The organism is Allobosea sp. LjRoot90, from assembly GCF_964254315.1.
Lineage (GTDB): Bacteria > Pseudomonadota > Alphaproteobacteria > Rhizobiales > Beijerinckiaceae > Allobosea.
This window is the reverse complement of record NZ_CAXUTF020000001.1, coordinates 339,728-556,935: the sequence shown is the minus strand read 5'-3', so window position 1 is coordinate 556,935 and position 217,208 is coordinate 339,728. Positions and strand designations below refer to the sequence as shown.

Annotated in this window: 233 protein-coding genes, 4 tRNA genes and 1 riboswitch (2 of these 238 running past the window's edge); of the genes, 80 read left to right on the top strand and 157 right to left on the bottom strand. The window is 65.9% G+C overall.

What is annotated here, in order from left to right; genetic code table 11:
- The 13 genes from ACSQ3M_RS02760 to ACSQ3M_RS02700 form a co-directional block, all read right to left on the bottom strand.
- A protein-coding gene (locus tag ACSQ3M_RS02760; protein WP_436148531.1) for an OpgC family protein crosses the window boundary here: on the bottom strand, window positions 1-29 show its start. Its footprint begins 1,156 nt before the window's first position; the window shows 29 of its 1,185 coding nt (coding positions 1-29); its start codon is at window positions 27-29; its stop codon lies beyond the left edge, outside the window.
- Window positions 30-290: 261 nt separating this feature from the next.
- Window positions 291-1,118, bottom strand: coding sequence for a twin-arginine translocase subunit TatC (gene tatC / locus ACSQ3M_RS02755; protein ID WP_436148530.1), 828 nt, complete (start codon window positions 1,116-1,118; stop codon window positions 291-293).
- Window positions 1,115-1,666 carry a Sec-independent protein translocase protein TatB gene (gene tatB / locus ACSQ3M_RS02750; protein WP_436148529.1) on the bottom strand — a complete coding sequence of 184 codons (552 nt, stop codon included), beginning with the start codon at window positions 1,664-1,666 and terminating at the stop codon, window positions 1,115-1,117. The genes tatC and tatB overlap by 4 nt, the downstream gene beginning before the upstream one ends.
- Before the next feature lie 147 nt (window positions 1,667-1,813).
- Window positions 1,814-2,056 carry a twin-arginine translocase TatA/TatE family subunit gene (locus ACSQ3M_RS02745; RefSeq protein WP_436148528.1) on the bottom strand — a complete coding sequence of 81 codons (243 nt, stop codon included), beginning with the start codon at window positions 2,054-2,056 and terminating at the stop codon, window positions 1,814-1,816.
- Between the two features lie 69 nt (window positions 2,057-2,125).
- Window positions 2,126-3,166: an ABC transporter ATP-binding protein gene (locus ACSQ3M_RS02740; protein WP_436149279.1), complete on the bottom strand. Its 1,041-nt coding sequence runs from the start codon at window positions 3,164-3,166 to the stop codon at window positions 2,126-2,128.
- 116 nt (window positions 3,167-3,282) lie between these two features.
- Window positions 3,283-3,969: an SMC-Scp complex subunit ScpB gene (gene scpB / locus ACSQ3M_RS02735; protein WP_436148527.1), complete on the bottom strand. Its 687-nt coding sequence runs from the start codon at window positions 3,967-3,969 to the stop codon at window positions 3,283-3,285.
- Between the two features lie 7 nt (window positions 3,970-3,976).
- A complete protein-coding gene (locus tag ACSQ3M_RS02730) occupies window positions 3,977-4,795 on the bottom strand; it encodes a segregation and condensation protein A (RefSeq protein ID WP_436148526.1) in 819 nt (272 codons plus the stop codon).
- 68 nt (window positions 4,796-4,863) lie between these two features.
- Window positions 4,864-5,877: a beta-N-acetylhexosaminidase gene (gene nagZ, locus ACSQ3M_RS02725; protein ID WP_436148525.1), complete on the bottom strand. Its 1,014-nt coding sequence runs from the start codon at window positions 5,875-5,877 to the stop codon at window positions 4,864-4,866.
- Window positions 5,878-6,074: 197 nt separating this feature from the next.
- A complete protein-coding gene (locus ACSQ3M_RS02720) occupies window positions 6,075-7,166 on the bottom strand; it encodes a TRAP transporter substrate-binding protein (RefSeq protein WP_436148524.1) in 1,092 nt (363 codons plus the stop codon).
- A gap of 175 nt (window positions 7,167-7,341) precedes the next feature.
- The gene (locus tag ACSQ3M_RS02715) at window positions 7,342-8,376 is read right to left on the bottom strand and encodes an arginase family protein (protein WP_436148523.1); all 1,035 of its coding nucleotides are present in this window, start codon (window positions 8,374-8,376) and stop codon (window positions 7,342-7,344) included.
- Window positions 8,377-8,442: 66 nt separating this feature from the next.
- The gene (locus ACSQ3M_RS02710) at window positions 8,443-10,020 is read right to left on the bottom strand and encodes an SPOR domain-containing protein (RefSeq protein ID WP_436148522.1); all 1,578 of its coding nucleotides are present in this window, start codon (window positions 10,018-10,020) and stop codon (window positions 8,443-8,445) included.
- Between the two features lie 187 nt (window positions 10,021-10,207).
- A complete protein-coding gene (gene argS / locus ACSQ3M_RS02705) occupies window positions 10,208-11,974 on the bottom strand; it encodes an arginine--tRNA ligase (protein ID WP_436148521.1) in 1,767 nt (588 codons plus the stop codon).
- Between the two features lie 35 nt (window positions 11,975-12,009).
- Window positions 12,010-13,251, bottom strand: coding sequence for a deoxyguanosinetriphosphate triphosphohydrolase (locus ACSQ3M_RS02700; protein WP_436148520.1), 1,242 nt, complete (start codon window positions 13,249-13,251; stop codon window positions 12,010-12,012).
- A gap of 101 nt (window positions 13,252-13,352) precedes the next feature.
- On the opposite strand from ACSQ3M_RS02700, the gene ACSQ3M_RS02695 reads away from it, so the two are divergent.
- Complete coding sequence (locus ACSQ3M_RS02695) at window positions 13,353-13,703, top strand: HesB/IscA family protein (RefSeq protein WP_436148519.1); 351 nt, start codon at window positions 13,353-13,355, stop codon at window positions 13,701-13,703.
- Window positions 13,704-13,710: 7 nt separating this feature from the next.
- Here ACSQ3M_RS02695 and ACSQ3M_RS02690 read toward each other — a convergent pair whose 3' ends face one another.
- The gene (locus tag ACSQ3M_RS02690) at window positions 13,711-14,757 is read right to left on the bottom strand and encodes an HD-GYP domain-containing protein (protein WP_436148518.1); all 1,047 of its coding nucleotides are present in this window, start codon (window positions 14,755-14,757) and stop codon (window positions 13,711-13,713) included.
- A 181-nt stretch (window positions 14,758-14,938) separates the two neighbouring features.
- On the bottom strand, window positions 14,939-15,550 hold the full coding sequence (locus ACSQ3M_RS02685; protein ID WP_436148517.1) for a cold-shock protein: 612 nt from the start codon (window positions 15,548-15,550) through the stop codon (window positions 14,939-14,941).
- Between the two features lie 193 nt (window positions 15,551-15,743).
- Here ACSQ3M_RS02685 and ACSQ3M_RS02680 point away from each other — a divergent pair, with 193 nt between their 5' ends.
- Both ACSQ3M_RS02680 and ACSQ3M_RS02675 read left to right on the top strand, forming a co-directional pair.
- On the top strand, window positions 15,744-16,862 hold the full coding sequence (locus ACSQ3M_RS02680; protein ID WP_436148516.1) for a mandelate racemase/muconate lactonizing enzyme family protein: 1,119 nt from the start codon (window positions 15,744-15,746) through the stop codon (window positions 16,860-16,862).
- Window positions 16,863-16,877: 15 nt separating this feature from the next.
- On the top strand, window positions 16,878-17,510 hold the full coding sequence (locus ACSQ3M_RS02675) for a LysE family translocator (protein ID WP_436148515.1): 633 nt from the start codon (window positions 16,878-16,880) through the stop codon (window positions 17,508-17,510).
- Here the strand turns inward: ACSQ3M_RS02675 and ACSQ3M_RS02670 are convergent, their stop codons facing one another.
- The gene (locus ACSQ3M_RS02670; RefSeq protein WP_436149278.1) at window positions 17,511-18,266 is read right to left on the bottom strand and encodes an SIR2 family NAD-dependent protein deacylase; all 756 of its coding nucleotides are present in this window, start codon (window positions 18,264-18,266) and stop codon (window positions 17,511-17,513) included.
- Window positions 18,267-18,548: 282 nt separating this feature from the next.
- On the opposite strand from ACSQ3M_RS02670, the gene ACSQ3M_RS02665 reads away from it, so the two are divergent.
- Window positions 18,549-19,733, top strand: a complete 1,185-nt coding sequence (locus ACSQ3M_RS02665; protein ID WP_436148514.1) for an aminotransferase — start codon at window positions 18,549-18,551, stop codon at window positions 19,731-19,733.
- A 9-nt stretch (window positions 19,734-19,742) separates the two neighbouring features.
- On the opposite strand, the gene ACSQ3M_RS02660 is transcribed toward ACSQ3M_RS02665, so the two are convergent.
- Window positions 19,743-20,135 (bottom strand): hypothetical protein, encoded by a 393-nt coding sequence (locus tag ACSQ3M_RS02660; protein ID WP_436148513.1) that lies wholly within the window; start codon window positions 20,133-20,135, stop codon window positions 19,743-19,745.
- 196 nt (window positions 20,136-20,331) lie between these two features.
- Window positions 20,332-21,861, bottom strand: a complete 1,530-nt coding sequence (locus ACSQ3M_RS02655) for a UxaA family hydrolase (protein ID WP_436148512.1) — start codon at window positions 21,859-21,861, stop codon at window positions 20,332-20,334.
- A 164-nt stretch (window positions 21,862-22,025) separates the two neighbouring features.
- Here ACSQ3M_RS02655 and ACSQ3M_RS02650 point away from each other — a divergent pair, with 164 nt between their 5' ends.
- Window positions 22,026-22,184 carry a hypothetical protein gene (locus ACSQ3M_RS02650; protein ID WP_436148511.1) on the top strand — a complete coding sequence of 53 codons (159 nt, stop codon included), beginning with the start codon at window positions 22,026-22,028 and terminating at the stop codon, window positions 22,182-22,184.
- On the opposite strand, the gene ACSQ3M_RS02645 is transcribed toward ACSQ3M_RS02650, so the two are convergent.
- Both ACSQ3M_RS02645 and gnd read right to left on the bottom strand, forming a co-directional pair.
- A complete protein-coding gene (locus ACSQ3M_RS02645) occupies window positions 22,181-22,708 on the bottom strand; it encodes a gluconokinase (RefSeq protein ID WP_436148510.1) in 528 nt (175 codons plus the stop codon). The two genes, ACSQ3M_RS02650 and ACSQ3M_RS02645, sit on opposite strands and share 4 nt — an antisense overlap.
- Before the next feature lie 4 nt (window positions 22,709-22,712).
- The gene (gene gnd / locus ACSQ3M_RS02640) at window positions 22,713-23,699 is read right to left on the bottom strand and encodes a phosphogluconate dehydrogenase (NAD(+)-dependent, decarboxylating) (protein WP_436148509.1); all 987 of its coding nucleotides are present in this window, start codon (window positions 23,697-23,699) and stop codon (window positions 22,713-22,715) included.
- Window positions 23,700-23,913: 214 nt separating this feature from the next.
- On the opposite strand from gnd, the gene ACSQ3M_RS02635 reads away from it, so the two are divergent.
- Window positions 23,914-25,725, top strand: a complete 1,812-nt coding sequence (locus ACSQ3M_RS02635) for a monovalent cation:proton antiporter-2 (CPA2) family protein (protein WP_436148508.1) — start codon at window positions 23,914-23,916, stop codon at window positions 25,723-25,725.
- Window positions 25,726-25,744: 19 nt separating this feature from the next.
- On the opposite strand, the gene ACSQ3M_RS02630 is transcribed toward ACSQ3M_RS02635, so the two are convergent.
- Together ACSQ3M_RS02630 and ACSQ3M_RS02625 are read right to left on the bottom strand one after the other, a co-directional pair.
- On the bottom strand, window positions 25,745-26,035 hold the full coding sequence (locus tag ACSQ3M_RS02630; protein WP_436148507.1) for a hypothetical protein: 291 nt from the start codon (window positions 26,033-26,035) through the stop codon (window positions 25,745-25,747).
- Window positions 26,036-26,040: 5 nt separating this feature from the next.
- Entirely contained in the window at window positions 26,041-27,051 is a 1,011-nt protein-coding gene (locus ACSQ3M_RS02625) for a 1-aminocyclopropane-1-carboxylate deaminase (protein ID WP_436148506.1), read from the bottom strand.
- A gap of 156 nt (window positions 27,052-27,207) precedes the next feature.
- On the opposite strand from ACSQ3M_RS02625, the gene ACSQ3M_RS02620 reads away from it, so the two are divergent.
- The 3 genes from ACSQ3M_RS02620 to ACSQ3M_RS02610 all read left to right on the top strand — a co-directional run bounded on the left by ACSQ3M_RS02620 (window position 27,208) and on the right by ACSQ3M_RS02610 (window position 28,539).
- Window positions 27,208-27,672, top strand: coding sequence for an Lrp/AsnC family transcriptional regulator (locus ACSQ3M_RS02620; RefSeq protein WP_110489357.1), 465 nt, complete (start codon window positions 27,208-27,210; stop codon window positions 27,670-27,672).
- Between the two features lie 98 nt (window positions 27,673-27,770).
- On the top strand, window positions 27,771-28,199 hold the full coding sequence (locus ACSQ3M_RS02615; RefSeq protein WP_436148505.1) for a MerR family transcriptional regulator: 429 nt from the start codon (window positions 27,771-27,773) through the stop codon (window positions 28,197-28,199).
- A complete protein-coding gene (locus tag ACSQ3M_RS02610; RefSeq protein WP_436148504.1) occupies window positions 28,135-28,539 on the top strand; it encodes a carboxymuconolactone decarboxylase family protein in 405 nt (134 codons plus the stop codon). Before ACSQ3M_RS02615 ends, ACSQ3M_RS02610 begins: the two co-directional genes overlap by 65 nt.
- A gap of 47 nt (window positions 28,540-28,586) precedes the next feature.
- On the opposite strand, the gene urtE is transcribed toward ACSQ3M_RS02610, so the two are convergent.
- The 5 genes from urtE to urtA form a co-directional block, all read right to left on the bottom strand.
- Window positions 28,587-29,282 carry an urea ABC transporter ATP-binding subunit UrtE gene (gene urtE, locus ACSQ3M_RS02605; protein WP_436148503.1) on the bottom strand — a complete coding sequence of 232 codons (696 nt, stop codon included), beginning with the start codon at window positions 29,280-29,282 and terminating at the stop codon, window positions 28,587-28,589.
- Window positions 29,283-29,343: 61 nt separating this feature from the next.
- Window positions 29,344-30,108, bottom strand: coding sequence for an urea ABC transporter ATP-binding protein UrtD (gene urtD / locus ACSQ3M_RS02600; RefSeq protein WP_436148502.1), 765 nt, complete (start codon window positions 30,106-30,108; stop codon window positions 29,344-29,346).
- A gap of 5 nt (window positions 30,109-30,113) precedes the next feature.
- Window positions 30,114-31,253 (bottom strand): urea ABC transporter permease subunit UrtC, encoded by a 1,140-nt coding sequence (gene urtC / locus ACSQ3M_RS02595; protein WP_436148501.1) that lies wholly within the window; start codon window positions 31,251-31,253, stop codon window positions 30,114-30,116.
- Window positions 31,250-32,851, bottom strand: a complete 1,602-nt coding sequence (gene urtB, locus ACSQ3M_RS02590; protein WP_436148500.1) for an urea ABC transporter permease subunit UrtB — start codon at window positions 32,849-32,851, stop codon at window positions 31,250-31,252. Before urtB ends, urtC begins: the two co-directional genes overlap by 4 nt.
- Before the next feature lie 118 nt (window positions 32,852-32,969).
- The gene (gene urtA, locus ACSQ3M_RS02585; RefSeq protein ID WP_436149277.1) at window positions 32,970-34,232 is read right to left on the bottom strand and encodes an urea ABC transporter substrate-binding protein; all 1,263 of its coding nucleotides are present in this window, start codon (window positions 34,230-34,232) and stop codon (window positions 32,970-32,972) included.
- A 613-nt stretch (window positions 34,233-34,845) separates the two neighbouring features.
- On the opposite strand from urtA, the gene rnr reads away from it, so the two are divergent.
- The 4 genes from rnr (at window position 34,846) to rpmG (ending at window position 38,722) form a co-directional block, all read left to right on the top strand.
- The gene (rnr, locus tag ACSQ3M_RS02580; protein WP_436148499.1) at window positions 34,846-37,197 is read left to right on the top strand and encodes a ribonuclease R; all 2,352 of its coding nucleotides are present in this window, start codon (window positions 34,846-34,848) and stop codon (window positions 37,195-37,197) included.
- 24 nt (window positions 37,198-37,221) lie between these two features.
- A complete protein-coding gene (locus tag ACSQ3M_RS02575; RefSeq protein ID WP_436148498.1) occupies window positions 37,222-37,665 on the top strand; it encodes a DUF983 domain-containing protein in 444 nt (147 codons plus the stop codon).
- Window positions 37,662-38,396, top strand: coding sequence for an NUDIX hydrolase (locus ACSQ3M_RS02570; protein WP_436148497.1), 735 nt, complete (start codon window positions 37,662-37,664; stop codon window positions 38,394-38,396). The genes ACSQ3M_RS02575 and ACSQ3M_RS02570 overlap by 4 nt, the downstream gene beginning before the upstream one ends.
- A gap of 158 nt (window positions 38,397-38,554) precedes the next feature.
- Window positions 38,555-38,722, top strand: coding sequence for a 50S ribosomal protein L33 (gene rpmG, locus ACSQ3M_RS02565; RefSeq protein WP_091828458.1), 168 nt, complete (start codon window positions 38,555-38,557; stop codon window positions 38,720-38,722).
- An 85-nt stretch (window positions 38,723-38,807) separates the two neighbouring features.
- On the opposite strand, the gene ACSQ3M_RS02560 is transcribed toward rpmG, so the two are convergent.
- Window positions 38,808-39,134 (bottom strand): hypothetical protein, encoded by a 327-nt coding sequence (locus tag ACSQ3M_RS02560; protein ID WP_436148496.1) that lies wholly within the window; start codon window positions 39,132-39,134, stop codon window positions 38,808-38,810.
- A gap of 275 nt (window positions 39,135-39,409) precedes the next feature.
- Here ACSQ3M_RS02560 and ACSQ3M_RS02555 point away from each other — a divergent pair, with 275 nt between their 5' ends.
- Entirely contained in the window at window positions 39,410-39,613 is a 204-nt protein-coding gene (locus ACSQ3M_RS02555; protein WP_436148495.1) for a hypothetical protein, read from the top strand.
- A 284-nt stretch (window positions 39,614-39,897) separates the two neighbouring features.
- On the opposite strand, the gene ACSQ3M_RS02550 is transcribed toward ACSQ3M_RS02555, so the two are convergent.
- Together ACSQ3M_RS02550 and ACSQ3M_RS02545 are read right to left on the bottom strand one after the other, a co-directional pair.
- Window positions 39,898-41,274 (bottom strand): PleD family two-component system response regulator, encoded by a 1,377-nt coding sequence (locus tag ACSQ3M_RS02550; protein ID WP_436148494.1) that lies wholly within the window; start codon window positions 41,272-41,274, stop codon window positions 39,898-39,900.
- Between the two features lie 16 nt (window positions 41,275-41,290).
- Window positions 41,291-41,662 carry a response regulator gene (locus tag ACSQ3M_RS02545; RefSeq protein WP_284170261.1) on the bottom strand — a complete coding sequence of 124 codons (372 nt, stop codon included), beginning with the start codon at window positions 41,660-41,662 and terminating at the stop codon, window positions 41,291-41,293.
- Window positions 41,663-41,804: 142 nt separating this feature from the next.
- On the opposite strand from ACSQ3M_RS02545, the gene ACSQ3M_RS02540 reads away from it, so the two are divergent.
- Together ACSQ3M_RS02540 and ACSQ3M_RS02535 are read left to right on the top strand one after the other, a co-directional pair.
- Entirely contained in the window at window positions 41,805-42,095 is a 291-nt protein-coding gene (locus ACSQ3M_RS02540) for a DUF3572 domain-containing protein (RefSeq protein ID WP_436148493.1), read from the top strand.
- Entirely contained in the window at window positions 42,092-43,444 is a 1,353-nt protein-coding gene (locus tag ACSQ3M_RS02535) for a DNA polymerase IV (RefSeq protein ID WP_436148492.1), read from the top strand. Before ACSQ3M_RS02540 ends, ACSQ3M_RS02535 begins: the two co-directional genes overlap by 4 nt.
- On the opposite strand, the gene ACSQ3M_RS02530 is transcribed toward ACSQ3M_RS02535, so the two are convergent.
- On the bottom strand, window positions 43,401-44,222 hold the full coding sequence (locus ACSQ3M_RS02530; RefSeq protein WP_436148491.1) for a cell envelope integrity EipB family protein: 822 nt from the start codon (window positions 44,220-44,222) through the stop codon (window positions 43,401-43,403). The genes ACSQ3M_RS02535 and ACSQ3M_RS02530 overlap by 44 nt on opposite strands.
- 106 nt (window positions 44,223-44,328) lie before the next feature.
- A complete protein-coding gene (locus tag ACSQ3M_RS02525; RefSeq protein ID WP_436148490.1) occupies window positions 44,329-44,904 on the bottom strand; it encodes a TetR/AcrR family transcriptional regulator in 576 nt (191 codons plus the stop codon).
- A gap of 123 nt (window positions 44,905-45,027) precedes the next feature.
- Here ACSQ3M_RS02525 and ACSQ3M_RS02520 point away from each other — a divergent pair, with 123 nt between their 5' ends.
- The 9 genes from ACSQ3M_RS02520 (at window position 45,028) to ACSQ3M_RS02480 (ending at window position 51,780) form a co-directional block, all read left to right on the top strand.
- Window positions 45,028-45,840, top strand: a complete 813-nt coding sequence (locus ACSQ3M_RS02520; protein WP_436148489.1) for an SDR family NAD(P)-dependent oxidoreductase — start codon at window positions 45,028-45,030, stop codon at window positions 45,838-45,840.
- 105 nt (window positions 45,841-45,945) lie between these two features.
- On the top strand, window positions 45,946-46,419 hold the full coding sequence (locus tag ACSQ3M_RS02515; RefSeq protein WP_126110682.1) for a RidA family protein: 474 nt from the start codon (window positions 45,946-45,948) through the stop codon (window positions 46,417-46,419).
- On the top strand, window positions 46,419-47,168 hold the full coding sequence (locus tag ACSQ3M_RS02510) for a glycerophosphodiester phosphodiesterase family protein (RefSeq protein ID WP_436148488.1): 750 nt from the start codon (window positions 46,419-46,421) through the stop codon (window positions 47,166-47,168). The genes ACSQ3M_RS02515 and ACSQ3M_RS02510 overlap by 1 nt, the downstream gene beginning before the upstream one ends.
- Complete coding sequence (locus ACSQ3M_RS02505; RefSeq protein ID WP_436148487.1) at window positions 47,165-48,400, top strand: GNAT family N-acetyltransferase; 1,236 nt, start codon at window positions 47,165-47,167, stop codon at window positions 48,398-48,400. Before ACSQ3M_RS02510 ends, ACSQ3M_RS02505 begins: the two co-directional genes overlap by 4 nt.
- Window positions 48,401-48,425: 25 nt before the next feature.
- On the top strand, window positions 48,426-48,854 hold the full coding sequence (locus ACSQ3M_RS02500) for an HIT family protein (protein WP_436148486.1): 429 nt from the start codon (window positions 48,426-48,428) through the stop codon (window positions 48,852-48,854).
- A 64-nt stretch (window positions 48,855-48,918) separates the two neighbouring features.
- Window positions 48,919-49,386 (top strand): carboxymuconolactone decarboxylase family protein, encoded by a 468-nt coding sequence (locus ACSQ3M_RS02495; protein ID WP_436148485.1) that lies wholly within the window; start codon window positions 48,919-48,921, stop codon window positions 49,384-49,386.
- Between the two features lie 69 nt (window positions 49,387-49,455).
- Window positions 49,456-49,929 (top strand): carboxymuconolactone decarboxylase family protein, encoded by a 474-nt coding sequence (locus tag ACSQ3M_RS02490; protein ID WP_436148484.1) that lies wholly within the window; start codon window positions 49,456-49,458, stop codon window positions 49,927-49,929.
- A gap of 10 nt (window positions 49,930-49,939) precedes the next feature.
- Window positions 49,940-50,830, top strand: coding sequence for a sigma-70 family RNA polymerase sigma factor (locus tag ACSQ3M_RS02485; RefSeq protein WP_436148483.1), 891 nt, complete (start codon window positions 49,940-49,942; stop codon window positions 50,828-50,830).
- A gap of 107 nt (window positions 50,831-50,937) precedes the next feature.
- Window positions 50,938-51,780 carry a M48 family metallopeptidase gene (locus tag ACSQ3M_RS02480; RefSeq protein WP_436148482.1) on the top strand — a complete coding sequence of 281 codons (843 nt, stop codon included), beginning with the start codon at window positions 50,938-50,940 and terminating at the stop codon, window positions 51,778-51,780.
- A 99-nt stretch (window positions 51,781-51,879) separates the two neighbouring features.
- Here ACSQ3M_RS02480 and ACSQ3M_RS02475 read toward each other — a convergent pair whose 3' ends face one another.
- The 7 genes from ACSQ3M_RS02475 to ACSQ3M_RS02445 all read right to left on the bottom strand — a co-directional run bounded on the left by ACSQ3M_RS02475 (window position 51,880) and on the right by ACSQ3M_RS02445 (window position 58,178).
- Window positions 51,880-52,236 carry an AzlD domain-containing protein gene (locus tag ACSQ3M_RS02475; protein ID WP_436148481.1) on the bottom strand — a complete coding sequence of 119 codons (357 nt, stop codon included), beginning with the start codon at window positions 52,234-52,236 and terminating at the stop codon, window positions 51,880-51,882.
- Window positions 52,233-52,967, bottom strand: coding sequence for an AzlC family ABC transporter permease (locus tag ACSQ3M_RS02470; protein WP_436148480.1), 735 nt, complete (start codon window positions 52,965-52,967; stop codon window positions 52,233-52,235). Before ACSQ3M_RS02470 ends, ACSQ3M_RS02475 begins: the two co-directional genes overlap by 4 nt.
- A 174-nt stretch (window positions 52,968-53,141) precedes the next feature.
- Complete coding sequence (locus ACSQ3M_RS02465) at window positions 53,142-53,417, bottom strand: hypothetical protein (protein ID WP_436148479.1); 276 nt, start codon at window positions 53,415-53,417, stop codon at window positions 53,142-53,144.
- A 4-nt stretch (window positions 53,418-53,421) separates the two neighbouring features.
- Window positions 53,422-55,944 (bottom strand): ATP-dependent Clp protease ATP-binding subunit ClpA, encoded by a 2,523-nt coding sequence (clpA, locus tag ACSQ3M_RS02460; RefSeq protein ID WP_436148478.1) that lies wholly within the window; start codon window positions 55,942-55,944, stop codon window positions 53,422-53,424.
- 43 nt (window positions 55,945-55,987) lie between these two features.
- Window positions 55,988-56,383, bottom strand: a complete 396-nt coding sequence (gene clpS, locus ACSQ3M_RS02455) for an ATP-dependent Clp protease adapter ClpS (RefSeq protein WP_436148477.1) — start codon at window positions 56,381-56,383, stop codon at window positions 55,988-55,990.
- A gap of 165 nt (window positions 56,384-56,548) precedes the next feature.
- Window positions 56,549-57,634, bottom strand: coding sequence for a Rieske 2Fe-2S domain-containing protein (locus ACSQ3M_RS02450; protein WP_436148476.1), 1,086 nt, complete (start codon window positions 57,632-57,634; stop codon window positions 56,549-56,551).
- A 199-nt stretch (window positions 57,635-57,833) separates the two neighbouring features.
- Entirely contained in the window at window positions 57,834-58,178 is a 345-nt protein-coding gene (locus ACSQ3M_RS02445; RefSeq protein WP_284170277.1) for a phasin family protein, read from the bottom strand.
- A gap of 328 nt (window positions 58,179-58,506) precedes the next feature.
- On the opposite strand from ACSQ3M_RS02445, the gene ACSQ3M_RS02440 reads away from it, so the two are divergent.
- A complete protein-coding gene (locus ACSQ3M_RS02440) occupies window positions 58,507-60,186 on the top strand; it encodes a serine hydrolase (RefSeq protein ID WP_436148475.1) in 1,680 nt (559 codons plus the stop codon).
- Window positions 60,187-60,203: 17 nt separating this feature from the next.
- Here ACSQ3M_RS02440 and ACSQ3M_RS02435 read toward each other — a convergent pair whose 3' ends face one another.
- Both ACSQ3M_RS02435 and ACSQ3M_RS02430 read right to left on the bottom strand, forming a co-directional pair.
- On the bottom strand, window positions 60,204-60,932 hold the full coding sequence (locus ACSQ3M_RS02435; RefSeq protein WP_436149276.1) for a DnaJ domain-containing protein: 729 nt from the start codon (window positions 60,930-60,932) through the stop codon (window positions 60,204-60,206).
- Window positions 60,932-61,681, bottom strand: a complete 750-nt coding sequence (locus ACSQ3M_RS02430; RefSeq protein WP_436148474.1) for a VWA domain-containing protein — start codon at window positions 61,679-61,681, stop codon at window positions 60,932-60,934. Before ACSQ3M_RS02430 ends, ACSQ3M_RS02435 begins: the two co-directional genes overlap by 1 nt.
- A gap of 87 nt (window positions 61,682-61,768) precedes the next feature.
- Between ACSQ3M_RS02430 and panC the strand changes: the two genes are divergently transcribed.
- On the top strand, window positions 61,769-62,617 hold the full coding sequence (gene panC, locus ACSQ3M_RS02425) for a pantoate--beta-alanine ligase (protein ID WP_436148473.1): 849 nt from the start codon (window positions 61,769-61,771) through the stop codon (window positions 62,615-62,617).
- A 34-nt stretch (window positions 62,618-62,651) separates the two neighbouring features.
- On the opposite strand, the gene ACSQ3M_RS02420 is transcribed toward panC, so the two are convergent.
- Both ACSQ3M_RS02420 and ACSQ3M_RS02415 read right to left on the bottom strand, forming a co-directional pair.
- Window positions 62,652-62,960, bottom strand: coding sequence for a hypothetical protein (locus ACSQ3M_RS02420; RefSeq protein WP_436148472.1), 309 nt, complete (start codon window positions 62,958-62,960; stop codon window positions 62,652-62,654).
- Between the two features lie 43 nt (window positions 62,961-63,003).
- Window positions 63,004-63,441, bottom strand: coding sequence for a DUF1489 family protein (locus ACSQ3M_RS02415; RefSeq protein WP_436148471.1), 438 nt, complete (start codon window positions 63,439-63,441; stop codon window positions 63,004-63,006).
- Window positions 63,442-63,591: 150 nt separating this feature from the next.
- Between ACSQ3M_RS02415 and ACSQ3M_RS02410 the strand changes: the two genes are divergently transcribed.
- Window positions 63,592-64,371, top strand: coding sequence for an SDR family NAD(P)-dependent oxidoreductase (locus ACSQ3M_RS02410; protein ID WP_436148470.1), 780 nt, complete (start codon window positions 63,592-63,594; stop codon window positions 64,369-64,371).
- A 2-nt stretch (window positions 64,372-64,373) separates the two neighbouring features.
- Window positions 64,374-65,216: an aminoglycoside phosphotransferase family protein gene (locus ACSQ3M_RS02405; protein WP_436148469.1), complete on the top strand. Its 843-nt coding sequence runs from the start codon at window positions 64,374-64,376 to the stop codon at window positions 65,214-65,216.
- Here the strand turns inward: ACSQ3M_RS02405 and ACSQ3M_RS02400 are convergent.
- Window positions 65,213-66,118: a threonine ammonia-lyase gene (locus ACSQ3M_RS02400; protein ID WP_436148468.1), complete on the bottom strand. Its 906-nt coding sequence runs from the start codon at window positions 66,116-66,118 to the stop codon at window positions 65,213-65,215. The genes ACSQ3M_RS02405 and ACSQ3M_RS02400 overlap by 4 nt on opposite strands.
- Window positions 66,119-66,276: 158 nt before the next feature.
- Here ACSQ3M_RS02400 and ACSQ3M_RS02395 point away from each other — a divergent pair, with 158 nt between their 5' ends.
- The gene (locus tag ACSQ3M_RS02395; protein WP_436148467.1) at window positions 66,277-66,858 is read left to right on the top strand and encodes a helix-turn-helix domain-containing protein; all 582 of its coding nucleotides are present in this window, start codon (window positions 66,277-66,279) and stop codon (window positions 66,856-66,858) included.
- 41 nt (window positions 66,859-66,899) lie between these two features.
- On the opposite strand, the gene ACSQ3M_RS02390 is transcribed toward ACSQ3M_RS02395, so the two are convergent.
- The 6 genes from ACSQ3M_RS02390 to ACSQ3M_RS02365 form a co-directional block, all read right to left on the bottom strand.
- Window positions 66,900-67,265: a hypothetical protein gene (locus ACSQ3M_RS02390; RefSeq protein ID WP_436148466.1), complete on the bottom strand. Its 366-nt coding sequence runs from the start codon at window positions 67,263-67,265 to the stop codon at window positions 66,900-66,902.
- 190 nt (window positions 67,266-67,455) lie between these two features.
- Entirely contained in the window at window positions 67,456-69,441 is a 1,986-nt protein-coding gene (locus ACSQ3M_RS02385; RefSeq protein ID WP_436148465.1) for an acetyl-CoA carboxylase biotin carboxylase subunit, read from the bottom strand.
- 220 nt (window positions 69,442-69,661) lie between these two features.
- Window positions 69,662-70,912: a YeeE/YedE family protein gene (locus tag ACSQ3M_RS02380; protein ID WP_436148464.1), complete on the bottom strand. Its 1,251-nt coding sequence runs from the start codon at window positions 70,910-70,912 to the stop codon at window positions 69,662-69,664.
- A gap of 13 nt (window positions 70,913-70,925) precedes the next feature.
- Complete coding sequence (locus tag ACSQ3M_RS02375; RefSeq protein ID WP_436148463.1) at window positions 70,926-71,861, bottom strand: sulfurtransferase; 936 nt, start codon at window positions 71,859-71,861, stop codon at window positions 70,926-70,928.
- Window positions 71,862-72,018: 157 nt separating this feature from the next.
- Window positions 72,019-72,708: a cation transporter gene (locus tag ACSQ3M_RS02370; RefSeq protein WP_436148462.1), complete on the bottom strand. Its 690-nt coding sequence runs from the start codon at window positions 72,706-72,708 to the stop codon at window positions 72,019-72,021.
- Between the two features lie 172 nt (window positions 72,709-72,880).
- Window positions 72,881-73,642, bottom strand: a complete 762-nt coding sequence (locus ACSQ3M_RS02365; protein WP_436148461.1) for an SDR family oxidoreductase — start codon at window positions 73,640-73,642, stop codon at window positions 72,881-72,883.
- 155 nt (window positions 73,643-73,797) lie between these two features.
- On the opposite strand from ACSQ3M_RS02365, the gene ACSQ3M_RS02360 reads away from it, so the two are divergent.
- A complete protein-coding gene (locus tag ACSQ3M_RS02360) occupies window positions 73,798-74,883 on the top strand; it encodes a Kelch repeat-containing protein (protein ID WP_436148460.1) in 1,086 nt (361 codons plus the stop codon).
- A gap of 12 nt (window positions 74,884-74,895) precedes the next feature.
- Here ACSQ3M_RS02360 and ACSQ3M_RS02355 read toward each other — a convergent pair whose 3' ends face one another.
- Window positions 74,896-75,897 (bottom strand): NADP-dependent oxidoreductase, encoded by a 1,002-nt coding sequence (locus ACSQ3M_RS02355; protein WP_436148459.1) that lies wholly within the window; start codon window positions 75,895-75,897, stop codon window positions 74,896-74,898.
- A gap of 102 nt (window positions 75,898-75,999) precedes the next feature.
- Complete coding sequence (locus ACSQ3M_RS02350; protein WP_436148458.1) at window positions 76,000-76,815, bottom strand: oxidoreductase; 816 nt, start codon at window positions 76,813-76,815, stop codon at window positions 76,000-76,002.
- Window positions 76,816-76,904: 89 nt separating this feature from the next.
- On the opposite strand from ACSQ3M_RS02350, the gene ACSQ3M_RS02345 reads away from it, so the two are divergent.
- A complete protein-coding gene (locus ACSQ3M_RS02345) occupies window positions 76,905-77,336 on the top strand; it encodes a winged helix-turn-helix transcriptional regulator (protein ID WP_436148457.1) in 432 nt (143 codons plus the stop codon).
- A gap of 198 nt (window positions 77,337-77,534) precedes the next feature.
- Here ACSQ3M_RS02345 and ACSQ3M_RS02340 read toward each other — a convergent pair whose 3' ends face one another.
- A complete protein-coding gene (locus ACSQ3M_RS02340) occupies window positions 77,535-78,527 on the bottom strand; it encodes a zinc-dependent alcohol dehydrogenase family protein (protein ID WP_436148456.1) in 993 nt (330 codons plus the stop codon).
- Window positions 78,528-78,632: 105 nt separating this feature from the next.
- Between ACSQ3M_RS02340 and ACSQ3M_RS02335 the strand changes: the two genes are divergently transcribed.
- Window positions 78,633-79,520: a LysR family transcriptional regulator gene (locus ACSQ3M_RS02335; protein ID WP_436148455.1), complete on the top strand. Its 888-nt coding sequence runs from the start codon at window positions 78,633-78,635 to the stop codon at window positions 79,518-79,520.
- Window positions 79,521-79,529: 9 nt separating this feature from the next.
- On the opposite strand, the gene ACSQ3M_RS02330 is transcribed toward ACSQ3M_RS02335, so the two are convergent.
- A complete protein-coding gene (locus ACSQ3M_RS02330; RefSeq protein ID WP_436148454.1) occupies window positions 79,530-80,489 on the bottom strand; it encodes a nucleoside recognition domain-containing protein in 960 nt (319 codons plus the stop codon).
- Window positions 80,490-80,602: 113 nt separating this feature from the next.
- Between ACSQ3M_RS02330 and ACSQ3M_RS02325 the strand changes: the two genes are divergently transcribed.
- On the top strand, window positions 80,603-81,055 hold the full coding sequence (locus ACSQ3M_RS02325) for an Lrp/AsnC family transcriptional regulator (RefSeq protein WP_436148453.1): 453 nt from the start codon (window positions 80,603-80,605) through the stop codon (window positions 81,053-81,055).
- A 24-nt stretch (window positions 81,056-81,079) separates the two neighbouring features.
- Here the strand turns inward: ACSQ3M_RS02325 and ACSQ3M_RS02320 are convergent, their stop codons facing one another.
- Window positions 81,080-81,499 carry a GNAT family N-acetyltransferase gene (locus tag ACSQ3M_RS02320; protein ID WP_436148452.1) on the bottom strand — a complete coding sequence of 140 codons (420 nt, stop codon included), beginning with the start codon at window positions 81,497-81,499 and terminating at the stop codon, window positions 81,080-81,082.
- A 215-nt stretch (window positions 81,500-81,714) separates the two neighbouring features.
- Here ACSQ3M_RS02320 and ACSQ3M_RS02315 point away from each other — a divergent pair, with 215 nt between their 5' ends.
- Window positions 81,715-82,680, top strand: coding sequence for a Bug family tripartite tricarboxylate transporter substrate binding protein (locus tag ACSQ3M_RS02315; protein ID WP_436148451.1), 966 nt, complete (start codon window positions 81,715-81,717; stop codon window positions 82,678-82,680).
- Window positions 82,681-82,901: 221 nt separating this feature from the next.
- On the opposite strand, the gene ACSQ3M_RS02310 is transcribed toward ACSQ3M_RS02315, so the two are convergent.
- Together ACSQ3M_RS02310 and ACSQ3M_RS02305 are read right to left on the bottom strand one after the other, a co-directional pair.
- A complete protein-coding gene (locus tag ACSQ3M_RS02310) occupies window positions 82,902-83,159 on the bottom strand; it encodes a hypothetical protein (RefSeq protein WP_436148450.1) in 258 nt (85 codons plus the stop codon).
- Between the two features lie 12 nt (window positions 83,160-83,171).
- Entirely contained in the window at window positions 83,172-84,779 is a 1,608-nt protein-coding gene (locus ACSQ3M_RS02305; RefSeq protein WP_436148449.1) for a carboxyl transferase domain-containing protein, read from the bottom strand.
- 213 nt (window positions 84,780-84,992) lie between these two features.
- Between ACSQ3M_RS02305 and ACSQ3M_RS02300 the strand changes: the two genes are divergently transcribed.
- From ACSQ3M_RS02300 to ACSQ3M_RS02290, 3 genes are read left to right on the top strand one after another with little or no spacing between them, the layout of a single operon-like run.
- Complete coding sequence (locus tag ACSQ3M_RS02300; protein WP_436148448.1) at window positions 84,993-85,577, top strand: TetR/AcrR family transcriptional regulator; 585 nt, start codon at window positions 84,993-84,995, stop codon at window positions 85,575-85,577.
- A gap of 43 nt (window positions 85,578-85,620) precedes the next feature.
- Window positions 85,621-85,908, top strand: coding sequence for a YciI family protein (locus ACSQ3M_RS02295; RefSeq protein ID WP_436148447.1), 288 nt, complete (start codon window positions 85,621-85,623; stop codon window positions 85,906-85,908).
- Window positions 85,909-85,934: 26 nt separating this feature from the next.
- Window positions 85,935-86,555 carry a DNA-3-methyladenine glycosylase I gene (locus ACSQ3M_RS02290; protein ID WP_436148446.1) on the top strand — a complete coding sequence of 207 codons (621 nt, stop codon included), beginning with the start codon at window positions 85,935-85,937 and terminating at the stop codon, window positions 86,553-86,555.
- 21 nt (window positions 86,556-86,576) lie between these two features.
- Here the strand turns inward: ACSQ3M_RS02290 and ACSQ3M_RS02285 are convergent, their stop codons facing one another.
- Together ACSQ3M_RS02285 and lipB are read right to left on the bottom strand one after the other, a co-directional pair.
- Complete coding sequence (locus ACSQ3M_RS02285) at window positions 86,577-86,828, bottom strand: hypothetical protein (protein ID WP_436148445.1); 252 nt, start codon at window positions 86,826-86,828, stop codon at window positions 86,577-86,579.
- Window positions 86,829-86,841: 13 nt separating this feature from the next.
- Window positions 86,842-87,546, bottom strand: a complete 705-nt coding sequence (gene lipB / locus ACSQ3M_RS02280) for a lipoyl(octanoyl) transferase LipB (RefSeq protein WP_436148444.1) — start codon at window positions 87,544-87,546, stop codon at window positions 86,842-86,844.
- Window positions 87,547-87,681: 135 nt separating this feature from the next.
- Here lipB and ACSQ3M_RS02275 point away from each other — a divergent pair, with 135 nt between their 5' ends.
- Window positions 87,682-87,951 carry a FliM/FliN family flagellar motor switch protein gene (locus tag ACSQ3M_RS02275; RefSeq protein ID WP_126110608.1) on the top strand — a complete coding sequence of 90 codons (270 nt, stop codon included), beginning with the start codon at window positions 87,682-87,684 and terminating at the stop codon, window positions 87,949-87,951.
- 27 nt (window positions 87,952-87,978) lie between these two features.
- Here ACSQ3M_RS02275 and ACSQ3M_RS02270 read toward each other — a convergent pair whose 3' ends face one another.
- On the bottom strand, window positions 87,979-88,383 hold the full coding sequence (locus ACSQ3M_RS02270; RefSeq protein ID WP_436148443.1) for a tautomerase family protein: 405 nt from the start codon (window positions 88,381-88,383) through the stop codon (window positions 87,979-87,981).
- Between the two features lie 115 nt (window positions 88,384-88,498).
- On the opposite strand from ACSQ3M_RS02270, the gene ACSQ3M_RS02265 reads away from it, so the two are divergent.
- Window positions 88,499-89,398 carry a LysR substrate-binding domain-containing protein gene (locus ACSQ3M_RS02265; RefSeq protein WP_436148442.1) on the top strand — a complete coding sequence of 300 codons (900 nt, stop codon included), beginning with the start codon at window positions 88,499-88,501 and terminating at the stop codon, window positions 89,396-89,398.
- Window positions 89,399-89,437: 39 nt separating this feature from the next.
- Here ACSQ3M_RS02265 and ACSQ3M_RS02260 read toward each other — a convergent pair whose 3' ends face one another.
- Complete coding sequence (locus tag ACSQ3M_RS02260) at window positions 89,438-90,292, bottom strand: 2-keto-4-pentenoate hydratase (RefSeq protein ID WP_436148441.1); 855 nt, start codon at window positions 90,290-90,292, stop codon at window positions 89,438-89,440.
- A gap of 238 nt (window positions 90,293-90,530) precedes the next feature.
- Here ACSQ3M_RS02260 and ACSQ3M_RS02255 point away from each other — a divergent pair.
- The 3 genes from ACSQ3M_RS02255 (at window position 90,531) to ACSQ3M_RS02245 (ending at window position 93,211) form a co-directional block, all read left to right on the top strand.
- A tRNA-Leu gene (locus tag ACSQ3M_RS02255) sits at window positions 90,531-90,615 on the top strand.
- 179 nt (window positions 90,616-90,794) lie between these two features.
- Complete coding sequence (gene mgtE, locus ACSQ3M_RS02250; RefSeq protein ID WP_436148440.1) at window positions 90,795-92,201, top strand: magnesium transporter; 1,407 nt, start codon at window positions 90,795-90,797, stop codon at window positions 92,199-92,201.
- 77 nt (window positions 92,202-92,278) lie between these two features.
- On the top strand, window positions 92,279-93,211 hold the full coding sequence (locus ACSQ3M_RS02245; protein WP_436148439.1) for a glycoside hydrolase family 25 protein: 933 nt from the start codon (window positions 92,279-92,281) through the stop codon (window positions 93,209-93,211).
- A gap of 175 nt (window positions 93,212-93,386) precedes the next feature.
- Here the strand turns inward: ACSQ3M_RS02245 and ACSQ3M_RS02240 are convergent, their stop codons facing one another.
- Entirely contained in the window at window positions 93,387-94,100 is a 714-nt protein-coding gene (locus tag ACSQ3M_RS02240) for a CDP-alcohol phosphatidyltransferase family protein (protein ID WP_436148438.1), read from the bottom strand.
- Window positions 94,101-94,205: 105 nt separating this feature from the next.
- Here ACSQ3M_RS02240 and ACSQ3M_RS02235 point away from each other — a divergent pair, with 105 nt between their 5' ends.
- The 3 genes from ACSQ3M_RS02235 to ACSQ3M_RS02225 all read left to right on the top strand — a co-directional run bounded on the left by ACSQ3M_RS02235 (window position 94,206) and on the right by ACSQ3M_RS02225 (window position 98,111).
- A complete protein-coding gene (locus ACSQ3M_RS02235) occupies window positions 94,206-95,201 on the top strand; it encodes a glycoside hydrolase family 25 protein (RefSeq protein ID WP_436148437.1) in 996 nt (331 codons plus the stop codon).
- 185 nt (window positions 95,202-95,386) lie between these two features.
- Window positions 95,387-97,015 (top strand): inorganic phosphate transporter, encoded by a 1,629-nt coding sequence (locus ACSQ3M_RS02230; protein ID WP_436148436.1) that lies wholly within the window; start codon window positions 95,387-95,389, stop codon window positions 97,013-97,015.
- A 103-nt stretch (window positions 97,016-97,118) separates the two neighbouring features.
- Window positions 97,119-98,111, top strand: a complete 993-nt coding sequence (locus tag ACSQ3M_RS02225) for a CorA family divalent cation transporter (RefSeq protein WP_436148435.1) — start codon at window positions 97,119-97,121, stop codon at window positions 98,109-98,111.
- 92 nt (window positions 98,112-98,203) lie between these two features.
- On the opposite strand, the gene ACSQ3M_RS02220 is transcribed toward ACSQ3M_RS02225, so the two are convergent.
- On the bottom strand, window positions 98,204-99,412 hold the full coding sequence (locus tag ACSQ3M_RS02220) for a cytochrome P450 (RefSeq protein WP_436148434.1): 1,209 nt from the start codon (window positions 99,410-99,412) through the stop codon (window positions 98,204-98,206).
- Between the two features lie 110 nt (window positions 99,413-99,522).
- Between ACSQ3M_RS02220 and ACSQ3M_RS02215 the strand changes: the two genes are divergently transcribed.
- The 5 genes from ACSQ3M_RS02215 to ACSQ3M_RS02195 all read left to right on the top strand — a co-directional run bounded on the left by ACSQ3M_RS02215 (window position 99,523) and on the right by ACSQ3M_RS02195 (window position 103,684).
- Window positions 99,523-100,488 (top strand): LysR family transcriptional regulator, encoded by a 966-nt coding sequence (locus ACSQ3M_RS02215; protein ID WP_436148433.1) that lies wholly within the window; start codon window positions 99,523-99,525, stop codon window positions 100,486-100,488.
- A 144-nt stretch (window positions 100,489-100,632) separates the two neighbouring features.
- Complete coding sequence (locus ACSQ3M_RS02210; RefSeq protein WP_436148432.1) at window positions 100,633-101,805, top strand: isovaleryl-CoA dehydrogenase; 1,173 nt, start codon at window positions 100,633-100,635, stop codon at window positions 101,803-101,805.
- A gap of 195 nt (window positions 101,806-102,000) precedes the next feature.
- Window positions 102,001-102,549, top strand: coding sequence for a gamma-glutamylcyclotransferase family protein (locus tag ACSQ3M_RS02205; RefSeq protein ID WP_436148431.1), 549 nt, complete (start codon window positions 102,001-102,003; stop codon window positions 102,547-102,549).
- Between the two features lie 144 nt (window positions 102,550-102,693).
- The gene (locus tag ACSQ3M_RS02200; protein ID WP_436148430.1) at window positions 102,694-103,203 is read left to right on the top strand and encodes a hypothetical protein; all 510 of its coding nucleotides are present in this window, start codon (window positions 102,694-102,696) and stop codon (window positions 103,201-103,203) included.
- A gap of 13 nt (window positions 103,204-103,216) precedes the next feature.
- A complete protein-coding gene (locus ACSQ3M_RS02195; protein ID WP_436148429.1) occupies window positions 103,217-103,684 on the top strand; it encodes a hypothetical protein in 468 nt (155 codons plus the stop codon).
- Between the two features lie 21 nt (window positions 103,685-103,705).
- Here ACSQ3M_RS02195 and ACSQ3M_RS02190 read toward each other — a convergent pair whose 3' ends face one another.
- Window positions 103,706-104,635 carry an alpha/beta hydrolase gene (locus ACSQ3M_RS02190; protein ID WP_436148428.1) on the bottom strand — a complete coding sequence of 310 codons (930 nt, stop codon included), beginning with the start codon at window positions 104,633-104,635 and terminating at the stop codon, window positions 103,706-103,708.
- Window positions 104,636-104,830: 195 nt separating this feature from the next.
- Window positions 104,831-106,627 carry an ABC transporter ATP-binding protein gene (locus ACSQ3M_RS02185; RefSeq protein ID WP_436148427.1) on the bottom strand — a complete coding sequence of 599 codons (1,797 nt, stop codon included), beginning with the start codon at window positions 106,625-106,627 and terminating at the stop codon, window positions 104,831-104,833.
- Window positions 106,628-107,065: 438 nt separating this feature from the next.
- Here ACSQ3M_RS02185 and ACSQ3M_RS02180 point away from each other — a divergent pair, with 438 nt between their 5' ends.
- The gene (locus ACSQ3M_RS02180; RefSeq protein WP_436148426.1) at window positions 107,066-108,028 is read left to right on the top strand and encodes a hypothetical protein; all 963 of its coding nucleotides are present in this window, start codon (window positions 107,066-107,068) and stop codon (window positions 108,026-108,028) included.
- Window positions 108,029-108,049: 21 nt separating this feature from the next.
- Here the strand turns inward: ACSQ3M_RS02180 and ACSQ3M_RS02175 are convergent, their stop codons facing one another.
- The gene (locus tag ACSQ3M_RS02175) at window positions 108,050-108,223 is read right to left on the bottom strand and encodes a hypothetical protein (protein WP_436148425.1); all 174 of its coding nucleotides are present in this window, start codon (window positions 108,221-108,223) and stop codon (window positions 108,050-108,052) included.
- Between the two features lie 9 nt (window positions 108,224-108,232).
- Complete coding sequence (locus ACSQ3M_RS02170) at window positions 108,233-108,643, bottom strand: rhodanese-like domain-containing protein (RefSeq protein ID WP_436148424.1); 411 nt, start codon at window positions 108,641-108,643, stop codon at window positions 108,233-108,235.
- 281 nt (window positions 108,644-108,924) lie between these two features.
- On the opposite strand from ACSQ3M_RS02170, the gene ACSQ3M_RS02165 reads away from it, so the two are divergent.
- The 3 genes from ACSQ3M_RS02165 (at window position 108,925) to ACSQ3M_RS02155 (ending at window position 111,457) form a co-directional block, all read left to right on the top strand.
- Complete coding sequence (locus tag ACSQ3M_RS02165; protein ID WP_436148423.1) at window positions 108,925-109,620, top strand: DUF599 domain-containing protein; 696 nt, start codon at window positions 108,925-108,927, stop codon at window positions 109,618-109,620.
- 30 nt (window positions 109,621-109,650) lie between these two features.
- Entirely contained in the window at window positions 109,651-109,932 is a 282-nt protein-coding gene (locus ACSQ3M_RS02160; protein WP_436148422.1) for a DUF3253 domain-containing protein, read from the top strand.
- Between the two features lie 286 nt (window positions 109,933-110,218).
- Window positions 110,219-111,457: a glycosyltransferase gene (locus tag ACSQ3M_RS02155; protein ID WP_436148421.1), complete on the top strand. Its 1,239-nt coding sequence runs from the start codon at window positions 110,219-110,221 to the stop codon at window positions 111,455-111,457.
- Here the strand turns inward: ACSQ3M_RS02155 and ACSQ3M_RS02150 are convergent.
- From ACSQ3M_RS02150 to ACSQ3M_RS02130, 5 genes are all read right to left on the bottom strand, one after another.
- The gene (locus tag ACSQ3M_RS02150; RefSeq protein ID WP_436148420.1) at window positions 111,454-112,263 is read right to left on the bottom strand and encodes a YdcF family protein; all 810 of its coding nucleotides are present in this window, start codon (window positions 112,261-112,263) and stop codon (window positions 111,454-111,456) included. The two genes, ACSQ3M_RS02155 and ACSQ3M_RS02150, sit on opposite strands and share 4 nt — an antisense overlap.
- Before the next feature lie 248 nt (window positions 112,264-112,511).
- On the bottom strand, window positions 112,512-113,027 hold the full coding sequence (locus ACSQ3M_RS02145) for a hypothetical protein (RefSeq protein WP_436148419.1): 516 nt from the start codon (window positions 113,025-113,027) through the stop codon (window positions 112,512-112,514).
- A 51-nt stretch (window positions 113,028-113,078) separates the two neighbouring features.
- Complete coding sequence (locus tag ACSQ3M_RS02140; protein WP_436148418.1) at window positions 113,079-113,699, bottom strand: glutathione S-transferase family protein; 621 nt, start codon at window positions 113,697-113,699, stop codon at window positions 113,079-113,081.
- A gap of 164 nt (window positions 113,700-113,863) precedes the next feature.
- Window positions 113,864-115,864: an acetyl-CoA carboxylase biotin carboxylase subunit gene (locus ACSQ3M_RS02135; protein WP_436148417.1), complete on the bottom strand. Its 2,001-nt coding sequence runs from the start codon at window positions 115,862-115,864 to the stop codon at window positions 113,864-113,866.
- Between the two features lie 148 nt (window positions 115,865-116,012).
- Window positions 116,013-116,453 (bottom strand): hypothetical protein, encoded by a 441-nt coding sequence (locus ACSQ3M_RS02130; protein ID WP_436148416.1) that lies wholly within the window; start codon window positions 116,451-116,453, stop codon window positions 116,013-116,015.
- Window positions 116,454-116,736: 283 nt separating this feature from the next.
- On the opposite strand from ACSQ3M_RS02130, the gene ACSQ3M_RS02125 reads away from it, so the two are divergent.
- Complete coding sequence (locus tag ACSQ3M_RS02125; protein ID WP_436148415.1) at window positions 116,737-118,113, top strand: M20/M25/M40 family metallo-hydrolase; 1,377 nt, start codon at window positions 116,737-116,739, stop codon at window positions 118,111-118,113.
- A 287-nt stretch (window positions 118,114-118,400) separates the two neighbouring features.
- Here ACSQ3M_RS02125 and ACSQ3M_RS02120 read toward each other — a convergent pair whose 3' ends face one another.
- The 5 genes from ACSQ3M_RS02120 to ACSQ3M_RS02100 form a co-directional block, all read right to left on the bottom strand.
- Entirely contained in the window at window positions 118,401-119,081 is a 681-nt protein-coding gene (locus tag ACSQ3M_RS02120) for an HAD-IA family hydrolase (RefSeq protein ID WP_436148414.1), read from the bottom strand.
- A gap of 67 nt (window positions 119,082-119,148) precedes the next feature.
- Complete coding sequence (locus ACSQ3M_RS02115; RefSeq protein WP_436148413.1) at window positions 119,149-119,649, bottom strand: hypothetical protein; 501 nt, start codon at window positions 119,647-119,649, stop codon at window positions 119,149-119,151.
- Window positions 119,650-119,757: 108 nt separating this feature from the next.
- Complete coding sequence (locus ACSQ3M_RS02110; protein ID WP_436148412.1) at window positions 119,758-121,089, bottom strand: RluA family pseudouridine synthase; 1,332 nt, start codon at window positions 121,087-121,089, stop codon at window positions 119,758-119,760.
- Window positions 121,086-121,469 carry a fluoride efflux transporter CrcB gene (gene crcB, locus ACSQ3M_RS02105; protein WP_436148411.1) on the bottom strand — a complete coding sequence of 128 codons (384 nt, stop codon included), beginning with the start codon at window positions 121,467-121,469 and terminating at the stop codon, window positions 121,086-121,088. The genes ACSQ3M_RS02110 and crcB overlap by 4 nt, the downstream gene beginning before the upstream one ends.
- Before the next feature lie 79 nt (window positions 121,470-121,548).
- Window positions 121,549-122,184, bottom strand: coding sequence for a TetR/AcrR family transcriptional regulator (locus tag ACSQ3M_RS02100; protein WP_436148410.1), 636 nt, complete (start codon window positions 122,182-122,184; stop codon window positions 121,549-121,551).
- A 101-nt stretch (window positions 122,185-122,285) separates the two neighbouring features.
- Between ACSQ3M_RS02100 and ACSQ3M_RS02095 the strand changes: the two genes are divergently transcribed.
- Together ACSQ3M_RS02095 and ACSQ3M_RS02090 are read left to right on the top strand one after the other, a co-directional pair.
- The gene (locus tag ACSQ3M_RS02095; RefSeq protein WP_436148409.1) at window positions 122,286-122,948 is read left to right on the top strand and encodes a DUF998 domain-containing protein; all 663 of its coding nucleotides are present in this window, start codon (window positions 122,286-122,288) and stop codon (window positions 122,946-122,948) included.
- Window positions 122,949-123,078: 130 nt separating this feature from the next.
- On the top strand, window positions 123,079-124,395 hold the full coding sequence (locus ACSQ3M_RS02090; RefSeq protein WP_436148408.1) for a hypothetical protein: 1,317 nt from the start codon (window positions 123,079-123,081) through the stop codon (window positions 124,393-124,395).
- A 148-nt stretch (window positions 124,396-124,543) separates the two neighbouring features.
- On the opposite strand, the gene ACSQ3M_RS02085 is transcribed toward ACSQ3M_RS02090, so the two are convergent.
- The gene (locus tag ACSQ3M_RS02085) at window positions 124,544-125,851 is read right to left on the bottom strand and encodes a replication-associated recombination protein A (protein ID WP_436148407.1); all 1,308 of its coding nucleotides are present in this window, start codon (window positions 125,849-125,851) and stop codon (window positions 124,544-124,546) included.
- 1 nt (window position 125,852) lies between these two features.
- Window positions 125,853-127,283, bottom strand: coding sequence for a DegQ family serine endoprotease (locus ACSQ3M_RS02080; RefSeq protein ID WP_436148406.1), 1,431 nt, complete (start codon window positions 127,281-127,283; stop codon window positions 125,853-125,855).
- A gap of 156 nt (window positions 127,284-127,439) precedes the next feature.
- Here ACSQ3M_RS02080 and ACSQ3M_RS02075 point away from each other — a divergent pair, with 156 nt between their 5' ends.
- Complete coding sequence (locus ACSQ3M_RS02075; RefSeq protein ID WP_436148405.1) at window positions 127,440-127,859, top strand: BLUF domain-containing protein; 420 nt, start codon at window positions 127,440-127,442, stop codon at window positions 127,857-127,859.
- Between the two features lie 3 nt (window positions 127,860-127,862).
- Here the strand turns inward: ACSQ3M_RS02075 and ACSQ3M_RS02070 are convergent, their stop codons facing one another.
- From ACSQ3M_RS02070 to ACSQ3M_RS01795, 56 genes are all read right to left on the bottom strand, one after another.
- A complete protein-coding gene (locus ACSQ3M_RS02070; protein ID WP_436148404.1) occupies window positions 127,863-128,819 on the bottom strand; it encodes a tripartite tricarboxylate transporter substrate-binding protein in 957 nt (318 codons plus the stop codon).
- Between the two features lie 148 nt (window positions 128,820-128,967).
- Window positions 128,968-129,945 carry a CPBP family intramembrane glutamic endopeptidase gene (locus ACSQ3M_RS02065; protein WP_436148403.1) on the bottom strand — a complete coding sequence of 326 codons (978 nt, stop codon included), beginning with the start codon at window positions 129,943-129,945 and terminating at the stop codon, window positions 128,968-128,970.
- Window positions 129,946-130,048: 103 nt separating this feature from the next.
- Complete coding sequence (gene rplQ, locus ACSQ3M_RS02060) at window positions 130,049-130,468, bottom strand: 50S ribosomal protein L17 (RefSeq protein WP_436148402.1); 420 nt, start codon at window positions 130,466-130,468, stop codon at window positions 130,049-130,051.
- 113 nt (window positions 130,469-130,581) lie between these two features.
- Window positions 130,582-131,598, bottom strand: coding sequence for a DNA-directed RNA polymerase subunit alpha (locus ACSQ3M_RS02055; protein WP_436148401.1), 1,017 nt, complete (start codon window positions 131,596-131,598; stop codon window positions 130,582-130,584).
- Window positions 131,599-131,689: 91 nt separating this feature from the next.
- Window positions 131,690-132,079, bottom strand: a complete 390-nt coding sequence (gene rpsK / locus ACSQ3M_RS02050; protein ID WP_043237079.1) for a 30S ribosomal protein S11 — start codon at window positions 132,077-132,079, stop codon at window positions 131,690-131,692.
- Between the two features lie 118 nt (window positions 132,080-132,197).
- A complete protein-coding gene (rpsM, locus tag ACSQ3M_RS02045; protein WP_436094473.1) occupies window positions 132,198-132,566 on the bottom strand; it encodes a 30S ribosomal protein S13 in 369 nt (122 codons plus the stop codon).
- Between the two features lie 228 nt (window positions 132,567-132,794).
- Entirely contained in the window at window positions 132,795-133,991 is a 1,197-nt protein-coding gene (locus tag ACSQ3M_RS02040) for an ABC transporter substrate-binding protein (protein WP_436148400.1), read from the bottom strand.
- Between the two features lie 199 nt (window positions 133,992-134,190).
- Window positions 134,191-134,493: an alkylphosphonate utilization protein gene (locus ACSQ3M_RS02035; protein WP_436148399.1), complete on the bottom strand. Its 303-nt coding sequence runs from the start codon at window positions 134,491-134,493 to the stop codon at window positions 134,191-134,193.
- Between the two features lie 103 nt (window positions 134,494-134,596).
- Entirely contained in the window at window positions 134,597-135,292 is a 696-nt protein-coding gene (locus ACSQ3M_RS02030; RefSeq protein ID WP_436148398.1) for a tetratricopeptide repeat protein, read from the bottom strand.
- Window positions 135,292-135,876 (bottom strand): adenylate kinase, encoded by a 585-nt coding sequence (locus ACSQ3M_RS02025; protein WP_436148397.1) that lies wholly within the window; start codon window positions 135,874-135,876, stop codon window positions 135,292-135,294. Before ACSQ3M_RS02025 ends, ACSQ3M_RS02030 begins: the two co-directional genes overlap by 1 nt.
- Window positions 135,876-137,213 carry a preprotein translocase subunit SecY gene (gene secY, locus ACSQ3M_RS02020; RefSeq protein ID WP_436148396.1) on the bottom strand — a complete coding sequence of 446 codons (1,338 nt, stop codon included), beginning with the start codon at window positions 137,211-137,213 and terminating at the stop codon, window positions 135,876-135,878. The genes ACSQ3M_RS02025 and secY overlap by 1 nt, the downstream gene beginning before the upstream one ends.
- 93 nt (window positions 137,214-137,306) lie before the next feature.
- Complete coding sequence (gene rplO / locus ACSQ3M_RS02015) at window positions 137,307-137,786, bottom strand: 50S ribosomal protein L15 (protein WP_436148395.1); 480 nt, start codon at window positions 137,784-137,786, stop codon at window positions 137,307-137,309.
- A gap of 12 nt (window positions 137,787-137,798) precedes the next feature.
- Window positions 137,799-137,996 (bottom strand): 50S ribosomal protein L30, encoded by a 198-nt coding sequence (rpmD, locus tag ACSQ3M_RS02010; protein WP_436148394.1) that lies wholly within the window; start codon window positions 137,994-137,996, stop codon window positions 137,799-137,801.
- A gap of 10 nt (window positions 137,997-138,006) precedes the next feature.
- Window positions 138,007-138,570, bottom strand: coding sequence for a 30S ribosomal protein S5 (gene rpsE, locus ACSQ3M_RS02005; protein WP_284170363.1), 564 nt, complete (start codon window positions 138,568-138,570; stop codon window positions 138,007-138,009).
- A 248-nt stretch (window positions 138,571-138,818) separates the two neighbouring features.
- On the bottom strand, window positions 138,819-139,181 hold the full coding sequence (gene rplR / locus ACSQ3M_RS02000; RefSeq protein WP_436148393.1) for a 50S ribosomal protein L18: 363 nt from the start codon (window positions 139,179-139,181) through the stop codon (window positions 138,819-138,821).
- Between the two features lie 11 nt (window positions 139,182-139,192).
- Window positions 139,193-139,726, bottom strand: coding sequence for a 50S ribosomal protein L6 (rplF, locus tag ACSQ3M_RS01995; RefSeq protein ID WP_436148392.1), 534 nt, complete (start codon window positions 139,724-139,726; stop codon window positions 139,193-139,195).
- A 30-nt stretch (window positions 139,727-139,756) separates the two neighbouring features.
- On the bottom strand, window positions 139,757-140,155 hold the full coding sequence (gene rpsH, locus ACSQ3M_RS01990; protein ID WP_436148391.1) for a 30S ribosomal protein S8: 399 nt from the start codon (window positions 140,153-140,155) through the stop codon (window positions 139,757-139,759).
- Window positions 140,156-140,167: 12 nt separating this feature from the next.
- Window positions 140,168-140,473, bottom strand: a complete 306-nt coding sequence (gene rpsN / locus ACSQ3M_RS01985) for a 30S ribosomal protein S14 (protein WP_057193250.1) — start codon at window positions 140,471-140,473, stop codon at window positions 140,168-140,170.
- Window positions 140,474-140,509: 36 nt separating this feature from the next.
- On the bottom strand, window positions 140,510-141,076 hold the full coding sequence (rplE, locus tag ACSQ3M_RS01980) for a 50S ribosomal protein L5 (RefSeq protein ID WP_110489256.1): 567 nt from the start codon (window positions 141,074-141,076) through the stop codon (window positions 140,510-140,512).
- Entirely contained in the window at window positions 141,069-141,386 is a 318-nt protein-coding gene (gene rplX / locus ACSQ3M_RS01975) for a 50S ribosomal protein L24 (RefSeq protein ID WP_436148390.1), read from the bottom strand. The genes rplE and rplX overlap by 8 nt, the downstream gene beginning before the upstream one ends.
- A complete protein-coding gene (gene rplN / locus ACSQ3M_RS01970; RefSeq protein WP_057193256.1) occupies window positions 141,386-141,754 on the bottom strand; it encodes a 50S ribosomal protein L14 in 369 nt (122 codons plus the stop codon). The genes rplX and rplN overlap by 1 nt, the downstream gene beginning before the upstream one ends.
- A 114-nt stretch (window positions 141,755-141,868) precedes the next feature.
- Window positions 141,869-142,111 carry a 30S ribosomal protein S17 gene (gene rpsQ / locus ACSQ3M_RS01965; protein WP_436148389.1) on the bottom strand — a complete coding sequence of 81 codons (243 nt, stop codon included), beginning with the start codon at window positions 142,109-142,111 and terminating at the stop codon, window positions 141,869-141,871.
- 11 nt (window positions 142,112-142,122) lie between these two features.
- A complete protein-coding gene (gene rpmC, locus ACSQ3M_RS01960) occupies window positions 142,123-142,335 on the bottom strand; it encodes a 50S ribosomal protein L29 (protein ID WP_284170374.1) in 213 nt (70 codons plus the stop codon).
- A 10-nt stretch (window positions 142,336-142,345) separates the two neighbouring features.
- Window positions 142,346-142,759, bottom strand: a complete 414-nt coding sequence (gene rplP, locus ACSQ3M_RS01955; RefSeq protein WP_057193262.1) for a 50S ribosomal protein L16 — start codon at window positions 142,757-142,759, stop codon at window positions 142,346-142,348.
- An 18-nt stretch (window positions 142,760-142,777) separates the two neighbouring features.
- Window positions 142,778-143,494: a 30S ribosomal protein S3 gene (gene rpsC, locus ACSQ3M_RS01950; RefSeq protein ID WP_284170376.1), complete on the bottom strand. Its 717-nt coding sequence runs from the start codon at window positions 143,492-143,494 to the stop codon at window positions 142,778-142,780.
- A gap of 10 nt (window positions 143,495-143,504) precedes the next feature.
- On the bottom strand, window positions 143,505-143,888 hold the full coding sequence (rplV, locus tag ACSQ3M_RS01945) for a 50S ribosomal protein L22 (RefSeq protein ID WP_126110514.1): 384 nt from the start codon (window positions 143,886-143,888) through the stop codon (window positions 143,505-143,507).
- A gap of 3 nt (window positions 143,889-143,891) precedes the next feature.
- Window positions 143,892-144,170 carry a 30S ribosomal protein S19 gene (gene rpsS / locus ACSQ3M_RS01940; RefSeq protein WP_091842265.1) on the bottom strand — a complete coding sequence of 93 codons (279 nt, stop codon included), beginning with the start codon at window positions 144,168-144,170 and terminating at the stop codon, window positions 143,892-143,894.
- A gap of 8 nt (window positions 144,171-144,178) precedes the next feature.
- Complete coding sequence (gene rplB / locus ACSQ3M_RS01935) at window positions 144,179-145,021, bottom strand: 50S ribosomal protein L2 (RefSeq protein ID WP_436148388.1); 843 nt, start codon at window positions 145,019-145,021, stop codon at window positions 144,179-144,181.
- Window positions 145,022-145,037: 16 nt separating this feature from the next.
- Window positions 145,038-145,346 carry a 50S ribosomal protein L23 gene (locus ACSQ3M_RS01930; protein ID WP_114827649.1) on the bottom strand — a complete coding sequence of 103 codons (309 nt, stop codon included), beginning with the start codon at window positions 145,344-145,346 and terminating at the stop codon, window positions 145,038-145,040.
- A complete protein-coding gene (gene rplD / locus ACSQ3M_RS01925) occupies window positions 145,343-145,963 on the bottom strand; it encodes a 50S ribosomal protein L4 (protein WP_436148387.1) in 621 nt (206 codons plus the stop codon). The genes ACSQ3M_RS01930 and rplD overlap by 4 nt, the downstream gene beginning before the upstream one ends.
- The gene (rplC, locus tag ACSQ3M_RS01920) at window positions 145,963-146,697 is read right to left on the bottom strand and encodes a 50S ribosomal protein L3 (RefSeq protein WP_436148386.1); all 735 of its coding nucleotides are present in this window, start codon (window positions 146,695-146,697) and stop codon (window positions 145,963-145,965) included. Before rplC ends, rplD begins: the two co-directional genes overlap by 1 nt.
- 67 nt (window positions 146,698-146,764) lie before the next feature.
- A complete protein-coding gene (gene rpsJ, locus ACSQ3M_RS01915) occupies window positions 146,765-147,073 on the bottom strand; it encodes a 30S ribosomal protein S10 (protein WP_043237115.1) in 309 nt (102 codons plus the stop codon).
- A 66-nt stretch (window positions 147,074-147,139) separates the two neighbouring features.
- Window positions 147,140-148,330: an elongation factor Tu gene (gene tuf, locus ACSQ3M_RS01910; protein ID WP_436148385.1), complete on the bottom strand. Its 1,191-nt coding sequence runs from the start codon at window positions 148,328-148,330 to the stop codon at window positions 147,140-147,142.
- Window positions 148,331-148,380: 50 nt separating this feature from the next.
- Entirely contained in the window at window positions 148,381-150,456 is a 2,076-nt protein-coding gene (gene fusA, locus ACSQ3M_RS01905; protein WP_436148384.1) for an elongation factor G, read from the bottom strand.
- Between the two features lie 36 nt (window positions 150,457-150,492).
- Entirely contained in the window at window positions 150,493-150,963 is a 471-nt protein-coding gene (rpsG, locus tag ACSQ3M_RS01900; RefSeq protein WP_436148383.1) for a 30S ribosomal protein S7, read from the bottom strand.
- A gap of 74 nt (window positions 150,964-151,037) precedes the next feature.
- A complete protein-coding gene (gene rpsL / locus ACSQ3M_RS01895; protein ID WP_057189964.1) occupies window positions 151,038-151,409 on the bottom strand; it encodes a 30S ribosomal protein S12 in 372 nt (123 codons plus the stop codon).
- A 352-nt stretch (window positions 151,410-151,761) separates the two neighbouring features.
- Window positions 151,762-152,850, bottom strand: coding sequence for a helix-turn-helix transcriptional regulator (locus tag ACSQ3M_RS01890; protein ID WP_436148382.1), 1,089 nt, complete (start codon window positions 152,848-152,850; stop codon window positions 151,762-151,764).
- 373 nt (window positions 152,851-153,223) lie between these two features.
- Complete coding sequence (rpoC, locus tag ACSQ3M_RS01885) at window positions 153,224-157,429, bottom strand: DNA-directed RNA polymerase subunit beta' (RefSeq protein ID WP_436148381.1); 4,206 nt, start codon at window positions 157,427-157,429, stop codon at window positions 153,224-153,226.
- Window positions 157,430-157,558: 129 nt separating this feature from the next.
- Window positions 157,559-161,707, bottom strand: a complete 4,149-nt coding sequence (gene rpoB / locus ACSQ3M_RS01880; RefSeq protein WP_436148380.1) for a DNA-directed RNA polymerase subunit beta — start codon at window positions 161,705-161,707, stop codon at window positions 157,559-157,561.
- A gap of 245 nt (window positions 161,708-161,952) precedes the next feature.
- Window positions 161,953-162,333, bottom strand: a complete 381-nt coding sequence (rplL, locus tag ACSQ3M_RS01875; RefSeq protein ID WP_129155100.1) for a 50S ribosomal protein L7/L12 — start codon at window positions 162,331-162,333, stop codon at window positions 161,953-161,955.
- Window positions 162,334-162,384: 51 nt separating this feature from the next.
- Window positions 162,385-162,900: a 50S ribosomal protein L10 gene (rplJ, locus tag ACSQ3M_RS01870; protein WP_436148379.1), complete on the bottom strand. Its 516-nt coding sequence runs from the start codon at window positions 162,898-162,900 to the stop codon at window positions 162,385-162,387.
- A 505-nt stretch (window positions 162,901-163,405) separates the two neighbouring features.
- Window positions 163,406-164,104: a 50S ribosomal protein L1 gene (gene rplA, locus ACSQ3M_RS01865; protein WP_152013672.1), complete on the bottom strand. Its 699-nt coding sequence runs from the start codon at window positions 164,102-164,104 to the stop codon at window positions 163,406-163,408.
- Window positions 164,105-164,117: 13 nt separating this feature from the next.
- Window positions 164,118-164,549 (bottom strand): 50S ribosomal protein L11, encoded by a 432-nt coding sequence (gene rplK, locus ACSQ3M_RS01860; RefSeq protein WP_436148378.1) that lies wholly within the window; start codon window positions 164,547-164,549, stop codon window positions 164,118-164,120.
- A gap of 155 nt (window positions 164,550-164,704) precedes the next feature.
- Window positions 164,705-165,121, bottom strand: coding sequence for a ribbon-helix-helix domain-containing protein (locus tag ACSQ3M_RS01855; RefSeq protein ID WP_436148377.1), 417 nt, complete (start codon window positions 165,119-165,121; stop codon window positions 164,705-164,707).
- Between the two features lie 70 nt (window positions 165,122-165,191).
- The gene (locus ACSQ3M_RS01850) at window positions 165,192-165,794 is read right to left on the bottom strand and encodes a DJ-1/PfpI family protein (RefSeq protein ID WP_436148376.1); all 603 of its coding nucleotides are present in this window, start codon (window positions 165,792-165,794) and stop codon (window positions 165,192-165,194) included.
- 86 nt (window positions 165,795-165,880) lie between these two features.
- On the bottom strand, window positions 165,881-166,411 hold the full coding sequence (locus ACSQ3M_RS01845; protein ID WP_436148375.1) for a cytochrome b: 531 nt from the start codon (window positions 166,409-166,411) through the stop codon (window positions 165,881-165,883).
- Window positions 166,408-168,003, bottom strand: a complete 1,596-nt coding sequence (locus tag ACSQ3M_RS01840; RefSeq protein WP_436148374.1) for a methyl-accepting chemotaxis protein — start codon at window positions 168,001-168,003, stop codon at window positions 166,408-166,410. Before ACSQ3M_RS01840 ends, ACSQ3M_RS01845 begins: the two co-directional genes overlap by 4 nt.
- Before the next feature lie 117 nt (window positions 168,004-168,120).
- The gene (gene nusG, locus ACSQ3M_RS01835; RefSeq protein WP_436094450.1) at window positions 168,121-168,654 is read right to left on the bottom strand and encodes a transcription termination/antitermination protein NusG; all 534 of its coding nucleotides are present in this window, start codon (window positions 168,652-168,654) and stop codon (window positions 168,121-168,123) included.
- A 15-nt stretch (window positions 168,655-168,669) separates the two neighbouring features.
- Entirely contained in the window at window positions 168,670-168,864 is a 195-nt protein-coding gene (secE, locus tag ACSQ3M_RS01830) for a preprotein translocase subunit SecE (RefSeq protein WP_436148373.1), read from the bottom strand.
- Between the two features lie 155 nt (window positions 168,865-169,019).
- Window positions 169,020-169,751 carry a class I SAM-dependent methyltransferase gene (locus tag ACSQ3M_RS01825; protein WP_436148372.1) on the bottom strand — a complete coding sequence of 244 codons (732 nt, stop codon included), beginning with the start codon at window positions 169,749-169,751 and terminating at the stop codon, window positions 169,020-169,022.
- Window positions 169,752-169,770: 19 nt separating this feature from the next.
- Window positions 169,771-169,846, bottom strand: a tRNA-Trp gene (locus tag ACSQ3M_RS01820).
- Window positions 169,847-170,069: 223 nt separating this feature from the next.
- Window positions 170,070-171,197: an ABC transporter substrate-binding protein gene (locus ACSQ3M_RS01815; protein WP_436148371.1), complete on the bottom strand. Its 1,128-nt coding sequence runs from the start codon at window positions 171,195-171,197 to the stop codon at window positions 170,070-170,072.
- Between the two features lie 116 nt (window positions 171,198-171,313).
- Window positions 171,314-171,991: a GntR family transcriptional regulator gene (locus ACSQ3M_RS01810; protein WP_436148370.1), complete on the bottom strand. Its 678-nt coding sequence runs from the start codon at window positions 171,989-171,991 to the stop codon at window positions 171,314-171,316.
- Window positions 171,984-172,820, bottom strand: coding sequence for an isocitrate lyase/PEP mutase family protein (locus ACSQ3M_RS01805; RefSeq protein ID WP_436148369.1), 837 nt, complete (start codon window positions 172,818-172,820; stop codon window positions 171,984-171,986). Before ACSQ3M_RS01805 ends, ACSQ3M_RS01810 begins: the two co-directional genes overlap by 8 nt.
- Window positions 172,821-172,971: 151 nt before the next feature.
- Window positions 172,972-174,162 (bottom strand): elongation factor Tu, encoded by a 1,191-nt coding sequence (gene tuf, locus ACSQ3M_RS01800; RefSeq protein WP_436148368.1) that lies wholly within the window; start codon window positions 174,160-174,162, stop codon window positions 172,972-172,974.
- A 219-nt stretch (window positions 174,163-174,381) separates the two neighbouring features.
- On the bottom strand, window positions 174,382-175,287 hold the full coding sequence (locus ACSQ3M_RS01795; protein ID WP_436148367.1) for a hypothetical protein: 906 nt from the start codon (window positions 175,285-175,287) through the stop codon (window positions 174,382-174,384).
- 147 nt (window positions 175,288-175,434) lie between these two features.
- Between ACSQ3M_RS01795 and ACSQ3M_RS01790 the strand changes: the two genes are divergently transcribed.
- Window positions 175,435-175,746 carry a SelT/SelW/SelH family protein gene (locus ACSQ3M_RS01790; protein WP_284170413.1) on the top strand — a complete coding sequence of 104 codons (312 nt, stop codon included), beginning with the start codon at window positions 175,435-175,437 and terminating at the stop codon, window positions 175,744-175,746.
- A 176-nt stretch (window positions 175,747-175,922) separates the two neighbouring features.
- Here ACSQ3M_RS01790 and cysE read toward each other — a convergent pair whose 3' ends face one another.
- On the bottom strand, window positions 175,923-176,771 hold the full coding sequence (gene cysE, locus ACSQ3M_RS01785) for a serine O-acetyltransferase (protein ID WP_436148366.1): 849 nt from the start codon (window positions 176,769-176,771) through the stop codon (window positions 175,923-175,925).
- A 173-nt stretch (window positions 176,772-176,944) separates the two neighbouring features.
- The gene (locus tag ACSQ3M_RS01780) at window positions 176,945-177,712 is read right to left on the bottom strand and encodes an alpha/beta fold hydrolase (protein ID WP_436148365.1); all 768 of its coding nucleotides are present in this window, start codon (window positions 177,710-177,712) and stop codon (window positions 176,945-176,947) included.
- 131 nt (window positions 177,713-177,843) lie between these two features.
- On the opposite strand from ACSQ3M_RS01780, the gene ACSQ3M_RS01775 reads away from it, so the two are divergent.
- The 4 genes from ACSQ3M_RS01775 to ACSQ3M_RS01760 all read left to right on the top strand — a co-directional run bounded on the left by ACSQ3M_RS01775 (window position 177,844) and on the right by ACSQ3M_RS01760 (window position 180,924).
- Window positions 177,844-178,806 (top strand): DUF1624 domain-containing protein, encoded by a 963-nt coding sequence (locus ACSQ3M_RS01775; RefSeq protein WP_436148364.1) that lies wholly within the window; start codon window positions 177,844-177,846, stop codon window positions 178,804-178,806.
- A gap of 121 nt (window positions 178,807-178,927) precedes the next feature.
- A complete protein-coding gene (locus tag ACSQ3M_RS01770; protein ID WP_436148363.1) occupies window positions 178,928-179,179 on the top strand; it encodes a zinc-finger domain-containing protein in 252 nt (83 codons plus the stop codon).
- A 145-nt stretch (window positions 179,180-179,324) separates the two neighbouring features.
- The gene (locus tag ACSQ3M_RS01765; RefSeq protein WP_436148362.1) at window positions 179,325-180,521 is read left to right on the top strand and encodes an FAD-dependent monooxygenase; all 1,197 of its coding nucleotides are present in this window, start codon (window positions 179,325-179,327) and stop codon (window positions 180,519-180,521) included.
- A gap of 91 nt (window positions 180,522-180,612) precedes the next feature.
- Entirely contained in the window at window positions 180,613-180,924 is a 312-nt protein-coding gene (locus ACSQ3M_RS01760; RefSeq protein WP_436148361.1) for a hypothetical protein, read from the top strand.
- Here the strand turns inward: ACSQ3M_RS01760 and ACSQ3M_RS01755 are convergent.
- The 6 genes from ACSQ3M_RS01755 to ACSQ3M_RS01730 all read right to left on the bottom strand — a co-directional run bounded on the left by ACSQ3M_RS01755 (window position 180,921) and on the right by ACSQ3M_RS01730 (window position 186,227).
- Window positions 180,921-181,547, bottom strand: a complete 627-nt coding sequence (locus tag ACSQ3M_RS01755; RefSeq protein ID WP_436148360.1) for a pyridoxamine 5'-phosphate oxidase family protein — start codon at window positions 181,545-181,547, stop codon at window positions 180,921-180,923. The genes ACSQ3M_RS01760 and ACSQ3M_RS01755 overlap by 4 nt on opposite strands.
- Before the next feature lie 95 nt (window positions 181,548-181,642).
- The gene (locus ACSQ3M_RS01750; protein WP_436148359.1) at window positions 181,643-182,014 is read right to left on the bottom strand and encodes a hypothetical protein; all 372 of its coding nucleotides are present in this window, start codon (window positions 182,012-182,014) and stop codon (window positions 181,643-181,645) included.
- 1 nt (window position 182,015) lies between these two features.
- Window positions 182,016-183,416, bottom strand: a complete 1,401-nt coding sequence (gene chrA, locus ACSQ3M_RS01745) for a chromate efflux transporter (RefSeq protein WP_436148358.1) — start codon at window positions 183,414-183,416, stop codon at window positions 182,016-182,018.
- Between the two features lie 9 nt (window positions 183,417-183,425).
- Window positions 183,426-184,244 carry a chromate resistance protein ChrB domain-containing protein gene (locus tag ACSQ3M_RS01740; RefSeq protein WP_436148357.1) on the bottom strand — a complete coding sequence of 273 codons (819 nt, stop codon included), beginning with the start codon at window positions 184,242-184,244 and terminating at the stop codon, window positions 183,426-183,428.
- A 92-nt stretch (window positions 184,245-184,336) separates the two neighbouring features.
- Window positions 184,337-184,900: a 2'-5' RNA ligase family protein gene (locus ACSQ3M_RS01735; protein WP_436148356.1), complete on the bottom strand. Its 564-nt coding sequence runs from the start codon at window positions 184,898-184,900 to the stop codon at window positions 184,337-184,339.
- Between the two features lie 49 nt (window positions 184,901-184,949).
- On the bottom strand, window positions 184,950-186,227 hold the full coding sequence (locus tag ACSQ3M_RS01730) for a hemolysin family protein (protein WP_436148355.1): 1,278 nt from the start codon (window positions 186,225-186,227) through the stop codon (window positions 184,950-184,952).
- A 93-nt stretch (window positions 186,228-186,320) separates the two neighbouring features.
- Here ACSQ3M_RS01730 and ACSQ3M_RS01725 point away from each other — a divergent pair, with 93 nt between their 5' ends.
- Window positions 186,321-186,944, top strand: a complete 624-nt coding sequence (locus ACSQ3M_RS01725; RefSeq protein WP_436148354.1) for a DUF938 domain-containing protein — start codon at window positions 186,321-186,323, stop codon at window positions 186,942-186,944.
- A gap of 224 nt (window positions 186,945-187,168) precedes the next feature.
- Here the strand turns inward: ACSQ3M_RS01725 and ACSQ3M_RS01720 are convergent, their stop codons facing one another.
- The 6 genes from ACSQ3M_RS01720 to dps all read right to left on the bottom strand — a co-directional run bounded on the left by ACSQ3M_RS01720 (window position 187,169) and on the right by dps (window position 195,303).
- A complete protein-coding gene (locus ACSQ3M_RS01720; protein ID WP_436148353.1) occupies window positions 187,169-187,846 on the bottom strand; it encodes an SH3 domain-containing protein in 678 nt (225 codons plus the stop codon).
- A complete protein-coding gene (locus ACSQ3M_RS01715) occupies window positions 187,833-188,777 on the bottom strand; it encodes a hypothetical protein (RefSeq protein ID WP_436148352.1) in 945 nt (314 codons plus the stop codon). Before ACSQ3M_RS01715 ends, ACSQ3M_RS01720 begins: the two co-directional genes overlap by 14 nt.
- A 148-nt stretch (window positions 188,778-188,925) precedes the next feature.
- Window positions 188,926-189,507 carry a YqaA family protein gene (locus ACSQ3M_RS01710; RefSeq protein ID WP_436094430.1) on the bottom strand — a complete coding sequence of 194 codons (582 nt, stop codon included), beginning with the start codon at window positions 189,505-189,507 and terminating at the stop codon, window positions 188,926-188,928.
- Window positions 189,508-189,677: 170 nt separating this feature from the next.
- Window positions 189,678-191,306: an alkaline phosphatase D family protein gene (locus ACSQ3M_RS01705; RefSeq protein WP_436148351.1), complete on the bottom strand. Its 1,629-nt coding sequence runs from the start codon at window positions 191,304-191,306 to the stop codon at window positions 189,678-189,680.
- Window positions 191,307-191,581: 275 nt separating this feature from the next.
- Entirely contained in the window at window positions 191,582-194,551 is a 2,970-nt protein-coding gene (locus tag ACSQ3M_RS01700; RefSeq protein ID WP_436148350.1) for a valine--tRNA ligase, read from the bottom strand.
- Window positions 194,552-194,823: 272 nt separating this feature from the next.
- Window positions 194,824-195,303 carry a DNA starvation/stationary phase protection protein Dps gene (gene dps, locus ACSQ3M_RS01695; protein WP_436148349.1) on the bottom strand — a complete coding sequence of 160 codons (480 nt, stop codon included), beginning with the start codon at window positions 195,301-195,303 and terminating at the stop codon, window positions 194,824-194,826.
- Between the two features lie 121 nt (window positions 195,304-195,424).
- Between dps and ACSQ3M_RS01690 the strand changes: the two genes are divergently transcribed.
- Together ACSQ3M_RS01690 and ACSQ3M_RS01685 are read left to right on the top strand one after the other, a co-directional pair.
- Window positions 195,425-195,910 carry a pyridoxamine 5'-phosphate oxidase family protein gene (locus ACSQ3M_RS01690; RefSeq protein WP_436148348.1) on the top strand — a complete coding sequence of 162 codons (486 nt, stop codon included), beginning with the start codon at window positions 195,425-195,427 and terminating at the stop codon, window positions 195,908-195,910.
- Between the two features lie 16 nt (window positions 195,911-195,926).
- Window positions 195,927-196,142 carry a hypothetical protein gene (locus ACSQ3M_RS01685; RefSeq protein WP_436148347.1) on the top strand — a complete coding sequence of 72 codons (216 nt, stop codon included), beginning with the start codon at window positions 195,927-195,929 and terminating at the stop codon, window positions 196,140-196,142.
- Between the two features lie 50 nt (window positions 196,143-196,192).
- Here the strand turns inward: ACSQ3M_RS01685 and ACSQ3M_RS01680 are convergent, their stop codons facing one another.
- The 3 genes from ACSQ3M_RS01680 to ACSQ3M_RS01670 all read right to left on the bottom strand — a co-directional run bounded on the left by ACSQ3M_RS01680 (window position 196,193) and on the right by ACSQ3M_RS01670 (window position 199,315).
- Complete coding sequence (locus ACSQ3M_RS01680) at window positions 196,193-196,414, bottom strand: PopZ family protein (protein ID WP_436149275.1); 222 nt, start codon at window positions 196,412-196,414, stop codon at window positions 196,193-196,195.
- 622 nt (window positions 196,415-197,036) lie between these two features.
- The gene (locus ACSQ3M_RS01675) at window positions 197,037-198,455 is read right to left on the bottom strand and encodes a TolC family outer membrane protein (protein ID WP_436148346.1); all 1,419 of its coding nucleotides are present in this window, start codon (window positions 198,453-198,455) and stop codon (window positions 197,037-197,039) included.
- Between the two features lie 218 nt (window positions 198,456-198,673).
- The gene (locus ACSQ3M_RS01670; RefSeq protein ID WP_436148345.1) at window positions 198,674-199,315 is read right to left on the bottom strand and encodes a protein-L-isoaspartate O-methyltransferase family protein; all 642 of its coding nucleotides are present in this window, start codon (window positions 199,313-199,315) and stop codon (window positions 198,674-198,676) included.
- Between the two features lie 95 nt (window positions 199,316-199,410).
- Between ACSQ3M_RS01670 and ACSQ3M_RS01665 the strand changes: the two genes are divergently transcribed.
- Window positions 199,411-199,881 (top strand): YgaP family membrane protein, encoded by a 471-nt coding sequence (locus ACSQ3M_RS01665; protein WP_436148344.1) that lies wholly within the window; start codon window positions 199,411-199,413, stop codon window positions 199,879-199,881.
- A gap of 84 nt (window positions 199,882-199,965) precedes the next feature.
- Here the strand turns inward: ACSQ3M_RS01665 and ACSQ3M_RS01660 are convergent.
- A tRNA-Cys gene (locus tag ACSQ3M_RS01660) sits at window positions 199,966-200,039 on the bottom strand.
- Between the two features lie 190 nt (window positions 200,040-200,229).
- On the opposite strand from ACSQ3M_RS01660, the gene ACSQ3M_RS01655 reads away from it, so the two are divergent.
- Both ACSQ3M_RS01655 and ACSQ3M_RS01650 read left to right on the top strand, forming a co-directional pair.
- Window positions 200,230-200,304: transfer RNA gene (locus ACSQ3M_RS01655), tRNA-Asn, on the top strand.
- A gap of 61 nt (window positions 200,305-200,365) precedes the next feature.
- On the top strand, window positions 200,366-200,794 hold the full coding sequence (locus tag ACSQ3M_RS01650; RefSeq protein WP_436148343.1) for a VanZ family protein: 429 nt from the start codon (window positions 200,366-200,368) through the stop codon (window positions 200,792-200,794).
- A 33-nt stretch (window positions 200,795-200,827) separates the two neighbouring features.
- On the opposite strand, the gene ACSQ3M_RS01645 is transcribed toward ACSQ3M_RS01650, so the two are convergent.
- Window positions 200,828-201,457 (bottom strand): glutathione S-transferase family protein, encoded by a 630-nt coding sequence (locus ACSQ3M_RS01645; RefSeq protein WP_436148342.1) that lies wholly within the window; start codon window positions 201,455-201,457, stop codon window positions 200,828-200,830.
- A gap of 184 nt (window positions 201,458-201,641) precedes the next feature.
- On the opposite strand from ACSQ3M_RS01645, the gene ACSQ3M_RS01640 reads away from it, so the two are divergent.
- From ACSQ3M_RS01640 to ACSQ3M_RS01615, 6 genes are all read left to right on the top strand, one after another.
- The gene (locus ACSQ3M_RS01640; RefSeq protein WP_436148341.1) at window positions 201,642-202,811 is read left to right on the top strand and encodes a hypothetical protein; all 1,170 of its coding nucleotides are present in this window, start codon (window positions 201,642-201,644) and stop codon (window positions 202,809-202,811) included.
- 94 nt (window positions 202,812-202,905) lie between these two features.
- Window positions 202,906-203,553, top strand: coding sequence for a TenA family protein (locus tag ACSQ3M_RS01635; RefSeq protein WP_436148340.1), 648 nt, complete (start codon window positions 202,906-202,908; stop codon window positions 203,551-203,553).
- A gap of 59 nt (window positions 203,554-203,612) precedes the next feature.
- A riboswitch (TPP riboswitch) is annotated at window positions 203,613-203,709 on the top strand.
- Window positions 203,710-203,806: 97 nt separating this feature from the next.
- Window positions 203,807-204,550, top strand: a complete 744-nt coding sequence (locus ACSQ3M_RS01630) for an ABC transporter permease (RefSeq protein WP_436148339.1) — start codon at window positions 203,807-203,809, stop codon at window positions 204,548-204,550.
- A gap of 43 nt (window positions 204,551-204,593) precedes the next feature.
- Window positions 204,594-205,553: an ABC transporter substrate-binding protein gene (locus tag ACSQ3M_RS01625; RefSeq protein WP_436148338.1), complete on the top strand. Its 960-nt coding sequence runs from the start codon at window positions 204,594-204,596 to the stop codon at window positions 205,551-205,553.
- Between the two features lie 176 nt (window positions 205,554-205,729).
- Window positions 205,730-206,947 carry an MFS transporter gene (locus ACSQ3M_RS01620; RefSeq protein ID WP_436148337.1) on the top strand — a complete coding sequence of 406 codons (1,218 nt, stop codon included), beginning with the start codon at window positions 205,730-205,732 and terminating at the stop codon, window positions 206,945-206,947.
- A 724-nt stretch (window positions 206,948-207,671) separates the two neighbouring features.
- Window positions 207,672-209,822 carry an arylsulfatase gene (locus ACSQ3M_RS01615; protein WP_436149274.1) on the top strand — a complete coding sequence of 717 codons (2,151 nt, stop codon included), beginning with the start codon at window positions 207,672-207,674 and terminating at the stop codon, window positions 209,820-209,822.
- A gap of 283 nt (window positions 209,823-210,105) precedes the next feature.
- Here ACSQ3M_RS01615 and ACSQ3M_RS01610 read toward each other — a convergent pair whose 3' ends face one another.
- Together ACSQ3M_RS01610 and ACSQ3M_RS01605 are read right to left on the bottom strand one after the other, a co-directional pair.
- Window positions 210,106-211,122, bottom strand: coding sequence for a DUF1254 domain-containing protein (locus tag ACSQ3M_RS01610; RefSeq protein WP_436148336.1), 1,017 nt, complete (start codon window positions 211,120-211,122; stop codon window positions 210,106-210,108).
- Window positions 211,123-211,164: 42 nt separating this feature from the next.
- Window positions 211,165-211,998, bottom strand: a complete 834-nt coding sequence (locus tag ACSQ3M_RS01605) for an acid phosphatase (protein WP_436148335.1) — start codon at window positions 211,996-211,998, stop codon at window positions 211,165-211,167.
- Window positions 211,999-212,269: 271 nt separating this feature from the next.
- Here ACSQ3M_RS01605 and ACSQ3M_RS01600 point away from each other — a divergent pair, with 271 nt between their 5' ends.
- Both ACSQ3M_RS01600 and ACSQ3M_RS01595 read left to right on the top strand, forming a co-directional pair.
- Window positions 212,270-213,268, top strand: coding sequence for a helix-turn-helix domain-containing protein (locus tag ACSQ3M_RS01600; protein ID WP_436148334.1), 999 nt, complete (start codon window positions 212,270-212,272; stop codon window positions 213,266-213,268).
- A gap of 117 nt (window positions 213,269-213,385) precedes the next feature.
- A complete protein-coding gene (locus tag ACSQ3M_RS01595) occupies window positions 213,386-215,095 on the top strand; it encodes an MFS transporter (RefSeq protein WP_436148333.1) in 1,710 nt (569 codons plus the stop codon).
- 179 nt (window positions 215,096-215,274) lie between these two features.
- On the opposite strand, the gene ACSQ3M_RS01590 is transcribed toward ACSQ3M_RS01595, so the two are convergent.
- Entirely contained in the window at window positions 215,275-215,880 is a 606-nt protein-coding gene (locus ACSQ3M_RS01590; RefSeq protein ID WP_436148332.1) for a TetR/AcrR family transcriptional regulator, read from the bottom strand.
- Window positions 215,881-215,935: 55 nt separating this feature from the next.
- Here ACSQ3M_RS01590 and ACSQ3M_RS01585 point away from each other — a divergent pair, with 55 nt between their 5' ends.
- Together ACSQ3M_RS01585 and ACSQ3M_RS01580 are read left to right on the top strand one after the other, a co-directional pair.
- The gene (locus ACSQ3M_RS01585; protein ID WP_436148331.1) at window positions 215,936-217,081 is read left to right on the top strand and encodes an efflux RND transporter periplasmic adaptor subunit; all 1,146 of its coding nucleotides are present in this window, start codon (window positions 215,936-215,938) and stop codon (window positions 217,079-217,081) included.
- Window positions 217,078-217,208, top strand: the 5' portion of a protein-coding gene (locus ACSQ3M_RS01580; protein WP_436148330.1) for an efflux RND transporter permease subunit. The gene runs 2,980 nt beyond the window's last position; only the first 131 of its 3,111 coding nucleotides appear in the window; it begins with the start codon at window positions 217,078-217,080; the stop codon falls past the right edge of the window. Before ACSQ3M_RS01585 ends, ACSQ3M_RS01580 begins: the two co-directional genes overlap by 4 nt.

Genomic DNA, 217,208 nt, shown 5'->3' with positions numbered 1-217,208 from the left:
AACAGCACCAGGCGCCAGAATCCGCTCACTCGAACCGCTCCTCATGCGCAGCCCGGAAGAGGTAGCTGCACATTTGTTCATCTGCGGTTCATCTTAACATTGTGTTGCCAGCAAGGCTCCGCAGATGCGGATCACAAGCCTGTGCACTGCCGTATGGAGAGGCACAAGGTTTGCCGCTGCATTATTGCATGCGCAGCCCCGCAAATCCGTCATTGGCTTCAACGGCCTGTGACGGATTGCATCGCTATTGAGCAATCGACGGCATGAGCTGGATGGGGGTTTGAGCTGCGCTAGGCGCCTGCGTCTTCGGCCGCCTTCGCCGCATCGCGCTTCTTCTCGACATGGCGCACCGAGAACACCGAGAGCTCGTAGAGCAGCAGCATCGGGATCGCCAGCATGAGCTGCGAGATCACGTCGGGCGGGGTCAGCACCGCGGCGATGACGAAGACGAAGACGATGGCGTAGCGGCGCTTGTCCTTCAGGAACTGCGCGTCGATGATTCCCGCCTGGCCGAGCAGGGTCAGGACCACCGGCAGTTGGAAAGAGATGCCGAAGGCGAAGATCAGCGTCATGATCAGCGAGAGGTACTCGCTGACCTTGGGCAGGAGCTGGATACCCGCCTGCCCTTCGCTCGCGGCCTGCTGCATGCCGATCGAGAACTTCATCAGCACCGGCATGGCGAAGAAGAACACCATCGCCGCGCCGAGCAGGAAGAAGATCGGCGTCGCGGCGAGATAGGGCGCAAAAGCCTGGCGCTCGTTCTTGTAGAGCCCCGGCGCCACGAACTTGTAGATCTGCGTCGCGATCACCGGGAAAGCGAAGAAGCCGGCGCCGAAGGCCGCGATCTTGATCTGGGTGAAGAGATATTCGAGCGGCGCGGTGTAGATGAGCTGCACGTTGGCGCCCGGCCCCGCAGCCCAGATATAGGGCTGGACCAGGATGTTGTAGATCTGCGTCGCGAAGGCGAAGCAGATGAAGAACATGATCAGGAAGGCGATCAGCGACTTGATCAGCCGCGAGCGCAACTCGATCAGATGGTCGATCAGCGGTGCGCGCGACGCTTCGATCTCGTCCTCGCCGGCGCGCTTCGGATCGGTATTGGCCTCGACGACGCTCATGCCGTCTCTCCGCCCTCGACCGAAGCGGCCTTGGCCTTGCGCTTGCGCACCGGCTTGGCCGGCGGCTCCTCAGCCGCGACCGCGGTAGCCGGCACTGCCGGCTCTTCGGTCGCGGCGGTCTTGCGGCGGCGCTTCGGCTTTTCCTCCGGCTCGGGAGACGCCACGGGAGCAGGATCGATGCTGACGGGGGCCGGCAGGTCGGGCGCCGGGAGCTTTGCCAGCGTCGCCTCGGCATCCTTCATGGCCTTGTCGTCGGCCGCCGGCTTCGAGGCGTCGGCTGCGCCAAAATCCTTCATCGGCTCGATCGGGTCGAAATTGGTCGAGGCCTGCACCGAATTGCCGATGTCCTCGACCTGCTTCTTCAGGTCGGTCAGCTCGGCCTCGCGCATCGCGTCGTTGAACTGCCCCTGGAATTCGGAGGCCATGCGCCGAATCTTGCCGATCGCCTGCCCGGCGGCGCGTAGCGCCCCGGGCAAATCCTTGGGGCCGATGACGACGAGCGCGACGCCCCCGATCAGCAGCATTTCGCTCCAGGCGATGTCGAACATCGACGGCCGGTCCTCTAGAGCCATTCCAGCAAAAGTGCGAAGCGGTTTTGCGTCAGGAATTGTGTCAGAACAGTAGAATGGAACATGTCCGTGATCGCGGACATGTTCCGCCAAACCTCGAACGCCACCTTAAGAGCGGCGCGAGCTTCAGGCCTTGGTCTCGGCCTTGGCCGGCTGCGGATTGGTGGTCTGGGCCGTCTGGTCGATCACCTTGGGATCGGCCGGCTGCTGCGCGGCCGCTGGCGGGGTCTCGTCCTCGGCCATGCCCTTCTTGAACGACTTGATGCCCTTGGCCACGTCGCCCATCAGTTCGGACACCTTGCCGCGGCCGAACAGCAGCATCACGATGACGCCGACGACGATCCAGTGCCAGATGCTGACGCCACCCATGGTGGAACTCCTCCGAAATTGAACGCGCGGCCCGACTTGTTTCGACGGGCCAGATGCTTGTGCCGGAAACTAGGTGTCCCCTACAGGGAACACAAGGACTTCGTCCATCGTAATGTCGATACCGACATCCTCGCCCTCTGCGACGGAATCCCGCCGTGTTGGCAGCCGCGCCATCAACGGCTTGTCGAGACCATCGACCGCGAGCTCGATATGGTCGACCTCACCGAGGAAGCGCCGCGTCACCACCCGCGCCGGCAGGCAGTACCCTTTGGGCACCAGGCGGATCGCTTGCGGCCGAACGCCGAGCACAGCGGCTCCGTCCGGCAGTCCAGGCGCCGGGAAGCGCCCAAGCGGCGTGTCGATCTCGCCATTGCGGACGCTCGCCTCGATTTCGGTAAGGTCGCAGAAAAATCGGGCGGCAAAGAGGCTGGCGGGGCGGCGGTAGAGCTCCTCGCCGGTTCCGCTCTGGACGATGCGGCCCTGGCGCATCAGCACGATCCGGTCGGCGACGCGCATCGCATCCTCGGGATCGTGCGTGACGATGATCGAGGTCGCGCCGATCTCCTGCAGCAAGGCCATCGTCTCGTCGCGCACCGCATCGCGTAGGCGCCGGTCGAGATTGGAGAAGGGCTCGTCCATCAGCAGCACGCCGGGACGCGGCGCCACCGCGCGCGCCAGCGCCACGCGCTGCTGCTCGCCGCCCGAGAGCATGTGCGGATAGGCCTCGGCGAGGTCGGCGAGGCCGACGCGGGCGATAGCACGCAGGGCCGTCGCATCGGCCTCGGCATTGCCATAGCCACGCAGGCCGAAACGGACGTTCTCGCGCACGGAGAGATGCGGAAACAGCGCGTAATCCTGGAAGACCAGGCCGACCCCCCTCGCCTCCGGCTCGACGAATTGGCCGGGCGAGGAAACATCGCGGCCTTCGAGCAGGATACGGCCGGCACTCGGCCGCTCGACCCCGGCGGCGAGCCGCAGCAGCGTCGTCTTGCCGCAGCCGGAATGGCCGAGCAGCGCGACGATCTCACCGGGTGCAACGTTCAGCGAGACCTGGTCCAGCGCCGTCACCTTGCCGAATCGCTGGGTGACGCCGTCGAAGCCGAGCGCCATCGGGATGGCGGCGCCGGCGGTGCCACGCCGTCCCCACCCCAGCCAACGCGGTCTGCCTTCGCTGCGAGCCAAGTCGTTCTCCTGCCGGCCCGCCGGGCTCAATCGCCTGCGCTGTGCTAGCTGGCGTCGCCGTCGTCAAGCGGCGTGAACAGGTCGCCGAGCGGATCCTCGTCATCGTGCAGGCTCGGATCGTCGTCCGGCACCGGCACGGAGAGGTCCTTGGCGAGGCGCCCCTCGATGAAGCCGGCGCCTTTCAGCTCCTCCAGCCCCGGCAGGTCGTCGATCCGGTCGAGTCCGAAATGATCGAGGAAAGCCGGCGTCGTGCCGAAGGTCACCGGCCGCCCCGGCGAGCGCCTGCGACCGCGCAGGCGCACCCAGCCGGCCTCCAGCAGAATGTCGAGCGTGCCCTTGGCGGTGGCAACGCCGCGGATCTCCTCGATCTCGGCGCGCGTCACCGGCTGGTGGTAGGCGATGATGGCGAGCGTCTCCAACGCGGCACGCGAAAGCTTGCGCGGCGGCTCGGCCTCGGGCGCCAGCAGATAGGCAAGATCCGGCGCAGTGCGAAAGGCATAGCCGCCGGCAACGCGATGCAGCGTCACCCCGCGCATGGCATAGCTCTGCTCCAGCTCGGCAATCACCCGGTCGATCGGCACGTTCGCCGGCACCGATTTCGCCAGGTCTTCGGCCGAGAGTGGCTGCACCGAAGCGAACAGCAGCGCCTCGACGATGCGGCAGGCGCGCGCCAGCGCCTCGTCGGCATCCCATGCCTCCTCGTCCTCGCGCTCGGCTTCAGCCACGGCCATCAGCGCCTCACAGGTCGAGCGTCGGTGGCCGCGCCGAGCGGCGGCGGACATAGAGCGGCGCGAAAGCGCCATCCTGACGCAAATCGAGCACGCCCTCGCGCACCATTTCCAGCATGGCCGAGAGCGAGGAGGCCCTGACCGTCGCCGCCATCGTCTCTGCCGGCAGGCCGTGGCTGCTCATGTAGCGGGTAAGATAGCCGTCGATCGCGGTCCATTCGCCGGCCTCGCCGACCAGCCGCGCCAGCGCCTCGCGCGCCTCGGCCAACGAGAGAACCTGGCGCTGGCCGACACTCATCGGCTGGCGGATGCGCTTCTGGCGTTGCTGCGCATAGGCCGCCAGCAGATCGTAGAGTTCCGCCTCCCAGACCGGCCGCCCCTCGAAAGCGATCACTTCCGGCGCACCGCGGGCGAAGACGTCGCGGCCGAGCCGCTCGCGGGTGGCGAGCCGCTGCGCCGCGGCGCGGATCGTCTCCAGCCGCTTCAGGCGCAGCGCCAGCGCGGTGGCAAGATCGGCTGCGCTCGGCTCCTCGCCCTTGGGCGGCTCCGGCAGCAGCAGGCGCGATTTCAGATAGGCGAGCCAGGCCGCCATGACGAGATAGTCGGCGGCGAGCTCGAGCCGCAGCTCCCGCGCCTTTTCGACGAAGACGAGGTATTGCTCCGCCAAAGCCAGAATCGAGATGCGGGCGAGATCGACCTTCTGGCGACGGGCAAGATCGAGCAGCAGGTCGAGCGGCCCTTCATAGCCGTCGACGTCGATCACGAACGCCGGCTCGCCGCTCGCGCGTTCCGACGTGCCGTCCTCCTGGAATGGCAGCTCAGCGGCCATCGATGGCCTGTTCCCCATGTCCCGCCCCGCCCTCACGGCGGGGCCGCAACCCCGGGGATAGAATCAGCTTATCTGCCGCCCATGGCAAGGGCGCTCGCGAGTTGTGCCCGCGTCGCCTCGATGTCGAGCGGTTCTGGCTCGTGCCGGATGCGGGCGAGTGCCATTGCGGCGCGGCGGGCACGCTGGCCGCTCATCGCAGGGACGGCACCGGCAACCGCGACCATCTCCTCCATGATGCCATGGCAGTGCAGCACCACGTCGACGCCGGCCCGGATCGCCGCCTGCGCCTTCTGCGCGAACGAGCCGGACAAGGCCTTCATCGAGATGTCGTCGGTCATGATCAGCCCGTCATAGCCGAGCTCGCCGCGCATGATCTCGCGCACGATCTTCCGCGAGATCGTCGCCGGACGACGCTTGTCGAGCGCGGTGAAGACGACATGCGCCGTCATCGCCAGCGGCATGTCGGCCAGATGCCGGAATGGCCGGAAATCATGGGCCCGCAACTCGTCGATATCAGCCTCGACCACCGGCAGGTCGTGATGGCTATCGGCCTTGGCCCGGCCATGGCCCGGCATGTGCTTGATCACCGGCAACACGCCACCTGCCAGCAGCCCCTCGGCCGCCGCCCGGCCGAGCGTCGCCACCATTGCCGGATCGCGTGCATAGGCGCGGTTGCCGATCACGTCATGGCTGCCGGCGATCGGCACGTCGAGCACCGGCAGGCAGTCGACATCGATGCCGACGCTCTTCAGGTCATGCGCCATCAATCGCGCCGAGAGCCGGACGATCTCGCGCTGCTGGATCGGATCGTTGATCGCGAGGAAGGCCAGCGCCGGCGGATAGGGCGGCCAATGCGGCGGCCCCATGCGCTGGACCCGGCCGCCCTCCTGGTCAATGAGGATCGGCGCCTGCCAGCCGACGCAGTCGCGCATCTGCGCCGTCAGCGCCGCGACCTGCGCCGGATCCTGCGTATTGCGCTTGAACAGGATGAAGCCCCAGGGCCGGGCGTCGCGGAAGAAGGCGCGCTCGTCGGCGGTTAGGCTCGTGCCGAGGCAGCCGGCGATGAAGGCGCGCGAGGTCATGGAGCGATTATCGCCGATTCGGAGGCGAGCCGCATTGCGTCATTGCGGGCTTACCCTTCCCGTCCTGGTCGGGCTTGTCCCGACCATCCACGTCTTCCCTCGGGCAGTCCTGCGTTCAAGACGTGGATGCTCGCCACAAGGGCGAGCATGACGAGCTGGATCAGCGTCCCGGTCATGAACTCCGGGCTATGCTGCCCTCACCGCAGCGACTGCGACGCCTGTGCGTTGAACGCGTCGAAGGGCAGTTCCGCGACGCGGAACCAGAGCTGCTCCTTCTTCCAGTACGGCAGGAAGGAATCCCACAGCGTCTTGAAGGCCGGATTCTTCGCCGCCTGGTCGGCGTAGAGGGCGAAGGCCTCCTTGAACGCCGCCTGCATCACGTCCTGCGGGAAGGCGCGCAGCTCGGCGCCACCGGCGATCAGCCGCAGCAGCGCGTCCGGGTTGCCGTGGTCGTATTTCGCCATGCAGAGCGCGTTCGCCTCGGCGCAGGCCGCCTCGACGATGGCGCGGTAATGCGCCGGCAGCCCGGCCCATTTCTCGTTGTTGACGATGAAGCTGACATTGGCGCAGCCTTCCCAGAAGCCGGGATAGTAATAGTACTTCGCCACCTTCACGAAGCCGAGCTTCTCGTCGTCATAGGGGCCGGAGAACTCGGCCGCGTCGATCGTGCCGCGCTCCAGCGCCGGGTAGATGTCGCCGCCGCCCAAGGTTTGCGGCACCACGCCGAGCTTGGCCATGATCTGCCCGCCGAGGCCGGCGATGCGGAACTTGAGACCCTGCAGATCGGCTACGCTCTTGATCTCCTTGCGGAACCAGCCGCCCATCTGGGCGCCGGTGTTGCCCGACGGAATCGTGTGCACGCCGAACTTCTTCATCAGCTCGCGGCAGAGCTCGAGCCCGCCGCCCTGATAGAGCCAGGCATTCTGCTGGCGCGTGTTGAGGCCGAAAGGCAGCGACGTCTCGAAGGCGAAGGCCGTGTCCTTGCCGATATAGAAGCTCGACAGCGTGTGGCTGCATTCCACCGTGCCGTTCTGCACCGCGTCGAGTGCCTGCAGCGCCGGCACGATCTCGCCGGCGGCGAAGGTCTGGATCTGGAACTGGCCGTCGGTCGCCTCGGCGACGCGCTTGGCGACCTGGGTCGAGATGCCGAACAGGGTGTCCAGGCTTTTCGGATAGCTCGAGGTCAGGCGCCAATTGATCTTCGGATTGGTCTGCGCGATCGCCGGTGCGGCGATGGTCGCGGCAGCGGCCGCGACGGCCGAGGTTTTGAGAAGCTTGCGGCGGTCCATGGTGTTTCCTCTCGCTTGCAGGCCTTCGGCTTTTTTCGGACGGGGCCAGGCCGCTGACTCGGGGGGCGAAGCTAGAGCACGCGCTGACCGGGCTCCAGCCACGGCCCCGCAACGCGCGCATGTCCAAATAGCGGGAGCAATTCGGGATTCCTGCACGGCGGCATGGGGATGCGGTTCAGCTGCCCGCGCTGCCAGCAAGCAGGCCGGCCCCGAGCATGGCCAGTCGGCAGACGCTCCGCGCACCGAGGCCGCCAATGTCCTCCTCGGGTACGAACTCGACGATGTTAAAACCGATGATCGGCGCGCGCGCCGCGACACCGTTCAGGAGATCGACGAGATCGCCATAGCCAAGGCCGCCCGGCGCCCGGCCGAGCACGCCCGGCACCACCGACGGATCGAGGCCGTCGACATCCAGGCAGACCACGACCGGCCGGCCCGCCGGTACGCATTGAACCGCGTGGCCGATCCCCCTCTCCCTGAGCGTGCGCATATCGATGATTTGCGCACCGGCAGCGCGCGCCTCGCTCACATCCGTTTCACGGGCGCTGCCGATGCCACGGGCACCGACCTGCACGAGCGCCTTGACGCCGGCGAACTCGGACGCGCGCCGCATCGTGCTGGACAGCCCGAAGCGCTCGCCCTCGACCTCCTCGCGCCAATCGATATGCGCATCGATCTGCAGGATCGTGATCTCGCTGTGCGAGGCGAAGGCCTTCAAGGCGGGAATCTGGACGCTGTCATCGCCGCCGAGCAGCAAGGGCGCAGCGCCACGCGCCAACAAAGCCGTGTAGACGGTTTCGATCCTTGCCCGATTACCGGCGAAATCGCCGGGATCGAAAGCGATGTCGCCGCAATCCACCAGGTTCTGGTCCGACCAGGCCACCGCCCGGCCGAGATCGAAATCATAGTGCCCTCGCCGTGCGGCCTGCCGCGCGCTGACACGGCGAATGGCGGCCGGTGCGGAGGCGCTATGCAGGCTGCCTGACGGATAGGGCGTCGCGCCGGGAATGCCGATCACTGCGACCGCGCCGCGCGGTACCGCGTCGAAGGCGACCGCTTCGCAGCCAAGGAAGGTCTCGCTGGCGCGGGAAGTCGGGTCGAGAGGCATGGCGAACGAACCAAATGACGGACGGTGGTTTCTCCAGCCTGCCTGCCACCGGGCATCCGGGTAAGCAAGCACATCGCCGTGGGGTAGGCGCTCAGGCGCCAAACAAAAACACCGGCCGCGACGATCGCGGCCGGCGTTTCAGGTATCTGTGAGCAGCTCGGTGGTGCTTCAGTTCTTGGCGATGAAGCACTGGCCGCCGGCGGACTGCAATGCCGAGCACATCGAGCTCGCATCCTCGCGAGAATACGGACCGACGCGCAGGCGGTAGACCGTCTTGCCGCCAGCGAGCTCGGTCTTGCGCACGATCGGGCTCTGGCCGGAGAGCTGATCGGAATATTTGCGCTGCAGCGCTGCGAAGGTGGCGCGTGCCTCGGCCTCGCTGCCCGGCGCCCCGAGCTGCACGACGAAGCCGCCTGCCGGGTCTGTGCGCGGCGCTGCCGCGGCAGGTGTAGCGGGCTGGACCGGCTGCGGCGCGAGTGCGGCAGTCCGGGTCGTGTTGGCCGATGGCGTCTGCGAAGCCGGCGGGGTCGCCGGAGCAGCAGCGCGTTCCTGGGCCTTGGGTGCCTGTGCGGCCGGGCTCGGCGTCGCCGAAGGTGTCGCGGCCGGGCGGTTCGACGGCGCCGAACCGGTTACGATGCCCTGCCCCGCCCCGTTCGTGGCGGTTGCGTTGCTGGTCGCCGGCGTGCCATCCGGCCGGATCGCGACCGTACGGACGCGGCGCGGCTCGCCGAGGCCGGGGACGGCCGGGATCGGAATCAGGCCGGGCTCCGTCGGAGCCAGAGCGGCGGCCGCCGTGTCGGTCGGCGTGATGCTGCCATTCGACGTTTGCGTCGGGCGCTGCGCCGCCATCGAGCGCGCTGCCTGCTGGACGTCGACCGGCTGCTCCTCGCGGCTGACAACCTTGGTCTTGTCGGTCGCGGCGTCGCCGCTGCGCTCGTAGATCTGCTTGTTCTGGTTCGGGATCTCGGCGCCGCCCGGATTGACCGGCGCGACCTTGGACGGGCCGGTATCGGCCGCGATCACCGGCGGCTGGCCGTTGACGCCGGCCGGGCTCTTGTCGCGGAAGACCGTGGCAGCGCCAACACCACCAACGACAACGACGAGCAGTGCGGCAGCCGTAAACAGGCCCTTGCGCGAGCGCGGCCGCTGGAAGTCGCGAGACTCGTCCTCGGCGATCTGCGACTGCGCGTCATAGTTTGGCGCGGCATGATAGCCGTGGTCGTAAGCTTGGGCCTGCGCCTGGCCGGCCGCCTCGTCGAGATCGCGCGGCAGCTCGGGGACATAAGCGTGATGCCCCTCTTGCTGCACCGCATAGGGCTGCGAGCTTGACGGGAGCGGCTCTGGCTCGTTGTAGTCGTGCACCGGCGCCGAAGGGGCGTGCGCGATCGGCTGGGAGGGCGCAGTCCGCACCGGCTCGGTCCGGCGCAGCAGCGCCTCGAATTCGTCGAGCGTGCCGCGCACATCCGCCGGCGGCGGGGTCGACGGCGCCTGCGGCGGCGTGACCAGCGTCGGCTGGAAGCTCGGCTCGGTCCGGGCCCAGGAGGCTGGCTGCGGCGCAGCCGGGCGCACCGGCTCGGATCGACCGGCAAAGAGTTCCTTCAGCGGATCGTCCTGGCCGACGAGCCGGGTCAGCTCCATCAGCGGGTCGCTCGCCGCGCCCGGCTTCTGAGGCTGGGCCGCTCCGCGCAGCTGGCGCTCGAGATCGTCGAGATCGAGGGCGAAACGGTTTCTAGCTGGCTCGCTCATGACATGATCCATTCCAGCGCGTGCCGCCACCCATCAAAGGACGTTGCCACAGCGCGGTCAATCTGACGAAAGCCTTAGCCGATCGCCTTTCGGCAGACCGGCCAACACCACTTCCGTGTCGGACCCGGCGGACGCCGACCGGATCCTTCTGATCCGCAAAGCGTCCGATGCGCCGGGATGGATCCCGTCAGCGCATCTCCTCCGGCGCCGTCACCCCAACGACCGCCAGACCGGAGGCAAGGACGCTGCGCACTGCATGCACGAACGCCAATCTTGCCGATGTCGACTTTCGATCAGTTTGATTAACGAACCGTAATTGCGGCGAGTCTTTGCCCTTGTTCCATAGCGAATGGAAGGCACTCGCCAATTCGTGCACGAAAAAGGCGACACGATGGGGCTCGTGTGACGCAGCCGCGGCGTCGATCATCCTCGGATAAGCAGCGATCATCTTGACGATGCCGATCTCCGACTCGTCGGTCAGCAGGCCGAGGTCCGCTTCCGCCAGCGCCTGCGGCGACAGGTCGAGATCGGGGAAGACCTCGGCCGCCTGGCGGAAGATCGAAGCGCAGCGCGCATGCGCGTACTGGACGTAGAAGACCGGATTGTCCTTCGACTGCTCGACAACCTTGGCGAGGTCGAAGTCGAGCGTCGCGTCGTTCTTGCGGAAGATCATCATGAAGCGCACCGCATCGCGGCCGACCTCGTCGATGACCTCGCGCAGGGTGACGAAGTCGCCGGAGCGTTTCGACATCCTGACCTGCTCGCCATTGCGCAGCAAGCGGACGAGCTGGCAGAGCTTGACGTCGAGCGAGCCCTGCTCATTCGTCACCGCCTTCACCGCCGCCTGCATGCGCTTGACGTAGCCGCCATGGTCGGCGCCCCAGACGTCGATCATCTCGGCGAAGCCGCGCGTGAACTTGGAGCGGTGATAGGCGATGTCGTTGGCGAAATAGGTGTAGCTGCCGTCCGACTTCAGCAGCGGCCGGTCGACGTCATCGCCGAACTGCGTGGCGCGGAACAGCGTCTGCTCGCGATCCTCCCAGTCCTCGTCCTTCTGGCCCTTGGGCGGCGGCAGGCGGCCCTCATAGATCAGGTCGCGGGCGCGCAGATCCTCGATCGTCTGGTGTACGGCGTTGGAGTTGCCGTCCCTGCCCTGTAGCGAGCGCTCCGAGAAGAAGACCTGGTGGACGACGCCGAGCGCGGCGAGATCCTCGCGGATCATCGCCATCATCCCATCGATCGCCGCCCCGCGCACCAGCGGCAGCCAATCCCATTCGGTCTTGTCGAGCAGCGCCGGCCCATGCTCGCGCGCCAGCGTCTCGCCGACCGAAACGAGATAATCGCCGGGGTAGAGCCCTTCCGGGATCGGGCCGATCTCCTCGCCCAGCGCCTCGCGGTAACGCAGGAAGGCGGAGCGGGCGAGCACATCGACCTGGGCGCCGGCATCGTTGATGTAGTATTCGCGGGTCACATCGTGCCCGGCGAAGGCGAGCAGGCTCGCCAGCGCGTCGCCGAAGACCGCGCCACGGCCATGGCCGACATGCATCGGCCCGGTCGGATTGGCCGAAACGTATTCGACATTGACCCTCGGCTCCCCCTTCGGCGCGCCGCGGCCATGTTCGGTCCCGGCCAGTACCGCCGCCTTCAGAACCTGAGTGAACACAGCAGGTTGCAAGGAGAGGTTGATGAAACCCGGCCCGGCTATCTCGGCCTTGAGGACGTCGCTGTCCTTGGCCAGTTCGGCGACGATCAGCTCGGCGAGCACGCGCGGCGCCATGCCGGCTTCCTTGGCCAGCACCATGGCGGCGTTGATCGCAAGATCGCCATGGGCCGGGTCCTTCGTCGGCTCGACCACGACGCGCGCCAGCGACAGCCCGGCCGGGATACGGCCGGCCTCGACCAGCCCGGACAGGACGGCGGCAAGGCGTGCGGAGAAAGTCTCGAAAATGTTCATGACAACCAAGGATGCATGGGGAAGCGGGCCAGCGCCTATCGCAGCGATGGGGTGGCGTCAAACAGGCGCCGGTGCTCGTCGAGGGCATAGGAATCGGTCATGCCGGCGATGTAGTCGGCGATTCGGCGCGAAAGGCGCGCCTCGTCGAGCTCCTCGCACCGTGCCGCCCATTCGGGTGACATGGCCTGCGGCTGCACCTTGAAGCGCACGAACAGGTCGCGGACGACGTCGGCCGCTTCCTTCCGGATCACGCCGATGCGCGGGTGGCGGTACATGTTCGGATAGAGGAAGCCCTTGATCGCCTTGTCGGCTGCAACGATCGCCGGCGAGAAGGCGACGACCGGCGCGCCCGCTTGCCTGATCTCGTCGGCATCGGCTGGCGCCAGCGCCGAGATCCGCGCCTCGGATTCAGCGATGACGTCCTCGACGAAGCGCGTGATCACCCGGCGCACCAGCTCGTTGGTGGCACGTGACCGCTCCAGGCCGGGGTGCAGGGCGTCGATCTCATCGAGCAGCTCGCCCAGGAACGGCACCGCCCTGAGCTCGGGCAAATCGAACAGCCCGGCGCGCAGGCCATCGTCGATATCGTGGGCGTTGTAGGCGATGTCGTCGGCGAGCGCGGCGACCTGCGCCTCGGCCGAAGCGTGGCTACCCAGCCAGAGGTCCTGCTTCTCCTGATATTCGAGGATCGCGACCGGAATTCCGGTCTTGGCGTAGCGCTCGGTCGGCTTGCCGTCGGCGGTCAGCAGCGGGCCGTTGTGCTTGACGAGGCCTTCCAGAGTCTCCCAGGTCAGGTTCAGCCCGTCGAAGCCGGCATAGCGCCGCTCCAGCCGGGTAACGATCCGCAGCGTCTGGGCGTTGTGATCGAAGCCGCCGAAGCCGGCCATGCATTCGTCGAGCGCATCCTCGCCGGTATGGCCGAAGGGCGTGTGGCCAAGATCATGTGCCAGCGCCAGCGCCTCGGCCAGGTCCTCGTCGAGTCCAAGCGCCCGGGCGAGCGCGCGGGCGATCTGCGCCACCTCGATCGTATGGGTCAGGCGCGTGCGGAAATGGTCGCCCTCATGCGAGACGAAGACCTGCGTCTTGTGCTTCAGCCGGCGGAAGGCGGTCGAATGGATGATGCGGTCGCGGTCGCGCTGGAACTGGTTGCGCGTCGCCGAGCCGGGTTCCTCTACTAACCGGCCGCGGCTCGTTGTCGAGCGGCAGGCATAGATCGCGCGCCAGCGATCGCCGGGCTCGCGAATCTGGGCTGTGGTGTTTTTGTGTGCTTGCGGCATGTCTGCTCGCTGCATGGCAGCCCCGTCGGCAGGCGCGGCTTGAAGCGATGCGCCTGCGCCATTACCTTTGCAAACGAGGCAGGAGCAAGGATGTTCTGCGCATGAGCACGGCAATCGAAGTCAATCCGCACATGATCGCGCTGACCGACAAGGCCGCGAGCCGGATTGTCGCGGTCATGGCGAGCGAGGCCCCCGGAGCGATGCTGCGCGTCAGCGTCGCCGGCGGCGGCTGCTCGGGGTTCCAGTACGTCTTCGACATCGACCGCGAGAAGGCGCCCGGAGACCTCGTGCTGGAGCGCGACGGCGCCACCGTGCTGATCGACGAAACCTCGCTCGAACTGCTCGATGGCTCGACCATCGATTTCGTCGACGATCTCGTCGGTCAGTCCTTCAAGATCATCAATCCGAACGCGACGAGTTCCTGCGGCTGCGGCACATCCTTCGCACTCTGAAGCGGCGTCAGCCCGGCAGCACCATTAGCCTGAACGCGCGGAGCAGGTCGGCGTCGAGCTTGGCGCCCATCCCGACCAGCATGGCATAGGCCTCCGCTGGCGCCATCGGTTCCTTGTAGGAGCGTCGCTCGATCAGGGCGGCATAGATGTCGCAGATCGTGATCATTCGGACCACGTCGGAGACCTCGTCGGCCCTCAGCCCGCGTGGATAGCCTGTCCCGTCGAGATATTCATGGTGGCTGCGTGCCACCTCGACGACCTCGGCCGCAAAGGCGCCCTGCCGCAACAGCATCTCGTAGCCGATCTGCGGATGCTCGCGCACGATCGCGAACTCCTCCACCGTCAATTTGCCGGGCTTATGCAGGATCGTGAGCGGAACGCGCGCCTTGCCGATATCGTGCAGGACGGCGGCGCTGGTCACCAGCTTGCGTGCCGCCTCGGGAAAACCGAGCTCGCGGGCGAAGGCGGCGGCAAGCCCTGCGACCAGCAGGCAATGCTGATAAGTCGCGTCGTCATGGTTCCAGACCATGTCGAGCCAGGCGCCCAGATCGCGGTCGTCGGCCGCGCGGTTGATCGCCTCGACGCCGCCCTCGATGGCCGCGACCGGCAGTGCCGCGCCGTCGGTGGCAGCCGCGAGGATCTCGGCCATGGCGGCGGACGCGGCAATAAATTGCCGCTGCATCGGAGCCTGCCCCTCCGGATGGAGGATGCGACCAATCTCGTCGAGCAGGGCCTTTGCCGGAATATCGGCCGGCAGGATCGCGCTGGCGCCGATCGCATTGGCCTGGGTGGTCAGGCGCGGCGACCGCTCACGTAGCAGGCAGAGATAGGGTGTTCCGTTCCGCCTGTGCTCCGCCAGCCGGTCGCGCACAGCTTCGACTGCAGCGCGCTTCGAGAGATCGACATCGCTGACGAGCAGGCGCTTCGGCGCCGGCCCGCCCTGCGTCGGACGATGCAGGTCCATGACATCGCAAGGTCCCCAAAGCGACAGGAGCCGCTCGAGCTTGACGCTCTGTTCCGGGCGGTCGGTGATCAGCAGCACGGCGATCGGCATATCCTCATAACGAGGATACCCTAGCCGCGGGTCCGTTGAGGTCCCGTGAAACTGAATCGCTCAAATTCGCCGTTTCCTTTCAGAAACGGCAAAAAGCCGCGCCGATATCGGGGCGCTGAACATCGCGGGCGTCGCACAACAAAAAAGGCGCCCGAAGGCGCCCTTTTGGAGAAAGCTTTTCTCAGTGCGAGCTGGGTGGCCCGCCTTGCTCCATCCGGATCTCGGCTGCCATCAACCCCTTGGGGCCAGGCCCGTAGCGCACCAGCACGACCTGTCCCGGGATCAGCTCGACGATGCCGTAGCGGCGCAGCGTTTCCATATGGACGAAGATGTCGGGCGAGCCCTCGCCCGCCGAGACGAAGCCGAAGCCGCGCAGGCGGTTGAACCACTTCACCACCATGCGCTCGAGCCCGCTCGTCGGCGTGATCGTCGCATTGGTCCGCGGCATCGGCATCTCGGCCGGGTGGCGCGCGGCGGAGGTATCGATCGAGAGCACGCGGACAGCCTGGCGGCCCCGCGCCTTCGCGATCGCCTCGAGCACGATGCGGGCGCCCTCGGCGATGGCGTGGAAGCCGTCGCGCTTCAGGATCGTCACATGGACGAGGACGTCGGTGCCGCCATCCTGTGGCACGACAAAGCCGTAGCCCTTGCTGACGTCGAACCATTTGACATGGCCTGTGATCTCGACCGTCTGCTCGCCAACGTCGTCAGGCCCGTCCAGCCGCACGATCCGGTTGAGCGATTGCAGCGGGCCGACCGGTGGCCTGCCTCCGTCGCCGTATTCGTCGGACATGTCCCGCTCATCTCCGCCGCGAACGTGATTCGTGATGTGACGATAGCACCCCGGCGGAGTCGCGAAACAGTCGCTTCCGGCTCATCCACATCATCAGCATGCGTAAAGCGCCTGAGAGACCGACGAAAGCTGCGCCTTGTCGCTTTCATGCATCGCGCCGATGATCGTTCGGACAGCGCTCGGGAGACCAGTCATGCGCATCGCCCATATCGAGCCCTTCATCCTGCACATCCCGGTGACCGGCGGCGCGATCGCCGATTCGACCCATCGGATCAGCCATTGGGGCGTCGTCGGCACGCAAATCACCACCGAGGATGGCCTCGTCGGTTACGGCTTCACCGGTACCCATGCCGACCTTGCCTCCGACCGGCTGATCACATCTTGCATCCGCGATTGCTATGCCCCGCTGCTGGCCGGCGAGGATGCGTCCGAGCATTCGCGGCTCTGGCTCAAGCTCGCCCGTCATCCGGCGCTGCAATGGGTCGGCCGCGCCGGCATCACCCAGCTCGCGCTGGCCGCCGTCGACATCGCGCTCTGGGACCTCAAGGCGAAGCAGGCCGGCATGCCGCTCTGGCATCTGCTCGGCGGCTCCAGCAAGACCAAGCTCGAAGCCTACAACACCGATATCGGCTGGCTCTCGATCCCCAAGGACGAGCTGGTCGAGGGCGCGCGCATGGCGGTCGAGCGCGACGGCTTCCATCGCATCAAGATCAAGGTCGGCCATGCTGATCCGATGACCGATATCGGCCGGCTCGAAGCGGTGCGCCGTGCCATAGGCGACCATGTCAGCATGGCGATCGACGGCAATGGCAAATGGGACTTGCCGACCTGCAAGCGCTTCTGCGCCCGTGCCGAGGGGCTCGACATCTTCTGGTTCGAGGAACCGCTCTGGTACGACGACATCGGCTCGCATGCCGAGCTTGCCCGCTCGACCTCGATCCCGGTCGCTCTCGGCGAGCAGCTCTACACGCTCGATGCCTTCCGTGCCTTCGTGCAGGCCGGCGCGGTCCACTATGTCCAGCCCGACGTCACCCGCCTCGGCGGCATCACCGAATACATCCAGGTGGCGGAGCTGGCGCTCGCCCATCGCCTGCCGGTAGCGCCTCACGCCGGCGAGATGAGCCAGGTCCACGTCCATCTCGCCTACTGGCATCCGGCGACGCCGGTCCTCGAATACATCCCCTGGATCAAGGACGCTTTCGTAGAGCCCGCCAATGTCGCGGATGGCTGCTTCCTGCGCCCGCAGCAGCCCGGCGCCGGCACCACGCCGACGAAGGATGCGTTCGCGCGTTTCGCCAAGCCGCTTTCCTGAACCCGAGAGCCCGTCATGCCCGATTTCGCCACGCTCGCTCTGTTCACCGCCGCCTGCGCCGTGCTGACCGCGACGCCCGGGCCGGACATGCTGCTGATCGCCTCGCGCAGCATGAGCCAGGGCCGCGTCGCCGGCTTCACGACCTATGCCGGCATTGCCACCGGCAGCTATCTCCAGGCACTCGCAGCCGCCTACGGCCTGTCGCAGCTCTTCCTGCTCGTGCCGGCGGCCTATGACGCGCTGCGCTGGGCCGGCGCGGCCTATCTGGCCTGGCTCGCCTGGAAGACCTTCAGATCGCCCGCGACGCTGTTCACGCCGACGGCGGATGCGGCGCGTTTCCCGCTGCGCCAGATCTTTCTGCAGGGCCTGCTGACCAACCTGCTCAATCCGAAGATGGCGCTGTTCATGCTGGCGCTGCTGCCGCAATTCCTGAAGCCCGAGGCCGGCTCGCTCCTGCTCCAGGTCGTGGTGCTGGCCTCGATCCTCAACCTGATGGGCCTGATCGCCAACGGCATCGTTATTATGACGGCAAGCCGTCTCGGCCGCGCCATTGCGAGCCGCCCGCATCTGGCGCTCTGGCCCCAGCGCGTCCTCGGCGTCGTCTTCGGTGGGCTGGCGCTGCGCCTCGCCTTCGCCTCGCGCGACTGATCAGTTCGCCAGCCGCGCCAGCACCGGGCCGATCTCGCTGCGCACGACGAGATCGGCGATCGGGTCGAGATCGGTCGGCTCGCGGTTGAGGATGACCAGCTTGGCGCCATTCCGCTTGGCGATCACCGGAAAGGTCGCGGCCGGAAAGACGACGAGCGAGGAGCCGGCGACCAGATAGAGATCCGCCGACATCGTCAGTTCATGCGCCCGGAGCATCGGTTGCTGCGGCATCTGCTGACCGAAGGAGATCGTCGCCGTCTTCACCACGCCGGCACACATGGTGCAGGCGGCCGGCTCGCCGCTTACCTCGAACTCAGCCCGGATCGCTGAAAGCTCGTGTCGCCAGCCGCAGGTCAGGCAGGTCGCATAGGTACCGTTGCCGTGCAGCTCGATCACGGCATCCTCGGCGATGCCGGACGCCTGGTGCAGGCCGTCGATGTTCTGGGTGATCACGCCGGGCGAGCGCCCCTCCGCCACTAGCGTCGCCAGTGCCCGGTGGCCACGATTGGGCCTGGCATCGCGATAATGGTCGTCCATCGCGAATTTGCGCCGCCAGGCCTCGATCCGCGCCTCGCGGCTGGCGAGGAAGATCTCGAATGGGATCGGTTTGTTCTGCATCCAGGGCGAGCCGGGCGAGCGGAAATCCGGCACGCCCGATTCGGTCGAGATGCCCGCCCCGGTGAACGGCACGATCACCCGGGCGCGGTCGAGCATGGCGTGCAGTTCCTCGATCGCGTCCTGCGTCGCCTCGTCCATGCCGTCAGCCTCGCATTGCTCCGGTTCGAATATGGCGGTCGACGGGCCATGGTCCAAGCCTGCGGCGAGATCGGGCACATTCGGCATCGTAGGGCGAGCGCAAGCCCTCCCCCCTTGTGGGGGAGGGTTGGGAGGGGGGTATCGCAGCCACAGTCCTCTCCGCGCCAAGCTGAGCAGGTGTCGAGGGTGGCATACCCCCTCTCTATCTCTCCCCCACAAGGGGGGAGAGGACAGGTCGCGCAAGCCGTTGACGCCGCGGTGAAGGCGCCGCAAAGCTCAGCCATGCCTGCGCCCTCTCCCGCCCCGCTCAATCCCGATCTCATCGACACCGCGACCCCGCCGATCCCCGAGGCCAAGGCCTGGGCACGCGGCTATGCCGGTGGCAATGGCCCGCTGATCGACCTGTCGCAAGCCGTGCCCGGCGCTCCCCCGCCGGCCGCCCTGCTCGAGCGCCTCGCCGAGGCTGCCGCGCTGCCCGAAAGCACCCGCTACGGGCCGATCGCCGGCGACGATATCCTGCGCGAGGCCTATGCCGCCGAGAGCAGCGCCTTCTATGGCGCGGCGATCCGGCCGCAGGAGGTCGCGATCACCGCTGGCTGCAACCAGGCCTATGTCACCGTGATGATGGCGCTGGCACGTGCCGGCGACAATGTGCTGCTGCCGACGCCCTGGTACTTCAACCACGAGATGACGCTGAACATGCTCGGCGTCGAGCCGCGCCCGCTGCCCTGCGATCCGCAGCGCGGCTTCGTGCCGGACGCCGAACGCGCGGAGGCGCTGATCGACGAACGCACCCGCGCCATCGTGCTGGTGACACCGAACAACCCGACCGGCGCGGTCTATCCGCCCGCCACCATCGCCGCCTTCGCCGCGCTCTGCCGGCGGCGCAAGATCTGGCTCGTGCTCGACGAGACATATCGCGACTTCCTGCCCGAAGGCGCTGGTCGCCCGCATGAGCTTTTTAGCACAAGCGGCTGGCAGGATTCGCTGATCGGCCTCTACAGCTTCTCCAAGGCCTATGCGGTGCCCGGCTGGCGCCTCGGCGCGATCACCGCCGGCGAAGCGGCGCTGGCCCAGATCGGCAAGGTGCTCGACTGTGTCCAGATCAGCCCGGTCCGCGCCGGCCAGAGCGCCGTCGCCTGGGGCATCGACGGCATCCGCGCCTGGCGCGAGGCGAACCGGGCCGAGATGAACTCCCGCGCCGCGCTTTTCCGCCAGGCGATCGCACCACTGAACGGCTGGAGCGTCCTCGCCGCCGGCGCCTATTTCGCCTATGTCGCCCACCCGTTCGAGGGCGTGCCGGCAGCCGAAGTGGTTCGCCGGCTGGTGCAGGAGCGCGGCGTGCTCGCTCTGCCCGGCCCCTATTTCGGTCCGGGCCAGGAGCAGCATTTGCGCATCGCCATCGCCAATGTCGCAGCCGAGCGCATCGCCGGGCTCGGCGAGCGGCTGAAGGGCTTCGCGCTCTGAGGAACGGCCTCAGCGCAGCAGTGCCGCGTAGCGCCCACGATAGGCGAAGACCAGGAGCCCGCCCGTCACAATCAGGATGATCGCGACCGGAATGCCGGCCGGGTTGATGGCGAAGTGGAACAGCACGATCACCGCCATCACCGGCGCGATCAGGGCAAGGCCAAGGGCGGGCACCACGTTGAGCAGCAGGCTCAGGCCTCCGGCGAGGTTCACCACCTTGAGGAAGGGCCAGAAGAAGCCGGAGTTCTGCAAGGCTGCCTCGAAGGCGAGCCCCCGCTCGGAGGTCGGCGGGTGGATCAGATGGGCGCCGGTGGCGAGCCACCAGAAACCGTCGACGGCGCTGACGAGGAAAAGCAGGCCGAGCACCAGACGAGGCAGCGTGACCATCAGGATATTGCGCATGATATTCCGTTGGAATGTCTTGGGAGAAGCAGCCGGAATGGCCGATGCGCAGCGCTTGGCCGCAGCTGAAAGCTTTTGGCGCGCCGTCATTCTCGGGCAAGGCGAAGCCCAGACCCGAGAATCTCGTTACGAGAAGGCGCCGGCCGGCGCCTCCTCCTGCCTGAGATGCCCGGGTCAAGCCCGAGCATGACGGCCCTCACATCGTCGCGCCGATCTGCCAAGGCACGAACTCGGCGTCGCCATAGCCCATCTCTTCGGACTTCGACTTCTCGCCCGAAGCGATCTTCAGCAGGTAATCGAAGATTTCCTTGCCCTTCTCCTCCAGCGTCACGCCGTCGAGGACATCGCCGCAATTGAGGTCCATGTCGTCGGTCTGCTTCAGATACATCGGCGTGTTGGTCGCGAGCTTGACCGAGGGCGTCGGCTTGCAGCCATAGGCCGAGCCGCGGCCGGTGGTGAAGGCGAGGATGTTGGCGCCGCCGGCGACCTGCCCCGTCGCGGAGACCGGATCGTAGCCGGGCGTGTCCATGTAGACAAAGCCCTTGGTCCGGACCGGCTCGGCATAATGGTAGACCGCGGCCAGCGTCTTGGTGCCGCCCTTGGCGGCAGCGCCGAGCGACTTCTCCAGGATGGTCGTCAGCCCGCCGGCCTTGTTGCCGGGCGACGGGTTGTTGTTCATGTCCATCCGGGCGCGGGCCGTATAATCCTCCCACCATTTGATGATGCCGACGAGCTTCTCGCCGACCTCGCGGGTGGCGGCGCGGCGGGTCAGCAGGTGCTCGGCGCCGTAGATCTCCGGCGTCTCGGAGAGGATCGCGGTGCCGCCATGCTCGACCAGAAGGTCGACCGCCTTGCCGAGCGCCGGATTGGCGGTGATGCCGGAATAACCGTCCGAGCCGCCGCACTGCAAAGCGAGCATCAGCTCGGAAGCCCGCACGGTTTCGCGCACGGCGCGATTGGCGATCGGCAACATTATCTTCAGCGCGTCGATCCCGGCCGCAACGGCCTTCCTGGTGCCGCCGGTCTCCTGGATGGTCAGCGTCCGGAAGACGTCGCTCTCCTCGACGCCATAGGCTTCCTTCATCCGCTTGATCTGGAAGCCCTCGCAGCCGAGGCCGACGACGAGTACTGCCGCCATGTTCGGGTTGCAGGCATAGCCCCAGGTCGTGCGCTTCAGGACCTCGAAGCTCTCGCCGTTGTAGTCGATACCGCAGCCGGTGCCGTGAGTCAGGGCGATGACGCCGTCGACATTGGGATAGTCGGCGAGCAGGCCCGAGCGCTTGACCTCCTCGGCCATGAAGCGCGCGGCCGAGGCCGAGCAGTTCACCGAGGTCAGGATGCCGACATAGTTGCGCGTGCCGGCATTGCCGGCCTTGCGGCGAAAGCCCTCGAAGGTCGCCTGCTGCTCGACCGGCAGCACGAACTCCGTCTTCGCCTCGGCGGCGTAGGCATAGTCGCGCTCGAAGGCGTGAAAGCCGGTATTATGCTCATGCACCCATTCGCCGGGCGGAATGTCGAGCGTGGCGAAGCCGATGATCTGGCCGAACTTGCGGATCGGCTCGTCCTTGGCGATCGGCACCAGCGCGATCTTGTGACCACGCGGAATCCGCTTCAGCGCGGTGACCCCGGCAGCGCTGACGCCGACATCGATCGGATCGACCGCGACCGCGACATTGTCGGCGGCATTGAGCTTCAGCGTGCGCGGCGGAACGGCTTTGTCGAGCATGATGATACCTTGGAATGGCGGCTTCCCCGCCTCCCCCAAGCAATGCGCCGATTGCGGCCTTTTTTCAATCGGTTGAAACTGGGAGCGGGCTTGCAGCCGGCGCCGGACGGGCGCAGGCTGTTCTTTGGACGGGATATGCTCGTTCGACGTGGACGGAGGCTTCCGTGCACACTGCCGATCGCTCACAGGCGCCGTTGCTGCCGCTGGTGCTGGCTTATCTGCGCCACCAGCTGGCCCTGTTCGCCGCCTCGCTCAAGCCGCGCCATCGCGCCGCCGACATCGCGGCGCTGATGTTGCGGGACAGCGCGCCGCCGGGCGGCTAGCCGAGCCGCAGCTCGCTGACCACCTGCTCGACGATCGCGTCCTTGCTCGCCTCGACCTGGACGACGAGCGGGTTCTCGTCCGCACCCGGCTCCTCCAGCGTCGCAAACTGGCTGTCGAGCAGGGCCGGCGGCATGAAATGGTGCTGGCGCGCCGCCATGCGCTCGCCGATCAGCTCGCGCGAACCCTTGAGGTAGACCAGCGCGACATCCGGCCGCTTCCCGACGATCACGTCGCGATAAGCCCTCTTCAGCGCCGAGCAGGTGACGATGCCGTTGCCGCCGCTGGCACGCAATTCGTCGATCCAGGCTGCGATCGCCGCCAGCCAGGGCTTGCGATCCTCGTCGGTCAGCGGAATGCCGCTCGACATCTTCGCAACGTTCGCAGGCGGGTGGAAGCTGTCCGCGTCGCGGAACGGCCAGCCGAGCTTTTGCGCCAGCCGCTCGCCGAGCGAGGTCTTGCCTGAGCTCGCCACGCCCATGACGACGATCACGGCCGGCGCGCCGGCCCCGTTCACGCGGGTCATGGTTTCAGCCCTGCTTCTTCGGCTCGACATGGCCGCCGAAGCCGGCGCGCATGGCGGACAGGATCTTCTCGGCGAAGGTGTGGTCCTTGCGCGAGCGGAAGCGGGTGTAGAGCGAGGAGGTCAGCACCTCGGCCGGCGTCGCAGTCTCGATCGCGGCCTGCACGGTCCAGCGGCCCTCGCCCGAATCCGAGACATGGCCGGAATAGGCGCCAAGCTCCTCATCGGCAGCCAGCGCCTCCGCGGTGAGGTCGAGCAGCCAGGAGGTCACGACCGAGCCGCGCCGCCAGACTTCGGCGATCTCGGCGACGTCGAAATCGAAGCCGTATTCCTCGGGCAAGCCGTCCTTGGCCGAGGCGTTGCGCAGGAGGTCGAACCCTTCGGCGAAAGCCTGCATCATCCCGTATTCGATGCCGTTATGGATCATCTTGACGAAATGGCCGGCGCCGGCCGGGCCGCAATGCAGATAGCCCTGCTCGGCCGTCGGATTGCGCCCATCGCGATGCTTGGTCGGCTCGATCTCGCCCTTCCCCGGCGCCAGCGCCTGGAAGATCGGCTCCAGGCGATCAAAGACGCCCTTGTCGCCGCCGATCATCAGGCAATAGCCGCGCTCCAGCCCGTGCACGCCGCCGGACGTGCCGATGTCGAGATAGTGCAGGCCCTTCGCCTCGAGCTCGCGCCCACGCCGGACATCGTCCTTCCAGAAGGCGTTGCCGCCATCGATCAGCGTGTCGCCCGGCGCCATCATCCCGGCGAGCTCGGCGAGCGTCTTCTCGGTGATCTCGCCGGCCGGCAGCATGATCCAGATCGCGCGAGGCGCCTGAAGCTTGGCGACCATGTCCTTGAGATCGCTGGCGTTAACGGCACCGTCCGCGGCAAGCGCCAAGCCCGGCTTCGGGTCGCGGTCATAGACCACGCATTGGTGCCCGGCGCGGTGCAGCCGGCGGACGATATTGGCTCCCATGCGGCCGAGGCCGACCACTCCAAGCTGCATCGCGAACGCTCCTGCCGGCCGGCGGGAAGCCGGCTTTGGCGACGCTACATGCCCCGGCGGAGAGCAGTGGGCAAGCGCAGGGGTGACCGGCACGGCAGGTGCATGAGATCGCCCGGGCAGCCTGGCGGTCGAGCGAAAGCTTGCCTAAACGGCTCCGGCGCCTTCTGTTTCGAGGGCGCGAATATCCACAGCGAAGGCAGGCAAAGGGAGCGTTATGGCGGCGGAGGGTTTCTCGCAGGATCTGGTTCAGGCCGTCGGGCTTCTGGGGGCGGGCGTCATCGCGGTGCCGATCTTCCGCAAGCTCAAGCTCGGCTCCGTGCTCGGCTATTTCGCCGGCGGCCTCGTCATCGGCCCCTCCGGAATCGGCCTTTTTTCCAATCCCGAAAGCGTGCTCCACGTCGCCGAGTTCGGCGTCGTCATGTTCCTGTTCATCATCGGGCTGGAGATGCAGCCCTCGCGGCTCTGGAACCTGCGCGGCGAGATCTTCGGCCTCGGCGTCGCCCAGGTCGGGCTCTGCGGCGCGCTCCTGACTGGGGTCGGTGTTCTCGCCGGCCTGCCTCCCGCCGCGGCCTTCATCGCCGGCATGGGCTTCGTGCTCTCCTCCACCGCGGTCGTGATGCAGATGCTGAACGAACGCGGCGAAGCCTCGACGCCGCAGGGCCAGCAGGCCGTCTCGATCCTGCTGCTCGAAGACCTCGCCATCGTGCCGCTGCTCGCAGTCGTCGCCGTGCTGGCACCGGCCAAGGCGGCCGAGACCGGCGGGATCATGCCGCTCCTGATCGGCGCCGGCTCGCTTGTCGGCCTCGTCGTCGCCGGCAAATGGCTGCTCAACCCGATGTTCCGGCTGCTCGCCAATGCCCAGGCCCGCGAGGTCATGACTGGCGCCGCGCTGCTCGTCGTGCTCGGCTCGGCGCTGGCGATGCAGCTCGGTGGCCTCTCCATGGCGATGGGCGCCTTCCTCGCCGGCGTGCTGCTGTCGGAATCGACCTTCCGCCATCAACTCGAGGCCGATATCGAGCCGTTCCGCGGCCTCTTGCTCGGCATGTTCTTCCTGGCGGTCGGCATGTCGCTCGATCTCAAGCTGATCGGCCAGGAGTGGCGAGCCGTCGCGTTAGGGGTCGCCGCCTTCATGCTGGTCAAGGCGGCCGGCATCTTCATCGTCGCCAAGCTGTTTCGCACCCGCACGCGCGCCGCGATCACCCGTGTCGCGCTGTTCTCGCAAGGCGGCGAGTTCGCCTTCGTGCTCTACAGCGCCGCCGCCGCGGCCGGCATCTTCGATGCGCGGATCAACGCCATCGCCAGCGCCATCGTGATCCTGTCGATGGCGATCACGCCGCTGGTCGTGCTCGCCATCGACCGCTTCATGCCGCCTGAGCGGGAATCGCTGGATGGCATCGAGCATGCCGAGGGGCTCAAGGGACGCATCCTCGTCGTCGGCTTCGGACGTTTCGGTCAGGTCGCCAGCCAGGCTTTGCTTGCCCGCGGCTGCAGCATCTCGCTGATCGAGACCGATGTGGAGATGATCCAGGCCGCCGCGACCTTCGGCTTCAAGGTCTATTATGGCGACGGCACCCGCGCCGACATCCTGCATGCCTCGGGCGCCCATCAGGCTGAGGCGATCCTGGTCTGTGTCGAAAAGCGCGAGACGGCCAACGCCATCGTGCGGGTGGCGCAGGCTGAGTTCCCGCATGCGAAGTTGTTCGTGCGCGCCTTCGACCGCGGTCATTCGATGGACCTGATCCGTGCCGGCGTCGACTACCAGATCCGCGAGACCTTCGAATCCGCCATGGTCTTCGGCGGCGAGGTCCTGCGCGCGCTGGGCGTGCCCGAGGACGAGGCCATCGAGATCGTCGAGGATGTCCGCCGTCGCGACGCCGAGCGCCTCGACCTGCAGGTCGCGAGCGACATCCATGCCGGCCATGACCTGATCCACGGCAACCAGCCGACCCCCGCCCCGCTCACCAAGCCGAAGGCGCAGGGCACGGTCGTTGGCGACCTGCCGGACGCGGCCGGCGCCAGGCCCTAACGGCCGGCGCCAACCTCTGTCAGGGAAACATCAGCGGCAGAGGCTCGGCCTGCCAGGCGGGCTCGACCGCGAGCAGCCTGATCGCACCGGGATCGTGACCATCGCCGATAGCCTCGGCGCTGAAACGCTCAGCCTCGGCCTGCCTCGGAAAGCCGGCAGCCACGATCGTGTTGCCGGGCGCATTCCGGTCGCGGGCGACGAAGCTCAGCTTCGCCCGCCCGCCAAGGCCGAGCCGGCCGATGCGCGCCAGCAGGGCCTCGCGCAGATCGTCGCGGCCCGCCGCGATCTCACAAAGGACGAGCGCCTCCATGACGCTCAACCGTTGCGGAAGGTGTAGCTGTAGCCGTTGATCGCCGGCACGCCGCCAAGATGGGCGTAGAGCACCTTCGAGCCGGCCGGGAAGAAGCCCTTCTTCACCAGATCGATCATGCCTTGCATCGATTTCCCCTCATAGACGGGGTCGGTCATCATGCCCTCGAGCCGGGCCGACAGGCGGATCGCCTCGATCGTCTCCTGCGACGGCACGCCGTAGACCGGGTAGGCGTAGTCCTCGTTCAGCACGATATCGTCTGCGGTGATCGCCTTGCCGCCGACGAGGTCGGAGGTCTTCTGGGCGATGTCGAGCACCTGTGCCCTGGTTTGCGCCGGCGTGAAGGAAGCGTCGATGCCGATGACGTTGCGCTGGCGTCCGTCCTTCGCGAAGCCGACGACCATGCCGGCATGGGTCGAGCCCGTGACGGTGCAGACGACGATGTAGTCGAACTTGAAGCCGAGCTCTTCCTCCTGCGCCCTCACCTCCTCGGCGAAGCCGACATAGCCGAGCCCGCCGAATTTGTGCACGGAAGCGCCGGCCGGGATTGCATAGGGCTTGCCGCCCTTGGCCTTGACGTCCGCCAGCGCGTTTTCCCAGCTCGCCCGGATGCCGATGTCGAAGCCCTCGTCGACCAGTTCGACATGGGCTCCCATCACCCGCGACATCAGGATATTGCCGACCCGGTCGTAGACCGCGTCCTCATGCGGCACCCAGCTTTCCTGCACGAGGCGGCACTTCATGCCGATCTTGGCGGCGGTCGCCGCGACCATGCGGGTATGGTTCGACTGGACGCCACCGATCGAGACCAGCGTGTCGGCGCCCGACGCGATCGCGTCCGGCACGATGTACTCGAGCTTGCGCAATTTGTTCCCGCCAAAGGCGAGGCCGGAATTGCAATCCTCGCGCTTGGCATAAAGCTCGACGCCGCCGCCGAGATGCGCGGAGAGGCGTGGCAGCTTCTCGATCGGCGATGGCCCGAAGGTCAGGGGATAGCGTTCGAACTTGGCGAGCATGGCGGGTTTTCCTCTCGAAATGACCCGCAAATGCTAGCAAAACGCCTTTGAAAGGTACTCCCGAACTTCGCCAAAATTTTTTCTTCTGCTTTCACATAATTCGCAATCTGCTAGCTTTTAGCGACATCCACTGCAGTAAAAACGGAAGAATCATTCATGGAGGCCGAACTCGACAAAACCGACCTCAGAATCCTGCGTTTGCTGCAGGCCGACGGGCGCATGGGCAATGCCGAGATCGCCAAGCGGGTGAACACCAGCGCGGCGACCTGCCATCGCCGCATCCAGCGCCTGTTCGCCGAAGGCTATGTCACCGGCGTGCGCGCGCAGGTCGATCCGCACAAGGTCGAGAAGGGCACGCTCGCCATCGTCGGGGTGGTGCTCGACCGCTCGACGCCGGAAAGCTTCGGCCTGTTCGAGGAGGCGGTGAAGCAGCTCCCCGTCGTGCTCGACTGCCACATCGTCGCCGGCGATTTCGACTATTTCCTCAAGATCCGCGTGCGCGACCTCGCCGACTTCAACAGGCTGCACGCGAAAACGCTGCTCGCTTTACCCGGCGTGCGCCAGACCCGGACCTTCTTCGTGATGAAGGAGGTCATCGACAACGCGCCGCTGGAATTTTGAGACCGAGCGCAGCCCTCTCAAAAAACCTCGCGCGACGGCATTGACTTAGAGTGCGCTCGAACTTGTAGCTTCCCCCGCGTCGAGATGAGAAGGCGGCCATGAAGATCGGTGAACTGGCAAGGCGATCGGGGCTGTCGGCCCATACGATCCGCTATTACGAGCGGATCGGGCTGCTGCCCTATGCCGACAGGGACCGGTCACGCCAGCGCGATTACGACGCCTCGATCCTGACCTGGATCGAATTCCTCGGCCGGCTCAAGACCACCGGCATGCCGATCCGCGAGATGCTGCGCTATGCTGCCTCGCGGGAAAAGGGCTCCGGCACGGAAGCCGAGCGTCGTACATTGCTGGAACGGCACCGCGAGCAGGTTCGCGCTCGCGTTGCCGAACTCGAAGCCTGCCTTCTCGTCCTCGACACCAAGATCGCCGGCTATGCCGACATCGAGAAGAGGATCGAAGACCATGACGCACATCAACGCTCACGTCGAAACCAACAGGCTGGAGCGCGGCAAGCGGGCTCTCGCTGAGATCGATGGCGAAGCCGGCCGCAAGGTGATTGCAGCGCTCGCCGACATCGCACCCGATTTCGCCGATTACATCCTCGAATTTCCGTTCGGAGATATTTACTGCCGGCCGGGGCTCGACCTGCGCTCCCGCGAGATCGCGACGATCGCGGCACTCGCCGCAATGGGCAACGCCCAGCCACAGCTCAAGGTGCATATCGAGGCGGGGTTGAACGTTGGATTGTCGCGCCAGGAGATCACCGAGATCCTGATACAGATGGCGGTCTATGCCGGCTTCCCGGCCGCGCTCAACGGGCTGTTCGCGGCGAAGGAGGTCTTTGCCGCACGAAACGCCGCGATCTGACCAACACGCGAAGCACCCCGCCGGACCGTTGCCGGCGGGGCATTTCCTCACACCTGAATCAACCTCTGAACCTGCGCTCCGTCGAGTTCCGCCATCGGCCCGGCCAGCACCACCTCGCCACGGTCCATCACGAACATCGTGTCGGCGAGGTCGCGGGCGAAGTCGAAATACTGCTCGACCAGTACGATCGCCATGTCGCCACGCTGGCGCAGATAATCGATGGCGCGGCCGATATCCTTGATGATCGAGGGCTGGATGCCCTCGGTCGGCTCGTCGAGAACCAGCAATTTGGGTCGGGTGACCAGCGCTCGCGCAATGGCGAGTTGCTGTTGCTGGCCGCCCGAGAGGTCTCCGCCGCGCCGGCCCAGCATGGACTTGAGCACGGGGAATAGGTTGAAGAGTTCGTCCGGGATGTAGCGCTCCTTGCGGGGCAAGGGCGCAAAGCCGGTCTCCAGGTTCTCCTTGACGCTCAGCAGCGGGAAGACTTCGCGGCCCTGCGGCACAAAGCCGATGCCGGCCCGCGCCCGATCCTCGGTGCGCAGGGTCGAGATGTCCTCACCGCCGAAACTGATCCTGCCGCCGCTGATCGGCTGCTGGCCGACGATAGCGCGCATCAGCGACGTCTTGCCGACGCCGTTGCGGCCCATGACGCAGGTGACCTTGCCGACCTCGGCGCTGACCGAGACGCGCCGCAGTGCCTGCGCCGCGCCGTAATGCAGATCGATGGCGTCCACAGTCAGCATGAGCAGTTGTCCCGCCACATGATCTGATCGGAAGACCGGTTTTTACGTTTCCGCATCATGCTTAGCGCCCCAGATAGACTTCGACGACTCGCTCATTGGCACTAACCTGATCGAGGGGTCCCTCGGCCAATACAGAGCCCTCGTGGAGTACCGTGACCTTCACGCCAAGCTCGCGGATGAAGCCCATGTCGTGCTCAACCACGATCACGGAGTGATCTTTCGCGATCTCCTTGAGCAGCACCGCGGTCTGCGCTGTCTCGCCATCGGTCATGCCGGCGGCCGGCTCGTCGACGAGGAGGAGCTTCGGGTCCTGCGCCAGCAGCATGCCGATCTCGAGCCACTGCTTCTGGCCGTGCGAAAGCGAGCCGGCGAGGCGCTCGCGCTTGTCCGCGAGCTTGATGATGCCGAGGATCTCGTCGATGCGCTTCTGCTGGGTGCTCTCGGTCTGCCAGAACAGCGTCTTCAGCACGGACCGCTTCGATTTCAGCGCCAGGAGGATGTTGTCCTCGATCGTGTGGAAGTCGAACACGGTCGGCTTCTGGAACTTGCGGCCGATGCCGAGATTGGCGATTGCCGCCTCATCGAGCTTGGTCAGGTCGACCGAGCCGCCGAACATCACGGTGCCCTCGTCCGGCCGGGTCTTGCCGGTGATGATGTCCATCATCGTCGTCTTGCCGGCGCCGTTAGGGCCGATGATGGCGCGCATCTCGCCGGGCTCGATGGTGAGCGACAGGCCGCGGATCGCCTTGAAGCCGTCGAAGGAGACGCTGACGCCGTCGAGATAGAGCAGCGAGGAGGTCAGCGCGCCGGGGGTGGGAGCATTCATGCGCGTTACTCCGCCGGAGCCGGTTCGGCCGCCGGCACGGGCGCGGGCCGCTTGCGGCTCTCCCACCAGCCTTGCGCGGTGCCGAGAATGCCCTTCGGCATGAACAGGGTGACGAAGACGAAGAGCGCGCCGAGCGCGAACAGCCAGTACGGCGCCATGAAGCCCGAGGTGAAGACCGTCTTGGCCCAGTTGACCACGACGGCCCCGAGCGCGGCGCCGACCAGCGAGCCGCGCCCGCCGACCGCGACCCAGATCACGGTCTCGATCGAATTGGCCGGGGCGAATTCGCTCGGATTGATGATGCCGACCTGTGGCACGTAGAGCGCCCCGGCGACGCCGGCCATGCAGGCCGAGACGGTGAAGACGAAGAGCTTGAAGCGATCGACCCGGTAGCCGAGGAAGCGCGTGCGCGATTCAGCGTCGCGGATGGCGATCACCACCTTGCCCAGCTTCGACGAGACGATGCCGCGCGCGATCAGGAAGCCGGAGATCAGCATCACGCAGGTCATCGCGAACAGCGCCGCCCGCGTGCCCTGCGCCTGCACGTTGAAGCCGAGAATGTCCTTGAAATCGGTCAGGCCGTTATTGCCGCCGAAGCCCATGTCGTTGCGGAAGAAGGCGAGCAGCAGCGCATAGGTCAACGCCTGGGTGATGATCGAGAGATAGACGCCGGTGACGCGGCTGCGGAAGGCGAACCAGCCGAAGACGAAGGCGAGCAGGCCGGGGACCAGCAGCACCATCAGCATGGCGAAGGGGAAGGAGGAGAAGCCGTACCAGTACCACGGCAATTCCTGCCAGTTCAGGAAGACCATGAAATCGGGCAGCACCGGGTTGCCGTAGACGCCACGCGAGCCGATCTGGCGCATCAGATACATGCCCATCGCATAGCCGCCGAGCGCGAAGAAGGCGCCGTGGCCGAGCGAGAGGATGCCGCAATAGCCCCAGACCAGGTCGAGCGAGATCGCCAGCAGCGCGTAGCAGAGATACTTGCCCCAGAGCGACATGGTCGCGGTCGAGACATGGAAGGGCGAGCCCGCCGGCATCAGCAGGTTGGCCAGCGGCACCAGAAGGCCGATCGCAGCGATGAGGGCGAGGAAGACGAGCCCCCGCCTGTCCATGTTCGAGAGCAGGAAGCGGGTGATCATGCTTCCACCGCCCTGCCCTTCAGCGCGAACAGGCCGCGCGGGCGTTTCTGAATGAACAGGATGATGAAGACCAGCAGCGCGATCTTGCCGAGCACGGCGCCTGCGTAAGGCTCCAGGAGCTTGTTGGCGACGCCGAGGCTCATCGCGCTGATCAGCGTGCCCCAGAGATTGCCGACACCGCCGAAGACCACGACCATGAAGCTGTCGATGATGTAGCTCTGGCCGAGATTGGGGCTGACATTGTCGATCTGCGAGAGCGCGACGCCGGCTAGCCCCGCGACGCCCGAGCCGAGCCCGAAGGTCAGCGCGTCGATCCGGCCGGTGCGGATGCCCATTGCCGAAGCCATGCGCCGGTTCTGCGTGACCGCCCGCATCTGCAGGCCCATCGGCGTCAGCTTCAGGATCGCGAGCAGCGCCGCGAAGACGAGGGCCGCGAAGACGATGATCCAGAGCCGGTTCCAGGTAATGGCGAGGCCGCCGAGCTCGAAGGCGCCGGACATGAAGGCTGGCGCGCCGACCTCACGATTGGTCGGCCCAAACGCGGTGCGCACTGCCTGCTGCAGGATCAGGCTGATGCCCCAGGTCGCGAGCAGTGTCTCCAGCGGTCGGCCATAGAGGAAGCGGATGACGCCGCGCTCGATCGCGACCCCGACCGCGCCGGCGACGATGAAGGCGGCCGGGATTGCGATCGCCAGCGACCAGTCGAACAGCCCCGGGAAGCGCGACCGGATCACCTCCTGGACGATGAAGGTGGTGTAGGCGCCGAGCATGACCATCTCGCCATGGGCCATGTTGATCACGCCCATCACGCCGAAGGTGATGGCAAGGCCGATCGCGGCGAGCAGCAGCACCGAGCCGAGCGAGAGCCCGTACCAGAGGTTCTGCCCGGCCCGCCACAGAGCGAGCTTGCCCTCGATCTCGGAAATGGCGCGCCCCTGAGCCTCCCTCAGGCCCGGTGAGGCGTCGCCCGGCAAAGCGCGCAGCGTCGCCAGCGCATCCTGGTCGCCGCGCTCGCGCAGCACGTCGACGGCGGCGATGCGGTCGAATGGCGGCGCATCGGTCTTGGCGATCAGGATCGCGGCCTGCGCCTCGCGCAGCGCCCGGCGCGCCCGGTCATTGGTTTCCTTGGCGATGGCGGCCTCCAGAACCGGCAGCACCGAGACGTCGCGCGCCCTAAAGACAGCCTCGGCGGCGGCGACGCGCTTGCCGGGATCGGGATTGATCAGCCCGAGCCCGCCGAGCGCGCCCTGGATCACCCGCCGCACATTGTTGTTGAGTCTCACCGGGTTGACGCCGGCCGGTGCGGCGGTGAGCGCCTGCCCGGTCCGGGCATCGAGGAAGCCGCCCTCCTTGGTCTTCACCGCGACCGCGCCACCGCCGGCGAGCAGGCGCCCGTCAGCCAGCGCCTCGATCACCACCGCGGCGTTCGGATGCGCGCTCTGGATGAGGATGTCGATGGCGCGCGCCGTGTCCGAGAAGCTGTCGGCGCCGAGCCGGGTAAAGGCTTCGTCGGCGGCCTGCGCGAGGGCGACGGCCGGCATGAGCGCAAGCGTCATCGCGAGCGCAAGCATGCGCAGGAGGCTGTGGAGGATCCGCATGGCTCGCTTCGATTGGCTGTTCGGCAGTCCTGCATGCCGCCGGCTGATCCGGCGGCATGCTCAGGCAATTCGAAGGGCGGCCGGGCTTTCCGACCGTGCCGCCCTTCCCCCTCTTAGCTCAGGCGCCGCCGCCGCACTTGCCGGTCTTGACGTTGAAGTTGCCGCACTTCTTCTCGACCCAGTCGCCGACCAGGTCCTTGGAGCCATCGAGCTCCTTCGACCAGGCGTCACCGGCGACAAGACCGGTCTTCGACACGACGTCGAACTGGCCGTCGGCCTTGATCTCGCCGATCAGCACCGGCTTGGTGATGTGATGGTTCGGCAGCATCTTCGAGACCCCGCCGGTCAGGTTCGGCGCCTCGACACCGGGCAGCGCGTCGATGACCTTGTCGGGATCGAAGCTCTTGGCCTTCTCGACCGCCTTCACCCACATGGCAAAGCCGATGACATGGGCCTCCATCGGGTCGTTGGTGACGGCCTTCTCGTTCTTCTTGTAGGCCTTCCACTGCTTGATGAAGGCCTCGTTTTCCGGCGTCTTGACCGACTGGAAGTAGTTCCAGGCGGCGAGATGGCCGAGCAGCGGCTTGGTGTCGATGCCGGCGAGCTCTTCTTCACCGACCGAGAACGCCACGACCGGAATGTCGGTCGCCTTGATGCCCTGGTTGCCGAGTTCCTTGTAGAACGGCACGTTGGCATCGCCATTGATGGTCGAGACCACCGCGGTCTTCTTGCCGGCCGTGCCGAACTTCTTGATGTCGGAGACAATGGTCTGCCAGTCGGAGTGGCCGAACGGCGTGTAGTTGATCAGGATGTCCTCCTTCTTCACGCCCTTGGCGAGAAGATAGGCCTCCAGGATCTTGTTGGTGGTGCGCGGATAGACGTAGTCGGTGCCGGCGAGCACCCAGCGCTGGACCTTCTCCTCCTTGGCGAGGTAGTCGACGGCAGGGATCGCCTGCTGGTTCGGCGCGGCGCCGGTGTAGAACACGTTGCGCTCGCTCTCCTCGCCCTCGTACTGGACAGGATAGAACAGGATCGAGTTCAGCTCCTTGAACACCGGGAGCACCGACTTGCGCGAGACCGAGGTCCAGCAGCCGAACACGGCCGCGACCTTGTCCTTGACGATCAGCTCGCGCGCCTTCTCGGCGAAGAGCGGCCAGTTCGAGGCCGGGTCGACCACGACCGCCTCGAGCTTCTTGCCGAGCACGCCGCCCTTCTTGTTCTGCTCCTCGATGAGCATGAGCATGACGTCCTTCAACGTCGTCTCCGAGATCGCCATCGTGCCGGAGAGCGAGTGCAGGATGCCGACCTTGATGGTCTCTTGCGCCGCCGCCGGCAGCAGCGAGGAAAGAACCGTGGCGCCCGCGAAGGCGGCGCCGATGATCGTGCGACGAGTGAGTTTCACTGCGATATCCCCTGAGGTCCCTGTTGACCGCGCCCTTGCCGGGCACCAGCTGCCGTTCCAGCTGGCAGGGAAGTTCGCAAGCGACGTGCCAACCAGGGTCCGGGCCATCGGGGCATCGCAACAAGGCGTGTTCACGGCGGTTTCGCGAGCGATTTCCTGCCGACAGGCTCCCATCTTACGCAAGGATCATGCGTCGCAGCAGCAAGTGACCAGTCAATAGGCAGATCATCGGCCTACAAATTAGGCAACCGCACTCATTGCCAGCCTAGCGCCTGATTTTGTTGCAGTCGCGTGACCTGTGAGCCGCTGAATCTTTGCCGTTTACGAGGTGCTTGGAATCACCCTAGCCTCCTCCTTGTCGGTAACAACTGAAAGGAGGTGATCCAGTGTCTCATTGTCATCAACCGCTGTCGCGGGGACTGCGTGACCTGGTCTCGTCCCATGAGGGGTTCGGTTGCGCTTGAGTTTCCGTGACGCTTAGCCCTGTTACCGGGGCTGCGGTTCGGCAATGGAAGGGCTGCCCGCAAGGGCAGCCCTTCTCCGTTTCGGGCGGGAGTTCTGCACAGGCCGTTCTGGCGCGCCCGGCCATGGCATGGCAGAAACCTCCCATGTCCTTCGCGCCCAGCCGCTGCTGACGAGGCCCGAGCTTTTGTCCCGTCCTGATTCCGACCTCTCCCGCGACGCCATCCTCGCCTTCATCGAGGAGGAACGCGCCGCCGGCCGCGAGCCCGGCCGACGCGACATCGCCAAGGCCTTCCAGCTCGACGGTGGCGGCAAGATCTGGCTGAAGCGCCTGCTGCGCGAGCTCGAGCTGGAGGAGAACGGCGGAACCGGGCCGGTCAAGCCGCATTCCGCTCTGCCTGCCGTCCTGCTCTGCGAGGTCAAGACGCGCGACCGCGAGGGCGACCTCATCGCCGTCCCACTCGAATGGAACGAGGCCGATCAGGGCGAGGCGCCGAAAATCCTGCTCGAGCGTCAGCGCGACATGCGCCGCCAGCCGAAGACCGCGGCTGCGGCGGCCCCGGGCGTCGGCGACCATGTCCTGCTCAAGCTGACTAAGCTGCGCGGCGTCGAAGGCTACCAATGGTCCGGCCGCGCCCTCAAGGTGATGGGCAAGGCCAAGGCGCAGGTGCTCGGCATCTTTCGCGCCCTCCCCGACGGCTCCGGCCGGCTCATCCCCGTCGACAAGAAGGCGCAGGGACGCGAGGCGATTATTCCAAAGGGGCAAACCGCCAATGCCGAGGATGGCGATCTCGTCTCGGTCTCCTTCGCCCGCGAGAGCCGTTTCGGCCCGCCCCAGGCCAGGGTGCGCGAGCGGCTCGGTTCGCTGAAATCCGAGCGCGCGGTCTCGCTGATCGCGATCCATGCCCACGGCATTCCAAACGAGTTCTCGCCGGCAACACTCGCCGAAGCGGAGGCAGCCAAGCCCGCCACGCTCGCCGGCCGTGAGGACTGGCGCGCCTTGCCGCTGATCACCATCGATCCGGCCGACGCCAAGGATCATGACGATGCGGTCCACGCCGCGCCGGATGACGACCCGGACAATCCCGGCGGCCACATCGTCACCGTCGCCATCGCCGACGTCGCCTCATACATCCGGCCCGGCTCGGCGCTCGACCGCGAGGCGCTGGAGCGCGGCAATTCGGTCTATTTCCCCGACCGCGTCGTGCCGATGCTGCCCGAGCGGATCTCGAATGATCTCTGCTCGCTGCGCGGCGGCGAAGACCGGCCGGCGCTGGCCGTCCGCCTGATCCTCAAGGCCGACGGCAGCAAGAAAAGCCATTCCTTCCACCGCATCATGATGCGCTCGGCGGCGAAGCTCTCCTACCAGCAGACCCAGGCCGCGATCGACGGCAAGCCGGACGACCTCACCGCCCCGATCCGCGACAGCATCCTGATGCCGCTCTGGGCGGCCTATGGCTCGGCGGCGCGGGCCCGCGATGCCCGCCAACCGCTCGATCTCGATCTGCCCGAGCGCAAGCTCGTGCTCGATGCCAACGGCAAGGTCACCCGCGTGATCGTGCCCGAGCGGCTGGCCGCGCACCGGCTGATCGAGGAGTTCATGATCCTCGCCAACGTCGCTGCCGCCGAGACCCTGGAGAAGGCGAGCAGCCATCTGATCTATCGCTGCCATGACGAGCCCTCGCTCGAGAAGATGCGGGCGCTCGGCGAGGTGCTGGCCTCGATCAGCATCAAGCTGCCCAAGGACGGCGCGCTCAGGCCAGTGCTGTTCAACCGCATCCTCGCCATGATCAAGGGCTCGGAGAACGAGCTCCTACTTAACGAGGTCGTGCTGCGCACCCAGGCGCAGGCCGAATACGTCGCCGAGAATTACGGGCATTTCGGCCTCAACCTGCGCCGCTATGCCCATTTCACCTCGCCGATCCGCCGCTATGCCGACCTGATCGTGCACCGCGCTTTGGTCGCGGCGCTGAAGCTCGGCGATGACGGCCTGCCGAAAGCGACGACGCTTGCCGAACTACGCGAGGTCGCGACCCGGATCTCGGCGGCCGAGCGCCGCGCCATGGCGGCCGAGCGCGAGACCACCGACCGGCTGATCGCCCATTTCCTCGCCGACCAGATCGGCTCCAGCTTTGACGGCCGCATCGCCGGCCTCAACCGCGCCGGCCTCTTCGTCAAGCTCGACGGCACCGGCGCCGACGGCTTCATACCGGCATCGACGCTGGGCGCTGACTATTATCGTCATGACGAGCGCGCCCATGCCCTGGTCGGCGATCGTACCGGCGAGAGCTGGCGCCTCGGCGACCGCGTCCATGTCAAACTGGTCGAGGCGGCGCCCGTCGCCGGCGCCCTTCGCTTCGAGTTGCTCACCGAGGGCAGACCCGCGACATCCGACCGCTCTGGCAAAAGGTCACGGCCTGCTTTACCTATGGGGCGAAAGCAGGGCCGCCCCCCGCCCAAACGATCGGGCCGCAAACGCTGACGCCCCGCATAACGAAGACATCCCATGTCCATACATTGTCACCAACCCAAGCCGGTCCAGGCCCGCGACTGGCGTCAGGCTATGCGTCGCGGCCTCTTCGGCCGCTGCCCGCATTGCGGCGAGGGCCGGCTCTTCCGCGCCTTCCTGAAGCCGGTCGATTCCTGCGAGGCTTGCGGCGAGACGCTGCACCACCAGCGCGCTGACGACCTGCCGCCCTATATCGTCATCACCATCGTCGGCCATGTCGTGGTCGGCGGCATCCTGCTGGCGGAAAAGTACAGCAACTGGTCGATCGCCATGCACCTCTGGGTCTGGCTGCCGCTGACCGTGCTGCTCAGCCTCGCCCTGATGCAGCCGGCGAAGGGCGCGGTCATCGGCCTGCAATGGGCCATGCGCATGCACGGCTTCGGCGGCGCCATGCCCAAGCCCGAACGCCAGCCCGCGATGAAGGCCGTGGGGGGCCGATGAGCGACCATACGGTCACCCTGACGCAGGCCGAGCGGGCCCGCACCGCGGTCAACCTGCGCCCGCGCGATGCGGCGACCATGCTGATCCTCGATCATTCCGGGAAGAAGCCCAGGGTGCTGATGGGCAAGCGCCATGCCGGCCACAAATTCATGCCGGGCAAGTACGTCTTCCCGGGCGGGCGCATCGAGACGGGCGACCGCCGCATGGCCGCGAGCGGCACGCTCTCGGGCCCCTGCGAGCAGCGCCTGCTCGCCCGCTGCGTCCGCCCGAGCATCCAGCGTGGCCGCGCTCTGGCGCTGGCCGCGATTCGCGAGACCTTCGAGGAGACTGGGCTGCTTTTCGGCAGCGCCGATTACGGCGCGCCTGAAAACCCGCCCGAGGGCGTCTGGGCCGACTTCGCCGCCAAGGGCGTCTTCCCCGACCTCGGCGCCATCACCTTCGTTGCTCGCGCCATCACACCGCCGCGGCGGCCCAAGCGCTTCGACACGCGTTTCTTCGCGGTCGATGCCCGCGCCGTTGCCGCCAAGGTCGAGGACGTTATCGGCCCTGATTCGGAACTCGTCGATCTCGTCTCCGTCACCTTCGACGAGGCCCGTGAGCTCGACCTGCCGACCATCACCAAAGTGATCATCGCCGAGGTCGAGGAGCGGCTGAAGGCTGGATTCGGCCAGCATCTGCCGGTGCCGTTCTATTGGGAGAAGCGCGGCAGCTTCGTGCGCGAGCTGCTCTGACTCCATCGGGCAGCGGAAAATCCTTATCCCCTGCCCGATATTCCTTGACTTGCCACCGCCGATACGGCATTTCCCGCCCATCGGATTGCCGGGCTCGCCCGGCCATTTTGTTTTTTGCGCGGGCCGACGGCGGCCCCATCTGTATCGAGGGCTCCGCCATGGCCAAGGCCGTGACCATCAAGATCAAGCTCATCTCGACCGCGGACACCGGGTACTTCTACGTGACCAAGAAGAACTCGCGTACGATGACCGAGAAGATGTCGAAGAAGAAGTACGACCCGGTCGCGCGCAAGCACGTCGAGTTCAAGGAAACCAAGATCAAGTAAGGGCTTCGCCCTAAGCGCTTGATCCGATTCGAAGAGCCGCCGGTTTCCGGCGGCTTTTTCATGTCTGCCTTCCGAAACGCTGGCTTCAGAACGCCGGCTTCGGCACGAACAGGCAGAATGGCCTCTGCGACGGCGCGATCACTGTTCCCGTAAGCATCCCGCCGCTGCGGCAGACGTGGAAGCGCCCATCCCTTGAGACGCGCGTTGCCTGCTCCGGCACGAAATGTCCGTCATGGGTGAGATACCCGCCCGGAACGATGCGTGGATCCGGTTCTTTCGCATCGGCATCCAGGCCCATCGGCCAGCAATCCCGGTCGCTGCAGCAATCGTACGGGTACCAACTATGCGCGTAGACAGGCCCTCCGCCCCACGGCAGCATCGCGAGGCAGAGCGCCGATGCGATGAGACGCATGGGTCGCTCCTTGGCGAGGATGTCAGGCCAGCATCTTCGCAGCCGAATAGCAGGGCATGCGAATCGTTACTAGGTTAGCATGAGACAACGACGGTTAATGAGGTCTTACACCAGGCTGACGCTCAATTTTTGGCCAGTATTCGCTGAAAAATGGCGCCCCGAAACCATCAACACGAGGGGAACCCGCCGGTCGTGCGGCGTCGCTGGCGGCTCGGTCGCCGATCTTATACATTCGCCAAGCGACATGGCGCAGCCATGCCTGCGGGAGCACCGTCTTGGACAGCCATCCTGATCCAGCAGAACCGCATCCGCGCCCGAGCGGACTGCTGCGCGGCTTCCTGCGCCTGATCGTCGAGGTCGACGAGTCGCGCCGCTGGACGCATCGTCTGCGCGCCGCCCTTCTTCTTCTACTGCTGCTCGCCGGCTTTGGCCTGCTCGGTTACTGGCTGCCGGAGCTGATCGAGCGCTATCGGCGCTGATACAGGCTGCGAGCCAAACCCACCGGAGAATGAGGTGGCCGGCCGACGACGGGGCTGAGGAGGCCAGGATCCCGCCATCGACCGGCCGAGCCCAGCGGTAACCCAGGAGATGCGGCGGAACCTGGGCTTCCGAAGGGCATTCCGGACGGCCGCTCAAGCAGCCGTTCTCGTGGAAATCACCCTACGTGGAAGCCCTCTCGAATCAATCGAATCCGATTGATTCACCAATATTCATCGAAACTTAACCCTACTTGGAAACCTTACCGGCCAGGCACCCCTACCCTTCAGGCGGCGCTCGCGACAATGACGCGGTTGCGACCAGCGGCCTTAGCCCGGTACACCGCCTCGTCGGCCCGCTTCATCATCTGGACCGGCCCGGCATCGCCTGCGCGCCGGCTGGCGACCCCGATCGACACGGTCACCGTGATCGACCTCTGCCCGCGCTGGATCTGGAAGGGCTCGCCCTCGACCCGCTTGCGGATCCGCTCTGCCACCGCCTGGGCCGCATCGAGCGCCGTATCGGGCAGGACGACGACGACCTCCTCGCCGCCCATGCGCGCCACCAGGTCGATGCCGCGCGTGCAGGCGCGAATGCGGTCGGCGAACTCGCGCAGCACCTCGTCGCCGGCGTCGTGGCCCCAGCTGTCGTTGACCACCTTGAAGCGATCGACGTCGAGCACGAGCAACGAGAGCGCCCTGGCCCGGAGCGCCGACTCGTCGAACAGCACCGTAAGCCTGCTGTCGAGATAGCGGCGATTATGCAGGCCGGTGAGCTGGTCCATCACGGCCATCTCCATCGAGGACTGCACGCTGTCGCGCAGCCGCTCGGCGAAGCGCTTGCGGCGAACCAGCGTCCGGGCGCGCGCCAGCAATTCGTTCCGGTCGATCGGCCGAACCAGGAAGTCATGCGCGCCGATCTCGAGGCCGCGCAGCACACGGGCCCGGTCTTCAGCCTCGCCGAGCAGGAGCACTGACAGATTGCGGGTCCGCTCGAGCGAGCGCAGCTGGCTGCACAGTCGCAGGCCGTCATAGTTTTGCAGGTCGAGGCTCACCAGCACGATCTCGAAATCGCCTTCGGCAGCGCGGGTGAGCGCCGCCTGCGCATCCGGCTCGGTCTCGATCGAATGGAAGGCCGAGAGCGCCTGGACCAGCCTCTGGGCGACCAGGGGCCTGTCCTCGATCAGAAGGACGCGGCCATTGAGCCCGGTCTCGGCCGCCGCCGCCGCGAGCGGATCGGCAATGCCGAGCTGACGCGAGGCGAGCGCGCGCTGGCGCAATTCATCGGTGACCGATTTGAGCCGGACGAGGCTGCGCACGCGCGCAAACAGCGCGGTGTCGTCGATCGGCTTGGTCAGGAAATCGTCGGCGCCGGCATCGAGGCCCTTCAGCCGGTCGCTCGGCTGGTCGAGCGCCGTCACCATGACGACCGGGATATGGGCCGTGGTCGCGCTGTTCTTCAGCCGGCGGCAGACTTCGAAGCCGTTCATGCCCGGCATCATCACGTCGAGCAGGACGATATCCGCCTCACCGCGCTCGCAGATCGCCAGCGCCTCGATCCCGTTCGTCGCGGTGGCGACATCGAAATACTCGGCGTTGAGCTTGGCTTCGAGCAGTTTCACATTCGCGGGGATATCGTCGACGACCAGGACCCGGGCTGACATGGTTCAGCGCTTCCCCTCAGGCCGTGCCGAGATAGGCGCGAACAGTTTCCAGGAACTTCCCCACCGAGATCGGCTTCGAGATATAGGCCTCGCAGCCACCCTCGCGGATACGCTCCTCGTCGCCCTTCATCGCGAAGGCGGTGACCGCGATCACCGGAATCGACTTGAGCGCGTCGTCCTCCTTGATCCACTTCGTTACCTCCAACCCCGAGACCTCGGGCAGCTGGATGTCCATCAGGATCAGGTCGGGCCGGTGCGTACGGGCGAGCTCGATCGCCTCGATGCCGTCGGCCGTCTTGAGCGTCGCATAGCCATGGGCCTCCAACAGGTCGTTGAAGAGCTTCATGTTGAGCTCATTGTCCTCGACGATCAGAACCGTCTTTGTCATCTGTCCCCCAAGGCCGCCCCGCCAGGCATCCAATCAGACGGATTTCCCGGGCCGGCGGCCGCGTTCAGTGCTAGCTTTAGCATGCGAGCCGTTGACGAAACGCAAACCTGAAACCAGACTCGTCGGTCATAGATAGATAGCCATGCCGCACCCGATCACCAGCGAGGAAGCCGAGACGCTCGCACTGAAGGCCCTCGCCTTCCTGGCATCCGAGCCTGAACGGCTGGAGCCGTTCCTTGCTGTCACCGGGCTCGGCCCGGCCACCTTGCGCAGCGCCGCGCAGGAGCCTGGCTTCCTTCTGGGCGTGCTCGACCATCTCTGCGCCAGCGATTCGCTGCTGCTGGAGTTTGCCGGAAACTTAAGCCTGAATCCGGAGATCGTCGCGCAAGCGCGCGAAATCCTCGCCGGCCCCCCCGAAGCCTTCGAGCCATGACCTTGTCGGCGGACGCCACCAGCTCAGGCCGGGTGCTCTGCCGCGATTGCCTGCAGGATCATGACGAGGCGCGTTCACCGCCCGGTCTGCGCCGCTGCCCGGCCTGCGGTTCGCCGCGGCTGCTGCGCCATGCCGAGCGCGACAGCCTCCATCTCGCCCATATCGATTGCGACGCCTTCTATGCCGCGATCGAGAAGCGCGACGACCCCAGCCTGCTCGACAAGCCGGTGATCGTCGGCGGCGGCAAGCGCGGCGTGGTCTCGACCTGCTGCTACATTGCCCGCATGTCAGGCGTGCGCTCGGCCATGCCGATGTTCAAGGCGCTGAAGGCCTGCCCTGAAGCGGTCGTGGTCAAGCCGAACATGGCGAAATACGTCGCCGTCGGCCGCCAGGTCCGCAAGCTGATGCAGGAATTGACGCCGCTGGTCGAGCCGATCTCGATCGACGAGGCCTTCCTCGATCTCGGCGGCACCGAACGCCTCCACCACGCCAGCCCGGCCGTCACGCTTGCCCGCTTCCAGCGCAGGATCGAGGACGAGATCGGCATCACCATCTCGGTCGGGCTGTCCTACGCCAAGTTCCTGGCCAAGGTCGCCTCCGATCTCGACAAGCCCCGCGGCTTCTCGATCATCGGTGAGGCCGAGGCTGTCGCCTTCCTCGCCCAGAAGCCGGTCGGCATGATCCCGGGCGTCGGCCAGGCGGGCGCGGCGAAGCTGGCGCAATCGGGCTTTCGCACCATTGGCGACCTCGCCAAGGCCGAGATCGCCACGCTCTATCGGCTGGTCGGCAAGGACGGGCCGCGCCTGAAAAACCTCGCGCTCGGCATCGACCCGCGCAAGGTCACGGTCGAGCACGAGGCCAAGACCGTCTCATCCGAAACGACGCTCGATGTCGATCTCGCGCGCTTCGAGGAGCTGGAACCGATCCTCTGGCGCCTCTGCGAGAAGACCTCGCGGCGCCTGAAGACACAGGAGCTCGCCGGGCGCACCGTCACCCTCAAGCTCAAGACCCATGATTTCCACCTCATCACCCGCGCCGTCCGCCTGCCCGAGCCGAGCCAACTCGCGGCGCGTCTCTTTTCCGCGGGGCGCGACCTGCTCAAACGCGAATGCACCGGGCCGCGCTATCGGCTGATCGGCATCGGCATGAGCGACTTCTCCGATCCGGCCGAGGCCGACCGCGGCGATCTCGCCGACCTGCAGACGCCGAAGCTGAAAGCGATGGAAAGCGCGCTCGACGCGGTGCGTGCCAAATTCGGCGACGCCGCGATCGAAAAGGGCCTGTCGCTGCGCGATACCCGCCGCGCTACTTCGCGCACTCGGTCGCCGGAAGCAGATCCAGACGCGTGAGCGTGCCGCGCAGTGCGAACGAGCCGTAATCGAGCCGGATCGCGCCGGTAACACCGTTCTCATAGAGCTCGAAGGAGACGGTATAGGCCGGGGTGCTCTCACCCGAACCGACCTTGAAATAGGAGATCGTCACCGGCCAGCGGGCGAGCTTTTCGAATTCCGGCTTCCGCAGCGGCGCCTCGGTGGCGGGCGTCGCAATCTTCCGGCCGATCACCGAGAGCGTGTCGTAGACGTCCTTGCCGGAATTGGCGCCATCATAGAGGCGGACGTTGAAGGTGTTCTGCCCGGCCCGCGCCGCCTTGATCACCGCCTTCATCTGCTCGTTCGGGAACATCGCTGCGCTCGCCTCGCGATGCATCTCGGCCTTGGGCGCGCGCAAGCTGACCTCATAGCCGGCCTCGCCCTTCTTGGCCGTGCCATCGACGATGTCGGCGGGCGCACCGGCGGCCGAGCTCTCGGTCTTGAAGCGGTAGCTCTTGGCGTCGCCTTCCTCGAAGCTCGTGGTGCGGGCATCGATGACGCGCGGCCCGCCTTCGCTGGTCAGTTCCGTGACCTGGCGGAAGGAAAGCGCATAGCCGTCGCAGGCGTCGCCGGAGAAGTCGAAGGCGATGCGGCCGCGCGCCGTGGTGATGTCGCGCGACGGCTTGCCGTCGTCGAGAACGAGATCATAGACCGCCCGATGTGGCACCAGCACGACGCGATCTGTCGGGCTCTGAGCCCAAGCTCCCGCAGCCGCCATCACCGCCAGGCCTGCGATCCCGCCGCGATACGTCTTCATGCCGATCCTCGATTCGCGCTCTGCTTAAGTCGAACTGCAGCCCTGCGAATCTAGGTGCATTGCGGCAATGGCGCAAACAAGGCGGCCCGCATCGTCGCGCGTCCGATTAGGGGGCTTCTGCTCGCAGCGCAGCCCCCGCCGCAGCAAGCACCTCTTCTGAAAGCGCTTTATCCTCGACCATCCGGGACAGCACGAGCGCTCCGATGAGCGTGGCGTAACTCGCAAGGGCTGCGGCTCGCCGCTCCTCTTCGGTCGTCCCCGGCATGACGGATGACAGGCTCGTTATCGCCGCGCGCGCACCCTCCGTCGCGACAGCACGCGACGCTTCGCCCAAGCGCGCGATATCGCAACCGAGTGCCGCCACCGGGCAACCATGTCCGGGATCGTCCCGGTGCAGCGGCGATAGATAGCGGCTGGCGATCGCCTGCAAAGGCGCCTCCGGTTCCGCCGCCTTGGCCTCCTCCAGCCAGTTGTTGGCATTGCTGAAGGCGCGCCCGAGCGCCTGCGCGGCCAGCTCGTCCTTCGAGGCGAAATGTCCGTAGAAGCCGCCATGGGTCAGTCCGACCGCCTTCATCACATCGGCGACGCCGACCCCGTCGAAGCCGCGCTCGCGAAACAGCGTCGCCGCCGTTTCGAGAATGCGCTCGCGATTCTCCAGCATCTGTTCGCGGCTGACCCGCATCGACCCGCTCCTCTGAGAATCCGAAAAATCCAGCCTTGACTCTTTATATGATGATCGTCATTTAAATTCAATCATGATGACTATCATGAATAACATGATGTCGAACCCGAACAGGAGATGGACATGGTTACGCAGCAGCTCGGCACCGCCCTCATCACCGGCGCATCGACCGGGATAGGTGCCGTCTACGCCGACAGATTGGCCCGCCGTGGCTATGACCTCATCCTCGTCGCCCGCGATGAGGCGCGCCTTTCCGCCCTCGCCGAGCGCCTCGGCCGCGAGACCGGCCGCAAGGTCGAATGGCTCAAGGCCGATCTGACAGCCAAGGCGGATCTCGCTTTCGTCGAGCAGCGCCTGCGCGAGGACGAGAGCCTGACCGTGCTGGTCAACAATGCCGGCATGTCCGTCGCCGGGACACTGGTCGAAGGCGATATCGACCGCTTCCAGACCATGATCGAGCTCAATGTCATCGCACCGACCCGCCTCGCCGCCGCAGCCGCCCGCAACTTCGCCGCCCGCAAGCAGGGCGCCATCATCAACATCGCCTCGGTGCTGGCGCTCGCGCCGGAGCTGTTCAACGGCAGCTACAGCGGCACCAAGGCCTATGTGCTGAACCTCAGCCTCTCATTGCAGAAGGAGCTCGAGGCGGCCGGCGTCCGCGTCCACGCCGTGTTGCCGGGAGCCACCCGCACCGAGATCTGGGCCCGGGCAGGCGTCAATGTCGACGGCTTCCCGCCCGAGATGGTGATGGAGGTCGACGACATGGTCGATGCGGCGCTGGCCGGCTTCGACCAGGGCGAGCTCGTCACGATACCGTCGCTGCCCGATCCGGCCGATTTCGAGCGCTACAGCGCGGCGCGGCTGGCGCTCGGCCCCAATCTCTCGCGCAACCGGCCCGCCGAGCGCTATCGCACGGTGCGTGCCGACGCCGCCTGATCCGCCCTGCTCGGCAGGCACATCGGCCAAGCCGCGTCGCGCTTGCGACCCGGCTTGGCATCGGCGATGAAAGGCTCCTGTTCAGATCCGGTCAGGAGCCCTCCGATGAACGCTGTCGACACCAAGCTCGCCGCCCTCGGCATCACCCTGCCCGCCCCGGCCGCCCCGGTCGCGAACTATGTGCCCTATGTCATCACCGGCAACCTGCTGATCATCTCCGGCCAGATCTGCTTCGGCCTCGATGGCAAGCTCTCCGACGCGCACAAGGGCAAGCTCGGCGCCGAGATATTCAACGAGGCCGGGCTCGAGGCGGCCAAGCTCTGCGCCATCAACGTCCTCGCCCAGGCCAAGGCGGCGCTCGGCGGCGATCTCGGCCGGATCGTGCGCTGCGTCCGCCTCGGCGGCTTCATCAACGCCGCACCGCATTTCGCCGCCCTGCCGGCGATCATGAACGGCGCTTCCGACTTCATGGTCGAGGTTCTCGGCGATGCCGGCCGCCATGCCCGCTCGACCGTCGGTGTCGCCAACCTGCCGGCCGACGCCGCCGTCGAGGTCGAAGCCATGTTCGAGATCGCCTGATGAAGGCGGAAGCCTGGCTCACCGCCCGCCCGATCGCGCATCGTGGCCTGCACGATGCCGCCGGCGGCGTGATCGAGAACTCGCTCTCGGCGGCCGCGGGCGCGATCGCCGGCAACTTCGCCATCGAATGCGACGTCCAGCTCAGCGCCGATGAGGATGCGGTCGTCTTCCACGACTTCGTTCTCGACCGGCTCACCGCCGAGACCGGCCGCGTCGATGCTCGCAAGGTTGCCGAGCTCGCGCAGATCGGCCTGAAGGGCGCGAGCGACCGTATTCCGACGCTGACCGCCTTCCTCGACGCCATCGGCGGCCAGACACCCCTGGTGATCGAGGTGAAGAGCCGTTTCGACGGCGACCTGCGCTTGGCCAAGCGCACCGCTGAGATCCTCGCCGGTCACAAGGGCCAGCCGATCGTGCTGAAATCCTTCGATCCGGTGATCGTCGCCGCCTTCCGCGAGCTCGCGCCCGGCTTCGCCCGCGGCATCGTCGCGATGAACGAATACGGCTATGCCGATTACGACCATCTCTCGGCTTCGCAGAAGCACGCGCTCGCCAACCTCCTGCACTTCGAGGAGAGCCGGCCTGACTTCGTCTCCTGGAAGGTCGCCGACCTGCCGAGCGCCGCGCCCTTTCTCTGCCGCAAGGCGCTGGGCCTGCCGCTGATGAGCTGGACGGTGCGCACGCCGGACGATCGCGCCCGCGCTGCCGAGCATGCCGACCAGATGGTCTTCGAGGGCTTTCTGCCTTGAGCGAAACCGGCGCGCGCGAAACTCTCCGAGTCCGCGTCGTCACCTCGCTGAAAAGCGTCCCGGCCACAGACTGGGACGCCTGCGCCAATCCGGGCGCCGGCCGGCCGCTTGAATCGGCATCCGAGCAAGCGGATTCAATCTCTCAAGCAGACCCGGACAACCCCTTCGTTTCGCACGCCTTTTTGCGCGCGCTGGAAGAGAGCGGCTGCGTCGGCGGCCGCACCGGCTGGTCGCCGGCCTATCTCCTGGTCGAAGATGCGAACGACCGCCTGATCGCCGCCGCGCCGTCCTTCGTGAAGGGCCATAGCCAGGGCGAATACGTCTTCGACCAGAGCTGGGCCGAGGCCTATATGCGCGCCGGCGGCCGCTACTATCCGAAGATCCAGGTCGCGGCCCCGTTCACGCCCGCCACCGGCCCGCGCCTGCTCGTCGCCGAGGGGGCTCAGGCGAGCGAGGCACGCGAAGCCCTGATCGCCGGACTGGACGCACTTCGCGAGCAGGTCCGCGGCTCGTCGATCCATGTCACCTTCGCGCAGGAGCCGGACATGACGGCGCTGCTCGAGGCAGGTTTTCTCGAACGCCACGACATCCAGTTCCATTGGCAGAACCAGGGCTTCGCCAGTTATGACGACTTCCTCGGCACGCTCGCCTCGCGCAAGCGCAAGGCGCTGAAGCGCGAGCGGCGCGAGGCCCTCTCCGCCGGCATCGAGGTCGCGGTGCTCTCCGGTTCCGAGCTCACCGAAAGCGTCTGGGACGATTTCCACGCGTTCTACGAGGACACCGGCTCACGCAAATGGGGGCGGCCCTATCTCAACCGCCGCTTCTTCTCGGAAATCGGGCAGCGCATGGGCGAGCGCGTCGTGCTGATGCTCGCCCGCCGCGCCGGCCGCAACATCGCCGGCGCTATCAATTTCCGTGGCGGCAACACGCTCTATGGCCGGAACTGGGGCTGTATCGAGGATCACCCCTTCCTGCATTTCGAGCTCTGCTACCATCAGGCCATCGACTACGCGATCGCGCACAAGCTCGTCCGCGTCGAGGCCGGCGCCCAGGGCGAGCACAAGCTCGCGCGCGGCTACCGCCCGGTGATCACTCGCTCGGCCCATCTCCTCGCCGATCCCGGCCTTGCCCGCGCCGTTGCCGCCTATCTGCCCGGCGAGCGCCGTGAGATCAGCTCTGCAGTGGCTGCGCTTGCGCAGGAGAGCCCCTTCCGCAAGGCTGGCGACATCTGACCCCTCAACGACCGGAACCTGCGCGATGACCGCCTATGATCCCAATAACATCTTCGCCAAGATCCTGCGCGGCGAACTGCCGGCACACCGCGTCTATGAGGACGACCGGGCGCTTGCCTTCCTCGACATCATGCCGCGCGCGGCCGGCCACACGCTGGTCATCCCGAAGAATCCGGCCCGCAACCTCCTCGACATCGATCAGGGCGACCTCGGCTATGTCGCGGGAATCGCCCAGCGCATCGCCCGGGCGCAGATGGCCGCCTTCGCTGCCGACGGCATCACCGTGCAGCAGTTCAACGAGAGCGCCGGCGGCCAGGTCGTCTTCCATCTGCACGTCCACGTCATCCCGCGCCATGACGGCGTTACGATGAAGCCACCGGCCAGCGAGATGGCCAAGCCCGAGGATCTGGCGGCCGCCGCAGAAAAAATTCGGGCTGCGCTGAAAAATCTTTGAGGGGCATGTCACGCGGGCGCTGGCCGTCTCGTCCTGTCTTCATCACCACCCGATGGAGAGAACGATGACCCAGCGCCTCAATGGCTTCCAGACCGCCCCCGACGCCTACAAGGCCATGCTTGGCTTGCAGGACTATGTGAACCAGTCGAAGCTGGAGCACAGCCTGCTCGAACTGGTGAAGATCCGCGCCTCGCAGATCAACCGCTGCGCCTACTGCCTGCACATGCACATCGCCGATGCGCGCAAGGCCGGCGAGAGCGAGGTCCGCATCAACCTGCTCAGCGCCTGGGAGGAGTCGGAACTCTACACCCCGCGCGAGCGTGCCGTCCTGCGCTGGACCGAAGAGCTGACACGGCTCGTCGACCGCAGCCCCAGCGACGAGGCCTTCGCCGAATTGCGCGAGCACTTCGACGAAAAGGATTGCGTCGACCTCTCGGTCGCCATCGGCATGATCAATCTGTGGAACCGGATCAATTGCGGCTTCCGCACGCTGCATCCGAATGATCGTCGCCGCGAGAAGACCGCAGCCTGACGCTTCGCCGAACAGCCTGCTGGCTCGGTAGTCGCCGGGCCAGAATCGCCTCAGTCTGAAAGCCCCATTATGAGCAAGCGCCTCAACCCCTACACCACCGCCCCCGACACCATGAAGCCGATGATCGCGCTCGAAGCCACGATCAAGGAGAGCGGCCTCGAGCACAGCCTGATCCATCTCGTGAAGATGCGGGCATCGCAGATCAATGGCTGCGCCTATTGCCTGCACATGCATTCGGCCGATGCTATCAAGGAGGGTGAGAGCCCGGCCCGCCTCTTCCTGCTCGACGCCTGGCACGAGTCGGCGCTCTATTCGCCGCGCGAGCGCGCCGCTTTGGCCTGGACCGATGCGTTGACGCTGATCTCGCAGACGCATGCGCCCGACGAGGCCTATGACGAGGTGCTGCGCCATTTCAGCCCGGAGGAGATGGTGAAGCTCACTTTGCTGATCGGCACAATCAACACCTGGAACCGCATCGCGATCGGCTTCCGCACGAGCCATCCACATGACCGCCCGACCAAGGCCGAGACGACTGCGGCCTGAGACAAGCGCCATGACGAAAGCCCCGGACGATCTCTTCGAGACGCATCGCCGCTTCTTGACCCGCCTCGCCTATCGCATGCTCGGCTCGGTCAGCGATGCCGAGGACATCGTCCAGGAGGCCTGGCTGCGCTGGCGCGATGTGCCGCAGGGCGAGATCGAGGCGCCGCGCGCCTATCTCGCCCGCACCGTCACGCGGCTCTGCCTCGACCAGATGAAATCCGCCCGCAGCAAGCGCGAGTTCTATGTCGGCGCCTGGCTGCCGGAGCCCCTGGTCGAGGAGATCGGCGCGGCTGAATCCGACGTCGACACTCAGCTCGACGCGCCGATCGCACTGATGCTGGCACTGGAACGGCTGACGCCGCTTGAGCGCGCCGCCTTCCTGCTGCACGACATCTTCGATCTGGATTTCGCCGAGATCGCCCGCACCATCGATCGCAGCGAGAGCGCCTGCCGTCAGCTCGCCAAGCGCGCCCGCGAGCATGTCCGCATCGACATGCCGCCGCGCAACAAGGTCGAGCCCGCCGAGGCGAAGCGTTTCGTCGAGGCCTTCTTCAAGGCTGCTCACAAGGCCGACACCAGCGATCTGCAGACCTTGCTAGCGCAGGATGTCGCCTTCCACAGCGATGGCGGCGGCAAGGTGCTGGCGGTGCTCAATCCGCTGCACGGCATCGACCGCGTCTTGCGCTTCTTCGCCGGCATCGCCAGCAAGGTAGCCCACCTGCATAAGACGACCACCGTGTTCAGGCCGGTCATGATCAACGGCATGCCAGGCTATCTCAGCCTCGAACGCGGCGAGACCTTGCAGGCGACGACCCTCGACATCCGCGACGGGCGCGTCCACGCGATCTACGTCGTGCGCAATCCCGACAAGCTCCGGCACATCTCGCTGACGGCGGGCTAGGGTACTCCCAACACTCTACCCCGTTCGCGCTCCGGACGCGATTATGGCTCAAATGTGGGCAAGGCAACCTGGCTAGCTGATTTGCATCCGCACAGGAGCCTTGCGCAATGAATTTTGATATTTCCCAAGTTAAGCACCCAAAGGAAAAGCTCTACGGCAGCATCATGCTCGTCGTCGGAACCCTGATCTGGGTTCTGGTCGTCGGTTTCATCGCCCTGAGCCTGCTCCGCGGCCAGCTCCATGCCGCGATGCTCGCCCTGATTTACTTTTTCACCTTCTGGCTGATGTCCTATTGGGCGCGCGCCCTCACCCGCGCCTACATGATCGGCCATTTCGTCATGGTCGGGCCCGACCAGTTCCCGCATCTCCACCGCATGGTCGAGGATGGCGCCCGCGCGCTCGGCCTGCGCGAGATCCCGCAGACCTTCGTCTACAACTCCAGCGGCGTCCTGAACGCGATGGCGCTGCGCCTCGTCGGCCGCCAGCGCTATATCTGGCTGACCTCGGCCCTGCTCGACGCCGACAATGACGAGCAGGTCCGCTTCGTCATCGGCCATGAACTCGGCCACCATGTCGCCGGCCATCTCGACGAGCCCTGGAGCTATCTGCGTCTCCCCGGCCACATCATCCCGTTCCTCGGCGCCGCCTATTCCCGTGGCCGCGAGCTGACCTGCGACCGCATCGGCGCCTTCGTCGCCCGCGATCTGCAGGCTGCCCGGACCGGCTTGCAGATGCTGGCCTGCGGCAGCGCCAAGCTGAACGCCCAGATGAACCCCGACGCCTTCCAGAAGCAGGAGCTGATGGTTCCGGGCATCGCCGGCTTCTTCCTGAAGATCGTCTCGCATTATCCGCGCCACACCCGCCGCGTCGAGGCGGTGACGCAATGGTCCAAGACGCAGCCGGCGACCAACCCGTCAGTGCGCCCGAGCTTCGCACCGCGACCGGCATAAGGTCGCCGCGGGCAGCATCGACGCATCACCGAACCGGCGCCTTCTGGCGCCGGTTTTCGTATGAGCACGGTCAGTGATTTCCGGGCATTGTCTCGGCTTTCAGCCGAGCCACACGGCACCGCCGATCAGCACCGTTTCACCGATGACCACCGCCAGCATGACCTTGCGCCGGTCGATCAGCACAACCGTCACGGCGACGGCGAGCGCCGCCAGCCTGACCGCGAGCGGCACGCCGGCAAGCGCGCCCGGCGCCGCCAGCACCAGCTTGGCCACCACCCCGGCGAGCAACGCCGTCGCGACCAACCTCACCCATTCGAGCCAGGGCGAGTTCTCGTCGAGCCGGCGCGCGAAGATGACGGCGAGCCAGCGCCAGATCTCGGTCGGCAGCACCGCGAACAGGAAAAGCGCGAGATAGGGCCACCACGGCCCATCGAGAAAGGCGATCGGCTGCGTCATCCGCCCGCCTTCGGCGCCTTGCGCCAACGCTGCACGAGGAAGGCGATGCTGCCGCCGATGACACCGCTGGCGATCAGGTCGAAGCCGCCGCCGACCGCCCAGCTCGCCACCGGCGCGAGCCCGAGGCCGAGCCCGATCGCGATCATGTCGCCCAGGCCGCGGATGCCTGATGTCATCGAGCACAGGAAGAAGATCGGCGTCAGACAGAGCAGCCCTGCGGCGACCGGCGCCGGCACCACACCGGCGAGGTGAAAGCCCGCATAGGTGCAAAGCGAGCTCGCGAGGATCAACGCATTGGCGAAGCCGAGGAAATAGCCGACCCGCTGTTCAGGCGGGATATGCGGCAGCCGCCGGAGCGCTTCGACCCAGGCGGTGACCGCAACGAAATGGGCGAGCAGCATCTGCTGCGCTACGCCTTGCCCTGGCCGGCGCAGCAGCGGCAACAGCGCCACCGTCATCGGCAGGAAGCGCAGCGAGGCGAAGCCGATGGCGAGCGCGATCGCGCTCCAGGCGGCTCCAGCCGCGATCGAGGCGAAGAACAGCACCTGGGACGGGCCGGCCCAGACCAGGATCGTCGAGAGCACGGCGGCCTCGACCGGGTAGCCGACATCGCGTGCCAACGAGCCGACACCCATCAGCGAAAGCCCGACCACCCAGGCCGGCAGCATCAGCGCGTCACGAAAACCGCGGGCCCATGGTCGCAGCCATTGATTGCGGGTCGCCTGGCTCATAGCGCCGCGCCCGGCCCATGCCAGGTCATCAACATCAGCCCGGCATTGGCGAAACGAGTCATTGAGCGGCAGTCGGCAGGAACACGAAACACTCTGCCTGCCGGTTAGCGCATCACGTCAGGTGCATGACAGCCATCGGGCCGCGCGTCCGCCCTGCATCCGACGCAAGCCGGATCAGAAGCTCTTCATCGCCAGTCCCATCAGCTCATTCCCGAAGTCGACGATCTCCTTCGGAACACCGCCGACGGCGCGATAGCCGAGCCAGAGCAGATAGAGGAAGGCCGGAACCAGGATCCAGCCCAGCACCTCCTCGAATACGACGCGTCGCCGGCGGCGGCGCGCCCGCTTCTCGAACCAGCCGAGCTTCTCTTTCGGCGCCGGTGCCGCCGCTTGCGCGGCGACCTCCTCGTCCTGTGCCCAGGCGCTGGCGGGCTTGCGTTTGAAAAACACCGGATCAGGCCTTGGTCAGCGGAACTTTCGGCACGGTGCGCACGCTCCGCACCGCTTTGGGCGCCTCGATCGGAGCATCCGGCTTCGGGCCACGCTTCGAACTGCCGGACGTGGCCGCCTTGGCCTTGCCCGGCGTCTTGCCCAGCCCCGCCCGCGGCTTGCGCGTGCGCTTCTCGGCCGCGGCGGCGACATCCTTCTCCGGCTTGGGCTTGACCGGCCCGTCGGGGAATTCGAGGCCGAGAACCTTGATACCGGTCTCGGACTGGATGACCACGACCTTGACCGCGCCGCCATTCTTCAGCCGGCCGAACAGCACCTCGTCGGCGAGCGGCGTCTTGATCGTCTGCTGGATCAGGCGGGCCATCGGCCGGGCCCCCATCGCCTCGTCATAGCCGTTCTCGACCAGCCATTCGCGCGCCTCGTCCGAGAGCTCGATGGTGACGTTGCGGTCGGCGAGCTGGGCTTCGAGCTGCAGCACGAACTTGTCGACGACGCGGGCCACGACCGTCTTCGGCAGATGGCCGAAGGAGATCGTCGCGTCGAGCCTGTTGCGGAACTCCGGCGCGAACAGCCTGTTGATCGCCTCGGTGTCGTCGCCCTCACGCTTCTGGCGGGTGAAGCCATAGGCGTTCTTGGCCATGTCGGCCGCTCCAGCGTTGGTGGTCATGATCAGGATGACGTTCCTGAAATCGACCTGCTTGCCGTTGTTGTCGGTCAGCTTGCCGTGGTCCATCACCTGCAGGAGGATGTTGAACAGGTCGGGATGGGCCTTCTCGATCTCGTCGAGCAGCAGCACCGAATGCGGGTGCTGGTCGACCTGATCGGTCAGCAGCCCGCCCTGGTCGAAGCCGACATAGCCGGGAGGCGCGCCGATCAGCCGCGAGACGGTGTGGCGCTCCATGTACTCCGACATGTCGAAGCGGATCAGCTCGACGCCGAGCGACGAGGCGAGCTGGCGCGCGACCTCGGTCTTGCCGACGCCGGTCGGGCCGGCGAACAGGTAGCAGCCGATCGGCTTCTCGCCGTCGCGCAGGCCGGCACGGGCCAGCTTGATCGAGGAGGATAGCGCCTCGATCGCCTTCTCCTGGCCGTAGACCGTGCGCTTCAGCGTGGTCTCGAGATTGCGCAGTACCTCGGCATCGTCCTTGGAGACGGTCTTGGCCGGGATGCGCGCCATCGTCGCGACCGCCGCCTCGATCTCCTTGACGCCGATCGTCTTCTTGCGCTTGGCCTCGGTCACCAGCATCTGCGAGGCGCCGGTCTCGTCGATCACGTCGATCGCCTTGTCCGGCAACTTGCGATCATGGATGTAGCGGGCCGACAATTCCACCGCCGCCTTGATGGCGTCGTTGGTGTAGCGCAGCTTGTGGAACTCCTCGAAATAGGGCTTCAGCCCCTTCAGGATCTCGATCGTATCCGGCACCGACGGCTCGTTGACGTCGATCTTCTGGAAGCGGCGAACCAGCGCCCGGTCCTTCTCGAAATACTGGCGGTATTCCTTGTAGGTGGTCGAGCCGATGCAGCGCAGCCCGCCCGAGGCCAGCGCCGGCTTCAGCAGGTTCGAGGCGTCCATCGCCCCGCCCGAGGTCGCACCGGCGCCGATCACCGTGTGGATCTCGTCGATGAACATGATCGCCTTGGGATGGGCCTCGATCTCCTTCATCACCTGCTTGAGGCGTTCTTCGAAGTCGCCGCGATAGCGCGTGCCGGCGAGCAGCGTGCCCATGTCGAGCGAGAAGACGGTCGCGTCCTCCAGCACCTCGGGGACCTCGCCGCGCACGATCTTGAGGGCAAGGCCCTCGGCGATCGCCGTCTTGCCGACGCCGGGGTCGCCGACCAGCAACGGGTTGTTCTTCTGCCGGCGGCAGAGGATCTGGATGGTGCGCTGCACCTCGGCCTCGCGGCCGATCAGCGGATCGATGCGCCCGTCCCTCGCCTTGCGGTTGAGGTTGACGCAGTAAGCGTCGAGTGCGCTTTCCTTTTTCTTCTTGTCCTTGTCGGCGTCATTGCCGGAATCGGAGCGCTGCTCGCGCTGCTGCTCAGGCTCCTCCTCGGCGCCGCGCACCGGCCGGCTCTCGCCGGCGCCGGGGCGCTTGGCGATGCCGTGGCTGATGTAGTTGACCGCGTCGTAGCGGGTCATGTCCTGCTCCTGCAGGAAATAGGCGGCGTGGCTCTCGCGCTCGGCGAACATCGCGACGAGCACGTTGGCCCCGGTCACCTCCTCACGGCCCGACGACTGGACATGGATCACCGCGCGCTGGATCACGCGCTGGAAGCCGGCGGTCGGCTTGGAATCGTCGCGTCCGTCGGTGACGAGGTTGGTCAGCTCCGCGTCGATATAGTCGACGAGGTTGCGACGCAGCGTGTCGAGATCGACGCTGCAGGCCCGCATCACCGCGGCGGCGTCCTGGTCGTCGACCAGCGCCAGCAGCAGATGCTCCAATGTCGCATATTCATGGTGGCGTTCATTGGCGAGCGCGAGGGCTCGATGAAGCGCCTGTTCGAGGCTGCGCGAGAAGCTCGGCAAGGTCAGCGCTCCCAATCCAGTTTCGAGAGGATGATGTTCAAAGCTACTTTTTCTCCATCACGCATTGCAGCGGATGCATGTGCTTACGGGCGAGGTCCATCACCAGGGTGACCTTGGTCTCGGCGACCTCGTAGGTGAAGACGCCGCATTCGCCGACGCCGTTCTGGTGGACATGCATCATGATGCGGGTCGCCTCGGCCCGGTCCTTGTTGAAGAACCGTTCCAGGACATGCACCACGAACTCCATCGGCGTGTAATCGTCGTTGAGGATCAGCACGCGATAGAGGTTTGGCTTGCGCGTCCGGGTCCGGGTCAGAACGGCGGTGCCGGTCCGATCGCCATCGGTCGGGGACGATGGCGCACGCGGCTTCGAGGCCAGTCGCGGCGCGATGCCGGCTGGCAGGTCCTGTTCGATTGGCGTGGTGACTGCGTGGCTCAAGGTGTCCGTCCCGAAGGCTGACCTCAAGATAGTGCTTCGCTCATGAATTTACAGACGTCGCCACGGCTCCGCCAGCCCGTTGCGACCGCAGGTCACAAAGAAGTGCCGCCGCGAGCCCTGTGAGAGCCCGCCAACGGGACGATCGAGGTGGATTTCCGTGCGGCGTCAGGTGCGCCAGCGTAGCCGTTCTGGCGCGAGCGTGTTGCTGAACGCCTTCCCTTCATGGCGGGCAGCGGCATAATCCCGCTTCAGGCGGAAATACCATTGCCCCAGCCGGTCGGCCTGGCCGAGCAGCAGCATGGTCGGCTTGCGCTCCAGTCCCTGCTGAGCCAGTTCGAGAATCCGCTGGTCCTGCCGCAGGAAGGCGCGCCCGGCCCATCCGATCAGCGGCGCGAGCGGCATGAGCTGCGGCAGGTCCGAGAGCAGCACATTGGTGAGCAGCGTCCGGCGCGCATCGATCGGCGTGGCAAAGGTCGCGTTGACGATCGAGCGCTCGCCCATGCGGATGCGCTCGATCCGCTGGCCCGGCAGCAGGAAATCGACCTCGGTCTGTGGCCGCCCAAGCAGGCGGTAGCCACGCGAGTTCGCCGCCGCCTTGTGCGCCTTCATCCGGAAGCCGAAGGGAAGCGGCTCGAAATCCTTGACCTTTTCCCGTGCCGTCGCCGTCGGCCGCCACCACCAGGAGTTATGGACATAACCGACATGGCCCGGGTCGATCAGGCTGAGCACGCACAGATCGTAGGACGCCTCGACCAGGACCGATACCGCAACCCGGCAGCGAGTCGCACCCGCCAGGGTCAGCGCCGGCACCGGCGGCGCCTCGGCCAGCCCTGCGCCTAGATAGAGCCAGATGATGCCGTCGCTCTCGCGGACCGGGAATTCGCCGACCTTGACCTGGCCGGGATCGGTGACGTCGCCGTCGACCAGCGTCGGCATCGCCTGGCAGCGGCCATCGGCGCCGAAGCGCCAGCCATGGAAGGGACAGGTGATCGCGGTGCCGTCGAACTGACCTTCCGACAGTGGCGCACCGCGATGGGGACAGCGGTCGCGCAAGGCGAAAAGCCGGCCGGCCTTGGTGCGGCCGATCACGATCTGATCGCCGAGGACCGTCACGCTCGCCATCGCGCCCAGCGCCAGGCTGCCGGCGCTCCGGGCGCAGTACCAGGCTTCCCGGGGCGGCTCGCGAAACTCGCTCGCCGGAGGCGCCTCTGCAGAGGCCCGTGCGTCTCCGGTCGTCGTCGAACTGCTCATTGCGGCATCTGGCTCCAGCCTTCGCCGCCTGTGGGCTGCGACGGCTGCAAGCAGCCGGCCGCCAGTTGCAAGAGCATTGCCGGGAAGGACACTCGGCCTGGATCATGGCCACAAATGCAAAGAAGCCCGGCCAAGGCCGGGCTTCTCGAAATCGTCTGACAATCAGCTGCGGTCGACCGAAGTCAGCCGCTTGCCGAAATCACTTGGCGGCGGTCGGGACGGCCTTGGCGACGATGCCTTCGAACGGCTTGTAGGCGTCCTTGGCGATCGCGGCATAGAGCTCGCCGATCTTGGTGACCTGGGCGACATAGCCCTCGAAAGCGGTCTTGACGTAGTCCGACTGGATCTCGATCGCCTTGTCGAGCGTCTTGACGCCCGAAAGCTTCTCGATCGTGGCCGTGCCGGCCTCGAACGACTTCTTGGCGTAGTCGGTCGCCTCGACGGCGAGAGCCTGCACGCCCTTCGAGGTGGCGCCGAACGCCTTCAGGGCCGCATCGACGTTTTCTTTGGAAGCCTTCTGGATGGTCTCGAACTGCTGGATCATCGTTTCCTCCGACGCTCGCGGGCGCCGCCTCTGGTGACGAGCCGAAATGGCCCGGGTTCCGTGCCCCCAAGGTCAGATGAAAGAGATCCATCACCGGGGCGCTTCCTGATATTGTGCACCGCAACATAAAAGTCAAGCTCACGCTGCAATGCACCAAACGCAGATCCCCCCAGCGTGCATCGGCGACGGTTTGCAACCGGACAGATTCAAAGCGAGCTTTTGGCGCTTAACTCCTCCGTAACCGCATCAACCTAACCTCCTCTCCTGTGTCCTTCGCGCCACGCTGCAAAGCCTGCGACGGACGGGTGGGTGAGTTGAGGCGAGTTGCATGGCTTTTGGTTGCGTTGGTTCCCGGCGCGGGCGCTGGCTCGCGTTCATCGGGCTGGTGAGTGTTGCTGCCGTTGCGCTGACTGCGACGGTCTCGCCCGCAGAGGCGGCCCGCAAGAAGCGGCGCCATGTCTCGGGCGGCTACGCCCCGCCCTATGCGGCGATGGTCGTCGACGCCAAGAGCGGCCGCACCCTGCACGCCGTCAACGAGGATGCGCCGCGCATCCCGGCCTCGCTCACCAAGGTCATGACGCTCTACATGCTGTTCGAGCAGATGGAGCGCGGCCGCTTCACCATGAACTCCGAGCTCAAGGTCTCGTCCTACGCCGCCTCGCAGCCGCCGACCAAGCTCGGCCTGCGCGCCGGCTCGACCATCGAGGTCGAGGACGCGATCAAGAGCATGATCACCCTCTCGGCCAACGACTCCTCCGTCGTGGTCGCCGAAGCCATCGCCGGCTCGGAGGACGCCTTCGCCGAACAGATGACGCGCAAGGCGCGCTCGCTCGGTATGGATTCGACCCGCTTCTACAACCCGCACGGCTTGCCGAACTCGCCGCCGAATATCACCACGGCACGCGATCTCACCATCCTAGCACGGGCGATCCAGGAGCGTTTTCCGCGATACTTCCCGCTCTTCCAGATGCGCTCCTTCCAGTACGGCTCCCGCACCATTCGCGGGCATAATCGCCTGCTCGGCCGCATCGAGGGCGTCGACGGCATCAAGACCGGCTACACCCGCGCCTCGGGTTTCAACCTGATGACCTCGGCCAAGGCCGAAGGCCGTCAGATCGTCTCGATCGTGCTTGGCGGCCGCTCCGGCGCGGCGCGCGACAAGATCATGTCCGATCTCGTCCTCGCCAGCCTGCCGCGCGCCGCCACCGGCGGCCGCAGCGCCCCGATGATCGCCGAGGCTTCAGAGCCGCAGCAGGAGCGCTACCGCGCGCCCGCCCCGGCGCCTACCCCCGAGCCGCCGGCTCGCCCGGCTGTCATCGCCCAGGCGCCTGAGCCTGCCCCGGCTCCCGCCCCGCTCCCGGTGCCGCGTCCGCGCGCCGAGCCCGACGTGCCGCCCGCCGCCCGCGCCTATGCCGCAACGACGACGACCGCGCAGATCGCCCCGCCGCGTGCGCTCAGCGGCAGCGCCCAGGCGCTCGCCCTCTCCAATATGCGCCCGGTCGCGGCGACCACGACACCGTCCGCCATGCGCTGGTCGATCGGCGCCCCCGCGGCCGAGGGCAAGGTCCTGCGCCCGCCGGCGAATGTCGATGTCACCTCCTCGATCGCCAAGCTGGCTGAGCCCGCGGACAAGGACGAGGTCCAGCCCATGCCGAAGAAGCACGAAGCCCGCCTGCCCGAGCCGGCGCCGCTGCCGGTCAAGGTCGCGCAGGCTGCCGCCAAGGCTCCCGAAAGCAAGCCAGCCGAGAAGACCGTCATTGCCTCGAAATGGCTGATCCAGCTCGGCGCCACCGACGACGAGGCCAAGGCCAAGGACATCCTGACCCGGGCCCGCGCCAAGGCCTCCGGCTCGCTCGCCGACGCCTCCGGTTTCACCGAGAAGGTCGAGAAGGGCGGCGCCACCCTGTTCCGCGCCCGCTTCGCCGGCTTCGAGGAGTCCAAGGACGCCGAGAAGGCCTGCGCCCAGCTCAAGCGCGGCGGCTTTGCCTGCTTCGCGACCCGCAGCTGATTGGTCGGGAAAGGAGATCAGCCATGCTTTTTCAGCAAGGTATCCTTGGCCTGGTTGACCCGAACGGCAAGCCCGCTAGTGCCGCCGGCATCCGGATGGATGCGCTTCATCAGGCCCCGATGGGCATCGCGGATCGCCTCCTGGCTCGCCCCCGGCTGAAGCCCCAGGATCTCGTAGGCCTCCTCGTCCGTCATCGCGCCCGTGCGCGTCGGGCCGCGCTGCCCCGCGTCACGGTGACCATCAGCGTCTTCACGCCAGCCGGGCGCCCGGCGGTCGAGATATGCCTCTAGCAGGCGCGCCCCGTCGGGATCCCCGGCGAGGCATTCGCGCAGCAGCGCGCTGAGTTCGGCGGGCGTCAGCTCGTCGAGATCGCGGCCGGCGAAGGCGCCGGCCAGAACTTTGCCCTTGATGCCGCCGCTGTCATGGTCGAGCTCCATGTCGAGCATCGCGGATGCGACCTTGGAACGGCCGGCCGAGCCGCCGGTCCCGCCCCAATCCTTCGCCCAATCCGGCATCTTGAGTCCGCCGGGACCATAGGCGCTCCAGCCGAGCAGCCAGGCTCCGAGCCCGCCGAGGAAGATCGCCATATCCGCCCGGCCGCGCATCATCAGCAACGCCGCGACGCCGAGTGAAAGAGTCCCGCCGACGACCTTGCCGAACCTGACCAGCTTCTTCGGATCGGCCCCGGCGAAGAACTTGGCCACCCACCAGATCAGGATCAGCGTGGCGACGCCATAGAGCAACATCACGGCTTGCGGCCCTCCATCGCCGTGAGCAGTCTCTGCGCCGCGACACTCTGCCCGGCGAGCTTCACCAATGCCTCGCGCCCACCGCTGGCATAGGCTGCCGCACTGCGCAGGAGCTCGAGCAGCGAGTTCGGCGCATTGACGTCGAAGCGGGCATGGGCGCCACCGGTCAGGCGCGCGATCTCGGCGAAGGCGGCGCTGGCGTCGGGATCTGCGCCTTCCTGGAAGACGAAGCCCTTGATGCCACGCAGGCCGAGTTCGCCGGCGAGCGCGCAGAGCCGGTCGACATCCTCCTCCATCGCATCGCCGACATAGACGAAGGCGCGGATCGGCACCCGCCGCTCCTCGTCGCGGACATGCTTGAGCACGCGGGCGATCTGCGTCTGCCCGCCGCGACAATCGATCCGGTTCATCAGCCCGGTCAGGCGCTGCGGCTCGCCGAGCCAGCCCGAGGCGCGGCATTCGTCAAAGCCGCGGAAATAGATGAGCTGCACCGCGAGCCCACCGGTTTTGGCGGCGACCTCGAACATCTGCCCCTGCAGCGAACAGGCCAGATCCCAACTCGGCTGCCGGCTCATCGTCGCGTCGAGCGCAAAAACGAGCCGCCCGGCCTGCCCGGTCGCGAGCGGAGCAAGCTGGGTGGCCGCGGTGAGGAAGCGGTCGATCTCGCCGGGCTTGGAGCGTGCAGCGTTCTCGGCCGGGCGCGTTTCGCCCGCCTTGCCCACTGCCTTGCCGTCTTCGCGTGTCATGCCATCCGCCGGGATTCGCTCATTCGGAAGATATTGGCCGCGGCGCCGGCATTTGCTACCCGTCCCGCAGCCTTCGGGAGGATCACCATGTCACAAGTTGCGGTTTTCGAGACGGTCAAGGCGATGCGCGAGGCCGTCGCGTCCTGGCACGCTGCCGGCGAGAAGGTCGCGCTGGTGCCGACCATGGGCGCGTTGCACGAAGGCCATATCGCGCTCGTGACCGAGGCGCAGAAGCACGCCCGCCACGTCATCGTCTCGATTTTCGTTAACCCGACGCAGTTCGCCCCACATGAAGACTTCAAGAAATACCCGCGCACCTTCGATAGCGACCGCGCCCAGCTCGAAGCGGTCGGCACCGATGCGATCTACTTCCCCGCCGTCGAGGAGATGTACCCGCCCGGCTTCGCCAGCCGCGTGCTGCTGCTCGGCCCGGCCGCCGTCGGCCTGGACGATCGCTTCCGCCCGACGCATTTCGAAGGCGTGGCAACGGTTTGCTGCAAGCTCTTCACCCAGTCGCAAGCCGATTTCGCGGTCTTCGGCGAGAAGGACTATCAGCAGCTCAAGGTGGTGACGCGGATGGCCCGCGACCTCGATCTCGGCATCAAGATCGTGCCGCTCGCGACCTTCCGCGAGGCCGACGGCCTCGCAATGTCCTCGCGCAACCGCTACCTTTCGGCCGAGGAGCGCGCTCTGGCTCCGACTCTGCATAAGGTCATGCAGGCACTCGCCGTCCGCATCCGCAATGACGATCCGCTATTCCAGGCGGTCGCGGAAGCCCAGACCGAAATCATCACCGCCGGCTTCGAGCTCGACTATCTCGAAGCCCGCCATGCCGAGACATTGGCGCCGGTGACCTCGCGCGCCGACGGCCCGATCCGCCTGCTGATCGCGGCGCGGATCGGCGGGACGCGGCTGATCGACAATATCGGGGTGTGAGGATCAGCTGCTTAGTTGCGAACCGGCCTTTTCATCACCCCTCAGAGAGATCGGTCGTCGCAATCGCGCCAACCCCAAAAATATCTGACACCGGAAAGCCAGCGTACAGCTTCGCAGCGGCTGCCATATGGTTAGGGACATGAATCAAGAACGCGAGCAGCATGTCGTTGACCGCTGCTGGAGTGGACTCGTCTGGATTTTCACAGAACTTAACGTAGCGATGCAGGTCGTCGAGCCAATCGGTCATATGGAAGGCAACCTCTCGGGCCTCCTCTGGTGATCGCTCCATCTCATCGATGGCGACACATTCAATCTTTGCTCGAATTTTTTCGAGATCAAACATGTCTCGTCCCTATTTCAGCTACTGGCTGGAAGCAGGGTGCACTCTACAGCAGCCCCAGCTCCGCCAGCTCGCGCCGCATCTGTTCCGGCATGATGCCGAGATCGCCGCTGCGCTCGTCGATGTCGCGCGGCGCGTCCTTGTCCTGCAGATAGCGCCAGCCCTGGAAGGGGCGGAACGGGCGCGGCTCGACCGGCACCACAACCGGCTCCATCACCAGATGGCAGCGGCCGATGCCCTCGCCATCGGTGAACGGGCGGATGTCGATCAGGCGCTGGCGCGCCGAGACCTGGCCCTTGATCACCCAGTAGAGCGAGCCGCCGGTGACGATCTCCTCGACGCGCTTCGGCACCATGCGGGTGGTATGGAGTTGTTCGGCCGGCTCGCCGCGGGCGCGGCGCTGCGCCTGCCGCTCGGCGATCCACTGTTCGAGATCGCTGATCGATTCGGCGCCGACGCAGAGCTTGAGGATATGGAGCGGCATGGCGGCAACCTAATCCTCAGAGGCGTCCCTCGCCAGAGCCTGCGGCCTTTCTCCACAACCGCGCTGCGCGGGGGTGGCCGGCGCCAGCGCGACCATGACGCCGCCTTTCCCACAGGCTAGTAAGGCCTCCGATCCGAACGGAGGCACGACATGCGCGGACTGCAAGGCAAGGCCATTCTCGTCACCGGCTCATCGACCGGCATCGGCTACGCCATGGCCGAACGCCTGATCGCCGAGGGCGCCAAGGTGCTGATCCATGGCCGCGAGCAAGGTGAGGTCGACACCGCCTGCCACAAGCTCGGTCCCTCGACGGCGGGCGCGACCGGCGACCTCGCCGAGCCGGCGACCGCGCAGGCGCTGGTCGATGCGACGCGAAAAGCCTTCGGCCGCATCGACGGCCTCGTCAACAATGCCGGCATCTATCCGCGCGGCGTGCTCGGCGAGACCACGGGCGCCTTTTTCGACCATGTATTCGCGATCAACACCCGCGCGCCTTTGCTCTGCGCCGAGGCTGCGATCCGCGCCTTCCGCCTGCAGAAGTCGGGCGGCTCGATCCTCACCGTCGGGTCGATCAACGCCTGGTGCGGCAACTCCAACCTCACCGTCTATTCGATGTCGAAGGGCGCGCTGATGACGATGACGCGCAACCTCGCCAACACGCTCGGGCGCGAGCATATCCGGGTCAACCAGCTCAATGTCGGCTGGACCTTCACCGCCAACGAGGACGCCACGCAGCAGCGCGAGGGCAAGAAGCCGGGCTGGGAGAAGGAGGTGCCGCTCGAATTCGCGCCCTTCGGCCAGATCATGCAGCCTGCCGAGATCGCCGCCCACACCGCCTTCTGGCTGTCGGAGGAGAGCGGCCACGTCTCCGGCCAGATCTACGAGGTCGAGCAATATCCGCTGATGGGCCGCGGCCGCGCCGCGGATTGACCATGCCTAAGACCGACGTATTCGCACCCTGGCTGGCGCGCTGGGCGCTCGTGCCTGACGGCGCGCCAATCAGGACCCATGCCAGCCAGCTGTTGCCCGTCCTGCGTGACGGCCAACCAGCCATGCTGAAGCTGCCCGAGGTCGAGGATGAGCGGCGCGGTTACCTGCCGCTCGAATACTGGAACGGCGACGGCGCCGCCCGCCTCCTCGCCCGCAGCGAGAATGGCGAGGCGATGCTGATCGAGCGCGCCACCGGCATGCGTTCGCTCGCGGCCATGGCCCGCAGCGGCGCAGCGGGCGACGACGAGGCGACCGCCACCCTCTGCGACGCCATCGCCGCCCTGCAGAAAGCGCGTGGCCCCGCCCCCGCCGGCCTGATCCCGCTCGATATCTGGTTCAAGGACCTGTTCCCGATGGCGCAGGAGCGTGGCGGCATTCTCGCCCGCTCCGCCGCGGCGGCAACCGAATTGCTGGCGGCACAGCGCGAGATCCTGCCGCTGCATGCCGACCTGCACCATGACAACGTGCTCGATTTCGAAGCCAAAGGCTGGCTCGCCATCGATCCGAAGTCGGTGATCGGCGATCGCGCCTTCGAATACACCATCCTGTTCTGCGATCCCGATCTCGCCGATCCCGAGCCGCCGGTCGCGACGGTCCCGGGCTATTTCGAGCGTCGGCTGGAGATCGTGCTGGCGAAGTCGGGGCTGGAGCGGAAGCGACTGCTCCAATGGATCCTGGCCTGGTGCGGTCTCTCGACCGCCTGGTTCCTCGGCGACGATGATCCGCTGGCGGAGATCAATCTCACCGTTGCCGGGCGGGCGATCGCCGCGCTCGATGCCCTCTAGTTTCGCATCCAGGCGCTGAAGATATCGGGCAGGACGTTCGCCCCGCAGATCACCGTGGCCACCCGCTTGCCGCGATAGCGCTCGGGGTCTTCCAGCATGGCCGCGATGCCGAGGGCCGCCGAAGGCTCGGTGACGAGGGCAGCGTGCCGGTAGAGCAGCCGCATACCCTCGATGATGCTGGCTTCCTCGACCAGCGGAACATGGTCGGCGGTGGCGAGCAGATCGTCGAGAACCGCAGCAATGGGAAATCGTCCGGCGACACCATCGGCGATGGTGTTGGTGCTCTGCGTGGTCACGACCGATCGGGCTCGCCAGGATAGTGCCAGCGCCGGTGCACCCTTGGGCTGGATGCAGACGATCTCCGTCGCCGGCGCCAGGGTCTTGAAGACATGGCCGACGCCGGTGGCCAGCGCGCCACCACCGAGCGCGAGCAGGACCGTATCGATCCGATCGAAGCCCTCGACGAGTTCGAGACCGATCGTGCCCGCGCCCTCGCAGGTATCGAGATTCTCGCTGTCCTCGATGAGGAAAGCCTCTCCACCAGCCGCGATCTCCCGCGCACGCTCACGGGCAGTCTCGATATCGCCCTCGACCAGCTCGACCATCCCGCCCAGCCGGCGAATGCGCTCGATCTTCGCGGCATTGGCGCCTTTGCCAGCGATCACCATGACGTCGATGCCGCGTGCCCGGCCGCTATAGGCGAGCGCCTGGCCGAGATTGCCGGCGCTGGCGCAGACTGCCGCCTTGGGAGCGGAACTTCCAGCGAGCCGCGCCATCGCGACCTCGGTCCCGCGCCCCTTGAAGCATCCGACCGGATTCGCAGTCTCGAGCTTGATGACGAGCTCACAGCCCAGCAACGCGCCGAGCGTGGGCGCGAGGAACTGCGGTGTGTCGCGAAACACTGGCGAGATCTCCCGCCACGCCTGCCGGATGCGTTCAAGGTCGAGCCTGGTGTCTGGCTGCATGGGACAAGCCTTCAGCGGGATGGTAGGAACGGCGCGTGCGCTTTAGCGCACAAGCACTTTGTGCGCAATAACGCACAAAGCGGAGAGCACCTGCAATGAAGCCAGTCGGCCCCGTCGACACGCCGAAACTGCTGAAGTCGATCCGGAGCGATCGCAGCTGGAGTCTCGATCAGACCGCAGCGCAGACCGGCGTCAGCAAGGCGATGCTCGGCCAGATCGAGCGCGGCGAATCGATGCCGACCGTCGCGACGCTCTGGAAGATCGCCACCGGCCTAGGCGTGCCGATGACCGCGCTGCTGGAGGCCGATCGCGGCGACGACGACGTCCTGCTCATGCGCGACGCCGCCGAACTACGCGTGCGCCCGTCACAGGAGGGGATGCAGCGGGCACTGCTATTCCCATACGAAGCGCGGTTCGGCTTCGAACTCTACGAACTCACCTTCGCGCCCGGATTCGAGAGCATCTCGGAGCCGCACGACACCGGGGTTGTGGAGCATGTCACCGTGCTGCAAGGCGAGGTCGAATTGCTGGTGGAAGACGAGTGGCGGCCACTCAGACAGGGGCAGTCGCTGCGCTTCCCGGCGGATCGCCGGCACGGCTATCGCAACCGGGCGAACGAAGAAGCCGTAGTCATGGACCTGATCCACTACCGCTTCGCGCCGAGTGCCAAGCCCTGAATCCGCTGGTAGGCCAATCCCAAGTGGTTGTTGATTATAGTCTACGTTTTTATTGTCTCAAAAATTAGATAATCACCTTTGGCGTCAATTCTTGCGGAGAAAACCGCAAAGAACCCATTGTTATTTTTCTTGCCATTAAAATAAACATCAATGTCGAATTGAACGCGATTATCAGTATAAACAAATATATCACCTTCATTCATATTTTGAATATGATCAAATTGGCATCCGTCAGATTTTAGAGATTGGATATAATTTGATATAGCATCGATATTGTCGGGCAAACTGCAATTTTTTAATGCAAAATGTGTTTTGCCCGAAACAACCGCCTCCATGGAAACGATAATTCTTGGAATGAACGGCCTAAGCAGATCCTTCATTTCACGATCTAAGGAGTTGAAATCCATAGAATTCCCCCTTGGCGATCGGGCCCTCGTTGATGGAGCAAGCCCAGCTCCCCCTATCTCGAGCTGCACCAAGCACTGCTACAATGCCGTGATGGCGGCGCTGCTCTTCGTCAACCGCTGGCTTAGCGCCTCGCCGACCCCGATCTGACACCCGCCGGTCGGGAGATCACGCGGAAGCGGTGCGCAGCGCTCACTCCCCCAGCACCACCACCTTCGCGCCCTCGGCCACCTGCGCACCCGGCTCGGCGCCGAGTTCGGTGACGGTGCCGTCGCGCGGGGCGGTCAGCACATGCTCCATCTTCATGGCTTCGACGATGGCGAGGCGTTGGCCCTTCACCACCGCCTCACCGGCCGTGACGAAGAGCGCGATCAGCTTGCCGTGCATCGGCGCCTTGATCACGCCGCCGGCACCGGCGACCGCATCGAGATCGACGCTGAACGGGTCGAACAGCGCGACGGAGGTCTGCCGGCCGCGATGCAGCGCGAGATAGGTGCCGGCCTCGGCCCGAGCCAAAGTCACCTCATGCTCGCCCTCGGGCAGCGGATGGCCCGGCAGCGAGACGCGGGCGTCGTCGCCGTTCCATTCGATCCTGGCCTCGATCCGCTCGCCATCGACCAGCAGCGGCAGGCCGAGCGCCAGGCGCGGCATCAGCGAGAAGGCATCGGTGTCGAGCCAGGGCGACTTGCCTTCATCGGCCGTACGCTCGACCGCGAGACGGAAGAGCGCCTCCTGGCGTTCCTCCTCGAGCTGCAGCGCCGCCGCCGCGACCGCCGCCGCATCGAGCGGCTGCGGCTCGGCGCCGAGCGCTTCGATGTTGCGCTCGATGAAACCGGTGTCGAACGGCCCTTTCCGGAACCCTTCCGCCTCGGCCAGCTTCTTCAGGAAGGCGAGATTGGTGCGCGGCCCCGCGACGATCGTCTCGCCGAGGGCGAAGGCGAGATGGTCGAGCGCCTCGTCGCGAGTGCGGCCATGCGCGATCACCTTGGCGATCATCGGATCGTAATACGGCGTCACCGTATCGCCGGCCTCGACGCCGGTATCGATGCGGATGTCCTCGCTCTGCGGGAACTGCAGCGCCCAGAGCTTGCCGGTCGAGGGCAGGAAGCCCTTCTCCGGATCCTCGGCATAGAGCCGCGCCTCGACAGCATGGCCCTCGGCACGGACATCCTCCTGCGCGAAGCCGAGCGGCTCGCCGGCGGCGACCTTGAGCTGGAGCTCGACAAGATCGAGTCCGGTGATCGCCTCGGTGACGGGATGCTCGACCTGGAGACGGGTGTTCATCTCCATGAAGTAGAAGCGGTCGGCGCGCAGGCCGTCGCGCCCGTCGGCGATGAACTCGACCGTGCCGGCCCCGACATAGCCGACCGCCCTCGCCGCCTCCGTCGCCGCCTTGCCCATGGCGGCGCGCACCTCGGCCGTCATGCCCGGCGCCGGCGCTTCCTCGATCACCTTCTGGTGGCGACGCTGCAGCGAGCAGTCGCGCTCGTAGAGGTGGACGACATTGCCGTGGCTGTCGCCGAACACCTGGATTTCGACATGGCGCGGCGAGAGCACGTATTTCTCGACCAGCACGCGCGCATCGCCGAAAGCGTTCTTGCCCTCGCGCTGGGCGCTCGACAAAGCGTCGGCGAAATCCTCGGGCCGGTCGACCTTCTTCATGCCCTTGCCGCCGCCACCGGCGACCGCCTTGATCAGCACGGGATAGCCGATGCGCCCGGCCTCCTTGGCCAGGAAATCCACATCCTGCTCGGCGCCGTGATAGCCGGGCACGACCGGGACATTCGCCTTCTCGGCCAGCGCCTTGGCCGCGTCCTTGAGGCCCATGGCCCGGATCGCCGAAGCCGGCGGCCCGACGAAGACGATGCCGGCCGCCGCGCAGGCATCGGCAAAGTCGGCATTCTCGGAAAGGAAGCCATAGCCGGGATGGATGCAGGCTGCCTTGGCCTCCTTGGCAACCGCGAGGATCTTCTCGGCGTCGAGATAGCTCTCGCGCGCCGGCGCTGGGCCGATCCGATAGGCCTCGTCCGCCATCTCGACGAACAGCGCCTCGGCATCGGCGTCCGAATAGACCGCGATGGTGCGCAGGCCGAGGCGCCTGGCGGTGCGGATCACCCGGCAGGCGATTTCGCCGCGATTGGCGATCAGGATGGAGGGCAGTTTTGCGGCAATCGACATGGGGCATCCTCGAACCGATGCCCCGTTATAGCCCAGCCGAAGCCCTTGTCTGCGCCTTGTTGCGCAGGGTGCGGATGGGCGCAGCGCCTCGAAAAGCACGCGTCATGCTCGGGCTTGACCCAAGCATCTCAGGCCGGAGGGGGTTCCAGTCGGCGCCTTCGCGTCATGAGATTCTCGGGTCTGCGCTACGCTCCGCCCGAGAATGACGGCCACGCCGTGCTCAATCCAGCACGCCGAACCGCCGCCCGAGCTTCAACGTCACCGTCGTGCCTACGATCAGCCCGAGCGCGAAGACCCAGCCCGAGACCGCCCCGGCCGAGATGCCCGAGAGCAACGTGCCGACCGTGCAGCCGAGCCCGAACACCGTGCCCCAGCCGAGCAGCGTCCCGCCGATCAACCCACGCAGCACATGCCCGCCATTGGGCCGCCGCGGCTTGAACTCCCCCGCCGCCAGCGCCGCGGCAAAGGCCGCCGCGACAAGCCCGGCGACGAAGAGCCCGTTCGGCGTCAGCAGCGTCTCGCGGATCAGGGTGGCGCAGCCGCGGAAGCTGTCGAGCCCTTCCAGCCGCGCCGGCAGCCGGTCGAGCCCGGTCGCGAACTGGCGAGCGCGCGAGCCAAGCTCGGCGGTAACGCCAAGCGGCGACAGGCGCAGATAAGCGGCAACGCCGATCAAGCCGACGAAGAGCCCGCCCAGCCAAGCCGGCCAACGGCGAAGGAAGATCGCGGCGACGGGGTCAGCCAGCGCCTTCTCCGCGGCTCCCTGTTCGCCTGGCCGACCAGCTCGCAGCAACCACCACGCCGCCGCGCCGAGCACGGCGAGCCCCGCCAATAGCGCGCCGCCATAGCCGAGCTGACGCGGCAGCCACAGCACCGGCGAGTCCGAGATCGTCCGGAGATAGAGCTCGTTCCAGCTCAGGAAACCGAGGATGAAGCCGAGGCCAGCGCCGATCAGCGCGAAAGGCGAGGTCGGTGAGCCCTCCCCCAGCCGGTAGAGATGGGCGCTGATGCAGGAGCCGGAAATCGCCATGCCGGCGCCGAAGGCGAGACCCGCCAGCAGCAGCGCCGGGCCGACCGGGCCGATATGCGCCGTCGGCGGCAGGCGCGTGCCCGACGGATCGGGCAGCCAGGCGCCATAGATCAGCGTGTAACCGGCGAGCCCGACGCCAAGCGCGGTGAGGATGCCGAGCAATCCGCGCGGATCGCGCCGGTCGAGCCAGTCCTTCCAGATGCAGAAGAAGCAGAAGCGTGAGCGCTGCAGCACGAAGCCGAAGGCGGCGCCCAAAATCAGCGAGAGCTGGAGCTGCGGCGCCGGATCGCCATGGCGCCCGACGAGGTAGATGGAAACCGCGATCGCGATGGCGACGACGGCTGCTGCGATGAAGCGCAAGGGCGGCAGCCTCATCGGCTCCGCCCCTGCCTGCCGGCGCGCCAGCTCATAGTCCAGCGCGCCGCTATCGTCTGAGATGCTCATTCAGGCTGCAGTCTTACTTGCCGCCCCAGACCGTGCCGGCCGGGTTCGAGATCGGCAGGCCGACGACATTGCCGTACTCGGTCCAGGAGCCGTCATAATTGGCGGCCTGGTAGCCGAGAACGCGCGAGAGAATGAACCAGGTGTGGCTCGAGCGCTCGCCGATGCGGCAGGACGTAATCACCGGCTTGGAGCCGTCGATGCCGACCTCGGCATAGAGCTTCTTCAGCTCCTCCGGCGATTTCAGCGTGCCGTCGGCCTGGTTGACCGCGCGCGCCCACGGCACGTTGACCGAGCCCGGGATATGGCCGGCGCGCAGCGCCAGTTCCTGGAAGCCGGCCGGCGCGATGATCTTGCCGGAGAACTCGTCCGGCGAGCGGATGTCGAGCACGCGCGCCTCGGACTTCTTCTCGACAGTGGCGACGACATCCGTCAGCCGGGCGCGCAGCTTTTTGTTGGGCTCGCCGACGCTGAAGCTCGAGGCCTTGACCGGCACCGGATTGGTCGCAACCGGGCGCTTCTCCAGCTCCCACTTCTTGCGGCCGCCATCGAGCAGCTTCACGTTGTCGCGCAGGCCGTAGATATCGAACACCCAGGCGCCCCAGGCGGCGAACCAGTTGTTGTTGTCGCCGTACAGAACCACGGTCACGTCCTTGTCGACGCCGAGCTTGCGGGCCAGCGCCTGGAATTTTTCGGGGCCGGCAATGTCGCGCGAGACGGTCTCGACCAGGTCGGTGTGCCAGGCGATGTTCTGCGCGCCGGGGATGTGGCCGCGCTCATAGACGCCGGGCTCGACGCTGACCTCGACGACCCTGACCTTGGGATCGTTGAGGTTCTTCTCGAGCCATTCGGTCGAGACCAGCGGGCCGGACTGCGCCAGCGCCACGCCGCCGAGCACGAGGCTCGCGGCCAGTATGGCCGCACCACGGCGGATGAGGGAGAGGACGGACATTCTGGCGCTCCTTGGCGCCGAAACGGCCCGGATACCGGCCCACTTCGGCATGAATTGCAGGGGTTGCCATGATTTCGCCACAGCCCTCGCGGGAGAAGCCGCACAGGATTTTTTTGTTTGCCGCCAAGACGGAAGAACCCGGTCGTACGACCTTGGTCTAGGAAGAATAATCTTCTTTTGCTTCGACTTTCGTCCGATCCGGCGACTGCCTGGTCGCGCGCCAGATCGCCCAGGTCGCCTGGAAGCAGAGGAAGGCGACGAAGACATCGAACAGGTATTCCGGCCAGCGCACCGGCAGCAGCCTTGCGCCGAGGCCGAGCAGCGCAAAGCCGGTGGTCGAGATCGCGTCGTTGCGGGATGAGAGCCAGGTCGCCTTGATCACCGGATTGGACTCGGCCCGAAAACGCCAGAGCACGCCGATGATCAGATAGGCGATCAGGATCGCGCTCGCCGCCGAGAAGCCGAGCGCGAAGACCTCGATCGGCCGCGGCCGCATGATCTTGTCCCAGAGGTCGTAGAGCGTGTGCAGCCCCGCCACCGCCATCACCGCGCCGATGCCGAGCGCCGCGACCTTTTCAGCCCGCTCGTCGCGGCCGAAGACCAGCGCGGCGATGCCGTAGAGCGCGACATCGTAGACCCAGTCGACGCCGTCCTTGAACAGCTGGTTGTTGCCGATCGCCAGCGCCCAGAGCACGACATTGCCGGCGAAGATCAGGATGCCGAGCGCGATGCCCCAGATCGTCAGCCGATAGGCCCGGGCGACTTTGGGATCGACCGGCGCGGCATGGCCGGGCTCGCCCCCGGTCGCACGCTGTCCGTCATGGTCGCCCTTGTGGCGACCATCCACGTCTTTGGACTGTTCCGACGCTTCGAAGGCTGACAAGCGAGGCACTCCCGAGCCGCCCCGGACAGTGTCGCGCAAATGATGCTCGTCGCAAGACGTCGAAGGCCGGGACTGGCCCGACCATGACGACAGCGGGTCGCCGCTCATCGCACCGGCGCTTGCGAGAGTATGTCCCTCAGCCGCGGCCGACGAAGGGCGCCTTGGTCGCCATCACCGTGACGAACAGCACATTCGCCTCGATCGGCAGCGCCGCCATGTGCAGCACGGTCGAGGCGACATGGCCGACATCCATCACCGCCTCGACCTTGATCGAGCCGTCCGCCTGCGGCACGCCGGTCGTCATCCGCTGCGCCATCTCGGTCAGCGCATTGCCGATATCGACCTGGCCGACGGCGATGTCGTATTTGCGCCCGTCGAGCGACGAGGTCTTGGTCAGACCGGTGATGGCATGCTTGGTCGCGGTGTAGGCGATCGAGTTCGGCCGCGGCGCATGGGCCGAGATCGAGCCGTTGTTGATGATGCGCCCGCCGCGCGGCTCCTGGTCCTTCATCAGCTTGAACGCCTCCTGCGTGCACAGGAACGGGCCGGTCAGATTGGTGTCGACCACCTTCTGCCAGTCGGCTAGCGACAGGTCCTCCAGCATGATCCCGCCCGGTGCGTTGACGCCGGCATTGTTGAACAGCACGTCGAGCCGGCCGAACTTGGCTTTGGTCGCGGCGAACAGCGCCTTGACCGAGACCTGATCGGTCACGTCGGTCGGCACGGCGAGCGCCTGCTCAGCCGGGGCGCCCGAGAGCTTGATCGTCTCCTCCAGCGCATCCGCCCGGCGCCCGGCCAGCACGGTGCGATAGCCGTCCTTCAGGAAGGCGATGGCGACGGACCGGCCGACGCCCGAGCCGGCACCGGTGATGATCGCGACCTTGTTATGCCCTGACATGCGTTTCCTCGCCCTAGCGTTATTTCAACCGTTTCAGGTACCGCACCATAGCAGCGTATGCAGTATGCGGAACCGCATTTCCGACAAACCGGCTCCGCGCCTGCGCTTGCCTGACGCAGCGTCTGCCCTACAGTTCTAGCGAGGGAGGACGCATCATGACCAGCCTGAGCCGCCGCCGTTTCATCGCCGCCGGGGCCGCTGGCCTTAGCCTGCCCGCCTTCGCCCAGCAGCCCGGCCATGAGCAGCATGGCGGCCATTACGAGCGGCTGAACCAGCCGGGCCGGATCGGCAAGCCCGAGCTCGCCGCCTCGCAGAACGTCTTCGATTCACCGGCACCCAAGGCCGCCAACCCCGGCCGCTGGCAGCCCAAGGCCCTGCTGCCGCTGCCGCGCTCGGAGATGGCCTGGGCAGCGGCCCATGACGACCGCATGCACATCGTCGGCGGCTATGGCGAGCAGCGCACCGACCGGGCCTACCATCACGTCTACGATCCCAAGGCCGACAAATGGAATGACGGCGCGCCACTGCCGCAGGGCGCCAACCATGTCGGCGTCGCCTTCCTCGACGGGCGGCTCTACGCCATCGGCGGCTTCCTCGAGCAGAACCGCAAGCCGCATCCGCGCTGCTTCGTCTACGATCCCAAGACGGATAAATGGGCCGAGATCGCGCCCCTGCCCCGCCCGATCGGCTCGGCTGCGATCGTCGGCCTGAACGGCCTGCTGCATTCGATCGGCGGCGCCATCGGCGACACCACTGAGAGCAAGACCTCGGTCAACTGGCACCGCGTCTACGATCCCAAGGCCGATGCCTGGAGCGAGCGGGCGCCATTGCCGACGGCGCGCGACCACACCGGAACGCTGCCGATCGGCAATCTGATCCATGTCATTGGCGGGCGCGTCGACTCGTTCCACACCAACTCGAACCTGCACCACGCCTACGACCCGGCGACCGACAAATGGGCGCCGCGCAACCCGCTGCCAACCGCCCGCTCAGGTCATGGCGCCGTGCTCTATCGCGGCAAGGTCTTCATCATGGGCGGCGAGGGCACCAACCGCGTCTTCGGCCAGATGGAGGCCTATGACCCGGCCAGCGACGGCTGGGAGCAATACGCCCCGATGCTGACCCCGCGCCACGGCCTCGGCGCCGCCCTGGTCGGCGACGCCATCCACGTCGCCGGCGGCGGCCCGGTCATGGGCGGCGGCGTGCAGAGTGCCGTGCACGAGGCGTTCAGTCTGGGGTAGCCCGTGCGTTCTTCACCTCAGCTTGACGACGACTTTGCCCTTTGACCGTCCCGCTTCGATGTAAGCCATGGCCGCATTGGTTGCTTCGAACGGGAAGACCCGATCCATGACGGGGCGAATGATCCCGGCTTCGATCAGCGATGTGATCTGGCGCAACTGCTCACCGTTCGCGCGCATGAACAAGAACGAATAGCTGATCCGCCGGGCTCTGGCCTTCCTCCGGATACCGAAGCTCAGAGCGCGCATGACCTGCCGCAAGAACCAGTTCAGCCCTTGCTCCCTCGCGAAATCGGGGTCCGGCGGACCGGAGATCGAGATCAGCTTGCCGCCTGGCTTCAGCACGTTCAGGGATTTTTGAAGCGTGTCGCCGTCCAGGCTGTTGAGGACGACGTCGTAGCCGGACAGGACCTTCTCGAAATCCTGCGTCTTGTAGTCGATCACCACATCAGCCCCGAGGCTCTCGACCAGCGCGACATTCGCCGTGCTCGTGGTGGTCGCGACAGTCGCGCCAAGATGCTTGGCAAGCTGGATGGCGAATGTCCCCACGCCGCCGGAACCGGCATGAATGAGGACCTTCTGCCCTTTTCGCAGACCAGCTCGCTCGACCAGCACCTGCCAGGCCGTCAGCCCCACCAGCGGAATGGAAGCCGCTTCCTCCATGGTAAGGTCCTTCGGCTTCAGCGCCACGTCGGCTTCGTTCATGGCAATGAATTCCGCGAATGTCCCGACCTGGCCGTCGCGCGGCCGGGCATAGATCTCGTCGCCCGGTTTGAAGCGTCGAACCTTCGATCCGACGCGGACCACCGTGCCCGCCACATCATGTCCCAGGATGAAAGGCGGGCGGTATGGAAGGATGAGCTTGAATTCGCCGTCGCGGACCTTGGAATCCAGGAGGTTGAGCCCGGCTGCGTGAACCTCGACCAGGACATCGTCATCCCGCAAGGCCGGCTGCGGCATCTCGCCAAGCCGCAGTGCGCCCTTCTTCCTGTATCGATCTACGATAAAGGCTTTCATGGAGTTTTCTTTTTTCTGAGAGGTTTTTACTGGGCCGGGCAGCCGTACCGTCGATCCCGCCGCCTATTCCTGACGCTGCCAAATCTGCAGACGACCCAGCGCTCAGGCAGGGAGCCTGTTGAATTTCCGAAGACTCTTGTCGACGAACGACTCGGGCAAGAAGCGGCGCATGAAGCGGACCTGCCCTGCCGCCTTTCCGGCGGTGTAGCGTCTCCTGGGTACCACCGCTTTGGCCGCCCTCACGACTGCGTCGGCGACCACCTCCGGTGCATCCCCCTTCTCGACGATCTCGCGCATGAATTTTTCCGCGTCGGCGCGAACGGTGTCGTACAGGGGGAGCGGATGATCGGGTCTCGTGATGTTCTCCTCGAAGGCGGTGCGGGTGACACCGGGTTCGACGAGAATGACTCGGATTCCCTGCGTGCGAACTTCATGGTCGAGGGATTCCGAGTAGCCCTCGATGGCATGTTTCGTCGATGCGTAGAGCGCATTATAGGGCGCGGGGATCAGCCCGAGGATCGAACTCAGGTTGATGATCCGGCCCTTCCGCTGGCCTCGCATCACAGGCAGGATTGCATTCGTCATCCGCAGGACGCCGAAGACGTTCACGTCGAAGAGAGCCTTCGCCTGCGCTTCTGATGACTCCTCGGCGCCGCCAAGCAGCCCAATCCCGGCATTGTTGACGAGAAGATCGATCCGTCCCGCGCGACCCAGAACCTCGTCGACAGCCCTTTGCACAGAGGCCTCGTCGGTGACGTCGCAGACCAGCATATCGATGCCGTCCGAGGTCTCGGCCATCGCCTTCCGGCTGGTTCCGAACACCCGGTAGCCATTGCGCCTCAACGCTCGCGCCGTCGCCAGCCCAATGCCGGAGGAGGCGCCTGTGACAAGGGCGACGCCACGTTCTGTCTTGCTCATCGGTCTCGGCTTTCATTCCGTCATGGAACATCGACGAGCACCCTGTTACTATCATTTCGATACTAAGTCACTATCAAAAAGATACCGACATGCAAAATCTCTCTGACCAGCCATGCCTGATCGCCCGCAGCCTCGCGCTGGTCGGGGACGCATGGAGCATGCTGATCATGCGGGACGCCCATGCCGGGCTCACCCGCTTCGACGAGTTCCGGAAAAGCCTCGGCATCGCCCCAACGATCCTAACGCGCCGGCTCGCGGCCTTGACGGAGGAAGGTCTTCTTGAAAAGCGCCGCTACTCGGAACGGCCACCGCGGGAGGAATACGTGCTGACGACGGCTGGCCTGGACCTTCTGCCGGTGTTGTTCGCGATCGGTGCGTGGGGCCGAAAGCACCGCAACAACGACGGTGTAACCCGGTTCTTCGACGCCGAGACCGGCACGGAGATCGATCCCGTTACCATAGACCGTGCGACTGGCGCCCTGATCGGGACACGCCCGATTCGCATCGTCATGCCCGAGTGAAGCGCATCAGCCCGGTGCGGAGCGCGAACATGCCGCATTGCCCGTCCACCGCCGGCCGATCCTGACGGCGGCTCACGACTTGGCCCCACCCAAGGCGGACGTAACGTACGTCGGGCGTGGGTCGGAAGCGGAACACCGCACGAGGCGCCCGGGCTTGGATGTCCCAGCTCGAACCGCCTCGCCATCACGTCAGCCTACCTACGGCACCTCGACGACGATCTTGCCGAACTGCTGGTTCGTCTCGAGATAGCGATGCGCTGCGACGATCTCGTCGAAGGCGAAGACCTTGTCGATCACCGGCTTCAGCGCGCCGCGCTTCAGCCCGTCGAGGATGAAGGCCTTGGCGCGCTCGAGCGCCTGCGGATCGCGCACGACCTCCTTGTACTGGTAGCCGGCGAGCCGCAGGTTCTTCGCCAGCAGCGGGAAGAGCGGCAGCGGCGTCGGCTCCGGCGAGAGCGCACCATAGGCGATGACGATGCCGTTCTGCGCCATGGCGCCGAAGACCTGCTCCAGCGCCGGCCCCGCGACCGGATCGAAGGCAACGCGGGCGCCCTGCCCGCCGGTATGCCTGGCGACAGCCTGCGCCAGATCTTCCTCCTGCGTGACGACGACATACGCCGCGCCGGCCTCAGCTAGCGCCTGCGCCTTCGCGCGCGTCCGCGTCGCCGCGATCGGGATCGCGCCGATGGCCCGCGCCGTCTGGATCGCCGCAATGCCGACGCTGCTCGACGCCGCAGTGATCAGCACATGCTCGCCCGCCTTCAATCCGGCGAGCTCGACCAGCGCGCCATAGGCGGTGACATGCGCCATCCAGAGCGCAGCGGCCTCGATGAAGGAGAGCTCGGCCGGATGCTTCATCGCAACGGCCGCCGGCACCGTCGCGACCTCGCCATAGCTGCCCCAGCGCGTAATCGAGAGCGGCGGCACGATGCTGATCGCATCGCCCTTGACGAAGCCCGCGACGCCCTGCCCGAGCGCGGTGACGATACCGGCCGCCTCATAGCCGAGCCGGGCCGGAAACACCGGCTCCTCGACATAGGGGCCGGCGCGGAACATCGACTCGGCCCGGTTGAGGCCGATCGCCTTGACCGCGATCTGCAACTCGCCCGGCCCCGGCGGCGCGATCTCGATCTCCTCGATCCGCAACACTTCGGGCCCGCCCTTCTCATGAAAACGAACGATACGCGGCATGGGATTTGTCCTCGTCCATGATGGATGAGGCTGGATATGGATTACTCGCCACGCCGCGATAAGTCGGCGTATCATCGCCACACTTGAAACTTTGAGTTTGCAATCATGGACCGTCTTGCCAGTATGGAGGTCTTCGTCAGGGTGGTGGAGGCAGGCACGCTCACGGCCGCCGGCATCAGCCTCGGCCTGTCCTCGCAAATGGTCGGCAAGCATCTGCGCGCCCTCGAAGAACGCACCGGCGCACGGCTGCTGCACCGGACGACACGGCGCCAGAGCCTGACCGAGATCGGCTCGGCCTATTACGAACGCTGCAAGCTGGTTCTGGCCGAGGCGGAGGCGGCCGACGCGATCGCGCAGAACCTGCGCGCCACCCCGCGCGGCAAGCTGCGGATCAACGCTCCGCTCAGCTTCGGCGCGCACAGCCTGACGCCGGCCCTGACCCGCTATATGAAGCGTTACCCCGAGGTCAGCGTCGACCTCTCGCTCACCGACCGCGTCGTCGACCTCGCTGAGGAAGGCTATGACGCGGTGATCCGCATCTCGCCCTTGAAGGATTCAGGGCTGATCGTCCGCGCGCTGAAGCCCTACCAGCTGATCGCCTGCGCCTCGCCGGCCTATCTGGCCGAGCGCGGCACGCCACAGGTGCCGGCGGATCTAGCCACCCATGAATGCCTCGGCTTCGCCTACTGGGCTGCCCCGCCTTTGTTCGACTGGGAGTTCACCGGCCCCTCCGGCATCGAGCGCGTCACCGTGCGCAGCCAGTTTCTGACCAACAACGGCCAAGCGCTGCGCCAGGCGGCGCTCTCAGGCTTCGGCATTACGCTGCAGGCCGAGGACATGCTCCGCGAGGACATCGCCAGCGGCCGCCTGGTCCAGGTCCTGCCGGCCTATGTGGGGCCCACACGGCCGATGCACATCGTCTTCATGCCGGACCACCGCCCGACCCCGAAGCTGCGCAGCTTCGTCGATTTCGTCGTTGCCGAGTTCGGGTGATCCCGGCGACTAGGACCGGCTCGCAGAGTCGCTGGGCGCGACAGGGGCGTCCGGGAACCGGTCGAGGACAAAGGCGATGGCCGCCGTCGCCGCGATCGCAAAGAGCAGCCGCCCGAACAGGACCGTCGTCAGATCGGCGCCCAAGGCGACGACGACCAGCGTGTCCTCGATCAGGCTGTGGGCGAAGCCCATGAAGACGCTGGCGAGGAAGACCTGGCGCGGCTCGATCGGCTGCCGGCGCACCTCCGCCAGCATCAGCCCGCTGCCATAGGAAATGCCGAGCAGCAGGCCGACAGTGGTGAACGGCAACGCCTCCTGGCGCAGGCCGACCAGTCGGAACAAGGGCGCGAGCCCCTTGTAGAGCACATCGAGAATGCCGGCGGCTCTGAGCAGTTCCATCGCCCACGACAAGGCAAGCAGGACCCCGAGCATCACGACAAGCGTCTTGGCGGTGCCATAGGCAAAGCCGATCCAGCCGCCCTCGCCCGCTGCGGGCTTCGAGACCGGGGCAATCGGCTGCGACAGCCAGCCCGTCGCGGAAAAGAGCTGATGCAGCAGCGCGGCGAAGGCCATTGCGCCGGCGATCCGCAGGATCGACGTCGCCCAGAAATTCGGCCCGGCCCGGGCGACGATGCGCTGCTCGACCGGAATGGCGTGCGCCATCAGGAGCAGGCTGGAGAACACGGTCATGTCGGCTGTGCTGAGCGCCGTCATCGGCACGAGCGTGAACAGGACGACCACGGCGCCCCACATCCCGACCAGCAATCCCGTCAGCCAGGCCAGTGCCAGCTCCGGCGGCAGGCCAAAGAGCTGCATGGCCGGCGCGAGCCAGGGCGATACGGCCTTGATGACGCCGAACTCGGTCAAAGCCTGCGTCGCCACGGCGATCGGAACCATGATCACTACCAGTTCGCGGTAGACGGCGAGCGTCTCCAATGTCTTGCGGTAAAACTGGGTTTGCAGCGGCATCGGCAGTAGTCCTCGATTGACGCCGGGAAACTAGCGTCGATGCATGCGCGGCGGTGGTCAAAATCGTCGACTTTGTGCAATTTTATTGCACAACAGGCGACGGGATGGCCGCGATGGATCGAATCGACAGAAAGCTCCTGAATCTGCTCCAGGCCGACGCCTCGCGCACCAATGCGCAGCTCGCGGAAGAAGTCGGCCTCGCGCCATCGAGCTGCCTGCGGCGGATCCGGCGGCTGGAAGCGGCCGGCCTGATCCTGCGCACCGTGGCGATCCTCGACCTCGCCAAGGCCGGCAAGGGCCTCAAGGTGATCATCGCCGTCGAGCTCGCCCGGCATGACGAGCCGAGCCGGCGGCAGTTCCTCGAGCTGGCAGCGCGCCAGCCGGCGGTCGTCCAGGCCTATGGCGTCACCGGCCAGACCGATGTGATCCTGATACTGCGCGTGGCCGACATGGACGAGGTGACGGCGCTGTGCGAGCTGCTGTTCGACGAGCACAGCAACGTCGCCCGCTACTACACCATGGTCGTGAACAAGACCGGCAAGGAGACGACGGCGGTTTCGCTTTGATCGGATGCCGGTCGGCCAGCTCCCTCACCCGCCAAGCAGCTTCTTCATCGAAGGAGCCGTATGAAAGGCGTAGCTCTCGCGCTCATAAAAGGGAATCGCCTCGCGCCGGGCGTCGAGGAAGACGGCGGTGAGGCCGCGCGAGCGCGCATCTTCTTCGGCGAAGCCAAGCAGCGCCCGGCCTATGCCGCCGCTGCGAACGCGCTCATCGACCACGAGATCGTCGACATGCAGGTGCGGTCCGCGCGCCAGCGTGTGGACCGGGCGCATGCCAAGCACGCCAACGAGCTGATCGTCGCGAAAGGCACCGACCAGCTCATAGCCGGAGAAGGATTGCCGCTGCACGCGCCGCAGGAACTCCGCTTCGTCGAGCGCGCCACGCAATTGCGCGACGATTGGGAAGGCCTGCTTCCATTCCGCCGGAACCAGACGCCTGACTGATACCATTGCCCGTTCTCCCGCCCGCCGGCCACATCGTGCTCGTGCGGAGGAATCTCCTATCGTGGCGAACCGGGGCCCGCCATTGCCGCAAGGCGACCACGGCCATGCAGGAAGCCGCGGCATTATCCTGCATACAAAATTCCGCATACACTCTTGTCGCTCGCACGAGAGCGCTCTACTCCTTGCATGCAAGAACAAGCGACAAGCATGGGAGGAAGACAATGAAGCGGTTCCGCAAGCTCGCGCTGGCCTTGGGCGCGCTCGCCATCGGTGCAGTGCCGGCCTTCGCCTTCCCGGATCGACCGGTGCAATTGATCGTGCCCTGGGCGGCCGGCGGTGGCATGGATTCGGTGATGCGCATCTTCGCCAACGGGCTTGAGGCCGAGCTGAAGCAGCCGGTCAACGTCGTCAACCGCACCGGCGGCGGCGGCATCACTGGCCACTCGGCCATCGCGAACGCAGCGCCGGACGGCTACACCCTTGGCGGCGCCAGCCCGGAGATTTCGTTCTTCAAGTCGCTCGGCCTCGGCGATCTCACGCCTGACTCGATCGACATGTTCTCGCGGGTGTCGCTGATCCCGGCCGGCATCACCGTCAAGGCCGACAGTCCGTGGAAGACGGCGGCCGACTACCTCAAGGCGGTGAAGGACAGCCCGAAAGGCTCGATCATGGCTTCGGGTACCGGCGTCGGCGGCTCCTGGCACATCGCCTCGGGTGGCATCCTGAAGGCGGCCGGCATCGCGCCCGACGCGGTACGCTGGGTGCCGAGCAATGGCGGCGCCCCTGCCCTGCAGGATCTCGTCGCCGGCGGCCTCCAGGTCTTCACCGGCTCGCCAATCGAGGCCAAGGCGATGCTCGAGGCCGGGCGCGTGCGCACCATCCTGCTGATGACCGAGGAGCGTCACCCGAACTTCCCGGACGTGCCGAGCGCCAAGGAGGCGGGTCTCGACTGGACTTATCAGAACTGGTTCGCGCTCGCGGCGCCCAAAGGCGTTCCGGCCGACCGCCGCAAGATCCTGTTCGACGCCGCCCAGCGCACCATGCAGCGCGAGGATGTCCGCAAGGGCATGGCCGATCGCGGCATCACCCCGGTCTGGGACAAGCCGGAAGAGTTCGCCGCCTATGTGAAAGCCTTCACCGAGCGCGGCAACGGCGTGCTGAAGGAATTGGGGCTGACCAAGAACTGACGAAGCGCGGCGGACGCCCCGCCGCGCGCCGTCATTCTCGGGCGGGGCGTTGCCCTACCCGTCATGGTCGGGCTTGTCCCGACCATCCACGTTTTCGCTCGTCGCGTGCGGTGTTCAAGACGTGGATGCTCGCCACAAGGGCGAGCATGACGAACTGGATCAGCCTTGTGGGTCGTGGATTCTTGCACTCTGCTTCAGGACCGGAATGACAGGCACGCCCTCTACTCGATTTCGATCAGTTGCTGAATCGCGTCGAGAGGTATCGAGTATCGCCGGAAAAGTGCCCTGATCTCTTCGCGTTGCCAAACCGCTAGGTGCTTCGAAATGGCGATCTGAATCACGTCCGGATGAGCCCAAACTTGAACATGCATTGCATCAAGCAGGAAATAGAAATTACGCTCATCGCCGTGACTATAGAAGCTCATCCTCTTGAGATTTACTTCCGAATAATCGTCGTAATGTTCGATCGTAACATCCATCGGCGATAGCTCTTACATCCTGAACACGCCAAACCGCGTCTCCGGCACCTCGGCGTTGAGGCAGGCGGAATAGGCCAGCGCCAGCACCCGGCGCGTTTCGGAGGGCAGGATGATGCCGTCGTCCCAGAGTCTGGCGGTGGCGAAATAGGGCGAGCCCTCGGCCTCGATCTTGTCGCGGATCGGCGCCTTGAAAGTTTCGACGTCCTCGGCCGTCCAGGGCTTGCCCTCGGCTTCGAGATTGTCGCCGCGCACGGTCGCGAGCACGCTCGCCGCCTGCTCGGCGCCCATAACCGAGACCTTCGAGTTCGGCCAGGCGAACAGGAAGCGCGGCGAGTAGGCGCGCCCGCACATGCCGTAATTGCCGGCGCCGAACGAGCCGCCGACCAGCACCGTGATCTTCGGCACCCGCGCCGAAGCAACCGCCGTCACCAGCTTGGCGCCGTCCTTGGCGATGCCGCGCGTCTCGGCCTCGCGGCCGACCATGAAGCCGGTGATGTTCTGCAGGAAAAGCAGCGGGATGCGGCGCTGGCAGCAGAGCTCGATGAAATGCGCGCCCTTCAGCGCGCTCTCCGAGAACAGGATGCCGTTATTGGCCAGGATGCCGACCGGGATGCCGTGGATGCGGGCGAAGCCCGTAACCAGGGTCGAGCCATAGAGCGGCTTGAACTCGTCGAGCTGCGAGCCATCAACCAGCCGGGCAATGATCTCGCGGGCATCGTATTGTTTCTTGAGGTCGGTCGGCACCACCGACTCGAGCTCTTCCGCGCCATAGAGCGGCTCGACCGGCTCGGCGATGTCGATATCCGGCCGCTTGACGCTGTTGAAGTTGCTGGCGATCCGCCGCGCGATCGCGAGCGCATGGGTGTCGTCGCCGGCATAATGATCGGCAACGCCCGAAAGCCTGGCATGGACGTCGGCGCCGCCGAGGTCCTCGGCCGAGACGACCTCGCCGGTCGCGGCCTTCACCAAGGGCGGGCCGCCGAGGAAGATCGTGCCCTGGTTCCGGACAATCACCGTCTCGTCCGACATCGCCGGCACATAGGCACCGCCGGCGGTGCAGGAGCCCATCACCACGGCGATCTGCGGGATGCCGAGGCCCGACAAGGTCGCCTGGTTGTAGAAGATCCGGCCGAAATGCTCGCGGTCAGGGAAGACCTCGGTCTGGTGCGGCAGGTTCGCACCGCCCGAATCGACCAGGTAGATGCAGGGCAGACGGTTCTCGCGCGCGATCTCCTGGGCGCGCAGATGCTTCTTCACCGTCATCGGGTGATAGGTGCCACCCTTGATGGTCGCATCGTTGCACACGACCATCACCTCGCGGCCGGCGACGCGGCCGATGCCGGCGATCATGCCGGCGCCGTGCACTTCCTTGTCGTACATGTCGAAGGCGGCGAGCGCGCCGATCTCGAGGAAGGCCGAGCCCGGATCGAGCAGGCGCAGCACGCGTTCCCTGGGCAGCAGTTTTCCGCGCGAGGTATGGCGCTCGCGTGAGCGGGCATTGCCGCCGAGCGCGGCCGTGGCGCGCCGCTCGGTCAATTGCTCGCGCAGCACACTCCAGGCTTGCGTGTTGGCGCGCGCCTCGGCCGAGTTGAGATCGACCTTGCTCTCGATGACCGCCACGGCGCGCTCCCTCACGACAATTCTTCAGTGCGGGTTATGGCGCGCCGCGCCCAAAAGGCAAACAGGCGACGGCGCGCAGATGCGCCGTGCGCAAAGCCGAGCCAGGCGCCGCAGTCGCGCTTGACCGTATCGGACACTTGTCCTAGGGCTGTTGTAGGACAAACGACCTAGAGCTCCGTCAGGAGTAGCGCGTCAGTCCAAGGAGCCGCCGGGGTGACCGAGAAGACGACCCGTAATCTCATCGTCGAGACGGCTGACCGGCTCTTCTACGAGAACGGCTTCGATCACACCTCCTTTGCGGACATCGCCGGCCCCGTCGGGATTTCGCGCGGCAATTTCTACTATCATTTCAAGAGCAAGGACGAGATTCTCGACGCTGTCATCGAGCTACGCCTGGCCAACACTGCCGCGATGCTCACCGCCTGGGCAGAGGGCGATCACGACCCCGCCGCCCGCATCCGCAGCTTCATCGACATGCTGATCGCCAACCGGGCAAAGATCATGGCCTATGGCTGCCCGGTCGGCACGCTCTGCAACGAACTGGCGAAGCTCGACCATCTCGCCCGCCCCCGGGCCGGCGAGATCTTCACGCTGTTCCGCGACTGGCTTTGTCGCGAATTTGCCCGGCTCGGGCACGCTGCCGAAGCAGCGGACGCGCTCGCCATGGAGCTGTTGGCCCGCAGCCAGGGCGTTGCCGCGCTCGCCAGCGCCTTTCGCGACGAAGCCTTCATTCGTCGGGAGGTGGCGCAGATGCATGCCTGGCTGGATGCGCAGCGCCCCTCCCCGTCACCGACCTGACCCCGCCGGTCAGCCACCACCCCTTCCAGAAGAGACAACCGGCATGTTCATCGTCCTGCTCAGATTTTCCGAGAATGTCGGCCGGGCGGCCGAGCTGATGAATGGCCACAATACCTGGCTGAAGCGCGGCTTCGCCGACGGCGTCTTCCTGCTCGCCGGCAGCCTGCAGCCGAAGCTCGGCGGCGCGATCATGGCGCACGCCACCACGCTGCCGGAGCTTCAGGCCCGCGTGAATGACGATCCGTTCGTCGCCGAACAGGTCGTTACGGCCGAAATCCTGTCGATCGCGCCTGGCAAGGCCGACGAGCGCCTCGCCTTCCTGCTCGGCTGACGAGGCGGAGGAAGCGGAGAGCAATCATGAGCATGACCATCCCGGGGCCGGACGGCAGGCTGCGTTGCCGCTGGTGCGCGACAGCGCCCGAATTCCTCGCCTATCACGATACGGAATGGGGGCACCCGGTCGGCGACGACCATCGTCTCTTCGAGAAACTCTCGCTCGAGGCGTTCCAGTCCGGGCTGAGCTGGCGGACCATCCTCGCCAAGCGTGACAATTTCCGCCGGGCCCTTGCCGGCTTCGACTTCGATCGCATCGCCGGTTTCACCGAGCAGGACGTTGCCCGCCTCCTCGCCGACGAAGGGATCGTGCGCCATCGCGGCAAGATCGAAGCCGTGATCAGCAATGCCCAGCGGGCCCAGGCGATCGTCGCCGAAGCCGGCTCGCTGGCGGCGTTCATCTGGCGCTACGAGCCGGCCGCCGATGAAGTCGCAGCACCGCAGACCGCCTCGAGCTCCGCCGCATCGATCGCCCTGTCGAAAGAATTGAAGAAGCGCGGCTGGCGCTTCGTCGGCCCCACCACCGTCTACGCCTTCATGCAGGCGATGGGGCTGATCAACGACCATGTCAAAGGTTGCGTCATCCGGGCCGAGGTCGAGCGCTCCAGGGCGGCTTTCGAACAGCCAGGGCGATCGGCCACCTAGCAGCCGATCGCGCTTCGAGCGCTATTCGCGCATGCGCTTGACCGAACCGGTCACCGTCGGAGCCGCGAATGCGCCGATCGCTCCACCCGCGACGGCGCCGATCGGCCCGCCGACGATAGCCCCGGTGCCAGCCCCGGCGGCGGCGCCCGCGATGCGCTCTTCGGTGCTGGTGCAAGCAGAAAGCAGGGCTGCCAGGCAGCCTGCGAAGATGACTGTTTTCATCATCGTCCCCATGATTTGCGTCACGGGGAGAGCATCCGGGCGGATGGTCAACGGAAGGTAAACGTCAGGAAACGGCAACGGTCGGGCCGAAAATCTGCTCGAACTCGGCCCGCAATGCGCTGTCGACCTCCGGCATCGTCACCGGCAGGCCGAGATCGACCAGCGAAGTCACGCCCTGGTCGGAGACACCGCAAGGCACGATGCCGTCGAAATGCGCCAGTTCCGGTTCGACATTGAGCGAAATGCCGTGGAAGGAGACCCAGCGCCGGACGCGGATACCGAGCGCGGCGATCTTGTCTTCGGCATCCGCCCCTTTCTCAGGCCGCCGCACCCAGACACCGACGCGCTCCTCGCGCCGCTCGCCGCGGATGTTGAAGGCGCCGAGCGTGCCGATCAGCCAGGCTTCCAGCGCCGAGACGAAGCGGCGCAAATCCGGCTCGCGCCGCTTCAGGTCGAGCATCACATAGGCGACGCGCTGGCCGGGGCCGTGATAGGTGAACTGCCCACCGCGCCCCGTGCGATGCACGGGAAAACGCTCCGGCGTCAGCAAATCCTCATCCTTCGCCGAGGTGCCGGCGGTATAGAGCGCCGGGTGCTCGACCAGCCAGACGCGCTCGCGCGCAACACCGTCCGCGATCAGCGCGGCACGGGCTTCCATCTCGGCGACGGCAGCCTCATAGCCGACCGGTTCGTCGGCGATCACCCATTCGACCGGCTCTGAACCCGCCTCCGGCAGGAACGAGACCGACAGCGCCTCGCGCGTCTTCACTATGGCTTAACCTAGTTTGTTCAACTCTTGGCAACCGGTGCGGCGTCCGATCGCTTCACCGCTGCTCATGCGCCGGTTTCCGCGTCGCTGGCAAGTTCGTGGAATCATTTTGAAGTAGGTCTGCGGAGGCGGGTTTTGAAGGCTGATCTCGATCACGTCGCGGTAGAGCTGACGGTGGTGCTCGGCTCGGCGCAGATGCCGATCTACAAATTGCTGCGCATGGGCCGCGGCGCGATCATCGAGCTCAACGCGACCGAGAACGACGAGGTCCAGATTCTCGCCAACAACCACCCCTTCGCCAAGGGCCATGTCGTCGTCGCTGGAACGCGAATCTCGGTCGAGATCACCGAGATGTTGAAGCGCCCGACCGTCTACTCGCTCGAAACCGTCGCCGACGCGGCCTGAGTTCCTGCGGCGAGAGTCGGCGCAATCTCACCCATCGGTGCCGCGCTGCTGAACGATAGACATGGCGAAGACGCCGTTGCCGACCGACCAGTCGGAATAGTCGTTCTCGTGCATGAAAATGAAGATGTCTTTGGGTGAAACGCCGGCCGCTGACAAATTCTCGGCAATCGCCGCATACAGCGCGCGCTTCATTGCATCGCTACGACCTCGACGCAGCGTGATCTCGATGACGACCAGATCGTCAGAGCGGGCGATGCCGTTGAACGAGCGACTGTAGAAAAACTTCTCCGGCTCATATTCCGAGACGAGATTGAAAAGCTCGTCGACCGGCATGCCGATCGCAGCGACAAGCGCCTGGTGAATGCCATCGACGATCGCGGCTACCCGGGCTTGGTCTGTGTCTTTTCGAACCGAAGTGCGGACAAACGGCATGTCTCAATCCTTCAATATCGGGCGCTTCAGAGGGTATTTTCGAGCGTTTATGTTCGGAATGGCTCCTGAATCAAACCGATATCTTGGCAGCTTCTATGTGTGATAAACTCACAAAATGAAGCGACGGCCGATCCCATTGAATGCGCTGCGCTCGTTTGAAGCTGCGGCGCGTCTCGGCCGGATGAGCACAGCCGCCGACGAACTCGCTGTCACCCACGGCGCAATCAGCCGGCAGATCAAGCATCTGGAGGCTGTTCTCGGCGTCGCTCTCTTCGCCGGACCACGGACGAGGCCGCGATTGACCCCGGCCGGACAAGCCTTGCTGCCCTCGCTTTCCTCCGCTTTCGATCAGATCGAGACCGCCGTTCAGACGGCCATTCGCGCCGAGGACGAGGTCCTCGACGTCGGCTGCCTCAGCACCTTCCTGATGCGCTGGCTGATACCTCGTCTGCACGGCTTCCGGGAGCTTTACCCCGAGGTCGATGTCCGCCTCAGCGCCACCGATTATTCCGCTCTTCGCAGCCACAAGCGCTTCGATATCGAGATCGTGGTCGACGAGCACTTTCGTCCGAACCGCGACAGGCCACAAACGCATGTACTATTTCAGGAATTGCTTGGCCCGGTGGCGCGGCCGGATGTGCAGTTCCGGTCCGCGGACGACTTGCTTCCGCACCTTCTGCTTCACACGAAGACTCGTGAAAACGCCTGGCCGATGTGGTGCGCTGCGGCCGGGCTTGAGGTGATCGATGCGACTGGAGCGGTGTTCGATCACTATTACTATACATTGGAGGCGGCCAGCGCCGGGCTGGGGATATGCATCGCCCCCTGGCATCTCGTCATGAACGATATCGAGGCTGGTCGCTTGGTTGCGCCGCTAGGGTTCGCGCACACCGAGTACTATTACGTTGCGCGGACCAAATCGCCTTCGAATCGTAAGATCGAGAGCTTCTGCACTTGGCTGATCACCGAGGCCGCCGGCGTTGCGCGCCCAGCGCTCGCAGGATCGGAACGCTAGAGACGGAGACCGAGACGCTGAAGCGGCCCGGTCCGGCGCTCATTCGAACTGGACACTGACCTTCGGCGTGCCGGCGAAGCCCTCATACCGAACGGTGATCTGCTGGCCAGGCTTCGGCGGGGTCAGCGGCGAGAACGAGCCGACGCTGATCAGGTCGCCGGCGGCGAGCTTGCGGCCGGTCTTGGCCAGATCCTGTACGAGCCAGACTACCGCGTTGAGCGGGTTGCCGAGCGTCGCGGCGCCGGTTCCCTCGGCGAGCACCGCACCGCCGCCATCGGTCGCAACGATCTTGGTCTCGGCGAGCAGCGCAAGTGTCGCCGCATCGGCCTTGAGCGGCACCTCGGCGCCGGCGACACCGAAGCGAGCGGCGACGTTGATTGCCAGCAGCTGCACGCCGTCGAGCGTCTCGCTCGGCGCCAGCGCCAGATCCGGCAGCTCGATGAAGGGACGCATGCCGGAAAGATGCCGCAGTGCCTCCTCCGGAGTCTTCACGGCATTGATGCCATCATCCTTGACGACGAGAAGCATGTCGGCTTCCCACACGGCGCGGGCGCCGTAGGCCGCCGGCAGGCGCGCTCCGTCCTTCAGGATCATGCTGTCGAACAGGACGCCGCTCACCGGCCCGTCGGCCTTGAAGCGCTCCTGCACGGCCTTGGCGGTCAGGCCGGCCTTGTAGCCCACGATCTTGCCGAGCTTGCCGTGGAGTTCGGCGACGAGCTTACCGCGTGCGCAGGTCGCATCCTCGACATTCGCCACGGCCAAGGCCTTGGCCGGGCGCTTCGCTTCCCAATCCGCGACGAAGCCGCTGATCGCGGCCGCGTCGGGGCACGCAGCCTGCGCCATTGTCGCAGCCAGGCAGGCGTTCAGGGCCAGAGCAATGGAAACTGCGCGCATCGCCGTCCTCCCGAGCCCGCCCATGGCCGGCGCGGGTGCGCAGACTGGCGGCGATTATCGCTGAGCCGGCTGCGCCATATGGGCGTGTGGCCGGCAGCGTTGTGCCGTGACGATCTCCGGCCGCACCAACTTCGTCAACAGCACAGTCCGAACGGGGCTTGTCCCGGCTCACGGCTTTTGCTAGACCCGCGCCGCTCCGGAGTTCACCGCCACAGCGCGGTGCCCTCCAAGAGCCGCTGCGGTCATGGCGGAATTGGTAGACGCACTACCTTGAGGTGGTAGCGGGGAGACCCGTGGAGGTTCGAGTCCTCTTGACCGCACCAGTTTAGGGCTAAGGCCCAGGAAACGGCGATCCGCAAGGATCGCCGTTTTTCGTTGCGATTGCATCGAATCCGCTCCCCGCGCGTTGCCTTGTAACGACGGCGCTGACACAAGGGCGCTGACGCGCTCCCGCGCGACTCTCCTACGCCCAATCCCCTCTCCTCGAATCGCGGAGCGACCCATGGTGGAAGCCGAGCACGCTCCGGACGAGACGCTGGAACGCCGGGTCCGCGACGAGGACGGCGCAATCGATGCCGGATTCGTCGAGCAGGTCTCCCAAGCCGTCCTGCTCTCCGACGTCACGACGCTGCGCCAGCTCGTCGCCGAGTTGCACGAGGCCGATCTCGGCGACCTGATCGAGGCTCTCGACGCCGATGAGCGCCCGAAGCTGATCTCGCTGCTCGGCGTCGATTTCGACTTCACCGCGCTCACCGAGGTCGACGATGCCGTCCGCGAGGAGATTCTCGAGGAACTCTCCCCGGAGACGGTCGCCGAGGGCGTACGCGATCTCGACACCGACGACGCGGTCTACATCCTCGAGGACCTCGACGAGGCCGACAAGCGCGAGATTCTCGACAAGCTGACGCCGGCCGAGCGGACGGTGCTGCAGCAGGGCCTCGATTATCCCGAAGGCTCGGCCGGCCGACGCATGCAGCCCGAGGTGATCGCGGTGCCGCCGTTCTGGACGGTCGGCCACACCATCGACTTCCTGCGCGAGACCGAAGACCTGCCCGAGCGCTTCTTCGAGATCTTCGTCGCCGACCCCAGCCACCATTTCGTCGGCACCGTCAGGCTCGACCAGTTGCTGCGCACCCAGCGCCCGGTCAGCGTCGCCGATCTCGTCGAGGACGATCGCCGCGTCGTGCAGGCGACCGACGACGTCGAGGACGTGGCGCGCATGTTCCAGCGCTACAATCTCGTCGCCGCGCCGGTGATCGATGCAGCCGGCCGCCTGGTCGGCGTCATGACCATCGACGACATCGTCGACGTCATCGAGGAGGCCGGCGACGACGACGTCAAGCAGCTCGCCGGCGTCGACGCGGAAGAAGAGATTTCCGACTCGGTACGCCAGGTCGCGCTTGGCCGCTTCCGCTGGCGTTTCATCAGCCTGATAGCGGCCTTCGTCAGCGCCTCCGTGATGGCAATGTTCGAGGAGCAGCTCGGCAAGCTCGTCGCGCTTGCCGTGCTCGCGCCGATCGTCGCCAGCCAGGGCGGCAACGCCGCGACCCAGACGATGACCGTGGCGGTCCGCGCGCTCGGCACCGGCGAACTCGGCGGCTGGAACATGGGCCGCTTCTTCCGGCGCGAGATGGTCGTCGGCGTGCTCAACGGCGTCGCCTTCGCGCTCATCACCGCGCTGGTCGCCGGCTTCTGGTTCGGCAACCCCATGCTCGGCGTGGTCATCGGCCTCGCCATGGTCGCGACCCTGATCATCGCGGCGCTTGCCGGTGTCGCCGTGCCGCTGACACTCGACAAGGCTGGCATCGATCCCGCGATCGCGTCCGGTACCTTCGTCACCACCATCACCGACGTGGTTGGCTTCTTCTCCTTCCTCGGCATCGCGACGCTGCTGCTGCGTTTCACCTGACAGGAGCGGAAAAACCGGTAACGTAAACCGGGCGTCAAGCTTTCTCCTTAATTGTCCGGGAAATGACCGCCCGCCGCATGAAACCCTTTTCCTTGGCCCCCTTCGCGCTGCTCACCGCCCTGACAGGGCTGGGCGGCTGCGTCGGTTTGGACAACTATCCGGCCAAGGGCGATGCGCGCCCGCATCCCGGCGTCGAGGCTGCCAGGCGCTACCCGATCCAGGGCATCGACATCTCGCGCTGGCAGGGCGAGATCGACTGGGCCGCGGTCAAGGGCGCCGGCACCCGCTTCGTCTACATCAAGGCGACCGAGGGCGGCGACCATGTCGACCCGGCCTTCCAGAGGAACTGGGAAGGCGCGCGCCGCGCCGGCGTGCCGCGCGGCGCCTATCACTTCGTCTACTGGTGCCGCCCGGCCCATGAACAGGCGGTCTGGTTCAAGCAGCAGATCCCGAGCGATCCCGACGCGCTGCCGCCGGTGCTCGACCTCGAATGGAACGGCCACTCCAAGACCTGCCCGAAGAAGGTCGAGCGCTCCCTGGCGCTTGAGAAGATCCGGTTGATGCTGACCGAGCTCGAGCAGCTCACCGGCAAGAAGCCGGTGATCTACACCGACATCACCTTCCACAAGGACATTCTGGAAGGCGAGTTCAACGACTACGCCTACTGGATCCGCTCGACCGCGGCGAAGCCCGAGGTCCGCTACGACAACCGGCCCTGGGCCTTCTGGCAGTTCACCACCACCGGCCGCGTCCCCGGCATCAGGGGCGATGTCGACCGCAACGCCTTCTATGGCAATGAGGGCGAGTTCACCGGCTGGCGCGAGGGCCGCTTCGACATCGGCACGCGGACCTGGACGCGCCAGCGCCCGGCGCCCCCGAATCCGAGCCCCGGCCCCGAGCACACGCCCGTGGCGGCGATGCCGGGCGCGAGCAGGCCGGTCGCTGCCGCCTCTTTCGAGCCCGCGCCGCTCGGCGAGGTCGTCGACGACACCGCGCTGGATTCCGAGTAGCGCCGGGCCGGACGTGCAACCGTCTTTCCGGGGCAGGCCGAAAGGCCTGAGCCTGGAACCCAGAACCGATAGATTGAATCATCTGGGAACCGGCCTTGGAGCGCTTATCGGAACAGGCTTCGGTTCTGGGTTCCGGGCTCGCGGCTTTGCCGCGCCCCGGAAAGACGGACGAAGTTCAGCCCACCCGCGCCCGCGCTAGGCCGAGCCCGACGAAATAGCAGGCCGCCAGCGCCAACCCGGCCTTGCTCCAGACGTCCGGCGCCATCCCCTGCCAGATCGTAGCGACGGCCGCGGCGCCCCACAGCGCCAGCAGCGCCAATGTCAGCCCGCGCCAGCGCCGCACGCGCACCGGGTGCACGAACACGACCGGCAGGAACATCAGCGCCGTCGCGATCAGGATGACCGCCAGCGCCAGCCAGGCCGGCGGCACGAAGGCGACGATGTAGAACACCACGATATTCCAGACCGCCGGGAAACCGCGGAACCACCAGTCGTCCGTCTTCATGCCGGTGTCGGCGAAATAGAGCGCGCTCGTCAGCGTCACGATGAGGCCGGCGATGACCCCATAGGGCTGCGCTATCACCTCCGGCCGCAGCAACATCGCGGCGGGCACGAAGACATAGGTGACGAAGTCGACGACGAGGTCGAGCTGCGCCCCGTCATAGCGCCTCGCCCGCTCCTTGACCGCGAAGCGCCGCGCCAGTGGCCCGTCGACCGCATCGACGACCAACGCCACGCCCAGCCAGGCGAAGGCCTGCGCCAGGTCGCCCATGAAAACCGCCTGCAGCGCCAGCAAGCCGAGCGCGGCGCCGAGCGCCGTCAAAACATGGACGCCGTAGGCCAGGATCCGGCTGCCCTTGTCTTTCCCCGCGCCTTCCGGGTCGTCCATCGCCAGCCTCCCGCCGGTTAACCAAGCCTGAAGCCGGCCACTCGAATGCTAACCACCTCTTAACTCGGCCGCCGCCTATCCTTGTCCCGCGAACGGGAGACAAGCATGGCGCGGCGCGCTGAGACCAGTCCAGAAGCGCGGTCGGCCACAGCTTTGCCGTTGCAGGCGTTCGCCGCCGCCGTTCTCGGCCTGCTCTGCGCCGGGCCCGCGCTGGCGCTTTACCCGAAGAAGGGCGATGCCTCCCCGCATGCCGGGGTGCGCGATGCGCGCCAGCGCTCGATCCAGGGCATCGACATCTCGCGCTGGCAGGGCGAGATCGACTGGGCCAGGGTCAAGGACGCCGGCACCCGCTTCGCCTTCATCAAGGCGACCGAGGGCGGCGACCATCTCGACCCGAGCTTTCGGCGCAACTGGGCTGAAGCGAAGGCGGCCGGCGTGCCGCGCGGCGCCTACCATTTTGTCTACTGGTGCCGGCCGGCCAAGGATCAGGTACGCTGGTTCAAGCGCAATATCCCGCGCGACCCCGACGCCTTGCCCCCGGTGCTCGACGTCGAATGGAACGGCGAATCCAGCAAATGCGGCAAAAAGATTCCGCGCGAGAAGGCGCTCGCCAAGATCCGCGAGATGCTCAGGGGCCTGCAGGAGCACACCGGCAAGAAGCCGATCATTTACACCGACATCACCTTCCACGAGGACGTGCTCGAAGGCGAGTTCAACGACCACCCCTACTGGCTGCGTTCGACCGCCGCCCCGCTCAAGCACCGCTATGAGCGCAAGCAATGGGAGTTCTGGCAGTTCACCACCACCGGCCGCGTGCCCGGCATCACCGGCGACGTCGACCGCAACGCCTTCTTCGGCACGGAACGCGAATTCGCCGCCTGGCGCGACGGCCGCTTCGACATCGGCGCCCGCAAATGGCGCGGCAACGAGCCCAAGGTCGCCACCACGCCCAAGCCCCCGGCTAGCCCGGCAGGCCTGAGGACGCCGAAGGCCGCCGGCAACACGCCGCTGAAATTCGCGCCGCCCGGCAAGATTCCAAAATCGGCGCAGGCACGCGACGTCGCGACGACGGGTTCGCTGGCGACGCGCGACGACGACTGAGCCTCCAGCGACTGAGAAGAGAGTCTCGTAAAAACCTCATTGATTAGACCAAAGTCGTACAACTAGACTTATCGAACGCTTCAAAACCGTCAACAACTTGGCATCAATACGCTCGATCGTCATCAGACTGTCGGCAACGCCGCTCAGCTTCCCCGCATCTCAACGGCAGTTGCGGGGACGTCGCCATGAGCAGCATCACGATGGATCACGACCGAGGCTCGGAGCCCGGGACCGGAAAACCGAAACTCGACGCGCCTCAGGGCGCGATTGCCGGCCTGGTCTTCGCCGCGATCATGACGCTCGGCCTCGGCTACACCGTCTGGTCGCTCTATCAGGACATCAGCGGTGCGGGCATGCCAGCGACGACCTGGCTGCCCTTCCTGCTCCTCGGCATCGCCATGCTGATCGCGCTCGGCTTCGAGTTCGTCAACGGCTTCCACGATACCGCCAACGCGGTCGCGACCGTGATCTACACCCACGCCATGCCCGCGCCGCTCGCGGTGGTCTGGTCGGGCTTCTTCAACTTTCTCGGCGTGATGTTGTCGACCGGCGCGGTCGCTTTCGGCATCATCTCGCTGCTGCCGGTCGAGCTCATCCTGAATGTCGGCTCGGGTGCCGGCTTCGCCATGGTCTTCGCCCTACTCATCGCCGCGATCATCTGGAATCTGGGCACCTGGGCGCTCGGCCTGCCCGCCTCGTCCTCGCATACGCTGATCGGCTCGATCATCGGCGTCGGCCTCGCCAACCAGATCTACAACGCCTCCAGCGGCACCTCCGGCGTCGACTGGACCAAAGCGACCGAGATCGGCTGGTCGCTGCTGATCTCGCCGCTGTTCGGTTTCATCGCCGCCGCTTTGGTCTTCCTGACGCTCAAGCTCATGGTGCGCAATCCCGAGCTCTATGCCGAACCCAAGGGCAACAAGCCGCCGCCGCTCTGGATCCGCGGCGTGCTGATCGCGACCTGCACCGGCGTCTCCTTCGCCCATGGCTCGAATGACGGCCAGAAGGGCATGGGCCTGATCATGCTGATCCTGATCGGCTGCGCGCCGACGGCCTATGCGCTGAACCGCGCTATCCCGGCCGGCGATCTCGACAATTTCCGCCGCAGCGCCATCGCCGCCAGCGCCGTCATCGACCAGAAGGCGCTGGGCTACGCCATCATCGGCGATCCGCGCCAGAACGTGACCCGCTACGTCTCGGAGCGGAAGATCGACGACTCGACCTTCCCGGCGCTCTCGGCGCTGAACAAGGAGATCGTCAAGACGATCGAGACCTACGGCCACCCCTCCAAGTTCCCGGCCACCGCCGTCGCCAACGCCCGGAACGACATGTATCTCGCCTCCGAGGCGCTGCGCTTCATCTTCAAGGCCGACAAGAAGGAAGAGAAGATTTTCTCGGCCGACGACCTGAAGATCATGACCGCCTACAAGGCCTCGCTCGACGACGCGACCAAGTTCATCCCGTTCTGGGTCAAGGTCGCCGTCGCGATCGCGCTCGGCCTCGGCACTATGGTCGGCTGGAAGCGCATCGTCGTCACCGTCGGCGAGAAGATCGGCAAGCAGCATCTGACCTACGCCCAGGGCGCCTCGGCCGAGCTCGTCGCCGCCGGCACGATCGCGGCCGCCGACATCTACGGCCTGCCGGTCTCGACCACGCATATCCTGTCCTCCGGCGTCGCCGGCACCATGGCGGCCAACAAGTCCGGCCTGCAGATGTCGACGGTGCGCAACATGCTGATGGCCTGGGTGCTCACTCTGCCCTGCGCCATCCTGATCTCCGGCACCTTGTTCGTGCTGTTGCGCCAGGTCTTCTGAGCCGGTAATCGGCCCTGCGCCACCTTCGGCGCGGGGCCGATACTGCCGTCGGGCCACCAGCAGTCCGACGAGGCCGCCGCTCATGGACAGGCGTACATTCCAAATGAACGACCTGCAGTCGCAGACAGGCATTGTCTGGGCCTATCGTTTCGACGCGAACGGCACGCCTGAACTGATGCCGCGCGACGAAGTGCCGACGCTGGCGCCGGACCAAGGCTTCGTCTGGCTGCATCTCGACCTCGTCCACACCAGGGCCCAATCCTGGATCGACGAGCGCAAGGAATTGCCGCCGGCAGCGCGCGAGCTCCTGCTCTCGCGCGAAACCCATCAGCGGCTCGACCACACCGCCAGTCTGGTCTGGGGCATCGCCCATGATCTCACCCGCGACATCGTCGATCGTACCGACAATGTCGGGACACTCGCCTGGGCGGTCGGCGAGCGCTTCCTGCTGACCGGGCGGCGCGAGGCGCTGCAATCCATCCGCAAGACGGTCGAGGCCCTCAATGCCGGCGAACGGATCGGCTCCCCGGCCGAACTGTTCGAACACATCATCGAGTATCTGATCGATGACGTCACCGATGCGGTCGTCAGGCTCTCCGACGAGATCGACAGCGTCGAAGACCAGATCCTGCTCGACAAACTGCAGGATGGCCCGCAACGCGTCGGCGCCGTCCGCCGCTCGGCCGTGCAATTGCACCGCCAGCTCGCCGGGCTGCACCTCCTCTTCCGGCGCTTCGCCGAGACGCCCTCGGGCCGCTCGGCGCCGGAAGCGGTCCGGGCCAGCGCACTCCGGCTGCTGCTGCGGGTCGACACGCTGCGCCAGGACATCCAATCGGTTCAGGACCGCGCCCGCCTGCTCCAGGACGAGATCGCCGTGCGCTCCGCCAACCAGACCAACCGGCAGCTCTATACGCTCTCGATCCTGACGGCGCTGTTTCTGCCGGCGACCTTCATCACCGGCCTGTTCGGCATCAATGTGAAGGGGCTGCCCTGGGTGGAGTGGGACTTTGGCGCCGGGCTGGTCGCCGTGGCCTGCCTCGCCGCCTCGATGCTGACCCTGTTCCTGCTGCGCCGGCGCGGGGTGATAGGGCGGTAGGGGCTATCGGCTGGTGAAGCGGCGTACGCGATGCGCTTAGGCGTCGCCTAAAAGCGGCGGCTCCGCGCCAGTAGCGGACACCAATCTTCCCCTCAATCTTTGAACAAGGGCGTGCGGACATGTCCGGACGTGGCATAGGTCAACGATGCCTCGAGACGGTCGAGAGGCACGCGCCAGGTCAGCAGATGGTCGACTGCGATCTCGACGAGCAGGGAGGCGGCCTTGTCTGCCGGGCAAGCGTGCGCGCCGGCGCCGAATTCAAAGGATTTCCGGTCCGCCCGCGCAATTTCGAGTCGATCGGGATCGGGATTGAGCGTGGGATCGCGGTTGGCCGCTGCCAGCAGGACGATGATCATCTCACCCTGGCGGAGCTCGTGACCAGCGATCGCGCCATCGCGCGCCATGAAGCGAAAGGTGCTGCTGGTCACGGTATCGTGCCGCGCCACCTCCCCAATAAGCGGACGCAACAAGGTCCTGTCGGCGTCGACCTTTGCACACAACGCCGGGTCTCGCGCGAGTGCGAGAAGGGTCGACCCGATCAGCGACGCGGTCCCGGCATAGCCCTGGATCATGTAACCAATGGCGTTGACGATCACATCCTTGTCGTCGCATCCGAGGCGCGCCGCCTCCCGGATCAGCGCATCGAACAGTGGCCCGCGCCGCTCGGGGTCGTCCGCTAGCGTGCCGACAAGGTCCAGCAGCGCTTTCGCGCCGCGGTGCCCGCGCGCAATCATCTCGGGTGTCGCTGCCGGGATTCCAGTTCCGGCAGCCGCTGCGGCGGCGCCATAATCGCCGAGCCAACCCATCACGTCGCCGAAGTGCCTCTGGGGAATGCCGAGCAGGTGAGCGATGACCTGCACCGGCAGCGCGAACATGAACCGGGCGATCCACGATGTGTCGCGGGCCGGCCCAAGCTCGCTGTAGAGCTCGGCCGCACGCCGCCGCGCAGTATCCGCGACCTGACGAAGGTCGATGCTGGCCAGGGCGCCTGCTACCGCATCCTTGAGTTTGCCATGGGCCTCATCGTCGCGCAGGCGCACGAGCCGACCGAAAATCTCTGCTGCCGCGCCGCCGCGTAACGCCTCTGGGACCGGCCCGTTCAAGGGGCGGGTAAGACAGACGGGGCTGGCCAGGACCTCGGCGACAGAAGCGGCGCTCGCAGCCACCCACCAGCCATTGATCTCGTCTCGGAAAAACGGCCGCGCGCGCGAGAGACGGGCATAATAGGGGTACGGGTCAGGATGGGACGGCGCCGCGCGAACATGGGCGGGATCACCGTCTGTCGAAGTCATCACCTGCATGTGTCGACACCATCCGGTTCGCGCCTTGGCGCCTTCGTCATGTCCATTAATGCCGCTTGCACGGCCATCTGTCGAAGTCATAGTATCTCTAATAGCGATCAGCTTTTTGCATGAACATGGACAGCGAAGCCCTCGAGACCTTTGTCACCATCCATCACGCCAACGGGTTTTCCCGCGCCGCTGAAATCCTCGGCCGCTCGCAACCGGCGATCAGCCGGCGCATCGCGTTGCTCGAAGGCGAACTCGGCGTGCCGGTGTTCGAGCGAGCTGCCGGTGGAGTGGTGCTCAGTGAAGCAGGCGGAGTATTACTGCCCCATGCCGAACGCGTGCTGGCCGCGCTGCGCGATGCGCAGAGCGCGATCGCGGCGATGCGCACGGGCGCTGCCGGCCGTGTCGCGCTCGTCACCGTCGGCACGCTCGCTGGATCGAACCTCACCGCCGTGCTGAAACGCTTCACGGCCGATCATCCTGGCATCGATCTGTCGATCAGCACCGCCACGAGCGCCGAAGTCAGCGAGTTGGTGAGGCGTGGCGAAGCCATGATTGGACTGCGCTATCTTCTCGATATCGCGCCCGACCTCGTCTGCGAGCACATCGCATCGGAAGCCATGGCCGTCGCATGTGCCCCCGAACATCCCTTCGCCGGTAAAGGCCTGACGTCGATGTCGGCCTTGCGCGATGAGCGCTGGTTCGCCTTCCGCAATGCCTATGATCTGCGCGAAAGCTTCGCGGACAACATATTCGCGCAGTTTCAGGCACGCGGAATCGGCGAGATCCGCTGGACGCCCGTCGACAGCCTCAACGCGATGAAGCGATTGGTCGAGGCCGGCCTTGGCCTCGCGCTATTGCCGGAAAGCGCGATCGAGGAAGAGCTGCGCGCCGGCTCGCTGGCCACCATCGCGATCGCTGACCTCAAGGTGGCCAATCCCGTCTATGCCGTCATTCGCCGAGGCGGCTATCTCAGCCCCGCCACGCTCAATCTGCTGTCGCTTCTGAAAACCGAGACGGGCCTCGTCAATCGCTCGACTGTGCGGGACGCGTATCGACCACCGCAGGCTGCCCGGCTACCCACGTGAAGCCGGCCGCTCGCCTTGCCCTGCTCCACGTCCTTCGCGGCGCCTGCGCATCGGCGCAGAGCCATCTGTCGCCGCGTGCCCACTGACTTAGGCTCCAACCGCGCTATAACCGGGCAAACGCCCTATCCAAGCCGGGAGGATACCATGCTCGCCAACGCGCCCCGCCCCTTCAATTTCGACCTCGGCGAGACCGCCGACGCGATCCGTGACACCGTCCATGCCTTCGCGCAGGAGAAGATCGCGCCGCGTGCCGAGGAGATCGACAAGACCAACCAGTTCCCGCGCGATCTCTGGCCGCAAATGGGCGCGCTCGGCCTGCACGGCATCACGGTCCCTGAGGAATATGGCGGCGCCGGCCTCGGCTATCTCGAGCATTGCGTCGCGATCGAAGAGGTCAGTCGCGCCTCGGCCTCGGTCGGCCTCAGCTACGGCGCCCATTCCAATCTCTGCGTCAACCAGATCGCCCGCAACGGCAACGAGGCGCAGAAGCAGAAGTACCTGCCCAAGCTGATCTCTGGCGAGCATGTCGGCGCGCTCGCCATGTCCGAGCCCGGCTCAGGCTCCGACGTCGTCTCGATGAAGACCAAGGCGGTCAAGAAGGGCGACCGCTATGTCCTGACCGGCAACAAGATGTGGATCACCAACGGCCCGATCGCCGAGACTTTGGTGGTCTACGCCAAGACCGATCCGGAGGCCGGCACGCGCGGCATCAGCGCCTTCCTGATCGAAAAGGGCATGAAGGGTTTCTCGACCCATCAGAAGCTCGACAAGCTCGGCATGCGCGGCTCCGACACCTGCGAGCTCGTCTTCGATGAGTGCGAGGTTCCCGAGGAGAACGTGCTGGGGTCGGTCGGCCGCGGCGTCAACGTGCTGATGAGCGGGCTCGACTATGAGCGCGTCGTGCTCTCGGCCGGCCCGCTCGGCATCATGCAGGCGGCGATGGACATCGTCCTGCCCTATATCCACGAGCGCAAGCAGTTCGGCCAATCGATCGGCGAGTTCCAGCTCGTCCAGGGCAAGGTCGCCGACATGTATGTCGCGATGAACTCGTGCAAGGCCTATGTCTACGCCGTCGCCAAGGCCTGCGACCGCGCCGAGACCACCCGCGAGGACGCCGCCGGCGCCATCCTGATCGCGGCCGAGAAGGCGACGCAGCTGGCACTCGACGCGATCCAGCTGCTCGGCGGCAACGGCTACATCAACGACTACCCGACCGGGCGGTTGCTAAGAGACGCCAAGCTCTACGAGATCGGCGCCGGCACCAGCGAGATCAGGCGCATGCTGATCGGCCGGGAGCTGTTCAACAAGACGAAGTGAGGGGAGAAGCGCGGCGCTTTCGTCCTTCTCCCGGATGGGAGAAGGTGGCGCGGAGCGCCGGATGAGGGCCTGCCCTATCCGCTGAAGGCGCAGCGGCACCGTTGCGCTCCAGTAATCAGCCGCAGTCCCTCACCCCTGCCCCTCTCCCATACGGGAGAGGGGTTCCCTGCGCTCTGCGACCAAGCGGACGAGCCTATGCCCCTCTACTTCGCCTATGGCCTGAACATGGACATCGCCGGCATGGCGCAGCGCTGCCCGCGCTCGAAGCCGCTCGGCCTCGCCCGGCTGCCGCGCCATCGCTTCATCGTCACCACCGACGGCTACGCCTCGGTGATCCGCGATCCGCGCGAGAGCGTCCATGGCGTGCTCTGGGACTGCGCGCTCGGCGACATCCGCACGCTCGACAAGTTCGAGGAGCTCGCCAGCGGCCTCTACGCCAAGATCAGCCAGCCGGTCATCGTCGAGGGCGGCGCGAAGCGGGCGCTGATCTATGTCGGACGCAGCGGCGACATCGGCCGGCCTCGCCCGGGCTATCTCGAAAGCATCATCACCAGCGCCAGAAGCTGGGACCTGCCAGAGACTTACCTCGCTGGGATGAATCGCTTTCTGAGCAAGCCGATACAGGAAGACAAGCCGTCAACTCGGGAGCTGAGCGAACCGCTGCCCGCCGGTCCGGTCGCCGGCGTCAGGCCGCGCGCGGCGACGCCGAACGCGACGATCCGCGCCGGCAAGCCGTCTGGATAGTTCGAATCTCGTAAGATGACGCTGGCGCATGCACGCCATGCGTGAGCCTTTCCAACCGCGAAAGTCGTGCTGGCCGGGACAGGCGGAAGAGCGTCCGGACGGGATCCGGGCTCCCTTCCCCGAACTGTCTCGATGGAGGCTCCAATGAGCGGAATCATCGGCTGGATCGCCGGCAAGATCAAATGGCTGCTGCTGATCGCAGCGATCGGCGGGCCCGTCCTCGCCTTCTTCAGCTGGCAGGATGGCGAACGCGTCAGGAAGATCGCCGCAGAAGGCATCGAGGCGCAGGCCTCGGTCGAGGGCGCGACCCGCACCAAGCGGCGCCGCGGCGGCACCAGCTACTCGATCGACCTCGCCTGGAAGGACAAGAACGGCCAGGACCGCACGGCGGAGAAGATCTCGGTGTCGACCGAGTTCGCCAGCCGCATCATCACCAACGACAAGCTGACGGTCTCGACCCTGCCGATCAAATATCTGCCGGACGAGCCGGGCAAGGACTCGGTGATCATCCAGGGCGACGCCGCCAAGCAGGCCGATCTCGACCATGAGATGATCTATGTCGGCGCCGGCGCCGGGGTGATCGGCATCCTCGGCTCCGCTTTGTTCTTCTGGCTCGGCCGCCGCCGCTCTGAGAACGAGGAACAGACTGCGTAGACGCGACTAGCCAATGTTCCTGCGCCGCTGCCCCTTCGGTGGCGGCGCATGCCATTGTTTGCGACCAGCGTCGACGCATCTCTTCAAGAGTGGAACAGCCATGAAGCCAATCCTGGCCGCGATCATCACGATGCTCCTGGCCGTACCGACGGCCGAAGCAGTCCCTATCCGCTCGCCGGAAACGCCGGCGGCCCCGCTCTCCTGCGGCGGTGATGAGCCCTATTGGAGCCTGAGGCTTGGGGCCGATGGCCAAGCCCGCTTCTCGGATGGCGATGGCGAGGCCTCCACCTCCCCCTTCACCATGCAGCAGAGTCGGAACACGACGCTGATTGCCGGCGTTATCTTCGAGCCGAAGGCCGACATCAGTGCCGTCATCAGCCACGAAACCTGCTCGGTGACCGCCAGCGACGACAACAAGCCGCTGTCGATCTCGGTCTGGTACAAGGGCGCCCTGTTGTCCGGCTGCTGCCAGCCCGGCTGATCCTTGGTCTGATTGTGCCCCTCAGCTGGTGGCCTTCATCATCGCCAGGACGGCCTGGGACAGTTCGGTCTTCGCGTCGTTGAGTTCCTCTGGCACCACGAAGTGATTGCGTCCGGGCAGCACGATCCGCCGTTTCAGGCGCCCCATCCCGGCGAGCGCCGTCGCAAACTCGTTGGACTGCCGCTGGAATTCCGGGCTCTCCTTGTCGCCGAAGACGACGATGACATTGCAGGCGATTCGGTCGAGATGGCGCATCGCACTGAGCGCCGCGAGCTCGTCTTGCGAGATCTTGATGTAGGAGCTGCGGGCCGAGAGCATCACCGGATAGAGCTCGTACATGCCGCTCATCGCGACGCCGCCCTTGATCAGATCCTTGGGACCGCCCAGCGCCGGCCAGTCGCTCGTCAGCATGACGCCGCAAAGGTGCCCGCCGGAAGAATGGCCGGAGACGAAGATGCGCTGCGGATCGCCGCCGAAGCGCGCGATGTTCTTGTGAAGCCAGAGGAGCGCCCGCTGGCACTGCGCCGCCATCTCGGGCAGGCGCACCGCCGGGATGTTGGCGAAGTTCAGCGCGACATAGAGACAGCCGTTCTCGACAAAGGTCGGTGCGGGCGCCGAGGCGTCCTCCCGGCCGAGCGCGCGCCAGGCGCCGCCATGAATGAACACCATCACCGGCAGGTCCCTGGCGCCGGACGGCGCGAAGACATCGAGCGTCTCCGCCTCGCTCTCGCCGTAGCGCTCCGTCTTCGGCGGATGTTTTTGTCGAACCGCGGCGCTGTCGCTGGCGTAGCGGGCGATCACCTCTTGCGCGTTCGGCGCCCAGACGCGCTGATCATAGGCCTTGTCGAGCGCATCCTGCGTGTAGTCGAGGAAAACAGGCGATTGCGCCCGCGCGGCCAGCGGCGCGGCCATCGCGGCAGCCAATGCGATACCGAAACTACGACGATCCATGAAGCCCCCCAATCATCGGCCGTGATGCTAGGGGCCCGCTCCCGACAGCGGAATGCGGGTTTCGCAATAAATCCATAAGCAAAAGCAGGGGTATAGCGCCTGATTTTCTCCGGCATCGGAACCGACGCCGCAGACCAGCAACCATTGGCAAAAGCGCCGTGCCGCCCCAGCGGGGGGCGGCACGGCATTGGCGGTTCAGACAGCCAGCCCCTTGGCGAGCTCGCTGACCTGCTTCTCGAACAGCGCCCGGTAGATGCCGCCGTCATGGGTCAGCAGCGTCTCGTGCCGGCCCTCTTCCACGACCTCGCCGCGGTCGAAGACCAGGATGCGGTCCATGGCGCGCACTGTCGAGAGCCGGTGGGCGATGACGATGGTGGTGCGGCCTTCCATCAGCCGCTCCATCGCCTCCTGGATCAGCGCCTCCGATTCCGAATCGAGACTCGAGGTCGCCTCGTCCAGGATCAGGATCGGCGCGTCGGCCAGGAAGGCCCGCGCCAACGCGACACGCTGCCGCTCGCCACCCGAGAGCTTGACGCCGCGCTCGCCGACGAGCGTGCCATAGGCCTTGGGCAGGCGCATGATGAACTCATGCGCGTTGGCGAGCATCGCCGCCTGCTCGATCTGCGCCATGCTGGCGCCGGGTCGGCCATAGGCGATGTTCTCCGCCAACGAGCGGTGGAACAGCACCGGCTCCTGCTGCACGATCGCGATCTGCGCACGCAATGACGTCTGCGTCGCCGAGGCGATGTCGCGCCCGTCAATGGCGATGCGTCCATCGGTGACGTCGTAGAGCCGCTGCACCAGCTTGACGAAGGTCGTCTTGCCGGAGCCGGAGCGCCCGACCAGGCCAACCTTCTCGCCGGCTTTGATCGTCAGCGAGAAGTCGCGATAGAGCGGCTCGATGTGGCCTCCATAGTGGAAGGTCACCCGCTCGAAGGCGATCTCGCCGGCGGTCACGTCCATCGCCGTAGAACCCAGACGATCCGGCACGCCGAAGGGCAGCGCGTGCATCGCCACCATCTCCTCCATGTCGTTCACCGAACGCTGGAGATTGTGGACGTGCTGGCCGACATCGCGCAGATAGCCATGCACGACGGCATAGCTGGTCAGCACGAAGGCGACGTCGCCGGGCGTGGCCTGGCCATTGGCCCAGAGCCAGATCACCAGACCAATCACCGCAGCGCGCAGGCCCAGCAACACGATCTGCTGTGCGGTCCCCGACCAGGTTCCGCGCACCCAGGTCCGCCGCGTTCGCCCGGCCCACTTCGCCAGCACGCCGGTCAGGCGCTGGTCCTCGCGCGCCTCGGCGCCGAAGGCCTTGACCACCGGATTGCACGAGATCGAGTCCGCCAGCGCGCCGCCCAGCCTGGTGTCCCAGCTGTTGGCGAGCGTCGCCGCCGGCGCGACGAAGCGCAGCGACAGCACCATCGTCACGGCGCAGTAGATCACTGCGCCGGCAAAGACGACCGCGCCCATCGCCGGCCAGTGCCAGGCCAGCAGCATCGTCGTGCCGAGGAGCACGATCAGCGACGGCAGCAGCGCGATCACGATCGTGTCGGTGAGCAGGTCAAGCGCCCACATGCCACGGGTGATCTTGCGCACTGTCGAGCCGGCAAAGTTGTTGGCGTGCCAGTCGGTCGAGAAGCGCTGCAGGCGCGCGAAGGCCTCACGCGCCACGTCGCCCATGGTCCGCAGCGTCATCGCGGTGATGCCGATGAACGACAGGTGCCGGAAGAACACCGTGCCAGCGCCGAGCGCGATCATCATCACGAGCGCCGCGAGTGCAGCGTCGAGCCCGCTTGCCCGCTCGCCGGCGACCGCATCGACCAGCCGCCCGGCATAGAGCGGCATGAACAGGTCGGCAGCGGTCGCCGCCATCACGGTGAGGACCACGCCGGCGACGCGCCAGCGTTGGCGGCCCCAATGCGAAAAAGTAAAGCCGAGAACGGCCCGGAACGGCTCTTGCCGTTCCTTCTTGGGAGAAAGAGACATGAAAGCATCCGGCCCCGACGAGACCGGCTCCAAATTCAGGCGAAGCGCGACCGCGGCCGCGACTTCAGAAAACGCGATGGGAAATGCTGGCTCGAGCCGCCGCAAAGGCGGGCCTCGTGCTGATCCGACCTAGTGGTGGCGGGACCGCATGGTGGGAGCGACGATGGTATTGAAACGCATTCAGCCCTCCCTTTCCTGAGTTGGAGCCAAGGCAGGCAACATGCCGCATGCCCGCTTATTGTGCAAGCCGCGTTCAATGCATGGGGCGGTTGCAGCCGAAACCGATCGGACTTCGCATTGCGGTCACGATGTTTGGCGACGCGCGCGAGTTCGGTGCAGAGCAGTTCCAAAGCTATGGTGCGCTAGTTCAACATCCGCGAGAACAACTGGCTCAGGCTCCGCACGCCGTCCCAGATGGAGCAATTTGAGGAGAGTTAAGTGGCTGCCAGCGGCCCAGGTATCACAGATATCAAGCTTCTATTCGCTCGTTCAGGAAACCGATGTGCCTTTCCCAAATGCCGCGCTCCGCTAGCGCTGAACGGGACGTTGACTGGCGAGGTGTGCCACATCAGAGGTGCACGACCTGGAAGCGCGCGTTTTGATCCGGCCCAGGTCGGCGTAGAACGGCACGCGTATGAAAATCTCATCCTGATGTGCCCCATTCACCACACGGTGATTGATGATGACGAAGAGGCGTACTCGGTAGACCGCCTTAGCAAGATTAAGGTCGCACACGAATCTCAATCGGCTCCGATTCCAGATGCCGAGGCCGCAGCAGTAGCTGAGCTATTTGTGCAATCTGTTATGAATGTCGGCCAAAGCGGTGGGCTATCAGCCTACACAGTGAACGCCTCAAATATCACGGTGCAGAGCGCGCCATCCACAACTCACCTGACACATCAGCGACAGATACAGGCAGTCGAACATCTATGGCGAGTGGTACGCAACCTAAGCAGTGAGTTTGGAAGTGTCGTCTTCATCGACACCATCCTTACCATTCAAGAGCTTAACGCGTACTTCAGAGACAGAGAGTACGCTCATATCGCGGACTGCGTTCGTGAATACAGTGATATGAACATAGCCCTCCGCAAGCTCGCCAATGCAGGCGCCAACGACGCGTCAACCCAACGTCCATTCATTACTCATCGCTTGTGGTCCATCTTCTTCGTTCTGCACGGCATATATGGCCGCGCAGCATTACTCCTGACCAACTCATACAAGGAGCACCGATTCATAAGCTGGCGAGAGGATCGCGGTTGCGATCAGCTTCTCCGTGCCATCTTGCCAGCACAAGCCGTCGAGCACGCGAAGGCGCTAGAGATCGGGGGGCTTCGGGTCGCTATCGATTACTTGGAAGGTCAATTCCTAGCAGAGGCTGGCATGAATCAACCTCGCACTTAGCGGAAGCAGAGTTTTCGACCCCTACCAGAACAGCGCCAACAGCCTCATCCCGATCACCAGCAGGAACGCCGCGATGACCGTGCCGAGCACGCGCTGGCGCTTCGCCCGGTCCGGGAACTGCCTGGCGATCAGGCGGCCGAGCGGCTTGCGGAACAGGAAGGCGACAACCGCCAGAACAATCAGGATATGGGACAAGCTGTGGGCTCAGCCTTGCTTCGGCTCGGGCGCATCGAAGGGAGCGCCGGCCTTCTTCCAGGCGCCGAAGCCGCCAGCGACATGCGCGACCGGCTTCAGGCCCATCTCCTGCGCCGTCTTGGCGGCGAGCGCCGAACGCCAGCCGCCGGCGCAGAAGAAGACGAACTGCTTGTCCTCCTGGAAGACTGGCTTGGCATAGGGGCTTTCCGGATCGATCCAGAATTCCAGCATGCCGCGTGGGCAATGGAAGGCGCCCGGCATGCGCCCTTCCCGCTCGAGCTCGCGCGGATCGCGCAGGTCGACGAAGACGATGTCCTCACGCCCGGCCAGCGCCTTCGCCTCCTCGACCGACAGCGTCTTGATCGCAGCTTCCGCCTCCGCCAGCAGCGCCTTGTAGCCCTTGGTGATCGTCTGCGGCATCGCCGGTCCTCCTGCGCGAGGCCGGCAAAGTGGCGGCTGCCGCAGCTGGCGTCAATTCGCACCTTCTCCCTCCCCCCGCTTGCGGTGGGGAGGGCCGGGGTGGGGGGCAGTTCCGCTCGACGCAACATGAAAAGAAGGCCCATACGCGGCTTTCCGGCCCCCCATCCCTAACCCTTCCCCACCGCAAGCGGGGGGAAGGGAATACCGACGCCTCACTGCATCGCTGCAAATCCGGTTGCTCACATTAACAACGCCCGCCAATCTGCCGCCAGGAGGGGCTCATGGCTGGATTCGGGATGCTCGATGTCATCGCCATCGCTTTCTTCGCCGCCGCCTGGATCGGCTACCTGCTGGCCGTCGAGACCGGTCCGCACGCCAGGCGCAGCCTGAACACGCTGATGAACCAGCGCCGCGAGCGCTGGATCATGGAATCGGTGAAGCGCGAGAACCGCATCATCGACACGCAGGTGATGAATGGCCTGCAGAACGGCACTGCCTTCTTCGCCTCGACCTCGCTGATCGCCATCGGCGGCTCACTGACGCTGCTGCAATCGGCCGACCGCGTCGTCCAGGTCTTCGCCGACCTGCCCTTCGCCACGACGACGACCCGCGCCGCCTGGGAGATCAAGGTGATCGGCCTCGCGGTGATCTTCGCCTATGCCTTCTTCAAGTTCAGCTGGAGCTACCGGCTGTTCAACTATTGCGCCATCCTGATCGGCGCGATCCCGTCATGGACCGAAGCCGACAAGCCGGAGACGATCGCCGCGGCGCGCGAGGCGGTGGCGATGAACGTCGTCGCCGGGCTGCACTTCAACCGCGGCCAGCGCGCCTTCTTCTTTGCGCTGGCCTATCTCGGCTGGTTCATTTCGCCCTGGCTCTTCCTGATCGCCACCGCAGCGGTACTGACGGTGATGTGGCGCCGGCAATTCGCCTCGGATTCGGCAGCGGCCGTCGGTGCAGGGCGCCGCGCCGCTTGACGAAATCCGTCCGCCGGCTCAGCAAGCGGCATGACCACACCGACAGATGACGAGCTCGCCGAGACGATCCTGCGCCTCACCACCGAGCGGAGTGACCGGACCACCTCGCCGATGGATATCGCCCGCGCCATTGGCGGCGACCATCCCGATGGCTGGGGGCCGCTGATGCAGCCAATCCGCCGGGTCGCCGTGCGATTGATGAAGGACGGCAAACTGGTGATCACCCGAAAAGGACGCCCGGTCGATCCCGACGATTTTCGCGGCGTCTACCGCCTGCGCCTGCCGGGCGATGATCCGGCCGATCAGGGATAGGGCCGTCGCGACAGGCAACGGGACTCGCGTCGCGCTGCAACCGCCGTCTTCGGACGGCGCTATGCCACACACGTTTCGCAAAATCGCCGGATGGTCGGGGAGGTTGTCCGGGGCTGCGTCGCCAGCTCGCAAAGAGCGGTCGCAACTGCAGCGGAGAGGGCCAAGAAGCGCTTCCGCTCCTTGCCACTATCGTCGTCTAACGCGCCCGGGGGCTTGCGGCAAGCCCCCCTCCATGTCCTAGGAACGCTGCCCTCAGCCTGAACCTCAGGCCAAAGGGAGTAGCAAAATGCGTGTCTTATTATCGACTTACGGCTCGCGCGGCGATGTCGAGCCACTCGTGGCGCTTGCCGTGCAATTGCAGGTTCTCGGCGTTGAAGCCGTGGTGTCTGCGCCGCCGGATCAGGAATTCGTCGAGCTGCTCGCACGGGCCGGCGTGCCGTCGGCGCCGGCCTTCATGCCGATACGCCAATGGGTGAGCGAGCGGGCAAAGCCTTCGTCGGGGGCAGACTTCCACAGGCTCGCATCCGAGATGATGGCTGCGCAGTTCGCCGCCATCGGCACGGCAGCCGAGGGCTGCGATGCGATGGTGGCGACCGGCCTGTTCCCGTCTGCGAGTGCCGCACGGTCAGTCGCCGAGCTGACCGGCCTCTCCTATCATCACGTCACCTTCTGCCCGCTCTTCCTGCCATCTCACCACCATCGGCCATTCCCCTATCCCGGCCATCCTTTGCCGCCGGAGGTGACCGACAACCGCGCATTGTGGGATTTCAATATCCGGACCATGAATGCGCTGTTCGGCGAAGCGCTCAGGACGCACCGCGCGTCGGTCGGCTTGCCACCGGTCGACAATGCCCGCGACCATGTCTTCACCACGCGCCCGTGGCTGGCATCGGACCCGGTGCTGTGGCCGTGGCGGCCCACGGATCTCTGCGACGCCGTGCAGACCGGTGCCTGGATATTGCCTGACGAGCGCCCGCTTCCAGCGGAGCTGATGGCCTTCCTGGAGGCAGGCGAACCGCCGATCTATGTCGGTTTCGGCAGCATGTTCATGCAGTCGGCAAGGGATGCCGCCCGCGTGGCGATCGAGGCGATCCGGGCGCAGGGCCGCCGCGCGGTCCTGCTGCGGGGCTGGGCCGACCTCGCACTGGGCGACGACGCGGAGGATTGCTTCATCACCGGCGACGTCAACCAGCAGGCATTGTTTCCCCGGATGGCGGCGGTCATGCACCATGGCGGCGCAGGCACCACGACGGTGGCAACCCGCGCTGGCGCGCCGCAGGTGATCGTCCCGCAGATCGTCGACCAACCCTATTGGGCTGGCCGGGTGGCAGAATTGGGCATCGGCGCCGCACATGACGGTCCGACGCCGACCTTCGAGTCGTTGTCGGCAGCATTGGCCAAGGCGCTGTCGCCGGAAACCGGAGCACGGGCGACCGCCGTGGCGCGCACGATCCGCAGCGACGGGGCGGAAGTCGCCGCGAAGCTGCTGATTGACGCGATCAGCCGGGAAAGGCCGCCGTCCTAGCGGATCGCCTTCGCCGCCACCGGCCCCGGAAACAGCGCATCGGTGTAGCCGGCGAGGTAATAGGCGACGAGCCCGGCCCACTCTTTGAAGGCGTCGTCGGCGATATCGAGCCCGCGCGCCGCCTTGCGATAGGGCCGCAGGAAATCCGCCCGCTCGCCGCTGGAGAGGAAGTCGACCGGGAAGGCCTCGACCTGGAAACCCGCCTTGCGGAACACGCCCATGGCACGCGGCATGTGCCAGGCCGAGGTCACCAGCAGCCAGCGCTCACCGGGCTTGGGATCGACGAGGCGGCGGGTGAAGACGGCGTTCTCGACCGTGTTGCGCGACTTGTCCTCGAGGACGAGCCGGTTCTCCGGCAGGCCGAGACCGAGGAAGAGCAATCGCGCGCCGTCGGCCTCGGTCTTCACCACCGGCGAGAGCAGATTGGCGCCGCCGCCGGTGAAGACCAGCTTCGCCTCGGGATGGGCGCGGGCAAGCTCGACCGCCTTGGTCATCCGCGCCGCGGCATTGTTGAGCACGATGTCCTCGCGCGCCACGCCGATCGAGCCGCCGAGCACGATGATGCCGTCGACCCTGCCGGAATTCACCGCCTGCTGCGGGAAGCGATCCTCGAGTGGCCTGACGAGGATGCGCGGCAGCGGGCTGAAGGCGAGCAGGCCGAGCACGAATACGCAGACGAGGCCGAGCCAGCGTCCCGGCCCGGAAAAGCGCGTGAAGGCGAGCAGGCTCGCCAGCACGAGCCCGCCGATGGCGAGGTTCACCGGCGAGGCCAGGAACCAGAGGATCTTTGAGAGGGTGAAGAACATGATTTTCTTGAACAGACCCGCCTCCCCTTACGCATAGAAAGCTGACAGGCCGTTATGAAACGGCCCGGGGCGGTCGAGGTTCGGTGCGAGATTGCGATCACGTTGCGGTGAATGAGGGCGGCGGCCACCGCCGTCATTCTCGGGGGAAGCGAAGCGCAGACCCGAGAATCTCAGGACAAGAAGGAGCCTTCAGTGTCCCATCCGGCCTGAGATGCTCGGGACGAGCCCGAGCATGACGAGCCCTATTCCTACCGGATGATTTGCGGCGGCTGTGCCGGCGGACGACGCGTCTGGCGTGCTGCGAAGCGCTCGACCTCAAGCGCCCGTTCGGCAACCTCGCGCAATTCGCAGCCGGCCTGCAGCCCGGCCGAGCGCGCCGGCGGCTGGGACGCACCGTAGAAGGCGCATTTCTGGACGGCGTAGCTTTGCCAGGCGACCTGCAGCGCGGCGAACTGGCTGCGCGCCCCGGCGTCGAGCGAACGCTCCAGCGCCGCACCTGCCAGCGTCAATCGCTCGCGCCAGACCGCCTCCTCGCGCCGGGCGCAGGCGATCTCGGCCTGGGCCCGGTCGTTTGCCGAAGCGGCGCTGACACAGGGCACGGCGACGAGGCCGATGCAGCCCGGGCTCGCGGTCATTCCCTGCCGGACGCAGTTCGCCACCTGCACACGATCGCCTGACTGCACTGGGTTGGTCGGTGCCTGTGCGAGCGCAGCGATGCAGCCGAGCTGTGTCGAGACGAGGGAAATGGCAAGAAAACCGCGCATGGCGGCGATCATGACGACCAAATCGGCCGGGTCAAGCGCGCTCTGCCGCCCTCACGTGATCGGCAACGGCAGGGCCGGACCGGCCGCCGGACGCGCCGAGACATGCGCATACCAGCGTCGAATATTGGGCCAGTCCTTATGCGGCACCGGCATGTTGAGCCAGCGATGCGCGCCCGGCGCCACCGTGATGTCGGCCATGCCGAAGCGTTCGCCGGCGAGATAGCTCCGCCCTGAAAGATGGGCCTCGAGGATGTCGAGCTTGGCCTCGGCCTTGGCGATCGAGGCTTCGATCGCCGCTGGCTCGGTATAGCCCGGCGTCTTCCGGATCAGCCCCCAGAAGGCCGGTGTCATCGAAGGCTGTAGCTCGGAGAGCATCCAGTCCATCCAGCGATCGGCATCCGCTCTCTTGGCCGGATCCTCCTCCCAGATCCAGCCGGCGCCATAGCGGGCGGCGAGGTAACGCACGATGCTGCTCGACTCCCAGATGACGATCTCGCCGTCCTCCAGTGTCGGAATCTGCCCGTTCGGGTTCTTGGCGAGATAGGCCGGCTCGCGATTGCCGCCGAACTTGCCACCGATATCGATACGCTCGAAAGGCTGGCCGACCTCGCCGGCGGCCCAGACCACCTTCTGGACATTGATCGAGCTGATCCGCCCCCAGATCGTCAGCATGACATCCTCCCGTCGATCACGAGGAGCTCCTGCCCCTGTTCGTCGTCCCGGACAAGCCGCGAAGCGGCGCCGATCCGGGCCCCATTCCGAAGCTTTCCCGAGAGAGGTTCCGGAATGGGTCCCGGGTCTCCCTTCGGTCGCCCGGGACGACTGGTATGGAAAACCTACGCAAACTCCATGATGACCGCGTCTACCGCCAGCGAATCGCCTTCCTTCGCCAGGATCTTGGCGATGGTGACGTCCTTCTCGGCGCGCAGCACGTTCTCCATCTTCATCGCCTCGACCATGGCGAGCGCCTCGCCCGCCTTGACCTCCTGGCCGACGGTGACGAGCAGCGCCTTGACCAGGCCCGGCATCGGGCAGAGCAGCACCTTGCCAGTATCGGCAGCGACCTTTTCCGGCATCAACGCCGCCAGTTCCGCCTCGCGCGGCGTGTAGACATGGGCGTTGGCATAGGCGCCGGCATGGCCGAGCGCGACGCCGTTCAGGATCGACCGGACCTGCGCCGCGATGGCGACGCCGTCGAGCGTGCCGCGCCAGACCGGCTCGCCTGGGCGCCAATCGCTCATGACGGTCAGCTCACGGCCGGCAAAGGCGATCGTCACCGCCCCGCCTTGTTCCGTAACTTCGCCCTCGAACCGCTCACCGCCGAGCGAGACGATGCGGGTGCGCTCGAACTCGACCTTGCGCCAGCCCTCCATCTGCGCCGAGACATGGCGCTTGCGGGCGTTGAGCCGGTGGTCGCAGGCGATCGCGATCGCCGCCATGCGCAGCGCCACCTCGCCTTCCGGCTGCGGCAGCGAGAAGCCCTCAGGGAACTCCTCGGCGATGAATCCGGTCGAAATATTGCCCGAGATCCAGCGCGGATGCTGCATCACCGCCGCGACGAAGGGGATGTTGTGGCGGATGCCGTCGATGGCGAAGGCATCGAGCGCGCGCGCCTGCGCCTTGATCGCCGCCTCGCGCGTCGGCGCATGCGTCACCAGCTTGGCGATCATCGGGTCGTAATAGATCGAGATCTCGCCGCCTTCGAACACGCCGGTGTCGTTGCGCACGGTCGCGTCGCCATCCGGCCCCTCGCTCGGCGGGCGATAGGTCACGAGGCGGCCGGTCGAGGGCAAGAAGTTGCGGGTCGGATCCTCGGCGTAGACGCGGGATTCCACGGCCCAGCCGTTGAGCTTCACGTCGCTCTGGCCGATCGCGAGCTTCTCGCCAAAGGCGACGCGGATCATCTGCTCGACCAGGTCGATGCCGGTGATCATCTCCGTCACCGGATGCTCGACCTGCAAGCGCGTGTTCATCTCGAGGAAATAGAACGACTTGTCCTGGCCGGCGACGAACTCGACCGTGCCGGCGCTGTCATAGTTCACCGCCTTGGCGAGCGCGACGGCCTGCTCGCCCATCTTGCGGCGCGTCGCCTCGTCGAGCAGCGGCGACGGCGCCTCCTCGAGCACCTTCTGGTTGCGGCGCTGGATCGAGCATTCGCGCTCGCCGAGATAGATGACGTTGCCGTGCTTGTCGCCCAGCACCTGAATCTCGATATGGCGCGGGTCGACGATGAATTTCTCGACGAAGACGCGGTCGTCGCCGAAGGAGGACGCCGCTTCCGATTTGGAGCGGGCAAAGCTTTCCGCCACCTCGCCGGCGGAATGGGCGATGCGCATGCCCTTGCCGCCGCCACCGGCCGACGCCTTGATCATCACGGGATAGCCGATCTCGTCGGCGATGGTCACGGCGTGTTCGGGGGTCTCGATGACGCCGAGATAGCCCGGCACCGTCGAGACCTTGGCGGCGGCCGCCGCCTTCTTCGATTCGATCTTGTCGCCCATCGCGGCGATCGCGCCCGGATTGGGGCCGATGAAGACGATGCCGTTCTCCTTCAGCGCCTTGGCAAACGCCTCGCGCTCGGAGAGGAAGCCGTAGCCGGGGTGGACAGCTTCCGCCCCGGTCTGCTTGCAGGCGGCGATGATCTTGTCGATCTGGAGATAGGATTCGGCGGCGGGCGCGGCGCCGATATGCACGGCCTCGTCGGCCATCTCGACATGCAGCGCGTCGCGATCGGCATCGGAATAGACCGCCACCGTCTTGATGCCCATGCGCTGGGCCGTCTTGATGACGCGGCAGGCGATCTCGCCACGGTTCGCGATCAGAATCTTCGAGAACATGCGTGGCTTCCCCCAGACCCGGTGCCTTCACTGTGCAGTGCGGGATTTACGGGAGGCAAGCGCATCCGTCCACTGATGCGAAAGTTTTGTAACGTGCGCAAACGCCCGGCGGCAGCCGGGCGCAGGCGCTCCGTTCTGTCAGGCGGCGTCAGCTCGCAAGCAGCACACGCTGCGCAGTGAAGCCGAGCGGCAGCCGAGCATCGGCCTTGCGCAGGGCAAAGCTGACCAGCGCCTCGTCGCAGATCTCGGCTTCACGCACCACCTCGAAGGCGATCTTCTGCGCCAGCGGCGTCGGGCCCTGCCCCGCCGAAAGCGTCGTCACCAGCCAGTGCGCCTTGTCGCGATCGATCTTGCCGGTCGGGCGGCTTTCCCAGACCGAGAAGTCGACGCAGAACGCCAGCAGCACATCGGCGAAGAGCGGCGATTTGTCGGCGACAGCGCGGTCGAGCGCCACCAGCACGTCAATGATGTCGCGAGTCAGCACGACCTCGTGCAAGATTTCGCGCTGAAGAACTCGGACGTCTTCATCGTCGATCGCGTGCTTGTCCATCACGCGATCGACGAATTCACGAAGTTCATGGCCGATCATTGTTCAACCCCTGTCCGACGTTGTTTTGTGTCGGTTTGTCCCTGTCGTATGAAGACGATGCGCCGGGCCCGTGATCAGGTGGTTAACACGCAAATCTGAACGCGCGTTCAGGTTAAACGGCTCTGATCGGACGTGGTTGCGAGGATGTTACTAGCGCAGCCGCTGCCCCCCGCGCCCTCAGGCGCGCTTCCGGGCTGCGTCTGGAGCATTGGACGAACTCGCGCAGAGCATCGTAACGACTCTGCCGTGATCCCGATCCTCATCTCAGGCAGGTAGCGCGACCATGGCTTCTCCCGACACGCTGGCTGCGGTTTTCGAGCATATCGATGCCAACCGAAGCGCCTTTCTCGATCGCCTGATCGCCTATCTGCGCCACCCCAGCATCAGCGCCGAGAACATCGGCATCGCCGAGGTCGGTGCGCTGCTGGTCGAGATGCTGACGGAGATCGGGCTGGAGACGAGCCTGGTGCCGACGCAGGGGCATCCCATGGTCGTCGCGCGCTGGGAGAAGGCGCCGGGCAAGCCCACCGTGCTGCTCTACGGCCATTACGATGTGCAACCGCCCGACCCGCTCGAAAAATGGACTTCGCCGCCCTTCGAGCCGACGATCCGTGACGGCCGCATCTATGCGCGCGGCGTCGGCGACAATAAGGGCCAGCATTTCGCCCAGATCCTCGCGATCGAATCCCATCTCAGGGTGCATGGCACGCTGCCCTGCAACGTCATCCTGTTGCTGGAAGGCGAGGAGGAGATCGGCAGCCCGAACATCGCCGGCTTCGTGCGCGCCAACAAGGCGATGCTCAGGGCCGATCTCGCCGTCACCGCCGACGGGCCGCGTCATGTCAGCGGGGCGGCTGCGATCAAGTTCGGTTCGCGCGGCGTGGTTTCCTTCGAGCTGCGTTGCCGCCATGCCGTCCGCGACGTGCATTCCGGCAATTTCGGCGGCATCGTGCCGAACCCGATCTGGACCCTGGTCCATCTGCTCGGAACCATGAAGAATGCCGCCGGCGAGATCACCATTGCCGGCCTCCACGACGATATCGAAGCGCCGACACAGGAGGAACTCGCCGCGATCGAGCGCCTGCCGCTCGACATCGAAGCGGTGAAGCACAGCCTCGGCCTGGTCAGGCTCGATGCGCCGGCCGACCGGCCCTTCTATGAGCGCCTCTGCTTCCGCCCGACGCTGACCATCAACGGCTTCCACGGCGGCTATGGCGGTCCCGGCACCAAGACGGTCCTGCCCAATGAAGCCTTCGTGAAATGCGACATCCGCCTGGTCGATGCGCAGGATCCGCAGGACATCCTGCGCAACGTCGCGGCGCATGTGGCGCAGCACGCGCCGGAGGTCGAGTTCGTCGCGGCCGATATGGGCATGCAGCCCTCGAAGACGCCGATCGCCTCGCCCTTCACCGCCCCGCTACGCCGGGCTTTCGTCGCCGCGCAGGGCGAGGAACCGCTGCTGATTCCGGCCGGTTTCGGGAGCCTGCCCGGCTATGTCTTCACCAAGATCCTCGGCATTCCCGCCTTCGTCACGCCCTACGCCAATCCCGACGAGGCCAACCATGCGCCAAACGAGAACCTGACGCTCGACTGCTTCTACAGCGGGCTTCGCACCGGCGCGGCGCTGTTGCACGAGCTCGGCCAGCTCGAGGCGCCCTGAGGGGTGAATCCGTCTCTTACTTTTGGAAAGGGACTGTTTTGCCGATCAGCTCGCGATGCAAGCTGATTGGGGCGAGCTCTCGGGAGGCGGGGCAATCGCATTTAGATTTTTTGAGCCCTCATCCTGAGGAGCGGACCACAGGTCCGCGTCTCGAAGGATCCTCCAGATGGTTCCGGAACCTCCTGGAGCATCCTTCGAGACGCCATTCCTGATGGAATGGCTCCTCAGGATGAGGGCTCACGGGACAAATGCGACAGCCCTGCTCGGGGGGCGTTCCGTCCGCCCCCTCAGGCTGGTTCTGCTAGCGCCAGCCTGTCGATGATGCCGGTCAGCTCCGCGCAGTTCTCGATCACATGTCGCGCTCCGGCCGCCCGCAATGCAGCGACCGGCTGGAACCCCCAGGAGACCGCCACAGGAGTCACCCCGGCCGCCACCGCCATCTCCATGTCGAACGTGCTGTCGCCAACCATCAGCGTCCGTTCCGGCGTAGCGCCGGTCTCAGCCATCGCCCGCAGGATCATCTCCGGATGCGGCTTCGAGATCGCATCGTCAGCGGTCTGGGTCGTTGCGAACAGGCTGGCCCAGCCATGGTGGTCGATGGCGTAGTCCGCCCCGCGCCGCGACTTGCCGGTGGCGACGCCGAGCAGCGTCTGCGGCCGCTGCGACAGCGTCGTCAGCAGCTCGGCGACGCCCGGAAAGAGCGGCTCGGCCAAAGACGGATCGGTCTCCGCCTGCTGCCGCATGCCATTGAAGACGTCCCTGTAGGTCTGCGTCAGCACGTCGTCCGGCTCGGTAAGCCCCGCGACCCGCATCAGCGCGATGTCGAGCGTCAGCCCGATGACACCGAGGCCGGCCTCGCGACCGGGATGGACACGGCCGCAACGCGCGAAGGTCTCGTATTGGGCACCGAGAATGATCGCTTCGGAATCGATCAGCGTGCCGTCCAAGTCGAAGATAATGAGGTCCATGCCGGCGCTCTACAGGAGATGGCGGGGTGCCGCCATCTCCGCCGGCGCAAGGCCCTCATGCAGCGCCTCAGCCCTCGCCGCGATTGCGGGCGCAGCTGGAAAGCGCGGCGCGCAGTTCGTCTCCGTCGAGCCCCTTGCCACGCGCTTCCTTGCGGCATTCGGCGCGCTGGGCGAGGTCCGGCCGCTTGCCGTTGAAGCAGGCGACCAGCGACGCCGTCCGCTCGGCTCCTTTGAGTCCGCTTGCATCGGCCTCCTGCTTGCAGGCCGCCCGTGCCGTCACGGCTGTCGGCTTGCCGTCGCGGGTCAGCCCGTCGCTGGCATAGAGCTTCACACCCGGGAAGCGCTCCTGCAGGCAGTCGCGCATGGCGCGGCGCAGATCGTCGCCCGAGAGCGCGATGTTCTCGGCATAGCAGTCGCGCCGAGCTTCGGCGCGGGCAGCGCGCGGCACCGGCTCATCGGCCGTTGCAGCGGCTAGTTGCGGGACGGCCGGCGCCGGCTGCGCCTGGGCAAAAGCCGTGGAGGAGAAAGACAGAACGAGACCGGCGGCAAGCAGGGAAATGCGCAACATGGAAAGCCTCCCGTGATGGATATTCACAGGAACAAACTTAGAACATAACGCGTTTTGTTCCGCAAGTGTTCTTACGTCAGGTCACGCAACCTGCTGTTGCGAGCCGTCCTACTCGTCCGGCGCGTCGACGATCGGGTCGTAAGGCGCGTCCTCGAATCCGAGCAGGTTCCAGCTCTGGCGCATATGCGGTGGCAGCGGCGCGCTGACGTCGATCGTGCCCTTGCCGCGCGGATGCGGCAGCACGATCCGCCGCGCGAGCAGATGCAGCTTGTTCTGGATGCCGCCGGGCAATTCCCAGTTCTGGATGTTGAAGTATTTGGGATCGCCGACGATCGGATGGCCGATATGGGCGGCGTGCGCGCGCAATTGGTGAGTGCGGCCGGTCACTGGCTTGAGCGAGAGCCAGCCGAGCTTCTGCGCCGCGGTCTCGACCACGGCGTAATAGGTGACGGCATGCATGGCGCCCTCCCCGCCATGCTCGGCGATCGCCATGCGCTGGTCGCCGTCATAGGCCTCCTCGCGGGCGAGATAAGTCGAGATGCGGCCCTGGCGCACGCGCGGCACGCCGGCGACCAGCGCCCAGTAGACTTTTCGGGCCGAGCGCGAGCGGAAGGTCTTGGCCAGCGTCGCCGCGGCGAAGCGCGACTTGGCGATGACGAGGCAGCCAGCCGTGTCCTTGTCGAGCCGGTGCACGAGGCGCGGCTTCTGCCCGTCCTTGCCGGTGAGCGCATCGAGCATGCCGTCGACATGACGCGTCGTGCCGGAACCGCCCTGCACAGCCAGGCCCGCCGGCTTGTTGAGGACGATGACGTCGTCGTCCTCATAGAGCGTGATCGAGCGCAGGAAGCCGATCGTGTCGCCATCGGCCTTGGCCGAGCGCGGCCGCTCTGCCGCCTGCTCGAGCTTGAGCGGCGGGATGCGCACGGTCTGGCCGGCCTCGAGCCGGTCCTTGCTGTCGGCGCGCTTGCCGTTGACGCGCAGTTCGCCCTTCCGGACGATGCGCTGGATATGGCTGAACGAGAGCTGCGGGAAGCGCGCCTCGAGGAAGCGGTCGATCCGCATCTCGTTCTCGTCCGGCGTCACCACGAGCTGCTGCACACCGGTCGAGAGCACCTCGGCGGTCACCGCCTTGACCTCGGCGCGCGTCGGCGCATCCGTGATCGGCGGCTTGCGCGGTGCGGGCTTGCGCGGTGCAGGCGTGCGCGGACCTGCGGCCCTCGGCGTCGGATGATGTGGTTTCGGGTCGCGCGTCGGCTCGGTGCGCACGACCTCTTCCTCTGCCGGACGCGGCCTGGCTCGGGCCGAGCGGCGCGCGTCATGGCTCGGGCGCTTGCCCTTCGGCGCGCCGGAGGCGGGCGGCCTGCCGCCGCGCTTGGGGCCGTTGCCTCGCGGAGGAGCTCCAGCTCCCTTGCCGCCGGTTCCCTTACTGCCGGTTCTCATGTCAGCCCCCGCACAATGGATAGTCCCGCGACCAGCGCCGCGAGCGAGAGGACGACCGAGCCGAGCACATAGAGCGCGGCCGGCAGCGCCTCGCCTCGCTCCCAGAGCAGCATCGCGTCGAGCGAGAAGGCCGAGAAAGTGGTGAAGCCGCCGAGGACCCCGGTGGCGAGGAAGAGCCGCGCATTCTGCGTCCAGCCCTCGCCGGCCTTGAAGGCTAGGAAGCCGGCGACCAGCCCCATCACGCCGGAACCGAGGATGTTGATCGCCAGCGTCCCATAGGGGAACGAGGCGCCGAGCCATTTCAGCGAGACGACGTTGACGCCGTGCCGGAGCACGCCGCCGATGCCGGCGCCGAGGAAGACGAGAGCGGTGGAAAGCATTGCTGAGGCATAGAGCGCCGCGCCAGCGCGCACAAACGAAATCCGCTGCGGATATGTCCGTTTCGGCCTGATCTGCCCCTTACTTGGCCGCCTCCGTGCCGTAACCCCGCAGGAAGGCATCGACCGCAGCCTCTGCATAGCGGGCGAGTTCGGCCGGATCGCTGTCGCAATTGCCGCTGAACATGGCGCGGTTCACGGGTATCCAGAGCACCAGCCCGGCGAAATGGTCCGCCGCCAGCAAGGGATCGTCCATCCGCAATCGCCCATTCGCGGCATAGCGCTGGAAGGCGCCTGACAGCGTCTGGAGCACCCTGCCGAAGCCGCTGGTGAACCAGCCCTGCCCGACCTCGGGAAAGCGCTCGGCATTGGCGATCACCAGCCGCCGCAGGCGCAGCAGGTCCGGCTGCATCAGCGCGGTCAGGAACTTGCTGGCGAGCCGCCCTAACCCCTCCCTCGGATCGTCGGAGGCGGCAAGCTCATCGGCCACCAGCTTTAGCAACCCGTCGATATCGTCCGTGGTCGCCGCGACGATCTCGGCGTAGAGCCGCTCCTTATCGGCGAAATAGCGGTAGAGCGTCGGCTTCGACACGCCGGCCAGCGCCGCGACCTCGTCCATGGTCGTCCCGTCATAGCCCTTGCTCAGGAACAGGCTCGTCGCCGCTTCGAGGACGGTACCGCGCTTGCGCTCGGATCGGTCGAGAGTGGCTTGCGACATGGCGCGGCTCCTCCGGGCTTGACAGAGTGAACGAAACTACACAGTTTAGTTGTACTAAACCGTTCAGTTTCACTCTACCCCTTGCGCTCATGGAGAGCCAGATGAAAACCGCATCGTCGCAGCCGCTCGACCGCGCCCTGCTCGCCTGCGGGGTGGCGACCGCCCCCGTGTTCTACCTTATCGCTGCGCTGCAGCTGGCGCTCAGGCCGGACTACGACATCCGCACCCAACCGATCAGCTTTCTCGCTTTCGGCGAGCTCGGCTGGATCCAGGTCGCGAACTTCCTGGTGACCGGCGCCCTGGCACTCGCCGGCGCGATCGGCCTGCGCCGAGCCCTGCGCGGCCAGCGCGGCGGCGGCGCGGGACCCATCCTCGCCGGCCTTTACGGTCTCGGCATGATCGGCGCCGGCCTGTTCGGGCCCGATCCACTCCCCGCCCCCGGCCAGGCGCCGCAGATGAGTGTCACGGGCGCCTTGCACATGGTGGCGTTCCTCGTCTCATTCCTGTCGCTGATCGCCGCCTGCTTCGTCCTGGCGCGCCGGTTCGGCGCCGTCGGCAGGCGCGGCTGGGCGATCTACAGCATCGCCACCGCCCTGCTCGCTCCGGCGCTCGTCGCTGTTGGCATCGCAAACCCGTCCCTCGCCGGATTGATCATGGCCGGCGCCGGCCTCGTGCTCTTCGGCTGGTTCTCTCTGGTTGCGTTCGAGATTCGCGGCGAACGCTCGGCCTCCCGATCGCTCTCATCCGACGCCGCTGCGGCCTGACCTGCCAGCGCTCTCGTGGCCTGCGGTTATCCGCAGGCCACACCGACAAGAACGGGCACCGCCATGCCCAGTCTCTGCGGCGCGATTGACTTGCCACCTCCGCGACCGGCAGAAACGCCGGGACATAGGGGTGATCATTGCGCTGATGGCATGCGGTTCCGAACTGGGAGGCGAGCGTACCCGCGCAGCGTTCTGGCGCGCGGCCTTGCCTGTCGGCCTCGTGCTGCTCTCGCAAACCGCCCTCGCCACGCCGGCACGGTTACCGCCCCGCCCGGCACAGGCTCCGAGCTTCGCCCGCGCCTGCACCATCGAGCTGCCCGAGACTCCGCCGATCTTCGCCAGTAAAGGAGCAACTGCGGCGGCCAAGGATGACGCGGACGACGACAGCGACGAGGAAGAGGACGACGACCCGCCGCAGCGCGGCCTCATCCTGCCCGGCTCGGCCACTTGCCTCTCGATCACCGGCACGGTCAGCGCCGGCATGCAGCGCGATTCCTACCGGGCCTCACGCCTCGGCCCGCCGCCGCCTTCCGACGCGACGTCCTTCTCGGTCAGCGCCGCCTTCCGCATCGCGACTTCGCATGAGCTTTCGTCGGGGCTGCGCATCGGCACCGCCTTTGGCTTCACCCTGTACAGCCCGGTCGACGGCGTCAGCGAGAACTCGATCGACGAGGCGACGATCCTGATCGGCCCCTGGACTTTCGGGCTCGATGCCTCGCGCTTCTCGTTCTGGACCGGTGACGAGTTCATCTTCTCGACACGCGTCCCCTCCCGCACCGTCGGCGTGATCGCGCTCGAATTGCCGCTGACCGAGAGCTGGACAGCGACACTCGCCCTCGAGGACCCGGCACTCGGCAACAGCTCCTCGACCGCGCCGGTCGGGACCGGCCGGCGGATACCGGATGCCATCGGTCGGCTGGTCTATGCGCAAGGCGGCTGGACCGTGCATGGTGCGATGGCGCTACGCGAGATCCCCGGCACGCCGTCGCGCTTCGGCCGGGCCGGCATCATCGGCGCGACCTATGAAGGCGAGGTGTTCGGGCATGGCTGGAACCTGACCGCCCAGCTTGCCGGCGCGATCGACGGTGCGCCCTATATCGGCTCGCAGCTCGATGCCCGCACCGTCAGCCGCGTGCTGCTGGCGAGCGATGCCACGCGCGGCTTCTCCGCGCTCGTCTCGGGCCGCTACGAATGGACCGAGCAGATCGCCAGCAACGCTTATCTCAGCCGCTATTGGCTGGAGGTGCCGCTGCCGGGCCAAATCCGCGGCGAAGTCAGGATCGACCGCCTAGCCGCCAATCTGGTCTGGACCCCGGTCGAGGGCTTCAAGGCCGGGATCGAAAGCTCGATCGCCTGGGCGAAGATCGCATTGACCGGCCGCGAAATTCCGATCGGCCTGGCCGGGCGGCAGATCTCGACGCAGGTTTTCATCGAGCGGAGTTTCTGAGCCGAATGCTTCGGCCGCATCCCGACGTCATTCTCGGGCGGAGCGAAGCGCAGACCCGAGAATCTCAGGACGAGAAGGAGTTGATCAGAGCCCCGCGCGGCCTGAGATGCTCGGGTCAAGCCCGAGCATGACGCAAGCTGAGCGCGTCCTACTCCCCGCGCTCCTGCCGCAGCTTCTCCCAGTACTCCAGCCGCTTCCTGATCTCGCGCTCGAAGCCGCGCTCGGGCGGGTCGTAGAAGCGCTGGCGGCCGAGCGCGTCCGGCCAATAGTTCTGGCCGGAGAAGGCGTCGGGCGCGTCATGGTCGTAAGCGTAATCGGCGCCGTAGCCCTCGCTCTTCATCAGCTTGGTCGGCGCATTCAGGATGGTCTTGGGCGGCGTCAGCGAGCCGTGTTCTTTGGCGGTGCGCATTGCCGCCTTGTAGGCGACATAGGCCGCGTTCGATTTCGGCGCGGTGGCGAGGTAGATCACCGTGTTGGCCAGCGCGAGCTCGCCTTCGGGCGAGCCAAGCTGCTCATAGGTCTCGGCCGCGGCGCGGGCATGCACCAGCGCCTGCGGGTCGGCGAGGCCGATGTCCTCGACCGCCATGCGCACCAGCCGTCGCGCCAGGAAGCGCGGATCCTCGCCAGCGTCGAGCATGCGGGCGAAATAGTAGAGGGCGGCATCCGGATCGGAGCCGCGGATCGTCTTGTGCAGGGCCGAGATCAGGTTGTAGTGGCCGTCCTGCGCCTTGTCGTAGATCGGCGCGCGGCGCTGGATCACCTCGCTCAGGCCCGCCTCGTCGAAGATCTCGTCCGGCTTGGCGGCGCGCCAGGTCTCCTCGGCCAGGGTCAGCACCGCCCGCCCATCGCCATCGGCGAACCGCACCAGCGCGAGGCGCGCTTCCGGCGTCAGCGGCAATTCGCGATGCTCCAGCGCTTCGGCCCGGCCGAGCAGAAAGAGCAGAGCGCCCTCGTCGAGCGCCTTGAAGGTCAGGACGCGGGCGCGCGACAGGAGCGCGGCATTGAGCGCGAAGGACGGGTTCTCGGTGGTGGCGCCGACCAGCGTGATCGTGCCGTCCTCCATCACCGGCAGGAAGGCGTCCTGCTGGGCCCGGTTGAAGCGGTGGATCTCGTCGACAAACAGCAAGGTGCCCTTGCCACCAAGCCGGCGGCCGCGCGCAGCATCGAAGGCTTTCTTCAGATCGGCGACACCGGAGAAGATCGCGCTGATCTGCTCGAAGCCGAGATCGGTCTGCCCCGCGAGCAGGCGCGCCACCGTCGTCTTGCCGGTGCCGGGCGGCCCCCAGAAGATCAGGCTGCCGAGCGAGCTCGAGGCGATCAACCGGCTCAGCACGCCGTCAGGGCCGGTCAGATGATCCTGGCCGGCGACCTCGCCGAGCGTCGTCGGCCGCACCCGGTCCGCGAGCGGACGTGGACCGGACTTGTCGAGGCCTGATGCAGAGAAGAGGTCGCTCACCTCACCCGCCGAATGTCGAGGTCACCGTCTGGCCGCCCCGCGAGATCGTCACCTCCCAGGAGCGCTTGCGCTCGCGCGTCGCCAGTTCAATGTCGCGCGAGGCGTTGATGCGCTCGCCATTGATCGCGAGGATGAGATCGCCCTTGCGGAAGCCGACGCGGGCGGCCGCGCTGTTGTCCTCGACCTCGCTGACGACGACGCCCTCGGCCGACAGGTCGATCGAGAGTTCCTCAGCGACGACCGGCGACAGGTTCAGCACGGTCAGGCCGGTGAAGGGCGAGCGGCCGGCGACCTTGACCGGCTCGCGCGGCCGCGTCTCCGGCGCCGGCGTCAGTTTGACGGGAATCGTAATGCGCTTGCCGCCACGCAACACGGTGAGTTGCGTCGTGCCGCCGATCGGCCTTGTGGCGAAGCGGTAACCGAAGCTCTCGGGATCGTCGACGCCGACGCCGTCGACGGCGAGGATCACATCCGAGCGCTTGAGGCCGCCCTCCGCCGCCGGCCCCGACTCGACCACGCTGGCGACGACCGAACCGGCCGGCCGGTCGAGCCCGAGCCCGTCGGCAACGTCCTGGGTCAGCGCCTGCAACCGCGCCCCGAACCAGGCTCGGCGTACGGTCGACGCCCCCGCCTTGGCGCTTTCCATGACGACGCGGACCATGGCCGATGGAATGGCAAAGCCGATGCCGACGCTGCCCCCCGACTTCGAGAAGATCGCGGTGTTGATGCCGGTGAGCCGGCCCTGCATGTCGACCAGCGCGCCGCCGGAATTGCCGGGATTGATCGCGGCATCCGTCTGGATGAAGGACTGGGCGTCGCCGACACCGACCTGGGTGCGGGCCAGCGCCGAGATGATGCCCTGCGTCACCGTCTGGCCAACGCCGAACGGGTTGCCAATCGCCAGGACGAGGTCGCCGATCTGCAGCGCATCGGAATCGCCGATGTCGATCGCAGCGAGATCCTTGACGCCCTTGAGCTTGAGCACGGCGAGATCGGTGCGCGGATCGCGCAACAGGATCATCGCTTCGAACTCGCGCTTGTCGGCAAGCGCGACCTTGACCTCGGTCATGCCCTCGATGACGTGATTATTGGTGACCACCAGCCCACCGGCATCGACGATCACGCCCGAGCCGAGCGAACGCTGCACCTGCTCGCGCGGCAGGCCGAAGCCGCCATCGCCAAAGAAACGGCGAAAGAACGGGTCGTCCATGAACGGGTTCTGCGGCCGCCGCTCGACGCGGGCGCCATAGACGTTGACGACCGAAGGGGCCGTCTTCTGCACCACCGGCGCGAAAGACAGCGTGATCTGCTGGCGTGCCTCGGGCACCTGCCGGGTCTGCGCCAGCGCCGGCATGAACGAGCCCACGGACAGTCCCAGACCGAGGGTCAAGGCGATGAAATGATCTCGATTCGGCATGATGGAACGGCGCATGCCGATCTCCTTCGTGAAACAAAAACCCCGCCTTGGACGTTCAGTTCCTGAACCAGCCCCTCGCGGCAACATCCCGGATAGTCCTGGAAACACGCTTTGCGTGATCCTGTCCCGGGCCGAAAAACTCCCCGCCCCGCCCTTGAAAGGAGCAACGACGTGAGCCTCGTGCGCCTTGTTTATGCCAGCCGCAGCCTTCTCGTCGAGAAGGATCGGCGCGTCGAGCTGGCGCGCATCATCGAGACGGCGCGGCGGCTGAATGCGCAAAATCAACTGACCGGTTTCCTGATGGCAACGCCGGGCGGATTTGCCCAGATCATCGAAGGCGAGATCGGCAATATCGAAGAGACCTATGGCCGGATCATGGTCGATCCGCGCCATGACGATCTGCGTCTGCTGACGCAGGAGCCTGTCGATCGGCGGCGCTTCGACGGCTGGACGATGGCCTTCGCCGAGCGGGACGAGACCACCGCGTTCATTTTCGGGCTCTATGGCGTCTCGCCGGAAGCCGAAATCTTCGAGCAGCCGCTCGATCTACTGCTCGATCTCGCCGACGAACTCGCCAATGCTCGGGCCTGAAACCTACTTCGCGTCGCTGAGCAACACCTTGTACTTCTCGATCTCGACCGGAAGCATCTTGGCGACGAACTCCGGCGACATCTCGTCCTTCTCAGGGAGCACGGACGAGAGTTCCTTGAAGCGCCCATGCAGCCTCTCGCTGGCGAGCGCCGTCCGTAGCGCCTCGTTCAGCCTGTCGATCACCGGCTGCGGCGTGCCCTTCGGCGCAAAGATCGCGTTCCAGCCCTGGGCCTGGAAGGCCGGCAGGCCAGCCTCGGCGGAGGTCGGCACATCCGGCAGGCTCGGCAGGCGTTGCGGCGTCGCCACCACCAACGCCTTGACCTTGTTGCCCTGGACGGCGCCGGAGAGCGAGGTCGCGGCATCGCAGACACCGTCGATCTGCCCGCCCATCAGATCGTTCAGCGCCGGTCCCGCGCCGCGATAGCTCACCAGCGCCACGTCGAGCCCGGACGCCTTGAGGAAATTGCGGCAGATCAGATAGTTCGAGGAGCCGACGCCGGCATGGCCAAGACTGATCTTGCCGGGGTTTGCCTTGGCGTAGGCGAGGAACTCCTTGAGATCCTTGGCCGGGAAGTCGAGCTTCAGCGCGATCATCGGCGAGGTCTTGGCGACGAGGCCGATCGGCGCGAAATCGGCCGGCGTGTACTTCAAGTCGTTGTAGATCGTGTAGGAGGCGGCATTGGTGCCGCTGTTGCCGATCACGATGGTATAGCCGTCGGGCTCGGCTCGCGCCGCCCGCGTCAGTGCGGTCGCACCGCCCGCCCCGCCCATGTTCTCCATGACGATGCGCTGGCCGAGAATGCGGCTCATCTCATCGCCGACAAGGCGCGCGATCACGTCGGAGGAGCCGCCGGCGGCGAACGGCACGAGCATGTTGATCGGCTTCGACGGATATTTGTCCTGGGCTTGCGCCGGCAGGACGGCGATGGCGGCCAGCACGGCCAGAGCGACGCGCTTCATGTGAATTCCTCTCTTTGCCGGACTTGTTTCATGAAGGGCGTTGCACCGTCCTGCCCGGTTTGGAACGACGCTAACATCGGCCTGACGCAGCGAAAAGCGCGAGTGGGCGCAACAATTTCTCGCAGCAATCGCGGCCGCGCACCCGCCGCTACGGCAACGATCGCAGCCTGAGTGGAGGTGCACGATGCAGGAGTAGGACCTGCGTAACGCCCACGATCAGAACACCCGTCAGGCCGAACATGATCGCCTGTGACACGGTCCAGTTCGGATCCAGTACGGAGCGCCCCATAAACAACGCGGCGCTGTCTAGGCCCGGTTCATAGGAGAACAGCATGACCGCACCAATATTATTGGCGAAATGAGCGCCCATTGCCGCCGCCAGATTGCCGCTCGCCATGAGTAGGCAGGTCATGCTCAGCGAGAGGCCAAGGATGATGAACAGACCGGCCAGATTCATCGCTGTCGAAGCTCCGCTTTGCCAGTGCCCGAGCGTGAACAACACAGTTGGCAAGCCAAGCCAGATCAGTGGCGTCGCGAAGCGTGCCGCCAGCACCTGGTGAAGATAACCTCGAAAGAGGACTTCCTCGGCCGAGCTTTGCAGAAATAGGCTGATGAGGAGCAGTGGTGCCGCCGCCAGCCATCCAGACAGGCTCACACTACCACGAACGATGGTCGGATCGATGAGCAGGGAGATCGGCCCGAGCACGGAACCGACGACCAGCGCGACGAGGGTGCTTCTCGCGAAATCCGACCAATACAAGCGGCGTTCAATGCCGAGCAGGCCACGGAACGGCCGCCTATGAACGATTTTCACGGCCAGCCAGACAGCCAGCCATAGCGACGCGATCGACAATAGCACGACGAAGGGCCAAATCCGATCGGCGGTCAGTTCTGTCAGATCGACGAGATCGAAGACGCCGGCGAAGCTCCCCGGCCTAATCCCCTCGCGGACCAAAATGAAGGCTTCAGCGGCATATATGAAGGCAAACGATATGCCGAACCAGACGATGGCGATGATCGCCACCGCGAGAACGATGCGCCAGAGGGTGTTCTTCCCATTGCGAGCAGCATCGACATAGGCGGCAAAACGGCTCTCTCGCATCGGGATATCCAGCCTCGAATCCACGCGTATGCGTATATCCTTCAAAGCCTCGGCAAGTCAGGTCCCGACCAGCAAAAAGGGCGGCCCGAAGACCGCCCTTTTAAAAAATGCTTGATGCCGGTGAGGCTCAGGCCGCCTGCTCGTCATCCGCGGTGAAGACCGGGCCGGAATCCTTGCCCTTGGCGTCGACGTCGCGATCGACGAACTCGATGACCGCGAGCGGGGCGTTGTCACCGAAGCGGAAGCCCGCCTTCATGATGCGCAGATAGCCGCCATTGCGCTCCTTGTAGCGCGGGCCGAGCACGGCGAAGAGCTTGCCGACGATGGCGACGTCCTTAATCTGGGCGATCGCCTGGCGGCGGGCATGCAGGTCGCCGCGCTTGCCGAGCGTGATCAGCTTCTCGACGACCGGACGCAAGTCCTTGGCCTTCGGCAGCGTGGTGGTGATCTGCTCGTGCTTGATCAGGGCCTGGGCCATGTTGGCGAACATCGCCTGGCGATGCTCGACAGTGCGGTTGAAACGGCGACCGCGAAATCCGTGACGCATGTTTGGCTCCTTCGTTGCTTACGGCCGCCGTGCCACGGTACGGCCGTCCTTTATGCTCCGGCGTGTTTCACGCCGTGCGGGGATGGCGCGGGAAGCGGTCCCGCGCCGGGGTCTCAGTAGTGCTCTTCGAAGCGCTTCGCCAGCTCTTCGATATTCTCCGGCGGCCAGCCCTGCACGTCCATGCCGAGATGGAGGCCCATGGTGGCGAGCACTTCCTTGATCTCGTTCAGCGACTTGCGGCCGAAGTTCGGGGTGCGCAGCATCTCGCCCTCCGACTTCTGGATCAAGTCGCCAATGTAGACGATGTTGTCGTTCTTCAGGCAGTTCGCCGAGCGGACGGACAGCTCGAGCTCGTCGACCTTCTTGAGCAGGGCCGGGTTGAACGGCAGCTGCGGTGCGGTCGAGACGGCCTCTTCCTTGCGCGGCTCTTCGAAGGTGATGAAGACGGCAAGCTGGTCCTGCAGGATGCGGGCGGCAAGCGCCAGCGCGTCCTCAGGGGTGACCGAGCCGTTGGTCTCGATCTGCAGGGTCAGCATGTCGCGATCGAGGTTCTGGCCCTCGCGGGTGTTCTCGACGCGATAGGAGACCTTCTTGACCGGCGAGTAGAGGCTGTCGACCGGGATCAGGCCGATCGGCGCGTCCTCGGGACGGTTCTGCTCGGAGGGGACATAGCCCTTGCCGGTGTTGACCGTGAACTCCATCCGGATTTCGGAGCCCTCGTCGAGCGTGCAGAGCACGAGCTCGGGGTTGAGGATCGAGACGTCGCCGATGGTGTTGATGTCGCCGGCGGTGACGGTGCCCGGGCCGGTCTTGCGCAGGGTCATGCGCTTGGGACCCTCGCCCTGCATCCTGATGGCGACCGCCTTGATGTTCAGGACGATGTCGGTGACGTCCTCGCGGACGCCCGGGATCGAGGAGAACTCATGCAGCACGCCGTCGATCTGGACGGCAGTGACGGCCGCGCCCTGGAGCGAGGAGAGCAGCACGCGGCGCAGCGCGTTGCCGAGCGTCATGCCGAAGCCACGCTCGAGCGGACGCGCAATCACGGTGGCCTGACGCTTCGGGTCGTCTCCGACCTTGATTTCGAGCTTGTTAGGCTTGGACAGATCCTGCCAATTCTTGCTGATCACGACCGCACTCCTGGTGATTCAATAATGGCGGCGGCGGGCCGCCCCGTACCGGCGTCCGCCCCTGCGGACGCCGCTTCGATCCGGCTAAGGCTCAGACGCGGCGACGCTTGCGCGGCCGGCAGCCATTGTGCGGGATCGGCGTCACGTCGCGGATCGAGGTGACGGTGAAACCGGCGGCCTGCAGCGCGCGCAGCGCCGATTCGCGGCCCGAACCCGGACCGGTGACCTCGACCTCGAGGGTGCGCATGCCATGCTCGGCAGCCTTGCGGGCTGCGTCCTCGGCCGCGACCTGGGCGGCATAGGGGGTCGACTTGCGCGAACCCTTGAAGCCCATCGTGCCGGCCGACGACCACGAGATCGTGTTGCCCTGCGCGTCGGTGATGGTGATCATGGTGTTGTTGAACGAGGCGTTCACATGCGCGACGCCGGAAACGATGTTCTTGCGTTCGCGACGACGGACGCGCTGGGCTTCCTTGGCCATAGTCTCTTCTTCCATCCTTCAGGCGCGCCCGTGATGCCAGGCGCTGGGGATATCGCCGGCCCGCGAGCGGACCAGGCGACGTAAAATGCGGCGGGCCGGTTGTCCGGCCCGCCGAAACTCACTTCTTCTTGCCGGCGATCGGCTTCGCCTTGCCCTTGCGGGTACGGGCGTTGGTGTGGGTACGCTGGCCGCGCACCGGCAGCGAGCGGCGATGGCGCAGACCGCGATAGCAGCCGAGGTCCATCAGGCGCTTGATGTTCATCGAGACTTCGCGACGCAGATCGCCCTCGACGAGATAGTCGCGGTCGATCGTCTCGCGGATCTGGAGAACCTCGGCGTCGGTCAGCTGGTTGACCCGGCGCTCGGCGGCGATGCCGACCTTGGTGCAGATTTCCTGCGCCTTGGCCGAACCGATGCCGTGAATGTACTGCAGACCGATGACGACGCGCTTGCCGGTCGGAATGTTGACGCCCGCGATACGAGCCATGTTCTTCACCTCTCCATTGCGGCCGCGACGCGAGGCGCCACGACAATGACAAGAACTCCGCGTCCGGTGGAGGCCGGCCCTTGCGGAGCATTTGAACCCAGTCCACGCGAGAACGCGACGTCGACCCTTCTTGCGAAGGCATCGGCATCGCTCATCTGAAACCGGATTGCGCGCTGGTAGTCGGTTGGGCGCGCCCTGTCAAGCCGGGCATGCCCAACCGGACTTGCGTCACTTCTTGACCAGCGGGCACTTGCTCTGCGACAGCGGCGCGATGATCTCGGCCGCCGGGATCTTGCGGACGACCTTGAAATAGTCCCAGGGCGCCTTCGACTCCGACGGGGCCTTGGCCTCGACCAGCAGCATGTCGTTCATCAGCCGGCCGTCCTCGCGGACCTTGGCGCCCTGCGCATAGAAATCCTCGACCGGCAGTTCCTTCATCTTGGCTGCGACCGCCGGACCCGCCGCTGTGCCGGCCGCCTTCACCGCCTTGAGATAGTGCAGCACCGAGGAATAGACGCTGGCCTGGATCATGCCCGGCATCCTCTTGGTGCGCGCCATATAGCGATCCGCCCAGGCGCGGCTCGGCTTGTCGGCGTCGTGGTAATAGGCGGTGGTGGTGATCAGCCCCTTGGCCTTGTCGAGCCCGAGCCCGTGCACGTCGCTCAGCACCACGACCATGGCCGCGAGCTTCTGGCCGCCGTCGACGAGGCCGAACTCGCCGGCCTGCTTGATCGAGTTGATCGTGTCGGTGCCGGCATTGGCGAAAGCGACGATCTTGGCCTTGGAGGCCTGCGCCTGCAGCAGGAAGGACGAGAAGTCGGGCGTCGACAGCGGCGCGCGCACGGTGCCGAGCGTCTTGCCGCCATTGGCCGCGACGATCGATTCGATATCGGCGGTGAGCTGGTGGCCGAAAGCGTAGTCGGCGGCGATGATGTACCAGCTGTCGCCGCCCTCGCGCAGGACCGACAGCGCCGTGCCCTTGGCCGTGGTCGCCGTGTCGAAGGTCCACATGAAGCCGGTGGCCATGCAGTCCTCGTTGAAGAGCCGTGTCGTCGCCGGCCCATTGTAGAGCGCGACTTTCTGCTTTTCCTTCGCGATCCCGGCGACCGCGAGCGCGACTGCCGAATTGGTCAGGTCGGCGATCGCCGTGACGCCGTCGACGTCATACCAGCGCCGCGCAAAACCGGCCGCGATGTCGGGCTTGTTCTGATGGTCGGCGGCGACGATCTCGATCGGCTTGCCCAGCACCGAGCCGCCGAAATCCTCGATCGCGAGCTTCGCCGCCTCGACCGAGCCGAGCCCGCCGAATTCGGCATAGTTGCCCGACTGGTCGTTGAGGATGCCGATCTTGACCGCCTCCTGCGCCCGCGCGGTCGATGCGGCCGCAAGCAGCGCAGCCGCCACAAGGCAAGCAATCCGTTTCATGCCATCCTCCCGGTCTCCGGCCGGTCGGCTGGCCGGTGATGGCGTACGCCACCAGCCTTGGCTGCCGCCGCTGCCGTGTCTTGGCCGTTATCGGCCTCAGCCGAGTTCAGTGCCCGGAAGGAGATGTGTCAATTGCGGGAGTGGCGCAGGAAATCGCGCCTGCGCCGGCCTAAATGTGCACCGTTGCCGGGGATGACCCTCAACGCTTGCGCACGAACTCCGTGCGCAGCACCAGGCCCTTGATGCTCTCATGGCGGCAATCGATCTCCTCGGGATTGCCCGTCAATCGGATCGACCTGATCACCGTGCCTTGCTTCAGGGTCTGGTTGGCACCCTTGACCTTGAGATCCTTGATCAGCGTCACCGCGTCGCCATCAGCGAGGATGTTGCCGGCAGAATCGCGAGCCTCGGGCTTGAGCGCTGCTGCCGCAGCGACCTCTGCCGCCGGGCGCCATTCGCCGGTCGCCTCGTCATAGACGTAGTCGTCATCGCCGTCGGCCATGGGCACCTCGATTGAACTGAAGGTGCCTCGTAGAGCGAGTGCGTGCCGACATGTAAAGAGCCTTGCCCGAAAAGCGGCTCATTCATTGCCGGCGTCGCAGCCGTCAGCATTTCGCGTCCCGAGCCAGAACCTTGAGATCATTGAGCAGCGCAGCGGGCGGCGACTTGCTCCTGGCCGTACTTAAAGCCTCGCAGGCCTTGGCCGGTTGGCCCGTCTGCACATAGGCGAAGCCGAGGTTGTTCCAATGGACAGCTGTCGCGGCCGGATGACGAACCACGATTTCGAGCATCGGCAATGCGCGGCCGGGCTGGCGCTGAATCAGAAGATGGCGCGCGTAGTCCGCCAGGATCGCTTCATCGTTGGGCTTCAGGCGTAGCGCCAACGCGAAAAGCTCCTCCGCATAAGCGTGATCACTAAAGCGGCTTGACGCGATGACGGCGAAACCATGGTAGGCTTCCGACGCTTCTGGCTTCAGCAGGTAGATTTGGTTGTAGCGCCTTGCCGCCAAAGCAAAGTCCCCTGAGGCAAGTGCCAGGGCGGCGAGCTGAGCTCCCCTTTGCACGCCCCTCTCTCGGCCAACTTGCGCTTCTATGCTAGCGACAAACGCTCGATCGGTTTCCAGCTGGTCTGCAGTTTTCGCCCGAAAGCCGAAGAACGGCATCTCGTTGATCGGCGCGTCGTAGCTGCGCTTGGTGACCGAAATCCCGGGAGCTACGAGCACCGTCTCGGCTGCGGCCTGCGCCGCAGCGGCCAGCCAGATCAGAAGCGCAAACCACAGCTGCGGCCCGCGCCCGATCATCACCTGGCTTCCAGCGCCTGCTCGATCGCCCCAGTGACCTGGTCGATCGGCTGCATGCCGTCGATCGGCGTGAGCTGGCCGCGCTTGTCGTAATAGGGCGCAACGATCGCGGTATCGCGGTTATAGGCATCGAGCCGGGTCTTGAAGACCTCCGGGTCGTCGTCCTTGCGCACCGGCTGGCCGGCGGCCTTGGCCTCCTCGGCGCGGCGCACGATCCGATCGACGAGCTTGGTCTGGTCGACCTTCAACTCCAGCACCTTGTCGAGCTTCAGCCCCTTCTCAGCGAGCATGGCGTCGAGCGCCTCGGCCTGCGCCAGGGTGCGCGGGAAACCGTCGAGGATGAAGCCCTTCTTCGCATCAGGCTCCTCGATGCGGTCGGCGACGATGCCGATGACGATCTCATCCGAGACCAGTCCGCCGGAATCCATCACCGTCTTAGCCTTGAGGCCGACCGGGGTGCCGGCGGCTACCGCCGCGCGCAGCATGTCGCCGGTCGAGAGCTGCGGAATGCCGTGCTTTGCGACGATCCGCGTCGCCTGAGTGCCCTTGCCCGCCCCAGGCGGCCCCAGGAAAATCAGCCTCATCAGCGCCTTGCCCCCCTCAACTTCGCCTTCTTGACCAGGCCCTCATACTGATGGGCCAGGAGATGGCCGTGGACTTGAGCCACGGTGTCCATCGTCGTCGTCACCACGATCAGCAGCGAGGTGCCGCCGAGCAGGATGATCGGAATCTGGGCATAGGTGATCATGAACTCGGGGATCAAGCAGACGATAGTCAAATAGGCGGCGCCGAGCACGGTGATGCGGGTCAGCACGCGGTCGATATGTTCGGCGGTGCGCTCGCCCGGCCGGATGCCCGGCATGAAGCCACCATGCTTCTTGAGGTTGTCCGCGGTCTCGACCGGATTGAACACGATCGCGGTGTAGAAGAAGCAGAAGAAGATGATCAGCGCCGCATAGAGGAACATGAACAGCGGCCGGCCATGCGCCAGATAGGTCGCGAGCGTCGACAGGATGCCGGTGCCGCCCGAGGCTTGGCTAAAGCTCGCGATCGTCGTCGGCAGCAGCAGCAACGAGGAGGCAAAGATCGGCGGGATCACGCCGGCGGTGTTCAGCTTCAGCGGCAGGAACGAGGTCTGGCCCTCATACATGCGGTTGCCGACCTGGCGCTTGGGATAGTTGATCAGCAGGCGCCGCTGGGCCCGCTCGACGAAGACCACGAAGGCGATGACGCAGACCGCCATGATCAGCACCAGCAGCAGCAGGCCGGTCGAGACGGCGCCCTGGCGGCCGAGCTCGAGCGTCTGAGCCAGCTGCGCCGGGAACTCGGCGATGATGCCGGCGAAGATGATCATCGAGGTGCCGTTGCCGATGCCGCGGCTGGTGATCTGCTCGCCGAGCCAGAGCAGGAACATGGTGCCGCCGACCAGCGTGATCGTGGTCGAGACCAGGAAGAACGGCCCCGGTTCGAGCACGAGATTGCCCGAACCCTGCAGGCCGACGCCGATGCCCCAGGCCTGGAACAGCGCCAGCACCAGCGTCAGATAGCGCGTGTACTGGTTGAGAATCTTGCGACCCGCCTCGCCTTCCTTCTTCAGCGCCTCGAACGTCGGCACGACGCTGGAGAGCAGCTGGACGATGATCGAGGCCGAGATATACGGCATGATCGCCAGCGCGAAGATCGCGAGCCGGCCGACCGCGCCGCCCGAAAACATGTTGAACAGGCCGAGTACGCCGGACTGGCTCTGCTTGAACAGGTCGGCGACGGCCTCCGGGTTCATGCCGGGCAACGGGATATAGGTGCCGAGCCGGTAGACGATCAGCGCCCCAAGCGTGAACCAGATCCGCTTCTTCAGCTCGTCCGCCTTGGCGAAGGCGCTGAAGTTGAGGTTTGAAGCAAGCTGTTCAGCCGCCGATGCCATGCGTCCGGTCCTTGGGTAATGGGTCAGACAGTCGAACGGCGGCCAAGGCTTCTGGCCCGGCCGCCGTTCGCGCTAGTCATGTAAGCGTCTCGCTCACGCCTGTGAAGCGGCAGCCGCCAGGATCTTGACCGTGCCGCCCGCCTTTTCGATCGCCTCGACCGCCGACTTCGACGCGCCATAGACCTCGAAGGCGAGCTTGGTCTTGAGCTCGCCGACGCCAAGGATCTTGACGCCGTCCTTGGCCTGCCGGGTGATGACGCCGGCGGCGACCAGCGCCTCGATCGTCACCGCGCCCTTGGCGTCGAGCTTGCCGGCTTCGACCGCCTGCTGGATGCGCCCGAGATTGACCTCGTTCAGATCCTTGGAGAACAGGTTGTGGAAGCCGCGCTTCGGGAGGCGCCGATAGAGCGGCATCTGGCCGCCTTCGAAGCCCTTGACCGCCACGCCGGCGCGAGCCTTCTGGCCCTTGACGCCACGCCCGGCAGTCTTGCCCTTGCCGGAGCCGATGCCACGGCCGACACGCATGCGCGACTTGTGCGCGCCTTCGTTGTCACGGATCTCTGTGAGTTTCATCAGACGATCCCCTCACTTGCCGTCGACGACGCGTACGAGATGCCTGACCTTGTCGATCATGCCCCGTACGGCCGGCGTATCGACCAGGGTCGACTGCCGGCGGAGTTTGTTGAGGCCGAGACCGATCAGAGTCTGGCGCTGCGAAGCCTCGCGGCGGATCGGGCTACCGATCTGCTCGACGACGACGGTGGTGCTCTCAGCTTTTGCCATGATGCCACCCTCACACTTCGGCCGCGGCATCGGTGCCGGCATCGCGACGACGCGTCTGCAGGGCCGAGACCTTGAGCGAGCGACGCGCGGCGACGCCACGCGGGCTATCCTCGTTCTTCAACGCGTCAAAGGTGGCGCGCACGAGGTTGTAGGGGTTCGACGAGCCGAGCGACTTGGACACGACGTCCTGCATGCCGACCGCCTCGAAGACGGCGCGCATCGGGCCGCCGGCGATGATGCCGGTACCGGCAGGCGCAGCGCGCAGGATGACCTTGCCGGCGCCATGACGGCCCTGGACGTCATGATGCAGCGTGCGGCCTTCGCGCAGCGGGATGCGGACGAGGCCGCGCTTGGCGGCTTCCGTCGCCTTGCGGATCGCCTCGGGCACCTCACGGGCCTTGCCGTGGCCGAAGCCGACGCGGCCCTTCTGGTCGCCGACGACGACGAGGGCAGCGAAGCCGAAACGACGGCCGCCCTTCACCACCTTGGCGACGCGGTTGATGTGGACCAGGCGGTCCACAAATTCAGAATCGCGCTCTTCGCGAACCTGACGGTCACGAGATTCTCTCGCCATGTCTTCCTCTTACTTGCGCGGACGGTACCGAGAGTGGCCCGCCGCTCGCTCGAGCGCTCCGGATTGGAGCGACTTCCCAAAATGCGACATGCGGGAAGCCCTTTGAGGCCTCCCGCATCCCGCGGTCTCAGAGCCGGATCCGATCAGGTTGAATCAACCTGATCGGTGAATCCGTCTCAAAACTCAAAGATAGAGACCGTTTTGCCGATCAGCTTGCAATGCAAGCTGATCGGAACGGGCTCTAACGATCAGAAGCTCAGCCCGCCTTCGCGAGCAGCTTCCGCCAGCGCCTTGACGCGGCCATGGTACATGTAAGCGCCACGATCGAACACGACCTCCTTGACGCCGGCCTTGATCGCGCGCTCGGCAAGAATCTTGCCGATCGTGGCCGCGGCCTCGACATTCGCGCCCGACTTGATGTCGGCGCGGATGTCCTTGTCGAGCGACGAGGCCGAAGCGAGCGTGAGCCCCTTCGCATCGTCGATGACCTGCGCATAGATCTGCTTGCCGGTGCGATGCACCGACAGACGGGCGCGGCCATTGGCGACCGCCTTGATCGCGCGGCGGACACGAGCCCGGCGGCGCGCAGTATTTTCTGTCTGCTTGCTCATGGCTGGCGTCCTTACTTCTTCTTCCCTTCCTTGCGGAAGATGAACTCGCCGGCGTACTTGACGCCCTTGCCCTTATAGGGCTCGGGTCCGCGATAGTCGCGGATTTCGGCGGCGGTCTGGCCGACGACCTGCTTGTCGATGCCGACGACGACGATTTCCGTCGGCTTCGGCGTGGTGATCGTCACCCCGGCCGGGATGGCGTAGTCGATGTCGTGGCTGTAGCCGAGCGAGAGCTTCAGGATCTTGCCGTTGACAGCGGCCTTGTAGCCGACGCCGTTGATCTCGAGCTTCTTCTCGAAGCCGGCCGTCGTGCCGACGACCAGGTTGTTGATGCGGGCGCGCGAGGTGCCCCAGAGCGCGCGGGCGCGCTTGGTCTGCGAGCGCGGCTGGACGGCGATGGCGCCGTTCTCCAGTGCGACCGAGACCTCGACGGGAACTTCGAAGGACAGTTCGCCCTTCGCGCCCTTGATCTTGACCAGCTGGCCCGAGACATTGGCGGTGACGCCAGCCGGAACCGAAACAGGCTTCTTACCGATACGAGACATTGAATCTCTCCTGAGCAGCGGCCTGAAAGGTCAGAAGACCTTGCAGAGCACTTCGCCACCCACGTTCTGCTCGCGGGCAAGATGATCGGACATCACGCCCTTGGGCGTGGAGACGATGGTGACGCCGAGGCCGTCGGCCACGCGCGGCATGGTCTCGACCGAGGAGTAAACGCGACGGCCGGGCTTCGACACGCGCGAGATCGACCGGATGACCGGCTGTCCCTCGTGGTACTTCAGCTCGATGTCGAACTCGGTGCGGCCGTTGCCGAACTCGGTGGTCGCATAGCCACGGATGTAGCCTTCCGACTCCAGCACGTCGAGCACGCGGGCCCGAAGCTTCGAGCCCGGGGTCGAGACACGCGACTTGCGCCGCATCTGCGCATTACGGATGCGGGTCAGCATATCGCCAAGCGGATCGATGATCGCCATGATGCTATCTCCTCACCAGCTCGACTTGACGAGGCCGGGAACCAGCCCCTTGTTGCCGAGCTCGCGCAGAGCAACGCGCGACATCTTCAACTTGCGATAGAAAGCGCGCGGGCGGCCGGTGACTTCGCAGCGGTTGCGCACGCGGATGCCGGCAGAATTGCGCGGCAGTTCGGCCAGCTTCAGGCGAGCGAGGAAACGCTCGTCCATCGACTGGTTCTCGTCATTAGCGATCGCGAGAAGACGCGCACGACGGCCCGCGAATTTCTTCACGAGCGCCTTGCGGCGGTTGTTGTTCTCGACGGAGCTTTTCTTAGCCATCGATATCTCCTGGTTTCCGCGTATGAGCCCGAAGGCTCACTGCCGGAACGGGAAGTTGAAGTGCTTGAGCAGGGCACGTGCCTCGTCATCCGACTTGGCGGTCGTGCAGACGATCACGTCCATACCCCAGACCTGGTCGACCTTGTCGTAGTTGATCTCGGGGAACACGATGTGCTCCTTGATCCCGAGCGCGAAATTGCCGCGCCCGTCGAACGACTTCGGGTTGAGACCACGGAAGTCGCGCACGCGCGGCAAGGCGATGGTGACGAGCCGGTCGACGAACTCGAACATCTTGGTCTTGCGCAGCGTGACCTTGCAGCCGACCGCCATGTTCTCGCGCAGCTTGAAGCCGGCGATGGCGAGGCGGGACTTGGTGATGACCGGCTTCTGACCGGCGATCATGGCGAGGTCGCCGGCAGCGTTGTCGACCTTCTTGCGGTCGGCAGTCGCTTCGCCAACACCCATGTTGATGACGACCTTCTCGAGGGTCGGCACTTCCATGACGTTCTTGTAGCCGAACTCGGCAATCATCGCCGGACGGACGACGTCCTCGTAATGCTTCTTCATACGCGGCGAGAGAGCCGCCTGCTGATTCTCAGCCATCGATCAGATCCCCCGAACGCTTGGCGAAACGGACCTTGCGGCCGTCGTCGAGCACCTTGAAGCCGACGCGGGTCGGCTTGCCGTCCTTCGGATCGGCGAGGGCCAGGTTCGACAAGTCGATCGTGGCCTCCTTGCTGATGATGCCGCCCTCGGACTGGGCAGTCGCCTTGGTGTGCTTCTTCACCAGGTTCACGCCACGCACCACGGCACGGGCGTCCTTCGGCAGGACCTGGAGAACTTCGCCGTTCTTGCCCTTGTCGCGGCCGGCGAGCACGACGACTTTGTCGCCCTTTTTGATTTTCGCAGCCATCACAACACCTCGGGAGCGAGCGAAATGATCTTCATGTGGTTCTTGGCGCGCAGCTCGCGCGGAACCGGTCCGAAGATACGGGTGCCCACAGGCTCCTTCTGGTTGTTGATCAGCACGGCCGCATTGCGGTCGAAGCGAATCACCGAACCGTCGGGGCGCTTGATGTCCTTTGCGGTGCGCACGACGATCGCCTTCATGACGTCGCCCTTCTTCACGCGGCCGCGCGGGATGGCTTCCTTGATGGAAACCACAATGATGTCGCCGATGCGGGCATAGCGCCGCTTCGAGCCGCCGAGAACCTTGATGCACATCACGCGGCGGGCACCGGAATTGTCGGCGACCTCGAGATTGGTCTGCACCTGGATCATGGCCTTGATCCTTCCATCTGTGTATCAGCGCGGTTTCCGGACAAAGGCGTAAGTGCCTGAGCCCGGACTACGACTGACGGGGGTCGCTTCGCCCCCTGGCCTCAATGATTTGACTTACGCCTTGGGAGCGTTGTCGAGCACAACCCAGTTTTTCAGCTTGGAAATGGGCTTCGACTCCTCGATCCAAACCGAGTCACCGATCTTGAACGACCCCGCCTCGTCATGGGCGTGATAGTTCTTCGAACGGCGCACCGTCTTCTTGAGGAGCGGGTGCGTATAGCGCCGCTCGACCTTAACCACAACAGTTTTGTTCTGCTTGTCGCTGACGACGACGCCCTGCAGCACGCGCTTCGGCATTGTCCTACTCCTCAGGCGCTCACTGCCGCGGTCTTGGACCGCTGCAGTGTCTTGATGCGGGCGATATCCTTGCGCACTTCGGTGACCCGAGCGGTATTCTCGAGCTGGCCGGTCGCGCGCTGGAAACGCAGGTTGAACTGCTCCTTCTTGAGCTTGAGAAGCTCATCCTGGAGCTGGTCCGTGCTCATCACCTTGATGTCGGACAGGCGTTGCGTAGCTTTCATGTCGCCCTCCTTACTCGGCGATGCGTTGGATGAAACGGGTCTTGATCGGCAGCTTGGCGGCACCGAGACGGAGCGCCTCGCGGGCGATATCCTCCGGCACGCCATCAAGCTCGAACATGATCCGGCCCGGCTTGACCTTGGCCGCCCAGAACTCGGGCGATCCCTTGCCCTTACCCATGCGGACTTCGGTCGGCTTCTTGGAAACCGGCACGTCCGGGAAGATGCGGATCCAGACCCGGCCCGCGCGCTTCATGGCGCGGGTGATGGCACGACGGGCCGCCTCGATCTGGCGGGCCGTCACGCGCTCCGGCTCCTGGGCCTTCAGGCCGAACTGGCCGAAGTTGAGATCCGTACCGCCCTTGGCGACGCCGGAAATGCGTCCCTTGAACTGCTTACGGAACTTAGTGCGCTTTGGTTGCAGCATGGCTCTTCTCGATCAGCCTTACGCAGCCTGCTCGCGACGTTCGCGACGCTCACCACCCGAGCGGCCGCCCTCGTCCGAGAGGCGCTTGTCCTGGGCCATCGGGTCGTGTTCGAGGATCTCGCCCTTGAAGATCCAGACCTTGATCCCGCACGTGCCATAGGTCGTGAAGGCAGTAGCGACGCCGTAGTCGACGTCGGCGCGCAGCGTGTGCAGCGGCACCCGACCCTCGCGATACCATTCGAGGCGCGCGATTTCAGCGCCACCAAGACGGCCCGCGCAGTTGATGCGGATGCCCTCGGCGCCCAGACGCATCGCCGACTGAACGGCGCGCTTCATGGCGCGGCGGAAAGCGACGCGGCGCTCGAGCTGCTGGGCGATCGAATCGGCGACCAGGGTCGCGTCGATCTCCGGCTTGCGCACCTCGAGGATGTTGATGGTAACGTCGGCTGACGTCAGCTTCGACACGGCCTTGCGCAGCTTCTCGATGTCGGCACCCTTCTTGCCGATCACCACGCCCGGACGAGCCGAGTGGATGGTGACGCGGCACTTCTTGTGCGGACGCTCGATGATGATCTTCGAGACAGCGGCCTGCTTCAGCAGCTTCATCAGGGCGGCGCGGATCGCCATATCCTCATGCAGCAGCTTGCCGTACTCGCCCTTCTGGGCGAACCAGCGCGAATCCCAGGTCCGGTTGATGCCGAGACGAAGGCCGATCGGATTGATTTTCTGACCCATCGTTCTCTCCTCAGGCCTTCGCAGCCTGAACTTCGCGCACCACGATCGTGATGTTGGCGAAGGGCTTCATGATGCGGGCGCCACGGCCGCGGGCGCGGGCATGGAAGCGCTTCATGACGAGCGCCTTGCCGACGAAAGCCTGGGACACGACGAGGTCGTCAACGTCGAGATCATGATTGTTCTCGGCGTTGGCGATCGCGCTCTGCAGGCACTTGCGCACATCGGTCGAGATCCGCTTGCGCGAGAACTCGAGGTCGGAGAGCGCGGTCGAGACCTTTTTGCCGCGGATGAGCTGGGCGAGAAGGTTCAGCTTCTGCGGGGAAACGCGCAGATTGCGCGCGACCGCCTTGGCCTCGTTCTCGGGCAGCGCACGGGGGGCGGAGGGCTTACCCATGGCTTACTTCCTCTTCGCCTTCTTGTCGGCCGCGTGGCCGGGGAAGGTGCGCGTCGGCGAGAACTCGCCGAACTTGTGGCCCACCATTTCCTCGGAGACGTTCACCGGCACATGCTTGTGGCCGTTGTAGACGCCGAACGTCAGACCGACGAACTGCGGCAGGATCGTGGAGCGACGGCTCCAGATCTTGATGACTTCAGACCGGCTCGCCGAACGGGCGACCTCGGCCTTCTTCAGGAGGTATCCGTCGACAAACGGACCTTTCCAAAGCGAACGCGCCATGACGGACCTCAGTTCTTCTTCTTGCGGGCGTGACGGCTCGACACGATGAACGTATCGGTCCGCTTGTTCGAGCGGGTCTTCTTGCCCTTGGTCGGCAGACCCCAGGGCGTGACCGGATGACGGCCGCCCGAGGTGCGGCCTTCGCCGCCGCCGTGCGGATGGTCGACCGGGTTCATCGAGACACCACGGTTATGCGGACGACGACCCAGCCAGCGCGAGCGCCCGGCCTTGCCGTCATTCCGGTTCATGTGGTCGGGGTTCGAGACCGCGCCCACCGTAGCGTAGCACAGACCGCTGATCAGGCGCTGCTCGCCCGAGTTCAGGCGGACAATGACGTAACCCTGGTCGCGGCCGACGATCTGGGCGTAGTTGCCCGCCGAACGTGCCAGCGCCCCACCCTTGCCGATCTTGAGCTCGACATTGTGGACGATCGTGCCGATCGGCAGCGAACCCATCGGGGCCGCGTTGCCGGGCTTCACGTCGACGCTGTCGCCGGAGACGACGCTGTCGCCGACGGCCAGGCGCTGCGGCGCCAGGATGTAGGCCAGCTCGCCGTCCTGATACTTGATCAGCGCGATGAAGGCGGAGCGGTTCGGATCATACTCGATCCGCTCCACGGTCGCCGGCACGCCGGCCTTGCCGCGGCGCTTGAAGTCGATCAGGCGCAGGGTGCGCTTGTGGCCACCGCCGCGGAAGCGGACGGTGATGCGGCCGAGATTGTTGCGGCCGCCCGAGGACGACTTGCCCTCGGTCAGCGCCTTGACCGGCTTGCCCTTGTAGAGCTCGCTGCGGTCGACGATCACGAGCTGGCGAAGGCTCGGCGTGATCGGCTTGAAACTCTTCAAAGCCATGATGACGATCCTTCCCTCAGAGGCCAGTGGTCACGTCGATCGAGTGGCCCTCTTCGAGGGTCACGACGGCCTTTTTGACGTCCGAGCGCTGGCCGAGCCGCCCCCGGAAGACCTTGACCTTGCCTTCGGTGACGAGCGTGTTGACGCTCTTCACCTTGACATCGAACAACTTCTCGATCGCCGCCTTGATCTGCGGCTTGGTCGCGGTCTTCGCGACCTTGAAGACGACCTTGTTGTGCTCGGAGAGCATGGTCGCCTTTTCGGTGATCACCGGGCCACGAATGACGTCGTAGTGGCGCGGATCCAGATTCTTGGACTGGCTCATTTGAAGCGCGCCTCCAGCGCATCGACAGCCGAGCGCGTCAGCACGAGCTTGTCGCGACGCAGGATGTCATAGACGTTGATGCCCTGGATCGGCAGCACGTCGACGTTCGGGATCGAACGCGCCGCCAGGCCGAAGTTCACATCGATCTCGGCGCCGCCGATCACCAGCGCGCTCGACAGGTCGAGCTTGCCGAAATGGCCCAGCAGCACCTTGGTCTTCGGCTCGGCGAGCTTGACGTCGTCGATGATGATCAGGCCCGCGTCCTTGGCCTTGGCCGAGAGCGCGTGGCGCAGCGCCAGCGCCTTGACCTTCTTGGGCAGGTCATGGGCGTGATCGCGCACGACCGGACCGAAGGCCTTGCCGCCGCCGCGGAACTGCGGAGCCGAAGCCGCACCGTGGCGAGCGCCGCCGGTACCCTTCTGCTTGTAGATCTTCTTGCGGGTGCGATCGACTTCCGAACGGCCCTTGGACTTGTGCGTGCCGGCGCGGCGCTTGGCGAGCTGGTAGCGCACCATGCGGGCGAGCAGGTCGGCGCGCGGCTCGAGGCCGAAGATCGCATCCGAAAGCTCGACCGAACCGGCCTTGCCGCCGTCAAGAGTGACGATATCGAGTTTCATCACACGTTCTCCTCAGCCTGCGCCGCAGGAGCCTCGACAATTTCGGCCTTGCCCTCGCCGGAGACCTTGAACTTGCCCGGCAACGGGGCGTCCTTCGGCAGGGAGCGCTTGACCGCGTCGCGGACATGGATCCAGCCGCCGGCGACGCCGGGGACGGCACCCTCGACCAGGATCAGGCCGCGCTCGGCGTCCGTCTGGACGACGCGCAGGTTCTGCGTGGTGACGCGCTCGACACCGAGATGACCCGGCATCTTCTTGTTCTTGAAGGTCTTGCCCGGGTCCTGACGGCCACCGGTCGAACCGATCGAACGATGCGAGACCGAGACGCCGTGGGTGGCGCGCAGACCGCGGAAGTTCCAGCGCTTCATGCCGCCGGCGAAGCCCTTGCCGGTGGTCGTGCCGGAGACGTCGACGAACTGGCCGACGACGAAGTGGTCGGCGGTGAGCTCGGCGCCGACCGGGATCAGCGCGTCATCGCTGACGCGGAACTCGACGATCTTCTGCTTCGGCTCGACCTTGGCGACGGCGAAGTGGCCGCGCTGCGCCTTCGAGACGTTCTTGACCTTGGCCAAGCCCGACCCGAGCTGCACGGCGACATAGCCGTTCTTCTCGATCGTGCGATGCGCGACGACCTGGCAGTTATCGAGCTTCAGCACGGTGACCGGGATATGCTCGCCGGCATCGGTGAAGATGCGGGTCATCCCGACTTTCTGTGCAATCACACCGGAACGCATCGGTGCATACCTTCCCTTGGGGTCATGTCCATCCGGGAAACCCGGAAACAGAGGACCCGATGATGGATCAGAGCTTGATTTCGACGTCGACGCCGGCGGCGAGATCAAGCTTCATGAGGGCGTCGACCGTCTGGGGTGTCGGATCGACGATATCGAGAACCCGCTTGTGGGTCCGCATCTCGAACTGCTCGCGCGACTTCTTGTCGATGTGCGGCGAGCGGTTGACGGTGAACTTCTCAATCAGCGTCGGCAGCGGAATCGGGCCGCGAACCTGAGCGCCGGTGCGCTTCGCCGTCGAGACGATCTCGCGCGTCGACGCATCGAGGATGCGATGGTCGAACGCCTTGAGGCGGATCCGGATATTCTGACCGTTCATGGTCGTGTTATCTCCGTGACGTGAAAAGACGAAAGCCCCAAAGGGCTTCCGCCCTCAGATCAGCCGTTACGCGATGATCGAAGCGACGACGCCGGCACCGACGGTGCGTCCACCCTCGCGGATGGCGAAGCGCAGCTTCTCTTCCATCGCGATCGGCACGATCAGGTGCACTTCCATGGTGATGTTGTCACCAGGCATCACCATCTCGGTGCCCTCGGGCAGGTGCACCACGCCGGTCACGTCCGTCGTGCGGAAGTAGAACTGCGGGCGGTAGTTGGTGAAGAACGGGGTGTGGCGACCGCCCTCCTCCTTGGTCAGGATGTAGGCCTCGGCCTTGAACTTGGTGTGCGGCTTGACCGAACCCGGCTTGCACAGGATCTGGCCGCGCTCGACGTCCTCGCGCTTGGTGCCGCGCAGCAGCGCGCCGATGTTGTCGCCGGCCTGGCCCTGGTCGAGCAGCTTGCGGAACATCTCGACGCCGGTGACAGTCGTCTTCACCGTGTCCTTTAAGCCCACGATCTCGATTTCCTCGCCGACCTTGACGATGCCGCGCTCGACGCGGCCGGTCACAACCGTGCCGCGGCCCGAGATCGAGAACACGTCCTCGACCGGCATCAGGAACGGCAGGTCGAGCGGACGCGCCGGCTGCGGGATGTAGTCGTCGACCGTCTTCATCAGCGCGATCACCGCATCATGCCCGATCTCCGGGGTGACGCCGTCGAGCGCAGCCTTGGCCGAGCCCTTGGTGATCGGGATGTCGTCGCCCGGGAAGTCGTACTTCGACAGAAGCTCGCGGATCTCCATCTCGACCAGCTCGAGCAGCTCGGCGTCGTCGACGAGATCGACCTTGTTCATGAACACGACCAGCGCGGGAACGCCGACCTGGCGCGCCAGCAGGATGTGCTCGCGGGTCTGCGGCATCGGGCCGTCGGCCGCCGACACCACCAGGATCGCGCCGTCCATCTGCGCCGCGCCCGTGATCATGTTCTTCACATAGTCGGCGTGCCCGGGGCAGTCGACGTGCGCATAGTGACGGGCCACCGTCTCGTACTCGACGTGAGCCGTCGAGATCGTGATGCCGCGCGCCTTCTCTTCCGGCGCCTTGTCGATCTGGTCATACGCCGTGTACGACGCGCCACCCGACTCCGCCAGAACCTTCGTGATCGCAGCCGTCAGCGACGTCTTGCCATGGTCGACGTGACCAATCGTTCCAATGTTGCAGTGCGGCTTCGTCCGAGCAAACTTCTCTTTGGCCATGTCAGCCTCCGTCAGATCTTCTCAAGTGTTCCGTTTAATGCGTTGTTCGATCAGGCGTATTTGGCCTGGACCTCGGCAGCGACCGCGGACGGCACCTGCTCGTAGTGATCGAACTGCATCGTGTAGTTGGCGCGACCCTGGCTGAACGAACGCAGCTGGTTCACATAGCCGAACATGTTGGCCAGCGGCACCATCGCGTTGACGACGACGGCGTTGCCGCGCATGTCCTGGCCTTGGATCTGGCCGCGCCGGGAGTTCAGGTCGCCGATGACCGAGCCGGTATAGTCTTCAGGCGTCACCACCTCGACCTTCATGATCGGCTCGAGCAGCACCGAGCCGCCCTTCTGCAGGCCCTCGCGCAGAGCAGCGCGGGACGCGATCTCGAAGGCGAGAGCCGACGAATCGACCTCGTGGAAGGCGCCGTCGATCAGCGTGACCTTGACGTCGACGACCGGGAAACCGGCGAGCACGCCGGAACCGATGACCGAGTTGAGGCCCTTCTCGACGCCGGGGATATACTCCTTCGGCACCGAGCCGCCGACGACCTTCGACTCGAACTCGAAGCCCTTGCCGGTCTCGTTCGGCTCGATGATCAGCTTGACGCGGGCGAACTGGCCCGTACCGCCGGTCTGCTTCTTGTGGGTGTAGTCGATCTCGGCCTTCTTGGTCAGCGTCTCGCGATAGGCAACCTGCGGCGCGCCGATATTGGCATCGACCTTGTAGGTCCGGCGCAGGATGTCGACCTTGATGTCGAGATGCAGCTCGCCCATGCCCTTGAGAATGGTCTGGCCGCTCTCCTGGTCGGTCGAGACGCGGAAGGACGGATCCTCGTTCGCGAGCTTCGACAGCGCCAGGCCAAGCTTCTCCTGGTCGGCCTTCGACTTCGGCTCGATCGCGATCGTGATGACCGGCTCGGGGAACTCCATGCGCTCCAGGATCACGGCATTGACCGGATCGCACAGTGTGTCGCCGGTGCGGACGTCCTTGAGGCCGGCCAGGGCGACGATGTCGCCGGCATAGGCCTCCTTGATGTCCTCGCGGTTGTTCGCATGCATCAGCAGCATGCGGCCAACGCGCTCTTTCTTGTCGCGCGTCGAGTTGATGACGCCCTGGCTGGTCTCGACCTTGCCCGAATAAACGCGGCAGAAGGTGATCGTGCCGACGAAGGGGTCGTCCATGATCTTGAAGGCGAGCATGGAGAAGGGATCCTCGTCCGTCGGGTGACGAACGGTCTCTTCTTCGGTCTTGAAATCGATGCCCTTGATGTCGCCGCGATCGACCGGCGACGGCAGGAAGTCGACGACAGCGTCGAGCAGGGGCTGCACGCCCTTGTTCTTGAAGGCCGAGCCGCAGAGCACCGGGTGGAAGGCGCGGCGCTGCACGGCGGTACGAACCAGCCGACGCAGGGTCTCGGCATCCGGCTCGTTGCCTTCGAGATAGGCTTCCATCGCCGCATCGTCCATTTCGACGGCGGCTTCGAGCAGCTTGTGACGGTATTCGGCGGCCTTGTCGGCGAGATCGGCCGGGATCTCCTTCTCTTCGAAGGTGGCCCCGAGCGCCTCGCCGTTCCAGACGATCGCCTTCATCTTGATCAGGTCGATCACGCCGGCGAAATCAGACTCGGCACCGATCGGGATCTGCAGGCAGACGGGCTTGCCGGCGACGCGGTCGATGATGTCCTGGACGCAGCGATAGAAATCGGCGCCGATCTTGTCCATCTTGTTGACGAACACGACGCGCGGAACGTCGTACTTGTCGGCCTGGCGCCAGACGGTCTCGGTCTGGGGCTCGACGCCCTGGTTGCCGTCGAGCACGCAGACGGCGCCGTCGAGGACGCGCAGCGAACGCTCGACCTCAATGGTGAAGTCGACGTGGCCGGGGGTGTCGATGATGTTCAGGCGATGATCGCGCCACAGGCAGGTCGTCGCGGCAGAGGTGATCGTGATGCCACGCTCCTGCTCCTGCGCCATCCAGTCCATGGTGGCGGCGCCGTCATGGACTTCGCCGATCTTATGGCTCTTGCCGGTGTAGAACAGGATGCGCTCGGTCGTCGTCGTCTTGCCCGCATCAATGTGGGCCATGATGCCGAAGTTACGATAGCGATCGATAGGATGAGAACGGGGCATAGGAATGCTCTGTCTTTCCGGGTCCGAACGGACGAATTACCAGCGGTAGTGCGAGAAGGCGCGGTTGGCTTCCGCCATCCGGTGCGTGTCTTCGCGCTTCTTGACGGCGTTGCCACGGTTATTCGCGGCGTCCATCAGCTCAGCCGAGAGGCGCTCAACCATGGTGCGGTCGTTGCGGCCACGGGCGGCGGCGATCAGCCAGCGGATCGCGAGAGCCTGGCGGCGCTCGGTGCGAACCTCGACCGGAACCTGATAGGTCGCGCCGCCGACGCGGCGGGAGCGGACCTCGATCGCCGGGGCGACGTTCTCGAGCGCAGTCTTGAAGACGGCGAGCGGATCGCCCTTCAGCTTGGTCTCGATGATGTCGAAGGCGCCGTAGACGATGCCTTCGGCAGTCGACTTCTTGCCTTCGTACATGACCGAATTCATGAACTTGGTCACGATCACGTCGCCGAACTTGGCGTCCGGGATGATCTCGCGCTTTTCGGCACTGTGGCGGCGGGACATCGTCTAGTCTCCGGTCAAATCTCAAAAGCTGCGAACTGGCTGGGGCATCCTGCCCCGCCAATCGGGCAGGAAAATTACTTCGGACGCTTGGCGCCGTACTTCGAACGGCGCTGCTTGCGGTTCTTGACACCCTGCGTGTCGAGCACGCCGCGCAGGATGTGGTAGCGCACGCCGGGAAGATCCTTGACGCGGCCGCCGCGGATCATGACGACCGAGTGCTCCTGAAGGTTGTGGCCTTCACCCGGGATGTAGCCGATCACTTCGAAGCCGTTGGTCAGGCGCACCTTGGCGACCTTGCGGAGCGCCGAGTTCGGCTTCTTCGGGGTCGTCGTATAGACACGCGTGCAGACGCCGCGCTTCTGCGGGCAATTCTCGAGCGCCGGAGCGGTATTACGCGCCTTGACCGGCGAACGGGGCTTGCGGATCAGCTGGCTGATTGTCGGCATTTAAGGCCTCTCGCTCCCTTGAGCGCTAGATGAATTCGATGTTCATTCCGGCGCCTTGCGAGGCCATGACCAAACGAAGCCGCGCCATCGGCGCCCATTTCCGGGGCCTCAGGCGCGTTCGCGATGCAGAGGAACACGGAACTCGCCCGCGTTCATGCGTCCTGCCATGTCGTCGTTAGACGCTGGAATTCCGACGGAGTTTCGGTCGCGAACCTCGCTCGCAACAAAGGCAAGCGACAAACGTGTCCGACAGCCGTCGATAGTGGCGCGCTTATGACTCAGTCGGAGATTCGCGTCAACCCCGGATTTGCCGGGAGTTAACGCAATCTCGCGGCGAGCACTCAGATACCGCTCAATCGGCCGCGCCCGCCGCGACCCCTGCCCCGCGCAACAGCCCGATCAGGTCGGCCTGGCGATGCAGGCCGGTCTTGGCCATCACCCGCTTCAGCGTCGAGCGCGCGGTTTCCTCCATGATCCCGAGCGCTGCCGCCGCCTCGCGCGGGCGGTGCCCTCCCGCGATCAACGCGGCGAGCCTGGCCTCGGCCGGCGTCAGGTCGAACAGGCCCTGGACCACATCGGCGGTCGGCACGTCCTTCACCACCACCGGTGTCACCACCAGGATGCTCGCCGCCCGTGAGAAGATGTCGTGAGCGGCGCCGCGAACCGGTGTGAGATGCAGGATCAGCGGCGGCTGATTCTCGCGGCGCGCCACCGGGATCGAGCGCACCGTGGCGCCACCGCTCCCGCCTGTCGTCTGCAGGGCCGCGGCCAGCAATCCGTCGGCCGCCATATCGACGAGTCCGAGCCGTGACGGGCGGTCGACCGCGACTGCCGGCACGAGCGCCTCGAAGCGGGGATTGAGCGCGAGTGCCCGGCCGTTGCGGTCGAGTACCGCCGCAGGCAGGCCGATCGCCTCCAGTGCCTGGGCAGCGCCGCGTGCCCGCTCGAATTCGAGCCGGGCCGAAAGCAGCATCGCGCGGGCGAGATGCGGCCGCATCTGGTCGAGCCGCGCGATCAGTCCATCCTCGGCATGGCCCTCGCTACGTTCGCGCTCGGAATGCAGGATGAAGGCCTCGCCGGTCGGCGCGGCGACCAGGGTGGCGACGCCGATGCCAAGCCCCTGCGGTAGCAGGAAATCGCGATAGACCGGCTCCTGCGCCATCTCGGCCTCGGAGAGGATGTCGATATCGCGCAGGAAGCCGGCATGGCGGCGCTCGATCAGGCGACGCGTGCGCTCATTGCCCGGGAAACGGTTGAAGTGCGTTGCAACGAGCTGGTCGAACTCGGCTGAGGACGAGATCCAGCGGTTGGAGGTCGGCGTCACCGCGACCAGCACCGCGCCGGCTCCGCGCGCGATCTCCTGGAAACGGCGCAGCACCTGCGGCCACAGCTCCGGCACTACCGCCGCTTCATAAAGACTGTCGAGAAACTGCTCGTCCATAATACCGGCTGCACCCCAGCCTGGTCCGCAGGACGAGAAACTCCTCCGCCGACCACGCCCCCGCATGGTGTGTCAGCATGCCACTCGTCGTTCGGCCGCTTCCGACCGACCAACGAGAGACGCGCCAGCGCATCACTGCCCCCCGACAGATTTCGCAAGTTAAGTTTAGGCCGCTTATCTTAGAAAAGGTCAAGGGAGCTAAAACGAAAACGGCCGCCCGAAGGCGGCCGTTCCACAAAGCAAGTAGAGCTTGCCGGTATTAGAGCCGGATCCGATCAGACTGAATCAGTCTGATCGGTGAACCCGTCTCTCACTTTGAGCTTAGAGACCGTTTTTCCGATCAGCTTGCGGGGCAAGCTGATCGGAACGGGCTCTATTCGGCGGCAGGCAGAGCCGCCGCGACAGCAGCCGAGGCAGCCGAGGCAGCAGCCGCGGCCTTGGCCGCCGCATCCGCCTTCTGGCCAACGATGAGATCGTCTCGGCGCGTCGCTACCTGCTTGATGCGGGCAACCTGCGCGCCGGTGCCGGCCGGGATCAGCGAGCCGACGATGACGTTCTCCTTGAGGCCTTCCAGCATGTCCATCTTGCCGTTGACCGCAGCCTCGGTGAGGACGCGGGTCGTCTCTTGGAAGGAGGCGGCCGAGATGAAGGAGCGGGTCTGCAGCGAGGCCTTGGTGATGCCGAGCAGGACCGGGACGCCGGAAGCCGGCTTCTTGCCCTCCTCGCGCAGCTTGGAGTTGACATCCTCAAGCTCGATCCGGTCGATCTGATCGCCCGTGAGAATGTCGCTATCGCCGGATTCGGTGATCTCGACCTTCTGCAGCATCTGCCGGACGATGACCTCGATGTGCTTGTCGTTGATGGTCACGCCCTGGAGGCGATAAACCTCCTGGATTTCGTTGACCAGATAAGCCGCCAGCTCCTCGACACCCTTGATCGCCAGGATGTCGTGCGGGGCTGGGTTGCCATCGAGGATGTAGTCCCCGATCTCGACGACGTCGCCATCCTGCAGATGGATGTGCTTGCCCTTCGGGATCAGGTACTCGACGCCATCCGTGCCGTCATGCGGGGTCAGCGTGACGCGACGCTTGTTCTTGTAGTCGCGTCCGAAGCCGATGACGCCGGCCTTCTCGGCGATGATCGCTGCATCCTTCGGACGACGCGCCTCGAAGAGCTCGGCGACACGCGGCAGACCACCGGTGATGTCGCGGGTCTTGGCCGAGTCGGTCGAGACACGCGCCAGCACGTCGCCGGCCTTGACCGAGGAGCCAGGCTCCATCGAGATGATGCCGTCGACCGGCAGGATGTAGCGGGCGTCACCGCCGCGCGCGAGCTTGGCGATCTTGCCATCCGGCCCGTGCACGGTGAGCGCCGGCTTGAGGTCCGAGGTACGAGCCGAACCGCGCCAGTCGATGACGACGCGCTTGCTGATGCCGGTCGCCTCGTCGGTCGTTTCCGTGATCGACATGCCGTCGACCAGGTCCTCGTAGCCGACCTTGCCGTCGACCTCCGCCAGGATCGGGCGGGAATAGGGATCCCACTCGATCAGGCGCTGGCCGCGCTTGACCTTGTCGCCGTCGTCGACGCGCAGCTTCGAGCCGAACTGGACGCGGTGAACCGCGCGCTCGGCACCGTCGGGGCCGGTGATGACGATGGCGAGATTGCGCGCCATCGCGATCAGGTCGCCGTCCGAGTTGCGCGCCGCATTGCGGTTGCGGATCTTGACCGTGCCCTCGAAGTTCGACTCGACGAAGGACTGGTCGGCGATCGTCGCCGCGCCGCCGATGTGGAAGGTACGCATGGTGAGCTGCGTGCCCGGCTCGCCGATCGACTGCGCCGCGATGACGCCGACGGCCTCGCCCATGTTGACGGGCGTGCCGCGGGCAAGATCGCGCCCATAGCAGGTCGCGCAGACACCGTTCTTGGTCTCGCAGGTCAAGACCGAGCGGATCTTCACCTCCTGGACGCCGGCGGCGTTGATCTTGGCGATGTGACTTTCTTCGATCACCGCGCCCTTGCCGACCAGGACATTACCCTCCAGGTCGGTAACCTCCACGGCTGCCGAACGGCCGAGGATGCGCATCCCGAGCGAAGCCACGACCTGGCCCGCATCGATGATGGCGCGCATCTTGATGCCGTTGTTGGAGCCGCAATCGACCTCGGAGATGATCGCGTCCTGCGCCACGTCGACGAGACGGCGGGTGAGATAACCCGAGTTCGCCGTCTTGAGCGCGGTGTCGGCGAGGCCCTTGCGGGCGCCGTGGGTCGAGTTGAAGTACTCGAGAACGTCGAGGCCTTCCTTGAAGTTCGAGATGATCGGCGACTCGATGATCTCGCCCGACGGCTTGGCCATCAGGCCGCGCATCGCCGCGAGCTGCTTCATCTGCGCCGGCGAACCACGGGCGCCCGAATGGCTCATCATGTAGATCGAGTTGATCGGCTTGTCCCGGCCGTTCTCGTCCTTTTTCACGGTCGAGATGCGGGCCATCATCTCCTGGGCGAGCTTGTCCGAGCACTTCGCCCAGGCGTCGACGACCTTGTTGTACTTCTCGCCCTGGGTGATCAGGCCGTCCTGGTACTGCTGCTCGTAATCCTTGGCGAGCACGCGGGTCGCATCGACGATCTCCCACTTGTTCTCGGGGATCACCATGTCGTCCTTGCCGAAGGAAATGCCGGCCTTGAAGGCGTGCTTGAAGCCCAGCCCCATGACGCGGTCGCAGAAGATCACCGACTCCTTCTGACCGCAGCCGCGATAGACGGCGTCGATCATCCCGGAGATTTCCTTCTTCGTCATCAGGCGGTTGCTGACGTCGAAGGACATGGCCGGATGCTCCGGCAATGCAGTCGAAAGGATCACGCGGCCCGGAGTGGTGTCATAGATCTTGGTGTAGGGCTTGCCGTCCTGGCCGACGCCGGTCCAGCGATATTTGATCTTCGAATGCAGCGTCACGACCTTCTCGTGCAGCGCGTATTCGAGCTCGCCGAAGTCGCCGAAGACCTTGCCCTGACCCGGCTCGCCATCGGAGATGATCGAGAGGTAGTACAGGCCGAGCACGATGTCCTGCGACGGCACGATGATCGGCATGCCGTTCGCCGGGTGCAGGATGTTGTTGGTCGACATCATCAGGACGCGCGCTTCCAGCTGCGCCTCGAGCGACAGCGGGATGTGAACGGCCATCTGGTCGCCGTCGAAGTCGGCGTTGAACGCGGCGCAGACCAGCGGATGCAGCTGGATCGCCTTGCCCTCGATCAGCACCGGCTCGAAGGCCTGGATGCCGAGGCGGTGCAGCGTCGGGGCGCGGTTGAGCAGCACCGGATGCTCGCGGATGACCTCGTCCAGGATATCCCAGACCTCCGGCTTCTCCTTTTCGACCAGCTTCTTGGCCTGCTTGACCGTGGTCGAGTAGCCCTTGGCGTCGAGGCGAGCGTAGATGAAGGGCTTGAACAGCTCGAGCGCCATCTTCTTCGGCAGCCCGCACTGGTGCAGCTTCATCTCCGGGCCGACGACGATGACCGAGCGGCCGGAATAGTCGACGCGCTTGCCGAGCAGGTTCTGCCGGAAGCGGCCCTGCTTGCCCTTCAGCATGTCGGCGAGCGACTTCAGCGGGCGCTTGTTGGCGCCGGTGATGACGCGGCCGCGGCGGCCGTTGTCGAACAGGGCGTCGACCGATTCCTGCAGCATCCGCTTCTCGTTGCGGATGATGATGTCCGGCGCGCGCAGCTCGATCAGCCGCTTCAGGCGGTTGTTGCGGTTGATGACGCGGCGATAGAGATCGTTCAGGTCCGAGGTCGCGAAGCGGCCGCCATCGAGCGGCACGAGCGGACGCAAGTCGGGCGGGATCACCGGGATGATGGTCATCACCATCCATTCCGGCTTGTTCCCCGACTCCTGGAACGCCTCGATGATCTTGAGGCGCTTCATCAGCTTCTTCGGCTTGAGCTCCGACGTCGTCGTCGCGATCTCATGCTTCAGGTCGGCATTGATCTGGTCGAGATCGAGCGCGCGCAGCATCTCGCGGATCGCCTCGGCGCCGATCATCGCCGTGAAGGTGTCGGCGCCGTACTCCTCCTGGCAGCGGACATACTCTTCTTCGGTCAGCAGCTGGCGATCCTTGAGCGGGGTCAGGCCCGGCTCGAGCACCACATACGATTCGAAGTAGAGGATGCGCTCGAGTTCCTTGAGCGGCATGTCCATCAGGAGGCCGATGCGCGAGGGCAGCGACTTCAGGAACCAGATATGCGCGACGGGAGCGGCGAGCTCGATATGGCCCATGCGCTCGCGCCGGACCCGGGCGAGCGTCACCTCGACGCCGCACTTCTCGCAGATCACGCCCTTGAACTTCATGCGCTTGTACTTGCCGCACAGGCACTCGTAGTCCTTGATCGGCCCGAAGATGCGGGCGCAGAACAGGCCGTCGCGCTCGGGCTTGAACGTACGATAGTTGATCGTCTCGGGCTTCTTGATCTCACCGAACGACCAGGATGCAATCTTCTCAGGGCTGGCGATCGAGATCTTGATCGCGTCGAACGCCTGCTGCACCGGCTGCTGGCCGAAAAGGTTCATGACCTCTTGCTTCATAGCCTGTCTCCTGTGGCCGGTGGGGTTTTAGGGAAAACCGCCCTGCCCGACCTTTAATCCATCGGCCGGCGGCGAAAGTGCCGCCGGCATGAGTAACGAACGACGTTCCGCCCCTGCGGGCGTCGCGCCTTACTCGGCTGCCTCGGCCGGCGCGTCGCCCGGCTTCGGCTTGTTGTTGATGAGCTCGACGTTGAGGCCGAGCGAGCGCATTTCCTTGACGAGCACGTTGAAGCTCTCCGGGATGCCCGCTTCGAAGTTGTCCTCGCCGCGCACGATCGACTCGTAGACCTTGGTGCGGCCGGCGACGTCGTCCGACTTCACCGTCAGCATCTCCTGCAGCGTGTAGGCGGCGCCGTACGCTTCGAGCGCCCAGACCTCCATCTCGCCGAAGCGCTGACCGCCGAACTGCGCCTTGCCGCCGAGCGGCTGCTGGGTGACCAGCGAGTAGGGGCCGATCGAGCGGGCGTGGATCTTGTCGTCCACCAGATGGTGCAGCTTCAGCATGTAGATGTAGCCGACGGTGACCTTGCGGTCGAACGGCTCGCCGGTGCGCCCGTCATAGAGCGTCACCTGGCCGGACTTGTTGAGGCCCGCCTGCTCCAGCAGGGCCTCGATGTCCGACTCCTTGGCGCCGTTGAAGACCGGGGTCGCCATCGGCACGCCGCGGCGCAGATTCTGGCCCATCTCGACCAGCTCGGCGTCGTCCATCGAGGCGATGATCTCGTTGTCCTGGTAGACCGCCTCGAAGCTGTCGCGCAGCGCCTTGGAATCATGCGCCTTGCGATAGGCGTCGAGCGCCAGGCCAATCTGCTTGCCGAGACCGGCGGCAGCCCAGCCCAGATGGGTTTCCAGAATCTGCCCGACGTTCATGCGCGAGGGCACGCCCAGCGGGTTCAGCACGATGTCGGCATGGGTGCCGTCCTCGAGGAACGGCATGTCCTCCGCCGCAACGATGCGCGAGACCACGCCCTTGTTGCCGTGGCGGCCGGCCATCTTGTCGCCCGGCTGGATCTTGCGCTTCACCGCGACGAAGACCTTGACCATCTTCATCACGCCGGGCGGCAGCTCGTCGCCGCGCTGCAGCTTCTCGACCTTGTCGAGGAAGCGCTGCTCGAGGCGCTTCTTCGACTCGTCGTACTGCTTCCGCATCGCCTCGATTTCGGTCATCAGGGCGTCGTCCGCCGTGGCGAACAGCCACCACTGCGAGCGCGGGAACTCACTCATCACTTCGCGGGTGATGACCGTGTCCTTCTTGAAGCCCTTCGGACCGGCGAGGCCGGTCTTGCCGGTCAGGATCTCGGCCAGACGCGCGAAGGTGTTGCGGTCCAGGATCGCCTGCTCGTCGTCGCGGTCCTTGGCGAGACGCTCGATCTCCTCGCGCTCGATCGCCTGGGCGCGCTCGTCCTTGTCGACGCCATGGCGGTTGAAGACGCGCACTTCGACGATCGTCCCCTGCACGCCCGGCGGGACACGCAGCGAGGTGTCGCGGACGTCCGAAGCCTTCTCGCCGAAGATGGCGCGCAGCAGCTTCTCCTCCGGCGTCATCGGGCTCTCGCCCTTCGGCGTGATCTTGCCGACGAGGATGTCGCCAGCCGCCACTTCCGCGCCGATATAGACGATGCCGGCTTCGTCGAGGTTCTTCAGCGCCTCTTCCGAGACGTTCGGAATGTCGCGCGTGATTTCCTCAGGGCCCAGCTTGGTGTCGCGGGCCATGACCTCGAATTCCTCGATATGGATCGAGGTGAAGATGTCGTCCGAGACGATCTTCTCCGAGAGCAGGATCGAGTCCTCGAAGTTGTAACCATTCCACGGCATGAACGCGACCAGCACGTTGCGGCCGAGCGCGAGCTCGCCGAACTCGGTCGACGGGCCGTCGGCTACGATGTCACCCTTCTTGATGACGTCGCCGACGCGCACCAGCGGACGCTGCGTGATGCAGGTCGACTGGTTGGAGCGCTGGAACTTCTGCAGACGATAGATGTCGACGCCCGGCTTGGTCGGGTCCATCTCGTCCGAAGCGCGGATGACGATACGGGTGGCGTCAACCTGATCGACGATGCCGGCGCGGCGGGCCGCGATGGCAGCGCCGGAGTCACGGGCGACCGCGGCCTCCATGCCGGTGCCGACGAAAGGCGCGTCGGCACGAACCAGCGGCACCGCCTGGCGCTGCATGTTCGAGCCCATCAGCGCGCGGTTGGCGTCGTCGTTCTCGAGGAACGGGATCAGCGCCGCGGCGACGGAGACGACCTGCTTGGGCGAAACGTCCATGAAGTCGACCTTGTCGACCGGCACGACGATGACTTCACCGGCGCGGCGGCAGACGATCAGGTCGTCGGTCAGACGGCCGTCATTGTCGACGACGGCGTTGGCCTGGGCGACGTTGTACTTCGCCTCCTCCATCGCCGAGAGATAGATGATCTCGTCGGTCTGCTTGCCGTCGCGGATGCGCCGGTACGGGCTCTCGATGAAGCCGTACTTGTTGACGCGCGCGAAGGTGGCGAGCGAGTTGATCAGGCCGATGTTCGGGCCTTCCGGCGTCTCGATCGGGCAGATGCGGCCGTAATGCGTGGTGTGCACGTCGCGCACCTCGAAGCCGGCGCGCTCGCGGGTCAGACCACCCGGTCCAAGCGCCGAGAGACGGCGCTTGTGGGTGACCTCCGAGAGCGGGTTGGTCTGGTCCATGAACTGCGAGAGCTGCGACGAGCCGAAGAACTCGCGCACCGCGGCAGCCGCCGGCTTGGCGTTGATCAGGTCCTGCGGCATCACCGTGTCGATGTCGACCGAGGACATGCGCTCCTTGATGGCGCGCTCCATGCGCAGGAGGCCCAGGCGATACTGGTTCTCCATCAGCTCGCCGACCGAGCGCACGCGCCGGTTGCCGAGATGGTCGATGTCGTCGATCTCGCCCTTGCCGTCGCGCAGGTCGACCAGCGCCTTGACGACGGCGAAGATGTCTTCCTTGCGCAGGATGCGCACGGTGTCCTCGGCGTCGAGGTCGAGGCGCATATTCATCTTGACGCGGCCGACGGCCGAGAGGTCGTAGCGCTCCGAGTCGAAGAACAGCGACTGGAACATGTTCTCGGCGGTCTCGAGCGTCGGCGGCTCGCCCGGACGCATCACGCGGTAGATGTCGAACAGCGCCTCTTCACGGCGCGAGTTCTTGTCGACCTGGAGCGTGTTGCGGATATAGGGACCGATCGTGATGTGATCGATGTCCAGCACCGGAATCTCGGTGTAGCCCTTGTTGATCAGGTCGACCAGGTTGCCCTTGATCTCGCCGGTCTTCGGGTCCGCAGCCATATGCAGTTCTTCGCCGGCCTCGGCATGAACTTCGCCGGTGCTGGGGTCGACGAGATCCTCGGCAACGTACTGGCCGACGAGATCCTCGTTCGTGGCGCGCAGGAACTTCAGGCCCTTGTCGGCGAGCTGGCGGGCGGTGCGCGCGACCAGCTTCTTGCCGGCCTCGATCACGACTTCGCCGGTGTCGGCGTCGATCATGTCGACGCTCGCCTTGAAGCCCTTCATGCGCTCGGCGTCGTACGGGACGCGCCAGCCCTTGTCGTCGCGGACATAGTCGACGCGGTTGTAGAAGCGCTTGAGAATTTCCTCGCCGTCCATGCCGAGGGCGAACAGCAGCGAGGTGACCGGGATCTTACGCTTGCGGTCGATACGGGCGTAGACGATGTCCTTGGCATCGAATTCGATATCGAGCCAGGAGCCGCGATAGGGAATGATGCGAGCGGCGAAGAGCAGCTTGCCCGAGGAATGGGTCTTGCCCTTGTCGTGGTCGAAGAACACGCCCGGCGAACGGTGCATCTGCGAGACGATGACGCGCTCGGTGCCGTTGACGATGAAGGTGCCGTTGTCCGTCATGAGCGGCATCTCGCCCATGTAGACGTCCTGCTCCTTGATGTCCTTGACCGACTTGGCCTGGGTGTCCGGATCGATATCGAACACGATCAGGCGCAGCGTCACCTTGAGCGGCGCCGAGAAGGTCATGCCGCGCTGGCGGCACTCGTCGACATCGTATTTCGGCGGCTCGAAGGTGTATTTGACGAACTCCAGCAGCGACGAGCCCGAGAAATCGCCGATCGGGAACACCGACTTGAAGACCGACTGCAGGCCTTCATCGCCGCGGCCGCCCTTGGGTTCCTCGACCATCAGGAACTGGTCGTAGGACGCCTTCTGAACCTCGATGAGGTTCGGCATCTCCGCCACTTCCTTGAGCTTGCCGAAGAACTTGCGGACGCGCCTGCGACCCTGGAGGGAAGTTACCATCATGTTCCTCGCATCTCGGACGGCTCACCCGGTGGTCCGGGGTATAGGCGGTCGGGCCGCCGGGTGAGCCGCTCGGCGCATCATGTCGCGCCGACATTCAAACTGGATCGACCTGCACCGCATGTGCGGGAGGTCTTGAGTACGCGCCGTCCCTTCCGGAAACGACGCAACAGCCCCGGAGGCGGCGAACCGCCCCGGGACTGTGCTTGTCGACTAGAGACGGACCGGCATCAGCCGGCCCGGGCTCACTTGAGCTCGACCTTGGCGCCGACGGCCTCGAGCTGCTTCTTGAGCTTCTCGGCCTCGTCCTTGCCAACGGCTTCCTTGACCGGCTTCGGAGCGGCTTCGACCAGGTCCTTGGCCTCCTTGAGGCCGAGGCCGGTGATGGCGCGGACTTCCTTGATCACCTCGATCTTCTTGTCGCCGACGGCGGCAAGAACGACGGTGAACTCGGTCTGCTCTTCGACGGCGGCAGCGGCAGCGCCACCAGCAGCCGGGCCGGCGGAGACGGCGACGGCGGCGGCAGCCGAGACGCCCCACTTCTCTTCGAGCAACTTGGCGAGGTCAGCAGCCTCGAGAACGGTGAGCGACGAGAGTTCGTCGACGAGCTTGGCGAGATCGGCCATGGTTTAAGTTCCTGATGTAAGAGGTTCGAACGATTAAGGGTTGTCGGCTGCTCAGGCAGCGTCCTTGTCGGCATATGCCTGGAACACACGCGCGAGCTTTGCGGCAGGCGCAGTCGAGAGCTGGGCGATCTTGGTCGCAGGGGCCTGCAGGAGGCCGAGCAACTTGGCGCGCAGTTCGTCGAGCGAGGGCATCGTGGCCAAAGCCTTGACGCCGTCGGGGTTCAGGGCGGTCGTGCCCATCGCGCCGCCGAGGATGACGAGCTTGTCGTTCTCCTTGGCGAATGCGACGGCGACCTTCGGCGCCGCGACCGGATCGCTGGAATAGGCGATCAGGGTGGGACCCGTCAGCAGGTTGCTGATGGACGCGACGTCGGTGCCTTCAAGAGCGATCTTGGCCAGCCGGTTCTTTGCGACCTTCACGGTGGCGCCATTGGCCTTCATCTCGCGACGAAGCTTCTGGAACTGGGCCACCGTCAAACCCGCATAGTGGGCCACGACAACGACCGACGTCTTCGAGAAGACATCGTTCAGTGTCGCGACGGCATCAGATTTTGCCGTTCTATCCACTGGGCTCTCTCCGGTAGGCGACAGGTTTTAAGGCCCGCCGCCAGTTGCACGTGTCGCTCAGAAAGTGACCGGTTGACACCGACCCCTCGCCGGAGCGACGCTCAGTGCCCTGTCCCCTGCCATGGCCGAAGCCGTGATCGGGCGAGATGGTTCGAACCTCGTTCGGCGCCCTTCGGCACCGGAAGAGTTCTTGCACCGTCTATGCAGGCCTCTTGGCGAAATTATGCCCTCTAGCCGGAGCCAAAGGCGCACCTGCAGTCTCAGACAGGACTTGGATGCCCGGCCTTCGGAGATCGCTCCCCTTCGAACCGAAACACCCTTTTTCGGCGGCGAACCGCCAAAAAACGCGAAATGGACCTCCTCGTGCCAAGCACGCGGAAGCCCCGTCACTTATGGAAACACGGAGGAGGCTATAGACCCTCCCCCGACTTCTGCCAAGTGGTAATCCCTGCGCTGAAGCGCAAGGCGGGGCTGCGGCCGCGATAGAAGCGGCCGCGACGCGCTATCAGCCGCCGAGAACGGTGTTCGGCTCGATCTTGACGCCCGGACCCATGGTCGAGGAGATCGCGACGCGCTGGATATAGGTGCCCTTGGCGCCGGCCGGCTTCGCCTTCGAGACCGAGTCGACGAAAGCCTTGATGTTCTCGCCGAGCTTGGCGGCATCGAACGAGGCCTTGCCGACGGCGGCGTGGACGATACCGGCCTTCTCGACGCGGAACTCGACCGAACCGCCCTTCGAGGCGGCGACGGCGGCGGTCAGGTCCATGGTGACCGTGCCGACGCGCGGGTTCGGCATCAGGCCGCGCGGGCCCAGCACCTTACCGAGGCGGCCGACCAGGCCCATCATGTCCGGGGTCGCGATGCAGCGGTCGAACTCGATCGTGCCCTTCGACACGATCTCGACCAGTTCCTCGGCGCCGACGATGTCGGCACCGGCCTTCTTGGCCTCCTCGGCCTTGGCGCCGCGGGCGAAGACGGCGACGCGCAGCGTGCGGCCCGAGCCGTTCGGCAGGTTGCAGACGCCGCGAACCATCTGGTCGGCGTGACGCGGATCGACGCCGAGATTCATCGCGATCTCGACGGTCTCGTCGAACTTGGCGTTCGCGCGGGCCTTGACCATCGCGACGGCCTCGGCGAGCGGGTAGAGCTTGATGCGGTCAACGCCTTCACGGCCTTTGACGACGCGCTTTCCGACATGTGCCATTGTCAGTTCCCCCTCAGCCCACGACTTCCAGGCCCATGGAACGGGCCGAGCCACGGATCATCGCCACCGCCGAATCGACGTTGTCGCAGTTGAGATCGGCCATCTTCTTCTCGGCGATCTCTGTGAGCTGAGCCGACGTGACCTTGCCGACATTGCCGCCCTTGCCCGGGGTCTTCGAACCCGAGGTCAGGCCAGCAGCCTTCTTCAGCCAGTACGAGACCGGCGGCTGCTTCATCTCGAAGGTGAAAGAGCGATCCTGATACGCGGTGATGATCACCGGGATCGGCATGCCCTTTTCCATCTGCGCGGTCTTCGCATTGAAGGCCTTGCAGAATTCCATGATGTTGAGGCCGCGCTGACCAAGCGCGGGACCGATCGGCGGCGACGGATTGGCCGCGCCCGCCGGAACCTGAAGCTTCACGTAACCCGTGATCTTCTTAGCCATGATGGCTGCTCCTGTCGCTCGCCCCGGTGCCGACCGGAACGACGACGCCCCGCCCGTGAGCTGCTATCGCTCCGGACCGGGGTGTTGCAGGGCGTGGTGCGGCGTGAACCTCCGGTTGGCTAACCGGCACGCCTCCCACGCATGTGAGGGCCGCCCTATGGCACAGGGCGCACCGAAAGGGAAGCCCCGGAAGCGCTTGAGCGCTGCGGACGGCGTGTCGCAGGCGCGAGCCGCTGCGCCTCGCGCGCCAGGATGCTGTCGGCGTCGAGTTCGCGGATCGGCCGGTCGAGCTCGCGCGGCACGTCCCCGGTGAGCTGCAGCATCAGGTAGCGGCCGCAGCAGACGCGCAGGAACGAGGCGAAGTTTTCGCCGTCGCCATGGGTCTCGATCAGCTCGCCATGCAGTTTGGCCAGGAGCTGACCGAGGCTCATCCCGTCACGCGCCGCGATTTCCTCGAGCACGCGCCAGTACAGGTTCTCGAGCCGCACGCTGGTCGAGAAGCCGTTGAGCCGTACCGACTTCAGGCGCGTGCGCCAGAGATCGGCATCGGCATTGATGAAGAGCTTGCACATGGCGCCCTCCCCGCGCGCGATTGGCCCGCATCATACAGCGACAGCCGCGCCAAGCGAGGCCTGCCCTGGTTCAGGCGGCCTGCCGCAGTGCGCCGTGGCTGATCTGTGTTCCGAGCACCGCCAGGAACTGGGAGATCCAGGCCGGGTGCGCCGGCCAGGCGGGCGCGGTCACCAGATTGCCATCGGTCGTCGCCGCGTCGATGGCGATGTCGGCATAGCGGCCACCGGCGAGCTCCACCTCGGTGCTGCAGGCCGGATAGGCCGAGCAGCTGCGCCCCTGCAGGACACCGGCAGCGGCGAGGATCTGCGCACCATGGCAGATCGCTGCGACCGGCTTGTTCGCCTCGAAGAAGTGCCGGACGATCGCGATCACCTGCTTGTTCAGGCGCAGATACTCCGGCGCCCGGCCGCCCGGCAGCACCAGCGCATCATAGGCTGCCGCGTCGACGTCGGCGAAGCTAGCGTTGAGCGCGAAATTATGGCCACGCTTTTCCGAATAGGTCTGCTGGCCCTCGAAATCATGGATCGAGGTCGCGATACTGTCGCCCTTGACCTTGTCGGGACAGACCGCATCGACCTTGTGGCCGACGGCGAGCAGGGCCTGGAACGGCACCATGATCTCGTAGTCCTCGCCGAAATCGCCGACGATCATCAAAATGCGCTTGCCGGTCATCTTGTCCTCCCTTCCACCCAGTTTCGGATGGTCGGGAATAATAGGCGCAGCCGGAGTGGCGCGGGTGTTAACCGGTTAACGCAGGCTCAGCCGCCCTTGGCATCCCGTGTCAGGTAATCGCCGAGCGCCACCCCGATATGGATGACGACGAGCGCGATCAGCCCGAAGGCAAGCCAGGCATGGCTCGTCAACAAGAGGTCGGCATAGCCCATCTCCTCCGGCCAGATCACCGGGAGCGAGAGGCCGAACAGCAGCTGCTGTGCGCCGAAGGCGGAAACGCCGGCCCAGCCCAGCAGCGGCACCACCAGCAGCGCAAGATACAACAGCGCATGGACCGGCCGGCTCGCCGCTCCCTTGCGCCAGCGCGCCGTGAGCTGCGCGAACAGGCGGTAGGCGATCCGGATCAGCACGAGACCGAGCAGCAACGCTCCCGTGGTCTTGTGGCAGAGATAGAGCGTATCCGCGGTCGGCCCCTCGCCGATCTGTTTCATCATCACGCCGGTGGTGAAGAGCGCCAGCACCAGCGCTGCCGTCAGCCAGTGCAGCGCCTGCGCGATAATCGGCAGTGGCGACGGCGCCGTTGGGCTGGCCTCTGCCTCGGAGATCGCCAGGCTCATGCCGCTAGCTCCCCGCGCGTGATGAAGCCTTCGACAGCCTGCCGCAGCTCCGCCGCTTGCCGGTCTAGATCGGCGGAGGCGGCCGTGACCGAGCCGGCCGTCTGACGCCAGCTCGCCAGCGTGCCGGCGAGTTGCTCGACCTGCTCGGCGACGAGCCTGACATCGCCGGCGGTTCGCGACGTCGTCTCGCTGATCGAGCGCGAGCCGACATCCTGGCGAGCGGTCACTTCGGCGATCGAGAGCGCTGCCTTGTCGACCTTCTCGACCGAGGTCACCAGGGCGCCAATCCGCAAGGTAATGCGCTGCGCCGCGACGGTGATCTGGTTCAGCCCCGTGCGGACATCGTCGGTCGCCTCGGCCGTGCGGTGCGCGAGCTGCTTGACCTCGCCGGCGACGACCGCAAAGCCCCTGCCCGCCTCGCCGGCCCGCGCCGCCTCGATCGTGGCGTTCAGCGCCAGCAGATTCGTCTGGCTGGCGACGGTTCCGATGATGTCGATGACCTGCACGATCTTGCCGACCGCATCGCTCAGCTCAACCGTATCGGCCGTCGCCTGGTCGACCAGCGCCTTTGCGGCATCGGCAACCTCGGAGGTCCGCCAGGCCTCGCTTGCCGCCGTCGCCAGCAGCGCGGACACTTCCGCGATCGCGCCGGCGACATGATCGACATGCGAGGAGACGCGCTGCGTCGACTGCGTGGCCGCGCCGGCCCGCTCGTCGACGACACCTGAGAGCTGCGCGAATTCTCCGGCGGCCTGCGACAGCCGGGCAGCATGCTGCTCCAGCGCCTGGGCGATCGCGGCGATCCGTTCCTGGAAGGCTGCATTGCGGGCCTGGGCGGCCTCCTGGCGCGCGACTTCGCCCGAAAGCGCGTCCAGTCGCGTCTGGGCGACCTCCTGCTCGGCCTGGAGCCCGCGCTGATGCGCCAGCAGCGCGCGACCGAGCATGCCGATCTCGTCGCGCCGCATGGCGAGCTTGTCGAGCCCCCGTCCCTCTTGCCGATTCTCGGCCAAGGCTCGCGCCATGCCGGAGATCGGGCGGACCAGCCAGCGATGCTCGAGCACCACGATGAAGACCAGGCTGAACAGCCCGAGCAGCGAGAGCAGGACCTTGTTCTGATGGGCGCTCTCGACATGGTGCGACAGGCTGGTGCTCAGCCGGCCGATCTCCTCGCCGAGCCCGCGCCGCAGGGCCGAGCGCTTGTCCGCGATCACCCTGAGCTCGGCCCGGGCCGTGGGGATATCGGCGGCCTGACGCATCGCCGTGGCTCGCTCTGCGACCGCCTGGGTATCGGCCTGCAGCCTGCCCTCAAGCCGGGTGGCAATATCCTCGGCTGCGATCGCCAACACCTCGAGATCGGAAGGCTCCGCCCGGTTGCCCGAGAAGACGGCGATGCTGATGCGCTCGAAGACCATGGTCGTCGCTTCGAGGCGGCGGGCGAGATCGCTCTGCGCCTCCAGGGCCTGCGTGAAGCCGTGGAGCTTGCGCGAGCCGACAAGCTCGGTCGCGACATAAAGGCAGGAGAGCGCGCCGAGGAGCACGCCCCACAGCGCCAGGCGCTGCCCGACCGTCGCCTTGAATGTCCTGGGAAACATGCCCGCCCACGCCAAAAGCCGGCGGGACATTGCCATACACGCCTGAAGGAGGCGTTAACTACGAAATCACGCAAAAAGGGTGCCGTTGCCGGCACCCTTCAGCAAGCTGTCCAAGCGTCAGAGCTTCTCGACCTGGCTGTATTCGAGCTCGACCGGCGTGGCACGGCCGAAGATCGAGACCGCGACCTTGAGGCGGGCGCGGGCGTGATCGACATCCTCGACGACGCCGTTGAACGAGGCGAACGGCCCGTCGGCGACCTTCACCTGCTCGCCGACCTCGAACACGATCGTCGGCTTCGGCCGCTCGATGCCCTCGGCGACCTGGCCCTTGATGCGCAGCGCCTCGTTCTCGGGGATCGGCATCGGCTTGGCCTTGTCGGCGCCGAGGAAGCCGGTGACCTTGGGCGTGTTCTTGATGAGGTGGTAGACCTCGTCGGTCATCTCGCACTTCACCAGGACATAACCCGGAAAGAACTTGCGCTCGGTGTCGACCTTGCGGCCGCGGCGGACCTCGACGACCTTCTCGGTCGGAACCAGCACTTCCTCGAACTTGTCGGAGAGGTGGCGCTGCGCCGCCTGATCCTTGATCGACTGCGCGACCTTGTTCTCGAAGTTCGAATAGGCGTGGACGATGTACCAGCGGGTGCTCACGTTATTAGCTTCCGTTCAACGAGCGCCGAGGATGAGGCCGAGACCCCAGCGGATCACCGTGTCGGTGAAGAGGAAGAACAGGCTCGACATCAGCACCATCAGCAAAACCAGGCCGGTGGTGATCAGCGTCTCGCGGCGCGAGGGCCAGGTCACCTTGGTGGCCTCGCTACGCACTTCCTGCAGGAACTGGAAGGGATTCGTCTTCGCCATCGGGCTCGTCACCTCGGTTCCGGATCATCGCGACAGGGCGGCGATTCGGCGGTCCTGAAAGATTCGCGGCGCGGGGCCCAGGGAGCCGCGCGCCGTCGTTAAAGGCTTCTTACAACGCGATTGCCCACTCGCCAAGCGGTTTTGAATCGAGCGGTTCAGGGCCGCTCCGCCGCGATCAGCAGGAAGGCCGGCCGCTCGCGCTCTTTGGCCCAGTCCGGCTCGGCCGCGATCTGCTCGCGCGTCGGTGCCCATTCCTCGACATGCAGCAAGCGCAGGCCGACGCCGATCAGCAGGTTGAGATAGGTCGCGAGCGTGCGGTGCTGCTTGACCACGCCGTCGGCCAGCCAGTCGGTGACGCGCCGGCCCTCGTCGAGATAGGCCCCGACCGGCCAGACCGGCAGGCCCGATTCATCCTGCGACCAGCCCTGGTGGCGCGGCGCCGTCATGATCGGATGCTCGACCGAGAAGACCAAGCGCCCGCCCGGCTTCAGCGCCCGTTCGATCCGGCCGAACACGGCAGGCAACTCTGCGAGGTAATGGAAGGCCAGCGAGGAATAGATGAGGTCGAAGTGCCCGGCCGGCGCCTCATAGGTTTCCAGATCGGCCTGCTCGTAGCGGACGCTCGCCGTGCTCGTCTCCGCCTTTGCCCGCGCCAGCATTCGCTCGGAGACATCGACGCCGACGACCTCCGCCGCACCCTCGCCGGCAGCGAAACGGCAGAACCAGCCGAATCCGCAGCCGAGATCGAGCACGCTCGCCCCCGCGAACGGAGGCAGCAATGCGCGTAGTGCCGGCCATTCGGGCGCGGCGTCGAGCCCGCGGAGCGAGCGTGGCAGCTGGCTGTAATTCTGGAAGAAGCCGGCGTCGTCGTAGATGTTCTGTGTCATCGCGGCACGCACGGACGGCTGGCAGGGGCGGTAGGGCTCGAACCTACGACAACCGGTTTTGGAGACCGGTACTCTACCAACTGAGCTACACCCCTGTAGCGTCGGTTGCTTAGCCCGAACCTCACGGCATTTTCAAGTCGAAATCGCAACCGTCTCGTTCGAAGTTGACTCATATCCTCAGCCGATCACGGCAAAGCCCCGCGGATTCAGCATATTTCGCCGAAGGAAGATCACGAAAGAGTTGATTCTGGAAACGCTCGCACGACGAGGAAGGACGGCGCGATCGCCGCCCTTCCAAACAATGCCGCGGTTGGTCGCTTACTTCGGCAGCCGGCCGATGATCTTCTGCCGGCCGTCGACGACCTCGGCGAGGAAGCTCTCGCGCTGGACATCGCCCTTCTCGTCGAAGGTCGTCTCCATCAGGATGCCGGGCTCCTCCTCCGGCTTGATCGTCGCGCCATGCAGCGTCGCCGCGATCTTGGTCGGCTCGAACTTGCCGAGCTTTTCCGTCGCCCATTTCACCGCATGCACGGCCATGTAGCCCTTGATGCCGTTATGGTCGGGCACGAATTTGAAGCGGGCCTCGAAGCGCTTGCCGAATTCCTGCAAGGCCGGGATCGGCGCATCGATCGTCTGGCCGACATGGCCGCGCACGCCTTCCGCCGCCTTGCCGGCGAGCTCGATCACCTTCTGGCTCAGGATCGTCGTCTCGCCGATCACCGGCTTGCCGACGTTCTGGTCGCGCATCGCCACCAGCAGCCGGGCGCTCTCCTCCTCGTTCAGATAGACGAAGACGGCATCGGCATTGGCGTTCTTGATCTTGATCGCGTCGGCGGCGAAATCGGCCTGGCCCTGCTCGGTCGAGAGATCGACCGAGACCGCGATGCCGCGGCTCTTCAGCTCCTTCAGGATGGCTTCGTGCCCGCCCTTGCCGAAGTCGTTGTTGACCCAGACGACCGCGACCGACTTCGCCTTGACCTCGTCCTTGAGATAGGCGGCGATCTTGGGCATCGCCGCCGACTGGCTGAGCGAGGTCCGGAAGATGAAGGGATTGCCCTGGGCGGTGTAGGTCGTGCCGTCGCCGGCCGCGAGCTGGGCGATCTCGGCCCGCTGCGCGATCTGCATCGAGGCCATGATCGAGCCGGTATAGACCGGCCCCAGCACGGCATGGGTGCCCTCGTCGATCGCGCGCTGCACGGCGGCGCGGGCATTCGCCGGGTTGGTCTGCGTGTCATAGGCGACGAAATCGATCTTGCGGCCGAGAATGCCGCCCTTGGCGTTGATCTCCTCGATCGCCAGCTCGATGCCGCTCTTCCAGTTGGTGCCGGCGGTGGCCCCCGGCCCGGAGAGCTCGGCGATAGTGACGAGCTTCACCTTGTCCTGTGCCGCCACCGGCGTCGCCGCCAGCGCGAGCGCCAGGGCCGCAGCTTTAAGGGCAGTGTTCATGACGCCTCCTCCCGAGGTTCGATGGGCCGTTCGCGGCTCTCATCCGAAAGCATAATCTCTAGGACACTGTATGCAAGCTCATTTGACCATCCGAGGCTCCCCGTCCCGACGTCCCGTTAGGCCGGAACGTCGCCGCGGCGCAGCACGTCGGCATAGGCGTCCCACGCCCGCATGATGTGTCGGTGCAGGATGGCGTCGAGATCGGCCAGACGGCCGGCGGCGAAGGTTTCGACCATCAGGCGATGCTCGGCCATGGAGCGCTCCTGCTCGCCCTCCAGCGGCACCGAAAGATGGGTGCGCAGTGCCGCGACGCGACCGGAGACGCCGCGATAGGCATTGCCGAGATAGCGGTTGCCGCAATGCTGGAAGAAGACCTCGTGAAAATCGGTATCGGCCCGGGCATAGTCGCGGCGGCTGCCATTGGCCTGCGCCGCCTCCATTGCCGCGAGCCCAGCATTCATCGCATCCAGCGCCGCCGCGCGCGCCTTGGCCAGGCATTCGCGCAGGGCCTGCGTCTCCAGCATGAAGCGGAAGACGCAGAGCTCGGCGACGTCCTCCTCAGTCGGCGCGAAAACGAAGGTGCCCCTCTTCGGCACGATCGTCACCAGCCCCTGCAGTTGCAGCCGCGCCAGCGCCTCGCGCACCGGCGTGCGGCTGACGCCCAGCGCCTCGCTCAGCGCTTCCTCCGACAGGCTCTCGCCGAAGCCCATCTCGGCGTCGATGATGGCTGTGCGCAGCCGCTCCTCGACGATCGTGACCAGGGATTTCGGCTGTTCCACCTTGAGATCAGGCATAGTGTTCCCGTCCCAGGAAGGCCTCGTAGCTCGGCAGGTCGAGCATGGCCGGCTCCAGCGCCCGCGTCGTGCCGGAGCGCTTCAGCTCGCGTGCGAAGGCCGCCATCATGTGGGCATAGGCCAGGGTCGACGACACCGGATAACTCAGCACCTTGAAGCCGAGCCGCCCGAAATCCTCGGCCGTCAGTGGCGGCACCCTGCCCTCGACATAGTTGAACATCAGCGGCGCCTCGATCTCGCGCAGCGCCCGCTTCATCTCGTCCTCGGATTGCAGCATCTCGAGCAGCACGAGATCGGCGCCAGCCTCGGCATAGGCCTTGCCGCGCGCAATCGCCTCGTCGAGGCCGAGCGGCAAACGCGCATCCGAGCGGCCGATGATCAGGAAGTCGGGATCGCGCCGCGTCGCCACGGCGATACGGATCTTCTCGGCCTGCTCCTCGCGCGTGACCAGAGCGAGCCCGGCCATGGCGCCGCAGCGCTTGGGCGTGACCTGATCCTCGAGATGGATCGCGGCGACGCCGGCCGCCTCGTACTCGGCGACCGTCCGGGCGACGTTGTTGAGATTGCCATAGCCGGTATCGGCGTCGGCGATCAGCGGCACCTTGATCGCGGCAGCCAGAGCCCGGCCGCGCGCCACCATCTCGGTCATGGTCAGGAGGCCGATATCGGGCGCGCCGATCAGGCTGGCGGAAAGACCGTTGCCGGTCATGTAGACCGCCTCGAACCCGGCCTGCTCGAGCGCCCGCGCGCCGATGGCATCATGGCAGCCGGGCGCGACCACGAGGCCGGGCTGGCGCAGCCTGTCGGCGAGCGAATGGCGGGAACTCATCGCGATCTCCAGTCCGTATGCAAGATACAGGAAGCTGGCACGGCGCGCTCTGCGACGCCAGTCCCGAACTCCGTTCGCGGACGGGCTGGCGTCAGAATCGAAAAGGGCGGCGTCGCCGCCGCCCCTTCCGTCTTTGTCGCGGAGCCGAAGCTTACGCGATGATCGAAGCGACGACGCCGGCGCCGACGGTGCGTCCGCCCTCGCGGATGGCGAAGCGCAGCTTCTCTTCCATCGCGATCGGCACGATCAGGTGCACTTCCATGGTGATGTTGTCACCAGGCATCACCATCTCGGTGCCCTCGGGCAGGTGCACCACGCCGGTCACGTCCGTCGTGCGGAAGTAGAACTGCGGGCGGTAGTTGGTGAAGAACGGGGTGTGGCGACCGCCCTCCTCCTTGGTCAGGATGTAGGCCTCGGCCTTGAACTTGGTATGCGGCTTGACCGAACCCGGCTTGCACAGGATCTGGCCGCGCTCGACGTCCTCGCGCTTGGTGCCGCGCAGCAGCGCGCCGATGTTGTCGCCGGCCTGGCCCTGGTCGAGCAGCTTGCGGAACATCTCGACGCCGGTGACGGTCGTCTTCACCGTGTCCTTTAAGCCCACGATCTCGATTTCCTCGCCGACCTTGACGATGCCGCGCTCGACGCGGCCGGTCACGACCGTGCCGCGGCCCGAGATCGAGAACACGTCCTCGACCGGCATCAGGAACGGCAGGTCGAGCGGACGCGCCGGCTGCGGGATGTAGTCGTCGACCGTCTTCATCAGCGCGATCACCGCATCATGCCCGATCTCCGGGGTGACGCCGTCGAGCGCAGCCTTGGCCGAGCCCTTGGTGATCGGGATGTCGTCGCCCGGGAAGTCGTACTTCGACAGAAGCTCGCGGATCTCCATCTCGACCAGCTCGAGCAGCTCGGCGTCGTCGACGAGATCGACCTTGTTCATGAACACCACCAGCGCGGGAACGCCGACCTGGCGCGCCAGCAGGATGTGCTCGCGGGTCTGCGGCATCGGGCCGTCGGCCGCCGACACCACCAGGATCGCGCCGTCCATCTGCGCCGCGCCCGTGATCATGTTCTTCACATAGTCGGCGTGCCCGGGGCAGTCGACGTGCGCATAGTGGCGGGCCGCCGTCTCGTACTCGACGTGAGCCGTCGAGATCGTGATGCCGCGGGCCTTCTCTTCCGGCGCCTTGTCGATCTGGTCATACGCCGTGAACGACGCGCCACCCGACTCCGCCAGCACCTTCGTGATCGCAGCCGTCAACGACGTCTTGCCATGGTCGACGTGACCAATCGTTCCAATGTTGCAGTGCGGCTTCGTCCGAGCAAACTTCTCTTTGGCCATGACACCTTGTTCCTGACGATGCCCGCGCAGGGCCGGAAAAACGCGGTCGCATTAGGGGGTTTTGGGACGAAGCGCAAGCTGGAGGGAGTTTCGTCTCAATTCGAGGCAATTGCGATCGAACTTCTCGCTCAATCGCCGGCCGCCGATTGCCCGGCATTCAGCACAAAGAAACCCGCCAACCCCCAGAGCGGGAGGAGCAGTTGGGTCAGCAGCAGCCCCTCAGCGAAACGGCTGCAGCCCGCCGGGTGCGAGGCGGAACAGCAGCCGGCTGACCGGGTAATCGTCCTTCATCGCGGCGATCGCTCGCAAAGCCGCCACGGCTTTCGGGTCGTCGCCGTCGCCGAAGGCGAGCACGCTGCGCCCGGGCATGGCGATCACGACCGTCTTCGGCAAATTGGGAATGTCCTTCCATGGATTCGGCAGCAGAAGGAGCGAGGCGTTGTAGTCGGGCGGGTTGAAGTCGAAGGCGCGGATCACACCGTGATCGTGGATCTCGAACCTTTTGGCACGCCGTTCGAGATTGGCGAGCGCCGCCTCGAACACCTCTGCATCGCTCATACCGTAGCGCCGCCCTTCCCCAACCGGGACGAAGCGGGTGATCCGCGGCAGATCGAGCGCCGGCACGACGATGACGTCGCCGGCAAGCGGCAGGTGGAGCAGCTTGCCGTCGGACACGCCCTGCTTGCGGGCGAGCGCCGCGAACTCGTCGACATAGGAGCGGTTCTTGAGCACGGGCAGCAGCGCATCGCGGAAACGAGCGATCTCTGCCGGACTGGGCTTGCTCGGATCTCCGCTGGCCGCCATGCGATCGAGCTTCTGCAACAGGCTGTCGAAAGCCTTCTGCCGGTGGCTCGCATCGGGCTCCTTGTTGAGCTGGGCCGACAGGCTCGCCAGCCCGAAGCGCATCTCGGTGCCGCCGGCGATGACGACGAAGTCACCGGCATCGAGACGCACACCACTGACGCCGGCTCGCCCGCGACTGGCCGCCTGCAGCATCGCCCCCAGCTCCACCTCGCTGACCGGGCGCGCCTCGTTCAGCCGCGCGCGATCCAATGCTGCCGCAGGCGCGATGAAGCCTGCCAGACAAGCCAATGCCAGCACGAACGCACGAAACGCTCTGGCCATGACGACCCCACCCCTACGTCATGAGCAGATGCTCGCACACAACCTGGGCGAGAACAATGACGTAGCGGCACTCGCTGTATAATGGGCTGGTGCGCAATGCCAACCGTGGCGTAAGAGCGGGCTCTCTACCGGTTCCAGGAACACACCATGACCGAACCCAAGCCCGGCCCGCGCATCGCCATCACCTATTGCAGCATGTGCAACTGGCTGCTCCGCTCCGCCTGGATGGCGCAGGAGCTGCTGCAGACCTTCGGCCAGGACCTCGGCGAGGTCGTGTTGATCCCGCGCACCGGCGGCATCTTCCAGATCCATTATGACGGCGAGCTGATCTGGGATCGCACCGTCGATGGTGGCTTCCCCGACGTGAAGCAGCTCAAGCAGCGCGTGCGCGACCGGCTCGATCCCGAGCGCGATCTCGGCCATCTCGACGACCACAAGAAGAAGCTCGTGCAGGGCTGATCAGCCCTGCACCTCGCATAGACCTGAAGGCGACCCGGAGGCCTTCTCGAAAGTCGCTCCAGCGAGTCGGGTGGCGGTGTTTTCGAGAACCGGAGCGCAGCGGACATTGGTCCGTGAGCACCGGAAGCGCAGAAAGCGCCGTCAGACGGCCGTTGGAGTAGAGTTTCGAGACGGCCTCAGATGCCGCCGCCGCAATCGCCGGCGAGGATCTGGTCCATCGAGCGCGACGGCTCGGCGCAGCCGGCCTCGCCCACCACCTTGGCCGGTACGCCGGCGACCGTGGTGTTGCGCGGCACCGCCGCGAGCACGACCGAACCGGCGGCGACGCGGGCGCATTGGCCGACCTCGATGTTCCCGAGGATCTTGGCGCCGGCGCCGATCAGCACACCCTTGCGGATCTTCGGATGGCGGTCGCCACCCTGCTTGCCGGTGCCGCCCAGCGTCACGTCCTGCAGCATCGAGACATTGTCCTCGATCACCGTGGTCTCACCGACAACGAGGCCAGTGGCATGGTCGAGGAAGATGCCCTTGCCGATCTTGGCGGCCGGGTTGATGTCGGTCTGGAAAACCTCCGACGAGCGGCTCTGCAGATAGAGCGCGAAGTCACGGCGGTCCTGCCGCCAGAGCCAATTCGCCAGGCGGTGCGTCTGCAGCGCGTGGAAGCCCTTGAAATAGAGCACCGGCTCGATCAGCCGGTAGCAGGCTGGGTCGCGGTCGAGCACGGCGACGACGTCGGCGCGGATGCCCTGCCCGATCTCGGGGTCGGCCTCGATAGCCTCGTCGAAGGCCTGCGCGATCAGTTCGGCCGGCACGGCGCCATGGCCGAGGCGCGCCGCGATGCGATGGCCCACCGCCGCCTCGAAGCTCGGCTGGTTCGCGATCGTCGCCAGGATGAAGCTCGCCATCGCCGGCTCGCTCGCGATCGCCTGCTCCGCCTCGTTGCGCAGGCGCGACCAGACCGGATCGACGCGGTCGAGCCCGGTGGCGGGATCACGGATATCGATGTTCGGGCGCCCGGGTGGCATGGCGTTCTCCGCTGCGGTTCGCTCGTAGATCAAACTGGCACAAGAAGGTCGTGCCGGAGCACATGGCTCCGCCTTCTAGCTGAATCAAGCGGCGAAGAACAAGAATCGATTTGCGAGACAATAGTCGCAAGCTGTTGTCGTAGAATAATATTCTACCTGAGGAGAATTTTATTCTACGGACGGCGGCCCAGGAACTCGACGACTGCCTGCTTGTGCGTGCGATCGCCGACCGCGAGGTTGTGATCTCGCCCTTCGATGGCGAAGCTTTCGGCGCCCGGGATCAGCGCCGCCAGCTCCGGGCCGGAACCGGAGACATCGTCCTTGGTACCGACACTGACCAGGGTCGGAACGGCGATCTGGCCAACCTCCGCCTTGCTCAGCGTCTGGCGCGTACCGCGAATGCACGCGGCGAGGGCCCGCAAATCGCTGCCAGTGTTCTCGGCGAAGGCGCGAAACATGCGTTGCATCGGATCGGTCAGATCGGCGAGCGAGGGCGCCTCCATCGCGTCGGCGATACCGAGCGGCAGGCCGACGCCCTCGACCAGATGGATGCCGAGCCCGCCGAGCAGCAGCGAGCGCACGCGCTCGGGATGGGCGAGCGTCAGATGCGACGAGATGCGCGCGCCCATCGAATAGCCCATGATGTCGGCACGCTCGATCGACAGATGGTCCATCAGCCGGCGCGCATCCTCGGCCATGATGTTCGAGTGATAGGCCTCGGGGTCGTAGAGCTTCTGGCTGCGGCCATGGCCGCGATTGTCATACAGCACGACGCGCCGGCCGGCATGGGTCAGCGTCTTGGTCCACTGCGTGTTGACCCAGTTGACCGCATGGCTCGAGGCGAAGCCATGGATCAGCACGATCGGATCGCCGGTGCCGTCACCGGTCGGGGCGAGGTCGAGATAGGCGATCGCCACGCCGTCGGAATCGAATGTCTGCATCTGCCCTGCCGCCAGCTGCTTTTGATCTGTGTGTTGATCTGCCATGGCGGCGCGGCTTTGGGTAGCGCCTCGCCGGCGCGCCAGTGCGGGCCACCTCTTCCCCAGCCGCATCGCGCCGCTTATGACGAGGCATGAGCGAGCAAGCGCAACCTTCGGCCGGCGGCCGTATCGAACTGGTCGATCTGGCCCGCGGCATCGCGCTGCTCGCGATGTTCGTCTACCACTTCGCCTACGACCTCTCCTATTTCCGGCTGATCAGCGTCGATGTCGTCAGCGATCCCGGCTGGCGCGTCTTCGCCCGCCTGATCGCCGGCTCCTTCCTGGCGGTCGTGGGCTTCAGCCTGGTGCTGTCGACGCGCAACGGCTTCGATCGCGGCAACTATCTGCGCCGCCTCGCACTGGTCGCCTGCGCAGCGATCCTGGTCACCTCCGCCACCTGGTTCGCGCTGCCGCAGATCTTCATCTTCTTCGGCATCCTCCATCATATCGCGCTGGCGAGCGTGCTGGCCCTGCCCTTCCTGTTCCTGCCGACCGCCGTCATCGCGCTCGCGGCGATTGTCGTCTTCGCCCTGCCCTTCATCCTGGGGCACGATCTCTTCACGCAGGACTGGCTGTCCTTCCTCGGCTTCGGCCCCTGGCCACTCACCGCCGATTTCGTGCCGGTCTTCCCCTGGTTCGGCTGCGTGCTCGCCGGCATGGCGCTGGCGCGGATCGCTCTCCCGAAAGCGCAGGAGAGCAGCTGGGGCCGCTGGCGGGCGACCTCCGCCCCGGCCCGGCTCGTCGTCCTGGGCGGCCGCAACAGCCTCTTCGTCTATCTCGTCCACCAGCCGCTCTTCATCGGCGTGCTGTTCCTGTTCATGCAGGTGTCAGGCCCGAAGCTGCCCGACGCAGAGGCGGTTCCGTTCCTGACCTCCTGCCAGCGCTCCTGCACCGCGACAGGCACGCCCAAGGAGATCTGCGAGCGCGTCTGCGGCTGCTCGATGGACGGGCTCAAGCGGGCCAATCTCTGGGTCAAGGCGACGGCCGACGCACTGAGCCCGGCTGAAATCGAGCGGGCTCGCGAGATCGGCCAGAGCTGCGCCCGCCAGCCCTGATCGCCTCGCCGCGCGCAGCGGCGACAGGACACGGCAGCAGCAACATCGGTCTGCTTTGCGCGCGCTGGCGCGAGCTGCGGCGAACGATTATGGTGCCGCCCAAATCGCAAGGACGAGAGCCATGGCCGATCACGGCACCCCGCATTTCCACAATGATCCCGGCGTCGCGGTGATCCATATCGGCGCGCGCGAGTTCATGTGCATCGGCGCCAAGCCGCCCTTCGACCACCCACACGTCTTCCTCGACATGGGCTCGGACGACGAGATCGTCTGCCCCTATTGCTCGACGCTGTTCAAATACGAGCCGTCGGTCGGCCATGGCCATTGCAAGCCGGCCGAGTGCGAGTACCACGACACCGCCAAAGCGGCGTGAGAGGCATCCCGCTGAGCATGTTCCGCAAAAGTGGGTACCACTTTTGCGATGAGAACATGCTCAACTTATTGATTCTGCGCGAATTCTTTCGTTCAGCCGACATCGGCTGAACGGAATGCGCGCGGGGCGCGGCGGGGCTGACCAGATGGCCAATCTCCCGATCTTCATCGCGGGCGCCGGTATCGGCGGCTTGACCGCCGCGATCGCGCTCGCCCGCCGCGGCATTCCCGTCGCCATCGCCGAGAAGCGCACCCGTTTCGACGAGGCCGGCGCCGGCATCCAGGTCTCGCCCAATGCCGGGCGGGTGCTCGAGTCGCTCGATCTCGGTCTCGCTCTACGCCGCGCCGCGATCCGACCCGAGGCGCTGGCGATCGGCCATTGGGGCGGCGGCAAGCCATTGCTCGCCATGCCGTTCGCCCCGCCGGTCGAGGGCGCGACGCCGTCGCGCTCGCTGAAGCGGGCCGACCTGCACCAACTGCTGCTCGATTCGGCGAGAACCTTGCCGAACATCCGCTGGATCATCGGGCGCGGCCTCGTCGATGCGCATGAGACCGAAACCGGCGTCACGGTCACGCTCGGCAGCGAGAGCGGTGGAACCGAGACGGTCGAGGCCATGGCTCTGATCGGCGCCGACGGCCTCTGGTCGCGCGCCCGCGCCCTCGTCGGAGATACGGGCGAGCCCGGCTTCACCGGCTGGGAGGCCTGGCGCTCGCTGATCCCCGCGGAAGGTTTGCCGGAAGCGCTGCGCCGTCCGGCGGTGACGCTGCATCTCGGCCGCGCCCGCCATGCGGTGCATTACCCCGTCTCGGGCGGCAAGGAGATCAACCTCGTCCTGATCCGCGCCGCGCGCGAGGCGCGCCCCGGCTGGTCGCGCGAGGGCGAGGCCTCGCAGTTGACCGAGATCGCCGGCAATGCCGGCGTCGGCCTGCGCGAGCTGATCGAGCGCGCGCCGAACTGGCGGATCTGGTCGCTCTACGACCGCGCCCCTGCCCGGATGGCGAAAGGCCGCATCGCCCTGCTCGGCGACGCAGCCCACCCGATCCTGCCCTTCCTTGCCCAGGGTGCGGCGCTCGCCATCGAGGACGCCGCCGTGCTGGCTCACGAGCTCGCCACGCGGCTGGCAAGCGAAGGGATTGCTTCCGTACCGGCGGCCCTGGCGGCTTATGCCAAGGCGCGCACCGAACGTGCTGCGCGCGTCCAGCAGGCCAGCCGCAAGAACGGCGAGGCCTATCACCTCGGCCGGCCCTGGAGCTATGCCCGCGACTTCGCCATGCGCCGCATGGGCCCCGCCGGCATGCGCCAGCGCCATGCCTGGATCTATGACTGGCGCGCGCCATCCTGACGAAATCGTCATCGCCTCGGCTCGGCTGATCTCGTCAACGCCGCATTCGCTTCCTAGATTATCCGCGGGTGACACGAAACGAAACGAGCCAATGATCCGCATCGACCTCAACAATGCCGCCAGTGCCCGTCTGGGCCGCTTGCCCCGCTGGGCGAGCTGGCTGGTCATGGCCGGTGCCTTCGTCGTCGGGGTGCTGATTTTCCTGGTCGCGGCGAGCCTGGCGCTGATCCTGGTGCCGCTGGTGATCGCCGGCGCCGCCTTCGCCACCTGGCAATTGCGCCGCCGCATGCGTGCCGCCGGCATCGACCCGCAGAACCCGTTCGAGCGCAGGCAGCCCGAGACTGCCCGCGGCGAGATCGTCGACGCCGAGTACCGCGTGATCGAGCCGGCTGAGAAGCGCTAAGCGCGGGCCGACAATTCGGCTCGCAGCCGGGCGTTCTCCACCTCGAGCTCTTCCAGACGCTGGCGCACCGGTGCAAGCGCCGGCGCCAGCTCAGCCTCGCTGAAGCGCGGCGTGATGTGCTGCGGGCAGTTCCAGTCGAAGGCCTCGACCTTGATGGTTATCCCGCGCTCCGGCACGGCGCGATAGCCCGGCACGATCAGGCGCTGGGCCAATTCCGGCTCGGCCGCGAGATCGTGGAAGCGCGCCCGGCCGAAGATCTTCAGCCGCGCCCGGTGGCCGTAATCCATCAGGAACAGGCAGAGCCGGTCGTCGGCAGAGAGGTTGCCGAGGCTCAAATATTGCCGGTTGCCGCGCAGATCGGCGAAGCCGAGCGTCGTCTCGTCGAGCACGCGCAGGAAGCCCGGCGGGCCGCCGCGATGCTGCAGATAGGGCCAGCCGGTTTCCGACACGCTGGCAAGGTAGAAGGAATCGCGCGCTGCGATGAAACCGGCCTCGGCCTCGCCGAGCCGGTCATTATGCGGCTCGCCCTCCTCCTGCCGGGCATAGGCGCGCCGGCTGCCTTGCGCCTCCTGCGCCGCCTTCACGGCCGGTGTCGTTGCGATGTCGAGGAAACGATGGGTCATCTTGCGGGCCTCCGCCCACCGAGATGACCATTTCACCATCAGATCGCAATCACCGCAGTCGGCAGTTCAGAATTCCGGAAAATGGAACAATCGGATCAAGGGAGCAGCCGCGACACGATACCCTCGAAGGGCGTTCCGATCCCTTGTGGCAGCAGTTGGACGGACGAGCCCGAAATCCAGACCTCGAAACAATCCTCCTGCGTTGCTCCGGCGCGCCAGCACAGGCTGTCGTCGCTGACACGCCAGCGCAGATCCTGCCGCCGGCTCATCGCATAGGCGACGACGCTGCCGTCGGGCCTGAAGCTGTAGCGCCAGTGGATCCCATCGCTGTATTCCTTGCCTGCCAGCAGCCGTTCGATCGCAGTGCCGCGAATGCGCTTCGCCTCCGACTGTTGCGCTTGCGCCTGGGCGCAGAGACTGGCCGCGATCAGCGCGGCCAGTCCCGTCCTTCTCGAATTCGCGCTCATCTCAGCCTCCCGTGAGCCGAACCAGCACGACTCCCGCTACCGCACAGGCGGCCAGCACCGGGATCATCCCGAACTTGAAGCGCAGCAGCGCGATCATCGCTGCGGCCGCCAGCACAGCGGCACGCCAGTCGAGCGAAGCCAATACCGGCAGGTCGGGCGTCAGCGGCCCGATCACGACCGGCTGCACTGTGCCGAACAGCACATGCAGCCCGAACCAGAGTGCGAGATTGGCGATGACGCCGACGACCGCGGCGGTGATCGCGGTCAGCGCCGCCGAGAGCGCCTTGTTGCCGCGCAGCGCCTCGATGTAGGGCGCGCCGAGAAAGATCCAGAGGAAGCAGGGCGCGAAGGTGACCCAGACGGTCAAGAGCCCGCCCAGGCTGCCGGCGACGAGCGGATCGAGCCCGCCAGGTGCCCGCCAGGCGGCGAGGAAGCCGACGAATTGCAGCACCAGGATCAGCGGCCCGGGCGTCGTCTCGGCAAGGCCGAGCCCGTCGACCATCTCGCCTGCGGCGAGCCAGCCATAGGTCTCGACCGCCGCCTGAGCGACATAGGCCAGCACGGCATAGGCGCCGCCGAAGGTGACGACCGCCATGGTGCTGAAGAAGCCGCCGATCTGGGTGAAGACGTTGCCGCTGCCGAGCAGCGCCCAGAGCAGCACGACCGGCCCGAGCCAGAGCGGCAGCCAGACCGCCAATACCTTGAGCGCCCTGCCCGCCGAGGGCTCGGCATGGGTGAGCTCGCCGCGCTCGAACATCAGGTCGACGACGCCCTTGAACTCCGGCGCGCCGTCCTTGCCGGCATGGCCTCCGCCGCCGAACAGCGCCGGCGCCCAGCGATGGCCGAGCCAGCCGATCAACCCCGCGCATATGATGACGAGCGGGAATGGCGCCTTGAGCAGGAAGAGCGCGAGGAAGGCCGCGATCGCGATCGCGACCATCGCCCGGTTCTTCAGCGCCCGCTTGCTGATCCTGAGGCCCGCCTCGATCACGACCGCAAGCACCGCCGCCTTGACGCCGAAGAAGATGGCATCGACCAGCGGGACCTGGCGGTAGAGCACGTAAAGCAGGCTCAAACCCCACATCACCAGCGCGCCGGGCAGGATGAAGAGCAGGCCGGCGATCAGCCCGCCGATCGTCCGGTGCATCAGCCAGCCGATATAGATGGCGAGCTGCTGCGCCTCCGGGCCTGGCAGCAGCATGCAGTAGTTGAGCGCATGCAGGAAACGGCGCTCGCCGATCCAACGGCGCTCGTCGACCAGCTCCTTGTGCATCAGGGCGATCTGCCCGGCCGGTCCGCCAAAAGAGAGCAGGCCTATCTTGAGCCACACCCGGGTCGCTTCGGCGAGGGAGGGCGTGGCGGGGGCGGCCATCGCCGCCCCTTCATTCGTCACGATCGTCATCGTCCGGCCTCAGTTCTTCACCGGCACGGACGGCCAGTTATGAGTTTCCTCGGTCGCGTCCCGGCACCAGCGATAGAAGGCGTCGTAGAGCAGCATGCCGGCGTCGAGCTGTGCCAGGTCGTCGCGATACATCCGTGACAGGCCGAGCGAGGCGGCAAGGAAGCCGGCCGCCTCCGGCACGAGATCGAGCCGGGCCGTATCGGCCGCCCTGACGATCGTGGCGAGCTGGTCGAGCGCTGGCGAAGGCAGCCCGAACTCCTCGATCATGATGTCGAAGCTGCAGCGCTCGCCGCGATGGCTCCAGAACACGCCGTCGATGTCGAACGGCGTCGCGCCAAAGCGGTCGGCCACGGCCGCGACCTCCGGGGCCGAGACGAACAGGAAGACGGCGCGGGGATCGACGAAGCGGCGGATCAGCCAGGGGCAGGCGATGCGGTCGATCTTGGGCCGCGCTCGCGTCACCCAGAGCGTGCGCCCGGCTGGGTCGCGTTTCGGCAGCTTGCCCGTCTCGACCAGGAGCCCGCCCGCCTCGCGCCAGGCCTCGAAGCCGCCGGTGAGGTTTTCCGCCTCGATGCCCTCATGCCTCAACCAGGCGGCGACGCCTTCGCTGAGCTTGTGCCCCCTCTGGCAGATGACGACGACCTTGCGGCCGGCATAGGCGCCGGCCCAGGCGGCGACGTCGCGGTGGCTGCGGCGCTCGCTCGCCGGCAGCAGGCGCGGGTCCGCGGCGACGTCCTCGTCGATGCGGACGTCGATCAGAACCGGCGCATCGGGCAGGCCGACGAGCCGGGACAATTGCGCAGCTGTGATCTGGATATTGGAAGACATGAGCGTCCATCCTTGAGCTAAGGAAAGTGGACGCGATCCTTGGGCTGACGCCTCACGGGGCGGTCGCGAATGGCCCCTGCGGGAAGCTTAGATCACCGGGAACGAGCAGCGTCAACGGCAGGCTCGGCGCACCCTTCGGCCAACGCGAGCCTGTGCAGAACGCGCACAGGCGGCCAGGAGACACAATCCACACCATCGAATGTCAGTGTGAACGCCTCGATTGATCGCGACGCATAGGTCAGGGCGCTGGTCCGGCGTGCAGAATCGATCGCCAATGCGATGGTGAGGTGAGGTCGCCAGCGGCTCGGGCTGTAGTTGGCGTCGCAGGGCAAGGATGCTGGCTCCAGAGCCGCATGCAGCCTCGCGTGCAAATCGAACAGGCGTTGATCGTGCTGTGGCGCCAGCCAGAGGACGAGTAGATCGGTATCGAAGAACTCGACCCGATCGAACGACACCGAGATTGCAGCCTCACCATCGAACACCTCCATGGCCTTCTGGAGACTGGAGGATTCGATCGTTGCATACCGGGTCAATGTGAGGTGCGGCCGATAGCCGAGCGCTCGGATCGACGGCACATCTTCCAAGGCCGAAGCCTCGTCGACATGCTTCCAGAAAGGCTGGGCAGCAGAGCTCGCGCTTAAGGTGATGCCCAGCATAGTGCTCCCCTCGCACCAGCCTTCCGTTGGAGTACGGCCAGCCCTTATCTCAATCGATCCGGCTGACCAGCAGCTTGTCGATCCGCCTGCCGTCGAGATCGACCACCTCGAAGCGCCAATGGCCCTTCTCGAAGCTCTCGCCGACATTGGGCAGCCGGTTCATCTCGGCCAGCACGAAGCCGGCGACGGTCTGGTAGTCGGCATCGCGTGGCACATGGATGCCGAGCTCATGTGAGAACTCATCGACCTGCATCCAGCCGGCGACCAGGAAGGAGCCGTCGGCACGCGTGACGATCGGCGGCTCGTCGGCCTCGTCCTCCTGGAAGGCGCCGGTGATCGCCTCGAGCACGTCGCTCGAGGTGATGATGCCCTCGAAATGGCCGTACTCGTCGAAGACCAGCGCGAGATGGACATTCGAAGCGCGGATGGCGCGCAGCACGTCAAGCGCCCCGCTGGTGTCGAGCACCACCGGGGCCTCCTGCACGAGGCTGCGCAGGTCGCGGCCGTCGCCGTCCGAGAGCGCGTCGAACATGTCCTTGACGGTGACGACGCCGATGATGGCGTCGGCCTCGCCGTCCTGCACCGGCAAGCGCGAGCGCTTGGTGGCGCGAACCTGCTTCTTGATCTCATCGACCGTGTCAGTGAGGTCGATGACCTCGACCTCACGGCGCGGCGTCATCAGCGCCCTTGCCGAGCGGTCGGCGAAGCGCATCACACCCGAAATCATCTCGCGCTCGTCGCGCTCCAGCACGCCGGCATTCTCGGCCTCGGCGATGATGGTGCGGACCTCCTCCTCGGTGACCGTCTCCTCCGGCTCGCCCTTCTGCCCGAGCAGCGCCAGCACCAGCTTGCCCGAAGCGTCGAGCAGCCAGACCAGCGGCGAAGCGACCTTGGCCAGCACCACCATCGCCGGGGCGACGCGCGCGGCGACGCGCTCGGCATCGCGCAGCGCGATCTGCTTCGGCACCAGTTCGCCGATGATCAGCGAGAGATAGGTGATGAGGACGACGACGGTACCGACGCCGAGCCCGTCGGCGGCGGCATTCGACAGCCCGTGCGTACCGAGCCATTCCGACAGGCGCGCGCCAAGTGTCGCGCCCGAGAAGGCGCCGGAGAGCACGCCGACAAGCGTGATGCCGATCTGTACCGTTGAGAGGAAGCGGCCCGGATTCTCGGCGAGCTTGATCGCCTTTGCGGCCCCTTTGCTGCCTTGATCGCTGAGGACTTTGAGCCGTGCCGGCCGGGACGAGACGACCGCGAGTTCCGACATGGCGAGGACACCGTTAATGACGGTGAGGACGACGACGACCAATATCTCCGTTAACAAAACCAGCTCGGGGATTGCAGGACCGCGCTCGCTATCGGCCCGCTTCTGTGCCGCTTATAACGCATTGGCGGCCGAACGCGATGGGAGAAGACGATGCCCCAGGACGATCCCCATCACCACGATCCTCGTCAGCTCGCACCCGCGACGCAGCGCAACCGCGAGCCGATCCTCGCCGTGCTGCGTGAGGTCCTGCCGGCGCAAGGCCAGGTTCTCGAAGTCGCCAGCGGCTCCGGCGAGCATGCCGTCCACTTCGCCGCCGCCTTTCCGGGGCTGGTTTTCCAGCCGAGCGATCCCGATCCGGCCGCACTCGCCAGCATCGATGCCTGGACCCGCGACAGTGGTTTGTCCAATCTGCGCCCGGCCATCCGCCTCGACGCGACCACGCCACGCTGGCTCGTCACCGAGGCCGACGCGATCCTGTGCATCAACATGATCCACATCTCGCCCTGGGCGGCAACGGAGGGGTTGATCCGGCACGCGGCGGAGTTGCTGCCAACGGGCGGGCCGCTCTATCTCTACGGGCCCTATCGCCAGAGCGACGTGCCACTCGTGCCCAGCAATGCCGTGTTCGACGACAGCCTGCGCCGGCGCAATCCGAAATGGGGGTTGCGCGAGCTCGAGGCAGTCGCCGAGCTGGCCAGGGACGGCGGCTTCGGCGAGCCCGAGGTGACGGCGATGCCGGCGAACAATCTCAGCGTGGTGTTTCGGAAACGATAGGCATTTCAAGCCTGAACGATGTGTCTTTTCTTTGCGGTTCCTTGCAAGGAAGAGCGCTTGGACTCCTCCCTTCCCCCTTGTGGGGATGGGGGTGGTGCCGCCTGGCGATCGTCGGCAGGAAACGGGAGTGGCAGCGCGGCAGTGCTGCGAATCTACCGATCGCTCCGGCTTTGCGATCCCCACCCCTGCCCCTCCCCACAAGGGAGAGGGGTTCCCCGTGCCCCTCACCCCCCGTCGCAGCTGGTTTCCTGTGTCGCGCAGATGCGGTCGACCCAGGCGCGGACGCGGCCAGTCTCCGCTCCCGCCTTGGCGGCCGGCTTGATCTCGACGCCGGACAGGGCCTCGCTGCCCTCCGGGAACGGGCCGTATTCGACCAGCACCCATTTGCCGCTGCAGCCGATGAGGCGGCCGTTCTGGACGAAGGCGTCGCCGTCAAAGCCCGTCCCGTCCTGACCAGTCAGCACCGCCGGCGCTTTCGCATCGGGTCGCTGACGGCCGGCATTGGCTTGCGATTTCACCGTCAGCTTGCGCCCGCTGACCCAGCCCGAACCTTTGAACATCGGCCGCGGCGCAGCATCGGTTAGCATCTCGTTGTCGCGCGCCTTGGCGATCCTGAACCAGCCATTGGCGCCGGCGCTGACCTCGACCTCGACCATGGCGCGCACCGGCGGATCGTCGCTGCTGAGCTTCACCGGCGGCAGCGTCCCGACCACCTTGTTGCCGGTACCCGGCCCGGCACGGACGTTGAGCCCTTCCGGATCGGTCTCGCTGACAAAGGCGCCGAAGGAGCAGGCGACCTGCCCGGCCGGCGCCGGAGCCACGGCTTCCGACTGCGCCGCCGCCGGAGCGGTGAGCAGCAGGGCCGCCATCAGGCTCGCGGCAAAAGCCTCAGGACGCGGCATTGACGAGCACATAATAGAAGGCGTTGGGTTTCCCGACCGCCTTGAGGAAGACCGGGTAGCGGTTCTTCGGGACGGTCTGGCAACCGGCCGACCAGGTATTGGGCTCGAGCACATTGTCCGCCCCGCCGCGGTGGATGTACATGCTGGTCCCCGCCCCTTTCGGGTCGATCCGGCTCTTGTCATCTTCGGTGAAGCGGCCATCGCCATCGGTGTCGCGCTCGGCGATCTGCGTGTTCTTCACCTGGAAGGCCCGGTCCCCGAGGAAGCCGCCCTTCTTCTCGAAATACTGGTAGGTGCCCTCGGTCATGCGACCGGCATCCTTGATGCCGTCCTTGTTGATATCGACGCCGTCGGCTTTCTTGAACGCGACGCCCTTGTAGCGCTTGTCGCCGCTGCCGGCGCGCTGCGAGTACTGGGCTCCCGGCTCGGTGCAGATCGGGAAGCTCGCAAGCTCGCGGAAGCGCCCGGTCCGGCGCATCACCACGACGAGGTCGTCATAGGAGCCCTTGCCGTGATTGGCGATCGTGCTGCTTTCCTTGCGCAGCGCCAGCAGGACGAGGCGGCCAAACCTCAAATCGAAGCGCGCATCGGTCGAACCGAAGCGCCAGAAGATCGCCGAATAGGAATCGAAGGCCTGCTTCGTCGTGCGGAATTGCGGGCGATCGGCCGAGGGGCGGCGGAAGCGGGCGTCGAGAATCTCGCTGTAGAAGCCGCGCCATTCCCGTAAACTCCGCAGCCGCGTCTCGGCGACCGGACTGAGGTTCACTTCGACGACGCGCCAGAAGAAGTCCTGCAGGCCGGGTGGCACCGCCGCGACGATGTCGCGCCATTGCGAGAAGGCGATGACGCGGTCCTGGCGCAGGCAGCGGTCGAACTGCCGGGCGAAATTGCCGAAATCGAGGTCGGCGAGATCAGGGCGGCGAGCGCTCATGCGCCACCACACGATCGTTGGAGTGGGCGCATCGAACCCTCCGCCGCAGCATCATTCGGAACGACCATAAGGCAACCCCGCCCGAAGGTCAGGCGGCGAGCAACCGGTCCGTCAGCAGCTTGCGGAGGTCTGAGGGCTTTTCGCCTGCTCAGAGCACCATCGGCAGCACGAAGAAGCCGCCGATGACGACGACCGCCAGCGCCAGCGCCGTCATCGGCAGGTGCTTCTCGATGAAGATGCGGATGTCGTCGCCGTAATAGCGCAGCGCCACCGCGATCATCGTAAAGAAGGTGACGCGCGAGATCACCATGCCGAGCGTGAATTTCCAGATGTCGAAATGCAGGAAGCCGGACATGATCGTGACGATCTTGAACGGGATCGGGGTCAGGCCCTTGGTCAGCAGCACCCAGAACCAGTAGTCCTGCGAGGTGTGGATCAGGTGCGCAGCCTTCTCCTGCAGGCCGTAGATGCCGATCAGCCAGGCGCCGACCGATTCATAAAGCAGCGCGCCGATCGCATAGCCGAGATAGCCGCCGGTGACGGCGCCGAGCGAGCAGACGCCGGCATAGAACCAGGCCCGGTCAGGCCTGGCGATGCACATCGGGATCAAAAGCGGGATCGGCGGCAGCGGGCTGACGGAGCTTTCGACGAAGGTGATGGCGAAGAGGAGCCAAGGGGCTCCGGGATGCGACGCATAGGAAACGCACCAGTCGTAAGCACGCTTGAGCATGAAGGGGAAACCGTTCCTGGGTTCTCGCGCCGGTTGCAGGGCTGCCCTGCGTCCTATGCATTAATTCAATTGTCGCGGTCAGGCCACTAATCTCTTGGGCTAGAGTCAACATCACGACGGGTTCGTGGCAGCCGAGAGGCAGCTCGATCACCCACCCTCCTAGCAGGGCTTCATGCCGGTTTCATGCCGGGTTGCCCGGCCTCGACGACGAAGCTCGCCCGGGTCGAGACCGCTGCGCCTGCCACCGTGACCTTGTCGAGAACGCGGTACTCCGCCTGCCAGCGTTCTTTCGACAGGCTGTGACGCATATAGCCGCGCTGGTTGTTGAAGAAGCCGATATGCGGGTTCTTCTTCAGCCCCGCCTGCCCGGCCTTGGTCATGTCGGCGCCATCGCCTCCGGAGGTGATCGAGGTCGCGACGAACTCGACGCCGAGCGTCTTCGATTTGGGATCGTTGAAATCGGCCTTGAGCTCGCCAGCCCAGTTCTGGTGAATGTCGCCGGTCAGGACCACGGCATTGCCGATCCTGGCGCTCTCCAGCGTGTCGAACAGCCGCTTGCGGGCCGCGACCGCGCCGTCCCACTTGTCCATGCTGTAGCCGACCTTCTCCGGGTCCGGATCGCGGTCGTGGCGCATGAGCATCACCTGCTGCGCCAGCACGTTCCAGCTCGCCTTCGAGGCGCGCAGGCCTTCGCCGAGCCAGGCCTCCTGCCTCTCGCCGAGCATGGTGTTCTCAGGCTTCAGCGCATCGGCGCAGGCAGCGTGCGAGCCGTCGCCGCAGGGCTGGTCGCTGCGGAACTGGCGGGTGTCGAGCACGTCGATCTGGGCGAGATCGCCATAGTGGAAGCGGCGATAGGCCTGGATCGACGGCCCGTTCGGCAGTGAGGTCCGGCGCAGCGGCATATGCTCGTACCAGGCCTGGAAGCCGGCAGCGCGGCGCAGCGCGAAGATCTCCGGCGGAATGTTCTCCTCCGAGACCATGCCGGCGAAGTTGTTGTCGACCTCATGGTCGTCGAAGGAGACGATCCAGGGCGCCGAAGCGTGAGCGAGCTGGAGATCGGGATCCATCTTGTAGATGGCGTAGCGCTGACGGTAGTCGGCAAGCGAGTAGATCTCATCGGGCTCGCCGGGCATGACGCGAGCAACCGGCAGCGGCCGCTCATTCGGCCTGACCATTCGGTACTCGTAGATGTAGTCGCCATAGTGGAAGATGAAGTCGAAGCGCTCATCGGCGACATGGCGGAACGCGCTGAAGAAGCCGTCCTCGTAGCGCTGGCAGCCGAGCACGCCGAAATTCACCCGCTCGACGCTCGCCCCCGCGACCGGCAGTGTCCTGGCCCGGCCGATCATGGTGCGCTCGCCGCCGCAGCTGAAGCGGTAGAAATAGTCGCGGTTCGGCTCCAGCCCGGCGATCTCGACATGGACCGCATGCCCGAGCTCCGGCCGCGCCAGCGCCGTGCCCCGCTGTACGCTCCCGCGCATATTGGCTTCGGTCGCGATCTCATAGGCGACCTCGACCGCCTTCATCGGCATGCCGCCATTGCGGGCAAGCGGCAGCGGCGCGAGCTTGGTCCAGATCACGAAGCCGTCGGCGGACGGGTCGCCCGAGGCGATGCCGAGGCCGAACGGATAGGCGGCGAAGACCGGATTGGCCCAGACGCGCTGGTCGATGACGCCGCCGCCGGTCAGCAGCAGGCCGGAGGCGGCGAGCCCGGTCAGGAACCGCCGCCGCGACGGCGTGCCGGCCTCGGTCAGGAAGTCATCAACGGTGAACTGACCGAAGGCGTTGCGGCGGAACATGGTGGGGCTCCAGGCTCATTGCCTGGAACCATACCAAGTTTCGTCTGACGCGCACGTGACAGGAGACGGCGCCGGAGCGAGTTGATCCTGCGTGGAACCTCGCCGTCATTCCGGGGCTTCGCGCAGCGAAGAGCCCGGAACCCATAACCGCTGTGGCAGCAGGAAGAGGCTCCGAAAGGGCAGCGCCCGGTTCTGCGCCTTCAGCGGTTATGGGTTCCGGGCTCGATGCTCCGCATCGCCCCGGAATGACGTATGAGGTTCCAGATCGCGCCCTGCTATTGCAGCCGTTCCAGCGCCTCCGCGATCTTGAGCTTGCGAGCCTCGGCCGCCGCTTTGCGCTCGCGGTTCTCCTCGACGATCTCCTCCGGCGCGCGCGCCATGAAGTCGGGATTGCCGAGCTTGCGTTCGACCGCGACGATGTCCTGGTCGAGCTTGGCGAGCTCCTTGGTCAGGCGCGCCCGCTCGGCATCGAGATCGATGATGCCGGCGAGCGGCAGCGCCGCAACCTCGCCGCGCACGATCATCTGAGCCGACTGGCCAGGGGCCTGCTCGGCGAACTCGATCGCGGAGAGCCGCGCCAGCCGCTCGATCATCGGTGCCCAGGCCTCGACCGCCGCCTTCGTCGCCACACTCGCCTTGACCAGCACCAGCGGCACCTGCGTTCCGCCCGGCACATTGGTCTCCGAGCGGATCGAGCGGATGTCGGAGATGAGATCGACCACGAAGCCGATCTCGGCCTCCGCCGCCTCGTCGACGAGCGCGGCAAGCTCAGGCCAGCGCGTCAGGCAGACGAGACCCGCCTCCCCAGCCGGCACCGCGCGAGCCGCGCCGGCATTGGCCTTCTGCGCCCAGAGCTCCTCGGTCAGGAACGGCATGAACGGGTGCAGCAGCTGGCAGATCAGGTCGATGACATGCGCCACCGTCGCCTGCGTCTCCGCCCGCGCCGCGGTACCGGCCGCGTCGAGCTCCTCGGCCTGCAGCACCGGCTTCGACAGTTCGAGATACCAGTCGCAGAACTGGCCCCAGACGAAGCGATAGGCTCCGTCCGCCGCCTCGTTGAACTTGAAGCTCTCGATGCCGGCGGCGACCGTCTCGGCCGTGCGCGCCGCCTCGGAGAGAATCCAGCGGTTGAGCGGCAGCTTCACCGCGGCCGGGTCGAAGCCCTCGGCCCGCAGGCAGCCATTGATTTCGGCGAAGCGGGCCGCGTTCCAGATCTTGGTCGCGAAGTTGCGGTAGCCCTCGACGCGCGAAGTGGCGAGCTTGATGTCGCGCCCCTGCGCCGCCATCGCCGCGAAGGTAAAGCGCAGCGCATCCGCGCCATAGGTGTCGATGAGCACGAGCGGATCGATGACGTTGCCTTTCGACTTCGACATCTTCGCGCCCTTCTCATCGCGAACCATCGCGTGGAGATAGACGTCGCGGAACGGCACCTCGTCCATGAAGTTGAGGCCCATCATCATCATCCGGGCGACCCAGAAGAAGATGATGTCGAAGCCGGTGACCAGCGTCGCGGTCGGATAGTAGCGCTTGAGCTCGGCCGTCTCCTCGGGCCAGCCCAGCGTCGAGAATGGCCACAGGGCGGACGAGAACCAGGTGTCGAGCACGTCCTCGTCGCGCCAAATGGGTACTGTCTGCCCTTCTGGCGGATCATAGATTGATCCCGCGCTTGCCGGATCGTGATGAAACTCGTCAGCCTCATGTTCGGAGGCAGTAACAATTACATTCGCCCCCCTATAGTGTTCTCTGGCGAGAGCGATCGCTTCTGCTTCGCTTTCCGCCACAAAACAGTTTGGTTCACAGGCATTTGGAAATGTACCGTTCTGATCTGGCTGGAAGTCAGGCGGTCCGTACCAAGCCGGGATCTGATGCCCCCACCAGAGCTGGCGCGAGACGCACCAGGGCTCGATGTTCTCGAGCCAGTCATTATAGGTCTTGGTCCAGCTTTCCGGCGTGATCCTGGTCTTGCCGTCCTTGACCGCCGCGAGCGCGCGCTGCGCCAGTGGCTGGACGTCGACATACCATTGGTCGGTCAGCCAGGGCTCGATCACCACGTCCGAGCGGTCGCCATGCGGCACGGTGTGGGTGTTCGGCTCGACCTTGCGCAGCAGGCCGCGCGCCGCCATCAGCCCGACCACAGCCCTGCGTGCAGCGAAGCGGTCGAAACCGTGCAATGCGAGAAGCTCTGTTTCAGGTGTAGTTCTGCTCAGAAATTCAGAATTATCTTGAATCAACATGCGGGCTTCACGGTCCAACACGTTGACAACTCTGAGCGAATGCCTTTTCCCGACTTCGAAGTCGTTGAAGTCGTGCGCCGGGGTGATCTTGACCGCGCCGGTGCCCTTCTCCGGGTCGGCATAGTCGTCGCCGAAGATCGGGATGATGCGGCCGACAAGCGGCAGAACGGCGCTCTTGCCGATCAGCCCCTTGAGCTTGTCGTTCTCGGGATGCACCGCGACGCCGGTGTCGCCCAGCATCGTCTCCGGCCGGGTCGTCGCGACGGAAATGTAGGTCGCAGGATCCTCCGGATCGTAGGCAGCGCCCTCGATCGGATAGTCGAAATAATAGAGATGGCCGTTCGGGTCCTTGGCCAGCGCCTTCTCCAGCTTGCCGGCGTCGAACGCCTCCTCGCCGTCGCGCTGCCACTTGAACGAGCCGGTCTTCTCGAGCTGGAGCACCTCGATGTCGGAGATCGCGGTCTGGAACTTCGGATCCCAGTTCACCAGCCGCTTGGCGCGGTAGATCAGCCCCTGCCGGTGCAGGCCGACGAAGACCTTGAGCACGGCGGCGCTCAGGCCCTCGTCCATGGTGAAGCGCTCGCGCGACCAGTCGCAGGAGGCACCGAGGCGCTTGAGCTGGTTGACGATCGTCCCGCCGGATTCTTCCTTCCACTTCCAGACCTCGGCCAGGAAGGCCTCGCGGCCCATCGTCCGGCGATCGGTCTTGTTCTCGGCAGCGAGCTTGCGCTCGACCACCATCTGCGTCGCGATGCCGGCATGGTCGGTGCCGGGCTGCCAGAGCACGTCCTTGCCGCGCAGGCGCTCGAAGCGGCAGAGCAGGTCCTGCAGCGTATTGTTGAGCGCATGGCCCATATGCAGCGAGCCGGTGACGTTCGGCGGCGGGATCACGATGCAATAGGGCTCGGCCCCGGGCGCCGCTCCGCGGCCGGCCTTGAAGGCATCCGCCTCCTCCCAGGCCTTGTTGATGCGCGCCTCGACGGAGGCCGGCTCGAATGTCTTGTCCATCATCGCTCTGCTCGAACGCCAAACGGCCGGGGAGCCTGCCCCGGCCGCGAAAAACGAAAGCCAAAAGGTCTGCGGTCTTAAGAGCGCATGGGACGCCCTCGCGTCAACGCTTTCGACGCGGGGGCGCCTAGACTGTCGAGAGTGCTTGAAAGTTCGTCGGCGCGTACCGGATGCCGCGACTGTCGCGGACCCGGGCGGACGGACCGGCGTCCGTGAGCACTGGAAGCGCAGGTAGCCGTGTCAGCCGGCCGCGCCAGTAGAATTCACAAGCGCTCTCAGGCGGCGCTGGATTCGAGGAACCACAGCGCCTTGTCCAGCGCCCGCGAATAGGCGGTGAAGATGTCGGCCGTGTCGGCATCGCCCGCCTCGTCGGCGGACTCGATGGCGGCCCGGACCGACTTTGCAGTCTCGGCATAGCGCTCGATCAGCTCGGCGAGATGGTCCTTCACCGCAATGATGTCGGTCGGATAGGATTTGATCTTGCTCGCGCCGGCGACGATCTGCGTCGTCCCCAGCGCAATGCCACCGAGCTGTACTGCCCGCTCCGCCACCGTGTCGACATGGATGTCGAGCTGGCTACGGAAGCCATCGAGCATCTCGTGGATGCCGATGAAGCCGGGCCCTTTGAGATTCCAGTGCGCCTGCTTGGTGATGAGCGCGAGATCGATGCCGTCGGCAAGCCGGGCGTTGAGCAATTCGATCATTGCCGTCTTGGTGTTGGATTTCAGGTCGTTGCGGGACTTGAGCTTGGCCATGGGGAACCTCGCGCCTCGTGGAAGGCGACCATATCAACAAAGTGGGCAATTCGACGACCACGGGAGACGGAACCTCGGTCACGCTTCGGCGGTTGGGTGGAGATCACAAAGGAGCCGACCGATGACCCACAAGACCGACCAGGACAGAACCTGGGAGCTGATCGAGGAGATCGGGCTGTGCATGCTCGTCAGCCATGACGGCAATGAAGACCAGTTGCGCGCCCGCCCGATGAGCGCCCACCCTCGCCGCGACGAGGATGCGATCTATTTCCTGACCGATCTGCGCAATCACAAGGACGACGAGATCGAGATCAACGAGAACGTCTGCCTCTGCTTCGGCGACAACGGCTCGTACAGATATGTCTCGGTCACCGGCACGGCCAATCTGCTCGACGATCGTGGCCGCGTTGCCGAGCTCTGGTCGACGGCGGCACGCGCCTTCTGGGGCAGCAAGGACGATCCGAATATCCGCGTCCTGAAGGTACGCCCGACACTGGCGGAATTCTGGGACAGCCCCGGCAAGATCGTGACCTCGGTCAAGATGGTCGCCGCCGCCGTAACCGGCTCGCGGCCGGAGTTCGGCAGCAACCGCAAAGTCCTGCTCTGAAATCGGGAGTCAGACGATGAGAATTTTCGTCCACCTCGTCGGCGCCTGGGTCGCTTCGGAAGCCGCTTCCGGTCGCTATCCCCGGCCCTTGTCGCTCGGCATGCAGTTGCTGGTCTCGCGCCTCGGGCCGCAGACCGCGCTAATGGCGCTCGCCGGTTATGCGATCCAGAGCCTGAACGAAGGCGGCGCGTTCAGGCAACCCCAGACGCAAGCTCGGCGACGGCGCCGCTAGAGCTCGTTCCGATCAGCTTGATTTAACCTGACCGGATCCGGCTCCAGACCTCAGCGTCGCCCGCCGCGGGCGACGCGCTCGATCTCGGCCCGCACCAGCCGCTCGACCATCGTCGGCAGGTTGTCGTCGAGCCAGGTCTTGAGCATCGGCTTCAGCATGTCCTTGACCAGGTCTTCGAGCGTGCGCGCATTGTTGCTGAGCACGGTGTTGGCGAGCGCGCCAAAAGCGCTGTGCACGGCGGCGCCGGCCTGGTCGGAAATCAGCGCCGCCATGTCCATCGGCGCCGGTTGCGGCTGAACCGGAGGCGGCACGAAGGCCACGGGCTGCGGCGGCTCGGGCTCGGGCTCCGGTTGCATCGCAGCTTGCGGCTCGACGAAGTCGATATCATCAGCCGGAGGCTCGGCCAACGCGACCGGCTGTTCCTCAATGCGTTCGGCCTCGGCACCGAGATCGAGCACATCGTCTTCGATCGGTTCGGGCTCGGGTTCCGGTTCGGGCTGCGGAGCAAGCGCGACCGGTTCCGGCGCGGGTTCCGGTTCCGGAGCAGCAGGCTTCTCGTCATCGGCGATGATCCGCCGGATGGAGGCGAGAATCTCCTCCATCGAGGGTTCGCTGGCCTTGGGCTGCGCGCTCATGCTGATTCCGGTCACTCGACTCAAGGGACGCCCATGGAATCAGCGCGCCCCACTCATCAGTATTTCACCGAGAAACCAGCAGGCAAGGCGGCCTTGTGGCCGCCCACAGGAGAAATCCCAAGTGTTGCGCTGCTGCGTCGGCACGCGTTGGAGTCGGATCCGATCAGGTTGAACCAACCTGATCGGTGAATCCGTCTCTAAATTATTGAAAGAGACCGCGTGATCCGATCAGGCTGCGTAGCAACCCGATCGGCGCGCGTTAGCGCCCGTCCGGCGTCTGCGTGCCCCAGAGCAGGCCCTTGACCTGATCATAGTGCTTGCGGGAGTCGTAGCGCTCGGCCTTGAGCTTCAGCGTATCGGACGAAAGCCGCCCCGTCGCCGACAGCACGGCATAGGACGCGACGACGCGGTCGCGCTGCGCCGTCACCAGCGTCGAACGGGCGATCACCAGTTCCTGCTGGGCATTGAGGACGTCGAGGGTCGTGCGCTGGCCGACCTTAGCCTCTTCACGGACGCCTGCGAGCGCCGTCTCGGCGGCCTGGACCTGGGCCTGCGCCGCCGTGATCTGAGCCTTGGCAGCTTCGTGCCCGCCCCAGGCGGAAACGACCGCCGCGCGCACGGTGTCGCGCGAGGTATCGACCTCGATCCGGCGCTGACCCGCCGTCTCCTTGGCCTGCCGCGTGCGCGAGTAGACTTGCCCGCCCTCGTAGAGCGGGATCGTCAGGGTCGCGACCGCGCTGGCCGAGGTGCGGTTGTCGCCGAAGAACTGGTTGTCGTAGCGCTGCTGGACGGTGCCGCGCACACCGAGCACCGGATAGAGATCGGCCTCGGTGACCTTGACCTGCAGCTCCGCCGCATCGACGCCGTGCAGCGCCGCGATGATGGCCGGATGTGCTGTCAACGCGGCGTTGAGCGCTGCCGGCAGGGATCTCGGCAGCAGGTTCTCGACCGGCCGGCCGGGCGCGAGCTGCTTCGGCTCGGTGCCGATGTTCTGGCGGAAGCGGGCGATCGAGGTCTTCAGGTTGGATTCGGCCAGGATCGCCTGTGATTGGGCCTGCGAGAGGCGTGCCTCGGCCTGGGCGACGTCGGTGCGTGTCACCTCGCCGACTTGAAATCGATCCTTCGTCTGGCGCAGCTGCTCCTCCAGCACCTCGACGTTATTGCGGTTGAGGTTGAGGATCGCCGTGTCACGCAGCACGTTCATATAGGAGGTGGCGGCGTCGAGCAGGACGTTCTGCTCGGTGTTTTGCAGGGTCGCGCGGGCGCCGAGCACCTGCGATTCGGCCTGGCTGACGGAGCTGCGGGTCTTGCCGCCGTCGAAGATGTTCTGATCGACCTGGACGCCGCCGCCGCGCGGGTTGAGGCGCGAGGTGCTGCGGTTATGCGGGCTGCCGCCGCCCTGCGCATTGAACGGGGTGTCGCTGTCGGTGATGCTGGCGCCGATATCGGCAGAGGCCGTGACGCGCGGACGATAGCCGGACAGCGCCTGCGGTACGTTCTCATTGGTGGCGCGCACCGCGGCGCGCTGCGCATTCAGCGTCGGATTAGCGGAGTAGGCGCGCGCCAGCGCCGCGTCCATCGTCTGCGCCAGCGCCGGCGAGCCCGCCAGGGCTCCCAGCATGCCGGCGATCGCCAGACGGCTCGCGGTCTTCTTCAAAGTCGGTCGCGTTATGATCACTGGACGCCTCTTGTGCGGACTCTAGTCACGCCCAGGCATCGCCCCAGCCTCGGCACTCGGTCTAAAAGCATAAGCTTCGCAGCTCGCCTCGCCAATGTCGCGAGAGGAACTGGCTGTCTTTCATTTCTGCACTGCCGCAAAAATGCGACACTCCCGCCAGCGATTAGTACCGACGGACTACCCATTCTGGGGAAAACCGCCCCGGAGGGCGATCCGACTCACAGGGCGAACACCTTCGCCTTAAGAAATTCGCGCAGCGCCGGCGCAGCCGCATTGAAGACCGGCCTGCCGGAAAACGATTCGCCGGTCTTGCGATAGAGCACGACGCGCGCCGAACGGCCCAGCCCCTCGACCACGATCAGGCGTCCGCCCTGGCGGACATGGCGGAACAACGGCTCGGGTTGAATCTCGCAGGCGCCGCTGACCAGCACGGCATCGAACTGCCGGTGTTCCGGCAGGCTCGCGACCAGCTCGGCGGCCGGAACGCCCGGCTGGGCGAAGGCGGCACGCGCCAATGCCAATGCAGCCTCGTCCGGCTCGAGCAGCGTCGCTCTGGCACCCATCGCCGCCATCAGCGCCGCGCCATAGCCCGAACCACCACCGTATTCGAGGACTTCCTCGCCCGGCTGCAGATCCAGCATCTGGATCATGCGCGCGCTCACCATCGGCTCCGGCAGGGCCCGGCTCGTGCCCGGCAGCGGCTCCTGGCGGTCGAGATAAGCCAGCTGGGACAATTCGCCCGGCAGGAACGCCTCGCGCGGCACCGCGTCGGCCGCGGCGAGCACGGCGCGATCGGTCACGTCATAGGTGCGCAACTGGCAATCGACCATCACGCGCCGCAGTTCGGCGAAGCTGCTCATGCTCAAATCTCCAAAGGAAGACGCCCCGGCGGGCGCCTCGACCCCTGCCCGCGGGTTTTGGGCGAGGCGGCGGCAAAAGGCAAGGCCGGCAGGCGGTGCACGGCGACAGCGATGAGAGTCTCGGCCCCGCTCTCGCCACATCCATCGTCGACTTGTCGAGCCGGGCGCCGCACTCCTCGCGAAGGATATTTCCGCTGCGCGAGAACGATCCGGCAAGCTGCGCGTTTCAGCGGGGTCGCAACGGTCGAGGCGAAATGCGCTTTCCATCAGGAAGACAGGAGCTGAGGGCCGCCTTCAAGCGAATCGAGGCCGAGCTCCCGCCCCGATTCGCCAGGGCGATGCGCTGGCTCCAGCATCGCGATTCGCGTCTGATCCGGATCCCGGCTGGGCTCGCCCTCATCATCGGCGGCGTGTTCTCGTTCCTGCCGATCCTCGGTGTCTGGATGCTTCCGCTGGGCTTGATGCTGCTCGCCGCCGACGTGCCGCTGCTACAGCGGCCGATGGCGCGCTTCGCGACCTGGTGTCTCGGCTTGCTGGAACGCTTCAGGCGCCGTCGCTCGGACTGATTGATCGGCCAAGGCCCTTACGAGGACGTCGCCCCCGCGGGACTACCCGCCGAAAATCACCGAAACATCAATGCAGGAATAAGGTGGAGGCCTCGCCCGGAATCGAACCGGGGTGCAAGGATTTGCAGTCCTCTGCGTAACCACTCCGCCACGAGGCCATCCCGGAGCGCCGCCCGAAGCGTGCTCCTCGGCGGGCGTATAACCACATGCCGCAGCGCGCCGCAACCGAAACTCTCTCGGCAATGTGAATTGACGCTGGGGCAGACCGAGCGTCCACGATTTTCTCGGGCCCGATGCCAGCAAAGGGCTTGCACCGGGTGGGCACCGCCGCTATACGCCGCCCACCGATCCCGGATAGCTCAGCGGTAGAGCAATCGACTGTTAATCGATTGGTCGCAGGTTCGAATCCTGCTCCGGGAGCCAGCATTTTCGAGGGCTTGAGCGACAGACGCTTGGGCCCTTTTTGTTAGCCGCGGACGGATTGGTGCAGCAGGAGGCGCGACGGACGACGATGCGGCTCTTCGGGCTTGAGCTTTCCCTGCGCCGCTGGGCCGCCCTGATCGGCTGGGTTGCGGTCGCCGTCGTCATCGTCGCGACCCTGTCCCCGATCGGCGCCCGCCCGCATATCTCGCATCTGGGACCGCAGATTGAGCGTTTCGTCGCCTATCTGGTCGCCGCCGCGGCTCTCGCTACCGCCTATCCGGCGCGCAAGGGCGTGATTCTCCTGTGCATCATCACCGGTGCCGCCGGACTCGAACTCGCCCAGCATTTCGAGGCGAGCCGGCATGCCCGCGCGCTGGATGCGCTGGTCAAGATCATGGGCGGCCTGACCGGGCTTGGCGCCGTGGCGCTGTGCGAGCGGCTCTGGCCGAAGCGCACCGTCGCCCTTGTCAGGGCCCGCCGCCCGGACTGACCGGCCTGCCGGCCGATTCTCGCCCTACCTCCGCTAGGCCGCCGGCTGCACGCTGGCGAAGGCGTCCGCGATCCGCTGCGGCGCCAATGGTCGCGCATACATGCGTTCGAGATAACGCTGAAGGCGTGGGAAGCCGTCGAGCAGGCCTTGCTCGTTCGCCCAGTCCATCAGATAGGCGGTGACGCAATCGGCTGCCCCCATCCGGTCGCCGACGATGAAATCGCGCCCCTCCATATGGGCTTCCAGCACCGCAGCCATGCGCCTGAAATCGCCGCCGGCGAGCACGATGTCCTGCGGCAGCCGCTTCTCCTCGGGATAGAGGAAGCTGTGCTTGGTAATGCGCCAGAGCGGTTGCTCGAGCTCGGTCATCGCGAACAGGATCCAGCGATAGACCTGCGCCCGCTGATCTAGGTCGTCCGGCAACAGGCGCTTCTCCGGAAATTTCTCGGCGAGGTAGAGGATGATCGCCGCCGATTCCGGCAGGACATTGTCGCCGTCGACCAGCACCGGCAGCTTGCCGGCGGGATTGAGCTTCAGGAACTCCGGGGTCTGCGTCTCGCCGCCGAGAATATCGACTTCGATATAGTCGAACGGCACGCCGAGCTCCTTCAGGCCCCATAGGGCGCGCAGGGTCCGCGTCGGCCCGAATCCATAGAGCTTCATCATCGTCTCCTCCCATACATACCAATTGGTTTGTATTGATATCCCTCCGGCTGACAGCCTGTGTCAGCAATCATCGCCGCGACCTTCCACAGCGCCATGATCGCGCCACCATCGCGCCTAGCTTCACCTCCCCGAACGGCGCCGCGATCGACAGCGGCGCGCCCGTCCCTGGAGAACCGATGCGATGCTCACCCGTTCCGCATTCGTGGCGCCGCTGCTGCTGATTCTCGCCGCACCCGCCCTCGCCCAGACCGCAACGACGACGGCGGCTCCGGAGCCGGCGGCGGCGAGCAAGGCGCCAGATGCCTGCCGCCTGCTGCCGCAGGCCGATCTGGAGGCACTCTTCCCCGGCCGCCCGATCACGGCCAAGGGTCCGACGCTGAGCCCGATCAGCCGCGGCCCGCAATATGCCGAGAGCTGCATGTACTCGGTGAAGCTGCCGAGCCCGACCTCGAAGATGGACCATGCCCGCTTCGCCTCGGTCACGGTGATCCGCTGGGACGGCGTCGCCAAAGGCCGCGAGACCCCGACGCAGGCCTTCGCCTCGATCAAGGCGACGCGCGAGAAGGTCGCGAGCGATCCCAGGCTCACGCTCAAGCTGGAGTCGCTCTCCGGCATCGGCGACGAGGCCTTCCAGGAGACCAATTCGTCGAGCGTAGTTGTCCGCGCCCGCAAGGACGACCTGATCTATTCCGTCTCGGTCGACCTCTATTCCGAGCAGACGCCGCCGAACGCGCTCGCTCTCGCGAAGCAGGCGGCGGCACGCTGGCAGGGTGGCACCGGCATGGTCGATGCGTCGCCCAAAGTCGCGGCGAATAGCGCCGTGACGGTGCCGGCGGATACCCGCACCTCCTCCGTCGCGCCGGCCGAGCAATGGCCCGACGCCTGCACCCTGCTGACGCCGGCCGAGGTCAAGGCTGCCTTCCCTGACATGACCGTTAGCGAGCCGCGCAAGCTGATGGGCAAGATCACCCATGAAAGCCGCGAGAACCGGGTCGAGGCGCTGCCGAACCCGATCGGCTGCCAGTTCGACGCCAAGCGCACCGTCGAGAAGGACGGCAAGCGCACGGTCGAGCTCAACCAGATCCAGGTCAGCGTCCGCAACGTCGCCGCCAGCGAAGAGCTGTCGAAGCGCTGGTTCCAGAGCGCGATCAAGGTCTCGGAGGCCAAGACCCCGGTTTCGGGCCTCGGCGACGAGGCCGCGCTCGACATCATGAACCGCATCCATATCCGTAAGGGCCTCACCACGGTCGACGTCCGCGTCTCCGGCGGCGAGCGCGACCAGGCGCTGCACGATCAGGCGAAGGCGCGCGTCGGCGAGCTGGCGAAGCTCGTGGCGGGGCGATTGAAATAACGCGTCGGCGCGATTGCCGCATGCGGCCGCCGCGTGTTCCGGCGCGGCGGCGCTGCTGCTAGGGAGGGGCCGATCAGCAGAAGGCACCGACCTCATGACCGCCCGTTTCACCGAAACCCTCCGCCTCGCCAGCCAGCCGGCCTGGTCGCAATCCGTCGGCCACCGCTTCGTCACTGAGCTGCTCGAGGGGACGGTCTCCGACGTGGTCATGGCCCGCTATCTGGTCCAGGACCACCGCTTCCTCGACAGCTTCCTGACCCTGCTGGGTGCGGCACTCGCCGGCGCCGACAGCTTCGAGGCCCGGCTGCGCTTCGGCCGCTTCATCGGCATGGTCTGCGGCGAGGAGAACACCTATTTCCTGCGCGCCTTCACAGCGCTCGGCGTCAGCGAGCGCGAGCGCGCCGAGCAGCCCGACACGAAAGCCACCGCTGGCTTCAAGGCGATCATGCGCGAAGCCGCTGCGACGCGTTCCTACGCCGCCGCCCTCTCCGTCCTCGTCGTGGCCGAATGGCTCTATCTCGACTGGGCCCAGCAGGCGTCGCAGCCGCTGCCGGCGAACTTCGTCCATGCCGAATGGGTCACCCTGCACGACAACCCCGACTTCCGCGACTTCGTCGGTTTCCTGCGAGCGGAGCTCGATCGCGTCGGCCCGAACGAAGCGGAAACGAGCCGAGACTTCTTCCTGCGCACCGTCGCACTGGAGAAGGCCTTCTTCGACTCGGCCTATGACGGCGAGGCCTGACTGGCACCGTATGGCCTGAGACAGGCGTGACAGGCGCAAGCCTTTCTGCCACAAGGGCTTACGAGAGACGGGGGCGTTCGCCGCAAGGCGAGCTGAGAAGCACCCTTCGAACCTGAACCAGATCATGCTGGCGGAGGGAGTCGCTCGGGGCAGCCTCGTCAGCGCTTCTCCCCGTGCCCGCCTTCCACCGGAAAGGCGAGCCTTGACGACGCATGGCGCGACAGAGCGGAGCTCGGCTTCCGCGAGGCCGGTGATGGCCGCGCTCGCCCCGGCGCTTCGCACCATTCTCGTCCTGCTCCTGGCCTGGCAGGGCGCGGTCTGGCTGTTCCAGCCGCCGCGCTACATCCTGCCCTCGCCGCTCGAGGTCGCCGCAGCCTTCCAGCGCCAGCCCGGCTTCCTCCTCGGCCACAGCCTGACCACCATGGCCGAGATCGCGCTCGGCTTCGTACTCGGCTCGCTGTTCGGCGCGCTGACAGCGGTCGCGATCGTGGCGCTGCCGCGGCTCGGGCGCCTGCTTTGGCCGGTCCTGCTCGTCCTCCAATCCTTCCCCGTCTTCGTGATCGCACCGCTGCTGGTCGTCTGGTTCGGCTTCGGCATGGGCTCGAAGGTGATCATGGCGACGATCATCATCTTCTTCCCGGTCGCCTCCGCCTTCGCCGACGGCCTGCGCCGGACCGACCCCGAGCTCATCGACGCCACCGCGCTGACGACGGCGACGCATTGGCAGACGCTCCGCCATGTCCGCCTGCCTTTGGCCATGCCGAGCCTGCTCTCGGGCCTGCGGGTCGCAGCTCCGCTCGCGCCGCTCGGCGCCGTGATCGGCGAATGGGTCGGCTCCTCGGCCGGGCTCGGCTTCGTCATGGTCCAGGCCAATGCCCGCATGCAGACCGACACGGTCTTCGCCGCGATGACCGTACTCGCCGTGCTCAGCCTCGTCCTGCGCCATCTCGTCGATGCGCTCGGCCCGCGCCTCATTCCCTGGACGAGCGAGCCGTGACGCCGCTCCGTCCCGAACCGATCAAGCAGAAGGATTTCGCCGCATGACCCTCCGCGCCCTGACCAGACGCGCCCTGCTCGCCACCGGCCTCATCCTGGCTGCCGGCCTCGCCAGCCCGGCGCGCGCCGCCGACAAGCTCACGGTCATGCTCGAATGGTTCGTCAATCCCGACCATGCGCCACTGGTCGTCGCGCAGCAGCTCGGCCTGTTCAAGGAGGCCGGACTCGAGGTCACGATGGTGCCGCCCTCCGATCCTTCCGCCGTGCCGCGCCTCGTCGCCGCCGGCCAGGCCGATATCGGCATCCACTACCAGCCCAATCTCTATCTCGACCACGCCGCCGGCATCCCGATCGTCCGCTTCGGCACGCTGGTCGAGACCCCGCTCAACAGTGTCATCGTCAAGGCCGACGGGCCGATCAAGAGCCTCGCCGACCTCAAGGGCAAGACGGTCGGCTATGCCGTCTCGGGCACGGAGACCACCCTGCTCGGCCAGATGCTGGCCAAGGCGGGCCTCAAGCTCGACGACGTCAAGCTCGTCAACGTCAACTTCGCGCTCTCGGCCGCGCTGATCAGCGGCCGGGTCGACGCCACAATCGGCGGCTACCGCAATTTCGAGCTGACGCAGCTGAAGCTCGAGGGCCATCCCGGCACCGCCTTCTATCCCGAGGAGCATGGCGTGCCGGCCTATGACGAGCTGATCCTGATCACCCGCCGCGAGCTCCTCGGCGACACCCGCCTCGCCCGCTTCCTCGACGCGGTCGAGAAGGCGGCGCTCTATTTGACCAACCACCCGCAGGAGGCCTGGAAGCTCTTCATCGCCGCCCATCCCGATCTCGACGACGCCCTCAACCGCCAGGCCTGGACGGACACCCTGCCGCGCTTCGCCAAGCGCCCGGCTGCCCTCGACCAGCGCCGCTATGAGCGCTTCGGTGCCTTTCTTGTCGAACGCGGGCTGATCAAGAAGGCCCCGGCGATCGCCGAGATCGCAGGCGAGCTGAAATAAGCTGGCGGAATGCGGCGGCAGGCCCCCTGCCGTCGCGCCCACCCCGCGCCTACATCAGAGCGGCTCTGTGCGCGCCCCTCTGGGTCTGGCGCCGATCGCGATGCTATGAGCCGGCTTCGCGGCCATCCGGCGGGCCCTCGCCCGCCATTGCAGCTGCGCCCGGCGAAATCATCCGCATGAACGTCAGCAAGCCGATCGCCTCCACCCGCCGCGCCGACCTGCCGGTGCTGTTCGCGCTGAGCGCGACGCATCTGCTCAACGACATGATCCAGTCGCTGATCCCGGCGATCTACCCGATCATCAAGACGGCCTACGCGCTGGATTTCGGCCAGATCGGCCTGATCACGCTGACCTTCCAGATCACCGCCTCGCTGCTGCAGCCGGTCGTCGGCCACTACACCGACAAGAACCCGATGCCCTATTCGATGGTCGTCGGCATGGGCTGCACGCTGACCGGGCTGATCGGCCTCGCCTATGCCGGCAGCTATCCGCTGCTGCTGCTCGCGGCCGCCTGCGTCGGTCTCGGCTCCTCGATCTTCCATCCTGAGGCAACCCGCATGGCCCGCAACGCCTCGGGCGGCCAGCAAGGGCTGGCGCAGGGCATCTTCCAGGTCGGCGGCCAGAGCGGCGGCGCGCTCGGCCCGCTGCTCGCCGCCTTCATCATTGTGCCGCGCGGCCAGACCAGCGTCGCCTGGTTCTCGGCCGCGGCCCTGCTCGCCATGATCCTGATGGTCTGGACGGCTCGCCGCTATGCCAGCCTGAACCAGGCTGCAGCCGCTGCCCCGAAGCCCGTGAAGGTCGCGGCCGCTGCGCCCGAGGCGCCCGCGCATTCGAAGGGCCAGATCGCCTTCGCGATCACCATCCTCGTCATCCTGCTGTTCTCGAAGAACGCCTACTCGTCGAGCTTCAGCTCGTATTACACCTTCTATTTGATCGGGAAGTTCGGCGTCTCGGTGCAGGCTTCGCAGCTGATGCTGTTCCTGTTCCTCGCGGCCGCGGCAGTGGGGGCGCTCGCCGGCGGCATCATCGGCGACAGGGTCGGCCGCAACCGCATCCTCTGGTTCTCGATCCTCGGCGCCCTGCCCTTCTCGCTGCTGCTGCCCTTCGCCGACCTGTTCTGGACCGGCGTATTGACGGTGGTGATCAACCTGATCATGGCAAGTTCCTTCGCCGCGATCCTGATCTACGCGATGGAACTGATGCCAGGTCGGATCGGCCTGATCGGCGGGCTGTTCTACGGCTTGTCCTTCGGCCTCGGCGGGCTCGCGGCGGCGATCCTCGGCGAGGTCGCCGACTGGATCGGGATCGAGGCGGTCTACCGGATCTGCGCCTTCCTGCCGGCGATCGGCCTGCTCGCCTGGTTCCTGCCTAAGGTCGAGCACCGGCGGGGGTAGCAGCCGCTGCTGTCACCTGTCGGGCTGAAATTGGGAAGGGCAAGGCCACCAGCGCTTGTCCCGCCAGAGCCAAGCGCCTGCTCCCGACCCATCGCGGACATTCATAGCGGGCTCACGCCCTTAACAAGCCTGCTGGGCTTCATCGTGCGCTTCTTCTATGCTACCAAGTAATCAGGCGCGAATGCTTATAGGGCGCTGTTGGTACCGTTGGACGCCAAGCCTATTGCGCTCTAAGCGGGGCAGCTTAAGTCGACATGAAAAATACACCGAAAGAACAACGTGGCAACCGGCGCGTCTAGAGTGTGCGCGGCCGACACTATACCACTAAATTTCATATCAAAATTGAGGAAATGAATGATGGTCTGCCAATAGCAACGTCAAACCTAACAGGAGATGTTCATGAGCAGCGACGAATCTGTTGTTAAACGCTCACCTGGCGCACCTAAATCAAAGGGCGTTAAACGCCGTGACGTACTGCTGTGTGGCACGTCGGCCGTGGCAGCAGCGGCTCTAGCGGCGACTTCTGGCGGAAGCTCTGCCGTAGCGCAGCAGCGCCCCGCGGCATCGCCGACCTCGCCAACTCCATCTTCAACAGACGCTCAGCGCATGGGCGAGATCCTGCCCTTCCCCCAGCCGCCCAGGCCGATCATCACCGAGCCAGACTGGCGCAAGGTGCCGCAGCCGAAACCGATACAGGTCAGGCCACCGCGGGGGTGCCCCCAACATCCTTCTCATTCTTCAGGACCAAACCTCCTATGCCGATCCGTCCACCATGGGCGGGCCGGTCAATTTTCCGACGATGGACCGCTTGGCGAAGGAAGGGCTCACCTACACCAATTTCCACGTCAACAGCCTGTGCTCACCGAGCCGCACCGCATTGCTGACCGGCCGTAACCAACACCAGAACAGCCAAGCCGCGGTGGTCGATGGCGCGACCTCCTATCCCGGCGATACGGGCATGCGTCCGAAGAGCGTCGCCCCGATCGCCGAAATCTTGCGCCAATGGGGATACTGTACCTCCATGTTCGGCAAGAGCCACGAAACGCCTCCTTGGGAAACCAGCGTGAGCGGCCCATTCGACCGTTGGCCGGCGCGCCAGGGTTTCGAGAAATTCTACGGCTTCCTTGGTGGCGAGAAGTCCCTGTTCCGACCGTATTTGGTTGACGGGACCACCGAACTCGGGGTGCCACGCGATCCAAATTATCATTTCAATGTCGATATCACGAACAAGGCCATTGGCTGGGTGCGCGCGACCCGCTCGCTGACGCCAGACCGCCCGTTCTTCATGTACTATGCGACGGGCGGCGCGCATCCGCCACATACGCCGCCTAAGGAATGGCTCGACGTCTACAAGGGCAAGTTCGACCAGGGCTGGGACAAACTGCGAGAGGAAATCCTGGCGCGTCAAATCAAGATGGGTCTGATGCCGCCCGGCACCAAGCTTGCCGCCAATCCGCCAGAAATCGTCAAATGGGAGTCGCTCTCGACCGACGCCAAGAAGGTCCTCGCGCGACAGATGGAGGTCTATGCCGGATATGCCGAGCATACCGACAGGGAGATCGGCCGCTTGATCCAGGCCATCGAAGATCTGGGCGAACTCGACAACACCATCGTCATCTACATTGCAGGCGATAACGGTGGGACCGCCATCGGCGGGCTGAATGGCACCTTCAACGAATGGTCCATCCTCAACGACGCGCCGGAAACCATCGAGTATCTCAAAACACGTATGGACGAATACGGTGGGCCGACTTCCTACCCAAACTATTCGGTGGCCTGGGCCATGGCGGGAGCCACGCCGGCGACCTGGTGCATCAACGCCTGCCAGGGCGGGGGGCAGAACCAGGGCATGGTCATCCGTTGGCCTAAGGGGATCAAGGCCAAGGGCGAGATACGGCGTCAATATACCCATCTGATCGATGTCGGTCCGACGCTTCTCGAAGCCATCGGCATTCCCGAACCGAAGATGGTCAACGGAGTCGAGCAGATTCCGATGGCCGGCACCAGCATGACCTACACGTTCGACAGTGTAAATGCGCCGGATCGTCATACGGTCCAGTACAACGAGTGCAGCGGCAATCGCAGTATCTACAAGGATGGCTGGATGGCCTGCGTCATGCACCGCGCTCCCTGGGAAAGCTCACCAAGGGTAGACGATTACGCCAAGGACAAGTGGGAACTCTACCACGTGGCCGAGGATTTCGGTCAGGCGACAGATCTGGCTGCTGGCAATCCCGCGAAGCTCAAGGAGCTTCAGGAACTCTTCCACCAGGAGGCGATCAAGTTCGGCGTCTATCCGATGGACGATCGCTCTTTCGCGCGGTTGAACGCGACCAATGCCGGCAGGCCCGACATCATGGCGGGGCGAACTGAGGTAACTTACTACGCCGGGATGGTCGGGATGGCTGAGAATGTCTTCATCGACACTCTCAGCCGCTCGTACATCGTTACCGCCGATCTTGTCATTCCGAAGGGCGGTGCAAATGGCGTTGTCATCTCTCAGGGGGGCCTCTTTGGCGGCTGGAGCCTCTATGTCAAAGATCGCAAGCCAAAGCTCGCCTATAATTGGCTCACGCGCGAGAAGTACCATGTCGAGAGCACAGAGCCCTTGCCTGAAGGCAGAGTCACGCTCGTCTACGACTTCACCTATGACGGTGGCGGGCTGCACAAAGGAGGCACAGGCACGCTTTTTATCAATGGCAGGAAGGTCGGCGAAGGACGTATTGCCAAGACCCAAGGAGCCGTCTGGTCCTTGGCTGGCGAAACGGCCGATATCGGCATGGACGCCTATTCGCCCGTCACGGACGACTATGACCCCTGGGAGAATGCCTTCACCGGTACGATCAACTCGGTGAAGGTCGCGCACAAGGTCTAAGAGCGCGCGCGCTCCTCCCTGCGCTCTGCGGGGAGGGGCGTGCGAGACGTCCGCTTCCCACCCGTCTCAGGCATTGTCGGTCGAATTTGGCGAGTCGGGAGCTTGGTTAAAGCTGCCTCTGGTAACGACCGGTTCGGGCAAAACAGCATATCCAAGCGGTTGGATTTGTAATGCCCCCAGCACGGCGGATGACCACCATGCCAGTTCCACCATTCGGACAACGGCAAGCCTGGGCGGAAAGTTACCGCGGCTTGCCGGGCCAGCCGGGCGGGGCTGATGCCTTCTACGATGCAGGCTGCGCCTCTGGCATCTTCCACGTGCCGTTCAGGAACACGGCGCGAGGCCGGTAGAGCCGGAATGTGTAATTCCAGCCTTGCGTAATCGGCAGGCAGTTCGCGATCTTGCCATCGCAGCCGCCGAACTGGATGTCGATCGCGCCATCGGCGCTCTTCTTGCCGGTGATGCTGTTGACCGAATAGGCATCGTAATCGTTCTTCTGGAAGAAGCCCTTGTCGTTGTAGACGCTGATCGACCAGAACGCGTCGACGGGGACATCCTTGACCCTGAGCTTGTAGACCGTCTTGCCGTCGTTCCTGGCCGGGGTGAATGAGGGGTAGGATGCGTCCTTGTCGGGGTTGCCGCCCCAGCCGGCTGCCGTGCCGAGCAGGTGCCTGACCGGATCGACCTTCCCCTTCGGGCCGAAAGCGTTGGTGAAGCTGCCCGATGATGCGGCGGACAACGCTTCGAGCGCATCACGGATCTTCTTCTGCTGAGCCAGGTCCCAGTTCGGAGCCTCGAACTTGCCGACCGACTTCTGCTCCACCTTCAGCGCATCTTGCAGGGCGTGAACCTGCGCGAGGTCCCTGGTGTCGTTGGGATCGACGAGGATACGGACCGCAATGAACACATAGCGGGTGCCGACCTTCTCCCTGGTAAGCGTGGTGCGGCCCGGCTTGTAGACCACCATCGGGGTGTAATGGTCTTCGCTGATGACCTGCATCGAGACGAAGCGCTTGCCGGCATCGGGAAGGGTGATGGTCACCGGGCCGGCGTCGAGGTCGAAGATCGCCTGGGAATAGAGCGTATCCCGGTTCATCCGGACGACGGGCTGGTTGTCGATCGGCGTCGGCGCCCTGCTATGGGCGAACTTGCCGAGACCACCAGCGTTGGCTGTCTTGCCCATATAGAAATCGGACTCGGCTCGCTTGAAGTTGTCGAGGTTGACTGCAACCGGCTGTGCAGACGCCACGCATGGCGCGAGAATCAGGAAACTCAGGCTGTAAACCGACGTCATTCGCATTGAACGGTACCTCATTGGTGTCCTTGGTCGATTTGCTCGTCGTTACCGCGCGGACAGCGCAGCAGCCTCGGCGGCGCATTCGGATGCCGGAAGCGTCCGCTTCGCCTTCGCGGCCTTTACTTCCGCCTGCGCGGCCTTGAGGTCGGCGAGGAAAGTCGGGTCGGTCTGCAGCCGCGCCACCGTCGCCGCGCCCATGATCCGCCCGGCATCGACATCGCTCTGCCAATGCGCGTCGCAGATCACGCGGCTCTGCCCGAATTCGAGGCCGCGCTTGAGCAGCGCATCGGCGCGCTCGGGATTGATCTGCGCGAAGACGAGAGCCCAGCCCCAGCCCGCGGCCGTGTGGCCGGACGGGTAGGAGCCGTCACCCCGCAGAATGGCCTCTTGATCCGCCCGGCAGGTCGCTTCGTTGTGGACCACGAAGGGGCGGAGCCGGTTGTACTTGGTCTTCACGCCATAGGTGGAGAGGCCGAAATCCGACAGCATCTTCTGCGTCATCGCATAGAGGCGCGGGGTCTGCTCGCTGTCGATCTTCAGACCCATCGCGCAGGAGAAGTTGTCGGCGGCCTGCGGAAAGGCGAGGTCGGCGTCGGTATAGGCGAGCTTCCAGCGCGCGGTGTCTCGCAGAGGAAGCGTCGCCTTGCGCGCTTCCTCGTCCCGGGCCAGCGCAGCAGAGCCCGTCTCGGGCGGCGGGCCGAGCAGCACCAGGCTGTCCGGCAGGTCGGACCGCTTCAGATAGCCCGGGGCGATCTTGAAATGCGGGTCCGTGACCTTGGGCTGGGCTTCGGCCGTTTGCGCCAAGGCCTGCCCGCAGAGCGCGAGCAGCGCAAGCGCGGAAACACCTGCGGTCCGAAGCGCATTCGCAGTCATCGACATTCCCATTCCTTTCGACATTGCCGAGCTCATCAAGGCCCCGGTCAGAACCGGTATGTTGCGGCGACGGCGGGCCCGTGCTGGGTCACTGCACCACGCGATCGTGGCCCGGTCGGCCGGCGACTATCGTTGCGAGCATTTCGTGCATGGGCAGCTCGCCCGTCTTGCCATTTCGCGCCAATCGGGACCGGCTATTCTTGACGCTCGCCGGTCGCGAACCCTCCGGGATTCGGCCTTGTGAAAAGCGCCAACGCGGTGATCGCGGCGAGGACCGATGGCTGATATCCCTTTGACGCGCGGCCAGTTCTTGCTGCCCTTCGTCAGCATCCTCGACGATATCGGCGCGCCGACGGAGACGCTTCTGGAGCGGTCCCGGCTACCATCGTCCCTGGCCGAAAAGAGCGAGCTCTATTTGCCGCTCCTGCCGGCGCTGCGCTTTGTCGAGACCGCCCAGAGAACCCAGGGCATCGAGGATTTCGGCTTTCTCGCCGCCCAACGCCTGCATTTCTCCCATATGAGGGAAGGGACGCGGGCCCTGATCGCGCATTCACCGACGCTGCTCGTCGCGCTCCGGCACGCCTGCCATTGGGCGTCGCGGGAAGACACCATTCTGAGCATGTGGATCGAACATGACGCGGATCATATGCGGGTCTGCAGCAGGCTTGCCGGGACAGGGCTGCTGCATCTGAAATACGCGCAGTGGATCCAGAATATTTTCTCGGTCTACATCGTCAGGCAATTCGCAGGGCCTGACTGGATGCCGACGGCAATCGCCTTTGAATCGTCTTATGCGCCAAGCCCGGCGACGCGATCCTGCTGGCCGAATGTGCGGTTTCTATCGGGCCAGCACGCCGCCTGGATCAGTCTCCCGATCGCGCTTCTCAGCCTCCCCAACCGTTCGACCGCCTCGTTTGCGCCAACGCGCGACAACGAGGACGGCCCTTCCGCCTACGACATCGTCGAACTGCTCAAGCTGATGCTGCCGGCCTATCTCGACGAGGGGACCACGGCGCTTGCCGACGTCGCCGAGATCGCAGGCGTCAGCACGCGGACGCTTCAGCGCAAGCTCGCTTTGATCGGCCTGTCCTATTCGGACCTACTCGACAGCGTCAGGTACGAGCATGCGAGCCGGCTTCTGCGCGACACCGATTGCAGGGTCATCGATGTCGCCTTTTCCTCCGGCTATACGGACCCGGCGCATTTCAGCCGCGCCTTCCGGCGGATGACGGGCGTCACGCCGCGCCAGTTTCGGGAGCAGTCGCGGCTCGGCTAGGCGGCACCACGTTCAAAAGGACGCGCCGGCAGGGGCAGGCGCGGTCCCCAATCATCTGATGCCGGACAATGGCGCAGCGCGGCTTCCCATCGCCGGCCGGCATGCTCTAACTGTGACATGCCGCATGAGCCCGCCACGCAGACCACGGCCGAGACCGCCGAAGCCGACCTCGCCGCCGAGGGCCTGAAGCCTGATGACGGGCGCTATTCAGCTTTTGCGCCGTTGCGCCAGCCGATCTTCCGCGCGGTCTGGATCGCAAGCCTTGCATCGAACTTCGGCGGCCTCGTCCAGATGGTCGGCGCCGCCTGGCTGATGACCTCGCTCTCCGATTCGCCGGACATGGTCGCGCTCGTCCAGGCCTCGACCGCGCTGCCGGTGATGATGTTCTCGCTCGCCGCCGGCGCGATCGCGGACAACTACGACCGCCGCCGCATCTTGCTGACCGCACAGTGCTTCATGCTCACCGTTTCGGTCATGCTGGCGGTCTTCGCCTGGTATGGGCTGCTCTCGCCCTGGCTGCTGCTCGTCTTCACCTTCCTGCTCGGTTGCGGCAACGCGCTCAACAACCCGGCCTGGCAGTCGTCGGTCGGCGACATGGTGCCGCGACCCGAAGTGCCGGCAGCAGTGACGTTGAACAGCGTCGCCTTCAACATCGCTCGCAGCGTCGGCCCGGCGATCGGTGGCGCCATCGTCGCCGCCTTCGGCGCGGTCGCGGCCTTCGTCGTCAATGCCTTCAGCTATATCGGCCTGCTCGTCGTGCTGGCCCGCTGGCAGCCGCCGCGCGTCGAGCGCCTGCTGCCGCGCGAGACGTTCTTGATCGCGATGAGCGCCGGTCTCCGCTATGTCGCGATGTCGCCCAATATCCGCGCCGTCATTCTGCGCGCCTTCCTCTTCGGCTTCGGCGGCGTCGTCGGTCTCGCTTTGATGCCGCTGGTCGCGCGCGATCTCGTGCGCGGCGGCCCGCTGACATACGGCATCCTGCTGGGCGCCTTCGGCGCCGGCGCGGTCGCCGGCGCCTTCGTCAGCGCCCGGCTGCGCCGCCGTTTCAGCACCGAGACCCTCGTGCGCCTGACCTTCCTGGCCTATGCGGCCGCGGCCCTGGTGGTGGGGTTGAGCCCGACCATGTGGCTCACCATGCCGGCGCTCGCCGTCGGCGGCGCCTGCTGGGTGCTGGCGCTCTCGACCTTCAATTCGACGGTGCAGCTGTCGGCGCCGCGCTGGGTGGTGGGGCGTGCGCTTGCGCTCTACCAGATGGCGGCCTTCGGCGGCATGGCCGCGGGCAGCTGGGCCTGGGGCTGGGTCACCCTTCATTCCGGCCCGACCGGTGGCCTGTGCGCGGCGGCGGTCGCACTCGTCTTCGGCGCGGCCGCCGGGCTGCGGTACCAACTGCCCCCGCTCGAGGCGCTCAATCTCGATCCGCTCGGCCGCTGGCGAAAGCCCGAAGTCGCGGTCGATATCGAGCCGCGTAGCGGCCCGGTCTTCGTCACCATCGAATGGCGGATCAGGCAGGAGGATGTGGTCGAGTTCTTGAAGGCGATGGAGGAGCGCCGGCGCATCCGCCGCCGTGACGGCGCCCGCCACTGGTCGCTGCTGCGCGACCTGACCGATGCCGAGCTCTGGATCGAGCGCTACGACAGCCCGACCTGGGTCGAATATGTCCGCCAGGCCCAGCGCGTCACCCAGGCTGACGCCGAAATCGGCGACCGGGTCAGGGACCTGCATATCGGGCCTGAGCCGCCGGTCGTGCACCGCATGGTCGAGCGTCAGACCGGCGCGCTGCCGCGCGAGCTGCTGCGCGCGACCCGGCAGGCGCAGGCGTCGCCCTGAGCGGCGGCGATCCCCGGCGAGGTCGCGAGTCTGATCGCTGCACGCGGGGCACCATGGCCCGTTCGGACGGCACCATCGCTTTTATCCAGAGATCGGGAACGGCATAGCCCTCGAGGATTTCGACCACTCGGGCTCAGGGATTGCAACAATTGCGCTGGGCGCCGCGGCCGATGACATCGTCATTGGCGCCGTCCCGGCTGTGTGTCGCCCGCGGGCGACTGTGACAGCACGCTTTCAGCAGCCGCCTGCAGAAACCGCTTCGACATCTGTCTGTCGTTGACGGCGCGCGCGAGGAGTACCGCTCCGACCATCGTCGAGAGTTTGGCCATGGCCTTGCCATTCGGCTCTTCGCCTTCTGCCTTGCCGACCCAGCTACCCATCATTTCCAGATATTCTTTGATCCCGGCTTCGAATGACGCCTTCACGTCCGGGCCTTGCCTGGCAGCATCCGAACCGAGCGCGACGACCGGGCAGCCATCCGTCTTCTCGGCGCAATGCCCCATGCTGAGATAGAAGTCGATCACGGCCGATAGCGGGTTCTGCGGATTGGTCTTGGCAGCAGCCGACCACCTGCCCGAGGCGCTCTCCAGAGCGCGCCGGGAGGCCTGCGCTGCCAGATCGTCCTTGGATTCAAACTGCTTATAGAAGGCGCCCTGCGTCAGCCCGGCACCCGCCATCAAATCCTTGAGGCCAATGCCGTCGAAGCCATGCTCCCGGAAAAGGCGGCTCGCCACATCGATCACCGTTTGCCGGTTTTCCTCTGCCTGTTGCCGACTGACGCGCATCGTGGGTCTCCGTAATTAGATTGCATTCATAATCTATAACATGTATAGAGGTCGAATGCAATCTAACTGGTACAAGGCGATGAGCAACAAAAAGAGATCGGTGATCGTCGCGGCGAGCGTCGTGGTGGCGGCCTCTGCGGTGGCAGGATTTGTCGTGCTTTCGGCCGGTCCGCGCACAGCGTCTGCCGTGAGCGACCCGAGGCAGAATGCGCCGATTGTCAGGCTCGCGACGGCAATGCCGGTTGCTGATGCCGAACGCCGCTTCACAGGCGTCATCGCCGCCCGTGTGCAGAGCAATCTGGGTTTTCGCGTTGCCGGGAAAATCGTCGAACGGCTTGTGAATGTCGGCCAGTTAGTGACCGCTGGTCAGGCGCTGATGCGGATCGACGAGACGGATCTTCGGCTCGCGCTCACAGCAAAGCGCAACGCCACCGCCGCGGCCCGCGCCGTTTTGGTACAGGCCAAAGCTGACGAGAAGCGCTACGCCGTTCTCGTCAAGGACGGCTTCGCTGCCAGCCCGCAGCGCTACGAACAGGCAAAGGCGGCGCTGGACACCGCCACGGCCCAGCTCGCCGCCGCAGAAGCGGACGAGAAGGTCGCGGAAAACGGATCGGGCTATTCGCTTCTAGTTGCCGATGCAGACGGGATTGTCGTCGAAACGCTCGGCGAGCCTGGACAGGTTGTTACCGCCGGCCAGACCGTCATCCGGCTTGCCCAAGCCGGCCCGCGCGAGGCAGTCGTTGCACTCCCCGAGACGATCAGGCCAGCCATCGGCTCGGCGGCCGAGGCCAGCCTCTACGGGTCCGATGCCCGCCGCTATGGAGCCACGCTCCGGCAGCTCTCCGATTCTGCCGATCTTCAGACCCGCACCTATGAAGCGCGTTACGTGCTCGTAGGCGAAGCCGCGGCGGCACCGCTGGGCGCAACCGTCACCATCCGGTTGGCAAATCAGGAGAGCCAGCCGGAGATGGAAGTGCCGCTTGGAGCGGTACTGGATGATGGCCAGAAGACAGGTGTCTGGCTCCTGGATGAAACGACATCGACGGTGAGGTTTCACCCCGTCAGGCTTGTGCGCGTGACGAACGAGACGGCCGTGATCTCCGGGCTGAGCGCCGGCCAGCCGGTTGTTTCGATCGGCGCTCACCTTTTGCAAGAAGGTGCCCGCGTCCGGACCGCGTCTCAGAACAGGGGCAGCAAATGAGCCTCAATCTTTCCGCGATCGCCGTTCGCGAACGGGCCGTCACCCTCTTCTCGATCCTCCTACTCGTCGCCGCCGGCGCCTACGCCTTCTTCATGCTCGGACGGGCGGAAGATCCGAACTTCACCAT

Excerpts from the sequence above, each read along its gene's own strand:
- tuf (WP_436148368.1), bottom strand. The coding sequence starts at position 174,162 with ATGGCCAAAGAGAAGTTTGCTCGGACGAAGCCGCACTGCAACATTGGA.
- ACSQ3M_RS01630 (WP_436148339.1), top strand. The coding sequence starts at position 203,807 with ATGGCCGCGCTCGCCCCGGCGCTTCGCACCATTCTCGTCCTGCTCCTG.
- ACSQ3M_RS02550 (WP_436148494.1), bottom strand. The coding sequence starts at position 41,274 with ATGTCAGCCCGGGTCCTGGTCGTCGACGATATCCCCGCGAATGTGAAA.
- ACSQ3M_RS01735 (WP_436148356.1), bottom strand. The coding sequence starts at position 184,900 with ATGCTGGGCATCACCTTAAGCGCGAGCTCTGCTGCCCAGCCTTTCTGG.
- ACSQ3M_RS02435 (WP_436149276.1), bottom strand. The coding sequence starts at position 60,932 with ATGTTGCTCTATGGCGTCGCCACGCTGATCCTGATCTGGTGGGTGGCC.
- ACSQ3M_RS02480 (WP_436148482.1), top strand. The coding sequence starts at position 50,938 with ATGAATTTTGATATTTCCCAAGTTAAGCACCCAAAGGAAAAGCTCTAC.
- ACSQ3M_RS02510 (WP_436148488.1), top strand. The coding sequence starts at position 46,419 with ATGAAGGCGGAAGCCTGGCTCACCGCCCGCCCGATCGCGCATCGTGGC.
- ACSQ3M_RS02470 (WP_436148480.1), bottom strand. The coding sequence starts at position 52,967 with ATGAGCCAGGCGACCCGCAATCAATGGCTGCGACCATGGGCCCGCGGT.
- ACSQ3M_RS02290 (WP_436148446.1), top strand. The coding sequence starts at position 85,935 with ATGAGCATGACCATCCCGGGGCCGGACGGCAGGCTGCGTTGCCGCTGG.
- ACSQ3M_RS01890 (WP_436148382.1), bottom strand. The coding sequence starts at position 152,850 with ATGGACGAGCAGTTTCTCGACAGTCTTTATGAAGCGGCGGTAGTGCCG.
- secY (WP_436148396.1), bottom strand. The coding sequence starts at position 137,213 with ATGGCATCGGCGGCTGAACAGCTTGCTTCAAACCTCAACTTCAGCGCC.
- rplK (WP_436148378.1), bottom strand. The coding sequence starts at position 164,549 with ATGGCTAAGAAGATCACGGGTTACGTGAAGCTTCAGGTTCCGGCGGGC.
- ACSQ3M_RS01840 (WP_436148374.1), bottom strand. The coding sequence starts at position 168,003 with ATGTTTCCCAGGACATTCAAGGCGACGGTCGGGCAGCGCCTGGCGCTG.
- ACSQ3M_RS02535 (WP_436148492.1), top strand. The coding sequence starts at position 42,092 with ATGACCTTGTCGGCGGACGCCACCAGCTCAGGCCGGGTGCTCTGCCGC.
- ACSQ3M_RS01765 (WP_436148362.1), top strand. The coding sequence starts at position 179,325 with ATGGCCAATCTCCCGATCTTCATCGCGGGCGCCGGTATCGGCGGCTTG.
- argS (WP_436148521.1), bottom strand. The coding sequence starts at position 11,974 with ATGAACATTTTCGAGACTTTCTCCGCACGCCTTGCCGCCGTCCTGTCC.
- ACSQ3M_RS02350 (WP_436148458.1), bottom strand. The coding sequence starts at position 76,815 with ATGAGCAAGACAGAACGTGGCGTCGCCCTTGTCACAGGCGCCTCCTCC.
- ACSQ3M_RS02080 (WP_436148406.1), bottom strand. The coding sequence starts at position 127,283 with ATGCGCCGTTCCATCATGCCGAATCGAGATCATTTCATCGCCTTGACC.
- ACSQ3M_RS01775 (WP_436148364.1), top strand. The coding sequence starts at position 177,844 with ATGAGCGAGCAAGCGCAACCTTCGGCCGGCGGCCGTATCGAACTGGTC.
- ACSQ3M_RS02355 (WP_436148459.1), bottom strand. The coding sequence starts at position 75,897 with ATGAAAGCCTTTATCGTAGATCGATACAGGAAGAAGGGCGCACTGCGG.
- mgtE (WP_436148440.1), top strand. The coding sequence starts at position 90,795 with ATGGTGGAAGCCGAGCACGCTCCGGACGAGACGCTGGAACGCCGGGTC.
- ACSQ3M_RS01795 (WP_436148367.1), bottom strand. The coding sequence starts at position 175,287 with ATGGCCAGAGCGTTTCGTGCGTTCGTGCTGGCATTGGCTTGTCTGGCA.
- ACSQ3M_RS02525 (WP_436148490.1), bottom strand. The coding sequence starts at position 44,904 with ATGCGGGTCAGCCGCGAACAGATGCTGGAGAATCGCGAGCGCATTCTC.
- ACSQ3M_RS02025 (WP_436148397.1), bottom strand. The coding sequence starts at position 135,876 with ATGAGGCTGATTTTCCTGGGGCCGCCTGGGGCGGGCAAGGGCACTCAG.
- ACSQ3M_RS02315 (WP_436148451.1), top strand. The coding sequence starts at position 81,715 with ATGAAGCGGTTCCGCAAGCTCGCGCTGGCCTTGGGCGCGCTCGCCATC.
- ACSQ3M_RS02100 (WP_436148410.1), bottom strand. The coding sequence starts at position 122,184 with ATGTCGCAAGCCACTCTCGACCGATCCGAGCGCAAGCGCGGTACCGTC.
- urtE (WP_436148503.1), bottom strand. The coding sequence starts at position 29,282 with ATGCTGACTGTGGACGCCATCGATCTGCATTACGGCGCGGCGCAGGCA.
- ACSQ3M_RS02385 (WP_436148465.1), bottom strand. The coding sequence starts at position 69,441 with ATGTCGATTGCCGCAAAACTGCCCTCCATCCTGATCGCCAATCGCGGC.
- chrA (WP_436148358.1), bottom strand. The coding sequence starts at position 183,416 with ATGACGATCGTGACGAATGAAGGGGCGGCGATGGCCGCCCCCGCCACG.
- rpsN (WP_057193250.1), bottom strand. The coding sequence starts at position 140,473 with ATGGCTAAGAAAAGCTCCGTCGAGAACAACAACCGCCGCAAGGCGCTC.
- ACSQ3M_RS01700 (WP_436148350.1), bottom strand. The coding sequence starts at position 194,551 with ATGATGGACAAGACATTCGAGCCGGCCTCCGTCGAGGCGCGCATCAAC.
- rplP (WP_057193262.1), bottom strand. The coding sequence starts at position 142,759 with ATGCTGCAACCAAAGCGCACTAAGTTCCGTAAGCAGTTCAAGGGACGC.
- rplO (WP_436148395.1), bottom strand. The coding sequence starts at position 137,786 with ATGAAACTCACAGAGATCCGTGACAACGAAGGCGCGCACAAGTCGCGC.
- fusA (WP_436148384.1), bottom strand. The coding sequence starts at position 150,456 with ATGCCCCGTTCTCATCCTATCGATCGCTATCGTAACTTCGGCATCATG.
- ACSQ3M_RS01710 (WP_436094430.1), bottom strand. The coding sequence starts at position 189,507 with ATGCTCAAGCGTGCTTACGACTGGTGCGTTTCCTATGCGTCGCATCCC.
- cysE (WP_436148366.1), bottom strand. The coding sequence starts at position 176,771 with ATGCCACCCGGGCGCCCGAACATCGATATCCGTGATCCCGCCACCGGG.
- ACSQ3M_RS01790 (WP_284170413.1), top strand. The coding sequence starts at position 175,435 with ATGACCGAACCCAAGCCCGGCCCGCGCATCGCCATCACCTATTGCAGC.
- ACSQ3M_RS02680 (WP_436148516.1), top strand. The coding sequence starts at position 15,744 with ATGCGCATCGCCCATATCGAGCCCTTCATCCTGCACATCCCGGTGACC.
- ACSQ3M_RS02040 (WP_436148400.1), bottom strand. The coding sequence starts at position 133,991 with ATGAAACGGATTGCTTGCCTTGTGGCGGCTGCGCTGCTTGCGGCCGCA.
- panC (WP_436148473.1), top strand. The coding sequence starts at position 61,769 with ATGTCACAAGTTGCGGTTTTCGAGACGGTCAAGGCGATGCGCGAGGCC.
- ACSQ3M_RS02135 (WP_436148417.1), bottom strand. The coding sequence starts at position 115,864 with ATGTTCTCGAAGATTCTGATCGCGAACCGTGGCGAGATCGCCTGCCGC.
- ACSQ3M_RS01670 (WP_436148345.1), bottom strand. The coding sequence starts at position 199,315 with ATGAGCAGCTTCGCCGAACTGCGGCGCGTGATGGTCGATTGCCAGTTG.
- ACSQ3M_RS02560 (WP_436148496.1), bottom strand. The coding sequence starts at position 39,134 with ATGCGTCTCATCGCATCGGCGCTCTGCCTCGCGATGCTGCCGTGGGGC.
- ACSQ3M_RS01645 (WP_436148342.1), bottom strand. The coding sequence starts at position 201,457 with ATGAAGCTCTATGGATTCGGGCCGACGCGGACCCTGCGCGCCCTATGG.
- ACSQ3M_RS02690 (WP_436148518.1), bottom strand. The coding sequence starts at position 14,757 with ATGCCGATCGCCGTGCTGCTGATCACCGACCGCCCGGAACAGAGCGTC.
- ACSQ3M_RS02390 (WP_436148466.1), bottom strand. The coding sequence starts at position 67,265 with ATGGATTTCAACTCCTTAGATCGTGAAATGAAGGATCTGCTTAGGCCG.
- ACSQ3M_RS01810 (WP_436148370.1), bottom strand. The coding sequence starts at position 171,991 with ATGCCTGATCTCAAGGTGGAACAGCCGAAATCCCTGGTCACGATCGTC.
- scpB (WP_436148527.1), bottom strand. The coding sequence starts at position 3,969 with ATGGCCGTGGCTGAAGCCGAGCGCGAGGACGAGGAGGCATGGGATGCC.
- ACSQ3M_RS02295 (WP_436148447.1), top strand. The coding sequence starts at position 85,621 with ATGTTCATCGTCCTGCTCAGATTTTCCGAGAATGTCGGCCGGGCGGCC.
- ACSQ3M_RS02140 (WP_436148418.1), bottom strand. The coding sequence starts at position 113,699 with ATGCTGACGATCTGGGGGCGGATCAGCTCGATCAATGTCCAGAAGGTG.
- rplX (WP_436148390.1), bottom strand. The coding sequence starts at position 141,386 with ATGGCTGCGAAAATCAAAAAGGGCGACAAAGTCGTCGTGCTCGCCGGC.
- dps (WP_436148349.1), bottom strand. The coding sequence starts at position 195,303 with ATGGCCAAGCTCAAGTCCCGCAACGACCTGAAATCCAACACCAAGACG.
- ACSQ3M_RS02360 (WP_436148460.1), top strand. The coding sequence starts at position 73,798 with ATGACCAGCCTGAGCCGCCGCCGTTTCATCGCCGCCGGGGCCGCTGGC.
- ACSQ3M_RS02515 (WP_126110682.1), top strand. The coding sequence starts at position 45,946 with ATGAACGCTGTCGACACCAAGCTCGCCGCCCTCGGCATCACCCTGCCC.
- ACSQ3M_RS02260 (WP_436148441.1), bottom strand. The coding sequence starts at position 90,292 with ATGCGCGCAGTTTCCATTGCTCTGGCCCTGAACGCCTGCCTGGCTGCG.
- ACSQ3M_RS02265 (WP_436148442.1), top strand. The coding sequence starts at position 88,499 with ATGAAGCGACGGCCGATCCCATTGAATGCGCTGCGCTCGTTTGAAGCT.
- ACSQ3M_RS02685 (WP_436148517.1), bottom strand. The coding sequence starts at position 15,550 with ATGTCCGACGAATACGGCGACGGAGGCAGGCCACCGGTCGGCCCGCTG.
- ACSQ3M_RS02540 (WP_436148493.1), top strand. The coding sequence starts at position 41,805 with ATGCCGCACCCGATCACCAGCGAGGAAGCCGAGACGCTCGCACTGAAG.
- ACSQ3M_RS02070 (WP_436148404.1), bottom strand. The coding sequence starts at position 128,819 with ATGAAGCGCGTCGCTCTGGCCGTGCTGGCCGCCATCGCCGTCCTGCCG.
- ACSQ3M_RS01610 (WP_436148336.1), bottom strand. The coding sequence starts at position 211,122 with ATGCGAATGACGTCGGTTTACAGCCTGAGTTTCCTGATTCTCGCGCCA.
- rpsL (WP_057189964.1), bottom strand. The coding sequence starts at position 151,409 with ATGCCGACAATCAGCCAGCTGATCCGCAAGCCCCGTTCGCCGGTCAAG.
- tatC (WP_436148530.1), bottom strand. The coding sequence starts at position 1,118 with ATGAGCGTCGTCGAGGCCAATACCGATCCGAAGCGCGCCGGCGAGGAC.
- rpsG (WP_436148383.1), bottom strand. The coding sequence starts at position 150,963 with ATGTCCCGCCGCCACAGTGCCGAAAAGCGCGAGATCATCCCGGACGCC.
- ACSQ3M_RS01855 (WP_436148377.1), bottom strand. The coding sequence starts at position 165,121 with ATGTGCAAGCTCTTCATCAATGCCGATGCCGATCTCTGGCGCACGCGC.
- ACSQ3M_RS02575 (WP_436148498.1), top strand. The coding sequence starts at position 37,222 with ATGTCCATACATTGTCACCAACCCAAGCCGGTCCAGGCCCGCGACTGG.
- ACSQ3M_RS02320 (WP_436148452.1), bottom strand. The coding sequence starts at position 81,499 with ATGGTATCAGTCAGGCGTCTGGTTCCGGCGGAATGGAAGCAGGCCTTC.
- ACSQ3M_RS01620 (WP_436148337.1), top strand. The coding sequence starts at position 205,730 with ATGAACGTCAGCAAGCCGATCGCCTCCACCCGCCGCGCCGACCTGCCG.
- ACSQ3M_RS02405 (WP_436148469.1), top strand. The coding sequence starts at position 64,374 with ATGCCTAAGACCGACGTATTCGCACCCTGGCTGGCGCGCTGGGCGCTC.
- ACSQ3M_RS02410 (WP_436148470.1), top strand. The coding sequence starts at position 63,592 with ATGCGCGGACTGCAAGGCAAGGCCATTCTCGTCACCGGCTCATCGACC.
- ACSQ3M_RS02615 (WP_436148505.1), top strand. The coding sequence starts at position 27,771 with ATGAAGATCGGTGAACTGGCAAGGCGATCGGGGCTGTCGGCCCATACG.
- rplF (WP_436148392.1), bottom strand. The coding sequence starts at position 139,726 with ATGTCTCGTATCGGTAAGAAGCCTGTTTCGGTTCCGGCTGGCGTCACC.
- ACSQ3M_RS02110 (WP_436148412.1), bottom strand. The coding sequence starts at position 121,089 with ATGAGAACCGGCAGTAAGGGAACCGGCGGCAAGGGAGCTGGAGCTCCT.
- ACSQ3M_RS01845 (WP_436148375.1), bottom strand. The coding sequence starts at position 166,411 with ATGAGCCTGGCGATCTCCGAGGCAGAGGCCAGCCCAACGGCGCCGTCG.
- ACSQ3M_RS02500 (WP_436148486.1), top strand. The coding sequence starts at position 48,426 with ATGACCGCCTATGATCCCAATAACATCTTCGCCAAGATCCTGCGCGGC.
- ACSQ3M_RS02380 (WP_436148464.1), bottom strand. The coding sequence starts at position 70,912 with ATGAGCATCTCAGACGATAGCGGCGCGCTGGACTATGAGCTGGCGCGC.
- ACSQ3M_RS02495 (WP_436148485.1), top strand. The coding sequence starts at position 48,919 with ATGACCCAGCGCCTCAATGGCTTCCAGACCGCCCCCGACGCCTACAAG.
- ACSQ3M_RS02700 (WP_436148520.1), bottom strand. The coding sequence starts at position 13,251 with ATGCCGCAAGCACACAAAAACACCACAGCCCAGATTCGCGAGCCCGGC.
- ACSQ3M_RS02195 (WP_436148429.1), top strand. The coding sequence starts at position 103,217 with ATGTTCCTGCGCCGCTGCCCCTTCGGTGGCGGCGCATGCCATTGTTTG.
- ACSQ3M_RS01690 (WP_436148348.1), top strand. The coding sequence starts at position 195,425 with ATGACCCACAAGACCGACCAGGACAGAACCTGGGAGCTGATCGAGGAG.
- ACSQ3M_RS02660 (WP_436148513.1), bottom strand. The coding sequence starts at position 20,135 with ATGCGCAATATCCTGATGGTCACGCTGCCTCGTCTGGTGCTCGGCCTG.
- rpsM (WP_436094473.1), bottom strand. The coding sequence starts at position 132,566 with ATGGCTCGTATCGCGGGCGTCAACATTCCGACCGGCAAGCGCGTCGTC.
- ACSQ3M_RS02670 (WP_436149278.1), bottom strand. The coding sequence starts at position 18,266 with ATGGACGAGGCGACGCAGGACGCGATCGAGGAACTGCACGCCATGCTC.
- rplN (WP_057193256.1), bottom strand. The coding sequence starts at position 141,754 with ATGATCCAGGTGCAGACCAATCTCGAGGTCGCCGACAATTCCGGTGCC.
- ACSQ3M_RS02340 (WP_436148456.1), bottom strand. The coding sequence starts at position 78,527 with ATGCCGCGTATCGTTCGTTTTCATGAGAAGGGCGGGCCCGAAGTGTTG.
- ACSQ3M_RS02210 (WP_436148432.1), top strand. The coding sequence starts at position 100,633 with ATGCTCGCCAACGCGCCCCGCCCCTTCAATTTCGACCTCGGCGAGACC.
- crcB (WP_436148411.1), bottom strand. The coding sequence starts at position 121,469 with ATGCTTTCCACCGCTCTCGTCTTCCTCGGCGCCGGCATCGGCGGCGTG.
- ACSQ3M_RS02095 (WP_436148409.1), top strand. The coding sequence starts at position 122,286 with ATGAAAACCGCATCGTCGCAGCCGCTCGACCGCGCCCTGCTCGCCTGC.
- rplD (WP_436148387.1), bottom strand. The coding sequence starts at position 145,963 with ATGAAACTCGATATCGTCACTCTTGACGGCGGCAAGGCCGGTTCGGTC.
- ACSQ3M_RS02740 (WP_436149279.1), bottom strand. The coding sequence starts at position 3,166 with ATGGCGCTCGGCTTCGACGGCGTCACCCAGCGATTCGGCAAGGTGACG.
- rpsS (WP_091842265.1), bottom strand. The coding sequence starts at position 144,170 with ATGGCGCGTTCGCTTTGGAAAGGTCCGTTTGTCGACGGATACCTCCTG.
- ACSQ3M_RS01680 (WP_436149275.1), bottom strand. The coding sequence starts at position 196,414 with ATGGCGGCGCTGATTTCCGACCAGGCCGGCGCCGCCGTGCACAGCGCT.
- ACSQ3M_RS01585 (WP_436148331.1), top strand. The coding sequence starts at position 215,936 with ATGCAATCTAACTGGTACAAGGCGATGAGCAACAAAAAGAGATCGGTG.
- ACSQ3M_RS01850 (WP_436148376.1), bottom strand. The coding sequence starts at position 165,794 with ATGACCGGCAAGCGCATTTTGATGATCGTCGGCGATTTCGGCGAGGAC.
- ACSQ3M_RS02450 (WP_436148476.1), bottom strand. The coding sequence starts at position 57,634 with ATGAGCAGTTCGACGACGACCGGAGACGCACGGGCCTCTGCAGAGGCG.
- ACSQ3M_RS02235 (WP_436148437.1), top strand. The coding sequence starts at position 94,206 with ATGGCGCGGCGCGCTGAGACCAGTCCAGAAGCGCGGTCGGCCACAGCT.
- ACSQ3M_RS02730 (WP_436148526.1), bottom strand. The coding sequence starts at position 4,795 with ATGGCCGCTGAGCTGCCATTCCAGGAGGACGGCACGTCGGAACGCGCG.
- ACSQ3M_RS01755 (WP_436148360.1), bottom strand. The coding sequence starts at position 181,547 with ATGACCCATCGTTTCCTCGACATCGCAACGACACCGGCCGTGAAGGCG.
- ACSQ3M_RS02415 (WP_436148471.1), bottom strand. The coding sequence starts at position 63,441 with ATGCCGCTCCATATCCTCAAGCTCTGCGTCGGCGCCGAATCGATCAGC.
- ACSQ3M_RS02545 (WP_284170261.1), bottom strand. The coding sequence starts at position 41,662 with ATGACAAAGACGGTTCTGATCGTCGAGGACAATGAGCTCAACATGAAG.
- rpsC (WP_284170376.1), bottom strand. The coding sequence starts at position 143,494 with ATGGGTCAGAAAATCAATCCGATCGGCCTTCGTCTCGGCATCAACCGG.
- ACSQ3M_RS02225 (WP_436148435.1), top strand. The coding sequence starts at position 97,119 with ATGAACGACCTGCAGTCGCAGACAGGCATTGTCTGGGCCTATCGTTTC.
- rplA (WP_152013672.1), bottom strand. The coding sequence starts at position 164,104 with ATGGCACATGTCGGAAAGCGCGTCGTCAAAGGCCGTGAAGGCGTTGAC.
- ACSQ3M_RS02530 (WP_436148491.1), bottom strand. The coding sequence starts at position 44,222 with ATGAAGACGTATCGCGGCGGGATCGCAGGCCTGGCGGTGATGGCGGCT.
- ACSQ3M_RS02645 (WP_436148510.1), bottom strand. The coding sequence starts at position 22,708 with ATGACCCGCGTGAACGGGGCCGGCGCGCCGGCCGTGATCGTCGTCATG.
- ACSQ3M_RS02130 (WP_436148416.1), bottom strand. The coding sequence starts at position 116,453 with ATGATCGGCCATGAACTTCGTGAATTCGTCGATCGCGTGATGGACAAG.
- ACSQ3M_RS02745 (WP_436148528.1), bottom strand. The coding sequence starts at position 2,056 with ATGGGTGGCGTCAGCATCTGGCACTGGATCGTCGTCGGCGTCATCGTG.
- rpmC (WP_284170374.1), bottom strand. The coding sequence starts at position 142,335 with ATGAAAGCTACGCAACGCCTGTCCGACATCAAGGTGATGAGCACGGAC.
- ACSQ3M_RS02145 (WP_436148419.1), bottom strand. The coding sequence starts at position 113,027 with ATGCGCGGTTTTCTTGCCATTTCCCTCGTCTCGACACAGCTCGGCTGC.
- ACSQ3M_RS02205 (WP_436148431.1), top strand. The coding sequence starts at position 102,001 with ATGCCCCTCTACTTCGCCTATGGCCTGAACATGGACATCGCCGGCATG.
- ACSQ3M_RS01725 (WP_436148354.1), top strand. The coding sequence starts at position 186,321 with ATGCCCCAGGACGATCCCCATCACCACGATCCTCGTCAGCTCGCACCC.
- ACSQ3M_RS01770 (WP_436148363.1), top strand. The coding sequence starts at position 178,928 with ATGGCCGATCACGGCACCCCGCATTTCCACAATGATCCCGGCGTCGCG.
- urtC (WP_436148501.1), bottom strand. The coding sequence starts at position 31,253 with ATGATCACCCGCTTCCTGCTCTCGAACATGGACAGGCGGGGGCTCGTC.
- rpsE (WP_284170363.1), bottom strand. The coding sequence starts at position 138,570 with ATGGCGAGAGAATCTCGTGACCGTCAGGTTCGCGAAGAGCGCGATTCT.
- ACSQ3M_RS02445 (WP_284170277.1), bottom strand. The coding sequence starts at position 58,178 with ATGATCCAGCAGTTCGAGACCATCCAGAAGGCTTCCAAAGAAAACGTC.
- ACSQ3M_RS02420 (WP_436148472.1), bottom strand. The coding sequence starts at position 62,960 with ATGTTTGATCTCGAAAAAATTCGAGCAAAGATTGAATGTGTCGCCATC.
- ACSQ3M_RS02190 (WP_436148428.1), bottom strand. The coding sequence starts at position 104,635 with ATGGATCGTCGTAGTTTCGGTATCGCATTGGCTGCCGCGATGGCCGCG.
- secE (WP_436148373.1), bottom strand. The coding sequence starts at position 168,864 with ATGGCGAAGACGAATCCCTTCCAGTTCCTGCAGGAAGTGCGTAGCGAG.
- ACSQ3M_RS01750 (WP_436148359.1), bottom strand. The coding sequence starts at position 182,014 with ATGAGCGCGAATTCGAGAAGGACGGGACTGGCCGCGCTGATCGCGGCC.
- rplC (WP_436148386.1), bottom strand. The coding sequence starts at position 146,697 with ATGCGTTCCGGTGTGATTGCACAGAAAGTCGGGATGACCCGCATCTTC.
- ACSQ3M_RS02155 (WP_436148421.1), top strand. The coding sequence starts at position 110,219 with ATGCGTGTCTTATTATCGACTTACGGCTCGCGCGGCGATGTCGAGCCA.
- rpsH (WP_436148391.1), bottom strand. The coding sequence starts at position 140,155 with ATGGCGATCATCGATCCGCTTGGCGATATGCTGACCCGCATCCGTAAT.
- ACSQ3M_RS02485 (WP_436148483.1), top strand. The coding sequence starts at position 49,940 with ATGACGAAAGCCCCGGACGATCTCTTCGAGACGCATCGCCGCTTCTTG.
- rpmG (WP_091828458.1), top strand. The coding sequence starts at position 38,555 with ATGGCCAAGGCCGTGACCATCAAGATCAAGCTCATCTCGACCGCGGAC.
- ACSQ3M_RS01780 (WP_436148365.1), bottom strand. The coding sequence starts at position 177,712 with ATGCAGACATTCGATTCCGACGGCGTGGCGATCGCCTATCTCGACCTC.
- ACSQ3M_RS02125 (WP_436148415.1), top strand. The coding sequence starts at position 116,737 with ATGGCTTCTCCCGACACGCTGGCTGCGGTTTTCGAGCATATCGATGCC.
- ACSQ3M_RS02635 (WP_436148508.1), top strand. The coding sequence starts at position 23,914 with ATGGCGGCGGAGGGTTTCTCGCAGGATCTGGTTCAGGCCGTCGGGCTT.
- ACSQ3M_RS02490 (WP_436148484.1), top strand. The coding sequence starts at position 49,456 with ATGAGCAAGCGCCTCAACCCCTACACCACCGCCCCCGACACCATGAAG.
- ACSQ3M_RS01740 (WP_436148357.1), bottom strand. The coding sequence starts at position 184,244 with ATGTCTTCCAATATCCAGATCACAGCTGCGCAATTGTCCCGGCTCGTC.
- ACSQ3M_RS02270 (WP_436148443.1), bottom strand. The coding sequence starts at position 88,383 with ATGCCGTTTGTCCGCACTTCGGTTCGAAAAGACACAGACCAAGCCCGG.
- rpoC (WP_436148381.1), bottom strand. The coding sequence starts at position 157,429 with ATGAAGCAAGAGGTCATGAACCTTTTCGGCCAGCAGCCGGTGCAGCAG.
- rnr (WP_436148499.1), top strand. The coding sequence starts at position 34,846 with ATGGCAGAAACCTCCCATGTCCTTCGCGCCCAGCCGCTGCTGACGAGG.
- ACSQ3M_RS02630 (WP_436148507.1), bottom strand. The coding sequence starts at position 26,035 with ATGGAGGCGCTCGTCCTTTGTGAGATCGCGGCGGGCCGCGACGATCTG.
- ACSQ3M_RS02475 (WP_436148481.1), bottom strand. The coding sequence starts at position 52,236 with ATGACGCAGCCGATCGCCTTTCTCGATGGGCCGTGGTGGCCCTATCTC.
- ACSQ3M_RS01625 (WP_436148338.1), top strand. The coding sequence starts at position 204,594 with ATGACCCTCCGCGCCCTGACCAGACGCGCCCTGCTCGCCACCGGCCTC.
- ACSQ3M_RS02150 (WP_436148420.1), bottom strand. The coding sequence starts at position 112,263 with ATGTTCTTCACCCTCTCAAAGATCCTCTGGTTCCTGGCCTCGCCGGTG.
- nagZ (WP_436148525.1), bottom strand. The coding sequence starts at position 5,877 with ATGACCTCGCGCGCCTTCATCGCCGGCTGCCTCGGCACGAGCCTAACC.
- urtD (WP_436148502.1), bottom strand. The coding sequence starts at position 30,108 with ATGAATGCTCCCACCCCCGGCGCGCTGACCTCCTCGCTGCTCTATCTC.
- ACSQ3M_RS01720 (WP_436148353.1), bottom strand. The coding sequence starts at position 187,846 with ATGCCGCGTCCTGAGGCTTTTGCCGCGAGCCTGATGGCGGCCCTGCTG.
- rplL (WP_129155100.1), bottom strand. The coding sequence starts at position 162,333 with ATGGCCGATCTCGCCAAGCTCGTCGACGAACTCTCGTCGCTCACCGTT.
- ACSQ3M_RS01825 (WP_436148372.1), bottom strand. The coding sequence starts at position 169,751 with ATGACACAGAACATCTACGACGACGCCGGCTTCTTCCAGAATTACAGC.
- urtB (WP_436148500.1), bottom strand. The coding sequence starts at position 32,851 with ATGCGGATCCTCCACAGCCTCCTGCGCATGCTTGCGCTCGCGATGACG.
- ACSQ3M_RS02120 (WP_436148414.1), bottom strand. The coding sequence starts at position 119,081 with ATGGACCTCATTATCTTCGACTTGGACGGCACGCTGATCGATTCCGAA.
- ACSQ3M_RS02625 (WP_436148506.1), bottom strand. The coding sequence starts at position 27,051 with ATGCTCGCCAAGTTCGAACGCTATCCCCTGACCTTCGGGCCATCGCCG.
- ACSQ3M_RS02375 (WP_436148463.1), bottom strand. The coding sequence starts at position 71,861 with ATGTCCGTCCTCTCCCTCATCCGCCGTGGTGCGGCCATACTGGCCGCG.
- ACSQ3M_RS02665 (WP_436148514.1), top strand. The coding sequence starts at position 18,549 with ATGCCTGCGCCCTCTCCCGCCCCGCTCAATCCCGATCTCATCGACACC.
- ACSQ3M_RS01715 (WP_436148352.1), bottom strand. The coding sequence starts at position 188,777 with ATGAGCGCTCGCCGCCCTGATCTCGCCGACCTCGATTTCGGCAATTTC.
- rpoB (WP_436148380.1), bottom strand. The coding sequence starts at position 161,707 with ATGGTAACTTCCCTCCAGGGTCGCAGGCGCGTCCGCAAGTTCTTCGGC.
- tuf (WP_436148385.1), bottom strand. The coding sequence starts at position 148,330 with ATGGCCAAAGAGAAGTTTGCTCGGACGAAGCCGCACTGCAACATTGGA.
- ACSQ3M_RS02610 (WP_436148504.1), top strand. The coding sequence starts at position 28,135 with ATGACGCACATCAACGCTCACGTCGAAACCAACAGGCTGGAGCGCGGC.
- ACSQ3M_RS02240 (WP_436148438.1), bottom strand. The coding sequence starts at position 94,100 with ATGGACGACCCGGAAGGCGCGGGGAAAGACAAGGGCAGCCGGATCCTG.
- ACSQ3M_RS02035 (WP_436148399.1), bottom strand. The coding sequence starts at position 134,493 with ATGGCCGACGGCGATGACGACTACGTCTATGACGAGGCGACCGGCGAA.
- ACSQ3M_RS02245 (WP_436148439.1), top strand. The coding sequence starts at position 92,279 with ATGAAACCCTTTTCCTTGGCCCCCTTCGCGCTGCTCACCGCCCTGACA.
- ACSQ3M_RS01640 (WP_436148341.1), top strand. The coding sequence starts at position 201,642 with ATGCTCACCCGTTCCGCATTCGTGGCGCCGCTGCTGCTGATTCTCGCC.
- ACSQ3M_RS02330 (WP_436148454.1), bottom strand. The coding sequence starts at position 80,489 with ATGCCGCTGCAAACCCAGTTTTACCGCAAGACATTGGAGACGCTCGCC.
- ACSQ3M_RS02710 (WP_436148522.1), bottom strand. The coding sequence starts at position 10,020 with ATGAGCGAGCCAGCTAGAAACCGTTTCGCCCTCGATCTCGACGATCTC.
- ACSQ3M_RS02655 (WP_436148512.1), bottom strand. The coding sequence starts at position 21,861 with ATGCTCGACAAAGCCGTTCCGCCGCGCACGCTGAAGCTCAATGCCGCC.
- ACSQ3M_RS02335 (WP_436148455.1), top strand. The coding sequence starts at position 78,633 with ATGGACCGTCTTGCCAGTATGGAGGTCTTCGTCAGGGTGGTGGAGGCA.
- rplV (WP_126110514.1), bottom strand. The coding sequence starts at position 143,888 with ATGGGTAAGCCCTCCGCCCCCCGTGCGCTGCCCGAGAACGAGGCCAAG.
- rpsK (WP_043237079.1), bottom strand. The coding sequence starts at position 132,079 with ATGGCCAAGGAAGCCCAGCGCGTCCGTCGTCGCGAACGCAAGAACATC.
- ACSQ3M_RS01590 (WP_436148332.1), bottom strand. The coding sequence starts at position 215,880 with ATGCGCGTCAGTCGGCAACAGGCAGAGGAAAACCGGCAAACGGTGATC.
- gnd (WP_436148509.1), bottom strand. The coding sequence starts at position 23,699 with ATGCAGCTTGGAGTGGTCGGCCTCGGCCGCATGGGAGCCAATATCGTC.
- ACSQ3M_RS02165 (WP_436148423.1), top strand. The coding sequence starts at position 108,925 with ATGGCTGGATTCGGGATGCTCGATGTCATCGCCATCGCTTTCTTCGCC.
- ACSQ3M_RS01600 (WP_436148334.1), top strand. The coding sequence starts at position 212,270 with ATGGCTGATATCCCTTTGACGCGCGGCCAGTTCTTGCTGCCCTTCGTC.
- ACSQ3M_RS01595 (WP_436148333.1), top strand. The coding sequence starts at position 213,386 with ATGCCGCATGAGCCCGCCACGCAGACCACGGCCGAGACCGCCGAAGCC.
- ACSQ3M_RS02170 (WP_436148424.1), bottom strand. The coding sequence starts at position 108,643 with ATGCCGCAGACGATCACCAAGGGCTACAAGGCGCTGCTGGCGGAGGCG.
- tatB (WP_436148529.1), bottom strand. The coding sequence starts at position 1,666 with ATGTTCGACATCGCCTGGAGCGAAATGCTGCTGATCGGGGGCGTCGCG.
- ACSQ3M_RS01635 (WP_436148340.1), top strand. The coding sequence starts at position 202,906 with ATGACCGCCCGTTTCACCGAAACCCTCCGCCTCGCCAGCCAGCCGGCC.
- ACSQ3M_RS02325 (WP_436148453.1), top strand. The coding sequence starts at position 80,603 with ATGGATCGAATCGACAGAAAGCTCCTGAATCTGCTCCAGGCCGACGCC.
- ACSQ3M_RS02115 (WP_436148413.1), bottom strand. The coding sequence starts at position 119,649 with ATGTTGCGCATTTCCCTGCTTGCCGCCGGTCTCGTTCTGTCTTTCTCC.
- ACSQ3M_RS02310 (WP_436148450.1), bottom strand. The coding sequence starts at position 83,159 with ATGGATGTTACGATCGAACATTACGACGATTATTCGGAAGTAAATCTC.
- ACSQ3M_RS02030 (WP_436148398.1), bottom strand. The coding sequence starts at position 135,292 with ATGATCGGGCGCGGGCCGCAGCTGTGGTTTGCGCTTCTGATCTGGCTG.
- ACSQ3M_RS02345 (WP_436148457.1), top strand. The coding sequence starts at position 76,905 with ATGCAAAATCTCTCTGACCAGCCATGCCTGATCGCCCGCAGCCTCGCG.
- ACSQ3M_RS02220 (WP_436148434.1), bottom strand. The coding sequence starts at position 99,412 with ATGCAGGTGATGACTTCGACAGACGGTGATCCCGCCCATGTTCGCGCG.
- ACSQ3M_RS01605 (WP_436148335.1), bottom strand. The coding sequence starts at position 211,998 with ATGTCGATGACTGCGAATGCGCTTCGGACCGCAGGTGTTTCCGCGCTT.
- ACSQ3M_RS02520 (WP_436148489.1), top strand. The coding sequence starts at position 45,028 with ATGGTTACGCAGCAGCTCGGCACCGCCCTCATCACCGGCGCATCGACC.
- ACSQ3M_RS01705 (WP_436148351.1), bottom strand. The coding sequence starts at position 191,306 with ATGTTCCGCCGCAACGCCTTCGGTCAGTTCACCGTTGATGACTTCCTG.
- ACSQ3M_RS01760 (WP_436148361.1), top strand. The coding sequence starts at position 180,613 with ATGATCCGCATCGACCTCAACAATGCCGCCAGTGCCCGTCTGGGCCGC.
- ACSQ3M_RS02620 (WP_110489357.1), top strand. The coding sequence starts at position 27,208 with ATGGAGGCCGAACTCGACAAAACCGACCTCAGAATCCTGCGTTTGCTG.
- ACSQ3M_RS02230 (WP_436148436.1), top strand. The coding sequence starts at position 95,387 with ATGAGCAGCATCACGATGGATCACGACCGAGGCTCGGAGCCCGGGACC.
- ACSQ3M_RS01930 (WP_114827649.1), bottom strand. The coding sequence starts at position 145,346 with ATGAGCCAGTCCAAGAATCTGGATCCGCGCCACTACGACGTCATTCGT.
- ACSQ3M_RS02185 (WP_436148427.1), bottom strand. The coding sequence starts at position 106,627 with ATGTCTCTTTCTCCCAAGAAGGAACGGCAAGAGCCGTTCCGGGCCGTT.
- ACSQ3M_RS02440 (WP_436148475.1), top strand. The coding sequence starts at position 58,507 with ATGGCTTTTGGTTGCGTTGGTTCCCGGCGCGGGCGCTGGCTCGCGTTC.
- rplQ (WP_436148402.1), bottom strand. The coding sequence starts at position 130,468 with ATGCGTCACGGATTTCGCGGTCGCCGTTTCAACCGCACTGTCGAGCAT.
- ACSQ3M_RS01685 (WP_436148347.1), top strand. The coding sequence starts at position 195,927 with ATGAGAATTTTCGTCCACCTCGTCGGCGCCTGGGTCGCTTCGGAAGCC.
- ACSQ3M_RS02695 (WP_436148519.1), top strand. The coding sequence starts at position 13,353 with ATGAGCACGGCAATCGAAGTCAATCCGCACATGATCGCGCTGACCGAC.
- rplE (WP_110489256.1), bottom strand. The coding sequence starts at position 141,076 with ATGGCTGAGAATCAGCAGGCGGCTCTCTCGCCGCGTATGAAGAAGCAT.
- rpsJ (WP_043237115.1), bottom strand. The coding sequence starts at position 147,073 with ATGAACGGTCAGAATATCCGGATCCGCCTCAAGGCGTTCGACCATCGC.
- ACSQ3M_RS02395 (WP_436148467.1), top strand. The coding sequence starts at position 66,277 with ATGAAGCCAGTCGGCCCCGTCGACACGCCGAAACTGCTGAAGTCGATC.
- rplR (WP_436148393.1), bottom strand. The coding sequence starts at position 139,181 with ATGAGCAAGCAGACAGAAAATACTGCGCGCCGCCGGGCTCGTGTCCGC.
- ACSQ3M_RS02570 (WP_436148497.1), top strand. The coding sequence starts at position 37,662 with ATGAGCGACCATACGGTCACCCTGACGCAGGCCGAGCGGGCCCGCACC.
- ACSQ3M_RS02365 (WP_436148461.1), bottom strand. The coding sequence starts at position 73,642 with ATGTCAGGGCATAACAAGGTCGCGATCATCACCGGTGCCGGCTCGGGC.
- ACSQ3M_RS02720 (WP_436148524.1), bottom strand. The coding sequence starts at position 7,166 with ATGGACCGCCGCAAGCTTCTCAAAACCTCGGCCGTCGCGGCCGCTGCC.
- rpmD (WP_436148394.1), bottom strand. The coding sequence starts at position 137,996 with ATGGCAAAAGCTGAGAGCACCACCGTCGTCGTCGAGCAGATCGGTAGC.
- ACSQ3M_RS02215 (WP_436148433.1), top strand. The coding sequence starts at position 99,523 with ATGAACATGGACAGCGAAGCCCTCGAGACCTTTGTCACCATCCATCAC.
- ACSQ3M_RS01805 (WP_436148369.1), bottom strand. The coding sequence starts at position 172,820 with ATGAGTTCCCGCCATTCGCTCGCCGACAGGCTGCGCCAGCCCGGCCTC.
- rpsQ (WP_436148389.1), bottom strand. The coding sequence starts at position 142,111 with ATGCCGAAGCGCGTGCTGCAGGGCGTCGTCGTCAGCGACAAGCAGAAC.
- ACSQ3M_RS02430 (WP_436148474.1), bottom strand. The coding sequence starts at position 61,681 with ATGACACGCGAAGACGGCAAGGCAGTGGGCAAGGCGGGCGAAACGCGC.
- ACSQ3M_RS02160 (WP_436148422.1), top strand. The coding sequence starts at position 109,651 with ATGACCACACCGACAGATGACGAGCTCGCCGAGACGATCCTGCGCCTC.
- ACSQ3M_RS02675 (WP_436148515.1), top strand. The coding sequence starts at position 16,878 with ATGCCCGATTTCGCCACGCTCGCTCTGTTCACCGCCGCCTGCGCCGTG.
- ACSQ3M_RS01815 (WP_436148371.1), bottom strand. The coding sequence starts at position 171,197 with ATGAACACTGCCCTTAAAGCTGCGGCCCTGGCGCTCGCGCTGGCGGCG.
- rplB (WP_436148388.1), bottom strand. The coding sequence starts at position 145,021 with ATGGCTTTGAAGAGTTTCAAGCCGATCACGCCGAGCCTTCGCCAGCTC.
- ACSQ3M_RS02200 (WP_436148430.1), top strand. The coding sequence starts at position 102,694 with ATGAGCGGAATCATCGGCTGGATCGCCGGCAAGATCAAATGGCTGCTG.